This window comes from Haloarcula onubensis (assembly GCF_031624605.1).
Taxonomy (GTDB): domain Archaea; phylum Halobacteriota; class Halobacteria; order Halobacteriales; family Haloarculaceae; genus Haloarcula; species Haloarcula onubensis.
The window spans coordinates 936,354-1,149,985 of sequence record NZ_JAMQOS010000001.1 but is presented as its reverse complement, the minus strand read 5'-3'; the positions used below and the strand labels follow the sequence as shown (position 1 = coordinate 1,149,985).

Here is a 213,632-nt window from a genome sequence, read left to right as displayed (position 1 = left end):
GTCGTCGTGGACCCGCTCCACGCCTTCGCCGAGGAGTACGTCGACGCGGCCCAAGAGTACGGCGCGGACCTCGTGGCGGCGCTGGACACGCACGTCCACGCGGACCACATCAGCGGGGTCCGGACGCTCGCGCGCGAGTACGGCGTCCGCGCCGTCGTCCCCGACGCGGCCGAGTCTCGTGGCATCGACTACGAGGAGGCCTACGACACTCTCGGCGACGGGGAGACGGTCGCCGTCGGCGACGTCGCGGTCGAAGCCGTCCACACGCCCGGCCACACGACCGGGATGACCTCCTATCTCGTGGCCGACGCCGTCCTCCTGACCGGCGACGGCCTGTTCGTCGAGAGCGTCGCCCGGCCGGACCTCGAAGACGGCGCCGAGGGCGCCCCCGAGGCCGCCCGACAGCTCTACGACACCCTCCAGGAGCGCGTACTCGCCCTGCCCGACGAGACGCTCGTCGCGCCCGGCCACGTCAGCGACGGTGCCGAGCAGGCGCCCGACGGGAGCTTCACCGACACCCTGGGCGACATCGCCGCGTCGATGCCCGCGCTCTCCCGTGACCGCGAGTCGTTCGTCGAGTTCGTCCTCGCCGACATGCCGCCCCGACCCGAGAACTACGAGGACATCATCGCGACGAACCTCGGTCACGAGCCGCTGGACGACGACACCGCCGCCGAACTGGAGCGGGGCCCGAACAACTGCGCGGCTACCACCGACGCCATGACGGGGCAGTAGATGCTCGCGGAGACACTGCTGCCCAACGGCTGGCTCCACTACCTGCTGGGTGGGCTGCTCATCGGGGCCGGCACCGTCGTCGTCTACGCGACCACCGGTATCACCGCGGGCGCCAGCACGTTCCTGGAGTCCACGCTGTCGTACGTCTCGGATAGGTCGCGGTTCCAGCAGTTCCGCTTCACGTCGACGCGGGACTGGCGCGTGGTGTTCACGCTGGGCATCGTGCTCGGCGGGACCATCTACGGGCTCGCATTCGGCGAGTTCGGCTGGACGACCGAAGTCCAGTGGTGGCGCCTCCTCTTCGGGGGCGTCCTCGTCGGCGTCGGCACCAGACTCGGCAAGGGCTGTACCTCCGGCCACGGCGTCTGTGGCGTCGGCTCGCTCTCGGAGACGTCGCTGCTGAACGTCGCCACGTTCGTCGGTATCGCCATCGGGACCGCACAGGTCGTCCAGGCGCTGGGGGTGACGCCGTGAGCGACGAGCGGCGAGCAGACGGCGGTCGTCACCCGCTGTTCATGCCCGCTATCCTGCTTGGCGGCGTCGTCTTTGGCTTCGGACTCGGCCTCAGCCAGATGTACCGCCCAGAGGTCGTCCTGCGATTCCTCCAGCTGTCGGACCTCGGGCTCTTGCTCGTGATGGGCGGGGCCAGCGTCGTCGCCGGGACGGCCTTCGCCGTGCTGTCCCGAACCGGACGGTCGGCGCCGCTGACCGGGCAGCAGTTCGGAAAGCGCGTGAAGTCGATGGACCGCAACGTCGTGCTTGGCGGGGGTATCTTCGGCGTCGGCTGGGGTATCTCGGGCATCTGTCCCGGCGCGGCCTACGCCAGCCTCGGCGTCGGGAACGTCACCATCCTCTACGCGCTGGTCGGGATGTTCGCCGGCGCGTACCTCCAGGGATACGTCCGGTCGACCGACGACACCGCGGCCGCGGCCTCGGAGGAGCCGGCGTGAGCGACACCACTTTTCAGCACAGCGACCGGAGGACCAGTTAATGCCAGAAGCCATCCGCACCCAACTCGAAGAAGACGTTCAGTGTGACTACCTGCTCGACTGCTTCCACGGGCTGACCGAACTCGACCGGGCCTGTTTCGAGCAGCTCGTCACGAGTCCCGAGGCGCTGACGGTCGACGACCTCGCGGAACGGGTCGACCGGGACCGGACGACCGCCTACCGGTCGGTCCAGCGGCTGCTGGAGGCCGAACTGGTCGAGCAGCGCCAGGTCAGCGGCGACGGCAGCAGCTACCACCACGTCTACGAGCCACGTGACCCCGACGCCGTCGCCGACCAGATGCAGCGGGAACTCAACGACTACTACGCCAAGATGGGGCAGCTCATCCACGAGTTCCGCGATAAATTCGGTGAGCGAACGGAATGAGCGAGGAGGGCGCGGACCCCGACCCGGGGGAAGGGTTCGACCCGGGCGGCGAGCGCGAACGACGCCTCGGTGAGGGGTTGTTCGAACAGGAGATGGGCCCGAGTTCCTCGATGGCGCACCTCTATCGGGGCGAGGTCCACCGGATGACCCGCTGGCGCGAGCGCCTCGACCGGACGACGAACTGGGCGGTGACCGTCATCGCGGCCATCCTCACGTGGGCGTTCTCGGACCCGACCAACCCCCACTATCTGGTGCTCGTCGGGCTGGTCACGCTGGGGGTATTCCTCGGTATCGAGGCCCACCGCTACCGCGGCTTCGACGTCTGGCGCTCCCGGGTCAGGCTCATCCAGCAGAACGTCTGGGCGCCGGGACTGGACCCCAGCCGGTCGGTGGCCGACCGGGACTGGCGACGGAAGCTGAGCGCGGACTACGACCAGCCGACGGTGAAGATTCCGTTCGAGGAGGCCCTCGCCCACCGGATGCGACGGGTGTATCTGGCGCTCTTTACCGTCGTCAACGCCGCGTGGCTCATCCGTGTGACCGCCTTCGCCGACGGCGCCGACTGGCCGACGAGCGCGGCCATCGGGATGGTCCCGGGCGTCGTCGTGACGGCGGCCGTCGCGTTCGTCTATCTGTGCGGCGTCGTCATCACGGTCAGGCCGCGGGAGTGGCACTCCCGGTCCGAACTGCGCACCGAGCGAATCGACGACTGGCAACAGCCGTAGGTCAGAGCTCTCCCTCGCGAGCCATCGCCCGAATCTCGTCGGCCCGCTCGCGAATCCCGCGCCACTCCCGGTCGTCTTTATCGTCTACGTGGCTGTACATCAATCCCATACGGTGGTTCGAGCGCAGTTCGCCTTCGTTGCGGTCCAGGAAGTCCCAGTACAGCGCGTTGAACGGGCAGGCCCCCTCACCGGTGGTCTTGGTCTTGTAGTACGGACAGCCCGAGCAGTAGTCGCTCATCCTGTCGACGTAGTTGGCCGACGAGGCGTACGGTTTCGTCGCGAAGACGCCCGCGCCGTACAGCCCCATCTCGACGACGTTGGGTGTCGTGACCCAGTGAAAGGCGTCGACGTAGCCCGCGTGGAACCAGCGGTTGAGCTGGGCCGGCTCGACGCCGTAGACGAGCCCGAAGTTCGCCAGAATCATCAGACGCTCGATGTGGTGGGAGTAGCCCCGCTCGCGGACCCCGTCGACCACGTCCGAGAGACAGGCCATCTCGGTGTCGCCGGTCCAGTACAACTCCGGCAGCGGTTCGTCGGCGTCTAGCTGGTTCGCCATCGCGAGGTCGGGCATCTCCCGGCGGTAGACGTGTCTGAGGAACTCCCGCCAGCCAAGCACCTGCCGGACGAACCCCTCGACGCTGTTGAGCGGCGCGGCGCCGTCCTCGTAGGCCGCGATGGCGCGCTCGATGACCTCGTCGGGCGCGAGCAGGCCGAGGTTCAGCGACGTCGACAGGAGGCTGTGGCTCATCGCCCACGAGTCCGCCCGCATCGCGTCCTGATACGGCCCGAAGTCGGCCAGCCGGTGGGTGACGAAGTGGTCCAGCGCCCGGACGGCCTGTCGACGGGTGACGGGCCAGTCGAACGCCTCGGGGTCGGCCCAGTCGCCGCCGTAGGGCGGCACCTCGTAGCCGCCGCCGAACGTCTCTGTGACCCAGTCGGCGGTCTCGTGGACAGTCTCGTCGTACTCGAAGGTGGGCGGGGCCGCCGGCGTCCACCCCTCGGGTGGCGTCTCGCGGTTCCGGTCGTCGTAGTTCCACTCGCCGCCGACGGGGTCGTCACCGTCCATCAGGTACCCCGTCTCGCGGCGCATGAACCGATAGAACTCCTCGTGGCGATACCGGCCCTCGCTCGCCCACGCGTCGAACTGGGCGGGCGAGCAGAGGAACCGCTCGTCCGGGACGAACTCGACGCTGCCGCCGGCGTCCGCGACGAGCGACTCGATGCGTTCGCGGGCGCCGTCGGCCTGTGGCGCGGTCGTCACGAGGTGGTCGCCGGGATGCGCGTCGAAGTGCGCGGCCAGTCCGTCCGCGAACGTCTCTACCTGGCGGTAGTGGACGGTTCGGCCCGCCGCCCGGACCGCGTCTCTGAACTGTCGCATCGCCGCGAACACCAGCGTCAGCTTGTGCGGGTGGTACGGCAGTTTGCGCGCGAACGACTCGGCCTCGATGCACAGCAGGGGCTCGTCCGGCCGGCGGGCCAGCGGCCCACGGTGCCGGACGAGGTGGTCACCCCGGAGCCAGACCGTCATTGCTGTCCTCGCATAGCTGTGCTTTCGCGGCCATCGTGATGAACACACGTCCGAACTACGTAGGTGTGGACGGCGGCCGCGGCGGTGACTGGATGGCGTTTTCACCCGCTGGCTTTCTACGTCGAGACATGGCAGGCAATCCGGACCGACGGGCGGTCCTCGGTGTCGCGGCGGCCGCGTCGATGCGGGGACGACCGTCACGTGGGTCGGGACCGGGAACAGCTACAACGTGGTCCACGAACGGGGCGACTTCGAGAGCGACCTGACGGCCGAAGAGGGGTCCACGTTCGAACACACCTTCGAGTCGGCCGGGACGTACCTGTACTACTGTGCCCCCCATCTCGGGTTCGGGATGCGCGGCGCCGTCGTCGTCGAGTGACGGACCCGGCTACCGGCCGCGCGGTGACGAGCGACTCGCGACGTACAGCGAGTAGGCGATGACGACGAACCCGACGGCGGTGAGGGCGTTCTCTAAGACCAGCGCGGTCTGTGTGTCGATACCGAACAGCTGGTCGGCGACACCGGCCAGCAGCGACCCGGAGGTTATCGTGCCGAATCCGACCGCGAGCGTACTCAGCGACGACGAGCCCGTCTTCGCGGCCGCTTTCGCGGCGAGATAGGTGACGAGGCCGCCAAGCAGGAGCGTCACTGTCTTGAAACCGATGACGATGGGTGAGATGGTGCCGTTCATAGTTCCTCGCTAACGCGTGTCCACAGGGTCGCGAGCCGTTCGTCCGCCGACTGGGTGGGCGAGACCGTCTCCACGTCGAACGCGTCGTCCCCTTCGAGCGTGACGAAGATGCCCGAGCAGTCGCGCACGTATGTCGTCGCGTGGTGCCCGTCCGGTCGTACCTCGGTCTCCTCGGCGACCAGTCCGGCCTCGCTCAACTGCTGGAGCTTCCGGTAGGTGCTCGTCTGCGGGAGGTCACATCGCTCGGCGACCGATTTCGCCGGCAGTGGCTCCTCGACCGTCGCGAGGATATCGCGACAGTCGGCGTCCGCGAGCACGTCGAACACTGCCTGGTCGTCGATGCTGTCGTCGCTTCTCACGGAGGGACCTCCGGGGGGCGGGCGGGGAAGCCGATACGACGTGGGTACTGTCAGCCGTCACGACCGTTAACGTATCGGTGGTAGGCAATCAGGTACGTTCCGGTGGCTGGCACATATTCCCGGCCGACGATTTCCAGAATGTGGAAAGCGGTATCGGGTTTTTCCATAGTATCGGCCGCAGTTGGCGATGGAATGCCAACTCCCTCCACCCGCCGCAAGTTCCTGGCAAGTACCGCCCTCACGAGTGTCGCCGCCACAGCCGGTTGCGTGTCCAGCGGCTCGACCGACGGGCAAAGTGGCACACCGACAGAGACCGACGCGCAAGGCGGTACGCCGACGGATTCCGAGGCGGAGACACCGACCGAGCGCGACCCCACGTCAGCGCCGGAGGACCTCGACACGTGGCTCGAGGACGCTAACGGCTACGACGGCGACCCGCGCCGCTTTGGCCCGAACTCCCGTCCCAGTATCAGCGTCGGCGAGGAGACAGACGACGGGATGGCCTTCGCACCGCCGGTCATCGAAATCGCACCGGGGACGAACGTCACCTGGGAGTGGACCGGCCACGGCGGCCAGCAGAACGTCGTCGCCCTCGACGGAACCTTCGACAGCGGCCGGACGAACGCCCAGCAGGGCACCTGCTACGAGTACGTCTTCTCCGAACCCGGCGAACACGCCTTCGTCAGCGAGCCCCACCGCGACGAGGGGATGAAAGGCGCCGTCATCGTCGCCGAGCCGCCGACTACCGGCTACGACGCCGTCGACGAGTGGATGGCCGCGGCCAGCAACTTCGACGGCACCGTCGTCGACCGCACGGACCGGGACACGACGACCGTCACCGTCGGCGCCGAGGGCAACGGCGGCGCGTTCGCGTTCGACCCGCCCGTCCTCCGAATCGGAACCGGCGACACGGTCCAGTGGGAGTGGACCGGCGAGGGCGGCGGCCACAACGTCGTCTTCGAGAACCACGACATCGACTCCGGGGAAGTCGCTTCCGAGGCCAGCGCGACGTTCGAGCACACGTTCGACGACACGGGCCAGTATCTGTACAGCTGTCTGCCACACCAGGCGCTCGGCATGCGAGGCGCCATCGTCGTGGAGTAAGCGGCCGCCTCGCTCGTCTCGCGTGATTCGAGTCCCCGTGTCCGCCGGCACCTCACGTCCGTTCCCCGATTAGAATCCAGTCGTGCCGGTTCAGTCACCGCTTCGCTCGTCGGTTCGCTGCACGGGCGTGGCGGGAGTGAGCAAACGCACAGCGCTTGCGAACTACGCCACGCCCGCCGAGTGAGTGTAACGAACGAGACGGGCGTGGCGGGAGTGAGCGAAACCGGAGGTTTCGCGACCATCGAGCGACGCCGTGGCGTCGCTCGGGATTCGAACCGGAGCAAGACGGTCGGCCTCACTTCGTTCGGCCGCTGCGACTTGCAGGGTTCGAACTCCGGGCCCGTTCGCTCCTCACATTCGTTCGGAGCAGAACGGGCGTGGCGGGATTCGAACCCGCGCTCTAGGGGTTAGGAACCCCTCGCCCTCGTCCACTAGGCCACACGCCCGCACGTGACGGCTGAAAAAGTCGGAGAACGCCGCTCAGTTGCTGCTGGATTCGGTCGTCGTCTCTTCGGTCGTCTCGGCCGCGGCGGAGTCGGTCTCGGTCGCGGCCTCGTCGGCGGCCGACGACCCCCCGGTCGCGCCTTCGCGCATCTCTTCGAGTTCCTGCTCGACTTCCTCGCGACCCTTCTGGAACTCGCCCATCGCTTCGCCGGTCGAGCGAGCGAGCTTCGGAATCTTGTTCGCGCCGAACAGGAGGACGGCGATGAGGAGGATGACTAGCAGCTCCACCCCGCCGGGCACCCCGGGGAACAGTGGTACGATGGTCCCTGACATTGTGATGGGAAATTACGTGGTTGCTATTATAGTCTTTTTGTCTGCCCGTGGATTCCTGAACAGACTTTTAGAGGGTGTGAAATCGCTAAATTCGGCGTTTCGGACGGGCCGTTACGGACCCGATATCAACCTTTTGCCGGCCCTGCCATGGTAGCTCGTGCCACGCCGGCGCCCTACTGCTGGACGAGTCGCGCGGTGACGTCGTCGAGCCACTCCGGTACGTCGAGGTCCGCGAGCGTGCCGTCACGCCAGGTGGTCACGACCTCCGTTTCGCCGCCGCGTGTGAGGTCGATCTGCCACTTCCGGCCGTCTTCGGCAGTGATGTTGAACCGGGCGCCGCCGTTGGCCAGCGTCGAGACGTGTTCGACCGTCACCTCGATACCTGTGTAGACCTCCATCGTGTCGGGCATACAGCTCACTATGGGCCGACTAGTACTTAAACGACGCCGCGACAATCACGGGACTCATCCGTCTCGAACCCCGAACCGGCCGTATGGTTTCAGTCGGCGACGAAGCCCCGGATTTCACCGCACCGCTGGCGAACGGCGACGTAGCCGAGATTACCCTCTCCGACGCCGTCGCGGACGGGCCCGTCGTGCTCGCGTTCTTCCCGGGGGCGTTCACGAGCGTCTGTAGCACGGAGTTAGAGACGTTCGACGACCGCCTCGACGAGTTGGCCGACGCTGGGGTCTCCCTCTACGGCGTCAGCATCGACACGCCCTTCGCCCAGAACGCCTTCCGCGAGGAGGTGGGCCTCGATTTCGCCCTCGTCAGCGACACCGACCGCGACATCGTCGACGCCTACGACGTCAAGATGGACTTTACGGCGCTGGGGGTGCACGACCTCGCCAAGCGGGCGGTGTTCGTCGTCGACGAGGACCGCCGTATCACGTACGCCTGGGTCACCGACGACCCCGGCGTCGAACCCGACTACGACGACGTGGTCGCGGCCGTCGCGGACAGCTGAAAGCCCGGGTTTTTCTCGCTGGCCCCGCGTAGTGACCCCATGAGCGAGACCGACAGCGAGGCCGGCGGGCGTGTCTACGACCCCGACGGCGACCACGCGTTCCCGGACGAGCGGGTCAACGACGTGCTCGGCACGCTGGCCGCCGACGAGGAAGTGCAGGCGTACCTCGAAGCCCAGAACGTCAATCCCGTGACCCGCATGCGCTACAACGACCACGGGACCAAGCACATCAGCATCGTCCGGAACCGGGCGCTGTGTCTCTACGACCTCCTCAAGGAGGGCGGCGTCGAGTTCAACGGCGCGGCCGAACAGGACCTGGACGAAGCGGACGAGGCAGTCATCGTCGCGCTCGCGGCGACGCTGCACGACATCGGCCACGTCGTCCACCGCGACGAACACCCCTACTACTCGATTCCCCTCGCCGCGGACCTGCTGGACCGCCTGCTCGACCCGTACTACGACGTCGCCGAGCGCGTTCGGGTCAAAGGCGAGGTCCTCCACGCCATCCTCTGTCACCACACCGAGGAAAAGCCGCTGACCCTGGAGGCGGGCGTCGTCCGCGTCGCCGACGCGCTGGACATGGAGCGGGGTCGCTCGCGCATCCCCTACGAACGGGGCGGCCGCGGCATCAACACGGTCTCCAGTCAGGCCATCGAGACGGTGACGCTCACGAACGGGGGGGACTACCCGGTGCTGGTCGAAATCGAGATGAACAACGCCGCCGGCGTCTACCAGGTCGACAACCTCCTCAAGGCCAAACTGACCGACTCCGGCCTCGAAGACAGCATCCGTATCGTGGCGCTCAACAGCCACGAGAACGGCGACCGAATCGTCGAGCGCATCGAACTCTGAGGGGAGCCGTTCGGGGTCCGCCGTGCTGCTGGCCTGCCGTCTGCTCACCACTTCGTCACCCCCTGTGAACGCCGGAACGTGTGAGCGACATAACTGTTTAGTAGCGGCGAGCCCTACCCGTGTTTATGAGTCTCATACCCCTCGACCAGCCGCGGGGTGACGGGCCGAACAGCCCCGGCGATGGCCCGGAAGACGCCTCTCTACTCGGTCGCTTCCTGTCCGGATGCAAGGCCGCGCTGCTGGCGCTCCCCGGCGTCTCCGCGCTGGCGAGCGACCGGGACGACGACCGGTCGGAACCGACGCTCGACGCCACCGAGCGCGAGCGGTCGTCCGAGCGGAAAGCGCCGGCCACGCTCCCCGCGGGCTCGGCGACCGGTGAGGTCGAGGTGGTCAGCACCGAAACCGACGACACGCTCACCGTCGAAGCCGTCGACAACCCCGACGCGACCATCAGCTCCGACACGTGGGAGCCCGTCGAGCGGTAGCCGGATTTTGCCGCGATAGCTACTGCTCGCGAACCGGTCGTCGGAGAGAGCGGCGAACGTCGAGAGACGCCGACGGCGTCTCGCGTGATTCGAATCCCGTTGTTCAGCATTTGCTGCTCGCGTGTTGCTCGCAGCAAAATGCGGCGACCGGGATTTGAACCGGACCGAGACGGTTGTGCTCGCTCACTCCGTTCGCTGTGCGCACTGCGACTCGTAGGGTTCAAATCGCCGAGTTGCGCATCCGCTCGTCACGTCCGTTCCTCGCAGAATGCGGCGACCGGGATTTGAACCCGGGCCATGAGCTTGGAAGGCTCAGGTCCTACCACTAGACCACCGCCGCACGTCGCTCACTGCGCTCGGTCGTGCGGCGAGATTCGCAGTTCCTTCGGAACTGCGCACCACCGCCGCCAGTTCGAACGCGTGTACTCGGTGATAGACCGAAGGTGATTAAGGACCTTTCCCTTCGGACCGGACGACGGCGTAGCAGTTGCCACTGGAGAGCTCGAACGACTCGGTCGCCAGCCCGCTCGCGGCCAGTTCCCGCTCGAACTCCGCAGGGGCGTAGATGTGGTAAAAGCGGGGCACCGTCTCGCCGCCCGGGAGCGTCCAGTCGACGGTGGTGTCGAAGCCCGTCTCGGCGTCTTCAGCGGCGTCGAAGCGGTCGTGAGCGGTGCTCCAGACGCTGACGAGGGCGCGGCCGTCGGGTCCGAGCACGCGGGCGAGTTCGTCCAGGCTCGCGCGCCGGTCGTCGGCCGACGGGAGGTGGTGCAGCGTCGCGACGTAGACGGCCAGGTCGACGCAGTCGTCGGCCAGGGGCAGGCGGGCGGCGTCACCCAGCACGAGCGCGGCGCGGTCACCGACGCGGTCGGTGGCCGCCGAGAGGAGCGCCCGAGAGGCGTCCAGCCCGACGACGCGGTCGGCCGCGTCGGCGAGCAACTCCGCGTGGCGGCCGTTACCACAGCCGATATCCAGCGCCGTCTCGCTCGCGGACGCGTCGTCGACGAACGCCTCGACCTCGGGCCAGGCGTACTCGCGGGTCTTCGAGAAGTGAGCGCCGATGCGCTCGTACGTCCGGCGGACGCCGGCCCGGGAGCGGTCCATGATTGGTGTGGCGGCGGCGGGCGCTTACCGCTTTCCACTCAGAGCCGGGCGACGGCCGAGCGGACGGGGTCGATGTCGGGCGTCCCCGTCCCGCGGTCCGGTTCCGAGTCCGCCCACGTGAACGCGACGCGACACCGGCGGTCGACGAGGAAGGCCGCCCGGCGCGTCGAGCCGTCGGGTCGCTGGACGCCGAACTGGCCGTCGACGCCGGGGTGGTCGACCAGCAACGGGAACGGCAGTCCGAGGTCGGCGGCGAACTCGCGGTGGTCCTCGACGGTCCCGGGCGCGACGCCGAAGACGGCGATGGCGTCGGTCAACGCCCCCCAGTCAGTGTCCCGGAGGGCTTCGAGATACGCCCGACACCGGGGTTGGAAATCCGCCGTGTAGAAGGCCACGAGCACCGGCGCTCGGCTGGCCGCGGCCGAGAGCCGATACGCGCCGGCGGTCTGTCCGTCGGTCCCGTCGAGGTCGAAATCGGGTGCCGGGTCGCCCACGTCGAGCATACCCGATAGAGCAGCGACAGCGAGAAAAGTGGTCGCCCAATCGGTCGCCGTCCACTCGACGGTCAGTCCGCCATCGTCTCGGCCGCGTGGGCCTGTTCGACGGTCTCCTCGGCCGTGATGGCCGCGTAGGCCCCGTAGAGGCCCAGCACGGCCAGCCCGGCCAGCACCAGCCCCGTCCGGAGGACGGGGTCGACCGCCGGCGTCGCGACGACCGCGCCGGCCTCGTTGGTCAGTGGCGCCGCGCCGTAGGGCTTGCCCGCGAGCACCTCGACGAGGCCCAGGCCCACGATGCCAAGCGCCATCAGTCCGCCGCCCAGTGCCATCGCCGCCGTTCGGATTCTGTCAGTCATTTTTTCTCACCCCATGAGGTAGCGCAGTTTCGGGTGTCGCTTGACGAGCGCCGTGCCTTCGAGGACGCCGTCGACGCCGTAGTAGCGGCCGGCGCCGGCGACGATGACGGTGACGAACAGCAGCAGGGCCATGAGGTCGGCGTTGACCAGTCCGTGGCCGAACCCGGCGTTGCCGACCCAGAACAGGGTCATGAAGATGACCCCGCCCACGGCCGCGAGGCGGGTCAGCGCGCCGACCATCAGCGCCAGTCCGATGAGCGTCTCGAAGAGGGGGACGCCGGGCTCGATGAACCAGGCTAAGTTCTGCCCCATCCAGACCGGGATAGGGCCCAGCGCCGTCCCGGTCATCCCCTTCAGGTAGGCCGGGCCGGCGGCGAAGGCCAGCCCGTTCTCGATGACCTTCGTTATCCCGGCGTGGAAGAAGAACCAGCCGGTCACGAGCCGCAGGAACGCCAGCCAGTACTGCGTCCACGGCCCGTCCAGTTCCACGTCGACGGTGTCGGTCAGTGGGGTCTGTTGGTAGTTCATCGGCACCTCACATGTGGACGTGCGGCGGGAATCCGCATATAACTCGATGCGCGTTCTCACTCGTCTGGAAACCCGTCGACGATACTTTGTCACACGACACCAACTCCAGACGAGGAACACATCCTGAGCGGTCCGGGTAGAGAGAGTCCCGTCTGCACGTCACAGCCGAACGGTCTCCGAAGCGACAGTGCCGGGTCGACACGGTCGGTGTCGAACGGGAGCGAGAGGGACTGGACCGGCCTATCCGAGGAACAGTCGCAGCCGCGGGTTCTTCTGGACCAGTTCCTGCTTTTCCAGCCACGCGTCGACGCCGAGGATTCGGCCGGTTCCGAAGGCGCCGAGCCCGAACAGGATGAACACGTAGACCATGTGGTAGTCGATGAGGAAGGAGTTCTCGAACGGGTAGGATGCCATCCAGTAGAACAGCATCATCACCGCGCCCCAGAACGCGGACAACCGGACGAACAGGCCCAGTATCAGCGCCAAGCCGATAAGCGTCAGGCCGACCTGATTGAGTGGGGTGAGCAGCCACGCCCAGTCGTTCGCCATCGTGGTCCACATGCTCACGAACGGGTTCCCCTCCGGAATCCCGTAGAGCAGGAAACCACGGACGCTCCAGTTGGGGTCGATGACCTTCGTGATGCCCGCATAGAAGAAGGACCACCCCATTATCAGCCGTAACCCCAGGAGGGAGTAACCAATCCAGTGCTCGGAGTAAGCGAACTCCACGTCGAAACCGAACAACTCGGATTCGAGGACTCGGGATGCCATATGACTAAATCTCACCGACATCGCAATAAGTCTCACCCCCCTTTCTCACCAGTTGGGAACTACGCTGTCAGAAGGAGTCACCAAAGCGCCGTCGACCGAGCGGTCCGGAAAACCGACTGGCCGCGTTCCTGGGATATGAGAACCACTGGTCGGATTTATTATACCGGTTGCGTAACACTGAGCCATGGACGACGAGTCAGGGATATCCCAGGAACTCGAACAGTCGCTCCGAAAACACCGACGCGGTAGCGAGTCTACCGGGACGTTGGTCGTCAGCGAGGAGGAGGGGTACGTCGGCGACACCATAACGTTTCAGGGCCGGAACTTCCCCGCCGGGGAACAGTACGAACTCCGGTGGAACTCGACGGACGGTCGCTGGGGGGTCCTAGAGGCCAACGAGATAGTCGGGCCGCAGTATCAGCCCCGGAAGGAGACCATCGCGACTGTCCGGACGGACGAGGACGGCACGTTCGACGAGGAGTGGATGGTCAGGGAGGACTACGGCGGCGCCCACCGCATCGAGGTCCGCGACGGCGACACGACCGTCGCCACGGCCGAGTACACTATCCTGCCGTGGTTCGAACTCGACCAGCAGTCGGTGCCGCTCGGTGACTTCTTCACCATCACGGGCTACGGCATCGGCCCCAACGTCGTCACGAACAACTACCAGGTCGCCTGGGACAACGGCAACGTGGGGTTCATGACCGGCGTGATGAACCGCGGGACGGCGACCGCGCAGATTCGCGCGGTCGGGCCGGTGGGCAAGCACACGCTGCAGGTGTGGCGTAACTACCGCGGGGTGCCCTACCTGCAGAACAACACCCAGTCGCCGTACGGCCCCGTCGCCGACGGGCGCCAGTCCCAGTGGGTCGTCGAGGTCACCGAGCCGGAGCAACCGCCCGAGAGCGCGTGGCTCGACGCGCAACTGGACGAGAGCCCCATCGCGCTCCACTACCCGGACGTCGAGGACACCGAGGCCGAACTGTCCATCACGCCCACGTCGGGCCAGCCCGGCACGACGGCGTTCATCAGCGGCGAGAACTTCCCGGCCGAGGAGGAAGTGAACCTCATCTGGTACCGCCACGAGGGCCACCGCGTCAAGGGTATCCCCATCACGCCGGAGCCGAAACCGGAGATGCTCCCGACGGTCACTACCGACGAGGACGGCCGGTTCCAGACGGAGTTCACTATCCCGCACGGCGAGGGGTCGACCAGACCCATCACGGCCGCCGTGGGCGGGCGCGAGGTGGCGGTCACCGGCTTCATGATGCAGCCCTCTATCGAGACGTTCTCGCCGACGAGCGGGCCGGTCGGGACGACCATCGAGATAGAGCTCTCCGGCGTCGGCTGGCCGGTGTACGAGAACGCGCCGTACTTCCTCTATGACAACAAGCCGCTGGGCTACGTCTGCGGGCTGACCGACAACGACGGCGGCGGCATCGTCAAACTGGAACTGCCCGCCAGCGGCGAGCCCGGTTGGCACTTCATCGACGCCTATCCGTGTCTCTTCGAGGTGCAACAGGACGAACCGGACTTCGAACTCCGCCCGCACCTGTCGTATCTGGACAACCACCCGGTTCGCCCGCTCCCGGCCTACCACATGGCCTTCGAGATTACCGAGGACTGAGGAACCGACAGGACGAACTCCCGTCCCCCGTATTCCCGACACATGACGCTCGATATCACCCTCGCCTGCCACGACTACGCCTGGACGCAACCGCTCTGGGACGGGCGCGTAGAGCCCCAGGGCGTGGACCTGACGGTGGTGAACTACCCCAATCCGACGCGCTTTTCCAGGATGGTCCACGGCCGGGAGTTCGACGCCTGCGAGCTGTCGATGGGGACCTACCTGGCGACCCGAGCCGACGCCGACCGCTACCCCTTTACCGCCATCCCCGTCTTCCCCTTCCGGAAGTTCCGCCACGCGTACATGTACACGAGCCCCCACGCCGGTATCGACGAGCCGGCCGACGTGGCGGGCAAGCGCGTCGGTATCGTCAACTGGCAGACGACGACCGGTATCTGGCAACGCGGCGTCCTCGCCGACCGCTACGGGGTCGACCTCTCCACTGTCGAGTGGGTCGCCGGCGGCGCCGAAATCGTCGACGTCGACGTGCCAGACCGCTACGACGTCGAGTATCTCGACGCACAGACGTCGATGGTCGGGATGCTGACCGATATGCTCGAAGCGGGCGAACTAGACGCCGTCTTCCATCCGGTCGACGTGGACGGGACGACCGCGACCCGCCTGTTCGAGGACGCCAAGGGCGTCGAGCAGAGCTACTACCGCGAGACCGGCATCTTCCCCATCATGCACGCTATCGTCCTCGAAGACCGGCTGCTCCGCGAGGAGCCGTGGGTCGCCCAGAGCCTCTTCGACGCCTTCCGCGAGGCCAAGGAACTCGGGCTGTCGGCGCTGGACCGGCCGCGGGAACTGCCGCTCGTCTGGGCCGACGTCTACACCGACGAGCAGCGCGCGGTGCTGGGCGAGGACCCCTGGGAGTACGGCCTCACCGAGGGCAACGTCACGACCGTCGAGACGCTGGTCGAGTACGCCCACGAGCAGGGTATCGCGAGCGAACGGTACGACGTGGCCGACCTCTTCGCGACCGACCACCTCGACACGCCGTATTTCGCGTAGCGCCGTTCGGTCGCTACCGCGTCCCGAGTTCGTAGAACCGGATACCGAGGTAGCGCAACGCGACCACCAGCGCCACCGTCAGCCCGATGAAGATAGTGGAGATGGCCGAGACGAGTTCGATGTTCGGCCGGTACATGTACAGTTCGAACAGTTTGACGGGAATCACGACCGTGTCGGTGGTGTAAGTCATCAGCGGAATCGACAGCAACTGGAAGACGTGAATCGCGAGGAAGAACCAGATGACGGCCGCGGAGTTGCGAAACAGCGGGAGGAAGATGGCGCGCATCTGGCCGAGCCACGACGCGCCGGCGATACGCCCGGCCTCTTCGAGTTCAGCGTGGACCTGGACGATGTTCCCGATAGCGATGCGGGAGGCGACGGGCAGGAAGACGACGACACAGCCGACAGCGATGATGGTCACCGTTCCATAGAGGTTCAGGAAGGGGAGCAGTTGGCCGACCCAGAGAAAGGTAAACAGCAGGCTAGAGCCCATGATGATGCCGGGGACCGCCAGCGGCGTCAGCGAGAGGAAGTCGACGAGCCCGCCCAGTCGGCCGTCGGTCCGCTCGGTGTAGTAGGCCATCCCGACGACGAGCACCGTCCCGAGCGTCGCACCGCCCAGCGCCACCACCAGGCTGTTGGCGAACGCGTCGCGGAGTCCGGGGTCGGTGAGCGCGAGCCGATAGTTGTCCAGCGAGAGCGCCCCCACATGGACTTCGCCGACCCACGAACCGTGCAGCGACGCGACGACCATGACGACGGTGGGCAGTAGCCAGACGAACAGCAGGACGCCCCAGAGCGCGCCCGCCAGCGGCAGGCGCCACCGGCCGAGGTCCCACGTCCCCGCGTGGGTCCCCCCACTAGAGAGCGTCATGAACTGCTCTTTGCGCCGCGTGACGGTCCGGTAGTACCAGACCAGCACGAGCGTCAGCAACAGGAGGCTACAGGACAGCGCCGCGGCCTCGCCGTAGGCCGGCGGGAACCCGCCCGTGATACTTCGCCAGATGGCCGTCGAGTAGACGTCGTAGCCGTTGCGTGCACCGAGGATGGCGACGATAGCGAACTCCCCCAGCCCGTAGAGGAAGGTGACGAGTGCGCCCGAGAGCAGAGCCGGTTTGATGAGCGGCAGCGTCACCGACCGGATGGTCTCGACGGCGCCCGCTCCGTGAATCCGGCTCGCCTCCTCCAGGGCGGGGTCCATGTCCTGCAGCGCCGGCACCGTCAGCAGGTAGAACGTCGGGACGACGTTGACGCCGACGACGAAGGCGATGCCCCACGGGTTGAAGATGTCAAGCGGGAAGCCGACGCCGACTGCCTCCCGGAGAGCGCCGTCGACGAGCCCGTTGTCCGGGCCGTACGCCGTGATGTACATGATGGCGTAGACGTACCCCGGGATGGCCTGCCCCGAGAGCAAAACCAGTTCCATCGCGCCCTTCGACGGCAGGTTCGTCCGGACGAACAGCCACGCGAAGGTCAGCCCCAGGGCCATCCCCGTGGCGGTCATCCCGACGGCGATGACCAGCGAGTTCGCGAACAACTCCCAGACGTCGAAAAAGCCCTCGGTGTAGACCGTGGCGAAGTTCTCGGTCGTGAAACTGGCCGCCAGTTCCCCCGGAAAGCCCGACCAGACGCTCGTCCACAGCAGGAAGAGGAGCGGAATGACCGTCAGGACGACGATTGCGACGACGACGACCCCGAGAACGAGCCGTTTCGCCGACAGTCCCCGACCAGTCAGTCCTCGCCCCGCGCCGACACTGCGGACTGTCTCGATGGCGGCCCCGACGGTTCCGGCGAGTCGGTCCCTGGTGCTCATCTCAGACCTCGTACACCTGGAGGCGCCGCGGCTGTATCTGAAGGCGCACCTCGTCGCCCTGTTCGAAGTCGCGGTAGGGGTCGGTGTGGACGACGAGTTCGGTCTCGGCGTCCTCGAACCCGACCGTCACCTCGTAGGCGTCGCCCAGAATCCCCTCGGCGACGACGCGGCCGGTCAACTCGATGCGGCCGTCGCCCGACTCTCCGAACTGACCGATGTCGACGTCGTCGGGTCGGAGGAAACACATGACAGCGGTACCGTCCCCACCGTCGGGTTGGCCGCTCGCCTCACCGCCGACGAAATCAGCGTTCGCCAGGTCGAACTCGACGACGCCCGTCCGGACGATGCGCTCGCCCGCCGGCGACGCCTCGACGCGACCGGCGAAGTGGTTTCTGACCCCGAGAAACTGTCGGGTAAAGGGCGAACTGGGCCGGTCGTACAGCTCGCGTGGCGTCCCCGCCTCCACTATCTCGCCGTCGTTCATCACGAGCACGCGGTCGGCGAGATAGAACGCCTCCTCCTGGTCGTGTGTGACGTAGAGCATACTGATGTCGAGTTCCCGCTGGACGCGCTGGAGTTCGTACCGCATCTGCGTGCGCAGTTCGCTGTCGAGGTTCGAGAGCGGCTCGTCGAGGAGGAGCAACTCCGGGTCGTGGACGAGCGAGCGGGCGAGTGCGACCCGCTGTTTCTGCCCGCCGCTGAGCGCCGTCGCCGGCGAGTCGGCCAGGTCGGAAATCTGCATCAGTTCGAGGATGGTCGTGACACGCTCGTCGTACTCCGCTGCCGGGATGTCGTGGTCGGCGTGTTCCAGCGGGAACCGGACGTTCTCCGCGACGGTCATGTGAGGCCAGACGGCGTAGTTCTGGTACACCATCCCCACGTCCCGGTCCTCCGGCCGCTTCGAGACCCCGTCGCCGAAGACGGTCGTCCCGTCGATACGCATCTCCCCGCTGTCGGGCGTCTCGACGCCGGCGATACAGCGGAGGACGGTCGTCTTGCCACAGCCGCTCGGCCCGAGCAGGGCCACGACCTGGTCGGTGCCGACGGTCAGGTCGACGCCCGAGACCGAGAAGTCGCTCCCGAACCGCTTTGCCAGGCCGCGAACGGCCAGTTGCGGCTGTGGACTCATCGCGCCCGCCGTGCCGTCGTGGCGTGTCTCATCTTCGGGCTAGCTACACGTCGAAGGCGCCGTTGTCCTTTGCGGTCTGACCGACGACTCCGTAGTCGCCGTCCTCGTAGAAGCCGATGGTGGTGAGTTCGGCGTTGAGGCGGGCCTGCGTGTAGGGGTCGGGGTTCTGCGGTGAGTAGTCGAGGTCCACTCTGACCGGCACCTGGTCGGTGACGTCGGGTATCATCCGCCGCTGGACCGACTCTTCGAGCATCGCACTCAGGACGTACCGCGCGACCCACGGATTTGGCGCGTTGGTATTGATAGCCATCTCGCCGGCCAGGGCGTCGCTTTTGACCGGGTCGACGAAGTGCCCCCGAAGCGGCTGGTCGGCGACGAACGGGCTCACGACCCACGGGAAGTTGTATATCATCATCGGCGCGTTCCCCTGGGCCACCTCGCGAGCCCCGGCGGTGTGGGAACTGGACCCGCTGAACTCCAGGTGGTCCGCCAGCGCCGTTATCCACTCGTCGTTGTCCATTCCCCGCTCGTCGGCGTGGTAGTCGATTATCCACCCGACTTCGGTGGCGACGATGTAGCCCGGCAGCTTCGTCGTCATCCCCTCGTACTGCCCGTCGAAGAGGTCGTTGTACGTCGTCGGGTAGTCCAGCCCGTGCTCCTCGAAGTAGGTCTCGTTGATGGGGAGACAGAGTCCGGCCCCGCCGTTGTAGGCCGCCACCATGAAGGATAGCTGGCGCTCGGCCGGCAGGACGTCGTTGAACCAGAAGTTCTCGTCCAGGTCGAGTTCGTAGTACTGCTCGGCGACCGAGGCGCCCTCGCTGACGATGCGGTCGCGGATGTCGTTGGCCTTCGTCACCAGGTCGGCCTGGTGGTTGCCGGTCTGGTTCTCCTGGAGGAACCGCTGGGAGACCCGGCCGGCGTCGCTGGCGAAGACGTCGGCCTCTACCGACGTTCCGAACTCGTCGTTGATGACAGAGACGAGGTCCTGCCACTGCTTTGCGTCGCCCGTCCCGGCGTAGATGGTCACGGTCGCACCGTCGTCGATAGTCTCGGCCAGCGCCTCCGTCGTCCACGGTGGGTCCGGCCCCTCCTTCGATTCGCCGCTCCCGCCGAGACAGCCCACGAGTGCCGCGCTGGCGGCGACACCCCCGGTCGCCAGCATCGCTCGCCGGGAGAGATTGGTGGGACGGTCCGTGTCGGTCTGCTGTCGTTCGGTAGCCAGTCGCCGGTCAGTCATAGGTCAACCCACTCCATCTGTATATAAACTGATTCTGTGTATTCCTGCAAGATGAGAATTTCGGTGCGAATAACGACGTGATATACGGTAACGGGAGGTGCGAATGTCGACGTGATATTCGGATGCGAATCGTAACGTGAGTCTGATACTGCTCGACGCCGTAGCACGGCTATGCGCGAACCCGACCCGAAACCGTTCGACCCAGTCGTCTCGCCGCTGTTCGTCAACGCGATACACGAGGAACTCCGGCGCTACGACGGCGAGCGGATGGGCGAGGAGCGGGCATGCCCGAACTGTGGCTCCGGCGCCTCGCGGAAGAACGGCTACCAGAACGAGCGAAAGACTGTCGCGCGCCTGGTCACGGCCGACGGGCCCGAACAGGTCGGTGTCGAGGTCCAGCAGTACCAGTGTACTGACTGTGGCCGGTCGTTCCAGGGGGACCTCTCGGAACTGTTCTACGAGGGGTGTGCCTACGCGAAGCCGGTCGTGGACCTCTGTCGGTTCCACGCGGCCGACCAGTCGGCGTCGGGCTGTGAGCGGACGCTGCGGCGGCAGTACGGCCTGCTGGTGACTCGTGAGACGATAGCCCGGTACCACGACCGGTTCGACGAGCCGCCGGAGCCCTACACCATCGACATCGGGGGGTACGACTACTCGCTGCCGTTTCTCTCCTTTCTCTTCAGTCCCGACGACGACGGCGACCCGCACTTCGTCATCCAGCGGTCGACGGCGATATGGTGACCGGCGGTGTCACTCTGACAGTTCCTCGCGAAGCGCCTCCGGGAGCGACTCGACGACCTCGTCGCCGGGGAACCGCTCCATCGAGTCGGCGGTGATATCGGCGTAGTGGCGGTACTTCGAGACGGTCTCTTCCTCGCCCCAGTCGCTGCCCATGTACGCCAGCACGTCGGCGTCGGGCGAGAGAATCCGCCCGTCGAGCCCGCCGGGCGTGACGTAGGCGTGTTCGACCTCCCCGAAGTAGTAGGTCGTGTCCATGAACTCGAAGGAGTCCATCACCGAACACTCGATGTTGCCGGTCGCGTCGGCCAGCAGCGGCACGTCGACCGACTGACCGGGGACCGTCTCGATGCCGAGGTGCGCTATCTTGTCGATATCGCGCCCGCTGACCATCCCCGAGAGGGTCAGTGCGTCGACCATCCCCTTCGAGGGGGCGGCGAGGACGAACTCCTGGCTCTCCTCGATGAGTTCGTAGGTGTGGGTCTTGTGACTGACCGCCAGCAGGTAGCGGAACGGGTTGTAGCCGGCCAGCATGTACCACGACGCCGTCATCACGTTCGGACCGGCGTCCTCGCCGTTGCTGACGACCAGCGAGACCACCTTCGGTTTGAACAGCGCTTTCGAATCGTACTCCGATATCTCGTCGAACAGTTCGGTCGGGTCCTGGCCTGTCATGGGTGTCGCTTGCGTAGTGGGAATATATAAATCGATACACCGTGGGCCGGCTGTCGCGTGGCGTCGCTCACTCCTCGACGGCCGCCTTGACGTTGTCGAAGTAGGTGCCGATGTCGCGCTTGACGATGGGGCGCAACAGCCGGTTGCTCATCGTCGCGACGCCGCCGCTGATTTCCACCTCGGCGGTGTAGGCCAGGTTCGCGCTCCCGTCCTCGGTCGCCTGAATCTCCATCGCGGCCAGGATGTCGAAGTCGCTCCCGGTCTTGGAGTCGAAGGCGTTCGCCGTCGTGAGGACTGACTCGGGCGGGTTCATCTCGACGAACTCGGCCTCGCCGGACAGCGAGACGGTGAGGTGACTCACGCCGCGCGTAATCTCCACCGTGTACCGCCGCTCGGAGACGCGTTCGATTGCCTCTGCGCCCGGGACACACTCGGTCAGCGTCGCGGGGTCGGAGATGGTTCCCCAGAGGTCCTCGGGCGTCGTCTCGACGCGGACCGTGTCGGAGAACTCGAGTCGTTCGCTGTCTGGCGTGGCTGACTCGTCCGCCGATGGCTGGGCAGCCGTCTCGTCTCTCTGTGTTGGGTCGTCGTTTTGCATTGTCGATAAATCGGGCGGGGAGTGCGCCGGTTCCGGGTTACAGCTCGATGATAGTGAACTGGTTCGAGGCGATGCCGACGTTGTAGAAGTTCGCGTCGCCGTTGGTGACGACGACCTCGTACTCGTAGGCGCCGGGGCTGAGATTCGCCGTATCGAGCGTCCCGGACCACTCCGCGGTCTGGTCTTCGCCCGCGGGCGTCCAGCTGAGTTCGACCGGGTCGAACGAGCCGTCGGTCGATTCGATGGTCACCGAGTCGAGGGTGTCGCTGCCGACGATGTCGCCCGTCGTGCCCTCGTAGACGCCGATGACGAACGTGACGTCCATGTCCTGGGTGAACTGCCGCTCGGGGGCACAGCCCTCGACGAACCCGGCCGACTCCTCGGGGGCCTGCTGGTCCCACCACGTCTCGGTGGTGACCACGTAGTTCGTCGGGTTGGAGTACTCGATGACCTCGAAGGCGTCCTCGAGGATGCCGACCGTCCGGTAGTTGGCGTCCCCGTTGGTCACCTCGACGGTGTAGGGCATCGTGCCGGGCTCCGCGTCCTCGGGCAGGACGTACGAACCGGCCCACTCCTGGGCGGGGTTCTCCTCGTCGTCGCCGGCCCAGCCCAACTCGACGTTTGGCCCGCCCTCGACGTTGACGGTGACGCTCTCCAGGTCCTCGTCGGTCAGTTGGTCACCCGTGTCGGGGTCGTAGATGCCGACGTAGAAGATGACCTGCATCCCCGGAACGAACCGTCGGGTCGCGGAACACGCCGAGGCGAACGCCGCGTTCGACGGTATCCCTTCGGAGCCGGTCCCGGTCTCCGCGGTGACGACGTAGTTGGACGGCTCCGTCTGGTTCGGGCCGGGCCCCTCGCCGGTAGCCGTCTCGTTCCCGGTCGGCGTGCCCTCGTCGCCGCCTGAACAGCCGGCCAGGCCGACCGTCGCCCACGTGGCCGCACCGGTGACAAGTAACCGACGACGTGTCGTTCCGCCACTCGATTGTGATTCTGCGCTTTCGGCGTTCGCGTCGCCAGTCGGCGACTCTCGACCAGTTGGCTCCATGTTACACCTCTTACTTTTCAGACCGACATATAAAATATACCCCCAGTTTCTATATCATTGGGAAACCAGTCCTGGGTATTTATGCCAAGTCGATAGAATACTACCCACATGCCACGGGACACAGCCGATTTAGACGACGGGACGGTTCCCGGCGAATCGGAGACGGAGCAGCGCAAAGGTGGGATGACGCGCCGTCGCCTCGTCGCGACCGGGGCGGCCACGTGGGCGACGGTGAGCCTCGCGGGCTGTAACTACATCACCGACCCCGGCGTGGAGACGCCCGCGGTCAGCACGGAGACGACGACCACCGGCAACACGAGCACGTCCAACGAGACGTCGACAGACGACAGTTCGGACGGCGGGTCGGACGACAGCGGCGACACGGGCGGCGGTGAGGAGACGGAGACGTCCTGTGCCAGCGTCGGTCGCTTCTCCCGCGGGATGGAGGTCGGTCTGCACGTGGCCATCTACGACCCCGCGACGGGCGACCCGCTGGGTGCCGACGCGGTCGACGGCGTCACCGTCACCTTCCCGAACGCCGACTACGGCCCCGTCGAACTGAACTGGGAGGGGCCACACGAGGCCTACGACCGGGACACCTGGGGGTCGAAAATCGAGACCGACGCCGACACCGAACCCGGCACCTACGAGTACGAGGTACACGTCGAGAGCGAGAACGAGGGTGACACAGCGACTATCACCGACGAGTTCACCGTCGTCTAGCGGTGGGCTATCACGGCGACAGCTCCCCCGGACTGTCCAGCGTCAGCGGATGACGGTCACGGGGACAGTCGCCTTATCGACGACGCTTTTCGCGACGCTGCCAAGAACCATCTCGCGCTCTTCGGTGAGTCCCCTGTGGCCGACGTAGATAGCGTCGGCGCCGCTCTCGTTTGCGTAGTCGGTTATCGCGTCGGCCGGTCGCCCGGCCAGCAGACGCGTCTCGATTTCGAAGTCGGCGTCGCGCTCTCGGGCGACGTCCTCGGCCACCTGGCGTCCCGCGGCGAGCGTCTCTCGGCCCAGTTCCGTCGCCCGGTCGCTCCCCGGGAGGACGAGCTCGCCGTTCCGTAGCTCGGCTTCCGGTTCGATAGCGTGGACGATGTCAAGCGTCGCGCCGAGCGCCCCCGCGTGGACCGCCGCGTGTCGGATGGCGTCGTCGGACTCCTCGGACCCGTCCGTCGCAACTGTGTATCGCATAGTTTGCTGTTCGACGCTGGCGTTAAAAAGCGCCGAGAGCTGTTCTCACGGCGCGGGAATCGCTCGCACCGGGCGGTACCGTGACCTTCAAATCGCCGTCCGGACTAGCTCCGACGATGCCAATCGAGCTGGAGGGGACCCACACCACGGCGCGCGTGATGGTCGAGGACGAGTCGCTGGTCGAGGAGCAGTGCATGGCCCAGATTCAGGAACTCATCGACCATCCCGCGTTCACCGAGCCCGTACGCATCATGCCCGACACCCACTGGGGAGCGGGCGCGCCCATCGGGTTCACGATGCCGCTGGCCGACCGCGTCGTCCCGAACATCGTCGGTGTGGACGTGGGCTGTGGGATGGCGGCGACGAACCTCGGCACGGAACTCCCGCTTTCGGACGCCGAGCGCGAGCGCCGGGTCCGCGAGGCCGTCCCCATGGGCCGGTCGGTCCACGACTACGACGACGCGCCCCACCTGGTCTCCGAGTTCCCGTTCGAGCGCGCCAACGACCGTTTCGAACGCTTCGACGCCGCCTTCGCCGACCGCTTCGCCGAGCGTATCGACCCCATCGAGTTCGACTTCACCGGCTACGACGGCGACTACTTCGAGGCGCTCTGTGACCGTGTGCTGGCCGACCAGCGCCAGGGGATAGACCACGTCATCAAGAGCGCCGGGACGCTGGGCGGGGGCAACCACTTCGTGGAGTTCGCGAAGGGACGGGAGTCGGGCGACTACTGGCTCGTCGTCCACAGCGGGTCGCGATACCTGGGGATGTCCGTCGCCCAGTACTGGCAGGGAACGGCGACGGACCGCCGGGCTATCGACGGTATCCGCGAGTCGATTCCCGACGAGTACACCGACTACCTGCAGTTCGACCCCGACACGGTCGAGTCCCGCGACCTCTACACCTGGGTCACCGGCGGGATGGGCGAGTCCTACATCGACAAGGAGCGCCTGCGCCGCGAACTCGACGGGAGCGACATCGAGGACGCCTTCGACACGCTGGGCCAGTTGCAGACGGCGGTCCGGGACGACCTCGGCGAGGACGACCGGAACACCGACCTCGACTGGCTGGAGGGTCGGGAGGCCCACGGCTACTACGTCGACATGCTCTTTGCCCAGCAGTACGCCCGCTGGAACCGCGAACTGATGAGCGACGCCGTCTGTGAGGCGCTGGGTGTCGAACCGGTCGAGCGCTTCCAGTCAGTACACAACTACATCGATTTCAGGGATATGACCATCCGGAAGGGCGCGACGCCGGCCCGCGAGGGCCAGCGCCTCGTCGTCCCCTTTAACATGGCGAAGGGGTCGGTCATCGCCCGCGGACTGGGCAACGACGAGTGGCACCAGACCGCGCCCCACGGCGCGGGGCGGGTGATGAGCCGCCGGAAGGCCCACGACGTGGTCGACATGAACGACTTCGCGGCGGCGATGGACGGCGTCTACTCCGAGTCGGTCGTCGAGGGCGTCCGCGACGAGGCCCCGATGGCCTACAAGGACGCCGAGCGCATCGCGGCGGCGCTGTCCCCGACCGCCGAGGTCGTCGAGTGGCTCGACCCGGTACACAACCTGAAATCGACGGATTGAGCGGTCGCGACCGGCGGCGGTCGTCTCTTCCGGTAGAACTAAGTACGGCTGTAAAGTACACTTTACTGTAAAGCTAACTTTACACCATGACGGCCACCGAATTCCCCGGGACCACGCGGCGCCCCGACGACACCGTTCCCGCCGTCGTGTGGGGCACGCTGTACGGTCACATCGGACTGTTTATCGCCTTCGGCGTGGCCTACATCTATCACCGCCGCAGGTCATGAACAACACACTCGACGAGTACCGGAGTCGCGACGGGCTGAGCCAGGGCGAACTCGCCGACGCCGTCGGCGTGAGCCGCCAGACCATCAACGCCATCGAGCGCGAGCGCTACGACCCCTCGCTCGAACTCGCCTTCAAACTCGCGGCGCAGTTCGACTGCGCGGTCGAAGAGCTCTTCGACCCCGACATCGACGGGTCCGCGTAGGTAGTAGATAAACGATATTTTCCCGCGGGACGTAGGATGCGTATGACCATCCTGGTCGCAGTCGCCGACGACGAGGCCTCGGACCGTGTCCTCGACACGGCCGTCCGGCTCGGCGCGGCGCTCGACACGCCGCTGTACGTCGTCCATCTCGTCGACGACGCCGACGCGGACCGGGCCGCGGAACGGATGCGAGACGCCATCGCGGAACGGCTGGCCGACGAGCCGGTCGAGGCGACCGTCGCGCTGGAGTACGTCGGCCGGCACAGCCGCCGGCCCGGCGCCCGTATCGCCCACGAACTGCTCGAAATCGCCGAGGACGTCGACATCACGCACATCGTCATGGGCCACGAGCACAAGGGGTTGCGCGGACGGCTCCGCAGCGGCGACGCCGCCTTCGCCGTGGTCAACGAGACGACGGTGCCCGTGACCGTGGTTCCGCGCCTCGACGACTGAGTCCGCGGGGTAGGGGACTCACAGACCCAGTTCGCGGCCCAGCACCAGCCGCTGAATCTCGCTGGTCCCCTCGCCGATTTCCATCAGCTTCGCGTCCCGATAGAACCGCTGGGGCGCGTAGTCGGTGAGGTAGCCGTAGCCGCCCAGCACCTGCACCGCCGCCTCGCCGACCTCGCGGGCCGTCTCGCTGGCGTCGAGTTTCGCCAGCGAGGCGATGCGGGTCACGTCCCGCCCGTCGTCGTACATCGTCGCCGCCTTCTGGGTGAGCAGCCGGGAGCGCTCTATCTTGCGGTCCATCTCGACTATCTCGTCACGGACGGCGTCGAACGTCGAGATGGGGCGGCCGAACTGCTCGCGCTCGGTGGCGTACTCCCTGGCGGCCTCGAAGGCCCCCTGTGCCAGCCCGACCGACAGCGCCGCGATGGAGATGCGCCCGCCGTCGAGCGTCTGCTTGGTCTGTCTCCAGCCCTCGCCCTCCGCGCCCAGCAGGCGGTCGGCCGGGACCCGACAGCCGTCGAACTGGAGTTCGCAGGTCGGCGAGGCGTTCAGCCCCATCTTCTCCCACTCCTCCGTGACGGTCCAGCCGTCGTCCGCGGGCGAGACGACGAACGTCGAGATGCCGTCGTAGCCGGCGTCGGGGTCCGTGACCGCCTTGACCAGGACGGAGCCCGCGACGGAGGCGTTCGTGATGAACTGCTTGATGCCGTCGATGACGTACTCGTCGCCGTCCCGGACGGCCGTGGTGTCCATGTCGCTGGCGTCGCTGCCGCTGCCGGGTTCGGTCAGCGCCCAGGCGCCAAGGTGGTCGCCCGTCGCAAGCGGTTCGAGCCAGCGCTCGCGCTGGGCGTCCGTCCCGAACGCCTCGACGGGCTTGCTCCCCAGCGAGGTGTGTGCGGCAAAGGAGAGCCCGACCGCCCCGGAGACACGACCCAGTTCCTCACAGACCACGGCGTACATGAGCGTGTCCCCGCCAAGCCCGCCCCAGCGCTCGTCGACGGGGACGCCCATCATCTCAAGGTCCCCGAGACGGTCGAAAATCTCCGCGGGGAAGCGGCCCTCGTCCTCGATTTCCTGGGCGATGGGCTCGATTTCGTCCTCGCAGAACTCCCGCACGGCCGTCCGAACGTGGCGGTGTTCCGCCGGGAGCGTGAACTCCATACGCCGGGTATGTCCCCTGTCGACAAATACCATGTGGGACACAACATCTATCAGTCGGCCTCGCCTCTCTCCGCCGTGGCGTTCCGACGGCTCCTCCGCGGGACCGTCCCGTGGTCGCAACTTGAGGGTGTCAGCCGCGCGGTGCTGTCCCGCTACGGCGAGCGCGGCGGCCGCGTCCACTTCCTGGAGGCCGACAACTGGCTCTCGACGCCGATGGTCGTCGAGGACCGCTGGTTCGTGAAGGTCATCACCCCGCAGAACTCGCTGGTCCACGCCTTGCTGACGACGGGCCGGAACATCGGCGCGTTCTCCTCGGGGACGGCCGGCTTCTTCGAACACTTCGGGACGCCCTACGAGATGGCCGAACACGAACTGGCGGCGACCGACCGGATGCGCGAACTGGGCGTCAACGCCCCCGAACCCATCGAGGCCTTCGAGTACGAGGGGCTGGGTGTCATCGTCCTGGAGTACCTGCGAGAGTTCCGGACGCTGGACGAACTCCCCACGGAGGCGGTCCGCTGTCACGCCGACACCGTCTTCGACTACCTCCACCGGATGCACGAGGCCGGGCTGGCCCACGGCGACTTCCGCTCGGAGAACGTCCTGGTCGCAAACGGCGACCTGTACTTCATCGACGCCACCAGCGTCCGCGAGGCGGCCATCGCCGACGCCCGGGCCTACGACGTGGCCTGTGCCCTGGGCGCGCTTGAGCCGCTCGTCGGCGCCCACGCCGCCGTCGCGGCGGCGAGGGAGCACTACACGACCGAGGAGTTGCTGGCCGCCGAGGAGTTCCTCGACTTCGTCAACATCCGGCCGGACCACGACTTCGAGGCGGCGATTCTCCGGGGCGCTATCGAACGGGCTGCCGATTGAGCGCGGTGCTCGCGAACAGCGAGAACCGCGTCATGGCGAACGGTGAGCGACAGCGAGCCGTGAGCGGTCGCCGAGCGACCGGCTACTCCGCGTCGGCCGGGACGTCGAAGTCGTGGAAGTGCTCGCCCTCCTCCTTCGAGAGGATATCCAGCGCCGCGGCGCCGCCGTCGCCCGCGGAGATGACGGCCTGCCACTCCTGGTCCCGGACCATCGCGCCGGTGGCGTAGGCGTCCGAGACGCTGGTCTCCATCGAGAGGTCCACGTCGACGAGGTCGCCGTCGAAGTCACAGCCCAGCTCCTCGGCCAGCGAGCGGTCGGCACCGGTCGCGAGGACCAGGTACTGCGCCGTCGCGTCGCCGTCCCCGGTGGTGACGGCGAACCCGTCGCCGTCCTGTTCGATGCCGGTGACTTCGCTCTCGGTGATGTCGACGCCGAACTCCGCGACCTGCTCGCGGGCGTCCTCGACGAACTCGGTGCCGTCCTTCGAGTCGATGCCGAGGTAGTTGAACAGGTGAGCCTTGTGCATCCACGTCTCGTCCGTGTCGTAGACCACGGTGTCGAGGCCGTTCTTCGCCGTGAACAGTGCCGCGCTGAGGCCGGCGGGACCGCCGCCGACGACGATGACGTCCGTCATACAGTGGCTATTCACGCGCGACACTGAAATGCCTGTTCGAGGGGACAGAGTCGACGGGCCTGGGCGGGCCGCCGGGAGCCGTCAGGCCTCCAGTAGCTCCTTCGTCTTCCGGTGGCGAAAGCGGAACATCGGCTCCATGCCGACGAAGCCGAGCGGCCCGGCGAGTCGGCCGAGTTGCCCGCCGGGCAGTTCGTACTCCACGCGGTCGTGGACGATGGTCGCGAGGTCCCCCGCGGCGCGGAACTGATGGGTGTGTTCCCACTCCGGGAACGGCCCCTCCCGCATCACGTCCCGGAACATCGCCTCGTGGTCGCCTTCGTCGCGGGCGACGATTTCGGAGACCCACCGCTGGCGCGGGCCGACGCCGAAGGGCTGTATCGAGGAGACGACGGTCGAACCCGCCACCAGTTCCGCCGGGTCGCGCTCGCCGTCTGGCCCGTGGCTCTCCTCGACGCGGAGGTGCATCCAGTCGGGGGTCAGGGCCACGAGGCCGTCGGCGGTCGCGTGGAACTCCCACACGTCCGAAAGCGGCGCCGCCACGCGGACCTCGCGCTCGAAAACGGGCATGGTATTACGTTGGGGCGAGCGGAACAAAACTCCAGCGGTCGGCTAGGAGTAATCGAATCCTATGTTTTCGACGTGGTCCGGAACGAGAACAGCCAGAAAGCCCCGGCCTGCTACACTCGGGGGACTCGCTGCGCTCCTCATTCACTTCGCTCATTGCGGTGCTTGCATCGTCCGCCTTCGTGTAGCAGGCCGCCCCTTTCAGTCCCGCCCGCAGCTGGTTGGTCAAACAGCGATGGATGGGACTGAAAGGGGCGACTGGCTCCGGGAAGGCGGACGACGTAAGCACTGCAGGAACGACCGGAGGGAGTGACGAAGCGCGCAGCGAGCCCCCCGACCGGAGCCAGTCGGGGCTTTCTGGCTCTCAGAACTGGTTGCCGAATAATCGACTGTTATTGCTAGGGCCAGATACCGCCTTCCTCGGCCGCATCGACGACCCGCTCGATGGCGACGACGTACATCGCCGTCCGGAAGTTCGGCGCGTCGGTGCGCTCGTAGGTGTCGACGAGGGTTTCGAAGGCGTTCGTGATGATGGTCTCGAGTTCGTCGTTGACGCGCTCCTCGGACCAGTAGAACCGCTGGCGGTTCTGCACCCACTCGAAGTACGAGACGGTGACGCCGCCGGCGTTGGCGAGGATGTCGGGGAAGACGGCCACGTCGCGGTCGGTCAGCACGTCGTCGGCGCGGGGCGTGAGCGGCCCGTTCGCGGCCTCGACGATGACGTCGGCCTCGACGTTCTGGGCGATGGAGCGGTCGATGGCGTTCTCCAGGGCGGCGGGGACCAGCAGGTCCACGTCCATCGTCAGCAGGTCCTCGTTGGAGAACTCCTCGGTGGCGCCCTCGAAGCCGGCGAGCGACCCCGTCTCGCGTTTGTGGTCTTTCGCGGCGCGGGCGTCGAACCCGTCGGGGTTGTGGATGGCGCCCGAGGAGTCGGAGGCGGCGACGATGTTCGCGCCGAGGTCGTCGATGAGCTTCGCGGCGACGGAGCCGGCGTTGCCGTAGCCCTGGACGGCGACGGTGGCGCCGTCGATGTCCTTGCCCAGGTAGTCGAACGCCTCGCGCGTGGTGAGCATCACCGACCGGCCCGTCGCCTCGACCCGGCCCGCGCTCCCGCCCGATTCGGGCGCCTTCCCGGTGATGACGCCCGGCTCGGTCGTGTTCTCCAGTTTCTCGTAGGTGTCCTTTATCCAGTTCATCTCCCGCTGGCCGGTATTGACATCGGGTGCGGGAATGTCCTTGTCGACGCCGATGAAGGGACGCAGCTCTTTCGCGAACGACCGGGTGATACGCTCGATTTCGCTCGCGGAGTAGCGGCGCGGGTCGAGACGGATGCCCCCCTTGCCGCCGCCGTAGGGGATGCCGACGGCGGCACACTTGTACACCATCCAGCCCGAGAGGGCCTTGACCTCGTCGCGGGAGACCTGCGGGTGGTAGCGGATGCCGCCCTTGTAGGGGCCGCGGTCGCCGTTGAACTGCGAGCGGAAGGCGGTGAACACCTCGATGGAGCCGTCGTCCATCTCCACCGAGAGGCTCGTCTCCAGCACCCGCTCGGGGTGTTTCAGCCGCTCCAGCACGTCGGTCGGGTATTCGAGGTAGGCGGCGGCGTCGTCGATCTGCTCCTGCAGACTCTCGAACGGGTTCACCTCGTCAGACATACCCTAGGAGTGAGTGAGTGACGGCAAAAGGATACCGCCGCACATGGGCGCTTTTACCCCCGGAACGGCGGGCTCACCCGCCGTGGAACACGTCGTCGGGGCGGATACGCAGGACGACCCGCTCGCTCTGGATTGGCTGGGGATACTCGGCCTCACCCATGTAGCGCCCGGCGAGTTCGTCGATGTGGTCGCGGGCGCCCTCGGTCGTCACCGCGTCGACTTCGCCGGTGACCGAGAGGAACCGATAGGGGTCGTCCGGGTCGGTCATGCTGACCGACACCGTCGGGTCCCGGTCGACGTTCTTGGCCTTCCGGCGGTGGCGCTCCGTGTTGACGAGCAGGCGGTCGTCGTCGGCGTCGTAGTCGACCCACACCGGCGTGGTGTGGGGCCGCCCGTCGGGGAGCATCGTCGTCACGTGGGCGAACGTCGCCTTCTCGAAGAGGTCGTGGTACTGCTCTGGTATCGTCGCCATGTATCGGCCAACGCGACAGAGGTAGTTAGTTGTGGGGCGGGCTCACTCCCGGTCGACGCCGGCACGCTCCAGCACCCGCTCTGCCTGGCGTATCTGGGGCGCGTCTACCATCTCGCCGTCGACGACGAAGACGCCGCCGTCGGCCTCCTCGCGGGCGGAAAGCAGCCGCTCGGCCCACGCGACGCGGTCGGGCCCGGGCGTGAAGAGGTCGTTGATGACGGCCACCTGTCCGGGGTGGACGGCGAGTTTGCCGTCGTATCCCAGTTCGACGGCCCGCTCGGCCTCGGTGCGGAGGCCGGCGTCGTCGGTGTAGTTGGGGTAGTGGGTGTCGATTGGTACGACACCGGCCGCGCGCGCCGCGAGGACGACGTGCTGGCGAGCGTGTGCGAGTTCCCCGCCCTCGCTGGTGCGGGTCGCCCCGATGTCGCCGGCGAGGTCCTCCGCGCCGAAAACCAGCGCGTCGGTCGCGTCGTGGGCGGCGACGGCCTCGGCGTGGAGCACGCCCGCGGCGGACTCGACGAGCGCCAGTACCGGGCAGTCGACGCCAGCCTCGGAGAGCAGCGTCGCGAGCCCACTCACGTCCTCGGCCCCGCCGGTCTTCGGGAGCATGACAGAGTCCGGCACGGCCCCCGACAGGGCGACGGCCACGTCGTCGGCCGCGCCACGGCCCACCGGGTTCACGCGCACGCAGACCTCACAGTCGGCCGGTACCACGGCGGCCAGCGCCTCGCGGACGGTCTCGCGGGCCGCCGCCTTCGCGTCGGGGACCACGGCGTCTTCGAGGTCGAAGACGACCACGTCGGCGTCGAATCCCACCGCCTTCCGCAGTTTCTCGGCGTCGTCGCCGGGGGAAAACAGGATGCTTCGGCGGGCCATGGTCCCGGTTCGTCCCGGCCGGAGGTAAGTGATGTGCTCCCACACGGCTAAGGACCGCGGCGGCGTTGTCGCCGTATGGCCGGGCTGTACTACGAGGCGTTCACCGAGGGCGAGACCATCGAACACGACCGCCGACGGACGGTCAGCGAGAGCGACAACCAGCGCTTCTGTGACCTCACGATGAACCAGCAGCCCCTCCACCTGGACGCCGACTTCGCCGCCGAGACGACCTTCGGCGAGCGGGTGGTCAACGGGCTGTACACGATGTCGCTGGCCGTCGGGCTGACCATCCCCGACACCACCGACGGGACCATCGTCGCCAACCTCGCGTACGACGCGGTCGAACACCCCGCGCCCGTCTTCCACGGCGACACGCTCCGGGCGGAGACCACAGTACTGGACAAGCGGCCCACGAGCGACGGCGACCGGGGCGTCGTCACGATGCAAGTCGACGTCTACAACGGCGAGGACACCCTGGTCTGTGCGTTCGAGCGGACCGCGCTGGTCGAGCGCGCCGAGGCTTAGCGACGCGGCCTCAGTGACCCAGTAGCAGTGTCCCGTTGACGCAGACGGCGACGACCCACGGGAGAGCCACCCCGAGCGGAATCGTCGGCGCCTGGCGCTCGGGCACCAGTTCGCGGACGACCCCGGCCAGCCCTACGACCCCAACCTTGAGTGCGGCCAGCGCCGCGATGCCGAACGTCTCGATGAGGCGCCGGACGAGTGGGTTCCCCTCGCCGAGTCCGGCCTGGAGCCCGGTCTGTGTCAGGTAGACGTCCGCGAGCAGCGCCACCGCGACGACGACCCACAGCTCTCGCTCGACGCTCGCCAGCAAGTCGAGCGCTCGATTCCCCCACCGGTCGATGGTCCATCGACGGACCGGACGGTCAAGCAACCACATCGTATCCCCCAGACCACCCTATTGGTGTGTTCAGACCTTGTTAATTCAACATAACTGATTCAGAAATAAGTTCTTCGATTCCCCAGATAGCCCGACAACGACTTTCGACTGCGGGGCGTAGTCGGAGACGTGATTCCGCCACTCCGGCGCCGATGTCCGCAGTGTGGACACCGGGACTGGACGACCCGCTTCGAGGCAGTCCACGCCGACGGCACCCGCCTCGTCGTCTGTCCGGCCTGCGGGCACCAGTTCGCGCCCACCGACCAGCCCTGGCTCCAATGAGTCACGGGCCAAAACGTGTGTAATGCTAACAGCTAACACGTAGGGAATCCAACGGTAATGGGGTGGAGCGATGACTCTCCAGACAGTGCCCCGCTACCAGACCAGTCGGCCCACGGAGCGGGCCGACCGTGCGGTGGTCCTCGGCGCGGGCGTCGGCGGGCTGCTCTCGGCGCGGGTCCTGTCGGACCACTTCGAGCGTGTCACCGTCGTCGAGCGCGACCCGTTGCCGACCGACCCGACTCCGCGACCCAGCGTTCCACAGGGGCGACACCCGCACGTGCTCCTCGTCGCCGGCCGGGAGACGCTCGCTGACCTCTTTCCGGGCTTCGGGACGGAGCTCGTCCGGGCCGGCGGTGTGGTGACGGACTTCAACAGCGACGTGGGGTTCTACACCGGGGGTGACTACCTGGCCGACGGCCCCCGGCGAATCGAGACGGTCGGGGCGACCAGACCCCTCATCGAACTGCTGCTCCGCCAGCGGGTGACAGCCCTCGACGGCGTCGACATCCGTCCGAACACGCAGTTCGTCGACTACCGGTCCACGCCGGACCAGACGCGTGTTGAGGGGGTGCTCGTCCGCCGGGAGGGCGACGAGACCACCCTCGACGCGTCGCTCGTGGTCGACGCCACCGGGCGGACCAGTCGGACGCCGGAGTGGCTCGACACCCACGGCTACGCGCCGCCGGACCTGGAGGAGGTCTCCGTCGACCTCGCCTACAGCACGACCTACCTGGAGCGACCGGACAGGGACCACCGGACGTACATCGTCCCCCCGGACCCGCCCCGGACCCGCGGTGGGATGGCAGCCCCGGTGGAGGACAACCGCTGGGTGGTGAACGTGAACGGCCTGCACGGGGACCACCCGCCGACGGAGACTGAGGAGCTCGTGTCCTTCCTGGAGAGCCTGCCAGTGCCGGAACTGGCAGCCCTCGCGGCCGACCACGACTGGACCGGCGACGTCGACTACTACCCGTTCCCTTCGAGCCGCCGCTACCGGTACGAGTCGCTCGACCGGTTCCCCGATGGCCTCGTGGTGCTGGGCGACGCCATCGCCAGCTACAACCCGCTGTACGGCCAGGGGATGTCCGTCGCGGCGCTGGAGGCGCTCGCGCTCCACCACGCGCTCGCGGCGGCGGGCGACCCAGAGAGCCTCGCGCCGCGCTACTTCGACCGCGCGACGGCCGTCGCCGACGTGGCCTGGCGGCTGGCGGTGGGCAACGACTTCGGGTTCGAGGCGACGACCGGGCCGCGACCGACCGGCACCGCGCTCGTCGGGCGCTACCTCTCCCGGCTCGTCGACCGCGCACACACCGACCCGGTGGTGGCGGCGGCGTTCGTCCGCGTGATGACCCTCGAAGAACCCCCGAGCCGACTGTTCCGGCCGGGCGTCCTCCGCCGGGTACTCGGTCCCCGACGGTGACAGCGGCCCGGGGCTACAGAATCGTCCCGTGTTTCTTCTCGGGACGGTCCTTCTCGACGGTCTCGTACAGCTCGAAACGGGCCGCGAGCTCGGCCCGCAGGTCCCCCGGCGGGACGATTTCGTCGATGACGACCTCGCTCGCCATCCGGTGGGCGTCGATGTCCTCGCGGTACTGCTCCCGTAACTCCCGCTCGCGCTCGGCCCGTTCCTCGGGGTCGTCGATGGCGTCGAGCTTGTTGGCGTAGACGGCGTTGATGGCCGCCTCGGGCCCCATGATGGCTATCTCGCCGCTGGGCAGGGCCAGCGTGGCCTCCGGGTCGTAGGCCGGGCCGGACATGGCGTAGATGCCCGCGCCGTAGGCCTTCCGGACCACCACGCACTGCTTTGGAACCGTCGCCTCGCTCGTGGCGTATATCATCTTCTTGCCCGCCTCGAGGATGCCCTCCTTCTCGACGCCCGAGCCGGCCATGAAGCCCGGCGTGTCACAGAGATACAGCAGCGGGACGTTGAACGCATCGCACTTCCAGACGAACTCTGCGGCCTTGCGGGCCGAGTCAGGGAAGATAGCGCCCGCGCGGTGGGCGGGCTGGTTCGCGACCACGCCGACCGACCGCCCGTCGATGCGGGCGAAGCCGGTGAGTATCTCTCTCCCGTACTCGGGCTGGAGTTCGAAGAAGGAGCCCCCGTCGACGACGCGCTCGACGACCCGGTGCATGTCGTATCCCTTGTTCGGTTCCTGGGGAATCACGCCGTCGAGGCCCGACGGCGATTTCGTCGGCTCGACGGGGTCGGCGCTCGGTGGCGTCTCGTCGCAGTTGTCGGGGAGATAGCGGATAAGCTGGGCGACGAGGTCTCTCGCGTGTTCTTCGTCGTCCGCAACGAGGTCGGCGCTCCCGGAGTGGCGCGCGTGGACGTCGGGGCCGCCGAGTTCGTCCAGTTCGATGTCCTCGCCGGTGACCATCTCGACCATCCGCGGCGAGGCGATAGCCAGCGCGCTCATTCCCCGGACCATCACGGTGAAATCGGAGAAGACGGGGGTGTAGGCCGCGCCGGCGATACAGGGACCGTAGAGGACGCAAATCTGGGGGACGACGCCCGAGATGCGGGAGTGGTTGAAGTAGAACTTCCCGATGCCCTCGCGGTTGGCGAAGAAGCCCCGCTGCTGGTCGATGCGCCCGCCCGAGGAGTCGACGAGATACAGCGCCGGTCGCCCGGTCTTCAGGGCCCGCTCCTGGAGGCGGATGAACTTCTCGACGCCGTGTTTCGCCACCGAGCCGGCCTTCACGGTGAAGTCGTTGGCCCCGACGTGCAGTTGCCGCCCGTCGAGCGTGCCAGCGCCGGTGACGAGCCCGTCGGCCGGGAGCCGCGTCTCGGGGTCGTACTCGTCGACGTCCGGACTCGCCCCGTGCCAGCCGTCGAAGTTCGCAAAGCGGCCGTCCTCGAACTCCAGCCCGCCCTCGCCGAACCACAGTTCGAGTCGGTCCCGGACGAACAGCTTCCCCTGGTCGGCGAGGCGCTCGCGGTACTTCTCCGGGCCGCCACGTTCGATGTCGGTTATCTCCTCGCGGAGGCGACGCTCCCGGTCGGTCGGGCCGGGGTCGGTCGCGGCGGCGTCCGCATCGCCGCCGTCGGCCCCGTCCGTCTCGGCCACCTCCCGGACCAGCGTCGGCTCGTCGCCGTCACCGACGTACACCTCGACGGTCTCGCCGACGTGTTCGGCCACGGCCGCGGCGATGGCAGCGGCCTCGTCCCGGCTGGCCGCCGCGGCGATACGCACCTTCATACCACACCACACGGCCCGAGGGGTGATACGGGTTGTCGTCGTGACGGCCCGGGACGTGGTGGCCGAGGCCGGGGCTGTCGGAGCTAATCGACGCCGTGCGTCGACAGGTGTCGTCCCGTCCGACGTGATTATCATCGGCTGTAATGGTGCCGGGTCATTGATGGTCGACGCCGGGCAACTGGCGTGTATGCGAGGGGTCACAGATGAGTTTATGACGGGTAGCTGTCGGTTCCGTGCCGGTCGCTGGCTCCTCGTGACCCTCTCACTGGTGGCGGTGCTGCTCGCCGTGACCGGCCCGGCGACGGCGACCGAAACGCAGGCGCTCGGGGAGAACGACACCGAGGCACCCACGTGGGAGACGGCGACGAAGGCGGCGCCGACGCAGATCGAGTTGACGTTCACCGACAACAGCACCATCGACCGCGGGAGTATCGCGGCGGGCGATTTCACCGTCAGCGCCGGGAACATCTCCAACCTCTCGGTCGAGCCGGCCGACGGGGGACTGACCGTGACGCTGCTGCTGGAAGACCGCCTGAACGTCGACACCGTCACCGTCGGGTTCGCATCGAACGGCGCCATCGCCGACGCGGAGGACAACGAACTGACGAGTGGCTCCAAGACCGTGACCGGGATGGACACGCTCGTCCCCGAATTCGAGCGGTTCGCGCTGACACGCGTCGACGCCGACACGGTCGCGGTGCGCGTGGCGGCGAACGAACCCCTGACCGAACTGGCCGTCGCGGTCACCGGACCGGCGACCGACCGACTCACGAGGGCGAACTTCACTGCCGTCGACGGGTCGAACACGACGTTCGAGACCCGTTACACCGTCCCCGAGTACGGCGCCTACAGCTTCGTCTGGGAGCGCGCCGTCGACCGCTCGGGCAACCCGCGGGTGATGTCGCGGATGCGGCAGTTCCGCTACGAGGACTCGGCGCCGGAGGTCGTCGTCGACGGGCCCGAGGTGACGACGGTCGAGACGACGGTGAACTTCAGCGCCGCCGAGACGGTCGACGAGGACGGTATCGACAGCTACCGCTGGCGAATCGACGGCGCCACGGTGCTGTCCGGGCCATCCATCCGGGTGGCCTTCGCGGCCGCCGGCCGCCACGACATCACGCTGGAAGTGACCGACAGCGAGGGCCACACGGCGGTCGAGACGAGACAGATTCGGGTCCGGAAGACCGCGGACAGTCCGGTCACCGTCACGCCGCTGAACGCCACACGCGCCAACGCCACCGTCAGGGGGACCGGACTCGTCCAGCAGGTCCGCGCCGAGAACGGCAGCCTCGTCCGAACCGACACCGTCGCCCTGGACCGGGTCAGCGCCGCGTTCCCGGTGAACACGTCCGTCTCGCTCCGATTCCAGGCCACAGACGCGTCCCCGGCCGCCTTCGACGGCCAGTCGTTCGGGCTGTTCCACGTCGACCACGCGACCCCCGCCGACCGCGCGAGCGTCAGGTTCAGCGTCGACAGGGCGGCCCTGAACCGCACCGGCGTGGCGCCCGGCGCGGTCGTCCTGTACCGGGACGCCGACGGCTGGACGCCGCTGCCCACGTCGGTCGTCAGCCGGACGGACGACCGGGTGGCCTACCAGGCCACGGCCCCGGGGCTCTCGCAGTTCGCCGTAGGAACCGAACCGGCGAGCGCGACGGCCTCGTCCGGGTCGGCCGAACCGCCCGGCGACGGGGAGACCGACACCGAAGAATCGTCGGATACCGACGTACTGACGACCGCGGAGTCGGACGGCACCGAGTCGCCGTCCCAGTCGAGCGACGGGACGGCCTCTGGCTCCCAGCCCGCGCCCCGGCCCGACATCACCGTGACGAACGTGACGGTCGACGAGACGGCGCCGAGCGTGGGCGAGACCGTTCTGGTGAGCGTGACCGCAACTAATCGGGGGACGGCGAACGGGACGTATCCGTTCAGCGTCCGCCTCAACGACAGCAGTATCGCCACCTACGAGATAGCTGTTCCGGCGGGAACGACACGGACGCGAAGCTACGAGCAGAATCTCACGGCCGAGGGGGAACTGTCGGTGGCGGGGACGGCAGTCGCGAACGTGAGCGCGTCGAGTGGCGGGTCGCTGCTGCCCGGTTCTATCACTGGAACGGTCGCGGGCCTGCCGAACCCGCTGGCGCTGTGGCCCAGCGGTATCGTCGGCACGGTGCTGGGCGCGTTCGTCGGGCTCGTCGTGGTCGTCTACGGCGTCCTGAAGGCACTGGCGATATATCTCGGCTACTGAAAACGCGGCCGTGCTACCGCTCGACGGCGCACTCGATGCGGTCGATGAGTTCGTCGTTCCCCAGGTACAGCGGGGTTCGCTCGTGAATCTCGTCGGGTTCGGCGTCGAGCAGCGAGCCCTCGCCGTTCGAGGAGCGGCCGCCGGCCGACTCGACGATATAGGCCATCGGGTGGCCCTCGAACTGGAGGCGGAGCTTGCCCTCCGGCCGGGACTGAAGCGCGGGGTAGGCGAAGACGCCGCCGTAGGTCAGTACCTGGTTGATGTCGGCGACCATCGCCCCGCCGTAGCGCAGTTTGAGCTCCTCGCGAATCTCCTCGGCGACCGGCTCGAACTCGTCGGTCCAGGATTCGACGCCGCCGCCGAAGCCGAAGACGGTGGGCTCGTCGGGGAGCGTCACGTCGTTGTCGACGAGGCGCTTCTCGCCATCGTCGAGCAGGTACTCGCGGACGCGACCGTCGCGGGCCACCAGCATCGAGGTGACCGGGCCGTAGACGACGAAGCCCGACGCGACGAGGTTCCGCCCGCTAGTCGGCGGGCGCTCGGTGTACACCGAGAAGATGGTGCCCATCCCGCTGTTGGGTTCGAGGTTCGAGGAGCCATCGAGCGGGTCGAGAGCGACGTGGAGTCGGCCGGTCGAGGTGGTCACGTCCGCGCGCTCCTCGCTGGCGTAGCTTGCCACGCCGTCGATGGCGAGCAGGCGCTGCTCGAATATCTCGTCCGCTCGCAGGTCCGCGGCCAGTTGCTCGTCGCCGGTCGGGTTCACCGAGTCGCTATGGCCCCGCTCCGTGAAGATTGCCGTCCGGACGTCGGACGTGGTTTCCGCGATGGTGTCGATGACCTGTGCGACCGTGGCGTCGGCGTTCGTTGCCGAGGCGTCGAGTGATTCGCTCATTGCTGGAGTTAGTGGAACGTCGGGCAGTGGTCCGAGGGGTTCGTCGTGTGTTCGTTCAGGCGCCCGGCATAAGTATCTTTAGACTGACACTTACTACGATGTGAGTAAAAGTCTCGATTCCCACGCCATCTGTGGATTATACCACGTTATATATTCTCACCCCACAGATTAGTCAGAAGTCGTATGGTTTTCTCGGCGGCGGCACGCTTACGCACGGTCCGTCCGTACACGGTCCATGGAACTCGACGATATCGACACCGTCGGCGTCGTCGGCGCGGGGACGATGGGCAGCGGCATCGCACAAGTGGCGTCTGTCGCGGGCTATCGTGTCGTGATGCGCGACGTCGAACAGCGGTTCGTCGACAGCGGCTTCGACGCTATCGAGTCGAGCCTCGACCGCGTCGTCGACCGCGGCGCCGTCGACCGGGCGACGGCCGACGACGCCCGCGAGCGCATCGAGGGGACGACCGACCTCGACGCGCTCGCCGGGGCCGACCTCGTGGTCGAGGCCGTCACCGAGGACCTCGATATCAAGCAGTCGGTCTTCGCCACCCTCGCCGAGACCTGCAGTTCCGACGCCGTCCTCGCGACCAACACCAGCACGCTCTCGATTACGAGCATCGCGAGCGCCGTCGACCGCCCGGAGCGGGTCGTCGGCCTGCACTTCATGAATCCGGTGCCGGTGATGGCCGGGGTCGAGGTGGTCGTCGGCGAACACACGAGCGAGGCGACGGTCGACCTGGCCCACGCGTTCGCCGCCGACCTGGACAAGGAGACCTGGGAGGCCGACGACAGGCCCGGCTTCGTCGTCAACCGCGTCCTCATGCCCTGGATTAACGAGGGTATCCGGGCCTACGACGAGGGCGTCGCCGAGAAGGGCGACGTGGACCGCGGCCTGCGACTGGGAACGAACGTCCCGATGGGGCCGCTGGAACTGGCCGACCATATCGGGCTGGACGTGGTGCTCGACGCCAGCGAGACCCTCCACGACGAACTGGGCGACCGGTACAGACCGGCGTACCTGCTCAAGCGGAAAGTCGAGGCGGGCGACCTGGGCAAGAAGACCGGCGTCGGCTTCTACGAGTACGACTGACTTCGGCCCCGTCGGACCGCACTCAGCCCTCGCCGAGGCTCTCGCACATCCACTCGAACTGCTCGCGGAGTCGGGCCTCCCCGGCGTCGGTCAGGGAGTACTTGTCGGCGATGCCGTCGGTCCGCTGGCTGACGAACCCGCCGTCGACCATCGCCTCCAGCGCCCCGTAGAAGCTCTTCGGGTCGATTCGCGTGTCGTAGCGGGATTCGAGCCGCGTCTTGAGCCGCTGGCCGGCCAGTTCGCCGTCCTCGGCCGCCGCCAGCAGGACACAGATGTCGCGTCGTCGGCCGCTCTGGAGCCACTTCGCCATGGGAGCTACGAGGAGCGGCCCCGTCTCGGTCCTTTCGACTCACGCCGACCGGCAGCGATACGTCCCCAGTCGCTCCCGTTCGACCGTCTCGGGGCCGTCGAGGGCGGTCCGCTCGGTCGCGAGCCACAGCGCCACGGCGCGCATCCCGCTGTCGTGGGTCCGGTTCCAGCGCGCACAGAGGGACTGCGCCAGCGACTCGCGCAGCCGCGGGTCGCGCCGGGCGTCGGCGAAGAACTTCCGCCACCGCTCGTTCCCGTGGACGGCCGCGACCTCCGGCGGCCGCGACGCGTCGAACGGCGCGCCGGTGACGGCGTCGACGCGCTCGCCCGAGGTGAGGGTGGCCGGCGCCTGTAGCCACCAGGTCGCAAGCGGCGGCGACGGCGCGAACATGTCCCAGGAGCGCTCGCGGACCTGCTCGGGCGTGCCCGCCGGCGCGGCGACCAGTCCGAGTCCGATTGCGTTGACGACCACCAGCGCGGCCAGACAGAGGGCGGCGACGCCCCGAGCGCCGCTCGCGAGGGCCGGGACGCGCTCGGCCAGCGGGGTCCTGGGAACCTCGGGCACGTGCCGGGGCAGGGCCGCCCGGGCCTCCAGGCGGTCCCAGAACCGTCCCGGGAGCAAGGGGACCAGTCCGGCGAGCGACACCAGCGGGAAGACGCCCAGTTGCATCGTCACCAGCATCCCGGCGTGCATCGCGGCGAACAGCCCGACGAACGCCGCCCGGGCGCGACCGGTCAGCCCGACCAGCAGCGGCGAGCAGACCAGCAGGGCGAGCCAGCCCCAGGCCGCGAGTCGCAGGGCGGGTGTCCAGCCGGCGACGACGTCCCCGAGGAAGACGGTGAAGTGGTCGAGCTGGAAGGCGTAGCGGACCGCGTCGCCCCGCAGCCAGACGTCGGCCCGGAGCTTCACGACCGCGTTCGTGGCGTAGACGACGACCACCTGCGCGAGCAGCCCCGCGGTGGCGAACCCGACCACGCTGTCGGTAGTATCGGCGCCAGTGTCCCCACCGGCATCGACCGCCCAGTGGCTCCCCAGCGGGAGGAAGGCCCCCCAGAACAGCAGGCGGCGCAACAGCACGTCCCCGCTGTTGAGCACGAGCGGGTTGCGCAACTGGACGGAGACGAGCAAGAGCAGCGAGACGACGGCGGCAAGGCGGGTCCGGTAGCCGACAAGCAGCGCGACGGCGGCGAGGGCGGCCAGCGCGAACAGGCAGAACTGGAACCACAGGCCCCCCGAAAGGGCGTGTAGCGAGACGGCGGCGTAACTCGGGTAGAGCGTGGCGAGTACCGACCGCGGGAGCACGCCGGCGTCGGTGTAGAAGGCCCCGGCGTCGGGGACGCGTCGCGCGATGTCGACGAGCACGACCAGCGCGAGGGCGACGCGGAACGCCGCGAGCGCCCGGCGGTCGATAGCCAGGCGACGGGCGAGGGCGAAACGCAGGCCGTCGGCGCGGTCGGTCACGTACCGGAGCCACAGCGGTCGCGGACATAAGTCTTCCATCGCGGACCGAGGGCTTCGAGCGGTTCAGTCCCAATTGGACCGAAGCGAGGGCCGACGCCATCAGTGGGCGACGGGGAACCCGGGGCGGCCGACGACGTGGGAGCGCAGGCCCGACTCGGCGTCGGCTATTGCCGCGACCGATACGTGTTATCCGTCCGTCGTTCAGTATTCATGCACGTCCCTCTCTGTACCGAACAACAGCGGTATTGTCATCTCATATAAACGTTTGTTATACACAGACGATACCGGTAACCTGCATGGTCGATATGAATCGGCGCGCGCTGCTTTCAAGTACGGTCGCGGCGGCACTCGGTGCCAGTGTCGTCGGCGTGGCAAGCGGGGACGTTTCGGAGAGCGACACGCCGGGTGCACCGAGCGTCGTGGGGTCACTCAAGCGGTTCTCGACGACGGCGTTCGGCGCGGAGGTCACCGGGCCGTTCGTCTTCGCCGACGGGTCACTCCTCTACAGCCTCCAGCATCCCGAAGAAGACAACGAAGAGCCGTTCGACACGGCCGGAGTCGGCTACTTCAGCGGCTTCCAGTTCGAACTCGACGGCGACAACGACGACTTCGAGGAACTCTCCGTCCCCGAAACGGACGCCGAGCAACGGCGGGTCCGGGCGGCCGAAGGCGAGTACGTCCTCTTCGCGAACGGCCGGGACAGTATCAACGGCGGAACCGAACGCCTCGGTGTCGCCCAGACGCCCGACGGCACCGACATCACGATGTCGAACTTCGAGGGGACGCAGTACGGCGCGGCCGGGACCAACCCGGACTGTAACCAGTTCGTCCCGACGAACGAGGACGGCACGGCGGGGTATCTCTTCACCAGCTGGGAGAACAGCCCGGGGAATATCTCTCGGATTCCGCTCAGTCGGACCGCAGACGGCGAGTGGGAGGCGGACCTCGAGAACGCCAGCAACCTCGCCAACACCGACGCGTTCCGGGATGTCGGTGGCACGCGTATCAACTGCTACGGTGACCTGAGCCCGTGGGGGACGATGATCTCCTCCGAGGAGAACTACGCTCATCCGCGCGTCTCGCTGACCGCGACGGTCGGCGACATCGTCGAAGCTGGCACCGGCGAGGGCGTCGTCGGCGCCTGTCAGTTCTGGAACCGGCCGAACCCGACAGGCATCACGGACGCGCTGGGCGAGTACTACGACGAGTCGTGGTATCCGCAGGGGGCCTTCGCGCTCTCCGGTATCGAGTTCCTCGCGTACTATCTGGGCGCCGAGTCGGTCGACCAGGGCGACGGCGAGAACGCGACGGTACCAATCGGCGACGTGTACCCCAACCCCTGCCGCTACGGCTACCACGTCGACATCCGCGACCCGGCCGCGGAGACGCCCAAGCCCGTGAAGTACTACGTCATGGGCAGGGCCGCCTGGGAGGCCCCCAACGTCCAGGCCAACGAGAAGACGGTGTATGGCTGCTCCGACGGCGACAGCAAGGGCATCTACAAGTTCGAGGCCGACCGGCCGCTGTCGAGCTATCGGGACCCGATGGACATCGAGGGGACCCTGTACGCGCCCGAGATTACAGACGAGGCCGCCGGTGATGGCGAGGCACGTGACTCCCCCGCCCAGACCCCGCTGTCGGTCGAGTGGCTGGAACTCGGCACGGCGACGAACGCCGAGGTCGAGTCCTGGATAGCCGAGTACGACGACGTGACGCAGGTCGACTACCTGGAGGCTCACGCCGAGACCGACTGGGAGGACGACCTCGACGCGGCGCTGGCCGAAGCCGACCGGGCGGTCGTCGAAGGCGGGAACCAGAACTACGTCACGAACGAGGAAATCGTCGCCTGGGCCGACCAGTACGAGGCGAACGGGCCGGACGGCGTCGACGAGGACCTCCGACGGGTCCCGTTCCTGGAGACGCGAGCGGCCGCCAAGGAAATCGGCGCGTCCATCGAGTTCAACAAGGCCGAGGGCGTCGACAGCGTCGACGGCGCGGGACCGGGCGACTACGTCTACTTCGGCATCTCCGAGTTCAACGACGCGCTGGCCGACGACGAGGGCGATATCCAGTTGGACCGCGTCGACGGCGGCGTCGTCTACCGCGCGGAACTCGGCCCGCAGTACGACGTCTCGCTGCTCGAACCGGTCATCGTCGGCCCGGACTTCACTGACCCGCCGGCGGACGCCGACGATGCGCTCCGCAACGTCGACAACGTCTACGTGATGGACGACGGCCGGGTGCTGTGCTGTGAGGACGGCTTCGGCGGACCGGCCCGTTCGTACCCCAACGACGGCCTCTACGTCTACGAACCGCCGGCCGACGAGGGGGCCCAAAACGGCGTGGGCGAGACGGCGAGCGCGACCGGTGGTCGCGGAAACGGGAAGGGCCGAGCCAGCGGAAAGGGCCGCGGCAACGGCAACTGACCGAGCCCCGACCGACATCGAGCGACACTACCAACACATGTCACAGACGGGCACCCCGACGACGGACGGCGACACCGAGCAGTTGTATCGAGCGCACCCCTGCGGAGTCCGTATCCACGAGGTGCCGGGGCGAGACGGCGACGGTACCCGGTACCGGTTCGACGCCCCCGACCACTGCGGACGGACGTTCGACGATGCCGAGACGGCGATACTGTACGCCGACGTCTACTTCGACGTGAACGGGTTCGAGGAGGCGGGCACCGGCGAGCGAGGCGTCCCGCCGACCATCATCCAGGCGGGCCGTGATACGCTGGTCGCGTACTTCCTCACCCAGCCGAACGTCGACGTCTACTGGGCGGCGTCGTTCTACGGCGAGAAGCCGGAGAAGATAGAGCGCTACGCCGCGAGAGTCCGCAAGCGGGCGGAGCGTATCAGGGCCGGCATCCGGGAGCGCGGGCTGGACTGACCGGTTTCGCGAGCGACCCGACCGGAGGAAAGCAGTCGAATCCACCGCGGACCGACAGCTTTCAAGCGGCTCAGTCCCAACGCCAGCCAATGACAGCGACCGAAGCGACGGGCAACGGCATCACGGCCCGGTACAGGGAGACCGAGGCGGAGCGACTGCTCACCTTCGAGGGCGAGACTGGCACCGCCGCCATCGCCCAGAACGTCGAGGGGTACGCGATGCTGAAGGTTCGGCCGACCGCCGACGGGGACGAACTCGAACGCTACTACGGGTTCGACATGGCGCTGGACCACGCCGCCGAACTGCTGGGCACGTCGCCCAGTGCCCTCCCGGTGCCCGAGGCGGCCGACGACATGGGGATGTGACTGGGAGGGTCCCGACTCTCGGCCACGGACGGGGCAAGAGTCAAACCCGATGACGTGGTAGCCGTTGGCATGAGCGTAGAGCAGCAGGCGGAGCGCACCATCCGCTGTCTGGTCGCGAAGGTCGGCCTGGACGGCCACGACAGGGGGGCCCACGTCATCGCCCGCGCGCTGCGGGACGCGGGGTTCGAGGTCATCTACTCCGGGCTCCACCGCTCGCCCGACGAAGTCGTCCAGGCCGCCGTCCAGGAGGACGTCGACGTGGTCGGCATCTCCATCCTCTCGGGGGCTCACAAGACGCTGGTCCCGAAGATTCTCGACGGGCTCCGGGAGTACGACGCCTTCGACGACCGTCTGATTCTGGTCGGCGGTATCGTCCCCGACGACGACCAGGACGAACTGCGCGAGCAGGGCGTCGACGAGATATTCGGTCCCGGGGCGTCGATGCAGGAGATGATAGGCTACATCCGCGAGCAGGCCCCCGAGCGATGAGCGACCTCGTCGAGGGGTTGCTCGCCGGGAGCCACAGCGCGCTGGCCCGGGTCATCACGAAGATAGAGAACCGGTCGCCGGGCTACCGCGAGGTCGTCTCCGCGCTGCACGAACACACCGGCCACGCGGAGGTCATCGGCGTCACCGGGAGTCCGGGCGCGGGCAAGTCGACGCTGGTGGACAAGGTCGCCGCCGAGTACCGCGAGCGGGGCAAAACCGTCGGCGTCATCGCCATCGACCCCTCGTCGCCGTACTCGGGCGGCGCCGTGCTGGGCGACCGCATCCGGATGGCCTCGAACGCCGGCGACATGGATGTGTTCTTCCGCTCGATGTCCGCCCGCGGCTCGCTGGGCGGGCTCTCGACCGCGACGACGGACGCCGTCACCGCGCTCGACGCCTTCGGGAAGGACTACGTCGTCGTCGAGACGGTCGGCGCCGGGCAAAACGAGGTCGACATCGTCCGGACCGCCGACACCGTGGCCGTGCTCGTCCCACCGGGCAGCGGGGACGACGTGCAGATGCTGAAAGCCGGCATCCTCGAAATCGGCGACGTGTTCGTCGTCAACAAGGCCGACCTCGACGGGGCCGACAGAACCGTCCAGCAGCTTCGAGAGATGCTTCAGGGGCGGGGAACGGCGGGCCACCACGGCGCGTCCGGGGCCGAGATGGCCGACGCGACGCCCGAGCCGCCGGGAAGCGACGCCGGGACCGAGACGTGGGACCCGCCCATCGTCGAGACGGTCGCCAACCGGGGCGAGGGGGTCGACGACTTCCTCGCTGCGCTGGCCGACCACGGGGCGTATCTCGACCGGACCGGCCGACGCGAGCAGCAGGCCCGCGACCGCTTCGCCGCCGAGATTCGGACGCTGCTGCGCGAGGACGCCAACCGACTGGTGGCGGGTGAACTCGACCGACAGGGCGGCATCGAGGGGGCCGTCGACGCGGTGATGGCCAGACAGACGGACCCCTACACCGTCGTCGACGAGGTGCTTGCGCCCCTGCGGGAGTGTCTCGACGAGCGCGGTTAGGTCGTCTCGACTGTCATCCCGCGAATCTCGAACCTGGCGCCGCCGTCCGCGCTGGTCCGCACGTCGATGTCCCAGTCGTGTGCCTGGGCTATCTCAGTGACGATAGAGAGGCCCAGCCCGGTCCCCGCCTCCGCGGTCGAGTAGCCCGATTCGAGGACGCGCTCACGGTCCGTCTCGGGGATGCCGACGCCGTCGTCGGCGACGTAGAACCCGCCGCCGCCGTCGAGAACGCCGACGCGGACCGTGACGGCGTCGCCGCCGTGTTCGACCGCGTTTCGGAACAGGTTCTCAAGTAGCTGTGTGAGACGCGTTTCGTCCGCGAGAAAGGACCCGTCCTGCTCGATAGTCATCGACGCCGTCTCGGCGGTGACGCTCGCCCAGGCGTCGGTGGTCACTGCCGACAGGCGGACCCGTTCGCGCTCGTCTATCGACTGGCCCTGTCGTGCCAGCGTCAGCACGTCGTCGATGAGCGTCTCCATTCGGTCGTGGGCGCGGGCGACCGCCCGGAGGTGTTCGTCTTCGTCGTCCGCCGCGGCTCGTAGGTAATCGACCCGTCCGCGCGCGACTGTCAGCGGATTCCGGAGGTCGTGGCTCACCATGCTGGCGAACTGTTCGAGTCGCTCGTTCTGGCGCTCCAGTTCGCGACGATACTCCTCGCGTTCGGTCACGTCGGTGAGCGTGATAGCGGTCCCGAGACGGCTCCGGTCGGTGGAGAACGACTGGACCGCGAGCTGGTAGTACCGCGCGCCGTCGGCCGTGTCGACCCCGTAGACGGCGTCCCGGTCAGCGCCGTCTACGTAGTCGCCGATACCGGGTAGAAACTCCTCGATTGGCGACCCGACGTCTATGCCCGGAAACAGCCCGGCCGCTCGCGGGTTGAAGTCCCGGACGTGATGCTGGTCGTCGAGCACGACGACCGGGTCGTCCCGGTCGCCGGCCAACTGGACCGTGCGGAAGTCGTCGAGAAAGAGGAACAGGACGCCCAGGGCGAAGGCGGCGACGCCCAGCGGTTCGTAGGTGATATCCAGCAACAGCGGACTCACCTCGCCGAAAACGTCCAGCACGACCGGGAGGCCGGTCACGCCGACCAGCGCGAACAGCGGCCGCGTGTCGTGGCCGACACGCAGGAACAGTTCGAACAGCATGAAATAGCCCACCATCGCCAGCGCGTAGGCCAACCCCATCGCGACCCAGTGCAGCGGCTGTGAGCTGATGGAGACGTACGGAAACGGCTGTGTCACCACCTCCGGTCGGAAGTACGCCCGGTGGAACGGGTTGGTGACCTTCACGAGCGAGAGCGCCACGAAGACGCCGATTGCGGCCCGACGGAGGCCGACAGACCGGTGGAGGCTACGGCCGGTAAACGCCGAGCAGAAGTACAGCCACGGACCGACCGTGCTGAGGCCCACGAACAGACCCACGTGGTAGAACACGAGTTTGAGTTCGACCGTCGGGGCCACGAGAAAGCCCAGATGGGCCAGCGACCAGCTCCCGCTGGTGACCAGCAGACCGACCAGCCCGTTCCGGACCTCCTCGTCGTCGAGTCGGCGAGCGCTGAGGACGCTACCGAAGCAGGCGGCAGCGGTGAGCGTAAACACGAACAGATATGCCAGGTAGAGCGGTGAGAGAGAGGGCGCTGGCATAACGTTCGAGAGTGGTTTATAAATAGCGCCTTGTTTTATAAAAGGTTTGATATAGAAGTGAGGGGCGCGGCTTCGTGTTGCGATGCGCGACCTGCAGTCTGTCCAGGGTGGACGGCGGCTCGCCGACGCCTGGCGACCCTACGTATAAACAGGTCCGGGGTCTTACAGGTAGGTATGAAACTCCGCAATGCACTCGGCGCCGCAGTCGGGACGGTCGGCACGCTATCGCTCGCGAACCGGCTCCTCCAGTCGCGTGCCGGCGAGTTCGAACCCTTCCTCCGGGGGGACCGGGGGACCTATCGCTGGCGGGGGTTCGACGTGGCCTACACCGAGGCCGGCGACCCCGGCGACCCCGACCTCGTCCTGTTGCACGGCATCAACGCCGCCGCCTCGAACCACGAGTTCCACGCCGTCTTCGACCACCTGGCCGAGGAGTACCACGTCCTCGCGCCGGACCTGCCCGGCTTCGGCCACACCGACCGGCCGCCGCTGCTGTACTCGGCGTCGCTCATGACGACGTTCGTGCGTGACTTCCTCGCCGACGAGAGCGAGGACGCGACGGTCGTCGCCTCCTCGCTGACGGGCGCCTACGCGGCGATGGCAGCCCGCGAGGTCGACGTGGCGGAGCTCGTCCTCGTCTGTCCGACGGACTCCTCGATGGGCGGACGGTCCGTGCCGCGCCGCTCGCTCGTCCGCGCGCCCGTCGTCGGCCAGGCCATCTACAACCTCATCGGCTCGAAGGCCTCTATTCGACACTTCCACGCCGACCACGGCTACTACGACACGGACAACCTCACCGACGAGGTGGTCGACTACGAGTGGACCAGCGCCCACCAGCCCGGCGCCCGGTTCGCGCCCGCGTCGTTCATCTCCGGTTTCCTCGACCCCGAGGAGGACTTGGGCGACGTGCTCGCGGCCCTCGACGTGCCGATAACCCTGGTCTGGGGGGAGGACGCCGACATCACGCCGCTGGCCGACGGGCGAGTGCTGGCCGACGAGGCCGACGCGACGCTCGTGGTCTTTGGCGACTCCTTGCTGCTCCCCCACGTCGAACACCCCGGGGAGTTCGTCGACGTGGTGCGGGGCGAGACTGTGACGGTGGACGTCGAATAGGACTGCCACGGCGCGTGTTCTACCACGCGGCACACGCGGCGCTCGACGAACCGGCTGAGACAGCGGCTACTAGCGCGGCCGGAAGACTACGGCGCGCTCGCCGGTGGTCTCGCGCTCGCCGACCTCGAGGCCGACCGCGTCGCCCATCGACACGTCCTTGGGGTCGACGCCCCGGACGAGTCCGGTAATCGAGACCGGGCCGAAGTCCGCGATGGCGGTGACGTAGGGGGCGTCGTCCTCGAACTGGGGCGTGGCGACGGTGATGGTGGTGTGGGTCGCTATCTCGCCGCTGTCGGGCAGCGGTTCCTCGTGGAGGTCGCGGGAGCCACAGTCGGGACAGACGCGCCGTGGCGGGAGCCAGCCGTGGCCCTCGCTACACTCGACGTAGTACGGTTCGCCGGCCTCGATACCGTCGAGCCAGTCGTCGTACTCGCCGTTGAGCGGCGTCTCGGTCATTCTGCCACCTCCAGGACGTGGACGGTGGTAGAGGCGACGGTGCCGCCGGCGTTGTGGGCGACGCCGACCGTCCCGTCGGGGACGGCGTCGGCGCGTGGATGGGTCCCCTCCAGCAGCCACGCGATGGTGGCTAGCTGGGCGACGCCGGTCGCGCCGACGGGGTGGCCCTTGGCTTTCAGGCCGCCCGAGAGGTTGACGGGCATCTCGCCGTGGCGGGTCGTCGTCCCCTCGGTCGCGGCGTGGATGCCCTCGCCCACGTCGAACAGCCCCAGGGACTCGATGGCGAGCACTTCGGCGATGGTGAAGCAGTCGTGGACCTCGGCCACGTCCACGTCCTCGGCGGTGATACCGGCGTCGGCGTAGGCCTCCTCGGCGGCCTTGTCGGCCGCAGGGGTCCGGGCGAGGTGGGGGCGGTCCTGCAGGGCGAGGTTGTCGCCGCCCTGGCCCGTGCCGGTGACGGCGACCGGCGCGTCGAGGCCGTGTTCGTCGGCGTACGCCTCGGTCGTCAGGACGGCGGCCGCCGCGCCGTCGGTGATGGGACAGGAGTCGTACAGGCCAAGCGGCGCGGCGATGGTCGGCGCCTCCGTCGCGTCTTCGAGGGTTATCTCCTTCCGTATCTGTGCGTGGTCGTTGACGAGGGCGTGTTCGTGGTTCTTGACCGCCACGTGGGCGAGGTCCTCGTGGGAACCGCCGAACTCGTCGAAGTAGGCCCGCGCCATCAGCGCGTAGGCTCCGGGGAAGGTCATCCCAGCGCGAATCTCGTAGAGGTCGTCCGCGGCGATGGCTAACGCGTCCGTCGCCGCCGCGGTGCCGATGTTGGTCATCCGCTCGGCGCCGCCGACGACCACGACCTCGCTCTCCCCGTTGCGCAGCGTCTTCACCGCCTCCCGCACTGCGGTCCCGGCGGAGGCGCAGGCGGCTTCCAACCGCGTCGCGGGCGCGTCGACGCCGATGGCCTCGGCCATCAGCGGTCCCTGGTGGCCCTGGTGTTCGGCGAGTTCGCCCATGAAGTTCCCGTAGTACAGTGCGTCGACGTCGTCGGGGTCGACGCCAGACTGGTCCAGCGCTTCCAGTCCAGCGTCGGCAAAGAGGTCCCGGCCGGTCCGCTCGGGGTGCTTCCCGAACTTTGTGACGCCGGCCCCGGCGATACGTGGGTCTGTCATTACCTCGGGGTGCGGTCCGAGTACTTAAATTCTTGCCGCCTGTGTGAGTTTTTGCCACGAATTTCCGCCGGAAAAACCGCAAGACAGCGCCACTTTGGTCGGAAATTCTATATTTACCCAGGAAGGTTTGAGTTCCTTCGTAGGATATGCCTTCAGTCGACTATCTCCGCGATGCGCCGCGGTTCGCCCGACAGCGACGGGTCGGGTTCGACTATCTGGAGCACCTCGTGGTCGGTCACGTCGGGGTAGGACTTCTGGGTGGCGTCCTCGATGAGAGATTTCTCCAGCCTGAACTCCGTACCGTCGTAGACGACGTCGACACCCTGCTCGTCGAACGAGAGAACGGTCATGCGCGTGGGTAAGCGATGTGCGTGTAAAAACGTACTCGCTCGCGGCGGATTCGCTACTCGGTCCCACGGGAACGGGCGCAATCGGCAACCGGCCCGTGACCGCTCGTCAGACGTTCGTCAGACGCCCGTCGTGCGCGCCCTCAGGCTTTAAGACGGTCGAAACGCGTATTGGGCGTGTGCAATTCGGCTCCGACCCGCTCTCCGAACTCTCGATTCCTGACGGCACCACTGTCGAGGAACACGACCTCGTGACCGACGGGGACGTGGTGGTCGGCGGCCAGAGCACGGTCGAGTTCGGAGTCCGGGGGCGCTCGGTCATCGCGGACGAGCGGGTCCGTTTCGGCGGCCACATCGAGGCCGACGGCGACTGCCGTCTCGACATGTGGTGTGACGTGGCGGAGAACGTCCTCGTCGCCGAGGACGCCTACATCGGCGAGCGCGTCCACGTCGGCGGGGAACTCCGGGTCGCGGGCGACCTCGACATCGGCGACGACGTGGACATCGAGGAGGGGTTCGAGGCCAACGGGTGGATAGTCATTCGCAACCCGATGCCGACCATCGTCTTCCTCTTCGTCTACCTCTCGCAACTGCTGCGAATCGGCGAGGACGAGGCCGCCGAGGAGGTCATCTCGGAACTGCTCGGCGACGCCGACGACAACGAGCCGCTGTTGATTCCCCGGGGCGCAAGCGTCTCGGACGACGCCTGGCGGGTGTCGACGCCCGCCGTCGTCGGCGACGACTGCCGGCTCCACGGCAACATCCGCGCGGAGTCGCTGACGGTCGGGCGCGACAACGTCGTCTTCGGCAGCCTGCGAGCCCGCGGGGACGTCGTGCTGGGCCGGGGCAGCGAGATAAAGGGCGACGTGACGACCCGCGACGGCGACGTGCGCATCGGCCCCGGCGTGAAGGTGTGGGGCGACATCTCCGCGAACACCGTCGCGCTCCACGAGAACGCCACCATCGACGGGAAGATTCGCGCGAGCGAGGAGATGCGGATGCACACCGACGAGGTGCTCTCCCGCCCCGACGAGGACGCCGAAGCGATGGCCGAGATGGCCGAGGAGCTCGAAGACGGGGACGACACGACGGAACAAGCTGACACTGACACTACGGAGACGGACCACGCAGACGACGCGGCCGGAGACGATGCAGCTACCGCGGCGACAGACGATACCGACGACCCGGCGGCCGACGACGAGGAGCGGGCCGCGGCGGAGTAGACCGAAACCCCCTTTTCCCGGAGTGCGGTAGCTGGTAGCATGCTCTCTATCGCGCTGGCCGGCAAACCGAACGCCGGGAAGTCTACTTTTTACAAGGCCGCCACCATGGCCGACGTCGACGTCGGGAACTACCCCTTCACGACCATCGACGCCAACCGCGGCGTGAGCCACGTCCGCACGGAGTGTCCCTGTCTCTCCCGCGAGCAGCGCTGCGGGGGTGACAACTGCCGGGACGGGAAACGGTACGTCCCGGTCGAACTCATCGACGTGGCCGGACTGGTGCCGGGCGCCCACGAGGGCCGCGGGCTGGGCAACCAGTTCCTCGACGAACTCACGAACGCCGACGTGATACTGAACGTCGTCGACGCCTCCGGGGGGACCGACGCAGAGGGCGAACCCGTCGAGGTCGGCGAACACGACCCGGTCGAGGACGTGGACTTCGTCGAGGAGGAGATGGACCTCTGGCTCGCGAGCATCGTCTCTCGCAACTGGGAGTCCATCGAGCGCCAGTCCCGCTCGCCCGACTTCGCGCTGGACGAAGCCCTGGAGGACATGCTCGCCGGGGTCGGCGCGAGCGAACTCGACGTGGCCCGCACGCTCCGGGAACTGGACTACCCCGAGGACCCCATCGCCTGGACGGACGCGGACCGGGAGGCGCTGGCCCGCGAGATACGCGAACGCACGAAACCAATCGTCGTCGTGGCCAACAAGGCCGACATCGCGCCCGCGGGCAACGTCGAGCGCCTGCGCGAGGCCGCCGACGTGGTCGTGCCCGCCACCGCCGACGGCGAACTCGCGCTCCGCAACGCCGCGAAAGCGGGCGTCGTCGACTACGACCCCGGCGACCCCGACTTCGACATCGTCGGCGAGGTGAGCGACCAGCAACGGGAGGGACTGGACCGGATTCGTGAGGTGCTGACCGCGTTCGGCGGGACCGGCGTGCAACAGGCCATGGACACCGCCGTCTACGACCTGCTCGACCACGTCACGGCCTATCCCGTCCAGAACGACACGAAGTGGACCGACGGCCAGGGCAACGTCCTCCCGGACGCCCACCTGCTCCCGCGTGGCTCGACGCCGACGGACCTCGCCTACGCCGTCCACTCGGACATCGGCGACGGCTACACCCACGCCGTCGACGCGCGAAAGGGGATGCGCGTCAGCGACGAGACGGAGCTCGAAGAGGGCGCCGTCGTCAAGATAATCTCCGACGGGTGAGAGCGGCGAGCGGCCTCGTGAGGACCGGTGGGTGTCTCGCGACCGCTCTCCCCTCCCTGTCGACTTCGAGTCAGTCCGACTGCTCGACCCGTCCTTCGGGTGTCGACTCGCCGCCCTCCGGCGGCGCGGACGCCTCTTCGACCGCAACCCGAACCTCGGCGTCGTTTTGTACCCGAACCGTGTAGTCCCGGTATTCGAACGTGACCTCGGCGGGATTCGCCATCGGCGGCCCGACGGACTGGACGAGTTTGTCGAGCGCCTCGGCGTCGATGACGCGACCCAGGGGCGGGGACAACTCCGCCGGTGGGACACCCTCCTTCCGAGCCACTTCTTCGACGACGAGAAGCGAAGCGCACTGTGAGTCCATATACTCGATTTCTAACCAATCCAGATAAGCATTTCTATGAACGTGTGGATACCGCAGAAAGGGGCGATTTGAGTACGATAATCACAACCGAGTCGGGGAAACGAGTAGCGTATCGGTGAGGGCTGGCGATTCCGCCGCCCGGAATGGAGATTTCGCCACCCGAACGAAGATTCTTACAGTCGGCGGGTTTGGGTTGACACATGAGTTCGGTCTCGCTCGACGAGGTAGACAGGGGCATCCTGTTCGCCCTCCAGGAGGACGCGCGCAACACCACTATCGCCGATATCGCCGAGGAGGTGGAAGTCTCCGCCAGCACCGTTCGAAACCGTATCGAGCGGCTGGAGGACACCGGCATTATCGAGGGGTACTATCCGAAAATCAACTACGAGCGGGCGAACTACCCGTTGCACGTGCTGTTCGTCTGCAGCGCTCCCGCCGAAGAGCGGGAGGAACTAGCCGTAGAGGCGCTGGACCGCCACGGGGTAGTCGACGTCCGCGAGATGCTCACCAGCTCCCGCAACATCTACGTCGAGGTCATCGCCACCGACACGCGGGACCTCACCGACATCACGAACGACCTCGCCTCGATGGGGTTCGAGATAACCTCCTCCGAAATCGTCACCAACCACTACACCCGCCCCTGGGCCGAGTTCGAACTCGACGAACCCGAGTGAGTCCCCGAATTGCCCAGACACGAAGTCGTGTTGCGAAATTACCAGAACTGGTTCGTCTTTCTGCGAAAAAACCACCGTGATGATTGTCATAATCGCAACTATAATGCGGTCGACAGGTGAATAACGGCTCACCGGGAGCGCGGGAACGCGCGGTGTCCATCTCGTCTCCCATCCGACAATGACCATCGCATACACAGAGAGTTCGTCCGACGAACTGTTCGAGATTCTCAGTCACTCAGTGAGGCGACGGGTTCTGACAGTGCTCGTTCGGAACGAGGAACACGAGGCGTTTTCGCCCGAGGAGTTCGCCCCCGGGAACGGCCCGTTCGACGCGTTTCTGGCGTCGCTCCATCACGTCCACCTCCCGAAGCTCGCGGAGGCCGGGTTCATCCGATGGAACCGGGAGCGCGGGACGGTTACCGGTGGGCCACGCTACGACGAGGTCGCACCGCTGGTGACGCTGCTGCTGACTCACGAGGACGACCTCCCCGTCGACTGGCTCTAGGGGACCCCCGGACGGGGTGGAAATCCGCCGCTTCGGACGACGACCCGCCGACGTTAGAGTCGCCGAACGTCGAGTCCCGCCTCGTGCCACGACTCGTCGGTGAGGCCCCGGGCGTCGACCACCACGTTGTCGTCCATCCGTTCGACGACCGCCTCTGGGTCGAGGCCGGTGAACTCGTCGTGGTCGGTCATGAACACGAGCGCGTCGGCGCCCGCCAGTGCGGCCGACTCGCTCCAGAGGTCGACCGCGGCGTCGGTCACGTGGGGGTCGTGGACGCGGACGTCGACGGCGGACTCGCCGCCGTCGGTGGCCACCTTCGCGGTCGGTTCGGCGAGGGTCTCGACGAATCGCCGCGCGGGGCTGTTCCGGGTGTCGGCGACGTTCCCCTTGTACGCGAGCCCGAAGACGGCGACGCGCTTCCCGGCGAGTGACCCCAGCGCGTCTCCGAGCAGTTCCTGTACGTACTCGACCATCCCGTCGTTGACCGCGCGGGCGTGCTCGATGAGTTGGACGTGGTCGGAGTGTTGGCCCAGGTAGAGCGGGTCGACCGGGAGGCAGTGGCCGCCGACGCCCGGCCCCGGGTGCAGCAGGTCCACCCGCGGATGCTCGTTGGCGAGGTCGAACGCGGGCCGCGGGACCACGCCGTGGTCGCGGGCCACCTTCGCCAGTTCGTTGGCGATGGCGATGTTGGCGTCGCGGTGGGTGTTCTGGGCGAGTTTGGCGAACTCCGCCGTCGCGGCGTCGGGCGCGGTGTGGATGTCGCCGTCGACCGCGTCGGCAAAGAGGTCGCGAGCGGCGGCGGTGGCCTCGCCGTCGATGCCGCCGACGATGCGGTCGTTCCCCCGAAGTTCGTCGAGTATCGACCCCGGCAGCACCGTCTCGGGACAGAACGCGAGGTTGAACGTCTCCCGCAGCAAGTCGCCGTTTCGCTCCAGCGTCTCGCCGACCACGTTGGCGGTCGTCCCCGGCGGCACCGTCGACTCGACGATGACCGTATCGCCCGGCCGGAGCTTCGGGGCGATGCCCTCGGCGGCGGCCCTGACGTAGGAGAGGTCGGCGGCCCCGCGCTCGTGGTCGAACGGCGTCGGCACGCAGACGAGGTGGTAGTCGCTCTGGACGGGGCGCTCGCGGAGTCGGAGCGCGTCGGTACCGAGCACGCGGTCCACGTAGTCGTTGAGTTCGGACTCGCGGAAGTCCGCGCCCTCGGTCCGAAGCGTTTCGAGTTTGTCCGGCTGCGTGTCGATGCCGTAGACGGTACAGCCGTTGTTGGCGAACAGCGCCGCCGTCGGCAGCCCGACGTAGCCCAGCCCGTGGACGGAGACGGTCGTCGTCCCGTCACCGCCGTGGGCGGAGCCGCTCGTCATACGGGGACCTCCCCCGACAGCGCCGGCGCATCGACGCCGAGCGTCTCGAGGATGCGCTCGGCGGCGTGGCCGTCGCCGAAGGGGGCCTCCCAGTCGTTGGGCCCGCGTCTGACGTCCTCGGTCGCGTCGACGATGCTCTCCGGGGTCGGCTCAGCGAGCACGTTCGACCCCACGGTGAGCGTCTCGGGCCGCTCGGTGCTGTCGCGGATAGTCACGCAGGGGGTCCCGAGGACGCAGGTCTCCTCCTGGACGCCGCCCGAATCGGTAAAGGCCACGGCGGCCGCGCTCTCCAGTCGGAGGAAGTCGAGGAAGTTCAGCGGGTCGACGCACCGAATCGCGTCCGGGACGTCGAGGTCGAACTCGTCTATCTTCTCGCGCGAGCGCGGGTGGACGGGGTAGACGACGGGGAGGTCCCGCTCGGCGGCGTACGCCGCGACCCCGTCCAGCAATCCCTGAAATCGCTCGCGGTCGTCGACGTTACCCGGCCGGTGGGCGGTCAGCAGCGCGAACGGCTCCCCGCGGAGGTCGAGGTCGGCGAGCACGTCGCTCTTCTCGCGGGCCAGTCGGACGTGTTGCCTGACGGCGTCGACGACGGTGTTGCCGGTCACCTCGATGCGGCGGTCGGGAATCGCCTCCGTCCGGAGCTGGTCGGCCGCCTCGTCGGTCGGCGCGAAGAGGTGGTCCGCCGCGTGGTCGACGAGCACCCGGTTCAGTTCCTCGGGCATCTCCCGGTCGAAGCTGCGGAGGCCGGCCTCCACGTGAGCCAGTGTCGCGTCGCGCTTGCTCGCGACGACGCCGCCCGCGAAGGCCGAGTTCGTATCGCCCTGGACGACGACCACGTCGGGGGACTCCTGTTCGAACACCTCCCCCAGACGAGCGACCATCTCGCCCGTCTGGGCCGCGTGGTCGCCCGAACCGACTTCGAGGTTGTACTCCGGCGTCGGCAGTTCCAGGTCGTCGAAGAAGACCCCGTCGAGGCGCTCGGAGTAGTGCTGGCCCGTGTGCACCACGCTGTAGTCGACCGCGGCGCGGTCACAGGCTCTGATTATCGGCGCGAGTTTGACGATTTCAGGACGGGTTCCGAGCACGAAGACGATTCGGGGCGTCATGGGAGAACCAACCCTCCGATTATCTATTTGTAATGCACTCTATAGCAGACGCTTCCGAGGCTCGACACAGAACCGGCCGGTAGCGCGCCAGTGTCGTACGGCGTACACACTGTCTGCTCGAGTTCAGTGACTCTATAGCGATGTTTAGTTACCATTTCAAGACCAATTTGTAGCTACGGGAACGAAATGCGTCCCAGCAGAGTTCCCCCCGGCGGCGGGGCGAGGCGGCGACGACCGCTCAGTGGAGTCACTCGCTCGGTCTCCGACCGCGGGCTGTCCTCACCTGTCGCTCGGCGTCATCCGCCCGATAGCCAGGGCGGCCCCGAGGAGCCCGCTTCCAGTCAGGAGCAGTGCCGTGACCAGAATCGGAACGAACGCCGACAGCAGGGTGACTCCGGCAATCGAAACCCGGGTGAGCAGGCCGCCGAGCAGGAGGCAGATGGAGCCGGGGACGCCGAGCACGCGGCCCGGCCGGTCAGAGAGGACGCGGCCGAAGATGTTGGAGACGAGAACGGTGCCGTGGACCACGGGGTTGTGCGTGTTGGCTTCGGCGACGTCGTAGGTCACGTCGGCCGGGACCTCGGTGAAGCTGTAGTCCTCGTCGGCGGCGTGAAAGAGGATGTCGAGGCTCGCGTCCATCCCGTCGCTCAAGTCCGCGTCGCAGGCGAGGAGTTCGATCGCGTCGGCGTTGTAGGCCCGGAATCCGCTCTGGGAGTCGGCGACGCGCTCCGCGGAGTAGCCAAGCGTCAGCGCGGCGCCGGTGAGCCCGTTGATGACGCCGAGCCCGGCCCGTCGGTACAGCGGCATGTCCGTCTCCGACCCCTCGACGAACCGGCTCCCGATGACGATATCGCCCCCGGTGGCACGCTGGGTGGCGACGAGGTCCAGGGCGTCCGCCGGGTCGTGCTGGCCGTCGGCGTCGACGACGACGAGGTGGTCCGCGCCGTGGTCGTGTGCGGCCGAAAACAGCGTACCAAGGGCGGCGCCGTAGCCGCGGTTCTGGTCGTGCTGGAGCACGGTGGCGCCGGCGTCGGCGGCCACCGCTGCTGTCCGGTCGTCGCTCCCGTCGTCGACCACCAGCACGTCCGCGCCCGGGTCACACGCGGCGCGGACGACGTCTCCGACGGTGTCGGCCTCGTTGTACGCTGGGATGCCGATCAACACGTCGCTCGATAGCCGGCGTTCGGTCGGGGTGGAGGCTGTCGTACTCATAGCGGTTGCATAGCGACCGACGGCACGGCCGTGACAGAGCGGACAGTTCAGTAAGACATTGTTACGAGCTTCCTGCGAGCGGCTGGTGTAGAGCCGACGGCTGAGCGATGTATCGACGGAACTGACTAACTGAGCGACCGATGCGTAAACTGTGATTATAGCTACATTTCTACGCGCAGAATACTGAGCGGCCGCTACAAGATTGGTAAGCAGTCCAATAAAATTAGCGTGCAAATAGCAGTTATCGTTGGAGTAATCGGTTCCGACGGACTGCTCAGACGCTCTCCTCGCTGCGCTGTTCGAGCGTGATATCGCCGTCGTCCCCCGACAGATACCCCGCGTAGCCACGCGCCATCCCGGCGACGGCCACGAGCTGTCCGAGCGTCTGCAGCGCCGTCGCCGCCGGCGTCGGCCCGGTGTAGTGGCTCGGGACGAGCGCGAACCGCGCCATCCGGCGGCCGAGGTTCTCGTCCCGGATGCGATAGTAGGGGATGGCCTCGCGCCCGTGTCGGTACTGCTTCTCCAGGTAGCCCCCCAGCGACTCCGCGAAGGGGTGGTCGACGACCAGGTCGGGGCAGTACCAGACGTCGTAGCTCTCACAGAGCCGGTCGACGAGTTCCGTCTCCTCGTGACCGTAGGGGAGCCGCTCGTCGAACCCGCCGATGTCCTCGACGACCGAGCGGCGCATCGCCATGTTACAGCCCACGACCGTCTCCGTGACGTGGCCCGCGTCGCCCTGGTCGTAGTCGCCCGAGGAGACCGGCCGGATGTACCGCGCGCCGGTGTCCCGAATCCGGCCGGTCACCGCCGGATGGTCGTCGAGCAGCGAGGTCACGCGCTCGAAGTAGTTCCCGCGCGGGACGGAGTCGTCGTCGAGAAAGACCAGTTTGTCCGCGGTTGCCTCGCGAATCCCGGCGTTACGGGCCGCCGAGGCGCTGTCGTCGTCGCGCACGATGAGTTCGGCCTCGACGGACGACGCGCGGAGTTTCGACTCCCACCCGAAGGTCGTGTCGGCGTCGAGTGTCGGGATGATGATAGCGATGTCCGGCATACGCGTCCCACCGCAGCCCCGGGCTTTGGTTAGCCACGACCTGCGAACGCGCGCCGGTGGCCGCGTCCGGCCCGGGAGTAAGGCCTCCGAAACAGCTCAGAGCCGTAGTAAGTGCATACTAATCCCCACATTCCGTGTTTGCTCGACCGGAAGATGGGATACGACATCGGATTTATCGGCACGGGGGCGGACCCGGACGACCCCGACCAGGACGGGTTCGCGATGGCCTACCGACACGCGAGTGGGTACGAGGCGCTAGACGACTGCCGACTGACTGCGTGTGCGGACATCGTCCGCGAGAACGCGGAGCGGTTCGCCGCCGAGTACGGTATCGAACACGTCTACGAACAGTACGAGCGGATGCTCGCGGAGACACAGCCCGACGTCGTCAGCGTCTGCGTGCCGCCGGGGCTCCACGCCGACATCGTCGTCGGCTGTGCCGAGACCGGCGTCCCCGACGCCATCCACTGCGAGAAACCCATGGCCAAGACCTGGGGCGACTGCCGTGAGATGGTCCGGACCTGCGAGGAAAACGGCATCCAGTTGAGTTTCAACCACCAGAAGCGCTTCGGCGGGCCGATGCGTGAGGCAAAGCGGTTGCTCGACGACGGCGCCATCGGCACGCTGGAACGCCTGGAGTTCAGCGCGGAACACCTCTATGACATGGGGACGCACCTCTTCGACGTCTGCTCGTTCATGACCGACGACGAGGCCGTCGAGTGGGTGATGGGGCAGGTGGACTACCGGGAGGAGAACGTCTGGTTCGGCGCCCACAACGAGAACCACGGGCTGGCGACCTGGGCCTACGAGGACGGGACCCGCGGCCTGGCGATGACCGGCGAGGGAAGCGACTACGTCGACTGCTACCTCCGCCTGCGCGGGAGCGAGGGTTGCATCGAGGTCGGTCCGGACGACGGGCCGCCGCTTCGGCTCCGCCGGGGCAGCGGCTGGAAGACCGTCGATACGAACCGGGAGGGCGTCCACGGCACGTCGCCGAGCCGACTCGGCCGGGTCCGGAACCGCCTCGTCGACCGGCTCCCGTTCCTCGCGGGCGACGACGGCCCCAGCGCGACCTACACCGAGCGCGCCGTCGCGGAGGTCGTCGCCGCGCTGGACGCGGGCCGACCCCCGGAAATCGGCGGTCGAGCGGCGCTGCGGTCGACGGAGATAATCTTCGCCACCTGGGAGTCGGCGCGTCGGCGGGCCCGCATAGACCTCCCGCTGGGCGTCGACGACAACCCGCTTGAGAGTATGGTCGAGGCGGGCGAGCTAACTCCCCGGGCGGTCGAGTGACGACTGTCGACGGCGCCGAGTAGCACCTTCTTACCGGGTGACTGGCGGCGAGTCGCGCCGGGTTTCGGCCCTGCGCCGTAGTCCGGATGGGTCGTACCTGTCAACGAAATCCGTCGTACTGGTAACTAACTGATGGTATTATAGCGGCAATCGGTGTTTACTAGATTACACCTGGTAGTGAAAATTGTCTACAAAGTACTTATTTGGTAATAATAGTTAATTAAGCGTCTACTAACCGTGAGTTTGCGAATGGACCATAACAGCGAACGAGAGAAAGAGGGTCTTACCGAACTACTCAAACGAGGTAGTCGGCTCATAACTCGCGATAGCGAGTCGCCCTCGGAACGGGATGGACTAGTACTGGACCGGCGGTCCTATCTGGCGGCGGCGGGGCTCACGACCGCGGCGCTGGCGGGCTGTGGGGGGCTCGACAGCCGCAAGCAGGTCAGCCCGGTGTCGTCGTTCGGCTACGGCGGCGCTCCGGTGTTACAGCAGACATCGTCGCTGACAGTCTCCGAGTCAGAGCCGAACGACCGCGAGGGGAACGCCGACGTAATCGACGTCAACACGACGGTCGACGGGACGCTCACCGCGAGCGACAGCGACTGGTTCCTCGTCGAGCTGTCCGCGGGCGACGACATCGTCGTCGGCTTCTCGCGAGGGTCGGCGACGGGGGTCACCGCCGTGATACTGTACGACACCGAGGGGACGTTCAGCAACCTCAGATACGTCTCGACGGACGACCCGGTCACGATGACCGGGACGGCCGAGACGAGTGGCACCTACTTCGTCCAGGTCGTGGACACGCAGGACGGGGACGGCGACTACACCCTGACCGTCGGCGACGGGACGACGGCCACGCCGACGCCCACTGAGACGGCCACACCGACGCCCACCGAGACGGCCACGCCGACGCCGACGCCCACCGAGACGGCGACCCCGACGCCAACGCCCACCGAGACGGCCACGCCGGTCGTGACCGAGACGGCGACCCCGACGCCCGTCGAGGACGACTACGGCGAGCAGGGGTACGGCGAGTACGGCTACGGCGGCATCGCCGTGTAGGAGCCACCCATGACCAACAGATACACGACCCCGACGGAAGGCACGGTCGACTGGCACGTACCGCTGAACGAGAACTTCGAACAGCTCGACCGCGACGTCGAGATACGGGACGAAGCGGCGAACATCGACCAGTACGACCCGGTCGCGGGCGCGAAGTTCTTCGCGACCGACTCGGGCGCGATATACAGCGGCGACGGCTCGACCTGGACGCTGGTCGGCTACGCCGCGCGGGCCGTCGGCGGCGACATCGGCCACTACGTCAACTACGCCGACGGACTGGTCGACGAACCCGTCAACGACTTCCTGTTCGGTGACGGCGAGGTGCTGGACGTGACGCGGGTCGCCTTCCCCATAAAGGGGACCCCGAGCGACCAGACCGTCGCCGACGCCGCGCTGCGCGTCTACGAGGGCGAGACGCTGCTCGTCGAAATCGAGGGGAACGATTTCCGGGCGGCCGCCGCGGCCGACTCGGCGCCGTGGGTCGCAGAGAGCGGGCCGGTAACCGTCACGGTCACGAACCAGACGGGGGCGTCCATCGCGGCGGTCCCGAAGGTGTGGGCCAACATCCGGAGGTAAGTGATGGCGACACTCAACGTCCAGGACTACGGCGCCGTCGGCGACGGAAACACCGACGACACGGCGGCTATCAACGACGCAATCGCCGACGCCGGGACCGGGGACACCGTCCTGATACCGGCGACGGCGGACCACTACCTCGTCAGCACCTCGAACCGCGCGGCGGTCGATTTCACCGGCGTCGCCGACGGCGTGACGATAACCGGCGAGGGACCGGGCTCGGTGCTGAAGATGGACGACGTGACCGACGGGAAGAACCAGTGGGTCCTCGGCGCGGAGGCCGATAGCGGCGCGCTCTCCGGAGTCACGATTCGACGGCTCACCCTCGACGGGAGCCGCGAGGTCAACGGCGCCAAGTCCACCGCCGGGTTCAACCTCTACCCGGGCGGGGGCGGCCACGACGTCCGCATCGAGGACGTCGTCGCCGAGAACTGCGCCGGCACCGGCATCAGCAACCGCGGCGCGAGCGAGGTGACGCTCCGCCGGGTGACCTCGCGGAACAACGGGCAACACGGCTTCGACTTCACCGGCGACGACCAGGGGACCGCCACCGACGGGCGGTCGCTCAAGGCCGTCGACAACGACGGGACCGGGCTGGACTTCCACAACGGCGACCACGTCGTCGAGGACGTCTACTGCGACAGCAACCGCAGCGGGACGAAGATGGGCAACACCGGCGGCGACGCCGACTCCGTCGTCCTGCGGAACGCCAACCTCCGTAACGCCCGCGAGAACAGCGGGTTCCGGGAGACGATGGACGACAACGCCGGGACGGACGTGACGCTGGACACCGTCCAGGTCATCGACGCGGCGCTTCACGGCTTCCGCCTCTCGAACTCCGCGAACTACACCATCACGGAGATACTCACCGACGGGACCGGGTACGGCCCCCAGAACCGGGCGCCGATATACATCACCGACTCGGCGTCGATAGACGCCGACGTCGTCCGCGTCCAGAACTCGGACTACGGGCCGGGCATCCGCAACAGCTCGCCCGATTCGAGTTCCGTCTCGGAGTACTACCACTTCGACAACCCCGGTGGCGCGATAGAGGACAACACGGGCACGCTGTCGGTCGGGAGCCGATACAACCAGGAGTCGGGCGAACTCGACGTGCCGGGCGCGAACGACGTCGGCGCGTTCACGACCACGACGACCGAACCGGTCGACGACGGCACCGACTCGTCGACCGAGACCCCGGCGACCTACCGGACGAACTTCTCGGCCTACGAGATGGGGGCGGTACCGAACGACTGGACGCCGGAACACGCCTCCGACGACGGCGACTGGGCGACCGTCGCAGAGCGGTCCCCGGCCGGGAGCGCGGTGTTGCGCTTCGACTCGGACACCAGCGCCCGCCACGCGCTGTCGTACGACCAGGTCGGCACCGCCTCGGACGTCGAGGTGCTGGGACTCGTCCGCGTGAGCGAGCTCTCCCGGAGCCCGACGGCCGGCGGCCGCCTCTTCCTGCGCGGGTCGGGCACGGCCGGCGCCGAGAGCGGCTACTTCGTCAACGTCCGTGACAGCCGCTTTGGCGTGTGGAAGTACGACGGCGGCGGCTCCGCCCGACTCGTCGAGTGGGGCCAGCCGACGGACGGCCAGTGGTACTTCGTCCGCTTCAGCGCCGCGGGCGACCGCCTGCGGGCGCGGGTCTGGCCCGCCGACGCCGACGAGCCGACGGAGTGGGACGCCGACGTGACCGATGGAGCGCTTCGCTCGGGATGGGTCGGCCTCGGCTCCTACAGCGAGTTCGCCGACGACTGGGGCTACCTCTCGGTCGGGGTCGGCGGCGAGAGTGCGCCGCTGCCGGACACCGACACGGCGGACCCGAGCCTGAACGCCGTCATCCAGACCATCGACGGGACCATCCAGACCGGCTGACCGCGGCCACGGGCGCGGGGCCGCTCCTCAGTTCGAGGCGCCGCTGAAGGCGCCGACGGCTGCGGCGCCCGGCGTCCCGAAGACGTTGCGTCCCGGGTCGACGTTCTCGATGTTTTCGAAGTTGAGTTCGCCCGACTCGGCGATGAACGGACCTTCTTCGTTCTGGTAGTGGTCGAAGGTCCCGATGTTGAGCACCGCGTCGCTGCCGACGAAGATGCCCCCGCCGTTGTCGGTGCCGACGACGACGATGCGACCCTCCGTCGCCTCCTGCGTGTGGACGTCACGTGAGAACACGACGCCGGCACGGGCGTTCTGTACGTCCGTCTGTCTGACCTCGATGTTGTGGAAGTCACAGGCGATGGCGGTGTCGTCGCCGGAGACGCGGATACCGCTTATCTGCGGTTGCTCGACCAAAATGTTCCTGAAGACGATTTGCTGGACCTCGGGGGTGTCGTCGGTCCCCGTGTGGTTGGAGCGCCAGCCGCGGTTGTGGTCCCTCACCGAGTGGTGGTTTCGGACCTCCAGGCGCCTGACGTGGTGTTTCCACTTGTTGCCCGAGCGGTTGTTCTCGGTGTAGACGTTCTCCAGTCGGGCTGTCCCGCGGCGGTGGTCGATGCCGGTCCCGCCGTTGTCGACCGACCTGATGGACTCGCCGACGAAGCCCGGGTCGACTGCGGTGTCGCCGGCGACGGGGTTGAAGCCGTGGCGGCCGGCCCGGCGGGCGGTGACGTTGCGACAGGTGACGCCGGACTCCTCGAAGCGCATCGCCGAGGCCGAGCAGTTCTGGACGATACAGTTCTCGAAGGTGAGGCTGTGGCCCCCACCGGCCGACCCGCGGCGCAACAGGACGCCGGTCATCGCGTCCTCGCCGCCCAGGGCCGCGGCGCGGTCCCGCGACGGCCGCGAGCCGTCGATTGTGAGGTTGCGGAAGGTGAGGTTCTCGAGGCGCTGGGCGGCGTTCAGTTTCAGTATCCAGTTGGGGGCCGAGGTGTCGTACGACCCCGGCTCGACCCGGAGGGTCTGGGCGCCGGCCGCGGCCGTCTCGCCGGCGACCGTTATCCCGCGCAGGTCAGACTCCGTCCCCAGTTTGATGGCCGTCTCCTCGCCCGTCCCGTCGTACGAGAGCAGATACGAGTCCTCGGTCTCCGGAATATAGACCGTCTCACCGGGCTCGGCGGCCCGTATCGCCGCCGTAATCGCGCCCGAGTCGTCGGTCTGTCCGTCGCCGACGGCGCCGTGTTCGCGGACATCGACGACATCTTCGCGGTTTGCGAAGTCGTCGTCGCCGCCGTCGTCCGGCCCGGATTCGGTCCCCGCCGGTGTCTGTGTCGGTCTCGGTGTCCCGTTGGTCTCGGGTGGCAACGGCGGGTCGCTCGTGCCGTCGTCTCGGGAGAGGAGATACCCCAGAAACCCGACTGAGCCGATTCCTGAGGCGGTAGCTATGAGTTGCCGTCGCGTTACCATTGTCTTCAGCCAGGCCGTACGCGCGTATAATTATGCTCCGACTACGGCTGAGGAAACCCGTGGTCGCGGAAAATTTTTGCAGTGGGAGAGCTGACCACGGCCACTCGCCAAGGGGTGCCTACACGCCGGTGTCGCGCTCGACTGCGAGCGTCGGCCCGGTGGACCCGCGCATCTCGTAGCTGGTCCCGAGTCGGTAAGCAACCGGGGCAAACAGCGGGTGCGAGTAGAGACAGTATAACAAGCAGCCGACTTCCGCATGGGATAGTCGATGGAATTCGAAACGGACGTGGGCAGTCACGCGTGGGTGGTCCACGGATGAGCGACCGCCTCGACCGAGTGCTGAACTGGCTGGTACCGTCGGGGTCGGTGTTGCAACGGGCGGTCAAGAGCGGGATGTGGGTCGGCATCACCAGGGTCGCGATGCGCTCCTCGCAGCTCATCATGCTGGTCGTGCTGGCCCGACTGCTCTCGCCGACCCAGTTCGGGCTGATGGGTATCAGCCTCCTGTTGCTGTCGGGCACGCGGAAGTTCAGCCGGTTCGGACTCGACGCGGCGCTCATCCAGAAGAAAGAGAAGAACGTCGACAGCTACCTCAACACCACGTGGTGTCTGGAAATCGGCCGCGGACTGTTGCTGTTCGGGGTCCTGTACGCGATTGCGCCGTTCGCCGCGACGCAGTTCGGTGAGCCAAACGCGGAGCCGCTCATCCGGACGCTCGGGCTGGTGCCGCTCCTGCACGGACTGCGCAACCCCGCCGTCGTCTACTTCGAGAAGGACCTCGCCTTCCACAAGAGCTTCATCTACCAGGCAAGCGGCGGGCTGGCCCAGCTTATCGTCGGTATCGGGTACGCGCTGTACTCGCCGACGGTGTGGGCCCTCGTGGCCGCCTCGCTGGCGAAGCCGACCGTGCGGACGACGGTGTCGTACCTGCTCGACGACTTCCGGCCCTGGCCCAGGCCCGACCTCGGGGCCGCGAAGGAGCTCATCGAGTTCGGGAAGTGGATGACCGGCGGCTCGATACTCGGCTTCCTCTCCAGCGAGGGCGACGACGCCTTCGTCGGCTGGTTCCTCTCGGCGACGGCGCTCGGTTTCTACCAGTACGCCTATCGGATGGCCGACTTGCCGGCGACACAGATGTCCGGCGTGCTCTCGCAGGTGACCTTCCCCGCTTACTCGGAGCTCCAGCGGGACCTCGGCGAGGTGCGCTCGGCGGTGTTACAGACCACCCGGCTGACCGCCTTCTTCGCCTTTCCGATGGCGTTCGGTATCGCGCTGGTCGCGCCGAGTTTCGTCCCCGTCGTGCTGGGCGAGCAGTGGACGCCGATGGTGGTGTCCATGCAGATACTGGCGTTCTACGGCCTCTTCCACGCCATCACGCGGAACTTCGGCGAACTGTGGAAGTCCCAGGGCCGCCCCGACATACAGGTCAAACTCGGGCTGGTCCGCATCGCCTGTCTCGCCGTGACCATCTGGCCAGCGGCGTCGCTGTGGGGCATCGAGGGCGTGGCGGTGGCGGTCACCGGCGTCTACCTGTTCCCGATGGTTCCACTCGACGTCTACATCACGGCGAAGATGCTTGAGACGACCTCGATGCAGATATACCGGGAGTTCGTCTATCCGTTCGTGGCCGGCGTCACGATGTTCGGGAGCCTCTGGTACGTCCAGACGATGACGGAGTGGTCGTCGCTGGTCGAACTCGTCGTCCTCATTCCGGCGGGCGCGGCCATCTACGCCGCCACCGCGTTCCTGCTGGAATCGCAGTTCGAGTGGGGCATCAAACAGCTGTTCGGGATGGTCGTCCAGGGAATCAGATAAGCGGTCAGGACTCGCCGGCCTCTGAGCGGAACTGGTCGCCGTCGACGAAGACGTGGTTGTCGTACCGCAGGAAGTAGACGCCGGCGTCGTACTCCGGGACGGCCGGGACCGACTCGCCGAGGGCGTCCCGAATCAAGAGGTCGAGTTCGTCGACACCGGCTTCGACCGTGAGACACGCCGTCGAGGAGAAGCGCGGATTAATCTCGATGGTGTATGGCGTCCCGTCGTCGGCGACGATCTGCTGGACGTTCATCGGCCCTGCCGGCGAGAGCGTCGCGGCGATGTCGCGACAGCTCTCTCGCACGGCCGGCTGTCTTCGGGTCACGCCTTTCACTGTCGACCCCTCCTTCTCGATTGCTTCCTTGGGGACGACGCTCAAGAGCCGGTCGTCGGCCGTCGAGACGACGCTGGTGGTGAACTCGGTGCCCTCGACGAGTGTCTGGAAGAGCACCTCGTCGGCCGGTCGCGAGGCCGCTTCGAGGGACCGCGACAGTGCAGCCGGCGACTCGACGCGCTCGATACCCCGGCTCCCGCGCCCCCGACGGGGTTTCCGGACGAGCGGATAGGCGGCCTCGGGTATCGCGTCCGCCTCGCTGGCGAGCCACGTCCGGGGGACGCTGTGCCCGGCGGCGTCGAGCCGTCGGTAGGTCGCGTACTTGTCGAGAGCGATGCCGACGACGGCCGGTCGCGGGGCCACGACGGGCAGGTCGTCCGGGAGCGCGTCGAGTTCGGTCAGTTCCTCGTCGACGGTCGGGACGACGACGTCGACGCCGTGGTCGTCGACGACGGTCCGCAGGGCGGCTCCCCATTTCGGGTCGTCGGCGGGCGGTATCGCTCGCCCGGCGTCGGCGAGATATATCCCCGCCGCGTCGGGGTCCATATCCACCCCGACCACGTCGTGTGTCGTCGTCTCACCGAGCGCCCTGACGGCGCCGATACCACTCGCACCGCCGACACCCGTGACGAGAACGGTCGCCATGTGGTGTCGTCCCCGATACGCTCAGTTAGCTATGTGGCTACTTCCGCCACTCGCGGACCGCTAGCAGACGTTTACTTTTCAGTCGCGTTCGCGTTCACTACCGTGTGCGTCGCAGTTCGCTCCGCGCCGTCTGTTTCGACCTGGACGGGACGCTGTTCGACGACCGTCAGTACGCCAGAGCGGGCCTGATTAGCGCCGCCGCCGAACTACAGCGGCGCACGGGCGTCGACCTCACCGCGGAGTTCCTGCGAGCGTACTTCCGGAACGGTCACCGCGAAGCGACGTTCGACGTCGTCCTCTCGGCGGCCGGCCTCGCCGACGACCACGTCCCGGCGCTGGTCCGCGCGTACCACGACAACGAGGCGTCGCTCGTCCCGTATCCCGACGCCGCCGAGACGCTCGAACGGCTGGGGCGCGACTACGCTATCGGCGTCGTCACCGGCGGGACGAACGGCCGCGAGAAGCTCTCGCGGCTGGGCCTCGACGATTACGTCGACGAGGTCGTCGTCACCGCCGAGCGCGAGGACTCGAAGCGGTCGCCGGGGCCGTTCGTCGAGATAGCGGAGCGTCTCCGTGTCACACACGAGTCGACGGTGTTCGTCGGCGACCGACCGCCGCTGGATTTCCCCCAGCCAAACCAGCTGGGGATGCTGACGGTCCGGCTCATGCGGGGCCGGTACGCGGACACCATCGCCCGGAACGCGGCCGCGCCCGACGCGGCCGTCGAGTCGCTCTCGGCGCTCCCGGCGGTCGTCTCGCGGTTCGACGGCCGGCCGGAGCAGCTGTGACCGGCTCGGACCGGGCGTGAGAACACGGGACGCCGGTCAGTTGTGGCCGTGGAAGTTCGACTTGTACATGTTGTTGATGCGGATGACCTGGAACGCCTCGGCGTACGTCGAGTTGGCCTGCCGGCCCCGGAACCGCGCAAGCCCCTTCATCGCCTCGGCTTCGAGGTACTTCTTCTCCTGTTGGGACGTATGCGAGCGAATCGCCTCTATCTTGCCTTCGATGACCCCCTCCGGGACGGAGTTGTAGTACTGCGGCGCGAACGACGACCGGGTAGACGGGGCCTCGAACGCGAGCACCTGGTTGACGTTTCGCGACGCCGTGATGGAGGCCTTCGCGGCCCGGCGGTGGTCCTGGTGGGTGTCCTCCTCGGCGTGGATGTACACCCGGTCGGGCCCTATCTCCGCGAGTTTGGCCTCCAGTTCGTCGACCGTCGACTGGTCGTAGGGGACTCTGGTGTCCTCGTAGTCGAGGAACTGCACGTCGTCGACGTTCAGTATCTCGGCCGCACGCCTGGCCTCGGCTTCCCGCTGGTCGCGTTCGGCGACTTTGCCACCCTTTGTCAGAATAATGAATCGAACGGTATCACCGCGGTTCCGGTGGACGGCAATCGACGCGCCCGCTCCGAGTTCTATATCGTCGGGATGTGCCCCGATAGCTGCGACCTTCATCGAACGGGCTTCCCGTTCAGCACCACCTTGTTATTATTTAATTACGTGCGGTAACGCTTCGTTTCCCCAGAACAGGAAATTGTTGCTGGTTTGACTTGACTACCGTTTATATATGAGGGGTCGATGCGTGACTGCAGGACACGTGAAACTGGTAGCGAGGAAGGGGGCGACCGCGAATCAGTCGTCGGCCGCGACGGCCTCGATGTAGGACTCGTACCTGTCGGCGCCGGCGGCCATCGAGAAGTGCTGGGCGCGCTCGCGACAGCGCTCGGGCGGGGTCGGGTCGTCGAGGGCCTCACCGATTCGCTCGGCCATCCGCACCGGGTCGCCGACCGGGGTGAGCCGGCCGTAGTCGCCGTCGTCGAGAATCTCTCGTGGCCCGTACTGGCAGTCCGTCGAGACGATGGGGCAGCCACAGGCCAGCGCCTCGATGAGGACCGTCGGCAGCCCCTCGACTTTCGAGGGCATCGCGAACACCGAGGCCCGTCCCATGTAGGCGTAGGGGTTGTCGGTGTAGCCGGTGAACGTCACCGTGTCCGCCACGCCGAGGTCGTCGGCCAGCGACTCCAGAGTGTCGCGTTCGGTCCCCTTCCCGACGATGACGAGCCGGGTCGACGGACGGCGCTCGCGGAGCCGGGCGAACGCCCGCAACAGCGTGGCGAAGTCCTTCGACGCCTTCAGTCGGCCGACGGCCACGATGGGGTCTATCTCCGGGTCGTCCAGCCACGCCTCTTCGACCGACTCGGTCGCGCCCGACTGGATGGCCGCGATGTCTATCGGGTTGTTGAGCACCGTCGTCCCGTCCGGGTCGACGCCGGTGTGTTCCACCACCGTCTTCGCGACGCCCTCGGAGACCCCGACGACGTCGTCCGCGTAGGGGTACACCCGGGCGGCCAACGCCGCCGTCGCCCGGTCTTTCCGCGTCGGGAGGTGGTCGAAGGGGCTGTGTTCCGTGATGGCGACGTGGACGTCGGCGTCGGTCAGTCGACCCGCCGTCACGGCCGCGATGTTAGTGTGGGTCCGACTGGCGAACAACACGTCGGGCCGGCGCTCGTCGAGATACGACACCAGCCGCGGGACGGCGGCCAGGATACCCGCCGCCGGGACCCGGGGAACGTCCAGTTCGACCGTGTCGACGGCGTCACCGATGAGGGAGACGAACTCCCCCTCCAGGTGGCCGGCGACGAGGTCGACGTCGTGTCCCCGCGCCGCGAGGGTGTTGGCGATGTTCACGGTCACGCGCTGTGCGCCGCCGAAGTCCGGCGCCGGCGTGAAGAAGGCGACCTGACGGGCCGTCTCCGCCGACACCGCCGTCCCCTCGGCCGTCTCCGACCGTGCCGCCCCCGCAGAGCCCGTCATCGGTCTCCGGCCCCGCTGTCGCGACGGACGTCGCTCTGTGGCGCGGCCCACCCGCCGTACCGTCGTCTCTCGACGCGTTCGTGCATACATCGCCACTGGGCGCTCACGCGGTGATAGTTACACAGCTACTAACCACACAGACAGCCGCTGAGACGTAATTATACGGCGACATACCGGTCGTAGTAATGTGCGTAACAAAGCACGACGACCGTGGAGCGTGGCGTATGACTCATCAGTGCGGCGTCGCACGCCGACCGACCCCGCGACGGTCGCCACGACCGGCCGACGGCCTCGGACAGCGTCGCGCCCCGGGAGCCGATGTATGACCCGAGAGGTCCTCGCTATCGGTCCGCGGTCGCCGCCCATCACCGGGCCCGGGCTCAAGAACAGGTACATCCAGCGCGGCCTCGAGGGCCACGGGCTGGACGTGGAGTGGGTGAACACGCTCGAAACCCACCCCCGGACGGTGGCGGACATCCTGACGAAGACGCTGTCGTACGACGCGTACCTCCTGAGCGCGTCCACGAAGGTCCGCCTCGGCGTGGCGCCGCTGCTTGCGACGAAGCTCCGCTCGCCGGGCGTCCACGGGGCGCTGTTCCCGGCCGGCGGCGAGTTCGCCGACGAACTCCGGGCGCTCCCCGGCCCGGCCCGGCGGTTCTACCGCCGAACCTTCTCGGCGTTCGACGGCGTCTATCCACAGACGGACGAACTGACGGACGACCTGAGCGGGCTGCTCGACGACTCGGTCCAGGTGCGGACGGTCCCGAACCTCCGACCGCTGCCCGAGTCGACGCCGTCGCCCCGACCGAGCGGGACGTTGCAACTTGCCTACGTCGGTCGCATCAAGGAGTCCAAGGGACTCGACGACCTGCTGGACGCCTACGAGCGGGCCAGAGACGCCGGTGCCGACGCGGTGCTTGACATCTACGGCCACTTCCTCCCCGACGACCCCTACGAGGACCACTTCCTCGACCGGTGTAGCCGAGTCCCCGGCGCCCGGTTCCACGGCAAACTCCCCAACGAGGACGTCATCCCGACGTTACAGGAGGCCGACGCGTTCGTCTTCCCGACGGTGTACGACGGGGAGGGGTTCCCCGGCGCGCTCGTCGAGGCCTTCGCCGCCGGCTGTCCCGTCCTGGCGACGGACTGGAACTTCAACGCCGACATCGTGACCGACGGCGTCGACGGGCGGCTGTTCGACCCCCGCGACGCGGCGGCGCTCGCGGATATCATCGGTGAACTGGCCGCCGATTCCGGACGGCTCGCCGACCTGCAGCGAGGGGCCAGAGCGACCGGCCGGCAGTACAGCGTCGAGCGCGTCACCGCCGGTATCGTCGAGCATCTCGACGAGAGCGGGTGGGACATCCCCTCCTCGACGGCCGAGCAGTCCGGAACAGTCCTAGAAGCTCAGTAGCGCGCGTACCCGAAGTTCAGTTCCGGAGCGTTCGGACCGCCCGCCCGAGGTCGTGGGTCCGTTCGCCCCCGAGCGCGGCCAGCAGGTACGTCGCGAACTGCGGTTCGAAGGGGTAGTCGCGGACGGCCGCGGACAGGAGTTGCCGGGCGCGGTCGTACCGGCCGTCGTGGACGGCGCTCTTGCCGGCCCGGAAGGCCGCCCAGGCCCGGAACTCCCGGCGGAAGCGGTCGCCGTACGTCGCCGCGAGCGGCTCGAACTCCTCGACGAACAGCTCGTAGCCCCGCTGGGTCTTCTCGAAGTCCTCGGTCAGCCGGCCCGGCGACTCACAGTCGTAGACGACGAGCGGCTCCGGAATCCGGGTGAACGCCGTCTCCCGCGAGAGCTCGACGAACCACTCCAGGTCGGCCCAGCAGGGGAACCGCTCGTCCAGCGGGACGCGCTCGGCGATGTCGGTCTCGACCAGCGCGACGGACATCGAGCCGACGACGTTCTCACGGAGCAACGCTTTGGTCATGTCGCCGTCGACGGCCCGGGGAATCTGGATGCGCTCCGCGTCGGGCAACACGCGTTTGATGCCGCAGTAGGCGACGCCGGCGTCGTCGCCCTCGACGGCGTGGACCTGTCGGGCCAGCTTCTTCGGGCGCCACTGGTCGTCGTCGTCGAGGAATGCGACGTACTCGCCGTCGGCCGCGTCGATGCCGGTGTTGCGGGCGGCGTTGGCCCCGCGGTTCGTCTCGTGGCGGACCACGCGGTGGGCGGCCAGCGAGTCGAGGGCTACGTCGGCCAGCACCTCGCGCGCCGGCGTCGACGAGTGGTCGTCCACGACGACCAGTTCGAGGTTCTCGTAGGTCTGCTCGCGGACGCTCTCGACGGCCGACCGGAGGTGGTCGGGCCTGTCGTAGGTCGTCACGACGGCCGTGACGAGCGGCGGCGTCACGCCCGCGCCCCCCGTCGACTCGCTCGCTCGTCGGTCCCGTTACTCACCGTCTGGTGCCCCCGTCTCCGGGGCAGGTACGTGGTCCCCATCGGCTGTAGCAAGCCACTATGGGCCCGTAAGTATGCGACGGCTACGCCGAGCCGGTCGCACTGGCCGTAATCCGGAGATAGACGATGTACGAGAGGACCGCGAAACAGAGCCACGTAATCGCGTTTACCACTCGCCACCACTGTCCGACGGCCGCGCGCGGGGCGAAGAGCACACGGTTACACAGCAGGCCGATGAACGAGACGAGGAAGTACAGGCGCACCGATAGCAGCGTCAGCGCGACCAGCAGCGCCAGCGTGACGGCCATCCAGAGTGCCTGGCTGTAGACGAACAGCGTCGAGTCGCCGTCGTCCCGGTCGCCGTCGCGTGCCGGCGCGGCGAACAGTTCGCTCGACGTCCCTCGCCGTTCGCTTCGACTCTCGCTACCGCCCGTCGACCGGGCGGCGGCGATACAGCGCTCCCAGAGGCCCGCCACGTAGCTGACCACGCTCACGGGTACCCCGTTCCCATCGCGTTCGCTCTGTCTACCATCGCCTGGCACCTCGATTGGCCGGTACTCAGTTAGTTACGTACTAATAACGCGGCCGCGGTCCACGCCGGCGGTCGATAAACCGACGTGCGAGAGGGCTGGGGGCGGTTCAGGAGCGGCGTAACAAACTATCAGGGTGGGTATCCCGGGAGCATGGGTGAACTGTGTCCCGACCCCACGCCGTCGGCCCGGACGCGGCCGACGGTCGTGGCGGCGAGCGGCGACCGGCAGGCGGACCGACCGAGCGCAGTCGCGCGAACGCGACCGAACCGAACCAGCACCGGGGAGGGCCCCGAGCGATGAGCGGGGGCCAGTCCCGGCTCTCACAGCTCACGGACACCGAGACGGCGCCGCTGCTGTACGAGACGGTGCGCAACATGGAGACACGGCAGTTACTCGGCGTGGCCGACCGGACGCTCCGACAGCTGGTCGTCCCGTCCCTGCCCCTCGACGCCGACCAGTGGTACGACCGCAAGGTCCCGAGCGGCCTGGCGATACGGCCCGGTCCCGTCCGGGGTAACACCACGACGCTCCGGCGCTGTCTCGGCTCCGAGACCCGGGAGCGCTACCGCGAGCGGGCCGACGAGACCGCGACCGGGACGGTGACGCTGCTCGACCGCTCGCTGTCGGTGGCCGGCGAGGACGGCGTCGGGTGGCTCGACGAGTCGGTCCTGGAACCGCCCGCGATGTGGGCGCTCAAGTTCCACGGCTTCGAGTTTCTGTCGTGGGCGACGCTCGGTTACGACGAGCCGACGGCGTGTCCGGCGGTCGTCGAGACGGTCGAAGACTGGCTCACAGACTGGGACGGCGCCGACGCGACGCGGGTCGGTGCGCCCGGTTACCTGCGTCGCGCCTGGACGCCCCACGCCGTCTCGCTCCGAACTATCAACCTCGTCCGGCTGTGCGCGTGGGTGCGCCGCGACACGGGCGTCGAGGCGCTCGCGGCCCGGCTCGTCTACCGGAACGCCGCCTTCCTCGCCAACCACGTGGAACACGACGTGGGCGGCAACCACCTGATAGAGAACGGGGCGGCCCTGGTGATGGCTGGGACGCTGTTCGACGGCGACGGCGAGGGGTGGCTCCAGCAGGGGGTCGACGTGCTGGTCGACGCGAGCGACCAGTTCCTCGCCGACGGCGGCCACTTCGAGCGCAGCCCGATGTACCACGGTATCGCGCTCGTCCGGTATCTGACCGCCGTGGACCTGCTGCGCCGACAGGGCCGGTCGGTGCCGCCCGAACTCCGCGAGGTGGCGGTCGCGGCGACGGAGTTCCTCCAGCGACTCAGCCCGCCGGACGGCCGGATTCCGCTGCTCAACGACGCGGTGTTCGGGGAGGCCCCCCCGCTGCCCGCCGTGCTCAGATACGCCGACGCCGTCGGCGTCGACGCGACGGCGACGCCCGGCGAGTCCATGCCCGCGTCGGGCTACTACTGGCTCGGCGAGGGCGACGACCGGCTGCTCGTCGACGGGGGCCAGCCCGGCCCGGCCCACCTCCCGGGCCACACCCACAACGACCAGCTCTCGGTCGCGTTCTGGGCCGACGGGACGCGGCTGCTGACCGACACGGGAACGCCCGCCTACGCCCCGACGAACCGGCGCGAGTACGCCCGCAGCGTCCGCGCGCACAACACCGTCCAGTACGGCGACGTCGAGCCGATGCCGGTCGGCGGCAGCTACCTGCTCGGCCGACGGGTCGAGCCGACAGCCACCGTGACCGAGCGCGACGGCGTCGCCCTGTTCGACGGGCGCTACAGCCGGGAGCCGTCGCCCCGATACAGCCACCGGCGGCGGGTGTACCACGACGAGGACTGGTGGCTGGTCTGGGACACGGTCGACGCCGACGAGGAGGCGACGGTGACGAGCCGGCTCCACGTCGCGCCCGACATCGACGTCGAGCGCGGCGACGACGGGAGACAGCCCCGGTTCGACCTCCGCGACGGCGGCTCGACGCTCGCGTCCGTCGTCCCGCTGGGCGCGGCGACGGCGACCGTCGCGACGAGCGAGTACTGTCCCGAGTACGGTCGTGCCGAGAGCCGGGCGAAGCTGTCGTTCCAGTCGGAGGGAAGCGCGGTACAGCTCGGCTTCCTCCTCTCGACGGGCGCGCCCAGGTCGGTCGCCGTCGACCACGACGGCACCACCGTCGCCGGGCTCTCCGTCGACGACGACTACCGCTCGCTCCCGGCGCCCGAGTGACCGCCCGCGGTGGGGAGTTGGTAACAACCCCGAAACCAAGCCGTAGGCGGCGCTTTCTTATCCCACTGTGTGCGCTGTGGTCTGTCAATGGCTCGTGGCCGAAGTTGGGGGCCCAGAGCGGTCTCTACGCTCCTCGACCTCGCTGTCGTCGGTAGCATCGCGCTCGTAACGTACGCGGTCTGGTTGCGCCCGGAAGTCGGCCTCGGACCGGCCCGCGTCCTGGTGGGCGGGGCCTTCGTCCTCCTCCTGCCGGGCTATGCCCTGACCGCGGCGCTGTTCCCGCGGCGGCAGTCGGAGCTGTCCGGCGTCGGGGGCCGACTGTCGCCCGGCCACCTCTCGGGGCTCGAACGACTCGTCTACTCGGTCGGTCTCAGCATCGTCACCGTCCCGCTGCTGGCGCTGTTTCTGAACTTCACGCAGTGGGGCATCAACTCACAGTCCGTCGTTCTCACGCTGCTGTGGTTCGTGCTGGTCACGACGGGGGTGGCGGCCGTCCGCCGACTGCGCGTCCCGCCGGCCGAGCGGTTCCGGCTGCCGGTGGGGTCGACGCTCGGCGGCGTCACCAGCGCCGGACCGGCGACGGCCCTCATCGGCGTCCTCTTCGTGCTGACGCTCGCGGTCGCCGGCACGGCGCTCGTGTCGGCGGACGGGGGCCAGCGCTTCACCGAGTTCTACATCCTGTCCGAGGACGACGAGACGGGCGAACTCGTCGCCGACGACTACCCCGAGACGGTCGCGACGAACCGGGGCGCCCCCATCTACGTCGGTATCGAGAACAACGAAGGTCGGTCGACGAACTACACCGTCCTCGTCGAGTTCCACCGGGTCAGTAGCGTCGACGGCGAGCGGACCATCGACGCCCGGTGGCGACAGAAACGGTACGAGAAACAGCTCGCGGCCGGTGGCGCCAACGCGACCGGGGTCCGCGTCTCACCCCCGGACTCGGCGGCCGGCGAGCGGCTCCGGCTGACGCTGCTGCTCTACGAGGGACCGACCCCGGAGAACCCGCGCATCGACGACGCCTACCGGTCGGTCCACATCTGGGTCGACGTGGTCGCCGGCGGAGGTGGACTGTAGATGGTCGCCACCGGGACCGACGACCGCTGGCTCGCGGCCGGCGGGTTCGCGCTCGCACTCGCCTGTACGCTCGTTCTCGCGACGACGCCGGCGGCCAGCGGCTACGAACCCTCCATCTACGGGGCGTACCCGTGGTACTTCTGGGCGCTCGGCGGCCTCGCGCTGCTCGTCGGGAACGTGGTCGTCGTCCGCAGCGCCAGGCGGGGGACGACCGACTGGCTGTACGGGCTCGCGCTCGTCCTGACGGTCGTCGGCCTGCTCGTCTTCCTGCCGTACTTCCGCGGGTACACCCTGTTCGGTCGGGCGGACGTGCTCTCACACGTCGGGTTCATCAGGGACATCCAGACCACGGGGCAGGTCAGCCCCGGGAACATCTACCCCAACTTCCACCTGCTGGTGTTGAGCCTCGCGTACGCCACGGGTATCGCCCCGCAGACGACGCTCATGTCGCTCGCGGGCATCGGCTCGCTGTTCAGCATCCTCTCGTTCGTCGCGCTGGTCGGCGCCGTCTTCGACCGCCGCCGGGCGCTGCTGTCGGTCCCGTTCGCGACGGTGCTGGTCGCGGTCCAGTCGGTACCGTACGTCTTCAGCATCCTGCTGGTCCCGTTCGTCCTCTACCTGTTCGTCATGGAGCGCCGGACGCGAGCCCTGCACGTCCGGGCCGCGTTCGGGCTGGCGCTGTTCGCACTGGTCATCTACCACCCGATAACGGTGCTCTTCCTGGTGCTGGTCCTGTGTGTCTACGGCGTCGCACGGCTGTTGCACGCCCGCGGCGTGCTGGACAGCACCGAGGGGCTGACCGGGCCGGTGGGCCCGATGCCGTTCTCGCAACTGGTGGTCGCCGTCTTCGCCGTCTGGTATCTCGACTTCCCCAAGATAGTCGCGCGGTTCAGAATCGTCATCGAGACCCTCACCGCCCCGGGCGGCGGCGGCTCCTCGGCGGCGTCCTACACCGAGACGGTGGCCCAGTACAGCCCGACGGTGGTCGACATCGTCCGTATCGCCGCGCTCAGATACGGCGAGTCCGCGATACTGCTCACGCTCGGGGGCTGCTACGCGCTCGCCGTCCTCGTCGCGACGCTGCGCTCGCGCACGAGCGGCACCGTCTTCCGCACGACGTTCGTCGGCGGGCTGGGGCTCTTTACCGGGATGTCGGTCCTCTTCTTCCTCGTCGACCTCATCGTCGGCTTCGGCCGTCCGCTGGTGTACGCGGAGCTGTTCGCGGCGCTGCTGGCCGGGGCCTTCGTCTACCTCGCGGCCGAGCGAACCGGCGCCAGGTCGACGGTGTACGGGCTTACCTACGTCACCGTCGCGGTGTTGCTGGCGATCAGCACCATGGGACTGTACGCGTCGCCGATGACCGTCGGCCAGAACCAGCAGGTCACCGAGGCGGAGATACAGGGGTCAGCGTGGTACATCGAGCACCGCGACACCGGGGACGACCTCAGCGAGTTCGGTATCGAGACCCACCGGTTCCGCGACGCCATCTACGGCCGGGAGACCTACGACGACGACCAGGTGGTGACCAGCGACACCGACCGGATACCGCGCCACTTCGGCTACACCGAGAACGCCACCCTCGGCGCCAGCTACGAGAGCGAGAAGTACCTCGTCCTGACGGCGGCCGGCCGCACGTTCTACGAGAGCCTCTACCCGGACTACCGGGAGTTCTGGAAGTACGAGCAGTCCGACTTCGACCGGCTCCCACGGGACCCGACGGTGTCGTCGGTGTACGACAACGGTGAGTACGACGTCTACCGGGTGAACGCGACCGCCTGACGCCCGCTACAGTGGCTTCCTAGCGGGCAGCCACCGAACTCGTCGGTCGCTCGGGCGTCCGGCGACGACTCACGACCGGTCGCCGCCCCCCAGTGCCGTTTCGAAACACTTCGGACAGAGCGAGACGAACCCCGGAAGGCGCTGTACCTCTCTGTACGCCTTCCCACAGTCATCGCAGTACGTCGGCGCGCCATCTCGGAGCGGGTTCTTCCCGCTCATCTGGCCGCCGCTCCCGTCCTGTCGCGTGATTCGAGGCACGCCGTGTCGTGCGGTGTTCGCCTCCGAGACGGCGTCGAGCCGGCCGATATGAGAGAGAGAGTCCGGCGCGTGCCCACGAGTCGATTACAACCGATAGCTAGTCGTCGAGCGGTCAGTCCAATCACCAGGCCCCTATCGACCGAGCAGTGTAATAAAGGGCCTTTTCAGACCGATAGTATATTCCGGTAGATATGTGCCCATCGGCGACAGGAACCGCAGTCCGAGAGAGCTCTCGGCGGGCGTCGAAAGCACCGCCGCCGGACCAGCCCGTGTTCCCGGCATTGCTGGGGCCCTCGCTCTAAACGTCGGATTCGGCGAGTGGAGAATCAGGCGAACCCGTCGGCCGTCGACAGCGCCGTCCGGAGGTCACTGACCAGCGCCTCGTTGCGCAACGACACGTTGTCGGCGACGTGCTGGGAGAGCGCCCGGCCCTCGTCGAGAGCGTCCGCGGTGGCCGCTTCGAGCGTCTCGACCGTCGCTCCGTCCCAGGGAATCGCGTACTCGGCGATGTCGAGCGTGCGGAAGGTGCCGTCCATCTTCGGGCCCCACTCGGGCCGGTAGACGCCGATGGTCGGCGTCCCGACCGAGAGCGCGAAGATGGCCGCGTGGAGCCGCATGGTCACGAGCAGGTCCATCTCGGCGTAGTGGGCCCGGAGTTCGTCCGGGTCGTAGGACTCGTAGTAGCCCACGCCGATATCGTCGAGTCGGTCCCGATTGCGTTCGGCCCACGCCGCGTCGATTTCGGTCTGTATCGTCAGCGTGACCTCGTCGCCGGCGTCGACGAGGCGGTCGAGATACGTCAGGAAGGTGTCCTCCATCCGTTTCCCGGCCGCGTCGAGTTCGCCGGTGTCACCAAGCGTCGAGAACCGCGGCACCGCGGCGATGCGGTTCGACTCGCCGTCCGAGGGGTCGCCCGCCGTCGGCGTCCCGTTGAGGAACGCGGTGTCGACGCCGTTGATGAGTTGCGTCGAGAGGCCAAACTCCGAGAGGTAGTCGAAGGTAATCGCGTCGCGGGTCATGACGAACTCGGCGTCCTCGAGCAGGGGGACGACGAGCCGTCTGGCGACCCCTTCCAGCGCGAACGTCGTCTGTGGCAACAGCCCGTACGGGACGTCGTTTCGCCGGGCGACCTGCAGCGGGTAGAGCATCGCGAGCAGGTACGGGAGGTTCCCGTGGCTGGGCGAGTAGTGGATGGCGTTGCCGCCGTTGAACAGCATGGCGTCGGCGTCGGTTATCCCCTCGTACAGCGCCGAGTGGACCGACAGGTCGTCGGCGACGCCGGCGACGTCGACGCCGTACTGGAGGCCGTTGCGCGCCAGCGCGGCCAGTTGCGCCGGCCGGGACTGGCTCTCCGGGTCGTAGGTTATCGGCCCGCCGACGAGCGCGCCGTCCTCGACGCCGTCGAGTTCCTCGACCATCCGCTCGTACTCCGGCGACTCGGACGCGAACCGCGAGACAGCGGTCACGTCCACGTCGGGAACGGTGCGGTCGAGCAGCGCGAGCGACCCCTCGTTTATCGCGAAATCCCCCGCGTTGCGACAGCCGTACGCGTAGGCCAGCGTCAGTGAATCCAGGTCCATCGTCCGAACGGGAGTTGACAGCCCAGCCAGTTTAGTAGCCAATCGGTAACTGGCTGGGCCCGGTGGGCTGACCAGTTGGTTCCGCGACAGCCGGCCCTGCGGGGGGACACGCTCGCCGACCGACCACCGGCGCTCGCCTCCCCGTCCGGCGGCCAGACGGCGTATAGAACGCATACTAATGCCGATATCGGCGGTCCGTTTCGACGTCTCATGGCAAGTGTGATGTCCGCGGCCGACCGCCGGACGACGGCGCCGTGCCCGACAGGTGACAGCGACCGATTACCGACCGTCAGCGGAGCGCTGGGGTGACGATGGCCGACCGAGACAGCTACGTCTTCGTCTCCCAGCGATACCCGCCGGAGAAGGGCGGGAACGCCTCGCGAATCCGTGACCTCGCCGTCAACGTCGCCGACGACGCGAGCGTGACGGTGCTGGCGCCGCCGGCCTGTTACCCGCCGGGGAACTTCGAGCGCAGCTGGGAGCGGTGCGAGACCGAGCGCCGGGACGGCGTCGTCGTCCATCGGCTGTGGTCCTGGCAGCCGCGGGTCGAGAACCCCGGACTCGCCCGCCGGCTCCCCTACTACCTGCTGTTTGCGTTGCACGCGACGCTGTGGCTGGCCTGGCACCACCGCTCGACCGACGCGGTGCTCACGTCGACGCCGCCCATCACGACCGGTATCCCGGGGCTCGCGGCCGCTTTCCTCGGGACGCCGTGGGTGGTCGACGTGCGCGACCTCTGGATAGACAACTCCGTGGCGCTTGGTTACGTCGACGCCGACAGCCCGCTGGTCCGGGCGAGCCGGTGGTTCCAGGGGCTCGTCCTGGGGACGGCCGACCGAATCACCGTCACGACGCAGTCGCTCGGGACCGCCGTCACCGAGAAGTACGGCGCGGCGCTGGACGACCGGATTCGCCATCTGCCCAACGGTGTCGACACGACGCTGTTCGAACCGACCACGGAGCGGGACGAGCCCGCGCCGGACCGGAGCGAGACAGCGGACACGCGTCCGGACGACGAAGCGGAGCCGCCCGTCGTCGTCTACACCGGGAACCTCGGCAGCGCACAGCCCCTCGAGCCCTGTATCCGCGCGATGGACGAACTGTCCCACGACGCGACGCTCCGGTTCGTCGGCGACGGCGACGAGCGCTCGCGGCTGGAGGCCCTGACGGAACGACTCGGTCTGGCGGACCGCGTGGAGTTCGTCGGGCTGGTCGACCGCGAGGCGGTGCCGGCCCACATCAACGGGGCCGCCGTCGGGCTGGCGCCCATCAAGGACACGTCTGAACTGGCCTACGCCATGCCGACGAAGGCCTACGAGTATCTCGCCTGCGGGGTCCCTCTGGTGGTCACCGGCCGCGGCGAAGTGCGCCGGTTCGTCGAGGACTCCGGCGGCGGCCGCCACGCCGAGGTCGACCCGGCCGCCATCGCCGAGGAACTCGACGCGTTGCTCGACTCGCCGGAGCGGCGCAGACGGCTGGGCACGGCGGGCCGCGAACACGTCGTCGAAGCGTACGACCGCGCGAACATCGCCGACCGGCTCGAGGACCTGCTTTCGAGTCTCGCCGGTGCTGACGACGCCGAGGTGGCCTCGGAGACGCGCGCGGTCCGGGCCTGATACCGTCGGCGAGAACGCTTTTCGGGGTCAGTCGCCACCCAGCGACGCGACCCCGGCTCTCAGTCGGGACGGCCCGCGGTTTTCCGGCCGAGGTAGCGTCCGACTCCCGGTACGCCGGGGAAGCCGTCGACGCTCCAGACGACGAAGACGACGACGAGCAACGCCAGCCGACCGGGGCTGGCAAGCAGGTACGCCGCCGGGGCGGCGGCGATGTCGGCGAGGTTCGCCAGCACCGGTTCGCCACCCTCGTACTCCGGGAGCGGCAACACCGGCCAGAGGAGGAAGGTGAGCGAGTCGAAGTCCCCGGCGGGGAGCTTCGGAATGGCGTCGCCGGCGAGGTGGCTGGCGTATCCCACGACGAACGCGAGCGCCGGGTCGGACTGGCCCCAGCGGCGAGCGACGTAGAGCACGACGGCCGCGACCACCGCGGCGGTGAAGACGGAGTGTGCCAGACTGCGTCCGGCGGGCAGGACGCCGACGGCCCACGCGAGTGGTTTGTCGACGAGGTCGGGGAACTGCGTGCCCACGGCCGCGGTGACGGCCACGGCGCCGTCGACGCGGTGGGCGCGCAGTCGCCACAGGAGCGAGACGAGGAGGTACCCGAAAGCGAGATGCGACCACGGCCACATTAGCGTCGCCCCCGACGGGACCCGGCGGTCGACGCGGACGGTCGAGAGGCGGTTTGCGGACAGGGCATAGTCGACTGTTTCCGGTGTGGACGGTTTGTTACGCTGTCTGGAACCGCCCGCCGGAGGCGTAAAACGGAGCGACGAGCGGGGCAACGCCGCGCTCGTCGCGTTCTCTGGCCTCGCCGCCGAGCCCGGACCGTTAGCAGGTGATTACTCATGATTGGTCCGGGCGGAGTCGGGGGCAGGACACATGAGTGGATTCAATCACGAGCGAATCGACGAGCGGCCACCCTGTACGAAACTCGGGTTCTGTCTCACCGCGGACCTGACCGGTAACGGCCGCGAGGACGTCATCGTCGGCGGCGCCGGCGAGGGGTTCCCCGGCAAGGGAATCGTCTGGGAAGCCGAGCGCCGCGGGGTCCCGACCGGCCCGATTCGCTCGGCGATGGGCATCGGCGAGGCGAACCTCTTCTGGTACGAGAACCCCGGCTTCGAGCGCCACGAGATATCCTTCACGCCGTCGCTCGACGTCGGCGGTGCAGTGGGCGACCTCACCGGGTCGGGCGGACCGAACATCGTGGCCGGGCAAGGCATCGACAACACGGGGCTGTACTGGTTCGAACCGGGGCAGGACCCGCGTGGCCGCTGGTCGCGCTACCGCATCACGGACCGCTTCGAGAAGTACCACGACGTCGCCGTCGCCGATATCGACGACGACGGGGAGCCGGAGGTTGTCGGGCTCTCACAGGAGTCCGAGACGGTCTTCTACTACGACATTCCGTCCGAGCCGCGCCGCTCGCCCTGGGACGAGGAGCACCTCCACATCATCGACGAGGGTCGCGAGGTCGAAGGCCTCGCTGTCCGTGACGTCACCGGCGACGGCCGGACGGAACTGGTCGCGGGCCCGAACGTCTACTACCGCGACCCGGACGCGGTAAACGGGTGGTGTCGCGAGGAAATCGTCTCCGGGTGGGACAACACCCGCGTCGAGGTCGCGGACCTCGACGACGACGGCGAACTGGAAATCGTGCTGTCGGAGGGCGACTCCCCGCACCTGGGGACCCGACCGGGCCGGGTCGCCTGGTTCGACCCGCCCGACTGGGACGAGAACGTCATCGCGGACGAACTGTTCTGCCCGCACTCTCTCGCCGTCGAGGACTTCACCGGCGACGGGCTGCTCGAAATCTACGTCGCGGAGATGGGGCTCGGGAAACACGGCGAACCGCGCCACTTCCTCTTCTACAACCGCGAGGGGGAGTTCGAGCGCGAGACGGTCGAGACGGGCATCCCGACCCACGAAGCGAAAGTCGTCGACCTGACCGACAGCGGCCGGCCGGACGTGGTCGGGAAGTCCTACGGCCCTGACCACCACGTGGACGTCTGGTTCAACCGGCTGTGAGCCAATCGGCCACATCTGGATAGTAGTCGGAAACTGAGCCGTCTCCAGCCTGGAGTACACACTATCTAACAAGGTATAGCAGTGGCTTCCTTCTACACGAGTGGTAGCTATGGAACCAACGTCGAACTCGCAGGGCGGGGAGTCAGCCGGTGTGACCGAGACTACCGAGACGGAGCGCGTGTGCAAGGTCTGTCACCGGTCGATTCCGCGAACTGCCGACCGAGAGCGCCGTGAGGCGCTGGTTCACCGGGACTGTCTCGCGGAACTGCGATGTGGCATCACGCTCCGTGGGACGGGCGGTGAACGGACGCGAGAGCGGGACACGCGCTGACGGCCCGCTCGCGACACCTACGCCAGCGGCCGGAACCACACCGCGGCCACCAGAACCGCGAGGAAGAGGTAGGAGCCCCGAATCAACAGCATCGTCGCGAGTTTCGGTTCGGCACGGTAGGCGACGGCCAGGACGGCGCCGAAGACGGCGGCCCCGCCCGCCGCGGTCGGCGGAATCCCGGGCAGGGCCACCGCGAGCGCGACGACGCCGACCATCGCGAGGCCGAACAGCCCGAGCGCGAGCCGTCTGGCCCGGCGGGGCCCCAGGACGACGGCGACGGTCCGCTTGTCGATGGAGCTGTCGTAGTCGAAGTCGGTCTCGTCGTCGATTATCTTGATGCCGGTCAGCATGCACAGAAAGACGCCGGCCAGGCCGAGTACCTGTGGCCCGAAACTGGTCGCCTGCGCGTAGTACCCGCCCAGCAGCGCCAGCGCGATGCCCGCGGGGTAGCCCATCGTCGCGCCGACGGGGTTGAGGTCCAGTTGCGGCGCGTGCGTGTAGCCGATGACCCACGTCGGCGCCGTCACCAGCGCCGCAAGCGGGGAGACGAGCAGCCAGAGGCCGACGGTACAGGCCAGGAAGCCGGTGGCACTGACCAGAAGGGCCCCGCGACACCCGCCGACGGTCAGCGGGTGGTCGTCGTCCTCGCCCCTGACGTGGAAGTCGACGTAGCCGTCCTTCACGTGGGCGGTGTAGACGGCGAAGAACATCGCCAGCGCGTGGAGCCCGGCCACCGCGAGGTCGGCGGCGCCGGCGAGGACGGCCCCGAACAGCGACGTCGCGAGCGGCGGCAACATGAACACCGGGTGGACCTGCGAGGCGAGCGCCTTGCCGGCACCGAGGACGCCGGACTCGTGTCGGGCCACTGCCATAGCGGGAGCGAGGGACGGCAGCGTGAAAAAGACTCGTGCGCCGGCGCGCGGTACGGCGCGACTACCGCCAGTTCGACCGGTCGAGGACGAACGGGGAGATGTGCGAGGCCAGGTCCCGGGCCGCCCGCTCGGTCGGGGCGTGCAACTCGCCGGAGACCGCGCCGGCCTCGCCGCCGACGCCCTCCGTCTCGGAGATGGGGTCGGTGCCGTCGGGGCTGGTCTCGTACGGTCGCCGCGAGCGCACCCGGTCCCGGAGCTTCTGGAGCGTGCGCTGTGAGAGCTGGGCGTCGAGATGCTGGAGGTCGTACTTGACCAGGTAGCCGCGGGTGGCCGCCCGGATGGCGATGACCGGGTGGCCGCGGTCGGCACAGCGGTCCCAGATGGCTTCCTGTTCGTCTGTCGTCGCGTACACCGGAACGTTCGACGGGGCGAGGTGGTCCATTGACCCCTCGTAACGGGTGGAGCATTATCCGTCCTTCGGGTAGGGACAGCCAGTCAGCGCAGCGTCGTGTACGACAGCGCCGCGATGGCGACGAACTGCAGCCCCCGCAGAATCAGGACCACCTGCTGGACGCCGGGGTCGCCGCTGTAGAAGCTGGCCATCGAGAAGAAGAAGTAGATGGCCATGGCGTTCTCGGCGAGCATGGCGACGGCAAAGAGGACGAGTCCGCCCACCAGTCCGGTGCCGAAGGTGCTGTAGTTGCGGACCCAGACGCCCACGAGCGGGAGCAAGAGGAGCGTGTTCAGTCCCGCGAGGACGACGGCGGCGGTGATGAGGGTACCCATCGCCATCAGCGGGTCACCTCGCCTCGCCGCGCGAGCAGACGCGCCCCCGTCATGTGTCCATCTGCTCCGTGATGTCCTCGAAGGTGTCCCGGTACGTGTCGAACCGGTCGGTGAGGAAGTAGAGTTTCGCGTACGACTCCTCGCCCGACTCGACGATGTCGTGCTCTTCGAGTTGTTCCATGTGGTGGCGAATCGTCTTGTATCCGACGTCGAGTTCGTCGGCCAGTTCGTTGGCGTTTTTCGGTCGCTCCGTGAGGGCGTCGATGATACGCGCCCGGTTGGCGCCGCCGCGCGTCGCCGTCAGCAGATACCAGAGCGCTTTCTCCATCCCTCTCCGTCCTGTGGTCCTGTTGCCCGTCCTAAATAGTTGGCTCTCCCCGTCGCGCGTGGGTGTCTCGGTTCCGTCGGTGTCATGAACGGTGACCACGGCTGGTTCGGGCGGTGGGACGACAGCCGCCTACAAAACCCTTCTTCGAACTCTCTTCCAAATTGGTACCGACTCTGGCGGTCGCGTCGCCGAACTAGTCGAGCGCGGCGGTCGCCTCGGCCATGACGTCGATGGCCTCGCGCAGCGTCTCGGTGTCCGTGGCGTAGGAGATGCGGGCGTAGCCCGCGCCGTTCTCCCCGAAGGCCTCGCCGGGGACGACGACGACGCCCCGCTCTATGACCTCGTCGACCCAGCCCGCCGGCACCTTCGGCATCGCGTAGAAGGCGCCCTTCGGGGTGGGACACTCCAGGCCCATCTCCGCGAACCCGTCGAGCAGGATATCCCGACGCTCCCGGAAGGCCTCGCGCATCTCCGCGACGGGCTCCTGGGGTCCGGTCAGGGCGGCCTCGGCGGCGTACTGTGCGGGCGCGGAGGCACAGGCTTGGGCGTACTGGTGGACCCGGAGCATCCGCTCGATGCGCTCGGTCGCGCCGGTGACCCAGCCCAGCCGCCAGCCCGTCATCGAGTAGGCCTTCGAGCAAGCGTTGACGACGACGACGTTGCCAGACTCGTCGAACTCGGCGGGCGAGCGGTGTTCGCCCTCGAACACCTGATGTTCGTACACCTCGTCGGAGATACAGAGCACGTCGTGTTCGTCGGCGATACGGGCGAACTCGCGCATGTCGTCGGGGGACTGGACCGCACCCGTCGGGTTGGCCGGGGAGTTGACGACGAAGGCGGCGGTGTCGTCGGTGATGGCGGCCTCGACGGCGTCGGGCGCCATCGTCAGGTCCTCGCGCAGGCCGACGGGCTTCGGGGTGCCGCCCGCGAGGTGTGTCAACGCGTCGTAGGAGACGAAGCCGGGGTCGGGGAAGACGACCTCTTGCCCCGCGTCGACGTGGGCCTCCAGTGCGATGTGGAGCGCCTCGCTCCCGCCGGAGGTGGCGATGATATCCCCGGGGTCGACGTCGAGGTCGTTGTCGCGGGCGTGTTTGGCCGCGATGGCCTCGCGGAGTTCGAGGGTGCCCTTGTTCGACGTGTAGGCGTCGACGGCGCCCGACTGGATGGCCTGGACGGCCGCCTCGCGGGCGTGGTCGGGCGTCGGGAAGTCCGGCTGTCCCAGACCCAGGTTGATGGCGTCCTCGCCGGCGGCCTCGAACACTTCGCGGATGCCCGAGATAGACACCGCTTCGACGCGACTGGAGAATCCTGTCATACCACCCCTGGGGGCGTCCGGGCCGATAATTCTTCCCGAAGCGGGCGGCGTCGCGACGGGGTCGGTCGAGACGCCTCGCTATATCGTCTCCTTGACCGGGACCAACTGGAGAGTCCCGTCGCGGTCGAGTCTGATACGGTAGCCGGCGTAGGAAAACGAGACCGACATCTGGGCCGCCGCCGACGGCGGCGTCTTGAACAGCGTCTCGACGACGTGTTCGACTTCGTTGTACAGCGGTGGCAGGGATTCGATATCACAGTCCTCTATCTCGGCGAGTACCTCCAGCAGGTCGTACTCCGAGGTTTCGGGGTCCGGCGTTATCTGCCGACGGACCACCGCGGCGCCGTCGGGCTGCGTGTCGTTCTGTTCATCGGGCCGAGAATCTGACATTACAGGAGATAGCCGACCGGCGGTTACAAACGTAGTGTCGAGGTACGTACCAGTTTGACAGTCGCCGCCGGGCGGGCTCAGCGTACTAGAGACATCGCCAGCGCGCCCCCGCCGCCGACTTCCATCGCGTCGCCGCCGGGCGGGCTCAGCGCACTAGAGACATCGCCAGCGCGCCCCCGCCGCCGACGCTCATCGCCACGACGCCCCTGTCCAAATCCCGGTGTTCCATGGCGTACAGCAGCGTCGTCGTGAGGATGCCGCCGCTGGCACCGATGGGGTGGCCAAGCGCCACGGCGCCGCCGAGCGGGTTGTGTTTCTCCGCGGGGATGTCGAGTTCGTCGGCGACGTACACCATCTGCGCGGCGAAGGCCTCGTTGAGTTCGAAGTGGTCCACGTCCGCGACGCCGATGTCGGCCCGCTCGAAGAGGGCTTCGAGGGCGTCACACACCGCCAGCGAGAACTCGGCGGCGTCGCGGTAGGCGACGGCGTACTCCTCGACGTGGGCCATCGGGCCGACGCCGGCGGCGTTGGCGGCCTCGGCGTCGGCCAGCAACACCGCGCCCGCCCCGTCCGAGAGTTTCGACGCGTTGCCGGCGGTGATGGTCCCGTCCTCGCCGAAGGCCGGCGGCAGCGCCGCGAGGCCCTCCGTCGTCGTCTCGGGGCGGGGTCCCTCGTCCTCCGTGACGAGGTGGTCGCCCACCTCGACCGGCACGATTTCCTGCTCGAAAGCCCCTGATTCGATGGCCTCGCCGGCGCGGTGGTTGCTCCGGCGGGCGTACTCGTCCTGTGCCGCCCGGGAGATGTCGAACCGGTCGGCGATGCGGTCGGTCAGTGTCCCCATGTGGGCGTCGTAGTTCACGTCCCACAGCGCGTCGTAAATCATCGCGTCCACGAGCGTCGTGTTCCCGTGGCGACGGCCCTCGCGCAGCTCCCTGACGAGATAGGGCGCGTTCGACATCGACTCCATCCCGCCGGCCACGGCGACGTCGACCCGACCCGCCTCGATTCGGTCGACGGCGTTCGTAATCGCCCGCAGGCCCGACCCGGAGGCCTCGTTCGTGGTCGTCGCCGGGCAGCTATCGGGCAGGTCGGCGTCGACGACGACCTGTCTGGCGGGCACCTGCCCGACGCCGGCCTGGACGCAGTTGCCCAGACAGACCCAGTCCACGAGGTCGGGGCCGATACCGGTCCGGTCGAGCAGCCCCTCGGTGACCGCGAGGCCGAGGTCCGTCGCCGTCTTCTCGGCCAGCGCCCCCAGGAGGTTTCCGTGTGCAGTTCTCGCGCCGTCCACGACGACCACGTCGGTCATACGCGAACGTGTCGCTGTAGCTACAAATACTGTCGGTCGGTAGCAGCCACTTACTGGTCCTCGCTCGCTCGCCGTAGCTGCTCGATGGCGCTCTCCAGGCGCTGTAACGTCGCGTCCGGGTCCGTGTAGCCGCGGTCGTACTCCTCGTAGGCCGCGTCGGCCTCCGAGAGGAACGCTTCGACTGCGGATTCGAGGTCGTCGGAGTCGTCGCTCATAGCCGAGGTGACGCGCTCACCGCACAAAACCGTCCTCACTTTGCCACGTCGTAGCTCACCGACGCGTCGGTCAGGGCGTCGGTGACGCGACCGATGGTGTCCTGCGTGGCGACGACGACGGCGTCAAGCCCGCGGGAGGCGGCGTCGGCGGCCACCTGGCCCGGCGCGAAGTACGTCGTCGGTTCGACGCCGGCGTCCCGGAGCGCCGAGACCGCTTCGACGCCGGCGGCGGTGACGATAGGCGCCCCCTCGCAGGTCGCCGCGAGGTCCGCACCCGACCCGTCGCCGCCGGTGCGGACCGTCGGGACCTGAACGACGCTGACGCGGCCGGGCTCTAAGTCGATGACCCCCTCGAAGCCGGTGACGCCGACCACCTCGCCCGCGGCCGCGTCGGTCGTGGTCACGCCCGTCGCACCGCCCGCTTCGTGGGGCCCGGCGTGCAACAGCCCGTCCGAGAGCGACAGCGCGACCGTCTCGCCGGCCTCGAAGTCGGCCTCGGCGATGGCGGCGTCCTCCTGGACGCTGCCCAGCACGTCGTCGGTGACGTGGTCGACGAAGCGGCGCACGTCGTTCGCCGACTGGAACACCCAGTCGACGCCCTCCTTGGTCACGCGATAGCGCGAGCGGCCCTCCTTCTCGACGAACCCCTCGTCGACCAGGTCACGGATGTACTCGCTGACGGCCTGACTCGTCACGCCGACGGCCGCCGCGATTTCCCCCTGGCTGACCGCCGGCTGGCGGTCCGCTATCTCGACGAGGATGCGGAACCGCGTCGCGGAGCGTTTGTTCTCCAGGACGTCGACCATGCCCGTGTGTCAGTCGTCCCGACATAAAAAGACAGCCGCCTAAAACGGTGTGTGCGGCGGTCGGGTGTTTTTCAACGGCTACTACCGGTGCGTCATCGGTATGTAGCGCGAGCCCGGACACCACCCCAATGGAACTGACTTACGACGACCGGGCGCTCGTCCTCGGGGAGACGCTCGTCGTCGCGGACTGTCACGTCGGCCGCGGGACGGGCGGGGAACTGGAGTTCCCGGTCGGCTCGGGGACGGAGATGGTCGAACGGTTCCGCGACCTGGTCGAGCGCCACGACCCCGAGGCGGTAGTGCTGGCCGGCGACGTGCTACACTCCTTCCAGACGGTCCCGAGAACGGTCGAAGGCACGGTCGCCGGGCTGAAAGCCGCCTGTCGCGACGCGGCGGCCCGACTCGTCGTCACGCCGGGAAACCACGACACGATGCTCGACGCGGTGTGGGACGGGCCGGTCGAGCGCGAATACCGCGTCGGTGACACCCTGGTCCTGCACGGCCACGAACCGCCGGAGGGCAGCGCCGACCGGTACGTCGTGGGTCACGACCACCCGACCATCGAAATAGAGGGGCAACGCAGACCGTGTTATCTCGTCGGCGAGGGGCAGTACCGGGGCAGCGACGTGGTGATGCTTCCGTCGTTCAACAAGCTAAACGCCGGAGTGCGGGTGAACACGATGTCCGCGAGCGACTTTCAGTCGCCGCTCGTGACCGACGCCGACAGACTGGCCCCGGTGGTGTGGGACGAGCGCGCCCGGGAGCGCCGCGAGTTCCCGCCGCTGGGCGAGTTCCGCCGGATGTTGTAACGGTAGGTATTTGGGCTATCGCGGTGGAACAGCCAGTATGATTCAGACCGGACCGGCCCTCGCGCTCATCGCGACGACACTCGTCTGTCTCGTGTTGCTCTACTTCGCGACCATCAAGTACGTCGGCGACGTGCTACTTGAGGACGACCACGACGAGGAGACCGGCGGCGGCCCCGCGGCCTGAGAGTTACTGCAGCAACTCGGCGGCCACGCGGCCACTCTCCAGTGCGCCCTGAATCGACGACCAGCGGGTGTAGTCCCCGGCCAGGGCGACCGGCCCCTCGGGCGCGTCGGGGTCAGGTAACGACTCGCGAAAGCCCGGTGGCTGTGCGAACTGCGAAAGCGGCACCCGGTCCGTCCGCAGGAGTTCCAGCGCGTCGAAGCCCGCCGAGGGGTACCACGAGGCGAGCGCGTCGTAGACGTCGGCGGCCAGCGCCTCGTCGTCCGCCTCCTGTTCGCCGAGGAAGGTCGCACTGTACAGTTCCATCCCGTCGGGGGCGTACTCGGGGGCGACCGCCGACAGCGGCGCGACGGTGTTTGGCCGGTCGTCGGCCGCGTTGAGTACGATTCGCTTGCCCATACTCGGCGCCTTGCTCGTCGGCAGGGAGAAGTACTGCGTGACACAGCCCAGCGTCTCCGTCGGGATGGTGTCCACGCCGGTGAGGTCGGCGGCCGTCGCCGGGTCCGTCGCGACGACGCAGGCCTCGGCATCGAGGGTCTCCGAGGCCGTCTCGACGGTCACCGCGCCGTTGCCCCTCGTCGCGGCATCGATTCCCTCGACGGGCCGGTCCGTCTCGATGGTCACGCCGGCCGCCCGCGCCCGGTCGGCGAGTTGCGCGGGCATGGCACCCATCCCGTCGGCGGGGACGAATATCTCGCCCTCCGAGAGCATCTTGTAGGTGTACTCGAAAATGGCGCTGTCGGTCCCCAGCGAGCGGTCGAGCGTGATACCACCGTAGAAGGGCGCGGCGAAGCGCTCGACGAAGCGCTTCGAGAACCCCCGCTTCGCGAGGTACTCCGCGATGGACTCGCCGCCGCCGTCGAGCAGTCGCTCCGGGTCTCTCCCGGCGAGTTCGCGCTGGAGGGTGAACACGCGGAGCTTGTCGGCGGTGCGGATATCGCGGTTAAAGACGGTCTGGGGGGCCGCCGTCGGGTTGCGAAGCGGGTCCGAGAGCACGGAGCGGTGGTTCGGGCGGGCGATGGTCGCCCCCGGGGTGAAGGGCCGCGGCGAGAGCGCCTCGACGTCGAGTTCGCGCTCGACGGCGGGATAGGCCGAAAAGAGGACCTGAAAGCCGCGGTCGAAGGTGTAGCCGTCCTCGTGGGCCGTCCGGACCCGGCCACCGACGCCGTCGCTCGCTTCCAGCAGCGTCACGTCCCGTCCCGACTCGGCGAGGTGGCGGGCCGCGACCAGTCCGGCGAGGCCGCCACCGACGACAACGGCGTCTGTCATGGCTCTGCGTTCGGACGGGCGCGCCAAGAGCGTGCTGGAATATACCGCACGACACTTGGGGGTCGGCGCCCCAGAGGCGACCATGCAGACGACAGCGGCAGTCCGTGGCCTCTCCTGTACGGCGTGTGGCGAGTCGGCCGACCCCGGCGTCGAGCGGTGTCCCGACTGCGGGGCCGTCCTGGTCGTCGACTACGACGCCGACGCGGTCGAGTCGGCCGCCGACTGCCACCCGTTCCCGCCCGAGGCGACCGTCTCCATCGACGAAGGGGCGACGCCGCTGGTGGCCGTCCCCGACCTGGCAGCGGAACTCGGCGTCGAGAGCGTCGCCGTCAAGGACGAGGGGCGCAACCCCACGGGGTCGCTCGCCGACCGGGGGTTCGCGCTGGCCGTCGCCGCCGCCGTCGAGCGGGGCGCGGACCGCGTCGGGACCCCATCGACGGGCAACGGCGCCCAGTCGGCGGCGGCCTACGCCGCCCGCGCCGATATCGAGTCGAAGGGCTTCGTCCCGTCGCGGTGTCCGTTCCTGAACAAGGCGATGGTGAACGTCCACGGCGGCGACATGCACGTCGTCGAGGGGCGCTACGCCGACGCTGTCGAGGCGTTCGCGGAGAGCGACGAGGCGTTCGCGTCGGTGGCGCCGGGCCATCCGTTTCGCATCGCCGGCGCGACGGGGCTCGCGCTGGAGTTGCTCGCCGACCGCGAGTGGGCGGCCCCCGACACCGTCGTCCACCCGGCCGGCCACGGCGAGACGGTCGTGGGCCTCCAGCGCGGGTTCGCCCTCGCGGTGGACGCCGGACTCGCCGATGCGGTCCCCCGAATCTACGCCGCCCAGCCCGACGCCTGTGCCCCTATCGCCGCGGCGGCCGCCGACGGCGCGGCCGAACCGGTGCCGGTCGACCACCCCGACACCATCGTCGGGCCGCTGGAGGTGCCCGACCCCGCGGCCGGGACCGCCGCCATCGACGCCATCGACGCGACGGACGGTGACGGCGTCGCGGTCCCCGACAAGGAGATTCTGCAGGCGGCCGTCGACGGCTGCGAACTCGGCCCGGAAATCGGCGCGACCGGCGGTACCGCCGTCGCCGGCGTGCGAGCCCTGGCCGACCGGGACGCCTTCGCCTCCGACGACGAGGTGGTGCTGGTCAACCCCGTCGCCGGCAGCAAGGAGGCCGACCTCCTGCGCTCGCACCTGATGAGCCTGGGGATGTGAGGCGGGGCGGGAACGGACACGTCGGCGGTGCCAACACGTTGGCGGTACCGACTTGTCGCGGGCCCGCGTGCTCGGACCTATGGTCCCCGAGCTACCCGACGACGCCTCCCGACTCGACCGCTACTTCTGGGCCCGCCACGCCAACCCCAGGAGTGGCTGGTCCCGCGTCGCCTCTCTGCCGGTGCTGATGGTCTGCATCTACCGCCGGGACTGGCGCGGGCTGGCGCTGACGCTGTTGTTCGTCCTGTTCAATCCCGTCCTGTTCTCGCCCCCCGAGGACGACAGCGCGTGGATGACGAAAGTCGTCTACGGCGAGCGCCTGTGGACCCAGACGGAGCACGGCCACCGCAGCTATCCAGAGATTCTGAACCTGTGCAACGGGCTGGCCGCGCTGTACGCGCTCTACGCCGCGGTCAGGCGACGGCCCGCCGAGACCGCCCTGGCGACGGCGCTCTCGATGGCCCTGAAGTTCTGGTTCGTCGCCGAGATGGTCCACCTGTACGAGGCCCACGTCGCGGACGACGACCGCAGCGGCTAGCTACTGGCCGGTTGCGGTGCCGGTCGATAGACGCTACGTCGCGTGCTGTTTCGCCAGCGTGTACGCTTCCCGCACGCGCTTGAACTCCTCCTCGTCGCCGCCGTGGTCCGGATGGACCTGCTTGACGCGCGCCCGGTAGGCCGATTTGACTTCCTCCGGGGTCGCGCCCTGGCGCAGCCCCAGTTCGGCGAAGGCCTGTCGCGTGGGGTCGACGGCGGGTTCGGGTTCGGGCTCCGGCCCGATAGAGATGTCGGGCGTCTCGAAGGGCAGCCGTTTCCCGAGGGCTGCGCCCGGCATCTCGTGTTCGACCAGCACCGGGACGGTGGGGGAGCGCTCCAGGCGATAGAACGTTCTGGCGTTGAACGTGATAGCGACGTCCCGCTCCGGGAGGTAGAAGGCGACCTCCTGTCCGTCGACGGGATGGTTCTCGGCGAACTGCTCGTCGATGGCCATCAGGTACTCCCGAATCTCGGCACGACGGCGCTCCTCGCCGCCGTCCCGAACGCCGCGGACCCGGCGCTTGGCGGGAAAGAGCCTGCCGGCGACGAGGAAGAGGCCGGCGACGACCAGACTGCCGGCTACCCCCAGGAGGAGTCCGAACACCAGCCACGCGGGAAGGCCGCCGGGGTCTGCCTGCACGGACTCCGGTTAGGACCCGTCGCGTAAGAAACGTGTGCTTCTAGCGCCACCGGCGTAGCAGGCCCGCCTCACCCGATGTAGCGCAGGTCCTCGTCGGCCGGCGAGGGAGCCGACTGCTCTTCCATCTGCTGTATCTTCCTGACGACCTCCTCCATCTCGTCGGCGCGCTCCTCCAGCGAGTCGTACGCCACGTCGAAGCCGACCACGTCCTGCAGAATCTCCAGCACAGCGCGGGCGCTCTTGGGGTCGACCAGATAGCCGGAGGTCTCGCCCATCAGGCAGGCCGCGGGCAGGTCGCGGCGCTCGCTCAGGCCAAGCAGGAGTCCGGAGACGCCGACGATTCCGCCGGCCGGTTCGTCCTCGCGGAACTCCACGCCGGCCGCTTCGAGGCGGTCGCCGAAGTCGTCGGTCGTCGTCGCGCCGAGCACGTCGTACTCCTCGATGAGTTCGCCCGTCGGGACGCCGCCCAGGGCGTACACCTCCTCGACGCCGAAGTCGGCGCCGATGTCGAGGAAAGTGTCGGTCAGCCCGTAGTGGCCCTCGTTGTCCTGTGCCTGATGGTCGCCGGTGAGCACGAGCATGTCCCGTCCGTCCTCGGGCGTGACGGCGTGGAACTCGGCACACGCGAGCTGGGTGCGGCCGTCCTCGACGCTGACCTGCGGCGGGAAGTGCGTCGAGTACACCCGCCGGACGAGCGCACTGTCGAGCTCCTCGAGCAGGTACTCGGCGGCGAGTTTGCCGACGTGGCCCACGCCCGGCAGCCCCTCGACCAGTACCGGCTCGTCGAGCTCCGGCTCGGCGAGCACGTCGATGTCGAATTCGTCCATACCCCCTACTGGCGGCGTCGCCGCTTAAGAGAACGTCGATACTCGCCGTGGGGGTCCGCCGGGTCGAAGGGTGCAGGGGCGCTGTTGACGGCGGTCGCGCCACAGTCGGGACAGGTCGAAGAAAGCGTGTACACCGGGCGGTCGTGCTCGGCCCGCCAGGCCGAACACACCCGGATGTCCGACTTCATTCGTCGTCTTCGGTCCGGTCGCGGTGGAACTGCGCCGTACCGCCCTCGGCCTCGACGACCGAGCGTGCGCGGGCGGCGCTGTCCTCGAGCGCGCCCTCGGCGGTCTTGTAGTCTGGCGCCTGCACCTGGATGCGGTACTCGGGCGAACCGACGTAGGTGACCTCGAGTTCTATCTCCTCGGGCACCTCGCCGTTGCCCTCGGCGGCCTTGAGAGCGTCTTTGATGACGTCGACGCCCGTACTGTCGGGACAGGTCAGGTCGACGTAGCCGGTGACGTTGACGTAGGGCACCGAGACGTTCGAGCGGGCCGTCTCGACGATGGCCGCTATCTCGTCCTCGTCGAGGTCGGTGTCTTCGAGCGCCGGTTCGCCGTGGATGGCGGCGGCCTCGAAGCCGTCGTACAGGGAGCCAAACTCCGAGAGCAGGGCGTTGGCGATGGAGCTGTAGGTCTCGTCGTCGACCTCCTCGCCGAAGGCGATCTCCATCCAGTTGTCGGCCTTCTGCTCGTTTTTCCACTCCTGTATCTTCTCCTTGCGCTGGTGGTCGTTGACGTCCTTGATGGAGAGGTCTATCTGCTGGGCGCTCTCGTCGACGTCTAGGACCTTGGCGACGACCGTCTGGCCGGTGTTGACGTGGTCGCGGACGTTCTTTATCCAGCCACTCGCCACCTCGGAGATGTGACAGAGGCCACGCTTGCCCTCGTACTCCTCTAGGTCGACGAAGACGCCGAAGTCCTCGATTTCGTCGACCTTGCCGACGACGAGTTCGCTCGGTTCCGGCCAGCCGCTGTATTTCATGTTACCGGGCCTCGACGACGGCGGTCACTTCGCCCTCGATGTCGGCCTTGCCGCCGGTGGGGCGGGCGAGCGTGTGGCCACAGACGGCGCAGGCGACCTCGCTCGCGGCCTTCTCGAAGAGGGTCTGTTCGTTCTCGCAGTCCGGACAGGCGACGGTGACGAAACTACCTGCCATGGTTACTCCTGGAACTCCAGTCGGCCGGCGCGCCATCCCTCGCGGAGGTGGGCCTTCCCACAGTCCGAGCAGATGTACTTCAGGTCGGTCTTCTTCGTGGGCTTGTCCCCACCGGGGACCTTCGAGAACTTACCCTTGTTCCCGATACCGGTCCCGCGCCGCTTGCGCTGGCGGTCGTTGACCTTCTTCATGCCCGAGGAGCGGCCCGAGCGGACCTTCTCGACCTCGTGTTCGTTGTGCTCGTTACAGTGCGGACAGTACGTGTTGAAACGTCGCGGCATCTCCATAGATATCGACCTTACGGCGTCGTTTGCCTTGCCCGCTTAAAACCCCGACGGTTCGAGTTCCCTGACTGGCGGTCGGGTCCCGTCCGGCGATACACCACCCGTCCCTCGCTGCGTCCACAGCCGTCGCTCGTGAGTGTTAGAGAGACGGGGTAGGTCGGGCAGCGGGTACCCGCAGTTTGACCCGCGGGCTGAAAGGTGCCGCCGGACCGTGCCGTCTGCGTGGTGCTCTCGGCTCCCGACGTAAAGCCCCTCCGGTCGCCGCGGCGGCCGAGCCCACACGGCCAGGGGCTCCTTCGAAGTCACTAAGTACGCCGTTTGCCAAGCGATGGGTATGAAGAAGCTCATCATCCACGGCGACCCCGGCCTCCGGAAGGGCGGCCGCATCGAGTACGACGGCGAGGAGTACGAGGTGTTCGCCGTCGCCCGCCAGGGCGACTGGCACGGCCCCGACCGCGTCCAGCTGTGGTGTACCATCGGTCACGAGGACGAAGAGGAGACCTTCCGGACCCAGGAGTACGTCCCGATGCATCTCGACACCGACGACGTCGACGCCGAGGCCGTCACCGTCCTGCGCGAGCGGGCCCAGGCCTGAGACGGACTGTTGTACTGCAGCGTTTGCACCGCCCCGGAGACAATCTGCGATAATCGCTGTGACGCCGGCTGCGAGCGACGACCGGCCGGGACCTAGCTTTCTCCGAGCGCGCTCTGGTTCACGCGGTAGACGATGACCTCGCCCGAGCGGTGGACCTCCGTCACGCCGTCGAGCCGGTTGACCGTGATGGGGCCGTGGCGAACGCGTTCCGCCGGGCCGTTGTAGATGTACCTGACGTCGTATTTCTGTAGCAGCTCCCGCTGCTGGGCGGGGTCGCCGCGATAGATGGCGTTGACGTCGTTGACGCGGCCGTAGTAGACGCTGTTGTTGCGGTACTGGGCCTCGTGGTACCAGCCGGCCACCGTCGGAATCCCCGTCAGGCTCGACGGGGCGCTCGCGCCTTTGCCCTCGTCGGGCACCCAGTAGTAGCCCGCTGGCGCCGCGGTGACGATGTTCGGCTGACCGTCTATCTCGCGGTCCAGCCAGCGGATGGCCTCGGCCTCCTCGGGGTGGGAGTCGTTCAGGTAGGCGGTCCCGTCGAGGGTCGGCTCCCCTGCGCGGCCGACGTGGTTCGGCAGCGCGACGGCGGCGTACACCGACGTCGAACAGACCAGCAGGACGACGAACACCGTCGTCCCGTTCCGGACGAGCGTGCGACTCGTCTCGCCGTCCGGACGCCACCGCGTCAGCAGCCACGCGAGTATCGGCCCGACGGCGGCGGCCCACAGCACCCACACCTGCATGTACGTCTTGAACACCGTGTTCATCCGCCCGACGTTCTCCTTGATGAAGACGAACTCCACCAGGATGACCAGCCCGGCACCGGCCACCAGCAACACCGTCTCGAACCCGACGGAGCGCTCGCCGCCGTCGGCCAGCGCCGGGAGCGGACCCGAGGTCTGTCGGCCCGTCGGCGAGCGGGCGAACAGCCACGCGCCGAGAAGCAGCGGGAGCACGAGGCCGACGGCGGCCAGGTCGATTACGGCGCCGACCGCGACGGTGCCGAGAAAGCCCAGCCCGACGAGGCGGGTCTGTCTCCGTTCGAGTACTCGACCGACCTGCGCGTACAGGTACAGTGCGAAGGGAATCAGGAACAGTCCGTGGATGCCGACGAGTTCCGCGATGCTGCTTCGGTCGGGGAGGTACGTCACCTCGCGGCCGCTGCCGACGCCGAACCAGAAGGGAAGCGACCAGAGCAGGCCCAGCCCGACGACGCCGACGGCGACACCGACTGCGAGTCCGATGCGAGAACCCTCGCCGGCCGCGCCCTCTCTGGGGATAGGGTCACGGAGCGACGCCGGGACCAGCGACCGCGGGCTGGCCGGCGCCATGGCGACGGTCACCATGGCGAGCCCGGCGATAGACGGGAACGACCACGTGTTCGTCACCGCCATGAGCCCGGCGACGGCCGGGAGCGCACCGAACAGGAGCGCCAGCCGCCGTCGGCGTTCCTCGGCCGGTGTCTGGTAGTAGCTGAAACACAGCGCCGCGGCAAGGACCAGAAAGCCCGTGCTCATCATGTGGGCGTGGAGGTCCCCGTTGAGCCAGGCGAACAGCGGGAACTCGTTGACGCTGTACCCGCGTGCGGGCGTGTACGTGGCGAAGTCGTTCGGGTCGTCCGTGATGACGCGGCTGGCGTCCCAGAAGTAGAACTCGCCGGGGCCGTTGGCGAGGCCCTTCAGTTCGTAGCCGAAGGCGCCGGCCAGCGACCGGTCGAGCCCGTCGGGCAGTATCCAGAACAGCGCGCGGGCCGGCGTCGTGAGGTTGCTCGCGACGCCGACGAAAAACGCCGACAGCCCAGCGGCGAGTCGGCGGGGCACGTCCCGGGCCGCCGCGACGGCCCCGGCCAGCCCGTAGACGCCGGTCACCAGCGTCGCGTAGAAGCCAGCCAGCGCGAGGTTGTAGGCGTACGGGCCGGCCGTGCCCGAAAGCCGGGTGAGAATCGCCGTCAGCAGGTGGCCGCCGTAGTAGTAGGCGACGGGTTCGCCCGCGAACCACATGTCCTCCGGCGGGAGGCTGTCGGCCCGCAGCAGCGACTGGACCAGCCCGAAATCGAGGAACTTCTCGCCCGCGAGCGGCGAGATGGACGGGTCGAGCGCCCGGACCCACACCAGGAACAGGAAGGCGACGGCGAAGACGGCGGCGACCTCGCCGAACGACCGGCGGTCGACCGGCCCGCGGCGATAGGCGACCGCGAGGGCGGCGCCGACGAGGGCGACCATCCCGAGCCAGATGCCGGCCGTAATCGACACCCGGCCGACGAAATACGTGAACAGCCACAGGATACCCAGTGCGACCGGCAGCCCGAACGCGACGCCGCGTTCGGCGAAACGAGGAAAGAGCGCCGACGCAATCGTCGCACCGACGTAGGTCAAGAGGAGATAGAGAGCGAGCCAGATGACAACGAAACCGTACTCCATCAACGGGTAAGAGTCGTGTGGACCACTATACCTTTTTTGATTCACCCAGCCTGACGCGTTCCGAACGGTTTTTACTCACTGACCGTACAGGGTGATACTATGTCGACGACCGTCGGTGTAGTCATCCCCGCATACCGTCCGGATATCCCGGAGCTGCGACGGTACGTGACGGCTATCGACGAGACGGTGGAACCCGACGAGGTCGTCATCGAACTCGACGCCCCGAAAGACGGGGTCACAGCAGAGCTTGGCGACCTCCCCGCGGACGTCGAGACGGTACCGTACCGGCGCGGGAAGGGCGCCGCCATCACCGCCGGCTTCGAGTATCTGGCGACGGACGTGCTGGTGTTTGCCGACGCGGACGGCTCGACGCCGGCCGACTCGCTCGCTACCGTCGTCGAGCGCGTCAGCTCCGGTACAGCCGACCTCGCCGTCGGGTCGCGGCGCCACCCCGACTCCGAGGTCGCCAGCCACCAGACGTTCGCCCGCCGGTTCCTGGGCGACGGCTTCGCGTGGCTCGCCGGCACGCTCCTGACCGTCTCGCTGTACGACTATCAGTGCGGTGCCAAGGCCATCACTGCCGAGGGGTGGGGGAAGGTCCGCTCACACCTGTACGAACCCGGCTTCGCCTGGGACGTTGAACTCGCCGCCATCGCGGGTGCGCTCGACCTCCGGGTGACAGAGGTCCCGATTCGCTGGGAGGACCGCCCCGGCTCGACCGTCTCCCCGGTCCGGGACTCGCTGGCACTCGGCCGGGCGCTGCTGTCTGCCAGACACCGCGCGAAGCAACTGAGCGACGACCGGCTGCACACGGCCATCGCCGCGGCCCGCGAGCAGCCGACCGCCCTCGTCGAACGGGACCGATGAGCGCCGGCGACCGGCTCCGCCGGCTGGTGCCCGACCGGTTCGAGTCGCTCGTCTCCGGTGTCCGCTTTGGCCAGTTCCTCTCTGTCGGCGTCGTCGGCGCCATCAGCGACAACGCCATGCTGGCGGTACTCGGACTGGCCTTCGGCGTCCCCGACCTCTGGGCGAAAGCCGCCGGCATCGAGACCGCCATCGTCGTGATGTTCCTGGTCAACGAACACTGGACGTTCTCCGAGGACGGCGCAGCGGGCCCCCGACCGTTCCTCAGACGCCTCGGGAAGTCACATCTGGTCCGCACCGGCGGCGTCACCGTCCAACTGGCCGTCTACTGGGTGTTGACACAGCAACTGACCGTCGAACTCGTCGTCGCCGGCCGTGACCTCTGGTTCATCGCCGCCAGCCCCATCGCCATCGCCGCCGCGATGTCCGTCAACTACGTCTTCGAGAGCCTCTTCACGTGGCAGGTCCATCGCGACGATGCCCCTTGACCTCCTCCCACGGCTGAAGCCGTGGGCTTTCGCCTCGTACCAGTGTAACGCGCCACAGCGGCTAGCGTAGCGGGTTCTTGACATCCTCGGCCGTCGGTCGACGGGACACTGGTGTGGGGTCCGACCGTTCCTGCTACTAATTCACGGACGGCGCCCGAATCACAAGCCTTAATGAGGGCACTCGGGTATGAACAGGTAGCGGGATGGGATAGCCAGGAGATTCCGGCGGGCTCATAACCCGCAGATCGGTAGTTCAAATCTACCTCCCGCTATATTCTGTCGCTCACAACACCGTGAGCGACGAATTCGTTCAGGTAGATTTGAACCCTGACAGTCGCGCGCAGCGAAGCGAGCACGTCTGTCTTTGGTTCAAATCTACCTCCCGCTACTTCTCGCCGACACAACGACGAGGAGCGAAGCGACGAGTCCTGTGTCGGCGATAATCGAACGGTGTAGAGTTGAAGGAAACCACGAGTCACCGGGAGCGACGTGGGCGTAGTTCAAATATACCTCCCGCTAAATGCTGTCGCTCACAACACCGTGAGCGACGAATCCGTTCGGGTAGATGATAACTCTGCGAGACGCAGCGCGAACGGAGTGAGCGACCGTCTCGCTTCGGTGCAAATCTATTCCGCTGTTTTGTTGGAGCGACACTCGCGAGCAGCACGTGTCGCTGAGGAGAGTTGAACGAGAGAGCGCCGAGCGAAGCGCGGTGCTCGCGTGGTTCGACGCTACCTCCCGCCACAAACTGCGGCGGGAGAAACTGTCCAGTCGGCTGCCTACCCGTCCCCGTACTCGTCCGTAATGACGACTTCGCCGTCCTCGACGACGACGTTGATGAGCGTCTTGGCGTCGTACCCGGCTTCTGCGAGTTTGTCCCGGCCGTCGTCTTTCTTGATGACACAGACGATATCGCAGATGTCGGCGCCGATGTCTTCGAGCGCGCCGGTCAGGGCCGCGAGCGTGCCGCCCGTCGAGAGGACGTCGTCGAGTACGAGCACGCGGTCGCCCTCGTAGACGTCGTTGACGTACATCTCGTTTTCCGAGTAGCCGGTGACCTGCGAGAGTGCGACCTCGCCCTCTAAGCCGTACTGGCGCTTGCGCACGACCACCAGCGGAATGTCGGTCATCAGGGAGACGGCCGTCGAGAGGTGGATACCCATCGCCGCCGGCGTGACGATCTTGTCGACGTCGTCGAGTTCCGCCTTGCGGATTATCCTGATGACTATCTCACGCAGCAGTTCGGGTCGTAGCATCGGCACGCCGTCGCTGATGGGGTGGACGAAGTAGTGGTACCCCTCCTTCTCGATGACAGGTGCGTTCAGCAGTGAGTCCTTGAGCTTCTCCATGTCGGGGGTTCTCTGAGGGTCTACTAAAGTTCGTCGTCAGCGAGTCAGAGCAGTTCGACCCGCTCGGCGAGGAGACGGACCATCGGGAGCAGGTGACTGTCGCCGATAGAGTAGTACTCCAGTGCGACCAGCAGGACGAAGACGGTCGAGAGCCCGGTCGCGACCCCGACGAGTACGGCGCCGGCCTGCCCGGCGCGGCCGTCGGACCGACCGAGCAGCGACCACGCGGCGAGCGGGGTCGCGGTCGCGAGCGCGAGGAGCGCGTGCAACTGGAAGGCCTCTCCCAACCCGACTGCGGTCGCGAAGACGGCGACGGCTATCAACTGGCCGCCGATGAGTACGGTCCCGGCGGTCGACCAGGCGAACAGTCGCCAGTGCGTGTGCAGAGTCGTTCGAACAACCGGAAGCCGTACCAGGAGGTAGACACCCAGCGGGAACAGGGGAAACAGATATCGCACGGTGAGCTGGGCGTGAATCGGGAGTCGGCTGGCGTACAGTAGCGTGAGCGACGTACAGAGCAGTATCGCGAACGCGTCGACGACGGTCCCGGCCTCGGGGAGCCGGGTCAGTCGCGGCCGGTCGCGGAGCCGCCGCCCCAGGGCGGAGAGGCCGCCGACCAGCGCACCCAGCACCGGCGCGGATTCGAGCAGCGAGAGGTTCACGGACTCCGACCCCGAGATGTTCAGCGTGGCCGCGGCGTCACCGGACCGAACGAGCGTCTGCCAGAAGGCGGCCGGGTCGGTGGCGAGCATGGTCGCTCCCGCACCGAGTTCGCGAGCCAGTAGCTGTAGCGGCCGGGTGACCGTCGATAGCAGCCCGAGTGCCCGGAGCACGGGGCCGGGCAACGCGGGCGCGTCGCTCGTCACGCCGGACCCGCCGCCAGCCGAGTCGGACCCGCCACCAGCCGAACTGGACCCGCCAGCGGACACGGCATCGCTGGACCCTGCCGTCGCAAAGAGCCGGGGTGGTTCCACCGGCGAGCCCGTCAGCGCCAGATTCGTCAGGAAGAAGGGAAGCAACGACAGCAGGAAGACGCCGGCGACGATTGCCAGCGTCCTCGGGCTGTTGTCCCGCGCCGTGGGGACGTCGACCGCGGCCAGCACCACCAGCATCAGCAGCGCCTCGGGCGCCTGGACCCACGCGTAGAGCCCGACGAGCGCGTACGCCAGCGCCCGGAAGGTCACACGGCTGTCGACCAGCGCGCCGTCGGGGTCGGCCCGGCTCCGGTAGAGCGCGTAGGCGACGGCGAGAACGACCGTGCTCGTGACAGCGTGGCGCTTCGCGATGGTCGCCCAGAGCGCCAGCGGCGTTCCGACGAGCAGGAGGGTGGTCGCCGCGACGGCGATGCGCTCCGAGTCGAGTCGGCGGAGGAGTCGGTAGCACAGGACGGGCCCGAACGCCGCCACGGTGATGTGGAACAGCTGTAAGGCGTACAGATGCGTCGCGGCCGGGTCCAGCGGTCGCGCGATGGCGACGTTCGCGACGAACACCGCGAGTGCCAGCCCCGCGGCGACGGTGGTGGTGTCGCGTCCCAGCGCACGGCCCAGATGCACGATGAAGGCGAGCAGTGCGAGCGACCAGAGGCCGACGAGCGCGACGCGGAGACTGGCGACGGCAGCGATGGATTCCAGCACCACCCAGAACGGGAGCGAGAGGACGATTACGCCGTAATTGCGGGCGATGAGTCCGCCGCTCGCCCGGTTGACCCCCGGCGTGTCCAGCGACGGCCCGTAGGCCGCCTCGGTCAGGAACAGGTCGCCGTTCGAGAGCGCGTAGAGCCCGTTGACGAGCGCGTACGTGTCGGTGATGAACACCGCCGTCTGCCAGACGATACCGAACAGACAGAGCGAGCCCAGGAAGGCGAGGAGACCGATTCGGTCGCCGAACAGCACGCCGATGACCGTCCGTCGCCGTTCGACGGCGGCGTACTCGCGGACGCGGTCGGTCGCGCTGGCCAGGCTCATTCGACCACCCGAACGGTGACGTTCCGGCTGGCGGCGACGCGTCGTCCGTCCGAGTCACGGACCACGACCGACAGTTCGGCCGCGTACTGGCGTCGCTGGAACTGCGAGTCGTCGACCGTCATCGGGTCGATGGTGGCCTCGTAGGTCGGACCGTGGTCGGCAGCGTCGAGGAAGTGCGTGGTCGACACCGAGTAGCCAAGCTCCGTGACGCGGAGTTTGTAGACGAGCATCGGATTGCCCCGAATCGAGGCGAACCTGACCGTCGCGGGGGGAACGGTCAGATAGGCGTTCGCCGCGCCGTACGAGGCCGGTTCGATGGTGCCGTCGTGCGGAAACTCGACGGAGTCTATCGACAGGCTCCCCCCGTTCGAGATGTCGGGGCCGGTCTCGCTGGCGAGCGAGAGCCCCGAGACGAGCGGCCCGAAAGCGACGGCCGTCAGGACGACGACGCCGACGACCGCAGGGACGACCGCTCGCCTGTGAGTCATTCAGTTGCACCAAACCGAGCAGATGTAAAAATATGTCGGCTGTGGGAGTACGGCGGGTCGTCGCGACAGCGGTCCGACGGGCTGTCCACGACTATCCGTGAGCAGCGTCGTCACTGGCTCTCGGTCGATAAATGAGAGAAGCGGCAGTCAGCGATTCAGCACTCGGCGACGATGTTCGAACCGCTACCGTCCGGGTTGTTCCAGCGAATCTGCTCGTCGCCGGAGATGGTTCCGGTCTTAACCATGTTATCGCCCGCACCAACTTCCGTCCCGGTCGAGTCGCCCACCAATTCACCGCTACTTCCAGCGTTCAGAAGCTTTAGCTGGCTCGTGTTGACGGTGTCGCCGCCATCGTGCGTTATCTCGTTCGCCTCAGTGTTGCAGCTAATCGTAAACTGCGGTGCGGCGTCGCCAGCCGAGTCGCCCAGCCCGAGCACGAAACTCGCGATGACGGCCGCGAGGATGACCGTGATTGCGACCATCAGGATGACCCCGATGACCGGTGAGACCGCGTCGTCGTCGTGGAATAGTTCTTTGAGGTCCATGTGTCGTATCCTTGCCAACACACCGCGTGTATGCACGCCCCAGCTCTCCGACGTGGGCTTCGGGTGTGTACTATCTGGTCACCATGTGGTGTCCTACCTTATACCCACACCACGTTTCACAGATTCAGCAGCGCCTTGAATGGCCTCAAGAGTGGCCTGTACTCCGGAAATTCGGTTCGGGACGACGAAGGTGGTTGCTTCACCATCAGAAGGTGCGCTACGTCGCGAGCAAACCCGTGTGAGTACTGTAGTACCGCCCTCAGCACCGCTGGCGCAGTACGCGTGTGGAGGTGGTACGGTCATGCCTCGACCACGACTGGTTCAGCGCTGCCGCTCACGACGAATCAAAAGAGATACCGACGGGAATCAGTGACGAGTCCTCAGCACTCGGCGATGATGTTGCTCCCGCTGCCGTCGGGGTTCTCCCAGATGAGTTGGGTGTCCTCAGCGACGCCACCCGTTATTATCGGGTCGCCTGCGCTAAACGTGGTGCCGGAGGCGAGCGAGCCGGAGCCGGACACCTTAAGATTCGACTCTTTCAGGTTGTCGCCACCGTCGTGAACCATGTCACCGCTGCCCGAGAGGTCACACGACACGCTGACCTGCGGTGCTGCATCCCCGGCCGAATCGCCCAGACCCAGGACGAAACTGGCGATGACGGCCGCGAGGATGACCGTGATTGCGACCATCAGGATGACCCCGATGACCGGCGAGACCGCGTTGTCGTCTTCGAGTAGCTGTTTGAGCTTCATGTGGTGTATCCATGTACACACCGTTTGTCCGGGTGCCCACCGCTAACCCTGACGGTGCACCCCGACGGTGTGGTGATGGGATGCAGGTTGCATCCCGACTTATATCTACGGTTCCGTTCAGCCGCTCAATACTGCCTTGAGAGCCGCTGAGAAGTGTCTTTTCGGTTTCAGGTCCGTTCTCAGAGCGGGGGAAGCCCCCCGATTTCACCCCGCATGAGTTATCATCGCTGATATTCGGGCCGATCAGCGTCGCTCGTCCTCGACGAACTCTGTCAGCGTCATCTCCCGAGCGACCAGCGTGTGGTAGAGCGCGGAGATGGTGAGCACGACCGCGAACAGCGTCGCCCACACGAGGGCCGGGATGAGGGTGAAGGGGTAGACGCCGACCCACAGCACCGTCACGATGGCGAGACTGATAGCGCCAAAGGAGAGGTAGTACTCGCGCCACGGGAACTCGCCCTCGGGGACGATTTCGAGGTAAACCGTCAGCTCCTCGGTCTGGTCAGTGGTCGCGATGACGCCCTCGTCGCTGTCGTACTTGACGATGCCTACCTCGTCCATCTGTGGGAGGTGGGACTGCTGGAGCGTCGTATAGACGCGCTTGCGCTGGGCGCTCGTGACGTCGTCGCAGGTGCAGTCGTACTCCGCGGCGGCGACGTGGTCGGCGAGGTCACCGAGCGCGACCGGGCCGCCGTGCTGGCGCAGATACTGGAGGACGTGGCGTCGGCGCTCGTTCTGCAGGACGTCGAATATCTCCTCGTTGGAGAGCCCGTCGTCGGACTCCGTCCGTCGAAGCTGCTGGCTCATCGGACGGACTCACCCTCTCCCCGCGGCAGTGCCATTCTACCCCGCAGTGGGAGACATGAGCTAATAATCTTGATGGTCAGCGGCGCGAATGAAAAATCGGTGTCTGGCTCACACCAGCATGGCGGACCGGCTATCTGTCGTCGGCGACCCCCGGCCGGCCGATGAGACGCTGTGGAGAAGTCCCTCTCCGTGTGTGCAACGACGTAGAAAGACAGGGAAGGTAGTTTACGCGTTGTAGCTGCCGATGACGGCCGTGTTCCCGCCGCTGGGGTTGGTCCAGATGACGCGGACGGTGTCGCCCTCACCGAACGTCCCACCGTTCGCCAGGAGATTCGTCCCGGCAGTGATTGTAGTGGGGACTTCCGCCGTTCCAGTTCCACTACCGGTCGGGCCCACCGTGTCGCCTCCCTCGACTTCCACTTTTATACTGCTACCGTCAAGCTCGTCCCCGCCAGTCATGATAATCTCGTCGTTGTTCGCATTGAACTCGAAGGATGCCTGTGGCGCGTTGTTACTCACAGCGTCGCCCAGTCCCAGCACGAACGTGGCGATGACGGCCGCGAGGATGACCGTGATTGCGACCATCAGGATGACCCCGATGACCGGCGATACAGCGTCGTCGTCGTTGAGTAGTTGCTTGAGCTTCATGGATAGAGGGTTACGCATTGTACGAGCCAATAGTTGCTGAACTGCCACCGTCTGACCAGATAATCCGAATCGTGTCGTCGCTACTGAACCCAGTCGAATTGGATTCAAGCAGGTCATCACCAGCCGTGAAAGTCTCGGTGTTGTCGATATTGTTGGTGAGGTCGCCAGAAAGCTCTAAGTTGCTTCCATCAAGCTCGTCACCACCATCATGGATTATTTCGCCATCGCTGGAGTCCGGGTTGAAGTCGAAACTCGCCTGTGGCGCTTGATTGCTCAGCGAGTCGCCGAGTCCCAGCACGAACGTGGCGATGACGGCCGCGAGGATGACGGTGATCGCGACCATCAGGATGACCCCGATGACGGGCGACACCGCGTCGTCGTCTTGGATGAGTGCTTTCAGGTCCATAGTTGTGTCCGACACGCCGGCTGGTGCCACACTGCTACCAGTTGTGACCCGGTCGTGTCCCTAGAGCAGGGATTGGGACAGGAGTGTATAAAGGTACAGCACCAATTATCCACTGTGAAAACACCATTTATATTCAGGTTATTATACCGCGATTGGTGTCACTAAGAAATAGATTCCTGTCGGCTTAAACGTGATTTGTCAGATGAGCGCCCGAACGGGTCGGGCGCAGCGAAGCCGAGTATCAAGTTCTGTACTGAGACCGGGTCGGAACTCCCCCGTGAGCAGGGCTAGGCGACGGAGAGGGCCGCGAAGTCGACCCGGTTGGTCCGACCGAAGTTGAGAACCATTAAGTCGTATCTCGGCCCAGAGGAGGGTGTGCAACCAACGCTTGCCGCCCTGCTAGCGCTGGTGGGACTGCCGTTTCTCGGAGCGGCCGTCGCCCCCCTCGTCTACCGTGTCATCGGGGAGCGAACGGCCTACTTCGCGGCGGCCGTCGCCGCCGTCTCGCTGGCCCTCGTCGGAAGCCTCTACGGGAGCCACGGTAGCGCCGCGCTGCCGTGGATTCCCTCCTACGGGGTCGCCCTTGCCTTCTACGTCGACGGGCTGGCCCTGCTCATCGGGACGCTGGCCAGCGGCGTCGGCGTGCTCGTGTTCGTCTACTCCGCCGGCTACATGCACGACGAGCCCGGACAGGCGAAGTACTACGCCACCCTGCTCGCGTTCATGGGGTCGATGCTGGGAATCGCCTTCGCCGCGGACCTCATCTCGCTGTTCGTCTTCTGGGAACTGACGAGCGTCACGTCGTTCCTGCTCATCGGTCACTACCGCAACACCGACGCCTCGCGGTACGCCGCCCGGAAGTCGATGCTCATCACCGTCTCGGGGGGGCTGTTTCTGCTCGTCGGGCTGCTCTTGCTGTCGGTCGTCGCGTCGAGCGTCCCCGGCGTCGACTCGGCCTTCCGGCTGGCCGGCGAGGGCTCGATTCTCGCGAACGCCGGCGCGGTGGTCGCCGCCCTGCGCGCGCAGGGACTGTTCGTCCCGGTGCTCCTGCTGGTCGGCGTCGGCGCGGCCACCAAGTCCGCACAGGTCCCGTTTCACATCTGGCTGCCGAACGCGATGGAGGCGCCGACGCCCGTCTCCGCGTTCCTCCACTCCGCGACGATGGTCAAGGCCGGCGTCTACCTCGTCGGCCGGTTCCGGCCGCTGTTGCTCACCGAGGAGTGGACGCTCGTGTTCGGGATATTGGGGCTGCTCACGATGACCGTCACCGCGATACTCGCCGTCGGCGCCAGCGACATCAAGGAGTTGCTGGCTTACTCGACGGCGTCACACCTGGGTCTTATCGTCGCCGGCTACGGGATGTCGGGGTATCTGGGGGCCGAGACCGGCGGCTTTCACATCCTCAACCACGCGCTGTTCAAGGCGCCGCTCTTTCTGGTCGCCGGTATCGTCGCCCACGAGGCGGGCACGCGCGCGATAGATACTATAGGTGGACTGGCTCGGGACCTCCCGCTGACGGCGGCGGTGACGGTCGTCGCCGGACTCGGCATGGCCGGCGTGCCGCCGTTCAACGGCTTCTACTCCAAGGAGTTCCTCTTCGACGCGACCTACGAGACCGCCCACCACGCAGTCGGCCACGGCGGGTCTCCGCTCTGGTGGCTCCTGCCCGTGGTCGCCGTGTTCGGTAGTATCTTCACGTTCCTGTACTCCATCCGGTTCGTGATGCTGTTTTTCGGGGACAAACCCGACGCGCTCGGCGAGGTCCACAGCCCGCCGGCGGCGATGCTCGTCCCGGCGCTGACGCTGGGCGCGGCCGCGCTCGCCGTCGGCCTCGGCGGCGTGGCCAACACGTTCGGTGTCCACACCCCGCTCGATGCGTTCGTCGGCCGTGTCATCGATAGCTCGGTCGTCGCGAGCGAGGCGGGCGGCCACACCGAGTTCTCCTACTACCTGCCAGACCACGTCACGCCGCCGGTGCTGATGAGCGCGATAACCATCGGCGTCGGCGCGGCGGCCTACCCCGCGTTCGACCGGCTACGGGACGGGGTGAGGTCGATCCGGAGCGTCGACCCGCTACGGCCCAACTGGTACTACGACGGCGTCGTCGAGGCCCTCGACCAGTCGACGGCCATCGAGTACGTCCAGACCGGCTACCTCCGCACGTACGCGTCGGTGCTCGCGCTAGCGCTGTCGGCCCTGGCGCTCTCCGCCTACGTGGCCGCCGGAACGGCGCTGCCGACCGTCACGGGCATCGCACTCGAACCCGCGCTCGTGGTCGTCCTCGTCGTCGCCGTCGTCGGCGCCGTCGCAGTCACGGCCGCCGAGTCACACATCTCCGGCGTGCTCACGCTCTCGATTCTTGGCTTTATGGTCGCCATCTTCTACATCCTCGGGAACGCCCCGGACCTCGCGCTGACGCAACTGGTCGTCGAGACCCTGGTGCTTGTCATCTTCGTGCTGGTGCTGGACAAACTCCCGGCGTTCTACGGCGAGACGGAGCGGCTCAGAGCCGGCCGGGACGCGCTCGTCTCCGGCGCGGTCGGACTCACCGTCGGCGTGACGGTGTTGCTCTCGACTGCCCGGACACCCGACGACGTCATCGCGCAGTACTTCGTCGCGAACGGCGGGGTGCCGGCCGAACACGGCCCCGTCTTCGCCGACGCCGGTGGCGGCGGCAACATCGTCAACGTCATCCTCGTGGACTTTCGAGCCTTCGATACCATGGGCGAGATATCGGTCGTAGCGATGGCGGCGCTGTCCGTCATCACCCTCGTCGCGATGCGCAACCAGGGTGAGGGCCAGTGAGCCTGGACAGGCAGCCGACCGTCATCGCCCGCACCGTCACCCGCGCGGTCGTGCCGCTCATCCTGCTTACGGCCATCGGGCTGTTGTTGCAGGGGCACAACCTGCCCGGCGGCGGCTTCATCGCCGGGGTGCTGACCGTGACGGCCTTCGCGCTCATCTACATCATCTACGGGCTCGACTACCTGGAGACGGAACTGCTCGACCGGACGACCACCGACAGCGAGGAGACGGAGTCGAACATCATCCGGGAGTACGCCGAGGTGTTCGCGCTCGGACTGGTACTCGCCGCCGGGAGCGGTATCGCCGCCATCCTGCTTGGCTACCCGTTCCTGACACAGGCCGTCGTCTTCGTCGAGCCGCTGCCGATATACCACGAACTGGAGGTGGCGTCGGCGCTCGTCTTCGACATCGGCGTCTATGGCGTCGTCGTCGGCGCCCTGCTGACAATACTCGCGGTGGTGGGAGAAGAATGACGCAAGTCGTCCTCGCGGCGGTGCTGGGCCTGCTGTTCGCCCTCGGGACCTACCTCGTCCTGCGGCGGGACGTGGTCCGGGTCGTCTGGGGCGTCGCCATCATGAGCCAGGCGGCGAACGTCTACCTCATCACCATGGGCGGGCTCCGCGGGCAGGCGCCGGTGCTGGGCCACGGCGGCGAACACCCGGTCGCCTGTTCGCTCCCCGACGCCGGGGCCAACTGCGTGACCGACCCCCTGGTACAGGCGCTGGTGCTTACGGCCATCGTCATCGGGTTCGGGACGACGGCGTTCGCGCTCGTCCTGACCTACCGCCTCTATCAGGAACACGGCACCATCGACCTCTCGGAGGTGACCGTCGAATGAGCGCCGACCTCGCCGTGACGACCACCCACGTCGTCGTCGCGCCGATGCTCGTCGCCCTGCTGACGGCGGTCGTGACACTCGCAACGCGGAGCTTCGGGCGGGCCCACCGGCTCGTCAGCCTGCTCGGTATCGCCGGGTACGCGGCCGCCGTCGCCGTCCTCGCAGACCGGGTACTGAGCGGCGGCACCCTGACCTACCAGCTGTCGGCGTGGCCGGCGCCCTTTGGCATCACGCTGGTGGCCGACGCGCTCGCGGCGTTCATGCTCTCGCTCGCGGCGCTGGTGACGGTCGCACTGCTGGTGTTCTCCGTGGGCTACATGGACGAGCGGGCCAGCCGCGTCTCCTACCACCCGCTCTTTCACTTCATGTTGCTCGGCGTCACGGGCGCCTTTCTCACCGGCGACGTGTTCAACCTCTTCGTCTGGTTCGAGGTGATGCTCATGCCCAGTTACGTCTTCGTCGTCTTCTACGGCGGGTCGCGCCAGACCGCCGCCGCCCTGCAGTACACCGTGTTGAACCTCGTCGGCAGCGCGCTCATGCTGGTGGCCATCGGCGGCCTCTACGCGACGACGGGAACGCTCAACATGGCCGACATGGCGCGGCGGCTGGCCGCCCCCGAGGCGTTCGGCGTCGACCCGGCCCCCGTGCTGGGCCTCGCGGCGATACTGCTCGTCGTCTTCGCGCTGAAGGCCGGTGTCGTCCCGTTCCAGTTCTGGGTGCCGCCGGCCTACCGGGCCGCGCCGGCGCCAATCTCGGCGTTCCTCGCGGGCGTGACGAAGAAGGTGGGCGTCTACGCCATCATCCGGCTGTACTTCACCGTCTTCGCCGCCGGTACCATCGAGGGCGGCCTCGGGCTGGGCTTCTCGGGTGGGTCGTTCCTCGCCTACTTCGGGCCCGTCCTCTTCGTGATGGCGCTCGCGAGTATCGTCCTCGGCGGTCTCGGCGCGGTGAGCCGGACGAACCTGGACGACGTGTTTGCCTACTCCAGCATCGGGCAGGTCGGCTTCATCGTCCTCCCCCTGGCGATGGTCGCGACCGTCCAGCAGCCGGCGCTGCAGACGATCGGCATCGTGGCGGCGCTCGTGTACTCGCTCAACCACGCGGTCGCCAAGGCCATGCTGTTCCTTGTCAGCGGCACTGTCTACGACGCCACGGGGACCATCGAACTGGACCAACTGGGCGGACTGACCGGGCGGCTCCCGGTCCTCTCGGGCGCCTTCTTCGTGGGGTCGCTCGCGCTCATCGGCATCCCGCCGCTGTCGGGCTTTTTCGGCAAGCTCCTCATCTTCGACACCGGGAGCCGGGCGGTCGCAGCCGGCGAGCCCGGCGCGGCGCTGGCGCTTGCGGGCGCGCTCGTCGGGGCGATATTCACCATCGCCTACCTCTCGCGGACGTGGTCGCTGGGGTTCTGGGGCGCCGTGAGCCCCGCCGTCGACCGGGCCAACCCGTCGGTCCTCCTGGTCGCGGTCGTGGCGGCCCTGGCTCTGACGGTCGTCGCCATCGGCGTCGGCTTCGACCCCGTCTATGGCTTCGCCGAGTCCGCCGCGCGGGCGGCGCTGGACACGGACGGCTACGTCGAGGCCGTGGACCCGGGGGTGGTCGGTCATGCGTGACCGGGAGGTGATTGCATGAGGCGCTGGCTCGGTATCGGCGGCGTCCTCGCCGTCGTCTGGCTGTTCGTCCGCGGCGTCACTCCCGAGACCGTCGTCGGCGAGTTCCTCATCGGTCTGGCCGTCGGCGTCCCCATCGCCTACGCGTTCCGGCGGTTCTACGAACCGGGGCTCGCCGTCGGGACGACGCTGTCGGGGCTCCCGTGGGTCGGCGTCTACGTGGCCGTCTTCCTGTGGGAGCTCCTGACGGCGAACGTCGACGTGGCCTACCGCGTCCTCGCGCCGTCGATGCCCATCGAGCCCGACGTCGTCGAGTTGCCCCTGCGGGTCCAGAGCGACGCCGCGATAACGACTATCGCCAACTCGATAACGCTCACACCCGGAACGCTGACCATGGACTACGACGAGCAGCGAAACTCCCTCTACGTCCACGCCATCGACGGCCGGGACCACGCCTCCATCGTCGACCCGATTCGGACGTGGGAGGACTACGCGCTGCGTATCTTCGACGAGGAACTGGAGCCGGGCGCCCCGATTCCGGACCCGGACCGCGTCGCGTCCGACGACGGGGAGTCCGCGCTCGACCCGACCGCGACGGCGGGAGGTGAGGCCGATGGCGAGTGAGCTCCCCGCCTTCCTCGAACTGGCGGTCCTCGGGGGACTACTGGTCGCCAGCGGCGTCACGCTGCTCGCGAGCTACCGCATCATCAGCGGCCCGACGGTCCCCGACCAGGTCGTCGCGCTCGACACCATCGGGACGAACGTCGTCGCCATCGCCGCGCTGTTCGCGCTCCGGACCGGCAAGGACCTCTTCGTCACCGTGAGCCTCGTCCTCGCCATCATCGGCTTTATCAGCACCATCACCGTGGCTCGCTTCGTCACGGAGGGGGACATCATCGAATGATAGCCACGGTGCAGGCCGCCGTCGTTACAGCGCTCATCGTCGTCGGGAGTTTCTTCCTCCTGGTCGGAACCATCGGACTGTTGCGGCTGCCGAACGTCTACAACCGGATGCACGCCACGAGCAAGGCGACGACGCTGGGCGCCTCGTCGATGCTGCTGGCCGCCACCGTCTACTACGGCCCGGTCAGCGGCGGGCTCACCGCGCTCGTCTGTATCGTGTTCCTCTTTTTCACCGCGCCGACCGGCGCCCACGTCATCTCGCGGGCCGCCCAGAAGATGGGCGTCCCCTTCACCGACAGCGCCCGGTGGCCGAAGGGCGAGGACGAGACGCCGGCCGACGACGACTAACCGGGTAGCTCCGTGGCCAGTTCCGTGGCGATTCGAGCGCCCAGGGCCTGCTTGGTGCCCTCGAACGAGTCGACAGCCTCGGCTCGAACGAGCAGCGCCCGGGTCCGGTCGGCGGCCATCACGCTCGCATCGTTCCCGACGACGAAGGCCATCCCGGCCCGTTCGAGCAGGTCTCTGGCCGCCGAGACGGTCGCCTCGTCGTCGCCCGCCGTCTCCGCCTTGAACCCGACGATGGGCAGGTCCGGACGGGCCTCGCGCACACGGTCGACGAGTTTCGGCGTCGGTTCGAGGGTGAGTGTCAGGTCGGACTGGCCCGACCGAATCTTCGCGTCGCTTCGCGCGACGGTGTAATCGGAGATGGCGGCCGCCGAGACGAGCGCGTCGGCGTCGGCGGCGGCGTCGAGGGTCGCATCGAGCATCTCCGCCGCCGACTCGACCCGGCGAACGGTCGCGTAGGGAACGTCGGGCCCGTCGTGGACGAGCGTCACTTCGGCGCCGTCAACGTGACACGCGCGTGCGACGGCCCGGCCCGTCTTGCCCGAGGCGCGGTTCGAGAGCGTCCGGATGGGGTCGACGGACTCCGTCGTCGCCCCGCTGGTGACGACGACGTGGCGACCCGCCAGAGGCCGCTCGCCGGCGGCCCGCGCGACCGCCGTGACGATGGCGCCCTCGGTCGCTATCTTGGCTTTCCCCTCCTCGATGCGCGGGTCGACGAAGTCGACCCCCCAGGACTCGACCCGCTCGATGGCGTCCAAGACGCCGGGGTGGTCGTACATCGGTTCGTGCATCGCGGGCGCGACCACGACGGGCACGCCGGCGCCGAGTGCCGTGGTCGCCGTCGTCGTGACCGGCGTGTCGTCGATGGCCGCGGCGACCTTCCCGACGGTGTTGGCGGTCGCCGGCGCGAGCAGGAGCACGTCGCCCCAGCCGTCGACGCCGCACAGTTCGACGTGTTCGACCCGACCCGTGAGGTCGGTCACAACGTCGTGCTCGGTGGCGAACTCGACGGCCCAGGGGTGGACGATACCCGTCGCGCTGTCGGTCATGACCGCCCGGACGCTGGCGCCCTGTCGACGAAGCTCGTGGGCCAGTTCGACCGTCTTGACCGCCGCGATGGAGCCCGAGACCCCGAGGACGACGTTGACTCCCTCCAGCATATGCTCCCTTTGGCTATCGCGGGCTAAAAGTACGCCCGGTCGGCGGGATAGTAACAGGGTTTATTTATCAGGGGTCAGGATAGTCATCAGAGAGTTATCAATACGGCGTCGCAGTGACATGAGTTCCTACGAACCCCCGGAGAACAGCGACGAGGAATCCGGACACGAGCCCGGCCCAAGCGGCAAAGAAGTGGTCGACAGCCGCCAGTTCTCCGACGTGGTGGGCGGGTGGGACAGGACGGATTTCATCCTCTTTGCGGGCGTGCTCGGTCTGCCGGCGGGGCTGTTGACCGTGCTCATCGTCGTCTACCTCTTTCCCGGCCTCCAGGACACCGCCGGGGTGTTCGTCCGGTGGCTGCTGGAGACCGTCTTCTAGCAGTCGTGACCGACTGGGTCGTGGTCCGTCACTCCGGTGCCGGCGTGTAGGCGTCCCCGACCAGGACAGGGAGGGTCCGCGTACAGTTGCGAATCGACAGCGTCCGCTGCTGGATAATCTCCCCTTCGAGGCTGAATCTGGTGGCCTCGGGATTGTGTCCCTCGATAGTGAGCGCCGGGGTCCGGAACCGGTCGACGTAGGTCGATTCTCTCCCGAGGAGCCGTTCGATTAGCGTGTCGCTCATCAGGTGGAACACGGGGACGTCGCGGATGACAGTCACGTCGAAGAGCCCGTCCTCCATGTCGGCCTGGCGGCGTCGCCTCGGCGTGAACCGCCGCCCGTTACCGACCAGCACCGCGAGCGCGTCGCCGACCCACGCCGGTTCCGTCCCGGGCCCGTCGACCCGGACGGTGAGCCGGAGCGACTCGAACGTCGAGACCGACCGGAGCGTCGTGACGAGGTACGCCAGGACGCCGAGCCGTCGCTTCAGTGCCACGGAGGTCTCGCTGCTGGCGTCGGCGGTCAGGCCCGCGATACAGGAGTTGACGAACGGGCGACCGTCCGCAAGCCCCAGGTCGATACGCCGGCGTCGGCCGGTCCGCAGGACGCGAAAGCCGGCGTCGAGGTCGGTGACGCCGAGTTGCTTCGCGAAGTTGTTGCCGGTGCCGACCGGGAGGACGCCGAGCGAGACGCTGTCGAGGGCCTCGGCGCTGTGGAGCCCCCGGACGACCTCGTTGACCGTGCCGTCCCCGCCCGCGGCGACGACTGTCGAGGCCCCCGCCTCCGCCGCGGCCCGCGCGAGCGCCGCCGCGTCGGTCCCGGGACCGGTCTCTCTGAGGCCGTAGCCGAGCGCAGCGGCGCGGCCCCGGACGGCGGGCCCGTGGCTCGCGCTCCCGCTCGTCGGGTTGAGGACGACGACGGTCTGGGGGGTGCGTGGCATCGATGTCACGCTCCGGCAGGGGTCGGCGTCAGGCAGCGCCGGCCGTTCGACGGTCGGCTACTCGCCCGTCGCTCACACGCCGAGAGCCCCGCACAGACGGAGTGGCACGGACGGGGATATGGTTATGTCGCCGGTATCCGGCGTAAGCCCGTCGAACCCCGAGCCCGTACCCGAAACCTGGCCTTACTCCCCGTCGTCGACGACGCTCGGATGCATCGTCGGCTCGCCCGGGTGTGGCTCTGCGAAGGCTTCGCGCATCCGTTCCAGCGACTCGGCCTCCCGCCGTTCGCGCTCGGCGTCGTCTATCTCCGCACAGCCCGGCGGCACGTCGCGGCCCCGCTCGGTGAAGTAGCCCTCGGGGACGGTCCAGTCGTGGTAGAAGTCGACGTCGCTGTCCTCGACGACGGCGAGGCCGACCTGGACGCCGTGACCCGCGGCGACGACGGTCTGGTGGTGTTTCTCGGCCAGTCGACCCGCGGCGTACAGCCCCTCGACCGTCGTCGAGCCAAAGTCGTCGACGCCGACGAACGTCTTCGAGCCGCGGTCGACGAACTCGACGTCCAGTCCCTCCAGGTAGGTCGCGTCGGACCACGAGGCCGCGACGACGTAGTCGGCGTCGTAGGGTTCCCCGTCGGCGTCGAGCAGTTCGAACCCGTCGTCCGTTCGGCTGACGCGCTGGACCCGACCGTCGGCGAACTCGACGCCCGCCTCGGCGGCCTGTTCTCGCAGCAGGTCGAGCAGGAGCCGGGGGTTGACCCCGGCCGGGAAGCCGGGGTAGTTCTCCAGGTGAGCGTTGCGTTCGAGTATCGATTCGCCGGTCGAGACGACGGTGGTCGCGAGGCCGGCCCGCGCGGTGAAGAGGGCCGCCGAGAGCCCGGCGACGCCACCGCCGACGACCACCACCGACGTGGTCTCAGTTGCCATACGGGCCGATTGCCTACGACCGGACAGAAAACTGCCGATTCTGCCGGGGTCGGGTCGAGTGCCGTCTTCGGCCGTTTCCGGGCCGCTACTGCCAGTATCGGAATCTGGCACTACCCGAAGCCTCATAACGATTCACCCACTAGAGGGGCCATAATGACCGACACCGTCGACGACGTGGACCTCCCGTACGACGAGGGTGCCTCACAGCAGAAGAAGATAGAGGCACTGCAGGAGCGCCTGGAGGTACTCGAATCGCAAAACGAGGAGATGCGCGACAAACTGCTTGATGCCAACGCCGAGAACAACAAGTTCCAGCAGAAGCTGGAGCGGCTGACCCACGAGAACAAGAAGCTCAAGCAGTCGCCGCTGTTCGTCGCCACGGTCCAGGAACTCAACGACGACGGTGCCATCATCAAGCAACACGGCAACAACCAGGAAGCCCTGACCGAGGTCACCGACGAGATGCGCGACGACCTCTCGCCGGACGACCGCGTCGCCGTCAACAACTCGCTGTCTATCGTCAAGCAACTCAACGACGAGACGGACGTCCGCGCCCGCGTGATGCAGGTCGACCAGTCGCCCGACGTCACCTTCGGCGACATCGGCGGCATCGAGGAGCAGATGGAAGAGGTCCGCGAGACCGTCGAGATGCCCCTCATCAGTCCCGAGATGTTCGAGGACGTGGGCATCGAGCCCCCGAGCGGCGTCCTGCTGCACGGCCCGCCGGGCACCGGCAAGACGATGCTCGCCAAAGCCGTCGCCAACGAGACCGACGCCACCTTCATCAAGATGGCCGGCTCCGAACTCGTCCACAAGTTCATCGGCGAGGGCGCCAAGCTGGTTCGGGACCTGTTCGAACTCGCCCGTCAGGAGGAGCCCGCCGTCGTCTTCATCGACGAGATAGACGCCATCGCCGCCAAGCGGACCGACTCCAAGACCAGCGGTGACGCGGAGGTCCAGCGGACGATGATGCAGCTGCTCTCGGAGATGGACGGCTTCGACGACCGCGGCGACATCCGCATCATCGCCGCCACCAACCGCTTCGACATGCTGGACCGCGCCATCCTGCGGCCGGGCCGGTTCGACCGCCTCATCGAGGTCCCGAACCCCGACGTCGAGGGCCGCGAGCAGATATTCCGGATTCACACCCGCAGCATGAACGTCGCCGACGACGTGGACTTCGCCGAACTCGCTGCCGAAATCGAGGACGCCTCCGGTGCCGACGTGAAGGCCATCTGTACGGAGGCCGGGATGTTCGCCATCCGCGACGACCGCACCGAGGTCCGGATGGCGGACTTCCACGACGCCTGGGAGAAGATACAGCAGGACGAAGAGGAAGACGAAGACGTCTCCAGGACCTTCGCCTAACCCGGACTGTACCGGTCCGTTCGACTCGCGTTCCAGAACACGGAAACCCCTCGAATCCTCAGTTCTCGTATGGCCGTCGCAGACAGACTCCAGTCGCAGGCGAGAGCGTCGCCGCGCCGTGTCACCGCCGTGATATCGCTCGTCGGCTACGCGCTCGTCTTCGGAACGTTCGGAGGCGTCTTCCCGTTCCCGTCTATCAGCAACGAGACCGTCATCGTCCTCTCGGACGCCATCGCGGTCGTAAACACCGCGGCCCTGTCGGCGATTGTCGCGGGCGTCTACTTCATCCGCACCGACCAGGTCCGCAGACACCGCGGGGCGATGTTGACCGCGTTCGCGCTCATCGTCCTGTTCCTCGCGATGTACCTCCTGAAGGTCGGCGGCGGGTTCGAGAAGTCCATCCTGGTCGAGGGGCCGGTCTACTACGCCTACCTCGCGATGCTGGCCGTCCACATCCTGCTGTCGGCTGTCTCGGTGCCGGTCGTCGTCCACGCCGTCGTGCTGGGACTGTCACACAGCCCCAGTGAACTCAGAGGGACCGCCCACGCCCGCGTCGGCCGCGTCGCCGTCGCCGCCTGGGGGCTCTCGCTGTTTCTCGGCATCGTCACCTACGTCATGTTGAACCACGTCTACGGGTGGGTGCCACGCGGCGAGGCGGCGCTGCTGGTCGCTGTTGTGGGGCCGACACTGCGTCGCTGAGTCGATACGCGAACCCGGCGGGGGCGCTCAGATTGACAGTTCTTCGGGCTGTTCTGTGCCGGCGCCGACGAGCAGGGTGTCCTCGATGAGCGTACCCATCCCCCGTCGCAGCCGCTCGGACAGCGCCTGGTGGGAGACCTCACAGTCGTCCGCCAGCCCTTCGAGGTCCACGTCTCTCGGGACGTCGAAGTAGCCCTGCCGGGCCGCCCGCACGAGCACCTCGCGCTGGCCATCGGTCAGCCCGACTCGTCCGCTGGGTTCGCCCCCGGTCTCCCGTATCGAGGCGACGTCGAACGCGAGGCCGTGGTCGGTGGCGAACTGGTGGGTCCGCGAGAAGTGTTCGCGGGTCGGGTACAGCACGCTGAGACACCACCGGTCGTCCCGGGTGTGGATGTCGAGTACCGTCGCCCGGCCGTTCGTCACCATCTCCAGCAGGTAGCGGACGCGGTCGGCCCACTCTATCCGCCAGAGTGAGTCGGTGTCCCCGACGGCTGCGAGACACGACACCGCCCCCACTGTGGGGTCCTCGTCGAGGGTGTCGTCTAACACGTCTCGGTCGGCCCCGCGCATCCACAGCAGGGGCATCACCGATTTCGCGCCGCTCTGAACGAGGCGTTCACACTCGACTCTGAGACCCGGGACGGACGAGAGGGTGTGGTCCAGGGCGAACGCTTCGGCAGGCAGCGTCCCCTGTACGATGGTTGGCATACCGACACGTTGTCCGGCTGACTGGATGTAGTTGAAGCCTAAGACTTTAGCCACGATACAGCAAGGCTCTCGAAGCCGCGCCGAACAGCGCCCGTACCGGTCGTAGCGGCAACTGACACGTTCGCCACAAGACCGGCGTATCCTACACAACACGACGCTGGGACTCGTCGAACGCACCGCCGAGTCAATCCGTCCGGGGCAACAGCACCGCACCGACTGCGAAGCTGACGACGGCACACACCGCGAGCACCGCCAGCGGCAGTAGCACGTCGCCGCCCCCGGTACTTACGGCGCGTACACCCCGGGAGAAGTACGTCAGCGGCGAGAGCCAGGTCGGGAGCCAGCCCGGCAGTAGCTCGGGCGGGACGAACGTCTCCGAGAGGAACAGCAGGGGGAGCGCGATGCCGTTGCTCGCGGAGATGACGCCGTCCTGGGAGCTGGCCAGGCTGCCAAGCATCGCGCCGACACCACAGAACAGCGCGACGCCCAGCACGACGAAGGGCAACAAGAGCGGCGAGAAGGCGATATCGGCGCCGGTCAGGACGACCATCAGGCCCAGCAGGAGCAGTCCCGCGAGGCCGATGATGACGGTGTTGACGAGCGTCTGGGCCAGCAGCCACTCCGGCCGGGTGAGCGGTGTCGTCGCCAGCTTCTCGAAGCGGTTGCCGTCCCGGTGGCGCGCCACCTCGCTACCCACGCGGGAAAGCGGGGTAAAGAGGACGACCACGGCCAGATAGCCCGGCACGTAGTACGCGGGAGAGCGCGTGAACAGCCCGCCGCCGCCGGGGCGGGTCTGGACGAGCACGCCGAAGATGACGACGATGATGAGCGGGAAGAAGAACGTGAAGAAGACGGCGGTCCGGCGACGCAAGAACGCGCGGCTCGCCGCTCGCGATTCGGACCGCAGCCGGCCGAGACGGCTCATCGGGCCCCCCCGGCGGCCGCCGGGACGCCCTCTTTCGGTTCGCCCGCCCGCCCGACGCCGGTGCCGGTGAGTTCGAGGTAGACGTCTTCGAGGTCCGGCTGTTTCCACGTCAGGCTCTCGTAGGGCAGTCCCGCGGCGTCGAGTGCGTCGACGACGCCGCCGATGGACTCGGGTCGGACGCCGTAGACGACGAGCCGGCCGTTACGCACCGCCTTCTCGGCCGGGTAGTCGAGGGCGTCGACGGCGGCCGCGTCGAACTCACCGTCGACGACGAGCTGGCTGTCGCCGCCGTGGTCGGCCACCAGCGCCTCGGGGGCGTCCAGCGCGACGAGGCGCCCGTCGGCCAGCAGCCCCACGCGGTCGGCCAGCCGCTGGGCCTCCTCCATGTAGTGGGTCGTCACGAGGATGGTGACGCCGCGGTCGGCCAGCCCCTCCAGTAGCTCCCACAGCGCCTGTCGGCCGGCGGGGTCGATACCCGTCGTCGGTTCGTCCAGCACGAGCAGGTCGGGGTCGTTGATGAGCGCCGTCGCCACGCAGGTCCGGCGCTGCTGGCCCCCCGAGAGGTTCTCGTAGTGGGTGTCGGCGGTCCCGGAGAGACCCACGTCCTCGAGGACGGCGTCGACGTCGCGGGTCTCGTCGTACAGCCCGGCGTAGTAGGCGACCAGTTCGCGGGCGGTCAGGCGCTCGTGTGGGGTAAACGACTGGGGGAGCAGGCCGATGCGGTCGCGGTCGACCGCGGTCGGCGGTACGCCGAACAGTTCGACGCGGCCCTCGGCGTCGGTGGTTCCGGTCAGCGAGCGTATCAGCGTCGTCTTGCCGGCTCCGTTGGGACCGACCAGTGCCACGACCTCTCCGGTCGTGACGGACAGTGACACCCCATCCAGTGCAACGGTATCGCCGTAGCTCCGGTGAACGTCCTCGGCGACCAGTACCTGGTCCATACGTGCCAGTCGTCAGTCCTGGCCGAAAGCCGTTCCGTTCTGCGGACGGAGCTAGGCGCTACCGATTTCGATATCCGCTCGCGCCCAGAGGTTCGCGACCGTCTCCGTGTCCCCGTCGACGTGGAACAGGAGGTCCACGTCCCGGCTCTCGAAGGCGCTCTCGACCTGTACCGTCGACGACCCGACCTCGGCGTAGTCGACGATACGGAGTTGCACGACCCAGCCGTCGCTGTAGGCCTCGGGCTTGGGCACCGTCACCTCGATGGGTCCGGACGTGCTGTCCTGTGAGGCGCCCGGTTCGTACCCGATACCGTACACTCGTGGCCCCGCCGTAGCGACGACCGTCGAACCGTCCGTAAGCTCCACCGTGTACGGTGTAAACACCGATTCGGACCGGAACATCCCGGTATCGCCCGTCACGGTGAGCGGGAGGTCACTGGCGCCGCCGCTTCGGGAAAGCACGGGTTCGTCGGCGATACTGCCGTCGCCAGCGTACACGTCCAGGACGTTCCGGCCGTTCAGTTCCACGGTTGACTCGGGGTCGGGACTGAGGGTGACAGCCCGGTCCGAGTCGTCCCGGACCCGGAGCCTGTAGCCGTCGGCACCGCCGAACGGGACGTTCGCCGTCCGCAGGTTTATCAGCGACGCGACCAGCTCACCCCGCCCCGCTCTGGCCATCCCGTTCGTCGCGTGTGCGAACGCGAGCGCCGTCCCGGGACTGTCCGAGGGCGTCTGTGCGGTGTCGCTCGGCGTAGCGGTGTCGCTCTCGGCGACGATTCGTCGGTCTGACCGACACAGCCAGCGAGAGCGAGCGTCCCACCCATCGAAGCCAGCAGTCGACGGCGTAACATACGACCAGACAGAGTCAGGACGTAAGTAAAGCTATCCGGCGTATCGGTAGGTGTACCGGTGCGGCGACCGTCAGGCCACCCGTTCGCGCACCTGCCGCACGATGCCGTCTACGTCGTAGTCGTCCTCGTGCTTGTCGTACACCGCCGCACCGTCTACGGTGACGCGAAAGACGCCGTGGTCGCCCATCACCAAACTCACGCGGTCGAGGTCGGTCTCCAGCGCGTTCAGAACCGCTCGCTGTACGTCTATCGCCCGCTCGCGGAAGCCACAGGGGACGCAGTACTCGATTTCGACCGTGGACATACCGGAGCCAGTGGGGCCGGGGCTAAATGTCTGTGGTCAGGACCGATAGCCCTGCAGCCAGCCGACGACGGTCACGTCGAAGCGGTGGACGGCATAGAGCAGGCCGACCGAGACGAGGAAGACCACCGTCGAGAGCCCGTAGGACTGGTACATCGCGGCCTGGTACAGCGTCGCCCCGACGCCGGCGAACCCGCCGACGACGGAGGCCAGGATGGGGAGCACACAGCTCACACAGGAGCACAGGCCGAGGACGCCGCCGGCGAGCCCGCCGCTGGCGTCGACGACGGTGACGTAGACCAGATAGGCGAGCGTGAGGTAGCCAGCCACCTTCCACGGCGTGAAGACGACGGCAAGCGGCGCCCCGCTGTAGACCACCGTGGGCGAAAAGCCCGGCGGCGCGGCGAGGACGAACCGCAGGCCAGCGCCCGTCCCACCGAGGCCGACGACGCCGCCGACGTAGCCGAGCAGGAGGCCGTAGCCGACGGCGACGGCCGCGGCCAGGGAGCGCCGACGGGCCGAGGCGGGGGCGGGCCGCACCCGCAACAGGACCCAGGCGGCGACGTTGAGCCAGACGAAGGGGAAGGTAAGCAGCAGTGGGTCCGTCGCGGCACCGGGCAACAGGAGCAGATACAGCATCACCAGCAGCAACTCGGTGTTCAGGACCACGGCCCACAGCGCGAGCGAGCGCCCCTCGGGGACCAGCCCGCGCCAGTCGGTGTCCAGCGTGCTCATACGGCGAGGGCGTCGACGACGATGGCCACCAGTAGCAGGCCCAGGTAGGCGTTCGAGGCGTGGAACGCCCGGAAGGCGGCCCTCTCGGTCTGCTCGCGGTGGAGCCGGATGACCGCCCAGAGGAAGACGGCGCCCACGCTCGCGGAGGTCAGGGCGTAGAGCCACCCCAGCGAGGTCAGCGCCGCCAGCACGCCCGACCCGACCAGCGTCGCGCCGAGATAGTAGACGATGTGCTTTCGCGTCTCCGTCTCGCCCCGAACCACGGGCATCATCGGGAAGCCGCCCTTCTCGTAGTCGTCCTTGTACGCCAGCGCGAGGTTGTAAAAGTGCGCGGGCGTCCACAGGAAAATGACGCCGGCCAGCGCCAGGCCGGCCGGGCCGATACTCCCCTCGACGGCGACCCAGCCGATGAGGGCCGGCAGGGCCCCCGCGGCGCCGCCGATGACCGTGTTCTGGACGGTGTTCGGTTTCAACACGAGCGTGTAGATGACGCTGTAGAACAGAATCGCGGTCAGCCCCAGCGCCGCCGCGAGGACGTTGACCTGCCAGAACAGGGCGAGCGCGGCGGCCGCGAGCGCGACGCCGAAGGCCATGGCGTTGCGCACCGGAATCCGGTGGGTCGCGATGGGCCTGTCCGAGGTCCGGTCCATCCGCTTGTCGATGTCACGCTCCAGGACGTGGTTGAACGTGCCCGAGGCGCCGATAGACAGCACGCCCCCGCCCAGCGTCAGCAGGACGGTCCGGGTCGTGAGGTCGGGGCCGGCGGCCAGCGCCATCCCGGCGGCGGCGACCAGACACAGCAGCCACATCAGCCGCGGTTTCATCAGCCGGAAGTACGCGCCCAGCGTCCACAGGACGCGCTGTCTCGTCGTGAGCAACGCGGTCGGGACCGGCGAGTCGCCTCCGTCGTCCGGTATCGGCGCCGGCGAGGGGTCGTCGACCGGCTGCTCGTCTTCGCTCCCGGTCTCGAACTCCAGGTGCCACGCGAGCGCGAGTACGAACGAGACGAAGATTGCCATTCCCACGCCGAGATGCGCGCCGGGGAGGCTCCCGGCCGCGCCGGTGGTGGCGACGAACGCCCCCAGCGCAATCTGGACCGGATACAGCGCGAGCGCGACCACCAGGGCGGCCTTGACCCGATTGCGGGTCGCCGTCCGAAGCCCCACCGCTACCGTCCCGAGCGCCAGCAAGCCGACGACCGCCGCGGTCAGTCGATGCCCGCGCGCTATCAGCAGGTCGGGTTCGGCCAGCGTCACCGGCCCCTGACACAGCGGCCAGGAGCTACAGGCGACCACGGCGTCGGTGATGGCCGCCGTCGCACCGGCGATGACCAGCAGATAGACGCCCACGGCCGTCGCGGCGAGTAGCCCGGTGAAGGTCCGACTCTCAGCCATTGGTGTAATCTTTGAGTACGGACACTTAGACTCCTCGCTTTTCCGCTCAGTCGCGGGGTCTGTCTGGAAGCCGAGCCGTGATCTCTGGTGGGAGCGCCGCTGCGAACGACAGCCAGAAAGCCCCGGGCGGTGACGGGCCCGCGCCCCCCGGTGCGTGGTTCGACGCGCCCGTCGCTCGCTTCGAGGCGACCGTCGGCGGGGTTGCCGTAGCCTGTGAGGTCGGCACCGCCACCCTCAAGAAACGTAGCGACCGCACGTCGCAGTCGCGGAGGCACAGTCAGTTCCGAGAGGCGAGACAGCAGTTATTTATCCCCGAAATACTAAGCCGCGCACATGACTCGGAGACGCGCCGGTCTGGCCGCACTCCTCGGCGCTGCGCTGCTCGCGTTCGCCGCCGAACCCGTCGCCGCACAGCCATCGGCCTCCACCACGGTCGAGCAGATATGGAACCTGAACATGAATCTGCTCTACGTGGCAATCCCGATAACCGTGCTGGTAGAGGGGATTCTCATCTACACCGTCTGGCGGTTCCGCAAGCGCGAGGAGCCGCTGCCGACGATGGAGAACCGACGGCTCGAAATCACCTGGACAGTCGCGACGGCGGTCATCCTGCTGTTCGTGGGCGTCGCCTCCTACCAGGTGCTGGCCAGCCCCTTCGTGACGGCCGAATCGACCAACCAGGCGGAGCTCCAGACCGAGGAGGTAACGCACATCGAGGTGCAGGCGTACCGCTACGGCTGGACGTTCTACTACAACGGGTCGAGCTTCGACGAGACGACCGCGGTGACCTCGACCGGGACGCTCCGGCTACCGGCCAACCAGGAAGTGAACTTGCGTATCACGTCCCGCGACTGGCTCCACGCATTCCACGTGCCGAGCCTCGGCCTGAAGGCCGACGCCTTCCCCGGCCAGTACAACCACCTGCGCACGGTCCCGACGGAGACGGGGACCTACCAGCTGTACTGTGCGGAGTACTGTGGCTCGGGCCACTCACAGATGCTCGGCACCGTCCAGGTGATGCCACAGGACGAGTACGACCAGTGGCTCCAGGAGCAGCGCACGGCGGCCAACAGCAGCGGGAACGAGACGAGCGGCGGAAACACCACGTCGGCAAACGAGACGGCGACGCCGGCCGCCACCCCGACCCCCAGCGCCACGGCCACCCCGGCCTGAGTGCGACCTTTCTTCCGGTACTGTTAGGCCGCGAACGCCCCTCACTCCTGTATGAAGTACTTCGAGGCGCTCGCGGTCGGTGACGGCGATAGCTTCGGCGACTACGAGGTCACGCGCGAGGAGGTGGTCGAGTTCGCGGGGCAGTACGACCCACAGCCGATGCACACCGACCCCGAGGCGGCGGCGGCGTCGATGTTTGGCGGGCTGGTCGCCAGCGGGTGGCACACGGCGGCGATGACGATGCGGCTCCTGGTCGACGGCCGGCTGGCCGACTCGCGGGCGCTGGGCGCGCTCGGCGTCGACTCGCTCCGGTGGCCCGAGCCGGTCCGGCCCGGCGACAGGCTCTCGGTCAGCACGGAGATTCGCGAGAAAGAGCCCTTCGACGAGGAACGGGGTCGGGTCGCCATCGCCGTGACGACGACGACCCAGCACGGAGACACCGTCCTCTCGATGGTGGCACAGGTCCTCTGGGAGCGCCGCTAGCCCCGGTATCAGCGGCGGTGCGTTAGCAGTCAGCAGCGCAGCGAGTCCGACCTATAGCCGGTCGACCAGCCAGCATGGGTGGGGCTTTCCGGCTGTTTGCGGTCAATTTCTCGTAGCTAAACGCTACCGTATCAGCAGACGTTGGCCGTGGCGTAGACGGCGCCCGTGCTCGTGACCGTGACGCCGACACCGATTCGGTCGGCGTTCCCGTAGAACAGCCGCTCGCGGAAGAGCCCGGTCGACAGCCAGTCGTCGGTCAGGGCCGCGGCGACGGCGGTGTCGTTCGCGTTGAACCGCTGGGTGCCGTCATCGGGGTACTCCTGTCCGGCGTAGGTCCGGCCGACGGCCTCCAGCGCGTCGTTCTCGGCGTCTTCGATGTAGCTCTCGACCTGGAACTGGCAGGTACTGTAGAGGTCGTACTGCCGGTAGCGGTCGGCGCTTGTCACCCCGTCGATGGTGTGTCTGACGAGGCCGGCCTCGGCCATGGCGTCGCTGTGACCGGCCGCCATCGCACGCAGGTTCTCCGTCGTGGTCCCGGTGGTCGACAGCGGCTCCAGCCCCTCGGCCTCGCGGGCGTCGTTGACGTCGGCCACGATGGCGGCGCTGACGTTTCGCTCGTTGAACTCGCGCGGGGGAATCCGCTCGCGGTCGGCGGCCGGTTCCTCGTCGTCACCCTCGGACGGCGTCGGCGTCGCGGCGGGCTCGGCCGCCGGCGTCGGGGTGGCCGACGAGTCGGTCCCGTCCGGCGTGTCGGCCTGTGGTCCCGCGTCGGTGGCCCCCGGCGCGGCGCCACCGACCTGCATCCCGACGAAGACCCCCGTTCCGAACACGGCAAACAGCACGACTGCGGCGAGACTGAGGAAGGCTTTGTTGACCATCTGACCCCCAGTAGTATGTACAATCATGTAAGTGTGTACCCTCTCCGCAGCCGTCGGAAAAGAACATAAGTCAGGGGTGGCGAGGGACGATATGGTCGAGAACGTCATCTGGCCGGTCGCGTTCGACGCGGAGCGCTCGCGCAGCGAGGGGCGTCGCGTCCCGACCGACCTGGCGGTGGCAGAGCCGACGGTAGACGAGATAGCGAAGGCGGTCCAGCAGGTCGGCTACGACGCCGTCATCGAACGGGACAAGACGTACCCCCGCGAGCGGGAGCAACGCGGCCGCGTCGTCGTGAAAGACGCCGACGACGCCACGAAGACCGACCTCCTGGGCGCCGTCGCCGCCTACATGCAGGTGCTGCGCGAATGAGGCGTGTCGGCTCGGTCGAACGGCTGGCACAGGGGCTGGCCGTCGTCCGGGCCACCGACGAGGGCTACGCGGACATCGGCTCGACGCTCGTCGACGAGGAACTCACGTCGGTCGGAGAAGTCGTCGACGTGTTCGGGCCCGTCGAGCGGCCGTACATGGCCGTCTCGCCCGCCAGCGGGGTCCACATTCCGGCGCTGCTGGGCTCGCCGCTGTACGCCCGCTGAGAGCCGCGGGTGTGCCGGTGTGGCGGCCACGTGACTCCGTAACGCTGAAAGCCGGCCCTGCGTGACGGGAGACATGGACAGACGCTGGCGTGTCGCCGCCGGGTGTTCGCTCATCGCGGCTATCTTCCTGTTCGTCCAGGTGGGCGCGCTCGCGCTGGTCGAACCGTTCAAATCGGCCGGGTACCAGGCCGTCGAGGACCCCTCCGACCCGACCAACAGCGTCGTCTACGTCGGCGCGATTCTGGTCGCGACGGCCGGGATGTTGCTCGCGTTCAAGTACGACGCCGACCAGTTGATTCGGGGCGTCATCGTCTTCTCCTCGGCGTGGCTCTCGCTGTACATCTTCCGGCTCGTCGCCCCGCCGCTGCTCGTCGTCGGCGGGTTCAACGTCCTCGCGCTCGCGCTGGCGACGGGACTGGGCGTCGGACTGCTCGTCTACCCCGAGTGGTACGTCATCGACACAGCCGGCGCGGTGATGGGGGCGGCCGCGGCCGGCCTCTTCGGCATCAGCTTCGGCATCCTCCCCGCCCTCCTCTTGCTGTCGGTGCTCGCGGTGTACGACGCCATCAGCGTCTACGGCACCGAACACATGCTGACGCTCGCCTCCGGGGTGATGGACCTCAGGGTGCCCGTGGTGCTCGTGATTCCGCTGTCGCTGTCGTATTCGTTCCTCGACGCGACGACGCCGGACCCGACGGCCGACGAGGAGGGGGACGGGGAGACAGCGCAGGACGACGCCGGTGGGAACGGCGAGACAGCAGCGGACGGGGAGCCGGCGGATGGCGGCGAAGCCGCCGAAGACGAGATGACCCAGGGACCGCTGGAGCGCGACGCGCTGTTTATCGGTCTGGGCGACGCCATCATTCCCGCCATCCTCGTCGCCAGCGCCGCCTTCTTCGCGCCCGCGAGCGTCCGGACGGTACTGGGAGTCCCGCTCCCGGCCGTCACGGCCGGCGTCGGAACCTTCGTCGGCCTCGCGGTGTTGCTGTGGATGGTGCTCAAGGGGCGAGCCCACGCCGGGCTGCCGCTGCTGAACGGCGGGACCATCGCGGGCTACCTGCTGGGGGCTGTGGCGGCCGGCATCGGCCTCGTGGAGGCGCTCGGGCTGGCGCCGTACGTCTAGCGCTCCATCGCCTGGCTCGCGGGCGCGAAGTCGATTTCCTCGCCCACCCCTTCCTCTATGGCCCGGTCGTAGAGCAGCTTCGCGGCCGCCACCGTCTCGATGGCCGTGCCGCCGGAGTCGAAGACGGTGATGTCCTCGGGCGATTGCCGGCCCGGCGCGTCGCCGACGAGCACGTCGCCCAGTTCGGCGTGGACGTGGTCCTCGTCGACGACCCCTTCGTCCATCGCGTGGATGAACGACCCAGCGTCCTTCGTGACGCGGGCCCGGAGGTCGGGGACGTACGTCGCGCGTTCGATGGTGGCGGTGTCGAGTTCGCGCTTCTCGGGGTGGTACTGCCCCATCGAGGTGACGTGGGTGCCCGGCTCCAGCATCTCGCCGTCGAACACCGGTTCGTCAGCGTCGGTCGCGGTGATGACGACGTCGGCGCCCTCGACGGCGGCCGCCGAGGAGGCCACCGCGGCGACGGTGGCGTCGAGTTCCTCGTTCATCGCCGCGGCGAAGTCCTGGCGGTGTGACTGCGTCGGCGAGTACACCTCCACGCGGTCGAAGTCCCTCACCGTCGCGGTCGCCCGCAACTGGGCGCGGGCCTGCGTGCCGCTACCGACGACGGCGAGGTCCGCGGCGTCGACCGGGGCCAGGGCGTCGACGCCGACCGCGCCGACCGCGCCGGTCTTGTGGGGGTTCATGCTCGCGCCGTCGAGCAGCGCCAGCGGCGCCCCGGAGTCGGCGTCGAATATCGGCAGGGCGAAGTGGGCGTCCCGGTCGCCGAAGCCGGCGGCGTAGGTGTACCCGCCCATCGCGCCCGTCTCCGGGAGGACGGCGAGATAGCCGGTCAGCATCCCGGCCGGCGCGTCGCTGAACAGCGTCGTCCGCGGTTCGGCCGGGGCCCCGCGGCCGCGCTCGCGGTAGGCCGCACGGACAGGGTCGACGTACTCCTCGGGGCGAGCCAGCTCGGCGATTTCGGCGCTCGTCAGAAACAGGGCGGTCGACATGGACGACGGTAGGGTCGACTACTCCTTAATGGCGATGGGCGAGAGAACACGGGGCGCGTCGACGGTCGGGAGAGACGAGTCAGTCGGCGGTCTGGAGCGGCTCCGACTGGACGGTCTCGGTCGGAACGGGGTCGACCGGGGCGTTGACGAACATCGCGTGACCGATGAGACCGACGGCGACGACCGACGCCAGCGGAATCGCAGTCGTCAGCGCGAAGCCAGCCAGCACGAGACTACCAGTGATTCCGGCCATAGCGAGCGGGATAAGCCCGAGAACAATGTCATAATAACCCGTCATGATTGTGAATTATAGTATGGGAGATGGGTACATAAGTGTTTCGCGTAAATCCTGTATAGTATTTCCTGTAGGCACCGGATACTTCCCTGCATTAATCTCTATGTATTTCTCATAAGTTATGAGAATATAGCTACCCGTCTCCGAGTCCGTCACCGAACCCCGAGTCTCCCGATATTGGCCTGGGGATGCCTCATACAGCCGTCTCTTCTCTCCGTTCCCCGTTCCGGTGTCTCTCCGAACCGATTTCGCTCCGGAGACCTGCCGCGGCCACCGGGGAGGCCGAAGGGGCCGCCGCGTCGAGCGAGGCCCCACATCAGTCGGTGACAGCGCCACCTGGTGTTTTCAGATTCTGAAATCGGCCGGCCCCTGTTATACGGGCCTGACCGCGTCATTTTTTGGAATGATAACTGGGACAGAGTACTTATAATCGGTAACCAGATACCAGATACTGGAGGGAGTGTCCCGGGGCCTGCCCCGGCGAAATCAATGAGTACGAACGCCACGGACGATTCGAACGACGCCCGAAGCGAGGAACCGGCACGGCGATACGCCGAGTTGAACATCGGTGACGAGGAGTTCGTCATCTACGACCGGGAGAACCACCAGGCGTGGATCCAGTCGTCTGCGTCCCTCGACGTAGCCGACCTCCGGTAGGTGCCGCGGGGCGGCTCCGGCAACCGACAGCGGACAGTTCTACGACCGATTAGCGCCCGAGTGCCATCGTCGCGACGACCCGCCAGCCACACAGCAGCAGGCCGCCGACGACCACCGAGACGACGGCGAACGTGAGCGCGGCGTCGCCGTGGAAGACGCTCGTGGCCCGCAGCGCCTGGGCGATGGCGACCGCGACGACCCAGCTGAGCAGCGTCACGAGCGTCGCGTTCGCGAGCGTTCCCGGCGCGTCACTGGCGTACAGCCCGGCGACGCCGGCCACGAGCAGCCAGCCGACGAGGAACGGCACGAAGGTCCCGGCGACTCGGCCCACGTCGACGAGCGGGTTGTAGCCGTGCGTGTACTCGCCGACGGCGACGAACAGCAGGATACCGCCCAGGTCGCCGGCCGCCAGCAGGGCCGTCTTCGAGGAGAGGTCGATGCGGCTCCGGTCGGCCGTCGCAACGCTCATACTCCGGCTTGGCACTCCCCCTACTTCGGTGCCCCGTTTTCCGCCACGCAGACGGGGCGTCGACCGACAAATGCTCACCGTCGGGGTGAGAACTACGTGCCAGGCCACGTAATGCGGGGTATGGAGTTCGCGCTGTGTGGCTGGCCCGAGGACGCCCACCCGCTCCGACTGGACTACCGGGAGTTCGCCTACGCCGGCAAGTTCGTGATGACGACGACCGGCAAGGCCGTCGTCGGCGACGACGGCGTCGTGGCCGCCGCGGCGTTCGACGAGGACCGGACCGACTCCGACACGCTCTGTGTCCGCTACGTCACCGTCCGACGGGACCGACAGGGGGAGGGAATCGGCCCGCTCCTCCTGCGGTTCGTCCGCGAGCGCGCCGTCGAACGGGGGTACGACCGGCTCACCATCGGCGCGAACAACCCCTTCTCCTACCAGGCGGCCTACCGCGCGGGCTTTTGCTTCGCCGGCGAGGAGCGGGGCCTGGGCGAACTCACGCTCGAATGGCCGGGGGACCGAACCACCGGGCGGTACCAGTCGGGCCTGGCCGTGTTCCGCCAGCGCGACCTCTCCGAGGGCGAGCAGGCGTTTCTGGACGACAAACACGACGGCGAGCCGCCCCCCGTGGTCGACCCGCCGACGTGACCGTCCCGGGAGATTCAAGCGCCCCACTCCCCAACCCCCGCCCAATGGGAAACGCTGACCTCCGAACGCTCGCTGCCATCGAGGACGTCGCCTTCGAGGACCTCGACGGCGACGTCGTCGCCGTCGACGCGCACAACTGGCTCTATCGGTATCTCACGACGACGGTGAAGTTCACGAGCGACCACAAGTACACGACGGCGGCGGGCGAGGAGGTGGCGAACCTCATCGGCGTGGTCCAGGGGTTGCCGAAGTTCTTCGAACACGACCTCACACCGGTGTTCGTCTTCGACGGTGCCGTGACCGAACTCAAGGACGACGAGGTCGAGAAGCGCCGCGAGCAGCGCGAGAGATACGAGTCCCAGTTGGAAGACGCCCGCGAAGCGGGCGACTCGGTCCGGGTGGCGAAGCTCGACTCGCGCACGCAGCGCCTGACCGAGACCATCGTCGAGACGACCCGCGAGCTCCTGGAACTGCTCGACGTGCCCGTCGTCGACGCGCCCGCCGAGGGCGAGGGCCAGGCGTCCTACATGGCCCGTCAGGGCGACGTGGACTACGTCGGCACCGAGGACTACGACGCCCTGCTCTTTGGCGCGCCCCGCACCCTCAGGCAGTTGACATCCAGTGGCGACCCGGAGCTGATGGACTTCGAGGCGACCCTCGACGCGACCGGCCTGACCTGGGAGCAACTGGTCGACGCGGCCATCCTCATGGGGACGGACTTCAACGAGGGCATCTCGGGTATCGGGCCGAAGACGGCCGTGAAGCTCCTGAAAGAACACGGCGACCTCGTTTCGGTGCTGGATGCGCGGGGCGACCACATCGACCACGCCGACCGCATCCGGTCGCTGTTTCTGGACCCGGCCGTGACCGACGACTACGAGATTCCGACGGAGATAGACCCCGACCTGGCGGCCGCCCGCGCGTTCGTCACCGAGGAGTGGGAGGTCGACGCCGAGGAAGTGCGCCGCGGGTTCGAGCGCATCGACGACTCGGTCGTCCAGACCGGACTGGACCGCTGGACCTGACGGTCGGGACGGCGCTGCCCCTCAGAGGTCGTCGAGCCGGGCGTCCTCGTGAGCGTCCAGTCGGAACTGGTCGACCATCTCGAACACCTCCTCGCTCATGACGTTGAGGTCCTGCGAGCGGCCGGCGACCTGGTCCATGGCGCTTGCCTGCTCGTCGAGGCCGGCGGATATCTGCTGGACGGACGCCGTTATCTCCTCGGAGAGCGCCGAGCTATCCTCGACGACCGCTGCGACCTCCTCGGCGTTCTCGGCCTGAGTCTCGACCGCGTCCGTTATCTCCCCGACGCCGGCGCTGGTCTGTTCGACCCGCGTCTGTATCCCGTCGAGGCGGTCGCCGACGGTCTCGACGGCGTCGGCCCCCTCTTCGACCTCCTGGTTCGCCTCTCGGATGCTGTCGACGACCTCGTCGGTCTGGGACTGCAGTTCCTCGATGATGCTCGCGATGTCGTCGGCCGACGCCTGAGAGTCCTCGGCGAGCGATTTGACCTCGTTGGCGACGACGGCAAAGCCCTCGCCCGCGTCGCCGGCGCGGGCGGCCTCGATGTTGGCGTTCAACGCGAGCATGTTCGTCTGCTCGGCGATGTCGGCTATCATCTCGACTATCTCTTCGACCTCCTCCATCTTCTCGTCCAGCGAGTCTATCTCGCCGGCGACCTCGCTGGCGGCGTCGGTCGCCGAGCGAATCTGTCCGACGGCCGTCTCGACCTCCGAGACGCCCTCGGCGGCCAGCTCTTCGGCTTCGGCCGAGCGGGCGTCTATCTGCTGAATCGACGCGGTAATCTCCTCGATGGACGCAGAGAGGTCGTCGACGTGCTGGGTGGCCCGCTGGGTCTGTTCGGCGAGGTCCTCGGCCCCGCCGGCCAGTTCGGTCGAGGAGGCGTCTATCTGCTGGATGGAGGCGGTCACCTCCTCCGCCGAGGCCGAGAGGTCCTCGCCCGTCTCTGCGAGGTCGTCGGACTGGTCGGTCAGAGACTCGACGACCTCGCGGATGTTGTAGACGGCCATCCCGAGGTTGGCGTTCATCTCCTCGAACTCCTCGTGGACTGCCTGCACCGCCTCGAAGTCACCGTCGGGCTCGGGGACGCGCGGGTCGATGGTCAGGTCGCCCTCCGCCAGCCGTTCGAGTTTGTCCTCGAGGTCGTCAAGCACCCGGCGCTGGTAGCGCTCCAGTCGCTCCGTGCGGCGCTCCTGTGCCCGTCGCTCGGTGATGTCTCGCAACACGACCATCGCCCCGGCGCAGTCGCCGTCGTCGTCGTACAGCACCGAGACGGTCTGGCTGACCGGCGTGGTGTCGCCGTCGACGGTCAGCGTGTCTTTACGTGCCTGGACGTCCCGTTGCTCTTCCAGCGCCGTCTCGACGACGTCGCCGACGCCGGCGTCCAGGTCAGCGACCGCCCCGTCCCTGGCGGCCGGTCTGGTCGTCCCGAACAGCTCGGTTGCCTGACTGTTGATATGCGTGACGACGCCGCTGTCGTCGGTCACGACGGTCGGGTGTGCGAGCCCGTCGAGGACGCTCCGGAGCATCGCCCGGGCCTCGTCGGAGCGGTCGCCCGCGTCCGGTCCTGGCGAATCGGGCCGTATCTCGCCCGGCTCCAGCCTGGTCGGCCCGTCCGCGTCGGCCTCGTCCTCGGTCGAGTCCCCCTCCTCACCGTACGCGTCGACGACGGATGCCAGTAGGTGCAACATCTGTATGGTACTAGCACTCACACAGGAATAGCCCCTCTGCCAAGCCCAGTAGGGCGTCGTCCAGGCGGCCCTAAGCATATAGGGCCGTCAGTATCAACGGTGAGACTGAGCTACTGCGCCCCGATATCTCCGTGTTCGACGGTCCGCTGGACGAGCTTCGCTTCGGCCCGACGGAGGTGTTCCAGAAAGGTCGGCGCGGCGATGCCGAGCGAGTCGGCGACTTCCTCCGCGGTGCTCTCCCGTGGCCAGTCGTAGAAGCCGCGTTCGTGGGCCACGACCAGCGCCTCGCGTTGCCGGTCCGTGAACCCGGCGGTCGCCGCGCCCGAGCCGCCGTCGCCGTGTTCCCGACGAGCCAGCAGTTCGACGCCGTCGTACTGCGTGGTGAGCAGGCGGGTGAACTCGCTGACCAGCTTCGCGGAGGGGAAGGTCACGACGAGACGGCCCCGACCCGCCTCGACGTGTAGCTCCTCGAAGGTGCCGCCGTGGTCGGCGACGGGCTCGCCGAGAGACGGCCCCGTGACGTGGAGTTCGAACCGCGCGCCCTCGTCGGTGTCGGTCGCTCTGACGACGTCGAGACCGTGGCTGTCCCGACCGCACGTCTCGACGGTCACAGCGGGGACACCGTCGGCGATACCGTAGACGAGCGACCCCCCGTCCGACCGCGGGACGACGCGTCGAACGGTCACCGGCGCGTCGAGGGCCTCGGCGAACGCAAACACCGCGGTCGGCTGGGCGGCCATGCCAAAGACGAGCTGGACCTGCTGGTCCGACAGCAGCGCCTGTCGCTGTTCGACGGCGGCCATGCTGTAGGCGACGGTCGCGGCGAAGTCGGCGAGCACGTCCCGGGTCTCCTCGTCGAAGGCCTCGGCGGTGTTCGCGTACACCGAGAGCGCGCCGTAGGGCACGCCGTTGTGCCGCAGCGGGAAACTCGCGGTCGCCCGGTAGTCCCGGTTCAGCGCCGCGCGCTGCCACTCCCCGCTTCGCAGGCCGTCCGCGACCGTGTTGTGGACGACCGGCTCCGTGCCGGTGGCCGCGCCGACCGTCGGCTCCGCAGACCCGGGACCGAGCGACACCGCGTCGAGATACCCGCTCTCGGCGCCGGCGGTCGCGTTCACGTTCACGCGGCCGTCGACGTGGTCGAACTCGCCGACGCAGACGAGCCGGTAGCTGTCGATGGCCGCCAGCCCCTCACAGACGAGCGCGGCTATCTCCTCGCGCGTGGTCGCGCCCACGAGGTCGTGAGAGATTCGCCTGATGCGGTCGTTGACCGCGTCCAGGCGTTCGAGCCGGCGGTTCTGCTCGCGCAGTTCCCGTTCGCGCCGGCGGAGCCGGCGGTCGCGCTCGACGCGCTCGTAGGCCGCCTGGGCGGTCGCCGCGAGCAGGTCGGCCAGTTCCGCGGTCCGCTGGTCGTACGCCCCCGCGTCGGTGGAGCCACAGATGAGCACGCCGTAGTCGCCGATGGGGATGAAAAGCTCCGAGCGAACCGGCGTCGCCTGGTCGTAGACGTCGTCGTCGGTCGTCACGTCGTCGTACATCCGGCGCTCGCCGTCGACGAACACCGCCCAGGCGATGCCGTCGCCCGGCCCGAACGTCGGCGGCTCCCCCACGAGGTCCCGGGTAGCCTCTGGAACACCCTCGGGTCGCAACCGGTTGGCCCGTTCGTCGAACCGGTAGACGCCGACCGCCTCGATGTCGAGAATCTCGTCGGCGGCGGCCGCGATGGTCTCGCTGACCGCCGTCGAGCGCTCGACGCCCAGCAGCGACCGGCTGACGTCGTGGAGTTCGGTCAGCGTCCGCTCGTGGGCGCGTCGGTCGCTCACGTCCCGGGCGACCAGCACGGTCCCGCGATGGTCGCCGTCCTCGGTCAGGAGCGCCACGCGGGCCTCGGCCGGAACCGTCGAGCCGTCCCGTCGTTCCATCCCGACCGTCAGCGAGGGGACCTCGGCCCCGTCGCTGGCCGCGGCCTCCTCGACGCGTCGCAGGGTCCGCTCGGCGTCGGCGTCGGACAGCAGCGTCGCGAGCGGCGCCCCGAGCAGCGCCTCGCGGTCGTAGCCGGTCAGCGCACAGACGGCGTCGCTGACCATCCGGAATCGCCCCTCGTCGTCGAGCCGGCAGATGGGGTCGGCGGCGGTGTTCACCGCCGTCTCGTACGCAACGAGCTCCTGTTCGCGCTCCTTCTCTGCGGTCACGTCCCGCTGGAAGCCGACGAAGTTGACCACCTCGCCGTCCTCCCGAACGGGGTGTACCTGGAGGCGACACCAAAACTCCGTGCCGTCCGGCCGGTAGTTGCGAAGTTCGGTGATGATACTCTCCCCCGCGTCGATGGCCTCGCGTATCTCGCGGACGGTCTCGGGGTCCGTGTTCTCCCCCTGAAGGAACCGGCAGTTGCGCCCGATGGCCGCCTCGCGGTCGTAGCCGGTCACCCGTTCGAACCCCTCGTTGACGTAGACGAGCGGGTTGTCGGCCCGGTCGGGGTCCGAGACGGTGATACCCATCGCCGCCTCGTCCATCACCCGGTCTTTCAGCCGGAGTTCCGCCCGGCGCTCGCGCTGGGAGAGCTCGTAGCGGACCCACTGGGTCAGCAGCTTCACGAACGTCCGCTCCTCGGCGGTGAACGAGCGCGAGCGGGCCCGCTCGTCCGCGAAGCAGATGGTGCCGTAGAGCCCCTCTAGCTCGATACGCCCGCCCAGGTAACACGAGAGGCCGAACCGGTCGACGGCGTCGTCGCTCACCCACTCGACGTCGCGGACGTCGCTGAACCCGACGATGTCGTCGCTCTGGATCGTGTGCTCACAGTACGCGTCCGACAGGGGCGCGCTGGCGCCGGCCTGTAGCTGGTCGCTGTCGCCTACGGCGGCGACGACGTGCTGGGTGCCGTCCTCGATGCGCGTGACGAAGCCGTAGGGGAGCCCGAGCCGCCGACAGCCGATACGGGCGACGGACTCCAGCCACGCCTCGACCGAACCGGCGTGGTCGAGTTCGTACAGCGCCTCAAGCGCGTCGATGGTCGCCTCGGAGAGCGCCGTCGACTCGCTGGTGCCGACGGCGCGGAGGACCACGTCTGCGACCCCACCGGGGTCGGTCGGCGAGCACACCGCGGTGACCCCCGCGGCGTCGGCGAGCACCGACGGCACGTCGCCGACGACGACGGTCGGGAGGGCGAACTGGTCCGTGACGACGGCCGCGAGTTCGACGCCCGTCAGGGAGGCCGTCTCGGCGGCGGTCAACACGCAGTCGACAGGTCGCTCGTCCAGACCGTCCAGGGCCGCCGCCCCGTCCTCGACGGTCTGTACGTCCAGCGCCCGGTCTGTGAGCGCGTCGGTAACGGCGGTGCCGACGTCGACGGCGAGAACCGTCGGCGCCGGGCTGCTCGGGTCGGACATCAGGGTAAGTGACGCCGGCTAGGGAAAACGCCCGTTAAAGTCTACGGGTGGAAATATCACGCCCGATAACACGCCCGGGGCCGGGGCGACGGCGTGGGCGGACCGGTGGCTTTTACGAGCGGGCGACCGACCCCTCCGGTATGAGCGACGAGTTCAGAACCGAACGGGACAGTCTCGGGGAGATGCAGGTGCCGGCGGACGCCTACTGGGGGGCACAGACCCAGCGGGCCATAGAGAACTTCCCCATCAGCGACGTGACCTTCGGGCGGCGGTTCGTCCGCGCGCTCGGTGTCGTCAAGAAGGCCGCTGCCCAGGCCAACCGGGACCTCGGGCTCGTCGACGAGGAGACGGCCGACTGCATCGTCGAGGCCACAGACGAGGTCATCGCCGGCGACCACGACGACCAGTTCCCGGTCGACGTGTTCCAGACCGGCTCGGGGACCTCATCGAACATGAACGCCAACGAGGTCATCTCGAACCGCGCCACCGAGATACACGGCGGCGAAATCGGCAGTCGCGAGATTCACCCCAACGACCACGTCAACTTCGGGCAGTCCAGCAACGACGTGATTCCGACCGCGATGCACGTCGCCAGTCTGGAGGCCGTCGAGAAGGACGTGATTCCGGGCCTGGAGACGCTGCGTGACGCGCTGGCCGAGCAGGAAGCCGAGTTCGAGAACGTCGTCAAGACCGGCCGGACCCACCTCCAGGACGCCACGCCCATCACGCTGGGTCAGGAGTTCTCCGGCTACCGGACCCAGGTCGAGAAAGGCATCGAACGCGTCGAGGACACCCGCGACCGCCTGTCGGAACTCGCGCTGGGTGGCACCGCCGTCGGGACGGGGCTGAACACCCACCCCGAGTTCCCCGAGAAGGCGGCCGAGTACATCAGCGAGGAGACCGGCGTCGACTTTCGCGAGGCCGACAACCACTTCGAGGCCCAGGCCGCCCACGACGCGATGGCCGAGGCCCACGGGGCCCTGCGCACGGTCGCGGGGTCGCTGAACAAGATCGCCAACGACCTCCGGCTGCTGGCCTCCGGCCCGCGCAACGGCCTGGGCGAGATAGACCAGCCCGAGAACCAGCCCGGCTCCTCCATCATGCCCGGCAAGATAAACCCCGTCGTCGCCGAGTCGGTCAACCAGCTTCACAAGCAGGTCGTCGGCAACGACGCCGCCGTCGCCGCCGGCGCCGCGGAGGGCCAGATAGACCTGAACCTCTACAAGCCCGTGATAGCCTCGAACTTCCTGCAGTCCGCGCGGCTCATCGCCAACGGCAGCGAGGTGTTCGCCGAGAAGTTCGTCGCCAAGCTAGAGGCGGACGCCCAGCACTGCGAGGAGCGCGTCGAGCAGTCGATGGCCCTGGCGACGGCGCTGAACCCCGCCATCGGCTACGACAAAGCGAGTAAAGTGGCGAAGAAAGCGCTGGCGGAGGGCAAGACCATCCGAGAGGTCGTCCTCGACGAGGGGTATCTCGACGAGGACGAGGTCGACGAAGTGTTGGACCCGAAGAAGATGACCGAGCGCGGAATTCTGGGCGATGAGTAATCGGCGAGCGGAGCGGTGCGTGCGCGAACCGTAGTCGTCGCCCACGCGGCTGCTCAGGCGTTGACGCTACCTTTGCCGGTGGAACTATCCCGTTTCCATTCGAAACTGACGTCGTATCTGACCATGGACCCGGACCGTTCAGTGGAGAGGACGCCCTCTTTACACAGCTTTTCCAGTAGGGGTTCGACCATCGAGTACGAGATTCGAACCTCCCACTGCTGGGCCAGTGCTCGGCGGATGAATCGTTTGTTCGCGGGTCCGTCACTCGAAAGGTAATCGAGGATGTCTTCCTCGATCTGGGACTGTGGCATCTACCTCTCACTGGAGGCCATGGGTTAATAAACGTGCGCGGATACGGATTCGAGTAAATAGTTAGAAAACGAGCCGTAGAGGCGACTACGAACCGAATTGGAGAATACCCTGAACCTGTTCATACCGCCCGATATTCCGCGAAACCAACCGATGTCTGATACTCCTGAACCCACCCCGGGACCAGGCGTCGAGGGCACTACCACGCGCCACGGAGCTAGACGGTGCCACATACTGCATACAGCCAGTGCAGTGTCCAGCAAGGGTTCGCGCGAACGGAGTGAGCGCGATTCACTGCCCGTGAGGTGAGGCCGAGCGTGCAGCCTATTTGGCGTAGAATTTTGCGGCGAGCGGTTCCCGCGGCGAGCGACGTGAGCGAGGATATGCGAAGCGAAAGCAGGGACAGTCTCGCTGGGTACACAGCAGAAGACTCGAAACCGGTCGCCGACGCCGACGAGGTCAGTGAGACGAGGTTGGAGAGAGGGGGTTCGCCGGGGCCACAGCTCGTCACCTGACCGACTGCGCGGGTGCCGAGGACCGAAGGGAGCGTTTTTTGCCCCCCGGTCCCGCAGTCGTCGGTAATGACTGACGCCGATTTCGACTACGAGGGTCTGGGGCTCGTAGCCGGCCTGGAAATCCACCAGCAACTGGACACGGCCACGAAACTGTTCTGTGCGTGTCCGACCGAGCTGCGCGAACCCGAGGAATCGGACCACCGCTTCACCAGATACCTCCACCCGACCAAGAGCGAACTGGGCGAGATAGACGACGCCGCCCTGGAGGAGAGCATGGTCGACCGGGAGTTCGAGTACCTGGCCTACGACACCACCTGCCTCGTCGAGGAGGACGACGAGCCGCCGGGCCGCGTCGACCGGGAGGCCATGGAGACGGCCATGGAGATAGGCCAGCTGATGGACATGCACGTCGTCGACCAGGTGAACGTGATGCGCAAAATCGTCGTCGACGGCTCCAACACCACCGGGTTCCAGCGCTCGATGCTGGTCGCCAACGACGGCGAGATTCAGACGAGCGAGGGCCCGGTCGGCATCGAGGACATGCTGCTTGAGGAGGAGTCCTGCCAGCGCGTCGAAGAGACCGACGACGGCGTTCGCTTCTCGCTCGACAGACTCGGGATTCCGCTGGTCGAAATCGGCACCAAGCCGGACATCGCCTCGCCCGAGCAAGCCCGCGAGGCCGCCCAGCGCATCGGGATGTTGCTGCGCTCGACGGGGAAGGTCAAACGCGGGCTGGGGACCATCCGCCAGGACGTGAACGTCTCCATCGCCGAGGGTGCCCGCATCGAACTGAAAGGCGTCCAGAGCTTAGACGACATCGACGACCTGGTGCGCAACGAGGTCCGCCGGCAGGTCGAACTCGTCGACATCGCCGCCGAACTGGGCGAGCGCGACGCGTCGGTGGGCGAGCCACGGGACGTGACCGACGTGTTCGAGGACACGGAGTCGGGGGTCATCGGCGGCGCCCTCGACAGCGGCGGCGAGGTCCACGCCGTACGGCTGGCGGGCTTCGACGGGCTGGTCGGCCGGGAGATACAGCCCGACCGTCGCCTGGGGACCGAGTTCTCCGACCACGCCAAGCGCCACGGCGCCGGCGGCATCTTCCACACGGACGAGCTACCGGCCTACGGCGTCACCGAGGACGAGGTCGACGCGCTGCGCGAGGCCGTGGGGGCCGGGCCCGAGGACGCCGTCGCTCTGGTGGCGGACGACCCACACACCGCCGAACTGGCAATCGAGGCGGTCGTCGAACGCGCCGAGACGGCCATCGACGGCGTGCCCGAGGAGACCCGCGACGCCCTGCAGGACGGCACCTCCCGCTATCTCCGCCCGCTGCCCGGCGCGGCGCGGATGTACCCCGAGACGGACGTGCCGCCCGTCGAACCCGACCCGAGCGAGGTCGAGACGCCGGAACTGCTCACCGAGAAGGTCGCCCGTTACGAGTCCGACTACGGCCTCGATTCGGGGCTGGCCGAGCAGGTGGCCTACGGGCAGCGGTGGCCGCTGTTCGAGTCGGTCGTCGCCGAGGGCGTCGACGCGACGCTCGCTGCGGGCGTTCTCGAATCGACGCTGACCGAACTCCGACGCGACGACGTGCCCGTCGAGGCGCTCACAGACACCCACCTCCGGGAGACGCTCGAACTCGTCGACGGCGGCGACGTACCCCGCGAGGGGGTCGAGGACCTGCTCTCGGCGCTGGCAGACGAGCCCGGCCTCACCGCCGAGGCGGCCGTCGAGCGGGAGGGGCTGGGCGGCGTCAGCGACGAGGCGGTACGCGAGGCCGTGGTCGAGGTCGTCGAGCGCAACGCCGACCAGGTCGAGACCGAGGGGATGGGCGCGTTCTCGGGTCTCATGGGCGAGTGCATGGGAGCGCTTCGCGGGAAGGCCGACGGCGACACTGTCAGCTCCGTGTTGCGCGAGGAGATTCAGAAACGGGGGTGACGACGGTAGCTGTCAGTCGCCTATACAATAGCTTTCTAAGACGCGGCCGCTTACTTCCGATATGTTTACCGTTGGGTCGCAGTTGCCGGTCGAGGGAGTCCCTCCGGGGTCGACGCTACTCGTCGTCGGGCCGCCGATGACCGGCAAGCGGACGCTCGCGCTGCAGTTGCTGGCGGCGGGCTTCGACGAGGAAGGCGTCGCCGTCGTCTCGACTGACAGCAGCGCCGCGGACGTCCGGACCGACATGGCCCAGTACGCCGACAGTCCGCCCGAGCAGTTGCCGATGGGCGTCGTCGACTGCGTGGGAGAGTCCCACGGGTCGGGGTCGCTGGGCCCGCTCGACAGCCGAGTGAGCTCGCCGGCGGACCTCACGGGTATCGGGATGTCGCTGACGACGCTGCTGGAACGGCTCTACAGCGACCACTCGGAGCGGCTCCGGGTGGGTCTGCTCTCGCTGACGACGATGTCGATGTACGCGACCCCCGAACAGGTGGTACGCTTCCTCCACGTCGTCACCAACCGTATCAGGGAGGCAGACGCCGTGGGGTTCGTCGTCGCCCACTCCGACACGATGGACGAGGAACACCTCCAGCGGCTCCGGTCGTTCGTGGACGGGGTCGTCGAAGTCCGCGAACGCGACGACGAGATGGAACTGCGCGTGGTCGGACTGCCCGAGGGCAACACCGAGTGGACGAGCTTCGGGAGCGACCACCGTCCCGAGGTAGCGCCGACCCCGTCGGCCGACGGGGAGGAGCCGACAGAGAGCGAGCGCGCTCTCACGGACGGCGACGCCGAACCGCCGGCTGCCCCCGACACCTCGGCGGCTGTGGCGGCCGACGACGACTCGCTCCAGGAGATATTCGACGCGGTGGAGGCCGACGCGCCCACGCTGACCGTGAGCAACTATCAGGGGCCCCCGGAGGAGCTGGCCGTCGTCGAGCGCTACTTCGACCGCCACGGCGTCGAGGTCCGGGAGGCCTCGATGGACGTCGCGGCGCCGCGGTCCGTGGCGCTGTTGCACCGCGGCGACGACCTGCTGGCCAGCGAGACGGTGCAGGCGGTCCGTAGCGCTATCGACATCGATTCGGGAACGACAGACACCTTCGAACAGCGCCACACGAGCGACCTGCTGACGAACCTGGACCAGTCGGTGTACGGGGCGTCGGCCGCCAACAAGGAACTGCTCATCGACGTGAGCCACAGCGTCGAACTGCTGGCCAACCGGACCGGTACCGGACGGCTACACGCCGGCTTCCAGCACCTGTCGAACCTGGTCGACGACGCCCAGGCCGCCCGCATCTACGGGCGCCTCGCCCAGAGCGGCGTCGACGTGCACGTCTACGGTATCCCGGACACCGAGACGACGGTTCCTGGCGTGACGGTTCACGAGCACGACACCCCCGAGATAGCCGAGTCGTGGTTCGTCGTCTACGACGGGGGCGGCGACCCGGACCGGCAGGCCGCCCTGCTGGCCCACGAACTCGGGGCCGCCGACGAGTACGACGGGTTCTGGACCTACGAGAGCGACATCGTCGCCCGCATCGACGACTACCTGACCGCGACGTATCTCGACGGCGAACTGGCAGTCGACGGCCGCGCCGACTGACGCGGTCGGCTATTCCTCGTCGGCCCGCCGCTCGCGGGTCGTCGCTTCGACCCGTCCCCGAGCGCGCCGGAACACGCCTCGCAGCGTCTTCGCCTCCCGGCCCGTGGGGTGGGCGCGGCCGACCAGTCGGCGGAAGAGCCGCCGAACGCGGTGGCGTTTCTCCTCGGGGTGGTCGATGGTGTCGAGGAACGTCGAGAACTCCTCGTGGAGCCCCTCGACGGCCGTCTCGTCGGCTCTGGCGTGGAGGTCGTCGGGGTGCTGGTCGCGCTCGACGGTCAGCCCGCGCAGTTCGTAGAGGACGATGGTCGCGGCCTGGCCGAGGTTCAGGACGGGGTAGTCGGCGCTGGCCGGAATCGAGCAGATTTCGTCCAGTCGTTCGAGTTCGTCGTTAGTCAGCCCGACCCGCTCGCGGCCGAAGACGACGCAGGTGTCGCTGTCGACGCCGGCCAGCGAGTCGGCCAGTTCGGCGGGCGTCTTCGCCGGATACCGGACGTGACTGGAGTCGTCCTCGTTGGTGGTCGCGGTACAGGCGACGGTGTGGTAGTTCTCGACGAGGTGGTCGAAAGAGACCTCGCGGGCCGCCGGCAGGATGTCCTCGCGGGCCTGCCCGGCGAAGCCGTAGGCCTCGCCGTCGGGGTCGAGTTCGGGCGGGTCCACGAGCAACAGGTCCGACAGCCCGAAGTTCTTCATCGACCGGGCGATAGTGCCGACGTTGCCCGGCGTCTCGGCGTCGACGACGGCCACCGATATCATACGTCGAGGTCGTCGAGGTCGATGTCCATCGCGTCGAGGTCCTCCTCCGCTAGCCCGTCGATTTCCTCCTCGAAGCCGGGGATGGCCTCGTTTCGGCCCGGCGCGTCCGGCAGGGACGTCGGGTCCTCGTCGACGTGTTCCAGCCCCTCGTAGCCCTCGGGCGCGCGATGCCCGTCGAGGAACCACTGGTGGAAGGCGTCCCGGAGTTCGAGTTCGCCGGCGAACTCTTTGCCCCCGTCCTCGCGGAACCAGTAGAGGAAGTCCGGTTCGTGGGCCGAACACAGCACCACCTCGCCGCGTGGCTCGCCGTAGATGACCTCGGCGACGTTGCACTCCTCGATGCGGTTCTCTCCGTAGGCCAGCCAGCAGGCGTCACAGGGGTCGACGACGCGGTCGGCGAGCACGAGGATTCGCTGGCGGTCCGCCGGGTCCATCGTCGCCAGCGGACGCACCCGGCCGTCCTCGCCTAACACGTCCTCGTCGAATCGCCAGCCGCGCAGCCCGATGTTGACCTTGCCCATACGCCACGTTGGGCGACTGCGAGGTTAAAAGGGCGCGATGTCCACGCCGCCGGGCGACCCGGACGGTCGTGCTGGCCGGAGAGCGGCGGCTGACGGGGAGGTGGCCACCAGTTACACGCCAGGTGTGAGTAAGAGAAAGCTTATACCGGAGGCGTCAAAACACTGGCGTGAAAGCCGGAAGGGCACCCGGGTAGGGGTACACGGACGTGCCATTTCGGCTCAACCCGCTTTATCTGGCACCAGCCCGTCAGCCACAGCTATGGACTTTCAGACCTGGGAACCCGTCTACGAGCGGCTCCTCGCGGCGTTTGGCTACCCCCGTGGGGACGACGAACGGGCGCGGGACCGACTGGCCGAGTTACTGGCCAACGCGTCGACCTACGACCCGGCCGGACTGGGCCTCGACGGGCAGACGGTCGCCGTCGCCGGCGCCGGCCCGTCGCTCGAACGCGAGGCCGACCGGGCGGCGGCGGCCGACGCCGTCCTCGCCGCGTCGACCGCCGTCGACCGCCTGCGGGACGCGGGCGTCGCCGTCGACGCGATGGTGACCGACCTCGACAAGAACCCCGGGACCGGCCGGGAACTCACCGAGTCGGGGACGCCGGTGTTCGTCCACGCCCACGGCGACAACGTCCCGGCGGTCGAACGGCACGTCCCGACGTACGACGGCGCGTTCGTCGTGCCGACCACGCAGGCCGCCCCGACAGCCAGCGTCCACGACTTCGGCGGGTTCACCGACGGCGACCGGGCGGCCTTCGCCGCCGACCACTTCGGCGCCGCCGAACTCCGCTTCGTCGGCTGGGACTTCGACGACCCTGACGTGGCACCCGAGAAAGGCGAGAAGCTCCGGTGGGCCGAGCGGCTGCTGTACTGGCTGGAATCGCGGCGGGGCGAGCGCTTCGGGGTGCTCGACGGGCGCAGAGACGACATCGCACCGCTGGCCGCGACCGATTAGGGCGCCAGGGCGGCCATCGTCGCCTCGATGTCGGCCCGCTGGGCGGCCCGCGGGAACGAGACGTTGATGGCGTCGACGCCGTCGATGCCCTCGAAGCGAGCGAGTCGGTCCCGGCACTCCTCGGGCGTGCCGGCCACCGCCAGGGCGTCGAGCAGGTCGTCGTCGACGGCCGCGACGGCGGCCTCGCGCTCGCCGGCGTTCCACCCCTCGAACACCGTCGTCGCGGTCTCCTCGTACCCCTGTCTGGCCAGCGCGTCCCGGTAGTAGGTGCCCATCCCGCCGACGTAGAAGGCGATGTGCTGGCGGGTCAACTGGCGGGCCCGCTCCCGGTCGTCGAGCGCACAGCAGGGCACCGAGAAGGTGACTCGCTGGCTCGCGCGGTCGCGGCCGCCCAGTTCCACGCCCCGCTCGAAGTCGTCCAGCCGGTCGGCCATGCCGTCGGCGGTGACCAGCAGCGCGTGCCAGCCGTCGGCGAACCGGCCCGCGAGTTCGACGGCCTTGGGGCCCAGCCCGCCGGCGTCTATCGGCGGGGCCGGATCGGGCGGGTCACAGCGGAGTCTGAACCCGGACAGCTCGAAGATGTCGCCGTCGTAGGCGACCGTCTCGCCCGACAGCACCTGTTTGACGACGTCGATTGTCTCGCGAGTCCGACGCAGGGGGCGCTCGAAGGACTCGCCGTGCCACCCCTCGATGACACGCAGGCCCGAGGGCCCGAGGCCGACGCGCAGGCGCCCCCCGGAGGCCTCCTGCAGCGTGGCGGCGGTCTGGCCGATGAGCGACGGGGAGCGCGAGTAGACGTTCAACAGCGAGGTGCCGATGCCCACCTCGTCGGTCCCGTCGGCGATGCTCGTGAGCGTCGTGACGGCGTCCCGGCCCCAGGTCTCGGGGAGCCAGACCCGCTCGTACCCCTCGGCCTCGGCGAGCTGGCTCAGCCCGACCAGCGTCGAGACCGACGGCTGGGCCGCGACGGGGAGGTAGATATCTCTGTCCGTCATCGGTCGACGGCCTCGGGCCGGGGTCGTGGTGGGCGAACGATAGAAACGGCTCGCGACGGTGCTGTGGGGCGTGTCGCTGGCATATCCGTATCTGTGGCCCCGCGTGGTATAAAATGGCAGGCACACCAGCCCGGGGCCGTTGAAACGGGTTCCAACCGGCGGTTCGTTCCCGGTCAGTCGAGCGGCGAACTGCCGGGCCGGCCGAGCGCGTCCCGCGAGACTTCGAGCACGTCGCCGGCCGACAGCGTCGTCTCCGTCCACGGGGGGAGCCGGTCGTCCGGGCCCGGCGCCCTGATGCACCCGGCGTAGGTCTGGACCTGCGAGCGCTCGGCGTCGGCGTCGTAGTCGAGCGCGTTGACCGCGGCGTCGGCGCCGTACTGGCGGACGAGCGTATCCGCGGCGTCCCGGTAAGCGTCGGGGAGGCGCTCGTAGTCGGGTCGAACGCCGTGGTCTTCGAGGACGCGAAAGAGGGCCTCGCCGACCTCCTGTGCCATCGTCGAGAGGCCGCCCCGACCCCCGACGGGACGGTGGTCGTGGCGGTGCATCCCCAGGTCGACCTGCGCGGTGGCGGTCTCGCCGACCACGTCGTAGGCCTCCCCGAGCATCCCGATTTCCAGCCCCCAGGCCCGCTGGGCGCGGATAGAGCGGGCGGCCTCGGCGGTGAAGGCGAACTCGCCGGCCAGCGGGTAGCGAAACGCCGAGAGGTAGGCAAGCAGCGGGTCGTCGTGGGCGTCCGATAGCGCCCGGAGGAGTGGCGCGACGAACAGCCGGGCGAGTCGGCCGTACAGTTGCCCGTCCTCGACGCGGGCGTAGTACCCCTTGACGAACGCATAGCCCATATCGAGCCCGGCGAGCAGGCGCGGGACGTGTTTCGGCGAGTACGTCGAGGCGTCGGCGTCGTGGACGGCCACGTAGTCGGCCCGGTCCGCGGCCAGCCCGAGTCCGAGCCAGACGTCCCGCCCCTTCCCCATCGCGCCGTCGAGGCCGTGGTCGTCGAGCAACGGGGCCACGCTGGGCGCGTTACACCACAGCGTCGTCACGTCGAGGTCGAAGTCGGCGGCCCAGCGGTCGAAGGCGGCGGCGACCGGCCGGGGCGCCCGGAGCGGGACGACGACGGCGCTGGGCCCGACGGCTTCGAGGGCCCGGAAGACGTGGGTCGGCGTCACGGCGGCCTCGGTCTCCCCGGCGATGGGGACGACGACCGCGCTGTCGCCCGCAGGCATCGCCGGCACCGCGTCGGTCAGGTCGTGCAGCGTCGTGATGCGTTCCTGTAGGTAGTCCATGCGTTAGCTACTGCGGATGGCCTCGACGAGCGGTTCGTACGCGGGCGTCCCGGCCAGTTCGTCGGCGGCCGCTCCGAGCGCGTCGGGGCGCCCGCCCAGGAGGACGCCGCCGTCGCCCGTGGAGACGGTGAGACCGACCGACTCGGCGACCGCGGTGAGTTCCGAGGCGACCTCGGGCGTGAGTCCGGCGACCTCGAAGACGCGACTGACGTAGGCCCCGCTCCCGTCGGTCGGCGCGCCGATGGTCTCCAGGTGGCGCGCGACCTCGCTTCCACGGCGGACGTCGAGTTCGGTCACGGAGACGCCGTCGTCGGCGACGTACGCGCGCTCGGTGAAGGCCGCGCCGATTTTCGCGGCGTCGACGGTCTCGCGCACGTCGTGCGTGCGGACGACGTGGGCGCCCCGCTCGACGGCCATCGCCGTCGCGGCCAGCGAGACTGGGAGGGCGTCCTCGGTCGAGCGGTCGGCGATGGTCTTCAGGAAGTTCTTCCGGTTGATGGAGACGAGGATGGGGCGACCGAAGCCGCGGAACTCCCGCAGGCGCTCGAAGGTCGCGTGGTCGTCGGCGATAGTTTTGGCCTCGCTCCACCCGCCGAAGGCCGGGTCGACGATGGTCTTCTCCGTGAGGCCGTTCTGCTTGAGCGCCTCGTACACCTGGTCGACGTAGTCGGCCGCTTGGGCCCACTCGGGGGAGTTGCGGGCGGCCCAGTCGGTCTCCTCGACGGCGCCGGGGCGTTCGAGGTCCGGCGGACTCGCCATCTTCGCGACGGCCACGTCGTACTCCCGGCAGACCTCCGGCATCGCCGGGTCCGCGAAGCCACAGATGTCGTTGACCATGTCGAAGCCCCCCTCGATGGCCGCCTCGGCCACCTCGGCGTAGCGCGTCTCGATGGAGAAGACGGCGTCGCCGCTGACGGACTCGATGGTCTCGATGGCGACGTCGAGGCGGTCGAGTTCGTCCTCGGCCGAGAGCACGTCCAGTCGCTTGTTGGCCGACTCCAGGCCGATATCGACGATGTCGGCCCCCTCGCCGACGAGTTCCGTGTCGACGTACTCGGCGGCTTCCGCCGGGTCGTCGTACACCGACGGGGAGTACGGCGACTCCTTGCTGACGTTCAGCACGCCCATGATGCGTGGGGGGTGGTCGTCACCTATCGGGAGCCCTGCCGCGTCGACCGTTTGCATAGCCGTCTCCAAGGACTCGGGACGGTAAGCGTTGGTGTTTGCGACAACGCCGGTGGCCCGGCCACGTCAGGCCGGCGCGTCCGCGGGGTCGAGCGGCGCCTCGTTGCGGTACTCGACGACGTCGAACTGGTCGTACGCGTGGCGCCGCTCGACGGACCAGTGCGTCCCGAGATACGGGAACACCCGGCTGGCGACCTGCCGCTCGGGCAGTTCCGAGACGAACGCGCGGTCGGCGTAGGGCAGGAACATCGCGTAGATAGACTGCCCGCCGATGACCCACCCGGTCGTCCCCTCGGCGGCGACGGCCTCGACCGCGTCGGCAACGGTGGAGACGAAGGTGGCGTCGGCCTCCTCGTACTCCTCGGGGCTGCCCGTGACGACGACCGGGTGGGTCCCGCGGATTCGGGTCATCCCCTGGTGGGTCTTGCGGCCGACGACGACCGGGTGGTCCGCCACGCGGTCCTTGTACTGCCGTTCGTCCGCGTCGTAGTGCCACGGGATGGTCTCGCCGTCACCGATGGCGCCTGTCCGGGCCACGCCGGCGATGAGGTTGAGTTCGACCATGGGCGGTGTTGGGGGGCGACCCGTAAGCCCGTGTCGCCGTCCGTGGCGCCCGACCCGTCGCCCGCGGCCGCGGAACAGCAAGACCGCGTCGCGTTCCCGCAGTCGGGCGTCGCCCACCACAGCCACACACTGACAGTTTTATTTAGCCCACCCTCCTAGCCGCTTTCAGTGTCGACGCCGGAAGCCGATATCCGTGCCGTCCTCGACGAGTCGGGGCCGGATTACAACGGATTCACCTTCGAGACCCCGGGCGGTGGCCACCAGAGCGACGTCTACATGGTGACGCTGGACCACGGCGGCGAGGAGTACGAGGTGGTGGTGAAGTTCAAACCCGACGGTGACATCCCGTTCGACATCGAGCCGAAGCTCCACGAGTACGTCGCCAACCGGACCGACGTGCCCGTGCCCCGCATCCTCGTGTTCAAGCAAGAACCCGGGGTCGACGTGCGCCCGTACTTCGTCACGGAACGTGTCCACGGGGAGAACCTCTCCCAGGAGTTCGCGACCCTCTCTGCCGAGGACCGCCGGCGCGTCATGGCCCAGGCCGGCCACATCCTCGGTGACCTCCACTCGGAAATCGGCTTCGAGGCCTTCGGCCGCCTCGACCTCCACAACGGCCGGCTCATCGTCAGGGACTGGATGGGGAACTGGCGGGAGTACTTCGAGCAACTCACGCGGGCTCACCTCTCCCGGCTCGACGAGACCCCGTTTGCGGACGTGAAAGGCCGCGCGCTGGAGAAAATCGAGCCCGCCCTGGAGTTCGTCCCCGAGGACGGCGTCCCCCGGCTGGTCCACGACGACTTCCGGCCGGCGAACCTCCTGTTCGAGGCCGGCGCCGACCGGCCCATCACCGCGGTGCTGGACTGGCAGGACGTGCTCGCGGCCCTGCCCGAGTACAACCTCGCTCAGACCGAGTTCCTCTTTATCGACTCCTCCTTTAGCGACCCGGACGTGCGCGAGAGCCTGCGCTCGGAGTTCCACGAGGGGTACACCGAACACCGTCCGATGGACTTCGAGGACGGCTACGCCGACCGCCGGCCGCTCTATCAGCTCTCGACGCTGCTGTGGCGGATGGCCGGCTTCGAGGCCGTCTTCGACGACGACTCCGGACTGGTCCAGGCCCGCGCCGAGGCCCAGTACCGCCAGCAGTTCGAGCGGTTGCTGGACGCGGTTCCCGAGTGACCGATAGCTACTCGCTGGGCCCGATGTCGAGCAGCGCCTCGACGTCGCGCCACTCCACCTCGGCCCGCGCGCCGGGCGTGCGCGCCGCGAGCGCCCCGCAGGCGTTACCGACTGCGAGTGCCCGTTCCAGGTCCTCCTCGCGAGTCGCCAGAAACCCCGCGGCGAAGGCGTCGCCCGCGCCCGTCGTGTCCACCGGGTCGACCGCGAAGCCGGGGTGGGTTACCTCCCGGTCACCGCTGAGAGCGGTCGCGCCGCCCGACCCCTGCTTGACGACCAGCGTCGAGACGTCGTCGGCGAGTCCGTCTTCGCGCAGAACGGCCACCTCGCGCTCGTTGCAAAACAGGAGGTCGCTCCGGCGGACCGTCTCGGCGTAGTCCCGGTCGGCCAGCCGTCGACCGGGGTCGAAGCTCACCGAGAGCCCCGCCCGGGTCGCCGTCCGCGCCAGTTGGGCCGCGGTGTCGGGCGCCTGGCTCGTCAGGTGGAGGTGGTGGGCCCGCGAGAGCTCCCGTTCCGAGAGGTCCGACGCCGCGTAGGCCTCGTTGGCCCCCTCGTTGCCGAACATCAGCAGTTCGCCCGCCTCGTCGACCACGAGGTACTTCACGGCCGTCTCGCCGTCGGTCTCGACGAGTGCGGTCTCGACGCCCGCGTCCTCGAGTTCGCGCCGGACGAGCCAGCCGTTCTCGTCCCGCCCCACGCTGCCTAAGAGCAGCGGGCTGGCGTCCAGTCCCGCGAGCGCCACGGCCACGTTCGAGGCGCTGCCGCCGCCGGACTGGTACTGGCGGTCGATAGAGGCCTCCCCGTCGGGGTCTGGCAGTCGGTCGACCTGGAGGGTGACGTCCCAGTTGACGTGGCCGGCACAGACGACCCGGAGTGGAGCGTCCGTCATCGCGGTCCCCCGACTCGGTCCATGACGATAGCTACCGCAGCGGAGGGATAAAATACACCGGTCAGTGGAGTCGGCGCATTTATTTAATCTGTCGACGCATGACATCTATGGCACGCCCTCCAGCGGTCGTACTGCCGAGTCGAACCGTCGAGCGATCACCTGCGCGAGACAGGGGTGGGACGCCGTGCGCCGACTGCTAGTGGTCGCGGTCGTCGTCCTATCGGTGGTCCCCGTGGCCGTCACCGGTGCCCAGGTCAACGCCTCGATTACCGAGGTCACCGTCTCGCCGGGGAGTCCGGCTCCCGGCGAGAAGATCACGTTCACGACGACGATACGGAACCTCGGGAGCAGTGGCGACGCGCTCCGCATCGAGAGCGTCGAACTCCGTGACGGTGGAAGCCGCGGCCTGCCGGTCTACAGTCGGAGCCGGAACCTCGGGACCCTCTCGCCGGGCGCGGAGATTACGGTGCCGCTGACACAGCGCTTCGAACAGGCCGGTAGCCGCGACCTGCGCATCCAGGTCGTGGGCGAGAACGTGAACACGAACGAACCGGTCGAACTCCGCTACCCCGTCGCCGTCTCGGTCCGGGAGCGCCACCCCCAGGTCGACGTTGAAGCCGACGACTCCGTGGCCAACGTGACCTCGAACGGTACGGTGACCATCGCGAACGGGCTCGATACGCGCATCTCGAACGTCGAGGTCACCGTCTCGGGGAACGACGTCACGATGCTCGACGACCGCTCGGTGTTCGCGTCGGTCGCGGAAGGCTCGACGGCGACCGCGGACTTTCGCTTCAGGCCCGAGCGAGCCGGAACCCACGAACTGCGAGCGAACGTCACCTACACGCTCCCGAGTGGCACCGAGCGGACGGTAACCCAGAACCAGACCATCGAGACCGAGGCCGCCAGCGGCGGGGTCGTCCTCGAGACGTCGCGGTCCGGCAGCGGCACCGAGCAGACGCTCGCGGTCGACATCGTCAACCAGGGGAACGCAGCCGCCGAGGACATCGTCGTCAGCGGCCGCTCGGAGAACGCCACCGTCAGTCAGACTATCGTCGACTCGGTGCCCCCGCGGTCGACCGAACGAGTGCGGCTGAACGCGACGCTGTCGGCCCCGACCGCCGACGTGGTCGTCACCGCGGCGTATCAGAGCGGGTCGGACCGGCGGACGGTCACCACGACCCGGACGCTGCGTGCGACGCCCGCGTCCATCGAACTGACCGGGCTCAGTGTCTCGCGCGAGGACGGCCTGCTCCAGATAACCGGTAGCACCAGCAACGTCGGCACGACGACGGCGCGGAGTGTCGTCGTCCGCGTCCTCCCGGACGAGGGCGTCGAACCCGCCGCCCCGAACAGGGACTTCTTCGTCGGCGAGGTGCCGGGCAGCGACTTCAGCTCGTTCGACCTGACGGCGCGGGCCACCGGGAACGTCTCGGCGATTCCGGTAGAAGTGAGCTACCTCGTCGACGGCGAGCGGACCAGGGAGACCTTCTCCGTGCCGGTCGACTCGGGCCGCTCGGACCGGGCGGAGCCACAGACCGGCGGCGGCGGCCTCGGCGCGGGCCTGGTTGCCGTTGTCGGGCTCGCCGGTGTCGTGTCGCTGGTCATCGCGGGCCTGTTCGTCCGTCGCTACTGGCGCGGTGAGGACGACGCGGACCTATGACGGTCATCGACGCCCGGCGGTTGGTCAAACGCTATCGGACCGGCGGTCAGACCCTCGAAGCGCTGAAAGGCGTCGACTTCGCGCTGGAGCCCGGCGAGTTCGTCTCCATCATGGGTCCGAGCGGCAGCGGGAAGACGACCCTGCTGAACATCATCGGGCTGCTGGCGACGCCCACGGAGGGGCGGCTACTGCTCGAAGGCCGCGACGTGACCGACCTGAACGACCGGAAGCGGACGCTGCTCAGGAAGCGGACCATCGGCTTCGTCTTCCAGCACTTCTACCTGCTGCCGACGCTGTCGGCCGTCGAGAACGTCGAAGTCCCGCGGCTGTTCGACCGCGACCGCCACCGGCGCGCTCGCGCCCGCGACCTGCTGACCCGCGTCGGGCTGGGCGACCGACTCGACCACCGCCCCGACCAGCTCTCCGGGGGGCAAAAACAGCGCGTCGCCATCGCGCGCTCGCTCATCAACGACCCGAAGATCGTCCTCGCCGACGAGCCGACGGGGAGTCTCGACCGGGAGACCGGCCGACAGATTCTCGACGAGTTCCGACGCATCGCCGACGAGCAGGACGTGGGCATCGTCGCCGTGACCCACGACGAACTGGTCAACGAGTACGTCGACCGGACGGTCCACCTCGTCGACGGCTCGCTGGGGCGGGAGACAGTCGATGCTTGACCCACTCTACCGCCGGTTCCCCGCCGTCTTGATGGCCCGCCGGAATCTGACGCGGACGAAAGTCCGCTCGGCGCTGGCGTCGCTGGGCATCGTCATCGGCGTCATCGCCATCGCCTCGCTGGGGATGTTCGGCGTCGCCCTGCAGTACTCCATCTCCGAGAACCTCGGCGGCCTCGGCAACCAGGTGACGGTCTCGCCCAACGCCGAGGCCGGCGTCCAGAACCTCACAGAGCGGGACGTGCGTGAGATACGACGCGTGGTCGGCCCGGCGGTGTCGGTGTCGCCGGAGAAGCGAACGGTCCGGCCGGTCTCGTTCGACCGTGGTAGCAACCAGACGACAGTCGTCTACGGTATCCAGGACCCGGCGTCGGTGTACAACGCCTCCGAGGGCCGGATTCCCGACCCGTTCCAGAGCGGCGTCCTCGTCGGTGAGAGCGTCGCCGAGAACGAGGACCTCCAGCCCGGCAACACCATCTCGGTCAACGGCACGTCGATGCGCGTGCGGGCGGTGCTGGAATCGACCGGGTCGTTCTCGCAACTGAACCCCCAGAACCGCATCTACCTCCCCGTGAACTCCTTCGACCGGCGGGGGTACCAGCAGGTGTACGTCACCGCCGAGTCCGGGACGGCGGCAAACGAGTCCGCGATGGCGATTCGCGACGCGCTCAACGACCGCGAGCAACGCGTGGTCGTCCAGGAACTGGGTTCGCTCGTCGACCAGGTCAACCAGACCTTCCAGGTCATCAACACCGTCCTCGTCGGAATCGCCGCCATCTCTCTGTTCGTGGCGGGCATCTCCATCCTCAACGTGATGCTGATGTCGACCGTCGAGCGCCGCGAGGAGATCGGCGTCCTCCGGGCCGTGGGCTACCAGAAGCGGGACGTGCTGAAGGTGATGCTCATGGAGGCCACGCTGCTGGGCGTCTTCGGCGGCCTCGTGGGCGTGGGCGTCAGCGCCCTCGTCGGCCTCGCTATCAACTACTACACCGTCGACGACGCGACGGCGCTGTTCCGACTGGCGAACCTGTGGTATCTCCTGGCCGCCTTCGCGTTCGCCGTCGTCGTCAGCATCTTGAGCGGCCTCTATCCGGCGTGGAAAGCGGCGAGCGAAGAACCGGTCGAGGCGCTCAGAGGGTAGCTGTCGCCGGATTTCAGGGCAGCGCTTCGACGCCCGCTTCGAGCCACGGCTCGGTCCGGTCGACGGTGACGGTGTCGAACTGGGCCAGCCAGGCCTCGTCGCCGCGCTCGAACGCGTCCAGGGCGTCGCCGACGGTGTAGACGTGTTCGCCGTCGGTGCAGGGGAACACCGCCTGCAGGCGCGTCTCGTCGTAGAGCGCCAGCGAGACGACGGGGAAGACGACGACCTCGTCGACCCGGTCCATGCCGACGTACGTGCGCGTGCGGTGTTCGAACGCCGGCTCCAGCGAGGAGCCGTTGCGGTCGGCCCAGTCGGCGAACTCCTCGTAGGTCGCCAGCGCCCCCGAACGGGTGTCCTCGGCCATCGTCCGGATGCGCTGCCACTCGCCGGCCACCATCGACTCCGCGAAGACGCCGTTGGCCTCCAGCCGGTTGACCCGGTTCAGCACCTGCTGCTGGGCGTCGAATGTGCCGTACGTATCACCGCGAAGATACAGTTCCGCTCGGAGGTGTGTTTCGTCGGTCATCGGTTATCTCGTTCGGGTAATCTGTCGAGTACAACTAAACTCTTTCCCAGCGACAATAGTTAGCATACGTATATTTGTCCACGAAGGTATTTCGATTAAAGCAGCGTATGAGTGTCTCTAAGTAGCAGAATTCGATTGTATAGTTGGTTGAATTTGACGTAGAAACTACAGCTTAATTTTTGCGCTGGTCGATTCAGTATTCGTCTATCGTCGAAATCTACACTGTGGTGTTCTCCCGAGCGAGCATGCTGCTCGAAGATACGCGATACACACGTAGGAAATATTTCTCGATGTGGCTAGTTACTCACTGTCGGGCCGTTCGCTCTTCGAGACGCTCCCGACGGCCGCGTCTCGCGGCTTCCACCGCTCGCCAAAACGTGGTTCTCACTGCGTCGTCGGGCGGCAAAGCCGCCCGAGGGACCGACGGCCCTCCTGTTCGAAACCTCGCTGCTCGCGGGTCACTGCGTTCCCCGCTCGCAATAACGAGACGCTCCCGACGGTCGCGTCTCGCTACTCGCGGCTGAACCCGCTCGTAGTGTCAATCATCCGCGCTCGCTTCCGCGCCGCTGTCGGCGACGACCTCGATTTCGCCGGCGTCGAGTTCCTGTTCGACCTCGCGGGCGGCCTGGACCATGTTCTCCATCTTGCCGCGTGCGACCTCGCGGGGCAGGAGCTTCACGCCGCAGTCGGGCGAGACGGTCAGGCGCTCCGGCGGGACGACCTCCAGTCCTTTCTTGATGTTCTCTTTGATCTCCTCGACGGATTCGACCTCGGCGGTATGGGCGTCCAGGACGCCCATGGCGAAGTCCTTGGTGAACTCGTGGTCTTTGAACACGTCCAGTTGCTCGTAGTTGCCGTTGGCGAGTTCGAGGTCGTACTCGTGGACCGGGTAGTCCAGAATCTCGGGGTAGATACGCGAGTAGTCGCCGTAACAGACGTGCAGGCCGAGTCGCACGTCCTCGGGTATCTCGTCGACGATGCGTTCGAGACACTCGCCGACGATTGCGTGGTCGTCCGGCGTCGTCGCGAGGGCGGGCTCGTCTATCTGGATGTAGCGGGCCCCGGCCTCGACGAGGGCCTCTATCTCCTCGTTGACGAGGTCCGCGAGTTCGTAGGCCAGTTGCTCCTCGCTGTCGTAGACCTCGTTGAACGACCAGTTCGCGAGCGTGTACGGGCCGGTGATGGGGACCTTGACCGGGCGCTGTGCGACCTCGTCGGTGAACTCGAACTCCTCGACGAGCCACTGCTCGCCGTACTCGACTTCGTCCGCCACGGAGGGCTTGTCGAAGTAGTTGTGACCCCACACCTTCACGCGGCCGTTGAACTCGTAGCCGTCGATGCGGTGGGCGAAGTACTCGACCATCTCGTTGCGGCGCATCTCGCCGTCACAGACGACGTCGATGCCACAGCGCTCGTGCTCGTGGGTGATGAGCCGCGAGGCGTCGTCCTTCGCTTCCTCCCATTCGTCCTCACCGAAGTCGGCCGCCTCGTCCTCGAACATCTCGCGGGCGCGGTCGTGCCACTTGGGTTTGGGGTAGGAGCCGACGACGGTCGTCAGCAGGAAGTGGTCGTTCGGGTGGTCCTCGGGTCGGAACTGCTCTCGTGGTCCTGTCATTGGTCTGCCTCCGGGGTTTCGAGCGTCGCGGCGTTGGCCAGCGACCGAATCTTGTCCTCGAACTTGTTGACGGGGAGATAGAACGTCTCGGTGTTCGTGGTCGCGTAGACGGTGTCGTAGGCGGTGTTGGTCTGGGTCTCGAACCAGTCGACGCGGTCCCGAATCGTCTCGGGCGACTCGACGCGGGTGTTCTGGCCGTCGACGACGCCCAGCGCGACGCTGTCCTTGGTGCCGTACTCCTGGACGTTGTAGACGTTCTTGTCGTGGTCGGCCACGAGGTCGAAGCCGATGGCGTCGACGTCGGCGTCCATGAGGTGGGCGTAGGTCTTCTCCTCGACGGGCCCCCAGTAGGTGTGGGTGACGACCTCGGCGTCGACGGCGTTCGCGACGGCGTCGATGGCCTCGCTGGCACGCTCGTCCGCGCCGTCTGCGGGCGGGTTCTCGACGAGCGACGGCTCCAGCAGGAACAGGGTCTCGACGTCGGGGAACTGCTCGACCTCCCCCGCGAGGAAGTCGGCGACGGCGTCGAGGAACGCCGCGTCGTCGCCGTAGTGCTCGTCGGTCGCGAGGTCCGCGAGCGAGTACGGCCCCGGCAGGACGGCCTGGAGACCGGAGTCGACCAGCCCGGCGGCGGCGTCGAGTTCGGCCGCCACGTCGCCGTCGGCGGTCAGGTCGTCGGTGACGACCGGCTCCCGGTAGAAGTTGTTGTTGTCGTAGTAGCGGACGATGCCCCGAGTATCGACGCTGTCGTGGACCGCAAGCGGGTGCGCGAGCATGTCGTCCCAGCGCAGTTGGCCCTCCACGACCCGGTCGAGGCCGGCGTCGGTCTGCAGTGAGACGACCTCATCGCGGGCGCGGTCGTAGGCGCTGGTGATGGCCTCGCCCTCGTCGCCGCCGATGAGGTCCGTCTTCTGGTGTCCTTTCAGGTCGGACAGCTCGTCCTTGGCCCAGTCCGGCAGCGGGAACAGGCCAGGTGTCGTCGCAACTATCTCTGGCATTGGCCGAGGCTATGAAATGACGAGCTTTAATATTTCCTATTCAGAAAAATGCCTCCAAGTAATTATATCTCTGAAAACCGCAAGACGACGAGCGCCTCGTAGGGGTGCTTCTCGGTAGCAAATACCTCGCTGTCGAGTCCGCGCTCGCGGGCGTACGCGCGAACGGCGTCGGGGTCGGTGAGACTGCTGACCAGCAGTAGCACCTCGCCGCCCGGCGCCAGGACGCGGCCCACGGCGTCGAGAAACGGGTCGACCAGTCGGCGGCCGTCCTCGCCGCCCGAGAGGGCGTGTTCCATCCAGTCGTCCCACTCGGCGTCTTCGGGCGTCGGCAGGTAGGGCGGGTTGAACGCCACGAGGTCGAACGCGCCGTCCCCGAAGGGAGCCACGAGGTCGCCGCGCACGACGGGGACCCCGTTGTCGGCGGCCTCGCGGCAGGCCAGCGGACTGAGGTCCACACCGACGGCGTCGGCGCCGGCCTCGGCCAGTTTCGCGGCGACGTAGCCCGACCCGGTGCCCACGTCCAGAGCCTGGTCCCCCGCAGTGACGCGCTCGACGGCGGTGCGGGCGAGCAGGGCCGAGTCCTCCGCGGGCTGGTACACCGTCTCGACGCCCCGCTGGTCGGCCAGGGATGGTCGGTCACCGTCGGGGCCGTCGCCCTCGCGTTCAGTCACCGCCCTGCTCCGGTTGCCCGACCTCGTAGGCCAGGCTCGCCAGGTCGGCGAAGTCCGCGGGCGTGAGGTTCCCGGCGCGGGCGCCCATCAGTTCCTCGTCGGCGGCGTCGACCACGGCGTCGGGGTCTCCCAGCCCGGAGATGTGGGCCGTGTTGCGGACGGCGTTGCGCATCGTCTTCCGGCGCTGAGTGAACACCGCCCGCAGGAAGTCCATGAAAAAGTCGTCGCTCGGGACCGTGTAATCCGGCTCGCGGGGCGTCGTCCGCACTAGCGCGCTCGTCACGCGGGGCTGGGGGTCGAACGCTCCCTTCGGCACAGTCTCGACGAGTTCGGCGTCGGCGTAGTGGCCTGCCGTCACCGACAGGCGGCCGTAGTCGTCGGTCCCGGGGTCGGCGGCCATCCGCTCGGCGAACTCCCGCTGGAACATCAGGACCGTGGGTTTGCCCTCGGGCAGCAGGCGGAACGCTATCTCGGAGGACGCGCCGTAAGGCAAATTCGAGACGCTGGCGGTGAAGTCGGGCAACTCGATGTCGAGCGCGTCGCCCTCGACGACGGTCAGTCGGTCGGCCGCGACGGCGTCGGCGAACTCGGTTCGGAGGTGGGCCGCGAAGTCGGGGTCCCGTTCGACGACGGTCACCCGATCGGCCACCGCGAGCAGTCGGTCCGTCAGCGCCCCCGGCCCGCCGCCGATTTCCAGAACGTGGGCCAGGTCCAGCCCCTCGGCGTAGGAGGGTATCCGGTCCAGCACGCGGTCGTCGACCAGGAAGTGCTGGTCCTGTCGCGTATCGGCCCGCTTGCCCGCCCGCCGGACCAGGGCGTCCGGGTCGCGGTTCCCGTACTCGGTCATTACCCCCTGTAGACGGTCGGGGGGTGAAAAAGTCGGCTACTCGTCGGTGCGTGGTCGGTTACTCGCCGTGCTCCGCGGCTCACTGCGTTCACCGCTTCGCTTCGAGGATTCGTTCGCTCCGCTCACTCACCCTCGCCCTGCTCCGAGCGCCGCACGAAAATCCGGTACTTCAGGTCGTCGTCGCGAAGCTCCTCCTGAATGCGGTCGACGAGCACTTCCTTGGGGCTGTGGAGCCCGCTGACGCGCTCTTCGAGTTCCTCGAAGCTCTCGAAGGGGTTGCGCTTTCGCTCGTCGAGGATGGTGTTGCGGAGCTTCTTCCCGATGCCCGGCAGCAGGTTCAGCTGGTGGAGCCGCAGCGTGATGGGCTGGGCGTCGTTGTAGAAGTCCACGAACCGCCGCTCGTCGGCGTCGACTATCTCCTCGACGGCGTACTCGAGTTCCTGCCGGGCGCCGCTGGGCAGGTCCTCGAAGTCGACCTCGCGTATCCGGCCGAACGCGGTCAGGTCGATGCGGTCGCCGAAGGCGATGTCGTCGTCCTCGTCGAGCGAGAGCTCGTAGATGTGGAACTCGTCGACTCCGAGGGCGTACGCGAGCGGCTCTTTCTGATGTTGGGGGCGGTCGTCGTCGCTCCGGCCGTGCGGGAGCACGTCGAGCACTGCCGCCACCAGGTCCTCACCACCGCTCTCGGTGCTGCTCATGCGAAACTGTATGACGAGAGTACACTTAATGGATTGGATGACCGCAGAGAAAGCCGTGGGTCACGCCGACGCCGTTAGGCGTACTGCCTGACGACGTCGAGAATCTCGTCGAGTTCGTCGCCCGACAGCGAGTACCGCTCCTGGGCGTAGATGGCGCGCAGTTCGTCGCGGTCGAGGGGCCGGAGGTTCGCGATCTTGTAGGCGGTCGCCTCGTCGACCTTCTCCAGGTCCCGGAGCTGGTCGACGAACTCCAGGGACTCCTCGACGCCTAACATCGCGAAGTGGTTGACGTGTTCGATGGAGCGTTTGAGTTCGTAGCGCATCTCCCGGTCCTCGTCGGCCGCACGCTCCATCTCCAGGTCGGCCAGTATCTCCTTGGTCTCGGCGGTGGTGAGATACTCCTCGGAGACTTTCTCCTTGAATATCGTCATCGCTCAGTTCTCTTGGCGTCGGAGGTGTGCAGGCTTGACGATGACCGTCTTTTCCTTGCCGCCGTCGACGATTTCGACCTTGTAGGCCGTCCCCTGCTCGCCGACGACCGTGCCGGTCTGGCCGTCGAAGCGCGGGTGGAAGCGACCCTCGGGGACCGAGGGGTCGATCTTCAGGTGGACCTTCTCGTCGGTCTCGTAGGACTCGACGGCGCGCTGGGGCGGCGACGTACCGCGGTCGCGTGGCTTGTTCTTCAGCTTGTTCCGTGTTCCTTCGAGGGGGCCGTTCGAACTCGGCATTCTTGCTCATCGCTTGTCTACTCGCCCATATAAAACGTGCGTTCCGCGGCCGACTCTGTGCCCGATGGCCAGTGCGGCCGCTCCGGGAGCCGTGAAACGCGGAGAACGAAAGCCGTCTTACAGGCGACCGACGGTGTCGACGTCGACGGATTCGACGCCGTCCACGTCGGCGAAGGCGTCCTCGACGGCGTCCGTGCCGCCCGCCTCGTCGGGGATGATGACAGTCGGGAACAGCGCGACGAGGCCGAAGGCCACGTCGTCACGCTCGAATCCCTTTATCTTCGCTCCTTCGGGAAGCGCCCCCTCCAGACGGTCCTGAAGCGCGTCGAGGTCGACTTCCGGGCTCTGCGGCATGATCTTGATCTTGGCAGCGACTTTTCCCATTGTTACGGTCCCGTGAATCCGCAGTCGGGGCACTTGTAGAGGTTGCTCTGCTTGCGGCACTTCGAACAGCGGTAAATCTGCTGTCCGCAGTCCGGGCACTTGAACGCGGCCGCGTTCGTCGTGGCGATGTTGATGCCACACGAGACGCATTTCTGCGCTCGCTTCTGCTGGCTCTCGCTCATACCACCCCGTACCCGACCGCCGCTTTTAACGGTTGTCAAACGCCGGCGGGAGCGTGGCAGGCCCTGTCATCCGGTCGGGTCAGCTGCCCGGTAGAATGTCGCCCAGCGCCGCGCCGATAGCCATCGGGACGAACGCGACGGCACAGATACACAGCGACTCCCAGACGAGTCGGGGGTCACTCGACCACTCGACCATCCCCCAGCCCGTCAGCAGCGCAATCGAGGTGGCGAGTGCCGTCAGCGTCACGCCGGCCAGGCGCCGAGGGACGACACCCAGGATGCGGTGGGCGATGCGCACGTCCTGGAAGTCGGCGACGTAGAGGATGCCGACGACCATCGTGACCGCCGTCACGAGCGTCCCGACGAGGTACAGCGGGTGCTGAGCGATGTGGAGCCCGGCGTCTCGGGTCCCGCCCTCGACGGCCATCGGGATACCGAAGAGGAGCGACCCCAGCACCGCCTCGGCGAAGTCCTCGCGGTCGAACCCCCAGATGACGCGGCCGAAGACGGCTGGGTCACCGCCCTGTGCGTCGGCCGCGGCCCGCATCGCCTCGCGGACCTGTCGGCGCTCCGCCTCGCTGTCGACGATGTCCTCCAGCGCTTCGAGTTCGTCGAACAGTTCGCCGAGGCCCTCCGACTCGGCCGGGTCCTCGCTCATCGCTCGGTCGCTCCGTCCGCCGTTTGCACCGAGGTGCCTATCGCCCGCGACAGCCGGAACGGACGGCACACAGTGTCCGATATCGTGTCGCGCGCGCTGTCGCGCGCTCGTTCGAGCGTGGCAAACAGTCCCGTAAACGACCACATATGCTTTGCTAGCACTGCCCGACCGGGGGTTAAGGCTTCGTTCGTCCCCTGTGAGTGTGATGTAGGCGGGAGGTACGGCCGGTAATCACCCCGGCCGCCCAAACATTTATACGTAATTAGCTGTTCTCCGTAAAAGAACACATGGAACGGCCGACGCGCCAGCGGGACACGGACCAGGAGGAGCGTGAGCAGTCGTCCGAGAGCACGGGCCAGCAGACCTGCCCCGAGTGTGAGTCGGAGTCTATCACCAGCGACGGCGGGGGCGAACTCGTCTGCGAGGACTGTGGCCTCGTCATCGAAGACGAGAACATCGACCGCGGACCGGAGTGGCGCGCGTTCAACCACTCCGAACGCCAGTCCAAATCCCGTGTCGGGGCCCCAACGACACAGACGATGCACGACAAGGGGCTGACGACACAGATAGACTGGAAGGACAAGGACGCCTACGGCCGCTCGCTCTCCTCGGAGAAACGCTCGCAAATGCATCGACTGCGCAAGTGGCAGGAGCGAATTCGCACGAAGGACGCCGGCGAACGCAACCTGCAGTTCGCGCTGTCGGAGATAGACCGCATGGCCTCCGCGCTGGGTGTCCCGCGCTCGGTGCGGGAGGTCGCCTCGGTCATCTACCGGCGCGCCCTCAACGAGGACCTCATCCGCGGACGTTCCATCGAAGGCGTCGCCACCGCCTGTCTGTACGCCGCCTGCCGACAGGAGGGCATCCCGCGCAGCCTCGAAGAGGTGTCGGACGTCTCCCGCGTCGAACAGAAGGAGATCGGGCGGACGTATCGGTACGTCGCCCAGGAACTCGAACTGAAGATGGAGCCGGTCGACCCCAAGCAGTACGTCCCCCGCTTTGCCTCCGAACTCGACCTCTCCGAGGAGGTCCAGTCGAAGGCCAACGAGATAATCGACACCACCGCCGAGCAGGGCCTGCTCTCGGGCAAGTCCCCGACCGGCTACGCCGCCGCCGCCATCTACGCCGCCTCGCTTTTGTGTAACGAGAAGAAGACCCAGCGCGAGGTCGCCGACGTCGCCCAGGTGACGGAGGTCACCATCCGGAACCGCTACCAGGAACAGATAGAAGCGATGGGCATCCACTGAAGGACCCGTCGTCGGACGGTCCCGGGACGCGCCGACCCGAGGTCGGTGCCGACCACAGCGGTCCCCGTGACGACTCTCCGACTCTTCCGTGTTAGTCAGCCGTGACGGCAGTTCTATCGGTAGCTGTGACCGTCTCCATGGTCAGCCACGCGTGCAAGGCGATGGTGCCGAAGCCGACCTTCGTCACGACGTCTAAGTAGACGATGACCAGCGAGGCCGTCTCGACGTCCATCAGGCCGACGCCCGAGGCGCCGAGCAACCAGACGACCGGGTACACCGACCAGAGGACCACGACGAAGTTCCGCAGCGTCCGGTAGAGACTGGCCCCGACGTCAGACAGCGCGACGACCGCGGCGTCGCCCACGTCGCCGTACAGCAGGCGGACGACCCCGGCAAACGAGACCGCTCCGAGGACGAACAGCGCGTAGGCGAGCGCCCCGCTGGCTACCGCCCCGGCGAACCCGAAGACGATGGTGAGCGCCTGCAGGCCGACCAGTTTGCCGATAGTCTCCCGGTTCGCGTGTGCGAGCAGGCCCAGGTACAGGACGTTTATCGGCGTCGTCAGCAGCCAGTCGACGTAGCGGACGACGTAGACCGTGTGGCCCCCGCCGTCTATCGCGCCGACGCCGAGGACCAGCAGGAGATACGCGACGATGGCGATGCCGGGAATCGCCACGAGTAAGAGATACCGTCTGCGCGTTCGTTCGGGGACGAGCGTGTAGCCGTAGGCCAGCAGCGCGGTCCCGAGCAGTTCGCCGAGCAGTCCCAGCGTGAACCAGGTCGTTATCGTCGTCATGGTCAGTCGTCCCCCGTAGCGGCCGCCCCGGTCGAGTCGTCGAGTCCGGCCTCGCCGACCTCGAACTGGCCGAGGACGGATTCGAGGTCCTCGGCCCGGTCACGCAGTTCCTGGGCGGAGTCCGTCACCGTGCCGATGGAGGCCGCCTGGTCGTCGGCCGCGCCGGCGACGGTGTCGGCCTCGGCCGCCGTCTGCTGTGAGATAGTGGCGAGTTCGTCGATGGTCGTCATCACGTCCTGTGCGGTTCGGGCCTGTTGCTCCGTCGCCCGGTCTATCTCCTGGATACCGGAGTCGACCTCCTCCGTGTACTCGACGATGGTCTCTAAGGCGTCGACGGTCTCCTCGACGGTCTCGACGCCCTCGGAGATGCGCTCGCTCGTCGACTCGATGGTCTCGACGGTGTCGCCGGCCTGGGACTGGATGCGGTCGATGCGGTCCTCGATGTCGGCTGCGGCGGCCTTCGTCTCCTCCGCGAGCCCCTTGATCTCGTCGGCGACAACGGCGAACCCCGCCCCGTCGCCGTCGGCGTGAGCCGCCTCGATGGAGGCGTTCAGCGCCAGCATGTTCGTCTGCTCGACGATGTTCGTGATGACGCTCACGATGTCGCCGATCTCGTCTAAGTCGTCCTCCAGGGCGTTTATCTCGCTGACCGTCTCGGCGGTCTCGTCGTCGATAGCGCTCATCTCCGCGATGGCGTCCTGGGCGGCCTCGCGGCCGTCCTCCCCGACCTCGGCTGCGGCCTCGGACGTGTTCGCGACCTCCTGGGCGGAGGCGGCGACCTCCTCGGCAGTCGCCGAGAGGTTGTCCATCTCGGTGGAGCCCTCCTGTAACCGCTCGCTCTGTTCCGTCGCGCCGTCGAAAATCTCCTCGATGGAGTTGGAGACCTGCTGGCTCGCCATCCCGACGCGCTCGGCGTTAGTCTCGACCCGGTCGCTCGCTCCCAACACGTTGTCGGCGAAATCCTGCATGTCCGCGATTGTGCCTTCCAGGGCGTCGAGCGTCGCGTTGATTTCGCGACCGACCTCGGCCATCGCGTCGCTCATGCTCTCGGTGTCGACGCGGGCGGTGAGGTCACCGTCGGCGGCCGACTCGAGTGTGCGCGAGTACTCGCTGGCCTTCAGTTCGAGGTGACTCGAGAGGGCCTGCATCTCGTTGCGTTCGGCCTCGACTTCGGTCCGCGCGTCCTGGGCCTCCCGTTTCGCCGACTCGGCCTCCTCGCGTGCGGCTTCCGCGTCGGCTATCTCCGCCCGGAGATTCGACCGCATGTTGTCGAACGCGCCGTACAGCGTGCCGAACTCGTCCGTCCGGGCCGTTTCGAGGTCGACGTCGAGGTCGCCGCCGGCCATCGCTTCCGCCTTCGAGGAGAGCCGGCGCAGCGAGGCGATGGTGCTACCGCCGATGGTCACCCCGACCAGCCCGAGGTTGATGACCGCGAGCAGGATGAGTCCCACGAGGTCCGAGTTTATCTGGTCTGAGAGCGCGTAGGCCTGGTCGCGGTCGGCGTGGACCATCACGACCCAGTCGTGGGAGTCGAGCCTGGAGAGCCCCATGAGCATGGTTTCACCCTCGACGAACGTGCTCTCGCTCGCGTCGAGCGACCCGAGGGGGTCACCGTCGGCGTTCGCGACCGCGGCGATGGTCCCGATACGCGAACTGTTTGGGTGGGCGATGAACTCGCCCTCGCCGTTGACGACCGTGGTATAGGAGCCCTCACGCTGGTTCGATATCGATTCGGCCCGCGCCTCCAGGTCGGTCATGTAGACGATGGCGCGGTCTTCGGCACCGGCCACCGGCGAGACGACGGCGATGATGGGGTGGTCGACGACCGACACCGCGAACGGGTCGGTGACGTGGGTGTCGTCGGGCCCGCTGAACTCGGGCGGGTCCGTCGCGAACGGCGCGCCCTGTTCGGTGGCGTTGACGCCGACGAACTGGTCGTTCGAACTGGCGAGGATGGTTCCGTCGGCCGTGTTGACGTAGTGGACTGCCACGACGTCGGGCGGGACTTCCTCGTTTTCGACCAGCCCCGTGAGTCTGCTCTGGACGGCCGACTGCGAGCCGTCGGCGAAGACGGGCAAGCGCGACGTCGTGCGGACGTCGCGTCGGGCCGTCGTCAGCCAGCCGTCCAGCTGTGCCGCCTGCGTGTCGGACAGCGCCGTCGTGTCGCGCTCGACGTCCTCCGCGAGCGTCGCGGACGCCTGGGCGCTGATGACAGCGCCGAAGGCGACGACGACGACGATGGCGAACGCGAGCGCGAGGCCGAGTCGCGCGGCGTAACTGTCGCCGACGAGGCTCGGCAGCGGCGAATCACGGTCTGTTGACATCCCGTGTATGTCAGGGAATCGCCGTTTAAAGCGTTCCTCCGCGATTTTCACGGTTGATAAACCCAGGGCGCGGCGACAGTGTCAGCGACCCGCCAAAACAGTGATGGGTCCGGACGGGCGATGATTGTGCTATCCACCCATGACCTCGGAGAGAGACCCCGGCGCGCTCGTCGCCGAGGTTCTCACCGCGACCGACGTGGACCGCGACCACGTCCCGCGACTGCTCGACCTCCTCGACGTCGGTGACCGGCAGGTCCGTCTGGGCGCGGCGACGGCGCTGTGTGTCGTCGCCGACGCCCATCCCGGGACAGCGGCCTCGCTGGTCGGGCGGCTCGCGGACCGGGCCGACGACTCCCTGGCCGCCGCGCTCGCGCTCGACTACCTCGCCGAGCGGTATCCGACGGTCGTCGAGGAGCGCCTGGACCGGTGGGAGACGACCGGCGAACCCACCCGCGGTGTCGAGCGGTCGACGCCCACCCGCGGCGGGTCCGACGACAGGGCGGTCGGCCGGACCAGAATCGCCGGCCGGGGGACCGACGACGACGGTCGGCAGGTGTACAGCGGCGACGAGGACGACGAGAGTCAGCCCCGGGCGGGCGGCGACGAGGACGAGGGCAACACCATGGGCCAGCGGCCGCGGGCGGCCGACGCCGAGTGGCGCTCGCTCGTCGAGTACGAGAGCCAGTTCGACCGTCTCAGCGTGCTGGCCCCGCGTGAGCGGCGCCGCTACGGCGACACCTACCGGACGCTGGGCGTCGCCGACGAGACCGAGTACGCGGTCGCCCTGCGACTGCTCGACGGACCCGACGGGACCGACGCGTCGTTCGAACGGGCACTGGCCGCCCGGCTCGAAGAGTGGTCGACCGTGGCCGACGTCGAGAACGTCCTGACGCTGTACGACTGGAGTGAAGAGCCCCGGCCCTGGCTGGCGACCGAGTACACGGCGGAGACGCTGGCCGACCGGGACCGGTTTTCGACGGTGGAGGCCGCCTGGCACGCCGAGCGACTCGCGGGAGCGGTCGCGACGCTCCACGAGCGCGGGGTCGTCCACGCCGGCGTCGACGCCGAGTCGGTCGCCTACTACGGGAACGTCATCGAGGAGAGCGACCGGCAGCCCCCGCTGCTCGACGCCCCCGGGCTGCTGTCGGTGTACCGTCACCGGTTCGACCCGGCGCGGTTCCTCGACCCGCGCTACGCCGCCCCGGAGTACTACCAGCGGCGCTTCGGCCGCGTCGACCACGCCACCGACATCTACGGGCTCGGCGCGGTCTGTTACCGGCTGTTCACCGGGGAGCCGCCCTACTCCGGTGCGTTCGACTCGGTCCGGGACGGCGTGCTGTCGGCCGGGCCGCCCGAGCCGTCGGCCGTCGCGGACGTACCGCCCGCCGTCGACGACATCGTCGGCAAGGCGATGGCCCGCCGGAAGCTCGGCCGCTACGAGACGGCGGCCCACCTCCGGCAGGAACTCCAGGGGCTGCGGGGTGAGGATGCGTAGCGTCGCTGTCGGCCTGCCGTACGCGGATAACAACCCGAATCTGACGTTCATCTTCTTTATCGCGCTGACGCTGCTCGCGGTGCTGGGGCTCCGGTTCAGTTACTACGCCTACCGGAATCGGCAGACGGGCGCGCTCGGGACCGGCGAGCGACTGTGGGAGACGCTGGTGCTCGCCGGGCTGTTCGCGGTCGGGTTCGCCCTGCTGGGGCTGGTCGAACTCCTGACCGTCTACGTCCTTCCCTTCAAGATGGCGCTGCTGCTTGCTGCGGTGTTCGTCCTGTCAGTCTCGCTGCGGGTGCTGTACCGCAGCGTCGTCCCGGTCACGGCGGGGGACGCGGCCGACCCGGAACGGGAGCTGACCCGGGGCGCCGTCGTCGGCGTCTCGGTCGTCTTCGCGGGGCTCGCACTGGTCGGACGCCACCCGCTCGTCCTGGCGGTCACGGGCGCGAGCGCGCTCGGATTCGCGCTGGCGGGCGGGCACTACGGCCGCCGCGGGGCGGCCGAGGCGCGGGTCCAGGGGACCGTCGCCGATACGCTGTTGCGCCACCTGCTCCCGGTGTTGCTCTTCGCCGCGCTGGTGCCTGCCCTGGAGCTGGCCGTCCTCGTCGGCCTCGACCGCATCGTCGTCCTCCACGTCCAGGTCGTCTTCGTCATCATGACCGCGACGACGCTGATGACGGCGACTATCAAACTCAGGCAGAACCTGGCGGGCCTGTAGCCCGTCTGAGAGCGGCGTCGCGGAGCCGTGCCGGCGGGGCCTTCTCGGGGAGCGTCGCCTCGGACGCGTCTATATAGTTGGCGGGCTCGGCTATTGATTGCTTGCCAACTTTTATCCGAGTGTCTCTGTTTCCGGTAGACATGCAATCCAGCGGCGAATCGGGCGGCGTCGCTCGGTTCGACGTCGAAAACATCGGTGGTATCGGCCGGACGACGGTCTCGATATCTCCCGGCGTCACCGTGCTGACAGGCGAGAACGCCACGAATCGGACCTCGTTTCTGCAGGCGGTCATCGCGGCGATGGGCAGTACGGCGGCGACGCTCAAGGGCGACGCCGACGAGGGGTCCGTCCGGCTGAACCTGGACGGGGAGACGTACGAGCGCCGACTCGAACGGGCCGGGGACGACACTCGGTACACGGGCGAGGGGTACCTGGACGACGCGACCGTCGCGGAGCTGTTCGCCTTTCTCCTGGAGCGCAACGAGGCTCGCCAGTCCGTGGCCGCCGGCGGAGACCTCCGGGAGCTCATCATGCGACCGGTCGACACGGCGGCCATCGCGGCCGACGTCGAGCGGCTCGAAGCTGAGAAAGCCCAGCTGACCGAGCAGCTGTCGGCTCTCGAAGAGCGCAAACAGGAACTCGCGGACCTGAAGGCTCGCCGGGACGACCTGAGCGAGCAGATAGCGGCAAAGCGGGCGGCCCTGGCCGAGAAGGAAGCGGAGATAGACGAGACGGACGTCGAGCGACACCGACGGGACCGGGCCGAGTTCGAACAGACGTTGACCGAGTTGCGAGAGACGCGGTCGGAGCTCGAGACCGTCCGGCGGGACATCGAGGCCCAGTCCGAGAGCGTCGCCTCGCTGCGGCGGGAGCAGTCGGAGTTGGAGACGGAGCGCGACGAGCTGTCGGCGGCGCCAGACGGCGACCACGAGCGCCTCGACCGGGAGATACGCGAACTCCGCGCCCGCCGCCAGTCGCTGAACACGGCGCTATCCGACCTGCAGGGGGTCATCGAGTACAACGAGGAACGGCTGGCGGGAGACGTGACCGAGATTCGGGAGTTGAGCGGGGAGACGGACGGCGGCACCGGCGAGGGGCTGTTGAGGGCCGAGGCGGGCGTCGTCTGCTGGACCTGTGGTTCGACGGTCGAGCGCGAGCAGATAGAGTCGACGGTGGCGCGGCTCCGGGACCTCCGCGAGGAGAAGCTGGCGGAGCTGGAATCGGTCAAATCGGCGCTGGCGGAGCGAAAGGCCGAGCGGCGGGAACTGGAAGCGACCAGCCGCCGTCGGCGGGAGATAGCGGCCGACCTCGAGGACGTCGAGAGCGAGCGGGCGCGCCGCGAGGAGCGGCTCGAACAGCTCAATCGCCGGCGGTCGGCGCTCACCGAGACGGTCGAACGGCTCGAAGAGACCGTCCAGTCCCTCGAGTCGGCGGAGTTCGAACACGTGCTCGCGCTCCACCGCGAGGCCAACCAGCTCGAGTTCGAACTCGACCGCCTGGCGTCCGAGCGCGAGGCGGTCGTCGCGGACATCGAGGAGCTAGCGGCCACGCTCGGTCGCGCCGAGACGCTCCGGGAGCGGCGGGCCGAAGTCGTCGACGCGCTGACCGACACGCGGCGGCGAATCGACCGCCTCGAACGGGACGCCGTCGAGGCCTTCAACGAACACATGGCGGCCGCGCTCGACATCCTGGAGTACGACAACGTCGAGCGCATCTGGATAGAGCGGCTCCAGGCCGAGGACGACGACCGGGCTGCCTTCGACCTGCACGTCGTCCGCACCACGGCCACGGGCGCGGTCTACGAGGACAGCGTGTCCCACCTCAGCGAGAGCGAGCGAGAGGTGACGGGCCTCGTGTTCGCGCTGGCCGGCTATCTGGTCCACGAACTCCACGAGACGGTACCGTTCGTGCTGCTGGACTCGCTGGAGGCCATCGACGCCGAGCGCATCGCCGCGCTCGTCGATTATCTGGCCGACCACGTCGACTATCTCGTCGTCGCCCTGCTGCCGGAGGACGCGCGGGCGCTCGACGACAGCTACGCCCGAATCAGGTCACTCTGACCCGACACCGTTTACACGGCCCGAAGCGACATCCACGACCAATGGCCCCATCCGACCGACCGGACAGCAAGGTCGCCCGACTCATCGACCGCTACGGGCTCGACGGCCTCGGGGACGAACTCGAACGCCGATGGACCGCCGACGGCGAGGAGCGTCTGAGCCTCCGCGACTGCGCCGCGCTGTTCAACGAGCGGCTGCTCGAAGCGGTGTTGCTGTCCGCCGGCGCGAACGCCCTCCGGCGCGACGTGGCGACGACCTACGAGCGACTGACCGGCGACGACGTGACCGCCGGCGTCCGGACCGAGACCCGGAACCGACTGGCACGCGAGGGAGTCGACGTCGAGGAACTGGAGCGAAACTTCGTCACCTACCAGGCGGTTCGGAGCTACCTCACGGCGTACCGCGACGCCAGCTACGAGGGGCCGTCGGACGCCGAGAAGGTCCGGTCCGACGCCGAGAGCATCCAGCGGCTGCTGGCCCGGACGCTGTCGGTCACGGAGGGCCGCATCGAGAGCCTGCGTGAGACGGGTCGGGTCGACATCGGCGCCTTCGAGGTAGTGCTCGACGCGCAGGTGCTCTGTCAGGACTGTGGGAGCCAGTACGCCGTCTCCGAGTTGCTCGACGCGCGCGGCTGTGACTGCCAGCGGTCGTGACCGCCGGCCCGGGCCCTTATTGGCCGGGCGAACCAGCGTACTGGTGATGCACGCAGTGCGCTATCACGACCACGGCGGTCCCGAGGTACTCACAGTCGACGAGGTAGAGCGGCCCACGCCCGGCCCCGGCGAGGTCGTCGTCGCCGTCGAAGCCGCGGCGGTCAACCCCGTCGACACCTACTTTCGAGAAGGCGCGTACGAACCGGCGGACCTCCCCTGGATTCCGGGGTCGGACTGCGCGGGGACCGTCGCCGCCGTCGGCGAGGGCGTCGACTACGCCGTCGGCGACCGCGTGTTCGCGACCGGGCTTGGCAACTGGCTGCAGGGAACCGCGGCCGAGGCCGCGCTGGTCCCCGACTCGCACCTCGCCGCGCTGCCCGACGGCGTCCCCTTCGAGGACGGCGCCGCGGTCGCGCTGGTCGGCGTGACGGCGTTTCAGTCGCTCATCGCGGCCTGTTCGCTCGAACCGGGCGAGCGCGCGCTCGTCCACGGCGGCAGCGGCGGGGTGGGCCACGTCGCCGTCCAGTTGGCCGCCGCGACGGGCGCGCGGGTCACGACGACGGCCTCGCCCGAGTACCACGACCGACTCCGAGAGCTAGGCGCGGACGACGCCTTCGACTACCGACGGGACGACCTCGCCGACGCCGTCGTCGACGCGGGCCGACCGGACGTGATTCTGGACCACCGGCTCGACGACTACCTCGCCCTCGACGCCGAGGTGACCGCCCAGGGCGGACGCATCGCCGCCATCGGGAACACGGAGCCCGACGCGACCTTCGAGAACGTCCCCCGCTGTCGGGCGAAGGCGCTCTCGGTCCACCACGTCTCGATGTTCAACACGCCCGACTTCGGCGACGTGCTTGCGCGACTGGCCGTCCTGCTGGCCGACGGCGACCTCGAAGCGGAGATAGCCGGTCGGTACGACCTCGACGAGGTGGCCCAGGCTCAGCGCGACGTGCTGGGCGAGAGCGTCCTCGGGAAGCTGGTCGTCCGCCCCTGAACGCTTAACCCGGTGCCGGCCCACTGCTGTCATATGTCCGTCAGTTTCGATTTCGACGGCGAGGTCGCACTGGTCACCGGCGTCGGCGGGGCGCTGGGCAGTTCGGTCGCCGACGCCTTCCTGGAAGCGGGCGCCACGGTCTGTGGCGCCGACGTGGTCGAGCCCGACAGCGACGATTTTCAACTCGACGACCCCGACCGCATCCACTTCCACCAGGGCGATTTCACCGACGAGGGAGACGTCGCCGAGACGGTCGCGGCCGTCGTCGAGGAGCACGGGCGGTTGGACTACCTGCTGAACATCGCCGGGACCTGGCGCGGCGGCGACCCCATCCACGAGACCGACGCGGACACGTTCGATTTCCTCTTCGGGGTCAACCTCAAGACGATGTTCCTGGCGTCGAAACACGCGCTCCCGCACATCCGGGACACCGAGGGCGCCGTCGTCTCGGTGTCGGCGCGCTCGTCGCTTGAGGGCGGCGAGGGCGACGGTATCTACCGCGCGACCAAGGCCGGCGTCCGCATCCTGACCGAGACCATCGCCGAGGAGAACCTCGGCACCGTGCGAGCGAACAGCGTCATGCCCAGCGTCATCGACACGCCGATGAACCGCGACATGATGCCCGACGCCGACTTCGACGCGTGGGTCGACCCCGAGGAAATCGCCGCCGTCATGCTGTTTCTTTGCTCCGACGCGGCGGGGGTCACGAGTGGCGCCGCCGTCCCGGTGTACGGCGAAGCGTAGCGAGACGTACACCGAGCAGAGGCGGCGCCGCTCACGAGAAACGAGCCGTCCCGGTGTACGGCGAAGCGTAGCGCCCGCTGCTTCCCGCCGACCCGCTCGCCGTCTCGTCGGCGAGCAAGCGAAGGCGGGAGGGTGAGACGTACACCGAGCAGAGGCGGCGCCGCTCACGAGAAACGAGCCGTGCCGGTGTACGGCGAAGCGTAGGGTACAACGCTTCCCGGCGTCCCGGTCGCTGTCTTGTCAGCGACCGAGCAGAGCCGGGTCGGGTGACGACGCTTCCCGCCGACCGCTCGCCGTCTCGTCGGCGAGCAAGCGAAGGCGGGAGGGTGAGACGTACACCGAGCGGAGCCACGGCGTCGAATCAGTGACAACCACAGTTGTTAACAGCGCCACCGAAATAGCTCCGGACGAGAATGTCTGATCGAGAGACCTGGGCAACTCGGCCCGGGTTTATACTGGCAGCTATCGGGAGCGCAGTCGGTCTCGGGAACCTCTGGCAGTTCCCGTTCAAGACCGCGACCAACGGCGGCGCCGCATTCGTCGCCTTCTACCTCGTCGCGGTCGTCCTCATCGGCTTCCCGGCGATGCTGGCGGAGTTCGTCATCGGGCGGCGGACCCACGTCAACGCCGTCGACGCCTTCGAGCGGCTGGGCCACCGGCAGTGGCGCGCCGTCGGCGCCCTCGCCGTCGTCACGGGCTTCTGGATTCTCTCGTACTACAACGTCGTCGGCGGGTGGGTGCTGCGCTACATCCTGGGCAGCGCCCGGGGCGCGTACTTCGCCGACCCCGGCGGCTACTTCGGGGCGGTCTCGGCGGGCCCCGAGGCGGTCCTCGCGCAGGCGCTGTTCCTGGCGCTGGTCGTCGGTATCGTCGCGCTGGGTATCGAGGACGGCATCGAGAAAGCGACGAAGCTGATGGTGCCAAGCATCGTCGTCCTGATGGTCGGGCTGGCGGCCTGGGTGGCGACGCTGCCGGGCGCCGGGGCGGGCTACGAGTTCTTCCTCTCGCCGGACCTGGGCACGATGGTCGACAACGCCGGGAGTATCATCCCCTTCGCCGTCGGCCAGGCCTTCTTCACGCTCTCGCTGGGGATGGCCATCATGGTGACCTACTCCTCCTACGTCGGCGGCGAGGACAACCTCATCACCGACGGCGGCGCAATCGTCGTGACGAACACGCTCGTGGGCGTGCTGGCCGGGCTCGTCGTCTTCCCCATCCTGCTGACCATCGGCGCGGACATCACCAGTGACACGACCGGCGCGGGCGCGCTGTTCGTCGCCACCGCCGCCGGCTTCGGCTCGGTCCCGTTCGGCCGGCTGTTCGGTGTCGTCTTCTTCGGCGTCGTCCTCATCGCGGCGCTGTCCTCGGCTATCAGCCTGCTGGAGGTCACGGTCGCTTACGCCAACGACAACTACGACATCCCACGGACCGTGCTCGCGCCCGCCGTCGGCGTCGGCCTGTTCCTGCTCGGCCTCCCCTCGGCGTGGGACACGGCCTGGCTGACGTGGTTCGACAGCTTCGCCTACCAGGTCTTTCTCCCGCTGTCCGTGCTGGCGACGGCGGTATTCGTCGGCTGGGTCATCGGCGAGGACGCCGTCGCGGAACTCCGAGAGGGCGCCGGCGGTATCGGCGCGGCCGGCGGCGTCTGGCTGTGGACGGTTCGCGTGCTCGTTGTCGCTGCCGTCCTGCTGACGCTCGGCCTCGGCATCAACGAGATGTTCCTCGTCGACGGCGCCGACTTCTTCGCGCCGTTCTGACGCTCCGCACCCGACGCGTTTTTACCCGCCCGCACGGACCGGGGGACGATGACGAGAGCGACGTGGGCCACACGACTCGGGTTCGTACTCGCGGCAGTCGGGAGCGCCGTCGGGCTTGGAAACATCTGGCGGTTCCCGTGGCTGACCGCGACCAACGGCGGGTCGGCGTTCCTGCTGCTGTACGTCGTCGTGATACTGCTCGTTGGGGTGCCGGGGCTCCTCGGCGAGATGGTCATCGGTCGCCGAAGCCGGCGCAATCCCGTCGGCGCCTTCGACGCGCTCGGCGGCCGTCGCTGGCGCCCGCTGGGCGGGCTGGCGCTGGTCGCGTCGGTCGTGGTGCTCTCCTTTTACAGCGTCGTCGGCGGCTGGATACTCCGGTACACGGTCGCCAGCGCGACGGGAGCGTACTTCGACGCGCCGCAGGCGTACTTCGCCGCCATCGACTTCGGCCCCGCTGCGGCCGGGTTCCACGCGCTGTTCCTGCTTGCCACCGTCGCCGTCGTCTACGCCGGCGTCGACAGGGGCATCGAGGTGGCGACGACGGTGATGGTGCCCGGCATCGTGCTCCTCTTTACCGGCCTCGCCGTCTGGGTGGCGACCCTGCCGGGGAGCGCCGGCGGGTACGCGTTCTACCTCTCGCTGGACGTGGCGTACCTCCGGACGAACTTCTTCGAGGTGCTCGTCGCCGCGGCCGGCCAGGCGCTGTTTACCCTCTCGGTCGGGGCCGGCGCGATGCTCACCTACGCCTCCTACCTCGACGAGGACCGCTCGCTGGTCGCCGACGGCGCGCTCATCGCCGGGTTGAACACCGCCATCGGCGTCCTCGCGGGGCTCGTTATCTTCCCGCTGCTGTACTCGCTCGACGTCCCGCCGGGGGCGGGCGGCCCCGGCGCGCTGTTCGTCGGGCTGGCCGGCGCGTTCGCCGACCTCCCGTTCAGCCGCCTCGTCGGGGTCGTCTTCTTCGGCGTCGTCCTGCTGGCCGCGCTGTCGTCGGCCATCAGTATCTTCGAGGTGCTCGTCGCCTACCTCGTCGACGAACACGCTTTCGAGCGACCGCGGGCGACCGCCGGGGTCGGTGGGCTGTTCTTGCTCACCGGCACCGCCGCGGCGCTCTCGCCGACGCTGTTTACGCTGCTCGCCGACACCGTCGCCAATCTCGCGCTGACCGCCGGACTGCTGGGCTTCCTGCTGTTCGCCGGGTGGGTGCTCGGGGCGGCGGCACTCGACGAGTTCCGGACGGGCGCCGGCGCGGTCGCGCGGCTGACGGCTCGCCCGTGGTACTACACGGTCGCCGTCGTCCTGCCACTGTTCCTCGCGTTCACGTTCGTCTCCGGGCTGGGTACCGTTCTCGGCGTCCCGCTGTCGGCCCCGCAAGCGGCCGGCGTCGCGACGGTCGGCGTCGCCGGCGCTATCGCACTCCTGTGGCACCGGGCCGAGCCCGCGGTCTGAAACCCGGCCACAGCGACGGATAGAAACCCCGATACGCCTCGGGGCCAACCACCCGACAATGGAACGCGGAGCGATAGACGTGGCGTCGCTGCCGGGCGGTATCGACCTGCAGGCGACCGTCGAGAGCGGCCAGTCGTACCTCTGGGACCGGGAGGACGGGCAGATGTACGAGCGCACCGCCGCAAGCGGCGGCGACGCGTGGTACTGGACGACGCTACGGGTCGACGGCGACCCGGAGGTCCTCCGGGTTCGCCAGACCGGCGGCGCGCTGGAGTGGGAAGCCTCCTTCGACGCGGCGGACGCGCTCCACACGCTGCTCGGACTCGGCGACGACCTGCCGGCCATCCGCGAGACGGCCCCGCCCGACGCCGTCGTCGAGGAGGCCTACGACGCCTACTGGGGGATGCGCATCGTCCGCGACCCCGTCTTTCCCACCCTTATCTCCTTTATCTGCTCGGCCCAGATGCGCGTCGGCCGCATCCACGGGATGCAACAGGCGTTGCGCCGCGAGTTCGGCGAGCCGGTCGCGTTCGAGGGCGGCACCTACCGAGCGTTCCCCACGCCCGAGGCCCTCGCGAACGCGAGCGAGGGCGACCTCCGGGAGCTCAGTCTGGGTTATCGGGCCCCCTACGTCAAGCGCACGGCCGAGATGGTCGCCGACGGCGAGGCCCACCCCGAGGACGCCCGTGGGCTGGGGTTCGAGGAGGCCCGCGAATCGCTCACCCGGTTCGTCGGCGTCGGCGACAAGGTGGCCGACTGCATCCTCCTGTTCTCGCTGGGCTATCTGGAAGCGGTGCCACTGGACACGTGGATTCAGACGACCATCGCCGAGTTCTACCCCGACTGTGACCGCGGCAACTACGCCGACACCTCCCGCGCGATTCGGGAGACGCTCGGCGGCGAGTACGCCGGCTACACGCAGACTTACCTGTTCCACTATCTCCGTTCCGGGGGTCGGGAGCTGTAGTACTGGTCGGGCCGTCAGCGCCGCACCTGTGGACCACCGGACATAACTGCCAGCCGCGTGAACCGACGCCCATGGCACGTAAGCGAGCACACGTGTACGTCTCGGGTCGTGTACAGGGCGTCTTCTTCCGGGCGACGACGCGGGACCGGGCGCAGGACGATGGCGTCGACGGCTGGGTGAAGAACTTAGACGACGGCCGCGTCGAGGCCGTGTTCGAGGGCGATTCCGACGCCGTCGACGAGATGGTCGACTTCTGCTACGAGGGCAGCGACATGGCGAGCGTCAGCACCGTCGAGGTCGAGGAAGAGGAGCCCGAAGGCATCGACGGGTTCCAGATACAGTACTGACCGACCCCCGGCGACCGTCGTCCCCCACCGTTAGAACCGTGGCGGTCGAAGGGCCGGTATGCTCACTGGCTCCGAGATGGCCGTCGTCGACGCGAACGCCGAGGCGCTTGGCGTCCCGCGAAAGCAGTTGATGGAATCGTCCGGTAACGCGGTCGCGCGGGCGGTGCGCGAGCGCGTCGACCCCGGCGCGCAAATCACTGTCGTCGCCGGCCGCGGGAACAACGGTGGCGACGCGCTCGTGGCGGCTCGCTTTCTGGACGAGTACGACTGCCGAGTGGTGCTACTGGGCCGTCCCGATACCATCACCACCGACATCGCCCGGGAGAACTGGGCGGCGCTGGAGCAGGCCGACTACCCCACCGAACAGATTCGGGACTCCTCGCAGTTCGACCTCGGCGACCCCGACCTCGCGGTCGACGCGATGCTCGGGACGGGTATCAGCGGCGCGCTGCGGGAACCGGCCGCCACCGCCGCCGCCGCGATGAACGCGTCCGACGCCGCGGTCCTCTCCGTGGACGTGCCCTCGGGGCTGGACTGTGAGACCGGTGACCTCGCCGAGAACGCCGTCGAGGCCGACCACGTCGTCACGTTCCACGACGCGAAACCCGGCCTGGACGCGCTCGCGGCGTCGGTCACCGTCGCCGACATCGGCATCCCCGCGGCCGCCCAGCGGTTCGTCGAGCGGGGCGACCTCAATCGGCTCTCGCGGGACCCCGCGAGTCACAAGGGCGACAACGGCGAGGTGCTGGTCGTCGGCGGCGGTCCATACACCGGCGCGCCGGCACTGTCCGCGCAGGCGGCGCTACGAGCGGGCGCCGACCTCGTCCGTGTCGCCGCGCCCGACGGCGTCGCCCGCGAGATTCAGGGGTACAGCGAGAACCTCATCGTCCGCGCGTACGACGGCGAGCGACTCGCCCCGACCCACGTCGACTGGCTGGCCGACCTCGCGGCCGACCACGACACGCTCGTGCTGGGGCCGGGCCTGGGCGGCGCCGACGAGACGCTGGAGGCGGTCGGCAGCTTGCTTGAGCGGTTCGAGGGGACCGCCGTCGTCGACGCCGACGCCCTGCAGGTCGTCCCCGAGGTCGAGACCGACGCGGAACTGGTCTGTACACCCCATCAGGGCGAACTCCTGAAGATGGGCGGGGAGACAAGCAACGACTGGCGAGAGCGAGCAGACCTCGTGGAAGGATTCGCCGCCGACATCGGCCACACGCTGCTGGTCAAGGGGGCCGACGACGTTATCTCCGACGGCGAGCGCACGCGGGTCAGCCGGACCGGCAACGCGGGGATGACCGTCGGCGGCACCGGCGACGTGCTCGCGGGCGTGACGGGCGCGCTGGCCTGTGTGCTCGACCCGCGCCACGCCGCCGCCGTCGGCGCCTACGCCAACGGCGCGGCTGGCGACGCGGTCGTCGAGGAGTACGGGTCGGGGCTGGTCGCGACGGACCTGCTTTCGGCGGTACCGGGCGTGCTGTGGGACTGAGTCGGGTCGAGAATCAGGCCGACGCGCCGACGAGGTCGCCGGCCTTCGAGCGGGACTGCTCGACGACGGCGGGGCGGGCCTCGAACTCGATGACGACCTCGTCGCCGTAGTCGACGGTCTCGACGTGGGCGTGGTCGTGTATCCAGGAGACGACGCTCATCGTCTCGTCGGTCATCGGGAGGACGAGCCGTTCGCGCTCGTAGTCGGGCAGTTCGGCGTCGATGCGTTCGGCCAGGGCGTCGACGTTCAGCCCCTCGGCGGCGCTGACCGCGACGGGGTTCGGTGCTAACGCCGACAGCGCCTCGCGCTTGCGCTGAATCTCGGCGTCGTCTACCTTGTCGGTCTTGTTCAGCACGGTGACGATAGGGGCCTCGTTGCGCTCGTAGAGGGTGTCGTGGCTCGTCACCAGTTTCTCGCGAATCTCCTGGACCGATTCGGAGATGTCGACGACCAGCAGGACGAGGTCGGCCCGGTACACCGAATCCAGCGTCGACTTGAACGACTCGACGAGCCAGTGGGGGAGGTCCTGGATGAAGCCGACGGTGTCGGTCACGAGCACCTCGCGCTTGCCGACCGCGGCGCGGCGGGTGGTCGTCCCGAGCGTGGTAAAGAGGCGGTCCTCGCTCTCGGCCGTGGCGTCGAGGTCGGGATGTAAGTCCTCGTTCTGGTCCACGTCGAGGTCCTCGGCGAGGCGACGCAGCAGCGTCGACTTCCCGGCGTTGGTGTAGCCCGCCAGCGCCACGAGGTCGAAGCCCGACTCCCGGCGCTGTCTGCGGCGGTGTCGCTCGGTCTCCTCGATGGATTCGAGCTCGTCGCGGATGTTGGCTATCTGCTTTTTGATGTCCTCCTCGCGGGACTCGTCGTACTCCCCCAGCCCCATGAAGCCGGGGCGCTCGTCGCGTTTCGCGAGGCTGGCCTTGGCCTCGGCCCGCGGTAGCTCGTATCGCAGTTCGGCGAGTTCGACCTGAAGCTGCGCTTTGCGGGTACGGGCGCGCTGGCCGAAGATTTCGAGGATGAGACGGAACCGGTCCATCACGGTCACGCCCTTCGGGAGTTCGTTCCCGATGTTGTAGGTCTGGTAGGGGCCCAACTGGTTGTCGAAGATGACCGTCGTCGCCCCCTCGCGGGCGACGGTGTTTGCCAGCCGCGTCACCTTCCCCTCACCGAGGTGGTAGGCCGGGTCCTCGGTGCGTGTCTGCGTTATCTCGCCGACCACGTCGTAGCCCGCCGCGCGTGCGAGATCCCGAATCTCAGCGGTGTCGGCCTCGCCGCTGTCGACGCGTTTGGCCACGACTGCGCTGTCAGTGGTGTGTGTCGCCGTCACTCACCCGAACGTAGGCCGTCCGATTATTTAATCTACAGGGTCGGGTCCAAAACCCACAGACACGGTCGGAGTAGCACAAAGGATATACACCGTGACGAAAAGGTCTCCAGTATGGCAGGGTTAGCACTCCAACTGGATTTCAGTCTCCAGCAGATGGGGCTCGAACTGGGTACCGGCGCCGTCATCGGCGGCATCATCGGCTTCGCGGCCAAGAAGATAGCGAAACTCATCGCCGTCATCGTCGGCCTGGAGCTGGCGCTGTTCAAGTTCCTGGAGACCCGTGGCATCCTCGAAGTGAACTGGGACGCCATCAGCGGCGCGGCGAAGAACACGACCGCCGGGGCGGGCGCGGCCGCCGGCCAGCCGCCGGGCTGGATAATGTCGCTGCTGTCGGCGCTACCGGTCTCGGCCGGCTTCACCGGCGGCTTCCTGGTCGGCTTCAAGCAGGGATAGTCCGCTTTCTCGCCGTCTATCGCGTGCCGATTTCGTCTTCGTCTTTGATGATGCGGGTCTCGGCTTCGCCGCTCGTGTGTTCGTTGACCAGGTCGTAGAAGTCGTTTTGCATCCCCGCGGGGAACGTGAGCACGCCGACCCAGGAGCCGTCGGCCTGCCACTCCTCGCGTTCGAGTTCCCCGAAGGTCCGAATCTTCGCCTGCGCGCTGCCGGCGTAGTCGGCGGGGACCTGCACGGCGACGGTCACCTCGTCGAAGCGGATGGGAATCACGGGCCGCAGGGCGTCTAAGGCGTCGTCGACCTGCGTCTCGACCGGCTCCATCGGGTCGATGCGGAAGTCCGTCTCCTCCAGGGCCGACTCGATGCGCTCCGGGGGATGGGGCGCGTCGTCCATCTGCGGGTTGACCGCGTTGCGCGTGATGCGCTGGACGAGCTGTCTGTGTTTCTGTTCTTGCATCTCGCGGCGCTGGTCGGCCGTTATCTGTATCTCCCCGCGGGAGATGACCTCGGGGATTATCTCCATGGGCTCGGTGGTCTCGAAGACCTCTTCGAGCATGTTCTCGGGGGGCCGGTCGCCGCGGTCGGCGTCCTCGAAGACGTCCTCGGCGGCGATGACGTCCGCCAGGTCGCCCTCGAACTCGCCGCGTTTGATAGCCAGTGCCGCGTCGGGGTCGACCAGTACCTCGAACCGCTGGCCGTGTGATTCGAGGCGCGCCGTGACCGCCTCGTCGAGTGATATCATAGCTGTCGGTAACGGTGGGGCAGGTAAAGTCCTTACTGCGACTCCGGGAAAGACTGATTACACCGCGTTTGGATAATGAACCTACCAACGTGGCCCACACATGGAACAACTATGACAGACGGGACCGATGACGGACGACTCTTCGAGTGGTATCGAGCGTATATCGGCGAACCGGACCGCGAGGTCGACGTCTACCTCGGGTTCGCGCTGTTCTTCGCCGGCATCGGGTTCGGTATCGCGGCGTTCGTCATCGGGGCCGTCGGCCAGCTGACGGGGGCCGGTGGCGAGTCCGCCGACTTCGTCTACCGCGAGGCGGCCATCGCGGTGGGGATGCTCGCGCTGCCCGCGACCCTCTCCAGCGTCGTCGTCCTCCTGCCCGTCAGCAAGCGCGCGCTATACGGCGCGGCCGCCGGGTCCGCGGTGACACTGGTCGGGCTGGGCGGGTTCGTCTGGGCCTATCCGTACAGCTGGGCCCGGCCGCCGGGGCCGACCTACAGCGTCCAGGTCCTGTTCGTCTACGGGGTCGGCCTGGCCGCCCTGCTGGCGGCGACCGGCGGGGCCCTCGTCGCGTACCACATCGACCGGGCGAAACCCCGCCCCGGCGACTTCACCGCCGAAGGTGACGAGACCGGCGACGAGATTACCGACGAGCAAATCGAGGCGGACATCGAGTCCGCGATGGAGGGCGTCGACCTCACCTGGGGCGGCGTCGAACGCACCGAGGGGAGCGACCTGAAGATTCGCCCGAGCGAGAGCGAGGTCGACATGGACGTGCAGGGGATGGACGTCGAGGCCGAACGCGTCACCAGCACCGGTGTCGACGAACAGGTCCAGGGCCTGGCGATGGTCAAGGGCGGCCAGCAGACGACCGACCGCTCCGAGTCGACGGTCGACGACCAGACGAACAAGCTGGCCGAACTCCGCGAACGCAAGCGGAAGGAAGCGGAGAGCCAAGAGGAGCAGACGGTCCTCGAAAAGCTCCTCGCGCGAATCGCGGCGCTGCTGGGCCGGAACTGAGAACGCGCGGTAGCGGCTCGTTTTGGCTGTTATACGGTGGTTAATCCATGAGCTGTAAGGGTTCTCTTCGCCCACTACTAGTCAGCTAAAAACAATAACGAATCAGGGAGATACGTAGATTTATGTGGAGTATACGGGAATTATTAGTGAACTACTCATGGCAAAAGGACTCGACGTTGGGACGATGAACCTTATTTCGGCGCAGCAAGAGGGTAACGATACCGTATTCGTACAACAGCGGAACTCGTTCGTGGAGATAGAGTACAGCGACATGGCAGAGCGGATGCTCTCCCGGTCGGACGTGCTCCACATTCGGAAAGACGAAGACGTCTACGTGCTGGGCGACGACGCGCTGAACTTCGCGAACATCTTCAACCAGGAGACACGCCGGCCGATGTCGCAGGGAATCCTCTCCTCCGACGAGCAATCGGCCATCCCGATGATGAAACTCATCGTCGAGCAGGTCGTCGGCTCGCCGGACCACCCGAACGAGAAGCTGTACTTCTCCTCGCCGGCAGACCCCATCGATTCGCAGCTGTCGACGCTGTACCACCAGAAGACCATCCAGTCGTTCCTCAACGAGATGGGGTACGACGCCGAGCCAATCAACGAGGGGATGGCCGTCATCTACTCCGACCTCGCCGACCGGGACTTCACCGGACTGGGCATCAGCTTCGGCGCCGGGATGACCAACGTCTGTCTGTCCTACTACGCGGTGCCGGTCATGAAGTTCTCCGTCGCCCGCGGCGGGGACTGGATCGACGAGCAGGCCGCCCAGGCGACGGGCAAGCCGGTCGATAAGGTCACCTCCATCAAGGAAGACGACTTCCAACTGGACTTCGAGACGGACGTCGGCGGCGTCGAGGGCGCGCTCTCGATATACTACGAGAACCTGCTCGACTACGTCATCGGGAAGATTCAAGAGGAGGTCGACGAGGAAGACATCGAAGAGGGGCTCGACGTCCCAGTCGTCGTCACCGGCGGCACGTCCTCGCCGGCCGGCTTCAAGAAGCTGTTCGAGCAGCACCTCGAAGACGCCTCGATTCCGTTCTCCATCAGCGACGTGCAACACGCCGACGAGCCGATGTACAGCGTCTCACGTGGCGCGCTCGTCGCCGCCCGCTCCGAGGAGGAGGAAGCGGGTCGCGGCGGCGCCGACGAGGAGGAAGAGGAAGTCGAAGCCGACGACTGACGACGCGCGGTTTTTCCGGGTCGAGGCCGGTGACTCCGGGTCAGTCACCCGCGTCGGCCGCTGCGGTACGATTCCGCCGAGCGTGTCCTCGTGCCCTCACTGTGCTTCGAAAACCGGGAGCACCCGCTCCTCGTCGTCCACCAGTTCCCCTTCGACGGCGTCGGCGCCCGATTCGGCGGCCGGTACGTCGACGGGCAGGTCCGCCCGCCGCACCGCCGTCACCGACTGGCCCTGCGCCTGGAAGCGGTCGATGGCGTCGTCCCACGACTCCGCCGGCCCGCGTTCGGCCGTGTGGTCCACCGACACGCCCACGTAGGCACACTCCTGACAGCCGATGGCCTCCCGCTCGCCGAGTCGGTAGCGCGTGAGTCGTCCCCCACACCGTGGACACTCCATACATGGAGCTTTGCCACTGTGGGGCTTAATTCTATGGTCGGCTCGCAAAAACGAAGCGAGTTACTCCTCGCCCTCGTCCTCGTCGCCCTCGGGGTCCGCAAGCAGGTCTGCGTCCTCCAGGTGAGTCCGTTTCTCCTCGTCGGAGAGCTCGCCGAACGCCTCGGTCTCGACGTCGATGGTGGCGACGCCGATACCTTCGGCGCTGAGGCCGTCCTCGGTGACCGACGCCAGCGCCTCCAGCGCGAGGTCGACGCCCTCGGAAAGCGTCATGGACTCGTCGTAGTGCTCCTCCAGGTAGTCGCGGATGTCGCCGCGGTCCGCGCCCACGGCCAGGGCCTTCCACTCGTAGGGTGTCCCCGAGGGGTCCGTCTCGTAGAGCCGCGGTTCGCCGTTGGCGATACCGGCGATGATGAGCGCGACGCCGAACGGGCGGGCGCCGCCGACCTGCGTGTACTGCTGGATGTAGTCGGTTATCTCCTTGGTCAGCGTCTCGACGCCGATGGGCTCGCCGTAGCGCAGTTGGTTGACCTGGGCCTGACGGCGGGCGAAGTCGATGAGCTGTCGGGCGTCGGCGACGTGGCCGGCGCTCGCGATACCGATGTGGTCGTCGGCCTTGTGTATCTTCTCGACGGAGGAGCGTTCCATCAGCGGCGAGCGGATGCGCTTGTCCACGGCCAGGACGACCCCGTCGCTTGTCCTGATACCGATGCTCGCCGTGCCGCGCTTGACCGCCTCGCGGGCGTACTCGACCTGGTAGAGACGCCCGTCCGGAGAGAAGATGGTAATCCCGCGGTCGTACGCCTGCTGTTGGTTTTGTCCCTGCATAGTGTTAGATGTCGAGGTCTGTCGCGCCGACGAACCCGTCGTCGGTCTGTACGTCCACTCGCCCGTCGCGAGCGACCGCACGCCGGTCCCGGTTCTCGAACACGACCTGTCTCTGTTCCGGCCCTTTTGCCGGGCCGCGTATATATTTTTCCTCACACGCACGGACGGTGCCGCTGGTGCCGGTGACGCGAAGGCCCACGGGCGCCCCGTCGACGCTGTCGACACACGACAGCGCCGCCCGAGCGGCCCCGGTGTGACCGCGCCGGACCCGGACGACGGCGTGGCCGACGCCGTCGTCGTGAGCGAACCGCAGGACGGTCATGTCCGCCTCGGCGCTGCCGGTGTCACCGAGCAGGTTCTGCGTGGCGTACCACACCTCGCGCTGGAACGCCCGCCGGTCGACGTCGGCGTCCGGCCAGCTCTCGATGGCCACGGCCAGGTATCGCCAGCGGGGCTGGAGATGTTTCGGCAGGTGTTTCACGGCGGTCGCCTCCCCGTGTCGGACTCCATACGTTCCGTTAGCGGGCCGGGATGAAAACGGATGGCATCGACGGCTGTCAGCGGAGCGTCGACCCGTAGCGAGTCGCGCTGTCGGACTCGTCGACGGGCGCCTGCTCGACTCGCTCGACCGGGCTCCGGAAGGTCAGGTAGATAATCGACACCACCATACCGATGCTCTCGGCGGCGATGACCGGGTCGGCCGCCCGGACGGCGGGGATGCTCAGCGCGAGGAGGCCGAGAAACAGCGCCACGGTCATCGACCTCGCCAGGACGAAGCCGCCGGCTATCGCCGCGGCGGTCAGTCCGAGCAGCGTTCCCGCGGCGTAGGTCAGCGGGACGTGGCCCATGACGAGCAGGGCGTCCACCGACGTCACGTCCACCGTCGCCAGTGCGCCCCCCAGCAGATACTTCATGCCCACCACGCCCGCGAGCGAGGCGACCACGAGACCGCCGAACCTCGGGCTCGTGTCAACCATATATACCTCCTGTACCCCTCGTGATAAATAAAGGTATAGTTTTCACGAAAATCGTCACGAATCTTCCAGCCAAACGCCGGGCTCGACGAAGGAGTCGCCCAGCCGTTCGCGGTTCCGGGCGGCCAGGCGCTCCCACTCGGCCAGCCCGGTCCGGATATCGCCGGCGTCGAACCCGATGGCCTCGCCCAGCGCAGCCAGCTCCCGCGGGGCGCGAAGCTCCAGGTGGGTCTCCGCGTCGGCGCTGACGACGTAGGGGGCGTCGGCGTCGGTGACGAGTTCACGGAGCTTTCGCAGGTCCCGCAGGCGACGGACCCGGGTTCCCCCCTCGCCGCGGAGGACCGGTCCGAGCGCGAACTCGACCCGGACGCCGTTGTCGGCGGCCGCCGCCGCCAGCACGTGGTTGAAGTCACCGTCGCCCGCCATCGGGTGAGCGAGCACGTCGACGGCGGGATTCTCGACGGCGAAGCGGTTTATCGCCCTGTCGCCGCCGTGGACGACGACGACGGTGCGTTTCGAGCGGTAGTTGCCCACGAGGCCGCTTGCCTGAGAGGGGGCGTCGGCCCGCACCTCGACCCCGTCGACCACGTCGATATCGACGCTATCCCGCACAGCCGCGACGTCGTCGGGCGCGCCCGCGTCGCCGTGGTTGCGGACGACGATGCCGTCGAAGCCGTAGTCGGCGGCGGTCCGGGCCTGCCGGGCGAGGGTCGTCGGACCGTCGGGCCGGGCGTGGACGGCCTCGTACATCACAGTTCGGCCAGCAGTTCCCGGGCGTTCTCGACGGCGTTCTCGCGCTTGGCGGGATAGGCCTCGACCTTCGCGCGCAGGGTGATGCCGTCACCCCGCTTGACTTCGCCGCCGAAGGCGGCCTGCTTGTCGAGCGTGAGGAAAAACGAGCAGTTGTCGTCGACGCGGTCGTCCAGTTCCGCCCGCACGTCGTCGATGTCGGCAAGCGTCGCCACCTGCGAGAGGACGTGGCGAACGTCGTCGGCGTTCTCTACCCGCGCCGAGAACACGACGATGCGGTCGCCGTAGTGACCCTCGCTCTCGGCGCGCTCGATGGGGTACTCCTCGGGGAGGTAGGTCCGGAGGGCGGCCTCGACGCGCTTCTCGTCCTCCGTCGCGTAGCAGAAGGCCCGGAGGTCGACGTAGTGGAACGGAACCGACGGCACCGTACTTACTCGCTGGCTTCGAGGTTGTCCTCGGGGACGCCCTGCTCCTGGCCGTCCTCGAAGGAGACCGTGTAGTTCGCGTCGCCGAACATGGTGTCGACGACCTGTGTGATGGTCCCGGTCTCGCCGTCGTAGTCGCTGTGTTCGTCGTGCAGAATGACCTCGTCGTCTTCTTCGAATGCCATACCCGCCGGTACTCGACGGCCGCTCAAAAAGGGACTGATTCGCTCCCTGCCGTGGGGAGCCGCGGTGTCGAAGGGTTATAGTGATTCTCCCGCGTACCCCACTGGCATGACTGGTCCATCTCGTCTTTCACTGTCTCCGCCCGATAGCTACGCCACACCGCCCGGAGAGAGATGACTACCGTCGACGACCTGTGGTATCTCGCCGACGTGGCCAGTCAGCAGGCCGAACAGACATACCACGACCTGGCCGAGCGGTACGACGGATTCGTGGAGTTCACCCGCCACCGGCGGGTCGAGCGCCCGCGCTTTCGGACCGTCGCCGAGGACGCCCGTGACCACGGCGCGCCCTTCGGCGCCCACACGCTGCCCTACCGACCGACGGGCGAACTACTGTTGGTCCGCCACGACGGCGTCGGCAAGTGGGTGTTGCCCGGCGGGGAACTCGACTCCGGGGAGTCGTTCCGGGAGGCGGCGCTGCGCGAACTGGGCGAGGAGAGCGGTATCGAGGCCCACATCGAGGGGCTGGGGCTGCTCGGGCGCGTCGAGTTCTACTGCGGGGACAACAACACCTGGGGCATACTCCCCGTCTTCGAGGCCCGCGCCGAGACCACCGACATCAGCGTCCGGGACCCCGACGGCGAGATAAGCGCGGCCCGCTGGTTCGAGGAGTTACCGGAGGACACCCGCGACCGCGAGGAGATACTGCGCTGGCGCGGGCGGCGGTTCGACCGGCCCTGACGCCGGCGCTCAGGCTTCGGCCGTCGGCAGTCGCTCGCCGGCTTTCGCCTTCGCGGACTCCTTGGCCCGCTCGACCATCGGCTCCGCGTCGGTCCACTTCTCGCCGACCATTGCACCGATTAGCGCACCGATACCCGCGCCGGTGCTCGCGGCTTTGGGGCTCCACAGGCCGCCGATGGCACCGCCGATTGCCCCGCCGGTGGCTGCGTACTTGGCACGGTTCAGTGCGCGATTGATTCGGTTTCGCATACCTAGATATCGACGGTCGGACATAAAAACGTACGTGGCGACCGGCGGACGCTAGTCGGGCCCGTAGGAGCGCCCCTCGCGGGCGTCCGCGTCGAGGCGGCGCACCGTCGCTCGGGCGTTGCTTGCGTCGTAGCCGAACAGGACCGAGTGGCCGTACTCGGCGGCCACTTCGGTGGCCTTCGCGAGGTCGTCGACGTCGACGTCGACGGCGTACAGTTCGACGCTGAAGCGGGTCGAGAGCCGGTCGAGAAAGCCCTTCGCGAGTATCTCCAGCCAGTAGGTCGTCGAGTAGGCCATGTCGTAGATGGGGACGACGAACTCGTCGACGTAGGGGGCGACGTCGTCGACGGCGACGCCGGTGCGGGCTTCGAGGTGGCCGGGGTAGGGGTCGGGATAGAGCGTGAGATAGAGGTCGCCGGGGACGCGCTCGCGGGCCGCGGCGACGAAGTCGGTCAAAACGTTCGTCCGCCAGGTCAGCCAGTCGTCGTAGTCGCTGTCGGCGAAGCGCCGCTCACAGCGGTCGCAGTGGCAGTACTCCTCGCGGGGAAAGCCCACGTCGTCCAGGCGCACGTCCCCGTTGACGGCGGCGGCCTCCTCGACGATGTCGAGCAGTCCCTCGCGGTAGCGGTCGTGGGTCGGACAGACGTACGTCCAGTCGAAGTAGGGTTCGTTCCGGGTCGCGGCAGTGCCCTCGTCGTCGAAACAGAGCAGTTCCTCCTCGCCCTCGACGGCGTTGTCCCCGAAACACGACACCATGTTCACCGCCCCCTCGATGGGTTCGGTCGCCCGGCCGGTGACGTCCTTGACCTCGTAGAACGCCCGGTCGAACTCCGACCACTCGGTCTCCTCCTCGTTTCGCGTGACCACGCCGTACATGGGCACGACTAGGCCGGTCGGTCGGGTAAGCGTTCTGAAAAGGGTGGTCGGAAGCGATGCGACTGGGGGACCGTGGTCACTTCTTGGCGACGTAGGCCGCGCCGACCGCAGCGACGACCGCAATCAGGAGGAGTATCTTCTTTGACATCATTTCGAGCTATGACAGCTGTTCTTAAAGAACTATCGGCGCGGGCTGTCCGGTCGGTGGGTTCTGGCGGCGGTTTATGCCGCTTCCCGCGGTCGAGGCGCGGGCCTCCGTCGACGGTCTTCCGCTCCGCGCACGGACCCGAACTAGCCCTCCCGTTCGTGGGCCCAGAACTCCTCGTCGACCGTGACTTCCTTCTTGAACAGCGGCACCTCGTCTTTCAGGCGGTTGATGCCGTCCTGGACGGCGGCGAAGGCCTCACCGCGGTGGCCCGCCAGGACGACCACGAAGACGATGTCCTCGCCGGCCTCGACGACGCCGGTCTTGTGGTGGAGTGCCACGGCGTGGACGCCGTCCCGTGCCTCCAGGTCCGCCCGCAGCGTCGCCATCCGTTCCTGTGCCACCCCGTCGTAGCGCTCGAACTCCAGGTGCTCCGTCGGCGGGTCCTCGGGACCGTCTCTGGCCCGCACCCGGCCGGTGAAAGTGGCGATGGCGCCGGCGCGGTCCTCGTCGGGCGAGCGCTTGACCGACGCGACGAGCGTCTCTAGGGTGACGTAGGGGTCCCGTTCGGCCAGGGCGTCGAGGATGACGTCGAGGTCGGCGCCCTCGCCGCTGTCGAACCGGGCCAGCACCGGGTCGGCGGCCTCGCGGTCGCCCAGTACCACCTTCGGTATCGCCGCGTCGCTGTACCCCTCGACGAAGGCGTAGTCGTAGTCGGGCGCCAGCGCGTCCAGCGTCTCGGTGAGGGTGCGTGACCCTCCGGTGGCGAACCACTCGCCGTCGTCGGTCAGGGCGACGGTCTCTGTCGCGCCAGCCGCCCGGTGACGGGCGGTGTCTTTCCCCTCCGTGTCGACGTCCGGCGGGTGCGTGCAGTGCTTGACGGTGGCGACCCGGCCGTCGCTGCGCTCGACCAGCCGCTCGACCAGCGTCGTCTTCCCGCTGTCGGACGCCCCGACGATGCCCAGGACCTGCATACCGTGGCCTACTGGCGGCCCACACGTCAGTGTTTCCGCCGGGGTAACAACGGCCAGCGGGCGCTCGGCCATCAAGCACTTTACCACGTGGCCGTCCTCCCCCATGTGGACCGACGAACCTATCTCAAGACGGCTGGGGTCACAGCGAGCGCCGGACTGGTCGCCGGCTGTAGCGGGTCGACAGACGGCGACGGAACGCCCGACAGAACCTACGGCACGCTCGCGACGAGCGTCACCGACGTGCCGGGCGACATCGGCGACTTCGACTCCTGTGTCGTGACCATTGCGGGAATCTGGGTCACGCCGGCCGGGAGCGAGGGAACCGAGACCGGAGAGGGCTCCGAGGCCGCGACCGAGGCGGCGTCCGCGACCGACGACGACGGCCGTCGGTACATCGAGTTCGAGGAGCCCCAGACGGCCGACCTGGTGCAGCTCCAGGGGAGCAACACCCAGTCCCTCGGCGAGACCGAACTGGAGACGGGCACCTACCAGTCCCTCCAGCTCGACGTCACCGGCGTCGAGGGGACCCTCGACGGTGGCGAGGAGGCGTCGGTCGAGACACCGGGCAACGCACCGCTGAAGTTCAACGCCGAGTTCGAGATTCGGGCCGAGGAGCGAACCCACTTCGTCGCGGACTTCACCCCGGTCGAGCGCGGCAACGGGAGCTACCTCGTCCGGCCGGTCGCCAGCGGGACGACCGTGCTGTACGGCGACGCGGAGTACACCGCCACGGACGCGGGCGGCACCGTCTCGACCGAGTCCAACTGACCACCAGACCGGCTACTCGCCCGGCGCGGACTTCGTCTTCTCGACGACGCGCACGTCCTCGATGGCCGCCGTCGGGTACTGTCCGTCGTCGTCCTTCTCGCTGGCTTTCACCATGTCCCAGACGACGTTCAACCCCGTCGTCACGCCCTCCAGGGCCTCCATCTCGCAACCGGTCTTGCCGACCGTCTCGACCGCCACGGTACACTCGACCGCGCCGTCGACGAGTTCGAAGTCGGTCTCGACGTTCGTGATGGGTATCTGGTGGCACATCGGAATCGTCTCCCAGGTGTGCTTGACGGCCTGGACGGCGCCGATGCGAGCGGTCGTGAGGACGTCGCCTTTCGCGACCTCGTCGTCGTCGATAGCGTCGAGGGTCGCCTCGGAGAGGCGAATCTCGCCCCGTGCGACCGCGCGGCGCTTGCTGTCTGCCTTCTCGCCGATGTCGACCATCTGGGCGTCGCCCTCGTCGTCGACGTGTGTGAATTCCGCTGTCATACCCCGGCGTACCGCGAGCGAACGGAAAACGGTGCGGATGTCCGGTCGGGGGTGGAGACGGGCGTCGCCTCGCTCATCGAGCGCCGACCTCCACCGCGTAGATGAGCCGCACGATGGCGACGCGCTCGTCCGGGAAGGCGGTCGGGTGTCCGCCGACCGCGACGACGACGTCGCCGTTCGAGCGGGCCGTCGTCACGTAGACCGCGAACGCCCGGCGCTCCCCGTCGACTGTGACGGTGGTCTCGAAGGTCGTGACGGTCGTTCGGCTCCCGACGAGGACGGCCTCGCGGGTGGAGACGGCCCGGAACGACGAGTTCTCGCCGGCGCCCAATCGGGACTGGAAGCGGCCGAGCAACTCGCTGTGGCTCTCCGCGGCGACCGGGTTTCGGGGACTCCCGGCGATTTCGATAGCCGGGGTCGCGACGGTCGCGAACACGCCGCCGGGCACCGTCCGGTCGCCGACGCGCACGTCCTTGCGGTAGACGCGCTGCGGGTTGGCCACCGCTATCGTCCGGTCCTGTCCGGCGACGGTTCGGTGGCGTTCCACGGTGACGGTGTCCGCTCCGTCGAGTTCGTAGCCGGTCGCGGAGAGTGTCGCGTCGTCGGGCACCGCCGGTGTGGCCTCGAACCGGGCGCTGTCGTCGACGACCAGACCGAGGACCCCCAGCGGAACGAGCGCGAGTAGCACCGCGAGACAGACCAGCACGGCGATGGCGCCGATGCCCAGCAGGAGCCGGCGGCGCGAGCGACCCCGGACGCGGCCGACCACGGCGATGGGCGAACGGCCGTCGTCACGTTCCATGGACCCCACAGAGCGGTGGCGAAAATAAGCGTGCCGGCAGTACCAGTCACGGCGCCGTCTCGTGTTTACTCGGCCGTCAGAACAGTTACGTCCCCCAGTCGGAATGGGGCGCTATGGGACGTCGAAACTTTCTACGTGTCGCGATATCGGCAGTTGCGGCCGGCCTCGCCGGCTGCGGTGCGCTCGGGGACGACAGGCCCGACGAGGCGACCTTCGAACCGAGCGGCGCGGACCACCTCGCGACTGCCGTCGGGCAACTCAACAAGGCCGCCCTGGCGGTCGACGAGTTCCGGGACCGCGAGGAAGCGGCCGCCGCCGGGGACGGCAGCCCGCCGGCGTTCGACGCGAGCGGGCCGAGAGCGCGTATCCGGACCGCTCGCGAGGCAGTCACCGCGGCCGGGGAGAGCGACGCCGACGGGGCCGACGTGGCGGCGGTCGGGCGCTACGCCGACGGCGTCGAAGGGACCGTCGACGCGGTGGCCGAGGTCACCGCCGCACGCGACCTGCTGGAAACGGCCCGGAGCGGTCTCGACAGCGGCGGGGACGACGTAGATATCGACGCCGCGAGCGCGACGCTGGAGGCGGCGACGACCGCAAGCGGGGCGGCACAGACCGCCTGCGACGGGGCCACAGTCGCCCTCGCGGGCGCCGACGGCGACCGGCTGACGGCGCTCGACGCCGCGTACGACGCGGTCCGCTCGGGCGTCGAGGCGCTGCTCGAAGTTATCGTCGGCGTCGACGGCCTCGCGGTCGGGTACGACACGTACCTCGACGGCGTCGCGGCCCTCCGGACGGGCGAGTCGCGGGTCGACGCCGAGGCGTTCGACGCCGCCAGGGCGTCGTTTTCGGACGCCGAGTCGGCGTTCACCGACGCCGGGGCGACGTTCACCGACGCCGAGGGCCGGGCGGCGGCCGACCTCCGGAGCGAACTCACGGACGGTGACGAGCGGAGTCGCGCGCTCAGTCGTCTCGCTGCGGGATACGTCTCGCTGGTCGACAGCCGGGACCACCTGCGCGCGGCGGAGTCTGCCATCGAGCGCGACGAGCGCGATGCCGCTCGCGAGGCGCTCGGGGCCGGGAGCGCGGACGCGACCACCGCGTCCGACCGGTTCGACGCGGGGGCGGCCGTCCGGGCGGAGTTCGCCGACGAGTTCCGGACGGCGCGGGACCGGGCGACGGTGATGGAGTCACTGTCGGACGGGTACGCGCGCCTCCTCGACGCGTGGGACCACCTGGCGACGGCCGAAAGCGCGCTCGACGACGGGACCGGGACGGCGCAGTCGTCGCTCGACGACGCGAGCGCCGACGCGACGGCGGCCGACGAGACGTTCGCCGCCGGGGCGGGGTCGGCTCCGGACCTGTTCGGGGACGAACTCGCTGAAGCGCGCTCGCGGGCGGGCGCGCTCGACGCGCTCGCGGGCGGCTACGGGCACGTCCTGGACGGGCGAGCGTTGCTCGGAGCGGGCGAGCGCGCGTTCACGGACGAGCGATACGACAGGGCGGCGTCGGCCTTCGCCGACGCGGCGGTCGCGGCCGGCCGCGCGGAGACGGCGTTCGCCGCGGGCGACCCTGCTGGCGACGACGACCTCTTCGGGTCGGAGTTCGACCGCGCCTCTCGCCGGGCGTCGGTCCTGCGGTCGCTGGGCGAGGGGTACGAACTGGTCGTGGCGGGCCGACAGGCGGCCGCGGCGGGTCGGCGGGACATGACGTCGGGGGAGTTCGCCGCCGCCAGGGTACGGTTCCGGTTCGCCGACGGCCGGTTCGAAGACGCCGAAACAGTCTTCGAGGACGGTCGTGCGGACGCGGGCGCGCAGTTCGGCGCCGAGGTCGACCGGGCGCTCTGTCGCGTCGGTCACCTCCGGGACGCGATGGCCCACCTGGTCGCCGCCGCCGAGGCGGGCGCGGTGGGCGACCGCCGGACGCTCCTCGCGGAAGCCGCCGCCGAGGGCGACCGCGACCGCGCATCGGGGTGTTAGACCCGTCTGCGCTCGGGAGCGCGGTCGCCCACGACGCGGCGTCACCGCCGAGCCAGGCCGAGCAGATGGCCGACCGCCGGCGCGACCAGTCGCTCGGCGCCGGTCCGGGCGGCGTTCTCGCTGCCGGGCAGGCAAAAGACCAGTCGGTCCGCGACGACGCCCGCGGTGGCACGGGAGGCCATCGCCATCGGGCCGACCTCCTCGTACGAGAGATAGCGGAACAGCTCCCCGAAACCAGGTATCTCGCGGTCGAACAGCGGGGCGAGGGCGTCGACGGTCACGTCGTCGGGGGTGAGGCCGGTCCCGCCGGTGGTCACCACCACGTCGGCGCCCGCCGCCAGCGCGTTCGTCACGCCGTCGGCGATGGCGACCCGGTCGTCCGTGACGACCTCGCGGTCGGTCACCTCGTGGCCCGCTTCTGTGAGCGTCGCTTCGATTACGTCGCCGCCAGGATCGTCGTCCAGCGTCCGCGAGGAGGAGACGGTGACGATTGCGAGGGAGACGGTGTCTTCGTCGTGGTCGTGGTGGTCGCCATGTGCGTGGTCATCGTGGTCGTGCGTCTCGCCCATACGTGCCATAGCCGCGTGGGCGTCCTAAACAGTCAGGGGTCGCCGCGGCGGGCAGCAGGCGAGGGTTCTATCTGCGAGCGTGGCCCACTCCGGTGTGTGCCGACCGACGAACACTCGACCGCCACCGGCGTCGTCGTCGCCGGCGGCCGCTCGACCCGCTTTGGTGACCGCGAGAAAGCCCTGGCGGACCTGGACGGCCGGCCGCTGCTCGCCCACGTCGCCGCGACGCTCGCCGAACTGGCTGACACCGTCGTCGTCAACTGTCGTCCGGACCAGCGGCCCGACTTCGTCGACGCGCTATCTGGTCTCGACGCGGATATCGCCTGGGCGCTCGACGAGCGGCCCGACGAGGGGCCACTGGCGGGGCTGGCGACCGCACTCGCCGCCGTCGGGACCGACCACGCAGTCGTGCTTGGCTGTGACATGCCGCTTTCCGGCGCGGCGGCCCTGGAGGCGCTTCGGGACGAACTCGGCGACAGCGACGCCGTAGTCCCACGGACCGAGGGGGGGCCGGAACCGCTGCACGCGGTGTATCGGGTGGAGCCGACTCTGGCGGTGGCGCGGTCAACACTGGACGACGGCGAGCGGAGCCTGCGGGCGTTGCTGGACCGTCTCGCCGTCGAGTACGTCGAGAGCGTCCCGACACAGTCGCTCACCAGCGTCGATACGCGGGCACGACTGGACGAGTTAGAGAGGGCGGAGACAGACGCGAACTGACGGTTACTCGGCGAGGATGTGCGCCGGCAGGTCGTCCCGGATGATGGTGTCGCAGTACTCACAGCGCACGCCGTCGTCGACGACGGCAAAGCGGGACTGAACCGGTTCGTCCTCCGTCGAGATGCAGTTGTGGTTCGGGCATTCGAGGACCCCTTCGACCATCGAGGGGCGCTCGACGCGGGCCTTCTCGACCACCTCGAACTCGCGGACGATGTTGATGGAGGCGGCGGGCGCGATGAGCGACAACACGTCGACCTCGTCCTGTGAGAGCTCGCGGCCCTCGACTTTCACGATGTCTTTCTTGCCCAGGCGGTCGGACGGCATGTTCATGGCGACCGAGACCGAGTCGCCGCTGGTGCCGTCGATGCCCAGGATGGCGAGGACGTTCAGCGCCTGACCGCCGGTGATGTGGTCGATGACGGTGCCGTTGCGAATCTTCGAGACGCGGAGTTTCCGGTCGTCGGTCATTGGTGGGCCTCCAGGAGCAGGTCGAGCAGCGCCATCCTGACGGGGACGCCGTTGTGGGCCTGCTCGAAGTAGGTCGCGTAGTCGGTGTCGTCGACGTCGTGTGCGATTTCGTCCACGCGGGGGAGCGGGTGCATCACGGTCAGGTCGTCTTTCGCCGCTTCGAGGGTCTCGGTGTCTATCTGGTACTGGCCGGCGACGGCGCGGTACTCGCTCTCGTCGGGGAACCGCTCGCGCTGGATGCGGGTGACGTACAGCACGTCGAGTTCTGGGAGAATCTCTTCCAGAGCGGTGTGTTCGCGCACTTCGGCCCCCTCCTGGTGGAGGTCGTACCGCACCGACCGAGGCAGTTGCAGGGACTCGGGGCTGATGAAGTGCTGGTGGGCGTCGACGTTCGTCAGCGCGTGGGCCAGCGAGTGGACGGTGCGGCCGTACTTCAGGTCGCCCATGATGCCGATAGTCAAATCGTCGAAGCCGGCGTTCTCGCGGATGGTGTAGAGGTCGAGCAGCGTCTGGGTCGGGTGCTGGCCGGCGCCGTCGCCGGCGTTCACGAGGGGGACGTCGACGAACTCGCTGGCCATCTTCGCCGACCCCTCCATCGGGTGGCGAAGCACCAGGGCGTCGGCGTACCCCTCGACGACGCGGACGGTGTCGGCCAGCGACTCCCCCTTCTTGACGCTCGAGGACTCCACCGAGCCCATGTCGACGATGTCCCCACCCAGGCGCTTCATCGCCGTCGTGAAGCTCATCTTGGTCCGCGTGCTGGGCTCGAAAAAGAGCATGCCCAGCAGCGTGTCGGCGTGCCGGTCGGCGTAGGCCGCCGGGTCCGCCGCGATGTCGGCCGCGTGGTCGAGCACCGCCTCGATGTCGGCCCGCGACAGCTGTTTGGCGCTGATGATGTGGTCGTGCCGCATCTTACTCCCACCCCCGCCCCCCACGCTCTTGAATCTCTCGACACGCCCTAGTTGCAGTCGCTGGGCTGTCGACTGCCGGTTGTTCGAGAGTAGCGATTGCTGGCCGCTGTGTGAGAGCGCTCCCCGCAGTCGCTAGCCAAGCATTCAAAACCCATAGCGAGCACAGACCCGCTATGCTCGCCGTCGCCGGAGGGAAGGGAGGGTGTGGGAAGACGACGACGGCCGTCGGGCTCGCGCGCGGACTGGCCGCGCTGGGGGCGCGACCCCTGGTGGTCGACGCGGACCTCGACATGCCGGACCTCCACCACCGGACCGGCGTCGACCGGGCGCCCGGTATCGCCGCGGCCGTCGACAGCGGAGACCCCCACGCGGTCGCCCAGCGGAGCGGCCGCTTCCCAGAGATAGACGTGCTGCCGTCTGCCGGGGCCGACACGGCGACCGCCGCGGCGCTGTTCGAGCGACTGGGGGGCGGCGGTGGCGAGACGACTCAGGGAGCGCCCGTCGTGCTGGACTGTCCGGCCGGCGCGAGTCCGGACGCCGCGGCGCCGCTGCGGGCGGCCGACCGGACCGTGCTCGTCTCGACGCCCCGGGAGCGGAGCCTTCGCGACGCCGCCAAGACGGCCGCGATGGCGCGCCAACTCGACGCCCCGCCCGCCGCCGTCGTGCTGGTCCGCAGCGACGGCCGCGTCGACCCGAGCGAACTCCTCGGCTGTGACCAGGTCGTCCACGTCCCGGAGCTATCGGAACCTCCACTCGAAACGCAGGAATCGGCCGCGAGACACCGCCAATGTGCCAAATCGCTACCCAAGCGGAATATTTAATCGGGTGGGCCGGGTAGTTTCCCCGTAGCATGGTGAACCGGCTCCGCACGGGCATCGACGTCCTCGACCGGAAGCTCGACGGCGGCATCCCAGCGGGGAGCATCGTCGCGCTGACGGCCCAGCCGGCGAGCCAGGCGGAGCTGTTCCTCTACGAACTCACCGCCACGCGCGGGACGCTGTGGCTCTCGCTGGACCGCACCGCGGAGTCGGTCGTCGCCAGCATCGAGCAGACGCCGGCCAACACCGGCGACCCGACCGTGCGCCACATCTCCGGCGAGGCACCGCTGGACAACGCGGGCAAGCTCGTCTCGGCGCTGCCAGAGACCTCCAACCTCATCGTCGACCCGCTGGACGTGCTGGAAGCCCAGGAGCCCCACTCCCGGTTCCGGGCGTTCATGAACGACCTCCAGAACCACATCGTCAACACGGGGAGTATGGCCATCCTGCACTGTCTCGACGGCCGCGAGGTGCCCCCGCTGCGGGACACCACCGAACACTTCGCCGACGTCGTCTTCCAGCTCAGAACCCGGACGACCGGCGACGAGGTGGAGAACAAGCTGGCGATTCCGAAGTTCCGGGGCGGGCGCGCGCCCAACGACGTCATCAAGCTCGACCTGGTCGAGCAGGTCAGCATCGACACGAGCCGGGATATCGCCTGACATCTCCGGGCCGTATCGCGAACGGACTCCGGCGCCCTAAGTACCATTACACCGCTATTATAACGGACCAGGCCGTGTCAACAGTGTGGCCATTCACGGATTGGACCCCGTCGACAAGGGCATCATCTATCTCCTCCAGGAGAACGCGCGCAGCAACACGACCACGAGCATCGGGGAATCGGTCGGCGTCTCCTCGAGCACGGTGGCGAACCGCATCCAGAAACTCGAATCCCAGGGCGTCATCACCGGCTATCACCCGACCGTGGACTACGAGAAGGCCGGTCTGGAACACCACTTCGTGGTCGTCGGCACCGTGCCCTTCGACGAGCAGGCGGCCATCGTCGACGACATCATGTCGGTAGCCGGCGTCGTGAGCGTGCGCGAACTGCTGAGCAACAGGGGGAACGTCTCCATCGAACTGGTCGAGCATACCCGCGAGAAACTGGAGGAGAGCCTGCGGGAACTGGATCGACTGGGCGTCGACATCGAACGGTTCGAGATACTGAAACGCGAGCGGACGAGACCGTACAACCACTTCGGCCAGAAGTTCATCGACGGGGAGAGCGACTGAATGTTTTCCAGCCGGATTTAAAGTCGCTGCAGTTTTGTCAAATTTGCACGCGGCTTAAATACGGGTAGGACGATACTTTCGCCAATGCGTCAGCCTATCACTACCCCGGACGGCGCGGGGAGTCTCTGTGTCGCCATCGTCGAGACCGTCGCGGACGAGGAGGGTGTCGACCCGACCGAACTCGACGTGCCTCTCAACGACGCGGTCGATGTCGGCGCCCTCGAAGCGTTGTTCGCACCGAGGGCCGACGGCGCGCAACGACGTGGCCGGGTCGCCTTCGACTACTGTGGCTATCGGGTCGTCGTCGACAGCGACCGGCGGGTGTCGGTCGACCCGCTCGACGAGACGACAGTGGACAGGTAGTCACCGCCGCGGCGAGAAACCGCGTCGTTACTCGCCGGCGTTCTCTAGTTCTTCCGCGATTTCCTCGGCGTCGACGTCGGCGTCCTCGAGTTGCTCTTCGAGGCCGCCCAGACCGCCGCCCATCATGCCGGGCATGCCCATGCCGCCGCCGCCGATCTCCTCCTGGACGATGATGCGGTCCACGCCGAGCAGCTGGGTCAGCTGCTGGGCTATCTGCTGTTTGCCCATCATCCACTGCTGGTTCATCGTCAGCTGGGGCGTGGCCTCGATGTAGAGGGTGTCTTTCTCGACCTCGACGGTCTCGTACTCGGGCTCGCTCTCCTCGTCGTCGTCCTCGCTCTCGACGAGCTGCTCTTCCTCGACGGTCTCGTCCTCGAACCAGACGTTAAGCTCGGTGTCGAGCATCAGCGAGAGGATGCCCTGGGCCTTCTCCTCGCGGTCGGTGACCTCGCTTTCGACCTCGTAGTCGTACTCGACGGCCTCGCCGGCCAGCGGGTGGTTGAAGTCCACGCGTGCGCGGCCGCCGATGATGGTCTCGACGCGGCCCTGCTGGCCGTCTATCTGGACCTGGGCGCCGGGGTAGCGGTCGTCCTCGTCTATCTTGTCCTTCGAGACGGTGCGGACCTCGCTCTCGTCGTACTCGCCGAAGGCGTCCTCGGCGGCGACGGTGACGGTGCCCTCGTCACCGACCTCCTTGCCGTAGACGTCCTGCTCGACGTCCGGGAAGATGTGGCCCTCCCCCAGGACGATGGTCCGTGGCCCCCACTCTTGCTGCTCGGTGTCGATGCCCTCGTCGGCAGCGACCTCCTCGTCGGTGGTGTCGACGAGCTGGTCGCCGTCGACGGTTCGCGCCGTGTAGGCGAGCGTGACTACGTCTCCCGACTGGAGTCCGCTCTCGGTCTCTTCGTCGGCCGTCTCTTCCTCGACTGCTTCCTCTGTGTCCTCGGCCTCGGAGTCGTTGCTCATACCCCGATGGACTGCCGTGGCACTCTTAAGAACAACGTTTCGACCTGGCCTACGCCGCGTCGGCGTACTCGGCGAGAAAGGCGTCGAGTTTCGCGCGGTCGATGTTGCGGCCCGAGACCGGGAGCACGACGGTCTCGCCGGCGATATCGTCCGCCTCGAGCGCGGCGGCGACGGCCGTCCCGCAGGCGCCTTCCATGACGATGCGCTCCTCGGTGAACAGCCGGGCGACGGCGTCGCGGATGGCGGCCTCCGAGACGAGTTCGAAGTCCGCCAGTCCATCCCGGAGCAACCCCATGGTGAGGGCGAAGGGGACCCGCGTGGCGACGCCCTCGGCGCTGGTCTCCATCCGGTCGTGTGGCGCCAGCGTGTCCTCGTGGTAGGCCCGATGCATCGCCGGGGCGGCGGCGGACTGGACGCCGATAACGTCGGCGTCGGTCACGGCGCCGACGGTGAGACAGTAGCCGACGGCCGCGGTGCCGCCGCCGACGGGACAGTAGAGGCGGTCCACGTCGGGGAGTTCCTCGACCACCTCCAGTCCGGCGGTGCCGACGCCGGCCAGCAGTTTCGGCTCGTTGCCCGAGTGGACGTAGCGCTTGCCGGTCTCGATAGCGAGCTGTTCGACGTGTTCGCGGGCGGCGTCGTAGTCCGGGCCGTGCTGGCGGACGTCGGCGCCGAGTCGCTCCATGGCCGCGACCTTCCCGGCGTTGGCGCCCTCGGGCACGCCGATGGTGACGGGCACGTCGAACTCTCGCCCCGCCCAGGCGATGGAGAGCCCGTGGTTTCCGGAACTGGCGGTGACGAGCCCCCGGTCGCGGAACTCGTCGTCGAGCGAGGAGACGAGCGTGACGCCCCCGCGGACCTTGAACGCGCCCGTCGGGAGCGTGTCGTCGCGTTTGAGATAGACGTCGGCGGAAAGCGCCGCCGAGAGGTGTTCGCTGCGGACCAGCGGCGTCTCGGGGAGATACCGCGTGACTACCTTCCGGGCCCTGGCCACGTCGGCGGTCGTCGGCGGCGTCAGGTCGTGGTACGGGAAGACGGTCGTGTCGTCGGGGGACTCGACCGGTTCGTAGCGACCGTCCATACACCTCCCCCGGCGGCGAGCACACTAAAAGTCGCGGTCTCGTGCGGGCCAGGTTTTTACGAACAGCGGGCGAACGCCGTGGTATGTCTCCGCACGACACGGACATCGACCTGGAGATAACCGACGGGCTGCCGCCGGACCTCCGAGCGGAGGAGGACGAAGCAGAAGAACAGTCCGACGAGGCGGAGACGGACGGCGACGAGCGGGGCGGCCCCGCCGGCGGCGGCTCCTACGGCGGCGGTGGCGGCGGGTCCTGTGGCGGCGGTGGCAGCGGGGGCTGTAGCGCGGCCGCACCGGGACACGACGAGCGAGCATGACACCGGCTACCCCCCCCAGAGTTGAGCGCCGAGAGCCGCCTCACGGTGCCACAGGGCACGGCCATGGCCGAGTACGGCGACGATATCGTCGTCACCGGGCCGACCGGCACCAGGACCCTCTCGGGCGAGGCGGCGCGGCCGAGCGGCGACCTGCTGGCGGCCAGCGACGGCCGGACCCCCCTGAGCGAGGTGGTCCCGACCATCGGTGACGAAGCGACCACGCTCGCGGTCGCCGAGCGCCTCGTCGCCGCGGGCCTGCTCTACCCGGTCGAACGGCTGTCCGCGTTCGACGTGGACGACGTGCATCGGAGCCTGCTGGAAGGGCTGTTGCTCGAACTCGACGCCGACCGGCGGCCCGGCTTTGCCGACCGGGTGCAGTCACTCACCGTCGGGCGCTACGGCGACGCAGCGACCACCGAGCGACTCGGCGAGTCGCTCGCGGCGCTTGGCTGTACCACGAGCGAGACCGACCCCGACGTGGTGGTGTTCGTCGAGAGCGACGCCGCCGCGGACCGCCAGACCGTCAACCGGGCGTGGCTGGATTCGGAGGCGACACTCGTGCGGGCAGCGGTCCACGGCCCCGAGGTCGAAATCGGTCCGGTGCTCTCGCCGTCGAGCGAATCGTGCCTGGCGTGTCTGACCACTCGGGAGGAACTGAACGACGCCGGCCAACAGCTGTCGTACCGCGCGCTCAATCCGGCGTCGACCTACGAGACGGCGTTTTGCTCGCACGTCCTGACACAGCTGGCGCTCCGGGCGGGACTGGGTCGACTGCCGCCGGAGCTGGTCGGGCGGCTGGTCCGGTTGGACCTCCGAACGCTCGACTACAGCGACGCCCGACTGTTCGGGGTCCCCGGATGCGAGGCCTGTGATGGTGGGAGCTGACCGGGTCGTCCGGGCCGGCCGCGCGCTGGTCGACCCGTCGGTGGGCGTGTTCGAGCGCCTCCGAACTGGCACCGCACCCGCCGACGAACCGCGGCTCCACACCGCCGCTGTCGACCGGTCCCATCCGGGCGCACTGACCGACGGCGTCGCGGTCCCGCCGAGCGAGGGCGGCGCCGCGCTGACCCCCGAGGCGGCTCTGGCGGCGGCCATCGGCGAGGGCGTCGAACGCTACAGCGCGGCCATCTACCGGAACCGGGACCTGCGAGCGGCGACATACGACACCCTCGACGGGGCGGTCGACCCCGCGGACGTGGTGACGTTCGCGCCCGAACAGCGAGCGGCCGGGACCGTCCCGCAGTACGAACCCGGCGACGAACTCCAGTGGGTCGCGGGCGAGCGGCTGGACGACGGCACAGAGGTGCAGGTCCCGGCCCAGCTGGTCTACCTCTCCTACGACATGCGCGACCAGCCGTTCGTCCGCGCCCCTATCAGCACCGGTCTGGCCGCCGGGTTCGAGCTGGCGGGAGCCGTCCGCCGCGGCCTGCTGGAGGTCGTCGAACGGGACGCGTTCGTGCTGTACTATCTCACCGAGAGCCCGCTACCGACGATACGGGTCCCGGAGCGCGAGGGGTCAGTTGGGACGCTGTGTGACCGCCTCGACCGGGCCGGTATCGACTGGTATCTGCTCGACGCTCGCACCGACCTCGGGGTGCCGGTGGTCGTCGCGGTCCTGGTCGACCGCCACGCCACCCCCGAGGTATCCGTCGCCGCGGCCGCTGCCGCCGACGCGCGCGGGGCGGCCCAGTCGGCGCTCGAAGAGGCGATACAGACGCGGCTCTACCAGCGTCACCTGCGCGCCCGGTCGGGCGCGCGACCGTCGCTCTCGGCCCTGTCCCCCGACGAGGTCGGTCGCGAGGAGCGACTGCTGGCGTGGGGCGAGCGGGGCGCGGCGGCCGAACTCGGCTTCTGGACGGACCGGGACCCGGCCACGACGCTGGCCGACGTGGCCGCCGAGACGGCCGCCCTCGACGCGAGCGACGTGGTCCCGACCGTCACCGAGACGTGGGACGTTTACACAGTCGACGTGACGACGCGGGACGTGGCGTCGGCCGGCTTCACCGTCGTCCGCGTGCTCGCGCCGGCCGCCCAGCCGCTGTACCTCCACGGCGCCCACCGCTACTGGGGTGGCGACCGGCTCGCGACGGTGCCGGTGTCCCGTGGATACGTCGCCTCCCCGCCGACACCGACCGACCTGAACGACTGCCCGCACCCGTTCCCATGAGACGACACACCGAGGGGCTGTTGCCGCTGTATCGGCTGTACCACCGGAACCAGTACGACCTCGTCGACCCGGCCGTGACCGTCGACGGGGACCGGGACTGGCCGACCGGCGAGTATCGGGAGTTCACGCGACTGCCCGCCGAGACGCCGTCGGAGTCGTTCGACCCCGACGACAGCGCGTTCCTGCGACGGCTCCGCTCGCGGTCGTCGTTCGACGACGCCACCGAACCGCGGCCGGTGAGTCGGGACGAACTGTTCGCCGTCCTTGCCAGTGCATACCGGGTTACCCCGGAGACGGGGACCCGACCCGTCGCCTCCGCGGGTCAGCTGTACCCCCTCGAACTCTACCCGCTCGTCCTCGACGCCGTGGATATCGACGCCGGGCTCTACCACTACAACCCGGCGGCGAACACGCTGGAGCGGCCGGCCGACCCCGACTACGTCGCCGACCGGTTCGGCCCGCTCGACCGCTTCGTCGCCGACGAGTGGACGCATCTCGGCGCCGACCACGGCGTCAGCGTCATGCTCCTCGTCGCTGGCCTCCCGTCACGGTCGACGGTGAAGTACGGCGAGCGTGGATATCTGTTCACGCTCGTCGAGGCCGGCGCGGTGATACACGCGGTCCAGCTCGCCGCCGGGCACCTGGGTATCGGTTCGCGGCCGTACGCCGGCTTTCGCTACGACGCCGTCGACGAACTGCTCGGGCTCGCGGACGAGTCGGACGAGTGGGCGCTCGTGAGCGTCGCGCTCGCCGGCCCCTGAGACGGAAGCGAAAACGCCCCGTGGCCCGTGGCAGGTGCAGGCACAACATAGCCCTCGCTGGACGGCGTGCCTTCCGGTGGGGCGTTCGGTGGCCCCAGCGGCAAGACACGACAGCAACCATGCCACATCACAATCAGAACCAGGGTCAGCAGCATCGTCAGCAGGGGTACGGTCAGCAGAGCCAGCAGTACGGCCAACAGCCCCAGCAGCAGGGCCAGCAGCCCCAGCAGCAGGGCCAGCAGTTCGGCCAGCAGCCCCAGCAGCAGGGCCAACAGCACGGTCAGCAGACCGGGAAGCAGCGACCACAGCAGACGCCCCGACAGGAGGCGGGGTATCTCTCCCAGCAGCAACAGCCCAGCGGCCAGCAGGCCGGCTGGCCGGGCAAACAGGGCCGCGGTGCCGACCAAGGCGCGGCCGACCAGCGCCACTCCCAGCAGTTCCGACAGGAGCACCGCCAGCAGACCCAGCACCAGCCTCGCGGCCAGCACGGCCAGTTCGTCTCGCAGGGCGGCCACCAGCAGGGGATGGGCGGTCAGCAGCAGACCGGACAGCAGCCCCAGCAGTACGGGCAACAGCAGAGTCAGCAGCCCCAGCAGTACGGGCAACAGCAGGGGCACCCACAACAGCAGCAGAGCCAGCAGCCCCAGCAGCAGGGCCAGCCCGCCGACCAGCGCCACTCCCAGCAGTTCCGACAGGAACACCGCCAGCAGGCCCAGCACCAGCCACGCGGCGAACACGGCCAGTTCGTCTCACAGGGCGGCCACCAGCAGGGCCAGCAGTACGGCCAGCAGCAAGGGATGGGCAGTCAGCAGGGCCAGCACGCACAGCAACACGGCGGCCAGCAGTTCGGCGGCCAGCAGGGGCGGAGCATCGGCGGCCAGCACTCCGCACACTCCCAGCAGCGCGACCAGCAGGGCCAGTTCACCGGCCACCAGGGTAACCAGCAGCACGGCCAGCAGCAGGGCCACCAGGGCCAGCAGTTCGGCGGCCAGCAACAGAGCCACCAGGGCCAGCAGTTCGGCGGCCAGCAGGGACGGAGCATCGGCGGCCAGCACTCCGCACACTCCCAGCAGCGCGACCAGCAGGGCCAGTTCACCGGCCACCAGGGTAACCAACAGCAGAGCCACCAGCAGCCCCGCGGCGCACAGCACGGCCGCCAGCAGCTCCAGCAGCACGAACAGCGAGAGCAGGAGAGCCAGCGCGACGAAGGGCAAGGGTCCCAGCAGGGGAACACCCAGGGACTGACCCAGGAGGCCCGCTCGCGCGGCGGCCAGCACTCCGCAGAGGAGCAGGACCGGGACGAGCAGGGCCACTTCACCGGCAAGGACTGACGGCCCCGTCCCAGTCCGGACCGCAGCGGTAGCAGCGCGATAGCACCGTTTTTTCAGCCCGCGTCACGACGGGGGTCGCATGTACGAAGTCGAAGTGAAAGTCGCCGCCGACCTCGACGCGGTCGCACAGCGCCTCGACGAACTGGGCGCCACACAGACGGGTGACGTCGTGCAGGTCGACACCTACTACGACGCGCCACACCGGGACTTTGCCGAAACCGACGAGGCGCTGCGGGTGCGCCGCGAGACCCGCGAGGGCGACACCGAGGTCCGCATCACGTACAAGGGCCCGCTCGTCGAGGCGGCGTCGAAGACCCGCGAGGAAGCGGAGACGGCCGTCGCGGACGGCGAGACGGCCCACAGTATCTTCGAGAACCTGGGCTTTTCGCCGGCCGCCACGGTCGAGAAAGAGCGGCGGTTCTACCGCTACGAGGGATACACGGTGACGCTCGACGACGTTTCGGGGGTCGGCGAGTTCGTCGAGGTGGAGACCGAGACCGACGAAGACGGCGTCGAGGCCGCTCGCGAGGGCGCCTTCGAGGTGCTTCAGGAGTTGGGGCTGGACCCCGAGGACCAGACCCGCACGTCGTATCTCGGCTTGCTGCTCGAAGATTCCTCGTAGTAATCTTTGCGTGCCGAGCGGTTCCCGTAAGTTATAGAAGCGGCCACAGCAAAGGGCGACCAATGACCGAGCGGAACATCCACGTCGCGCCCGAGAGCGGACTCGCGGTCGAGGAACAGAACGTCGAAATCGTCGAGCGAAAGGGTATCGGCCACCCCGACTCCATCTGTGACGGCGTCGCCGAGAGCGTCTCCCGCGCGCTCGCACAGACGTACATCGACCGCTTCGGAAAGGTGTTACACTACAACACCGACGAGACACAGCTCGTGGCCGGGACGGCGGCGCCGGCCTACGGCGGCGGCGAGGTGCTCGAACCCATCTATCTGCTCGTGGTCGGCCGCGCGACGAAGGCCTACGACGGCGAGCGCATCCCCGCCGAGACCATCGCGTTGCGGGCCGCCCGCGACTACCTCGGCGAGAACTTCCCGCATCTGGACCTCGGGACGGACATCGTGGTCGACGTGGAGTTCGGCGAGGGGTCGGGCGACCTCCAGACGGTCTTCGGCGAGGAGGAGACCGTCCCGAACGCCAACGACACCAGCTACGGGGTCGGCCACGCGCCCCTCTCCGAGACCGAGCAGATAGTCTACAACACCGAGCGGTCGCTCACCGGCGAGTACGCCGCCGACAACCCCGTCGTCGGCCAGGACGTGAAGGTGATGGGCAAGCGCGAGGGCGACCACATCGACGTGACCGTCGCCGTCGCGATGGTCGACGAGCACGTCGCGGACCTCGACGCGTACAGAGCGGCCGTCGAGGACGTCCGCACACACGTCGATGCGCTGGCGGCGGAGTACACCGACCGCGACGTGAGCGTCCACGTCAACACCGCCGACGACTACGACGAGGAGTCCATCTACCTCACCGTGACCGGGACGAGCGCCGAGCAGGGCGACGACGGCTCCGTCGGCCGAGGGAACCGCGCCAACGGGCTCATCACGCCGAACCGCCCGATGAGCATGGAAGCCACGTCGGGGAAGAACCCCGTCAACCACATCGGGAAGATATACAACCTGCTCTCGACGGCGACGGCGAAGTCGGTCGTCACAGAGGTCGACGGCATCCGCCAGATTCAGATTCGCCTGCTCTCACAGATCGGCTCGCCCATCGACCAGCCCCACGTCGCCGACGCGATGGTCGTCACCGAGGACGGCGTCGCCGTCGGCGACATCGAGGACGAGGTCCGGGCCGCCATCGACGCCCAGTTGGCCGACGTGACCGACGTCACCCGCAAGGTCATCGAGGGCGACCTCTCGACGTTCTGAGCCGGTCTCGCCGTCGTGGTTTTCATCCGTGATAGCCTCACACATGGGTTTATTACTACCAACTATAACTTAGCTGCATGGAACTGTCACGGCGGCAGATGTTACGCGCCGGCCTGGCGGCCAGCGCGCTGGGAATCTCGGGGTGTTCCTCGGACAGTAACGACCAGTCGACCGGCACCGGTGGGGCGTCGACTCCGACACAGACGGCGACGGCCACGTCGACACAGAGCCAGTCACAGCAACAGCAAAACAGGGCCTGTGGACCGGCC

Annotated in this window: 240 protein-coding genes and 3 tRNA genes (2 of these 243 cut by a window edge); 114 read left to right on the top strand and 129 right to left on the bottom strand. The window is 68.1% G+C overall.

Annotated elements, in window-relative coordinates; all coding sequences use genetic code 11:
- The 5 genes in view from NDI86_RS06045 to NDI86_RS06025 are tightly spaced (at most 41 nt apart) and all read left to right on the top strand, a layout consistent with a single transcriptional unit that may run on beyond the window.
- Positions 1–735 carry the 3' portion of an MBL fold metallo-hydrolase gene (locus NDI86_RS06045; protein ID WP_310899502.1) on the top strand. Its footprint begins 456 nt before the window's first position, so the window shows 735 of its 1,191 coding nt (coding positions 457–1,191); its start codon lies beyond the left edge, outside the window; its stop codon occupies positions 733–735.
- Positions 736–1,209, top strand: coding sequence for a YeeE/YedE family protein (locus tag NDI86_RS06040; protein WP_310899501.1), 474 nt, complete (start codon positions 736–738; stop codon positions 1,207–1,209).
- Positions 1,210–1,250: 41 nt separating this feature from the next.
- Entirely contained in the window at positions 1,251–1,685 is a 435-nt protein-coding gene (locus tag NDI86_RS06035; protein WP_310899648.1) for a DUF6691 family protein, read from the top strand.
- A gap of 40 nt (positions 1,686–1,725) precedes the next feature.
- Complete coding sequence (locus NDI86_RS06030; protein ID WP_310899500.1) at positions 1,726–2,109, top strand: helix-turn-helix domain-containing protein; 384 nt, start codon at positions 1,726–1,728, stop codon at positions 2,107–2,109.
- Complete coding sequence (locus tag NDI86_RS06025; RefSeq protein WP_310899499.1) at positions 2,106–2,834, top strand: DUF2270 domain-containing protein; 729 nt, start codon at positions 2,106–2,108, stop codon at positions 2,832–2,834. Before NDI86_RS06030 ends, NDI86_RS06025 begins: the two co-directional genes overlap by 4 nt.
- Before the next feature lies 1 nt (position 2,835).
- On the opposite strand, the gene NDI86_RS06020 is transcribed toward NDI86_RS06025, so the two are convergent.
- A complete protein-coding gene (locus NDI86_RS06020) occupies positions 2,836–4,362 on the bottom strand; it encodes a cryptochrome/photolyase family protein (RefSeq protein WP_310899498.1) in 1,527 nt (508 codons plus the stop codon).
- Between the two features lie 88 nt (positions 4,363–4,450).
- Between NDI86_RS06020 and NDI86_RS06015 the strand changes: the two genes are divergently transcribed.
- Positions 4,451–4,741 (top strand): plastocyanin/azurin family copper-binding protein, encoded by a 291-nt coding sequence (locus NDI86_RS06015; RefSeq protein WP_310899647.1) that lies wholly within the window; start codon positions 4,451–4,453, stop codon positions 4,739–4,741.
- A gap of 9 nt (positions 4,742–4,750) precedes the next feature.
- On the opposite strand, the gene NDI86_RS06010 is transcribed toward NDI86_RS06015, so the two are convergent.
- Entirely contained in the window at positions 4,751–5,053 is a 303-nt protein-coding gene (locus NDI86_RS06010; protein ID WP_310899497.1) for a DUF7521 family protein, read from the bottom strand.
- Positions 5,050–5,412 (bottom strand): helix-turn-helix domain-containing protein, encoded by a 363-nt coding sequence (locus tag NDI86_RS06005; protein ID WP_310899496.1) that lies wholly within the window; start codon positions 5,410–5,412, stop codon positions 5,050–5,052. The genes NDI86_RS06010 and NDI86_RS06005 overlap by 4 nt, the downstream gene beginning before the upstream one ends.
- 267 nt (positions 5,413–5,679) lie before the next feature.
- Here NDI86_RS06005 and NDI86_RS06000 point away from each other — a divergent pair, with 267 nt between their 5' ends.
- On the top strand, positions 5,680–6,516 hold the full coding sequence (locus tag NDI86_RS06000) for a halocyanin domain-containing protein (RefSeq protein ID WP_310899495.1): 837 nt from the start codon (positions 5,680–5,682) through the stop codon (positions 6,514–6,516).
- 372 nt (positions 6,517–6,888) lie between these two features.
- On the opposite strand, the gene NDI86_RS05995 is transcribed toward NDI86_RS06000, so the two are convergent.
- From NDI86_RS05995 to NDI86_RS05985, 3 genes are all read right to left on the bottom strand, one after another.
- Positions 6,889–6,962, bottom strand: a tRNA-Arg gene (locus tag NDI86_RS05995).
- A 34-nt stretch (positions 6,963–6,996) separates the two neighbouring features.
- A complete protein-coding gene (gene tatA, locus NDI86_RS05990) occupies positions 6,997–7,293 on the bottom strand; it encodes a twin-arginine translocase TatA/TatE family subunit (RefSeq protein ID WP_417936240.1) in 297 nt (98 codons plus the stop codon).
- Between the two features lie 173 nt (positions 7,294–7,466).
- Complete coding sequence (locus NDI86_RS05985; RefSeq protein ID WP_310899494.1) at positions 7,467–7,703, bottom strand: hypothetical protein; 237 nt, start codon at positions 7,701–7,703, stop codon at positions 7,467–7,469.
- Between the two features lie 83 nt (positions 7,704–7,786).
- Between NDI86_RS05985 and NDI86_RS05980 the strand changes: the two genes are divergently transcribed.
- From NDI86_RS05980 to NDI86_RS05970, 3 genes are all read left to right on the top strand, one after another.
- Complete coding sequence (locus NDI86_RS05980; protein ID WP_310899493.1) at positions 7,787–8,260, top strand: redoxin domain-containing protein; 474 nt, start codon at positions 7,787–7,789, stop codon at positions 8,258–8,260.
- A 39-nt stretch (positions 8,261–8,299) separates the two neighbouring features.
- On the top strand, positions 8,300–9,112 hold the full coding sequence (locus NDI86_RS05975; RefSeq protein ID WP_310899492.1) for an HD domain-containing protein: 813 nt from the start codon (positions 8,300–8,302) through the stop codon (positions 9,110–9,112).
- 125 nt (positions 9,113–9,237) lie between these two features.
- Positions 9,238–9,597, top strand: coding sequence for a hypothetical protein (locus NDI86_RS05970; protein WP_310899491.1), 360 nt, complete (start codon positions 9,238–9,240; stop codon positions 9,595–9,597).
- A gap of 269 nt (positions 9,598–9,866) precedes the next feature.
- Here the strand turns inward: NDI86_RS05970 and NDI86_RS05965 are convergent.
- From NDI86_RS05965 to NDI86_RS05940, 6 genes are all read right to left on the bottom strand, one after another.
- Positions 9,867–9,937 (bottom strand) — tRNA-Gly (locus NDI86_RS05965).
- 107 nt (positions 9,938–10,044) lie between these two features.
- Complete coding sequence (locus tag NDI86_RS05960; RefSeq protein WP_310899490.1) at positions 10,045–10,698, bottom strand: class I SAM-dependent methyltransferase; 654 nt, start codon at positions 10,696–10,698, stop codon at positions 10,045–10,047.
- A gap of 38 nt (positions 10,699–10,736) precedes the next feature.
- Positions 10,737–11,201 (bottom strand): peroxiredoxin family protein, encoded by a 465-nt coding sequence (locus tag NDI86_RS05955; protein ID WP_310899489.1) that lies wholly within the window; start codon positions 11,199–11,201, stop codon positions 10,737–10,739.
- A 62-nt stretch (positions 11,202–11,263) separates the two neighbouring features.
- Positions 11,264–11,551, bottom strand: coding sequence for a hypothetical protein (locus tag NDI86_RS05950; RefSeq protein WP_310899488.1), 288 nt, complete (start codon positions 11,549–11,551; stop codon positions 11,264–11,266).
- A gap of 6 nt (positions 11,552–11,557) precedes the next feature.
- A complete protein-coding gene (locus NDI86_RS05945; RefSeq protein WP_310899487.1) occupies positions 11,558–12,079 on the bottom strand; it encodes a DoxX family protein in 522 nt (173 codons plus the stop codon).
- 240 nt (positions 12,080–12,319) lie between these two features.
- On the bottom strand, positions 12,320–12,850 hold the full coding sequence (locus NDI86_RS05940) for a DoxX family membrane protein (RefSeq protein WP_310899486.1): 531 nt from the start codon (positions 12,848–12,850) through the stop codon (positions 12,320–12,322).
- A 184-nt stretch (positions 12,851–13,034) separates the two neighbouring features.
- Here NDI86_RS05940 and NDI86_RS05935 point away from each other — a divergent pair, with 184 nt between their 5' ends.
- Positions 13,035–14,477 carry a hypothetical protein gene (locus NDI86_RS05935; protein ID WP_310899485.1) on the top strand — a complete coding sequence of 481 codons (1,443 nt, stop codon included), beginning with the start codon at positions 13,035–13,037 and terminating at the stop codon, positions 14,475–14,477.
- Positions 14,478–14,519: 42 nt separating this feature from the next.
- Positions 14,520–15,491 (top strand): substrate-binding domain-containing protein, encoded by a 972-nt coding sequence (locus tag NDI86_RS05930; RefSeq protein WP_310899484.1) that lies wholly within the window; start codon positions 14,520–14,522, stop codon positions 15,489–15,491.
- Positions 15,492–15,504: 13 nt separating this feature from the next.
- On the opposite strand, the gene NDI86_RS05925 is transcribed toward NDI86_RS05930, so the two are convergent.
- Genes NDI86_RS05925 through NDI86_RS05915 form a run of 3 tightly spaced genes read right to left on the bottom strand, consistent with a single transcriptional unit; the run spans position 15,505 to position 19,670 of the window.
- Positions 15,505–17,304, bottom strand: coding sequence for an ABC transporter permease (locus tag NDI86_RS05925; RefSeq protein WP_310899483.1), 1,800 nt, complete (start codon positions 17,302–17,304; stop codon positions 15,505–15,507).
- Position 17,305: 1 nt separating this feature from the next.
- Positions 17,306–18,433: an ABC transporter ATP-binding protein gene (locus NDI86_RS05920; protein WP_310899482.1), complete on the bottom strand. Its 1,128-nt coding sequence runs from the start codon at positions 18,431–18,433 to the stop codon at positions 17,306–17,308.
- A 43-nt stretch (positions 18,434–18,476) separates the two neighbouring features.
- Positions 18,477–19,670, bottom strand: a complete 1,194-nt coding sequence (locus NDI86_RS05915; RefSeq protein ID WP_310899481.1) for a hypothetical protein — start codon at positions 19,668–19,670, stop codon at positions 18,477–18,479.
- Between the two features lie 171 nt (positions 19,671–19,841).
- Between NDI86_RS05915 and NDI86_RS05910 the strand changes: the two genes are divergently transcribed.
- Entirely contained in the window at positions 19,842–20,411 is a 570-nt protein-coding gene (locus tag NDI86_RS05910) for a hypothetical protein (RefSeq protein ID WP_310899480.1), read from the top strand.
- A gap of 9 nt (positions 20,412–20,420) precedes the next feature.
- Here the strand turns inward: NDI86_RS05910 and NDI86_RS05905 are convergent, their stop codons facing one another.
- From NDI86_RS05905 to NDI86_RS05895, 3 genes are all read right to left on the bottom strand, one after another.
- Positions 20,421–21,083 (bottom strand): flavin reductase family protein, encoded by a 663-nt coding sequence (locus tag NDI86_RS05905; RefSeq protein ID WP_310899479.1) that lies wholly within the window; start codon positions 21,081–21,083, stop codon positions 20,421–20,423.
- 67 nt (positions 21,084–21,150) lie between these two features.
- Entirely contained in the window at positions 21,151–21,681 is a 531-nt protein-coding gene (locus NDI86_RS05900) for a CoxG family protein (RefSeq protein WP_310899478.1), read from the bottom strand.
- 37 nt (positions 21,682–21,718) lie between these two features.
- Positions 21,719–22,729: a hypothetical protein gene (locus NDI86_RS05895; RefSeq protein WP_310899477.1), complete on the bottom strand. Its 1,011-nt coding sequence runs from the start codon at positions 22,727–22,729 to the stop codon at positions 21,719–21,721.
- Positions 22,730–22,837: 108 nt separating this feature from the next.
- Here NDI86_RS05895 and NDI86_RS05890 point away from each other — a divergent pair, with 108 nt between their 5' ends.
- Positions 22,838–23,452: a hypothetical protein gene (locus tag NDI86_RS05890; RefSeq protein WP_310899476.1), complete on the top strand. Its 615-nt coding sequence runs from the start codon at positions 22,838–22,840 to the stop codon at positions 23,450–23,452.
- A 42-nt stretch (positions 23,453–23,494) separates the two neighbouring features.
- On the opposite strand, the gene NDI86_RS05885 is transcribed toward NDI86_RS05890, so the two are convergent.
- Positions 23,495–23,926: a universal stress protein gene (locus NDI86_RS05885; RefSeq protein ID WP_310899475.1), complete on the bottom strand. Its 432-nt coding sequence runs from the start codon at positions 23,924–23,926 to the stop codon at positions 23,495–23,497.
- A 116-nt stretch (positions 23,927–24,042) separates the two neighbouring features.
- Between NDI86_RS05885 and NDI86_RS05880 the strand changes: the two genes are divergently transcribed.
- The 4 genes from NDI86_RS05880 (at position 24,043) to NDI86_RS05865 (ending at position 26,392) form a co-directional block, all read left to right on the top strand.
- Positions 24,043–25,509, top strand: a complete 1,467-nt coding sequence (locus tag NDI86_RS05880) for an RtcB family protein (RefSeq protein ID WP_310899474.1) — start codon at positions 24,043–24,045, stop codon at positions 25,507–25,509.
- A gap of 86 nt (positions 25,510–25,595) precedes the next feature.
- Positions 25,596–25,736, top strand: coding sequence for a hypothetical protein (locus tag NDI86_RS05875; RefSeq protein ID WP_310899473.1), 141 nt, complete (start codon positions 25,596–25,598; stop codon positions 25,734–25,736).
- Positions 25,733–25,939 carry a helix-turn-helix transcriptional regulator gene (locus NDI86_RS05870; RefSeq protein WP_310899472.1) on the top strand — a complete coding sequence of 69 codons (207 nt, stop codon included), beginning with the start codon at positions 25,733–25,735 and terminating at the stop codon, positions 25,937–25,939. Before NDI86_RS05875 ends, NDI86_RS05870 begins: the two co-directional genes overlap by 4 nt.
- A 42-nt stretch (positions 25,940–25,981) precedes the next feature.
- Positions 25,982–26,392 carry a universal stress protein gene (locus tag NDI86_RS05865; protein ID WP_310899471.1) on the top strand — a complete coding sequence of 137 codons (411 nt, stop codon included), beginning with the start codon at positions 25,982–25,984 and terminating at the stop codon, positions 26,390–26,392.
- A gap of 18 nt (positions 26,393–26,410) precedes the next feature.
- On the opposite strand, the gene NDI86_RS05860 is transcribed toward NDI86_RS05865, so the two are convergent.
- The gene (locus tag NDI86_RS05860; protein WP_310899470.1) at positions 26,411–27,550 is read right to left on the bottom strand and encodes an acyl-CoA dehydrogenase family protein; all 1,140 of its coding nucleotides are present in this window, start codon (positions 27,548–27,550) and stop codon (positions 26,411–26,413) included.
- Positions 27,551–27,625: 75 nt separating this feature from the next.
- Here NDI86_RS05860 and NDI86_RS05855 point away from each other — a divergent pair, with 75 nt between their 5' ends.
- On the top strand, positions 27,626–28,423 hold the full coding sequence (locus NDI86_RS05855) for an RIO1 family regulatory kinase/ATPase domain-containing protein (RefSeq protein WP_310899469.1): 798 nt from the start codon (positions 27,626–27,628) through the stop codon (positions 28,421–28,423).
- An 82-nt stretch (positions 28,424–28,505) separates the two neighbouring features.
- Here NDI86_RS05855 and NDI86_RS05850 read toward each other — a convergent pair whose 3' ends face one another.
- From NDI86_RS05850 to NDI86_RS05830, 5 genes are all read right to left on the bottom strand, one after another.
- Positions 28,506–29,057 (bottom strand): NAD(P)/FAD-dependent oxidoreductase, encoded by a 552-nt coding sequence (locus NDI86_RS05850; protein ID WP_310899467.1) that lies wholly within the window; start codon positions 29,055–29,057, stop codon positions 28,506–28,508.
- Positions 29,058–29,138: 81 nt separating this feature from the next.
- A complete protein-coding gene (locus NDI86_RS05845) occupies positions 29,139–29,624 on the bottom strand; it encodes an SRPBCC family protein (protein WP_310899466.1) in 486 nt (161 codons plus the stop codon).
- A gap of 395 nt (positions 29,625–30,019) precedes the next feature.
- Positions 30,020–31,276 carry a Glu/Leu/Phe/Val family dehydrogenase gene (locus tag NDI86_RS05840; RefSeq protein WP_310899465.1) on the bottom strand — a complete coding sequence of 419 codons (1,257 nt, stop codon included), beginning with the start codon at positions 31,274–31,276 and terminating at the stop codon, positions 30,020–30,022.
- Between the two features lie 73 nt (positions 31,277–31,349).
- Positions 31,350–31,748, bottom strand: coding sequence for a PPOX class F420-dependent oxidoreductase (locus NDI86_RS05835; protein ID WP_310899464.1), 399 nt, complete (start codon positions 31,746–31,748; stop codon positions 31,350–31,352).
- 42 nt (positions 31,749–31,790) lie between these two features.
- Entirely contained in the window at positions 31,791–32,624 is an 834-nt protein-coding gene (locus NDI86_RS05830; protein WP_310899463.1) for an HpcH/HpaI aldolase/citrate lyase family protein, read from the bottom strand.
- Between the two features lie 75 nt (positions 32,625–32,699).
- Here NDI86_RS05830 and NDI86_RS05825 point away from each other — a divergent pair, with 75 nt between their 5' ends.
- Positions 32,700–33,149 carry a MaoC family dehydratase gene (locus NDI86_RS05825; RefSeq protein ID WP_310899462.1) on the top strand — a complete coding sequence of 150 codons (450 nt, stop codon included), beginning with the start codon at positions 32,700–32,702 and terminating at the stop codon, positions 33,147–33,149.
- A gap of 10 nt (positions 33,150–33,159) precedes the next feature.
- Here NDI86_RS05825 and NDI86_RS05820 read toward each other — a convergent pair whose 3' ends face one another.
- Positions 33,160–33,525, bottom strand: a complete 366-nt coding sequence (locus NDI86_RS05820; protein WP_310899461.1) for a DUF5658 family protein — start codon at positions 33,523–33,525, stop codon at positions 33,160–33,162.
- A gap of 129 nt (positions 33,526–33,654) precedes the next feature.
- Between NDI86_RS05820 and NDI86_RS05815 the strand changes: the two genes are divergently transcribed.
- Together NDI86_RS05815 and NDI86_RS05810 are read left to right on the top strand one after the other, a co-directional pair.
- Positions 33,655–33,807 carry a hypothetical protein gene (locus NDI86_RS05815; protein ID WP_310899460.1) on the top strand — a complete coding sequence of 51 codons (153 nt, stop codon included), beginning with the start codon at positions 33,655–33,657 and terminating at the stop codon, positions 33,805–33,807.
- A gap of 70 nt (positions 33,808–33,877) precedes the next feature.
- Positions 33,878–35,227, top strand: coding sequence for an FAD-dependent oxidoreductase (locus tag NDI86_RS05810; protein ID WP_310899459.1), 1,350 nt, complete (start codon positions 33,878–33,880; stop codon positions 35,225–35,227).
- Between the two features lie 13 nt (positions 35,228–35,240).
- On the opposite strand, the gene NDI86_RS05805 is transcribed toward NDI86_RS05810, so the two are convergent.
- Entirely contained in the window at positions 35,241–37,010 is a 1,770-nt protein-coding gene (locus NDI86_RS05805) for an acyl-CoA carboxylase subunit beta (protein WP_310899458.1), read from the bottom strand.
- A gap of 160 nt (positions 37,011–37,170) precedes the next feature.
- Between NDI86_RS05805 and NDI86_RS05800 the strand changes: the two genes are divergently transcribed.
- Positions 37,171–39,255, top strand: coding sequence for a PKD domain-containing protein (locus NDI86_RS05800; protein ID WP_310899457.1), 2,085 nt, complete (start codon positions 37,171–37,173; stop codon positions 39,253–39,255).
- A 13-nt stretch (positions 39,256–39,268) separates the two neighbouring features.
- Here NDI86_RS05800 and NDI86_RS05795 read toward each other — a convergent pair whose 3' ends face one another.
- Complete coding sequence (locus NDI86_RS05795; protein ID WP_310899456.1) at positions 39,269–40,147, bottom strand: class 1 fructose-bisphosphatase; 879 nt, start codon at positions 40,145–40,147, stop codon at positions 39,269–39,271.
- 235 nt (positions 40,148–40,382) lie between these two features.
- Here NDI86_RS05795 and NDI86_RS05790 point away from each other — a divergent pair, with 235 nt between their 5' ends.
- Positions 40,383–41,240 (top strand): 3-hydroxyacyl-CoA dehydrogenase family protein, encoded by an 858-nt coding sequence (locus tag NDI86_RS05790; protein ID WP_310899455.1) that lies wholly within the window; start codon positions 40,383–40,385, stop codon positions 41,238–41,240.
- 22 nt (positions 41,241–41,262) lie between these two features.
- On the opposite strand, the gene NDI86_RS05785 is transcribed toward NDI86_RS05790, so the two are convergent.
- Positions 41,263–41,550, bottom strand: a complete 288-nt coding sequence (locus tag NDI86_RS05785; protein ID WP_310899454.1) for a PadR family transcriptional regulator — start codon at positions 41,548–41,550, stop codon at positions 41,263–41,265.
- A gap of 39 nt (positions 41,551–41,589) precedes the next feature.
- Complete coding sequence (locus NDI86_RS05780; RefSeq protein ID WP_310899453.1) at positions 41,590–43,011, bottom strand: HTTM domain-containing protein; 1,422 nt, start codon at positions 43,009–43,011, stop codon at positions 41,590–41,592.
- 296 nt (positions 43,012–43,307) lie between these two features.
- Here NDI86_RS05780 and NDI86_RS05775 point away from each other — a divergent pair, with 296 nt between their 5' ends.
- The 5 genes from NDI86_RS05775 to meaB all read left to right on the top strand — a co-directional run bounded on the left by NDI86_RS05775 (position 43,308) and on the right by meaB (position 47,785).
- Entirely contained in the window at positions 43,308–45,437 is a 2,130-nt protein-coding gene (locus NDI86_RS05775; RefSeq protein WP_310899452.1) for an alkaline phosphatase PhoX, read from the top strand.
- A 37-nt stretch (positions 45,438–45,474) separates the two neighbouring features.
- Positions 45,475–45,903, top strand: a complete 429-nt coding sequence (locus NDI86_RS05770) for a hypothetical protein (protein WP_310899451.1) — start codon at positions 45,475–45,477, stop codon at positions 45,901–45,903.
- An 89-nt stretch (positions 45,904–45,992) separates the two neighbouring features.
- Complete coding sequence (locus tag NDI86_RS05765; protein ID WP_310899450.1) at positions 45,993–46,268, top strand: DUF7111 family protein; 276 nt, start codon at positions 45,993–45,995, stop codon at positions 46,266–46,268.
- Positions 46,269–46,337: 69 nt separating this feature from the next.
- The gene (locus NDI86_RS05760) at positions 46,338–46,757 is read left to right on the top strand and encodes a cobalamin B12-binding domain-containing protein (RefSeq protein WP_310899449.1); all 420 of its coding nucleotides are present in this window, start codon (positions 46,338–46,340) and stop codon (positions 46,755–46,757) included.
- Entirely contained in the window at positions 46,754–47,785 is a 1,032-nt protein-coding gene (gene meaB, locus NDI86_RS05755; protein ID WP_310899448.1) for a methylmalonyl Co-A mutase-associated GTPase MeaB, read from the top strand. The genes NDI86_RS05760 and meaB overlap by 4 nt, the downstream gene beginning before the upstream one ends.
- On the opposite strand, the gene NDI86_RS05750 is transcribed toward meaB, so the two are convergent.
- A complete protein-coding gene (locus NDI86_RS05750) occupies positions 47,782–49,428 on the bottom strand; it encodes an ATP-binding protein (protein ID WP_310899447.1) in 1,647 nt (548 codons plus the stop codon). The genes meaB and NDI86_RS05750 overlap by 4 nt on opposite strands.
- 174 nt (positions 49,429–49,602) lie before the next feature.
- Between NDI86_RS05750 and NDI86_RS05745 the strand changes: the two genes are divergently transcribed.
- The gene (locus NDI86_RS05745) at positions 49,603–50,541 is read left to right on the top strand and encodes an alpha/beta fold hydrolase (RefSeq protein ID WP_310899446.1); all 939 of its coding nucleotides are present in this window, start codon (positions 49,603–49,605) and stop codon (positions 50,539–50,541) included.
- A 69-nt stretch (positions 50,542–50,610) separates the two neighbouring features.
- Here NDI86_RS05745 and NDI86_RS05740 read toward each other — a convergent pair whose 3' ends face one another.
- The 3 genes from NDI86_RS05740 to NDI86_RS05730 all read right to left on the bottom strand — a co-directional run bounded on the left by NDI86_RS05740 (position 50,611) and on the right by NDI86_RS05730 (position 52,510).
- Entirely contained in the window at positions 50,611–50,997 is a 387-nt protein-coding gene (locus NDI86_RS05740; protein ID WP_310899445.1) for a Zn-ribbon domain-containing OB-fold protein, read from the bottom strand.
- Positions 50,994–52,160: a thiolase C-terminal domain-containing protein gene (locus tag NDI86_RS05735; protein WP_310899444.1), complete on the bottom strand. Its 1,167-nt coding sequence runs from the start codon at positions 52,158–52,160 to the stop codon at positions 50,994–50,996. The genes NDI86_RS05740 and NDI86_RS05735 overlap by 4 nt, the downstream gene beginning before the upstream one ends.
- Positions 52,161–52,312: 152 nt before the next feature.
- On the bottom strand, positions 52,313–52,510 hold the full coding sequence (locus NDI86_RS05730; RefSeq protein ID WP_220587133.1) for a DUF5800 family protein: 198 nt from the start codon (positions 52,508–52,510) through the stop codon (positions 52,313–52,315).
- Between the two features lie 176 nt (positions 52,511–52,686).
- On the opposite strand from NDI86_RS05730, the gene NDI86_RS05725 reads away from it, so the two are divergent.
- The gene (locus NDI86_RS05725; protein ID WP_310899443.1) at positions 52,687–53,730 is read left to right on the top strand and encodes a polymer-forming cytoskeletal protein; all 1,044 of its coding nucleotides are present in this window, start codon (positions 52,687–52,689) and stop codon (positions 53,728–53,730) included.
- 39 nt (positions 53,731–53,769) lie between these two features.
- Positions 53,770–54,948 (top strand): redox-regulated ATPase YchF, encoded by a 1,179-nt coding sequence (locus NDI86_RS05720; RefSeq protein WP_310899442.1) that lies wholly within the window; start codon positions 53,770–53,772, stop codon positions 54,946–54,948.
- Positions 54,949–55,018: 70 nt separating this feature from the next.
- Here the strand turns inward: NDI86_RS05720 and NDI86_RS05715 are convergent, their stop codons facing one another.
- On the bottom strand, positions 55,019–55,315 hold the full coding sequence (locus NDI86_RS05715) for a HalOD1 output domain-containing protein (RefSeq protein WP_310899441.1): 297 nt from the start codon (positions 55,313–55,315) through the stop codon (positions 55,019–55,021).
- A 200-nt stretch (positions 55,316–55,515) separates the two neighbouring features.
- On the opposite strand from NDI86_RS05715, the gene NDI86_RS05710 reads away from it, so the two are divergent.
- Both NDI86_RS05710 and NDI86_RS05705 read left to right on the top strand, forming a co-directional pair.
- Positions 55,516–55,989: an Lrp/AsnC family transcriptional regulator gene (locus NDI86_RS05710; protein ID WP_310899440.1), complete on the top strand. Its 474-nt coding sequence runs from the start codon at positions 55,516–55,518 to the stop codon at positions 55,987–55,989.
- 178 nt (positions 55,990–56,167) lie between these two features.
- Positions 56,168–56,494: a winged helix-turn-helix domain-containing protein gene (locus NDI86_RS05705; RefSeq protein WP_310899439.1), complete on the top strand. Its 327-nt coding sequence runs from the start codon at positions 56,168–56,170 to the stop codon at positions 56,492–56,494.
- 53 nt (positions 56,495–56,547) lie between these two features.
- Here NDI86_RS05705 and NDI86_RS05700 read toward each other — a convergent pair whose 3' ends face one another.
- From NDI86_RS05700 to NDI86_RS05685, 4 genes are all read right to left on the bottom strand, one after another.
- On the bottom strand, positions 56,548–57,858 hold the full coding sequence (locus tag NDI86_RS05700; protein WP_310899438.1) for a nucleotide sugar dehydrogenase: 1,311 nt from the start codon (positions 57,856–57,858) through the stop codon (positions 56,548–56,550).
- A complete protein-coding gene (wecB, locus tag NDI86_RS05695) occupies positions 57,855–58,967 on the bottom strand; it encodes a non-hydrolyzing UDP-N-acetylglucosamine 2-epimerase (RefSeq protein ID WP_310899437.1) in 1,113 nt (370 codons plus the stop codon). Before wecB ends, NDI86_RS05700 begins: the two co-directional genes overlap by 4 nt.
- Before the next feature lie 279 nt (positions 58,968–59,246).
- Positions 59,247–60,179: a glycosyltransferase family 2 protein gene (locus tag NDI86_RS05690; protein ID WP_310899436.1), complete on the bottom strand. Its 933-nt coding sequence runs from the start codon at positions 60,177–60,179 to the stop codon at positions 59,247–59,249.
- Between the two features lie 274 nt (positions 60,180–60,453).
- Positions 60,454–61,230 (bottom strand): glycosyltransferase family 2 protein, encoded by a 777-nt coding sequence (locus tag NDI86_RS05685; RefSeq protein ID WP_310899435.1) that lies wholly within the window; start codon positions 61,228–61,230, stop codon positions 60,454–60,456.
- 153 nt (positions 61,231–61,383) lie between these two features.
- Between NDI86_RS05685 and NDI86_RS05680 the strand changes: the two genes are divergently transcribed.
- The 4 genes from NDI86_RS05680 (at position 61,384) to NDI86_RS05665 (ending at position 66,045) form a co-directional block, all read left to right on the top strand.
- Entirely contained in the window at positions 61,384–62,523 is a 1,140-nt protein-coding gene (locus tag NDI86_RS05680) for a Gfo/Idh/MocA family protein (protein WP_310899434.1), read from the top strand.
- A 249-nt stretch (positions 62,524–62,772) separates the two neighbouring features.
- On the top strand, positions 62,773–63,588 hold the full coding sequence (locus NDI86_RS05675) for a hypothetical protein (RefSeq protein WP_310899433.1): 816 nt from the start codon (positions 62,773–62,775) through the stop codon (positions 63,586–63,588).
- Positions 63,589–63,597: 9 nt separating this feature from the next.
- A complete protein-coding gene (locus tag NDI86_RS22090) occupies positions 63,598–64,164 on the top strand; it encodes a hypothetical protein (RefSeq protein WP_417936239.1) in 567 nt (188 codons plus the stop codon).
- 3 nt (positions 64,165–64,167) lie between these two features.
- Positions 64,168–66,045, top strand: a complete 1,878-nt coding sequence (locus NDI86_RS05665) for a right-handed parallel beta-helix repeat-containing protein (protein WP_310899432.1) — start codon at positions 64,168–64,170, stop codon at positions 66,043–66,045.
- A gap of 27 nt (positions 66,046–66,072) precedes the next feature.
- On the opposite strand, the gene NDI86_RS05660 is transcribed toward NDI86_RS05665, so the two are convergent.
- Positions 66,073–67,509, bottom strand: coding sequence for a pectate lyase family protein (locus tag NDI86_RS05660; protein ID WP_310899431.1), 1,437 nt, complete (start codon positions 67,507–67,509; stop codon positions 66,073–66,075).
- 315 nt (positions 67,510–67,824) lie between these two features.
- On the opposite strand from NDI86_RS05660, the gene NDI86_RS05655 reads away from it, so the two are divergent.
- Positions 67,825–69,324, top strand: a complete 1,500-nt coding sequence (locus NDI86_RS05655; RefSeq protein WP_310899430.1) for a lipopolysaccharide biosynthesis protein — start codon at positions 67,825–67,827, stop codon at positions 69,322–69,324.
- A 4-nt stretch (positions 69,325–69,328) separates the two neighbouring features.
- Here the strand turns inward: NDI86_RS05655 and NDI86_RS05650 are convergent, their stop codons facing one another.
- A complete protein-coding gene (locus NDI86_RS05650) occupies positions 69,329–70,303 on the bottom strand; it encodes an ATP-grasp domain-containing protein (RefSeq protein WP_310899429.1) in 975 nt (324 codons plus the stop codon).
- A gap of 104 nt (positions 70,304–70,407) precedes the next feature.
- Between NDI86_RS05650 and NDI86_RS05645 the strand changes: the two genes are divergently transcribed.
- Positions 70,408–71,091 carry an HAD family hydrolase gene (locus tag NDI86_RS05645; RefSeq protein WP_310899428.1) on the top strand — a complete coding sequence of 228 codons (684 nt, stop codon included), beginning with the start codon at positions 70,408–70,410 and terminating at the stop codon, positions 71,089–71,091.
- A gap of 36 nt (positions 71,092–71,127) precedes the next feature.
- Here NDI86_RS05645 and NDI86_RS05640 read toward each other — a convergent pair whose 3' ends face one another.
- Both NDI86_RS05640 and NDI86_RS05635 read right to left on the bottom strand, forming a co-directional pair.
- Complete coding sequence (locus NDI86_RS05640; RefSeq protein WP_310899427.1) at positions 71,128–71,760, bottom strand: PIG-L deacetylase family protein; 633 nt, start codon at positions 71,758–71,760, stop codon at positions 71,128–71,130.
- Between the two features lie 177 nt (positions 71,761–71,937).
- A complete protein-coding gene (locus tag NDI86_RS05635; RefSeq protein ID WP_310899426.1) occupies positions 71,938–73,119 on the bottom strand; it encodes a glycosyltransferase in 1,182 nt (393 codons plus the stop codon).
- 322 nt (positions 73,120–73,441) lie between these two features.
- Here NDI86_RS05635 and NDI86_RS05630 point away from each other — a divergent pair, with 322 nt between their 5' ends.
- Positions 73,442–74,533, top strand: coding sequence for a glycosyltransferase family 4 protein (locus NDI86_RS05630; protein WP_310899425.1), 1,092 nt, complete (start codon positions 73,442–73,444; stop codon positions 74,531–74,533).
- A gap of 16 nt (positions 74,534–74,549) precedes the next feature.
- Here NDI86_RS05630 and NDI86_RS05625 read toward each other — a convergent pair whose 3' ends face one another.
- Both NDI86_RS05625 and NDI86_RS05620 read right to left on the bottom strand, forming a co-directional pair.
- Positions 74,550–75,470 carry a glycosyltransferase gene (locus tag NDI86_RS05625; RefSeq protein ID WP_310899424.1) on the bottom strand — a complete coding sequence of 307 codons (921 nt, stop codon included), beginning with the start codon at positions 75,468–75,470 and terminating at the stop codon, positions 74,550–74,552.
- 130 nt (positions 75,471–75,600) lie between these two features.
- Complete coding sequence (locus NDI86_RS05620) at positions 75,601–76,011, bottom strand: DUF8044 family membrane protein (protein ID WP_310899423.1); 411 nt, start codon at positions 76,009–76,011, stop codon at positions 75,601–75,603.
- 189 nt (positions 76,012–76,200) lie between these two features.
- On the opposite strand from NDI86_RS05620, the gene NDI86_RS05615 reads away from it, so the two are divergent.
- The 4 genes from NDI86_RS05615 to NDI86_RS05600 all read left to right on the top strand — a co-directional run bounded on the left by NDI86_RS05615 (position 76,201) and on the right by NDI86_RS05600 (position 81,095).
- The gene (locus tag NDI86_RS05615; RefSeq protein WP_310899422.1) at positions 76,201–76,350 is read left to right on the top strand and encodes a hypothetical protein; all 150 of its coding nucleotides are present in this window, start codon (positions 76,201–76,203) and stop codon (positions 76,348–76,350) included.
- On the top strand, positions 76,347–78,239 hold the full coding sequence (locus NDI86_RS05610) for a heparinase II/III domain-containing protein (RefSeq protein WP_310899421.1): 1,893 nt from the start codon (positions 76,347–76,349) through the stop codon (positions 78,237–78,239). The genes NDI86_RS05615 and NDI86_RS05610 overlap by 4 nt, the downstream gene beginning before the upstream one ends.
- Before the next feature lie 87 nt (positions 78,240–78,326).
- The gene (locus NDI86_RS05605) at positions 78,327–79,316 is read left to right on the top strand and encodes a DUF1616 domain-containing protein (RefSeq protein ID WP_310899420.1); all 990 of its coding nucleotides are present in this window, start codon (positions 78,327–78,329) and stop codon (positions 79,314–79,316) included.
- Entirely contained in the window at positions 79,317–81,095 is a 1,779-nt protein-coding gene (locus NDI86_RS05600; protein ID WP_310899419.1) for a hypothetical protein, read from the top strand.
- A 69-nt stretch (positions 81,096–81,164) separates the two neighbouring features.
- Here the strand turns inward: NDI86_RS05600 and NDI86_RS05595 are convergent, their stop codons facing one another.
- Together NDI86_RS05595 and NDI86_RS05590 are read right to left on the bottom strand one after the other, a co-directional pair.
- A complete protein-coding gene (locus NDI86_RS05595) occupies positions 81,165–81,314 on the bottom strand; it encodes a hypothetical protein (RefSeq protein ID WP_310899418.1) in 150 nt (49 codons plus the stop codon).
- Positions 81,315–81,679: 365 nt separating this feature from the next.
- Positions 81,680–82,933, bottom strand: coding sequence for a polysaccharide pyruvyl transferase family protein (locus tag NDI86_RS05590; RefSeq protein ID WP_310899417.1), 1,254 nt, complete (start codon positions 82,931–82,933; stop codon positions 81,680–81,682).
- A 311-nt stretch (positions 82,934–83,244) separates the two neighbouring features.
- On the opposite strand from NDI86_RS05590, the gene NDI86_RS05585 reads away from it, so the two are divergent.
- The gene (locus tag NDI86_RS05585; RefSeq protein WP_310899416.1) at positions 83,245–84,549 is read left to right on the top strand and encodes a glycosyltransferase family 4 protein; all 1,305 of its coding nucleotides are present in this window, start codon (positions 83,245–83,247) and stop codon (positions 84,547–84,549) included.
- A gap of 59 nt (positions 84,550–84,608) precedes the next feature.
- Here the strand turns inward: NDI86_RS05585 and NDI86_RS05580 are convergent, their stop codons facing one another.
- Entirely contained in the window at positions 84,609–85,178 is a 570-nt protein-coding gene (locus NDI86_RS05580) for a metal-dependent hydrolase (RefSeq protein ID WP_310899415.1), read from the bottom strand.
- A gap of 250 nt (positions 85,179–85,428) precedes the next feature.
- Here NDI86_RS05580 and NDI86_RS05575 point away from each other — a divergent pair, with 250 nt between their 5' ends.
- Together NDI86_RS05575 and NDI86_RS05570 are read left to right on the top strand one after the other, a co-directional pair.
- Positions 85,429–86,577, top strand: a complete 1,149-nt coding sequence (locus tag NDI86_RS05575) for a VCBS repeat-containing protein (protein WP_310899414.1) — start codon at positions 85,429–85,431, stop codon at positions 86,575–86,577.
- Positions 86,578–86,728: 151 nt separating this feature from the next.
- The gene (locus NDI86_RS05570; protein WP_310899413.1) at positions 86,729–86,908 is read left to right on the top strand and encodes a hypothetical protein; all 180 of its coding nucleotides are present in this window, start codon (positions 86,729–86,731) and stop codon (positions 86,906–86,908) included.
- Between the two features lie 17 nt (positions 86,909–86,925).
- Here NDI86_RS05570 and NDI86_RS05565 read toward each other — a convergent pair whose 3' ends face one another.
- The 9 genes from NDI86_RS05565 to NDI86_RS05525 form a co-directional block, all read right to left on the bottom strand.
- Positions 86,926–87,780: a UbiA family prenyltransferase gene (locus tag NDI86_RS05565; protein ID WP_310899412.1), complete on the bottom strand. Its 855-nt coding sequence runs from the start codon at positions 87,778–87,780 to the stop codon at positions 86,926–86,928.
- 61 nt (positions 87,781–87,841) lie between these two features.
- Complete coding sequence (locus tag NDI86_RS05560) at positions 87,842–88,222, bottom strand: hypothetical protein (protein WP_310899411.1); 381 nt, start codon at positions 88,220–88,222, stop codon at positions 87,842–87,844.
- A 53-nt stretch (positions 88,223–88,275) separates the two neighbouring features.
- Positions 88,276–88,572 (bottom strand): DUF8036 family membrane protein, encoded by a 297-nt coding sequence (locus NDI86_RS05555; RefSeq protein WP_310899410.1) that lies wholly within the window; start codon positions 88,570–88,572, stop codon positions 88,276–88,278.
- A gap of 43 nt (positions 88,573–88,615) precedes the next feature.
- On the bottom strand, positions 88,616–88,894 hold the full coding sequence (locus NDI86_RS05550; protein WP_310899409.1) for an ArsR/SmtB family transcription factor: 279 nt from the start codon (positions 88,892–88,894) through the stop codon (positions 88,616–88,618).
- 193 nt (positions 88,895–89,087) lie between these two features.
- Positions 89,088–90,209, bottom strand: coding sequence for a pyridoxal phosphate-dependent aminotransferase (locus NDI86_RS05545; RefSeq protein ID WP_310899408.1), 1,122 nt, complete (start codon positions 90,207–90,209; stop codon positions 89,088–89,090).
- Positions 90,210–90,287: 78 nt separating this feature from the next.
- Complete coding sequence (locus NDI86_RS05540; RefSeq protein ID WP_310899407.1) at positions 90,288–90,599, bottom strand: HalOD1 output domain-containing protein; 312 nt, start codon at positions 90,597–90,599, stop codon at positions 90,288–90,290.
- A gap of 145 nt (positions 90,600–90,744) precedes the next feature.
- Complete coding sequence (locus NDI86_RS05535) at positions 90,745–91,908, bottom strand: thiolase family protein (protein ID WP_310899406.1); 1,164 nt, start codon at positions 91,906–91,908, stop codon at positions 90,745–90,747.
- A 50-nt stretch (positions 91,909–91,958) separates the two neighbouring features.
- Positions 91,959–92,123: a hypothetical protein gene (locus NDI86_RS05530; RefSeq protein ID WP_310899405.1), complete on the bottom strand. Its 165-nt coding sequence runs from the start codon at positions 92,121–92,123 to the stop codon at positions 91,959–91,961.
- Between the two features lie 35 nt (positions 92,124–92,158).
- Positions 92,159–92,929, bottom strand: a complete 771-nt coding sequence (locus tag NDI86_RS05525; RefSeq protein ID WP_310899404.1) for a DUF7839 domain-containing protein — start codon at positions 92,927–92,929, stop codon at positions 92,159–92,161.
- A 128-nt stretch (positions 92,930–93,057) separates the two neighbouring features.
- On the opposite strand from NDI86_RS05525, the gene NDI86_RS05520 reads away from it, so the two are divergent.
- Entirely contained in the window at positions 93,058–93,738 is a 681-nt protein-coding gene (locus NDI86_RS05520) for a metallophosphoesterase (RefSeq protein ID WP_310899403.1), read from the top strand.
- A gap of 37 nt (positions 93,739–93,775) precedes the next feature.
- Positions 93,776–93,922, top strand: coding sequence for a hypothetical protein (locus NDI86_RS05515; protein WP_310899402.1), 147 nt, complete (start codon positions 93,776–93,778; stop codon positions 93,920–93,922).
- A gap of 3 nt (positions 93,923–93,925) precedes the next feature.
- Here the strand turns inward: NDI86_RS05515 and NDI86_RS05510 are convergent, their stop codons facing one another.
- On the bottom strand, positions 93,926–95,188 hold the full coding sequence (locus tag NDI86_RS05510; protein WP_310899401.1) for an NAD(P)/FAD-dependent oxidoreductase: 1,263 nt from the start codon (positions 95,186–95,188) through the stop codon (positions 93,926–93,928).
- A gap of 82 nt (positions 95,189–95,270) precedes the next feature.
- On the opposite strand from NDI86_RS05510, the gene NDI86_RS05505 reads away from it, so the two are divergent.
- Both NDI86_RS05505 and NDI86_RS05500 read left to right on the top strand, forming a co-directional pair.
- The gene (locus NDI86_RS05505) at positions 95,271–96,398 is read left to right on the top strand and encodes a pyridoxal-phosphate dependent enzyme (protein WP_310899400.1); all 1,128 of its coding nucleotides are present in this window, start codon (positions 95,271–95,273) and stop codon (positions 96,396–96,398) included.
- A 79-nt stretch (positions 96,399–96,477) separates the two neighbouring features.
- A complete protein-coding gene (locus tag NDI86_RS05500) occupies positions 96,478–96,936 on the top strand; it encodes a DUF6653 family protein (RefSeq protein ID WP_310899399.1) in 459 nt (152 codons plus the stop codon).
- A gap of 33 nt (positions 96,937–96,969) precedes the next feature.
- Here the strand turns inward: NDI86_RS05500 and NDI86_RS05495 are convergent, their stop codons facing one another.
- From NDI86_RS05495 to NDI86_RS05470, 6 genes are all read right to left on the bottom strand, one after another.
- Positions 96,970–97,575, bottom strand: coding sequence for a J domain-containing protein (locus NDI86_RS05495; protein ID WP_310899398.1), 606 nt, complete (start codon positions 97,573–97,575; stop codon positions 96,970–96,972).
- Between the two features lie 68 nt (positions 97,576–97,643).
- A complete protein-coding gene (locus NDI86_RS05490) occupies positions 97,644–98,402 on the bottom strand; it encodes a proteasome assembly chaperone family protein (RefSeq protein WP_310899397.1) in 759 nt (252 codons plus the stop codon).
- Positions 98,403–98,407: 5 nt separating this feature from the next.
- A complete protein-coding gene (locus NDI86_RS05485) occupies positions 98,408–98,590 on the bottom strand; it encodes an RNA-protein complex protein Nop10 (RefSeq protein WP_310899396.1) in 183 nt (60 codons plus the stop codon).
- The gene (locus NDI86_RS05480) at positions 98,587–99,387 is read right to left on the bottom strand and encodes a translation initiation factor IF-2 subunit alpha (protein ID WP_310899395.1); all 801 of its coding nucleotides are present in this window, start codon (positions 99,385–99,387) and stop codon (positions 98,587–98,589) included. Before NDI86_RS05480 ends, NDI86_RS05485 begins: the two co-directional genes overlap by 4 nt.
- A 1-nt stretch (position 99,388) precedes the next feature.
- Complete coding sequence (locus NDI86_RS05475) at positions 99,389–99,562, bottom strand: 30S ribosomal protein S27e (protein WP_310899394.1); 174 nt, start codon at positions 99,560–99,562, stop codon at positions 99,389–99,391.
- Positions 99,563–99,564: 2 nt separating this feature from the next.
- Positions 99,565–99,849, bottom strand: a complete 285-nt coding sequence (locus NDI86_RS05470) for a 50S ribosomal protein L44e (RefSeq protein WP_220587082.1) — start codon at positions 99,847–99,849, stop codon at positions 99,565–99,567.
- Between the two features lie 331 nt (positions 99,850–100,180).
- On the opposite strand from NDI86_RS05470, the gene NDI86_RS05465 reads away from it, so the two are divergent.
- Positions 100,181–100,441, top strand: a complete 261-nt coding sequence (locus NDI86_RS05465) for an HAH_0734 family protein (RefSeq protein WP_310899393.1) — start codon at positions 100,181–100,183, stop codon at positions 100,439–100,441.
- A 92-nt stretch (positions 100,442–100,533) separates the two neighbouring features.
- On the opposite strand, the gene NDI86_RS05460 is transcribed toward NDI86_RS05465, so the two are convergent.
- The gene (locus NDI86_RS05460) at positions 100,534–102,861 is read right to left on the bottom strand and encodes a DUF2298 domain-containing protein (protein WP_310899392.1); all 2,328 of its coding nucleotides are present in this window, start codon (positions 102,859–102,861) and stop codon (positions 100,534–100,536) included.
- Positions 102,862–102,960: 99 nt separating this feature from the next.
- Between NDI86_RS05460 and NDI86_RS05455 the strand changes: the two genes are divergently transcribed.
- From NDI86_RS05455 to NDI86_RS05445, 3 genes are all read left to right on the top strand, one after another.
- On the top strand, positions 102,961–103,728 hold the full coding sequence (locus tag NDI86_RS05455; protein WP_310899391.1) for a glycosyltransferase: 768 nt from the start codon (positions 102,961–102,963) through the stop codon (positions 103,726–103,728).
- A complete protein-coding gene (locus NDI86_RS05450; protein ID WP_310899390.1) occupies positions 103,725–104,213 on the top strand; it encodes a GtrA family protein in 489 nt (162 codons plus the stop codon). Before NDI86_RS05455 ends, NDI86_RS05450 begins: the two co-directional genes overlap by 4 nt.
- Before the next feature lie 197 nt (positions 104,214–104,410).
- Positions 104,411–104,485: transfer RNA gene (locus NDI86_RS05445), tRNA-Met, on the top strand.
- A 507-nt stretch (positions 104,486–104,992) separates the two neighbouring features.
- Here NDI86_RS05445 and hpt read toward each other — a convergent pair.
- The 8 genes from hpt to NDI86_RS05405 form a co-directional block, all read right to left on the bottom strand.
- A complete protein-coding gene (gene hpt, locus NDI86_RS05440; protein ID WP_310899389.1) occupies positions 104,993–105,562 on the bottom strand; it encodes a hypoxanthine/guanine phosphoribosyltransferase in 570 nt (189 codons plus the stop codon).
- A gap of 44 nt (positions 105,563–105,606) precedes the next feature.
- Positions 105,607–107,526 carry a hypothetical protein gene (locus NDI86_RS05435; RefSeq protein WP_310899388.1) on the bottom strand — a complete coding sequence of 640 codons (1,920 nt, stop codon included), beginning with the start codon at positions 107,524–107,526 and terminating at the stop codon, positions 105,607–105,609.
- Entirely contained in the window at positions 107,523–108,014 is a 492-nt protein-coding gene (locus NDI86_RS05430) for a hypothetical protein (protein WP_310899387.1), read from the bottom strand. The genes NDI86_RS05435 and NDI86_RS05430 overlap by 4 nt, the downstream gene beginning before the upstream one ends.
- A 155-nt stretch (positions 108,015–108,169) precedes the next feature.
- Positions 108,170–108,559: a type IV pilin domain-containing protein gene (locus NDI86_RS05425; protein ID WP_310899386.1), complete on the bottom strand. Its 390-nt coding sequence runs from the start codon at positions 108,557–108,559 to the stop codon at positions 108,170–108,172.
- Positions 108,560–108,939: 380 nt separating this feature from the next.
- Complete coding sequence (locus NDI86_RS05420) at positions 108,940–109,311, bottom strand: type IV pilin domain-containing protein (RefSeq protein WP_310899385.1); 372 nt, start codon at positions 109,309–109,311, stop codon at positions 108,940–108,942.
- A gap of 243 nt (positions 109,312–109,554) precedes the next feature.
- A complete protein-coding gene (locus tag NDI86_RS05415; protein ID WP_310899384.1) occupies positions 109,555–110,118 on the bottom strand; it encodes a DUF7344 domain-containing protein in 564 nt (187 codons plus the stop codon).
- 225 nt (positions 110,119–110,343) lie between these two features.
- Positions 110,344–110,766 (bottom strand): type IV pilin domain-containing protein, encoded by a 423-nt coding sequence (locus tag NDI86_RS05410; protein ID WP_310899383.1) that lies wholly within the window; start codon positions 110,764–110,766, stop codon positions 110,344–110,346.
- A 10-nt stretch (positions 110,767–110,776) separates the two neighbouring features.
- On the bottom strand, positions 110,777–111,172 hold the full coding sequence (locus NDI86_RS05405) for a type IV pilin N-terminal domain-containing protein (RefSeq protein ID WP_310899382.1): 396 nt from the start codon (positions 111,170–111,172) through the stop codon (positions 110,777–110,779).
- Between the two features lie 375 nt (positions 111,173–111,547).
- Between NDI86_RS05405 and mbhE the strand changes: the two genes are divergently transcribed.
- Genes mbhE through mnhG form a run of 7 tightly spaced genes read left to right on the top strand, consistent with a single transcriptional unit; the run spans position 111,548 to position 117,676 of the window.
- Positions 111,548–113,977 carry a hydrogen gas-evolving membrane-bound hydrogenase subunit E gene (mbhE, locus tag NDI86_RS05400; protein ID WP_310899381.1) on the top strand — a complete coding sequence of 810 codons (2,430 nt, stop codon included), beginning with the start codon at positions 111,548–111,550 and terminating at the stop codon, positions 113,975–113,977.
- Complete coding sequence (locus tag NDI86_RS05395) at positions 113,974–114,450, top strand: MnhB domain-containing protein (RefSeq protein ID WP_310899380.1); 477 nt, start codon at positions 113,974–113,976, stop codon at positions 114,448–114,450. The genes mbhE and NDI86_RS05395 overlap by 4 nt, the downstream gene beginning before the upstream one ends.
- Positions 114,447–114,815 (top strand): sodium:proton antiporter, encoded by a 369-nt coding sequence (locus tag NDI86_RS05390; protein WP_310899379.1) that lies wholly within the window; start codon positions 114,447–114,449, stop codon positions 114,813–114,815. Before NDI86_RS05395 ends, NDI86_RS05390 begins: the two co-directional genes overlap by 4 nt.
- Positions 114,812–116,428 (top strand): complex I subunit 5 family protein, encoded by a 1,617-nt coding sequence (locus NDI86_RS05385; RefSeq protein WP_310899378.1) that lies wholly within the window; start codon positions 114,812–114,814, stop codon positions 116,426–116,428. The genes NDI86_RS05390 and NDI86_RS05385 overlap by 4 nt, the downstream gene beginning before the upstream one ends.
- A 15-nt stretch (positions 116,429–116,443) precedes the next feature.
- A complete protein-coding gene (locus NDI86_RS05380) occupies positions 116,444–117,049 on the top strand; it encodes a Na+/H+ antiporter subunit E (protein WP_310899377.1) in 606 nt (201 codons plus the stop codon).
- Positions 117,039–117,329 (top strand): MrpF/PhaF family protein, encoded by a 291-nt coding sequence (locus NDI86_RS05375; RefSeq protein ID WP_310899376.1) that lies wholly within the window; start codon positions 117,039–117,041, stop codon positions 117,327–117,329. Before NDI86_RS05380 ends, NDI86_RS05375 begins: the two co-directional genes overlap by 11 nt.
- Entirely contained in the window at positions 117,326–117,676 is a 351-nt protein-coding gene (mnhG, locus tag NDI86_RS05370; protein WP_310899375.1) for a monovalent cation/H(+) antiporter subunit G, read from the top strand. The genes NDI86_RS05375 and mnhG overlap by 4 nt, the downstream gene beginning before the upstream one ends.
- Here mnhG and coaBC read toward each other — a convergent pair.
- The gene (gene coaBC, locus NDI86_RS05365) at positions 117,673–118,833 is read right to left on the bottom strand and encodes a bifunctional phosphopantothenoylcysteine decarboxylase/phosphopantothenate--cysteine ligase CoaBC (RefSeq protein WP_310899374.1); all 1,161 of its coding nucleotides are present in this window, start codon (positions 118,831–118,833) and stop codon (positions 117,673–117,675) included. The two genes, mnhG and coaBC, sit on opposite strands and share 4 nt — an antisense overlap.
- A 118-nt stretch (positions 118,834–118,951) precedes the next feature.
- On the opposite strand from coaBC, the gene NDI86_RS05360 reads away from it, so the two are divergent.
- The gene (locus NDI86_RS05360; protein ID WP_310899373.1) at positions 118,952–119,209 is read left to right on the top strand and encodes a hypothetical protein; all 258 of its coding nucleotides are present in this window, start codon (positions 118,952–118,954) and stop codon (positions 119,207–119,209) included.
- Positions 119,210–119,237: 28 nt separating this feature from the next.
- Here the strand turns inward: NDI86_RS05360 and NDI86_RS05355 are convergent, their stop codons facing one another.
- Both NDI86_RS05355 and NDI86_RS05350 read right to left on the bottom strand, forming a co-directional pair.
- On the bottom strand, positions 119,238–120,149 hold the full coding sequence (locus NDI86_RS05355; protein WP_310899372.1) for a diacylglycerol/lipid kinase family protein: 912 nt from the start codon (positions 120,147–120,149) through the stop codon (positions 119,238–119,240).
- A gap of 183 nt (positions 120,150–120,332) precedes the next feature.
- Positions 120,333–121,073 carry an FAD-dependent oxidoreductase gene (locus tag NDI86_RS05350; protein WP_310899371.1) on the bottom strand — a complete coding sequence of 247 codons (741 nt, stop codon included), beginning with the start codon at positions 121,071–121,073 and terminating at the stop codon, positions 120,333–120,335.
- A 153-nt stretch (positions 121,074–121,226) separates the two neighbouring features.
- Here NDI86_RS05350 and pan1 point away from each other — a divergent pair, with 153 nt between their 5' ends.
- Both pan1 and NDI86_RS05340 read left to right on the top strand, forming a co-directional pair.
- The gene (gene pan1, locus NDI86_RS05345) at positions 121,227–122,441 is read left to right on the top strand and encodes a proteasome-activating nucleotidase Pan1 (protein ID WP_310899370.1); all 1,215 of its coding nucleotides are present in this window, start codon (positions 121,227–121,229) and stop codon (positions 122,439–122,441) included.
- 69 nt (positions 122,442–122,510) lie between these two features.
- Positions 122,511–123,140 carry a DUF420 domain-containing protein gene (locus NDI86_RS05340; protein WP_310899369.1) on the top strand — a complete coding sequence of 210 codons (630 nt, stop codon included), beginning with the start codon at positions 122,511–122,513 and terminating at the stop codon, positions 123,138–123,140.
- A 27-nt stretch (positions 123,141–123,167) separates the two neighbouring features.
- Here the strand turns inward: NDI86_RS05340 and NDI86_RS05335 are convergent, their stop codons facing one another.
- From NDI86_RS05335 to NDI86_RS05305, 7 genes are all read right to left on the bottom strand, one after another.
- Positions 123,168–123,848 (bottom strand): helix-turn-helix domain-containing protein, encoded by a 681-nt coding sequence (locus NDI86_RS05335; RefSeq protein WP_310899368.1) that lies wholly within the window; start codon positions 123,846–123,848, stop codon positions 123,168–123,170.
- Positions 123,849–124,032: 184 nt separating this feature from the next.
- The gene (locus tag NDI86_RS05330) at positions 124,033–124,773 is read right to left on the bottom strand and encodes an ABC transporter permease (protein ID WP_310899367.1); all 741 of its coding nucleotides are present in this window, start codon (positions 124,771–124,773) and stop codon (positions 124,033–124,035) included.
- Positions 124,770–125,714, bottom strand: a complete 945-nt coding sequence (locus NDI86_RS05325) for an ABC transporter ATP-binding protein (RefSeq protein WP_310899366.1) — start codon at positions 125,712–125,714, stop codon at positions 124,770–124,772. The genes NDI86_RS05330 and NDI86_RS05325 overlap by 4 nt, the downstream gene beginning before the upstream one ends.
- Before the next feature lie 51 nt (positions 125,715–125,765).
- A complete protein-coding gene (locus tag NDI86_RS05320) occupies positions 125,766–126,392 on the bottom strand; it encodes a hypothetical protein (protein WP_310899365.1) in 627 nt (208 codons plus the stop codon).
- Positions 126,393–126,635: 243 nt separating this feature from the next.
- A complete protein-coding gene (locus NDI86_RS05315) occupies positions 126,636–126,869 on the bottom strand; it encodes an Rdx family protein (protein ID WP_310899364.1) in 234 nt (77 codons plus the stop codon).
- Positions 126,870–126,905: 36 nt separating this feature from the next.
- Positions 126,906–127,601 (bottom strand): DUF7546 family protein, encoded by a 696-nt coding sequence (locus NDI86_RS05310; protein ID WP_310899363.1) that lies wholly within the window; start codon positions 127,599–127,601, stop codon positions 126,906–126,908.
- On the bottom strand, positions 127,598–128,995 hold the full coding sequence (locus NDI86_RS05305; RefSeq protein WP_310899362.1) for a heme o synthase: 1,398 nt from the start codon (positions 128,993–128,995) through the stop codon (positions 127,598–127,600). Before NDI86_RS05305 ends, NDI86_RS05310 begins: the two co-directional genes overlap by 4 nt.
- A gap of 333 nt (positions 128,996–129,328) precedes the next feature.
- Here NDI86_RS05305 and coxB point away from each other — a divergent pair, with 333 nt between their 5' ends.
- Positions 129,329–130,168 carry a cytochrome c oxidase subunit II gene (gene coxB, locus NDI86_RS05300; protein WP_310899361.1) on the top strand — a complete coding sequence of 280 codons (840 nt, stop codon included), beginning with the start codon at positions 129,329–129,331 and terminating at the stop codon, positions 130,166–130,168.
- A 51-nt stretch (positions 130,169–130,219) separates the two neighbouring features.
- Complete coding sequence (locus NDI86_RS05295) at positions 130,220–130,651, top strand: MaoC family dehydratase (RefSeq protein ID WP_310899360.1); 432 nt, start codon at positions 130,220–130,222, stop codon at positions 130,649–130,651.
- A gap of 131 nt (positions 130,652–130,782) precedes the next feature.
- Here NDI86_RS05295 and NDI86_RS05290 read toward each other — a convergent pair whose 3' ends face one another.
- Positions 130,783–131,529, bottom strand: a complete 747-nt coding sequence (locus NDI86_RS05290; protein ID WP_310899359.1) for a CAP domain-containing protein — start codon at positions 131,527–131,529, stop codon at positions 130,783–130,785.
- Between the two features lie 91 nt (positions 131,530–131,620).
- On the opposite strand from NDI86_RS05290, the gene srp19 reads away from it, so the two are divergent.
- The 3 genes from srp19 (at position 131,621) to NDI86_RS05275 (ending at position 133,246) form a co-directional block, all read left to right on the top strand.
- Positions 131,621–131,899, top strand: a complete 279-nt coding sequence (gene srp19 / locus NDI86_RS05285; RefSeq protein WP_310899358.1) for a signal recognition particle subunit SRP19 — start codon at positions 131,621–131,623, stop codon at positions 131,897–131,899.
- Positions 131,896–132,123 (top strand): H/ACA ribonucleoprotein complex subunit GAR1, encoded by a 228-nt coding sequence (locus tag NDI86_RS05280; protein WP_310899357.1) that lies wholly within the window; start codon positions 131,896–131,898, stop codon positions 132,121–132,123. The genes srp19 and NDI86_RS05280 overlap by 4 nt, the downstream gene beginning before the upstream one ends.
- A 73-nt stretch (positions 132,124–132,196) precedes the next feature.
- Positions 132,197–133,246, top strand: coding sequence for a presenilin family intramembrane aspartyl protease PSH (locus NDI86_RS05275; RefSeq protein ID WP_310899356.1), 1,050 nt, complete (start codon positions 132,197–132,199; stop codon positions 133,244–133,246).
- On the opposite strand, the gene NDI86_RS05270 is transcribed toward NDI86_RS05275, so the two are convergent.
- Both NDI86_RS05270 and NDI86_RS05265 read right to left on the bottom strand, forming a co-directional pair.
- Complete coding sequence (locus tag NDI86_RS05270; protein WP_310899355.1) at positions 133,243–134,238, bottom strand: ornithine cyclodeaminase family protein; 996 nt, start codon at positions 134,236–134,238, stop codon at positions 133,243–133,245. The two genes, NDI86_RS05275 and NDI86_RS05270, sit on opposite strands and share 4 nt — an antisense overlap.
- A gap of 79 nt (positions 134,239–134,317) precedes the next feature.
- Positions 134,318–134,536: a DUF8015 family protein gene (locus NDI86_RS05265; protein ID WP_310899354.1), complete on the bottom strand. Its 219-nt coding sequence runs from the start codon at positions 134,534–134,536 to the stop codon at positions 134,318–134,320.
- Between the two features lie 486 nt (positions 134,537–135,022).
- Between NDI86_RS05265 and NDI86_RS05260 the strand changes: the two genes are divergently transcribed.
- Positions 135,023–135,190: a DUF7331 family protein gene (locus NDI86_RS05260; RefSeq protein WP_310899353.1), complete on the top strand. Its 168-nt coding sequence runs from the start codon at positions 135,023–135,025 to the stop codon at positions 135,188–135,190.
- A gap of 49 nt (positions 135,191–135,239) precedes the next feature.
- Here the strand turns inward: NDI86_RS05260 and NDI86_RS05255 are convergent, their stop codons facing one another.
- Entirely contained in the window at positions 135,240–135,659 is a 420-nt protein-coding gene (locus tag NDI86_RS05255; RefSeq protein WP_310899352.1) for a DUF3054 domain-containing protein, read from the bottom strand.
- Between the two features lie 120 nt (positions 135,660–135,779).
- Here NDI86_RS05255 and NDI86_RS05250 point away from each other — a divergent pair, with 120 nt between their 5' ends.
- The gene (locus NDI86_RS05250) at positions 135,780–136,304 is read left to right on the top strand and encodes a GNAT family N-acetyltransferase (RefSeq protein ID WP_310899351.1); all 525 of its coding nucleotides are present in this window, start codon (positions 135,780–135,782) and stop codon (positions 136,302–136,304) included.
- 44 nt (positions 136,305–136,348) lie between these two features.
- Positions 136,349–137,329: a flap endonuclease-1 gene (fen, locus tag NDI86_RS05245; RefSeq protein ID WP_310899350.1), complete on the top strand. Its 981-nt coding sequence runs from the start codon at positions 136,349–136,351 to the stop codon at positions 137,327–137,329.
- A 21-nt stretch (positions 137,330–137,350) separates the two neighbouring features.
- Here the strand turns inward: fen and NDI86_RS05240 are convergent, their stop codons facing one another.
- Positions 137,351–139,015, bottom strand: a complete 1,665-nt coding sequence (locus NDI86_RS05240; RefSeq protein WP_310899349.1) for a methyl-accepting chemotaxis protein — start codon at positions 139,013–139,015, stop codon at positions 137,351–137,353.
- A 110-nt stretch (positions 139,016–139,125) separates the two neighbouring features.
- On the bottom strand, positions 139,126–142,398 hold the full coding sequence (locus NDI86_RS05235; protein ID WP_310899348.1) for a PAS domain S-box protein: 3,273 nt from the start codon (positions 142,396–142,398) through the stop codon (positions 139,126–139,128).
- A 140-nt stretch (positions 142,399–142,538) separates the two neighbouring features.
- Between NDI86_RS05235 and NDI86_RS05230 the strand changes: the two genes are divergently transcribed.
- The gene (locus NDI86_RS05230) at positions 142,539–143,945 is read left to right on the top strand and encodes a class II fumarate hydratase (RefSeq protein ID WP_310899347.1); all 1,407 of its coding nucleotides are present in this window, start codon (positions 142,539–142,541) and stop codon (positions 143,943–143,945) included.
- Positions 143,946–143,998: 53 nt separating this feature from the next.
- On the opposite strand, the gene NDI86_RS05225 is transcribed toward NDI86_RS05230, so the two are convergent.
- Positions 143,999–144,256, bottom strand: coding sequence for a BlaI/MecI/CopY family transcriptional regulator (locus tag NDI86_RS05225; protein WP_310899346.1), 258 nt, complete (start codon positions 144,254–144,256; stop codon positions 143,999–144,001).
- 369 nt (positions 144,257–144,625) lie between these two features.
- Here NDI86_RS05225 and NDI86_RS05220 point away from each other — a divergent pair, with 369 nt between their 5' ends.
- The 3 genes from NDI86_RS05220 to NDI86_RS05210 all read left to right on the top strand — a co-directional run bounded on the left by NDI86_RS05220 (position 144,626) and on the right by NDI86_RS05210 (position 148,316).
- Complete coding sequence (locus NDI86_RS05220) at positions 144,626–144,769, top strand: hypothetical protein (RefSeq protein ID WP_310899345.1); 144 nt, start codon at positions 144,626–144,628, stop codon at positions 144,767–144,769.
- Positions 144,770–144,835: 66 nt separating this feature from the next.
- Complete coding sequence (gene gatE / locus NDI86_RS05215; protein WP_310899344.1) at positions 144,836–146,710, top strand: Glu-tRNA(Gln) amidotransferase subunit GatE; 1,875 nt, start codon at positions 144,836–144,838, stop codon at positions 146,708–146,710.
- 61 nt (positions 146,711–146,771) lie between these two features.
- Positions 146,772–148,316, top strand: coding sequence for a DUF7504 family protein (locus NDI86_RS05210; RefSeq protein ID WP_310899343.1), 1,545 nt, complete (start codon positions 146,772–146,774; stop codon positions 148,314–148,316).
- A 9-nt stretch (positions 148,317–148,325) separates the two neighbouring features.
- Here the strand turns inward: NDI86_RS05210 and NDI86_RS05205 are convergent, their stop codons facing one another.
- On the bottom strand, positions 148,326–149,069 hold the full coding sequence (locus NDI86_RS05205; protein WP_310899342.1) for an RNA methyltransferase: 744 nt from the start codon (positions 149,067–149,069) through the stop codon (positions 148,326–148,328).
- The gene (locus NDI86_RS05200) at positions 149,066–149,590 is read right to left on the bottom strand and encodes a DUF8114 family protein (RefSeq protein WP_310899341.1); all 525 of its coding nucleotides are present in this window, start codon (positions 149,588–149,590) and stop codon (positions 149,066–149,068) included. The genes NDI86_RS05205 and NDI86_RS05200 overlap by 4 nt, the downstream gene beginning before the upstream one ends.
- Positions 149,591–149,849: 259 nt before the next feature.
- On the opposite strand from NDI86_RS05200, the gene NDI86_RS05195 reads away from it, so the two are divergent.
- Complete coding sequence (locus NDI86_RS05195) at positions 149,850–150,545, top strand: 6-hydroxymethylpterin diphosphokinase MptE-like protein (protein WP_310899340.1); 696 nt, start codon at positions 149,850–149,852, stop codon at positions 150,543–150,545.
- On the opposite strand, the gene NDI86_RS05190 is transcribed toward NDI86_RS05195, so the two are convergent.
- From NDI86_RS05190 to NDI86_RS05175, 4 genes are all read right to left on the bottom strand, one after another.
- Positions 150,542–151,540: a TIGR04024 family LLM class F420-dependent oxidoreductase gene (locus NDI86_RS05190; RefSeq protein ID WP_310899339.1), complete on the bottom strand. Its 999-nt coding sequence runs from the start codon at positions 151,538–151,540 to the stop codon at positions 150,542–150,544. The two genes, NDI86_RS05195 and NDI86_RS05190, sit on opposite strands and share 4 nt — an antisense overlap.
- Positions 151,541–151,713: 173 nt before the next feature.
- Positions 151,714–152,823: a glycosyltransferase family protein gene (locus tag NDI86_RS05185; protein WP_310899338.1), complete on the bottom strand. Its 1,110-nt coding sequence runs from the start codon at positions 152,821–152,823 to the stop codon at positions 151,714–151,716.
- A 3-nt stretch (positions 152,824–152,826) separates the two neighbouring features.
- The gene (gene folP, locus NDI86_RS05180) at positions 152,827–154,008 is read right to left on the bottom strand and encodes a dihydropteroate synthase (protein WP_310899337.1); all 1,182 of its coding nucleotides are present in this window, start codon (positions 154,006–154,008) and stop codon (positions 152,827–152,829) included.
- Between the two features lie 66 nt (positions 154,009–154,074).
- The gene (locus NDI86_RS05175; protein WP_310899336.1) at positions 154,075–154,572 is read right to left on the bottom strand and encodes a dihydrofolate reductase; all 498 of its coding nucleotides are present in this window, start codon (positions 154,570–154,572) and stop codon (positions 154,075–154,077) included.
- Between the two features lie 168 nt (positions 154,573–154,740).
- On the opposite strand from NDI86_RS05175, the gene NDI86_RS05170 reads away from it, so the two are divergent.
- On the top strand, positions 154,741–155,754 hold the full coding sequence (locus tag NDI86_RS05170) for a phosphotransferase family protein (RefSeq protein WP_310899335.1): 1,014 nt from the start codon (positions 154,741–154,743) through the stop codon (positions 155,752–155,754).
- Between the two features lie 7 nt (positions 155,755–155,761).
- Here NDI86_RS05170 and NDI86_RS05165 read toward each other — a convergent pair whose 3' ends face one another.
- Positions 155,762–156,640 (bottom strand): ATP-dependent ribose-1-phosphate kinase, encoded by an 879-nt coding sequence (locus tag NDI86_RS05165; RefSeq protein ID WP_310899334.1) that lies wholly within the window; start codon positions 156,638–156,640, stop codon positions 155,762–155,764.
- 184 nt (positions 156,641–156,824) lie between these two features.
- On the opposite strand from NDI86_RS05165, the gene NDI86_RS05160 reads away from it, so the two are divergent.
- From NDI86_RS05160 to NDI86_RS05150, 3 genes are read left to right on the top strand one after another with little or no spacing between them, the layout of a single operon-like run.
- On the top strand, positions 156,825–158,303 hold the full coding sequence (locus tag NDI86_RS05160; RefSeq protein ID WP_310899333.1) for a COG1361 family protein: 1,479 nt from the start codon (positions 156,825–156,827) through the stop codon (positions 158,301–158,303).
- A complete protein-coding gene (locus NDI86_RS05155) occupies positions 158,300–158,980 on the top strand; it encodes an ABC transporter ATP-binding protein (RefSeq protein WP_310899332.1) in 681 nt (226 codons plus the stop codon). The genes NDI86_RS05160 and NDI86_RS05155 overlap by 4 nt, the downstream gene beginning before the upstream one ends.
- Positions 158,973–160,118, top strand: a complete 1,146-nt coding sequence (locus NDI86_RS05150) for an ABC transporter permease (protein ID WP_310899331.1) — start codon at positions 158,973–158,975, stop codon at positions 160,116–160,118. The genes NDI86_RS05155 and NDI86_RS05150 overlap by 8 nt, the downstream gene beginning before the upstream one ends.
- 13 nt (positions 160,119–160,131) lie before the next feature.
- Here the strand turns inward: NDI86_RS05150 and NDI86_RS05145 are convergent, their stop codons facing one another.
- The 11 genes from NDI86_RS05145 to NDI86_RS05095 form a co-directional block, all read right to left on the bottom strand.
- Positions 160,132–160,644 carry an HTH domain-containing protein gene (locus tag NDI86_RS05145; protein WP_310899330.1) on the bottom strand — a complete coding sequence of 171 codons (513 nt, stop codon included), beginning with the start codon at positions 160,642–160,644 and terminating at the stop codon, positions 160,132–160,134.
- A gap of 538 nt (positions 160,645–161,182) precedes the next feature.
- Complete coding sequence (locus NDI86_RS05140) at positions 161,183–162,259, bottom strand: methionine synthase (RefSeq protein ID WP_310899329.1); 1,077 nt, start codon at positions 162,257–162,259, stop codon at positions 161,183–161,185.
- Positions 162,256–163,257 (bottom strand): 5-methyltetrahydropteroyltriglutamate--homocysteine methyltransferase, encoded by a 1,002-nt coding sequence (locus NDI86_RS05135; RefSeq protein WP_310899328.1) that lies wholly within the window; start codon positions 163,255–163,257, stop codon positions 162,256–162,258. Before NDI86_RS05135 ends, NDI86_RS05140 begins: the two co-directional genes overlap by 4 nt.
- Before the next feature lie 62 nt (positions 163,258–163,319).
- Entirely contained in the window at positions 163,320–163,928 is a 609-nt protein-coding gene (locus NDI86_RS05130; RefSeq protein WP_310899327.1) for a HemK2/MTQ2 family protein methyltransferase, read from the bottom strand.
- Entirely contained in the window at positions 163,921–164,775 is an 855-nt protein-coding gene (locus NDI86_RS05125) for a 16S ribosomal RNA methyltransferase A (protein WP_310899326.1), read from the bottom strand. The genes NDI86_RS05130 and NDI86_RS05125 overlap by 8 nt, the downstream gene beginning before the upstream one ends.
- A 122-nt stretch (positions 164,776–164,897) precedes the next feature.
- Positions 164,898–165,473: a DUF655 domain-containing protein gene (locus NDI86_RS05120; protein WP_310899325.1), complete on the bottom strand. Its 576-nt coding sequence runs from the start codon at positions 165,471–165,473 to the stop codon at positions 164,898–164,900.
- A 74-nt stretch (positions 165,474–165,547) separates the two neighbouring features.
- The gene (locus tag NDI86_RS05115) at positions 165,548–165,904 is read right to left on the bottom strand and encodes an RNA polymerase Rpb4 family protein (RefSeq protein ID WP_310899324.1); all 357 of its coding nucleotides are present in this window, start codon (positions 165,902–165,904) and stop codon (positions 165,548–165,550) included.
- A gap of 3 nt (positions 165,905–165,907) precedes the next feature.
- Positions 165,908–166,201, bottom strand: a complete 294-nt coding sequence (locus NDI86_RS05110) for a 50S ribosomal protein L21e (RefSeq protein WP_310899323.1) — start codon at positions 166,199–166,201, stop codon at positions 165,908–165,910.
- 117 nt (positions 166,202–166,318) lie between these two features.
- Complete coding sequence (locus tag NDI86_RS05105) at positions 166,319–166,585, bottom strand: elongation factor 1-beta (RefSeq protein ID WP_310899322.1); 267 nt, start codon at positions 166,583–166,585, stop codon at positions 166,319–166,321.
- A 2-nt stretch (positions 166,586–166,587) separates the two neighbouring features.
- Positions 166,588–166,767, bottom strand: a complete 180-nt coding sequence (locus tag NDI86_RS05100) for an HVO_2753 family zinc finger protein (RefSeq protein ID WP_220587000.1) — start codon at positions 166,765–166,767, stop codon at positions 166,588–166,590.
- A gap of 79 nt (positions 166,768–166,846) precedes the next feature.
- Positions 166,847–167,425 carry a DUF2391 domain-containing protein gene (locus tag NDI86_RS05095; RefSeq protein WP_310899321.1) on the bottom strand — a complete coding sequence of 193 codons (579 nt, stop codon included), beginning with the start codon at positions 167,423–167,425 and terminating at the stop codon, positions 166,847–166,849.
- A 287-nt stretch (positions 167,426–167,712) separates the two neighbouring features.
- On the opposite strand from NDI86_RS05095, the gene NDI86_RS05090 reads away from it, so the two are divergent.
- Complete coding sequence (locus NDI86_RS05090) at positions 167,713–168,672, top strand: transcription initiation factor IIB (protein ID WP_310899320.1); 960 nt, start codon at positions 167,713–167,715, stop codon at positions 168,670–168,672.
- Positions 168,673–168,763: 91 nt separating this feature from the next.
- Here the strand turns inward: NDI86_RS05090 and NDI86_RS05085 are convergent, their stop codons facing one another.
- Positions 168,764–169,468: a bacteriorhodopsin gene (locus tag NDI86_RS05085; protein ID WP_310899319.1), complete on the bottom strand. Its 705-nt coding sequence runs from the start codon at positions 169,466–169,468 to the stop codon at positions 168,764–168,766.
- A 2-nt stretch (positions 169,469–169,470) separates the two neighbouring features.
- Entirely contained in the window at positions 169,471–171,792 is a 2,322-nt protein-coding gene (locus tag NDI86_RS05080; RefSeq protein ID WP_310899318.1) for a methyl-accepting chemotaxis protein, read from the bottom strand.
- A 139-nt stretch (positions 171,793–171,931) separates the two neighbouring features.
- On the opposite strand from NDI86_RS05080, the gene NDI86_RS05075 reads away from it, so the two are divergent.
- From NDI86_RS05075 to NDI86_RS05025, 11 genes are all read left to right on the top strand, one after another.
- Positions 171,932–173,287 carry a protein kinase domain-containing protein gene (locus NDI86_RS05075; protein WP_310899317.1) on the top strand — a complete coding sequence of 452 codons (1,356 nt, stop codon included), beginning with the start codon at positions 171,932–171,934 and terminating at the stop codon, positions 173,285–173,287.
- Positions 173,280–174,005 (top strand): hypothetical protein, encoded by a 726-nt coding sequence (locus tag NDI86_RS05070; RefSeq protein ID WP_310899316.1) that lies wholly within the window; start codon positions 173,280–173,282, stop codon positions 174,003–174,005. The genes NDI86_RS05075 and NDI86_RS05070 overlap by 8 nt, the downstream gene beginning before the upstream one ends.
- Before the next feature lie 140 nt (positions 174,006–174,145).
- The gene (locus NDI86_RS05065) at positions 174,146–176,065 is read left to right on the top strand and encodes an archaea-specific SMC-related protein (RefSeq protein ID WP_310899315.1); all 1,920 of its coding nucleotides are present in this window, start codon (positions 174,146–174,148) and stop codon (positions 176,063–176,065) included.
- A gap of 41 nt (positions 176,066–176,106) precedes the next feature.
- Positions 176,107–176,718, top strand: coding sequence for a rod-determining factor RdfA (gene rdfA, locus NDI86_RS05060; RefSeq protein ID WP_310899314.1), 612 nt, complete (start codon positions 176,107–176,109; stop codon positions 176,716–176,718).
- 46 nt (positions 176,719–176,764) lie between these two features.
- Positions 176,765–177,718: an NADPH:quinone reductase gene (locus NDI86_RS05055; RefSeq protein ID WP_310899313.1), complete on the top strand. Its 954-nt coding sequence runs from the start codon at positions 176,765–176,767 to the stop codon at positions 177,716–177,718.
- A gap of 33 nt (positions 177,719–177,751) precedes the next feature.
- A complete protein-coding gene (locus tag NDI86_RS05050; RefSeq protein WP_310899312.1) occupies positions 177,752–178,462 on the top strand; it encodes an SDR family oxidoreductase in 711 nt (236 codons plus the stop codon).
- Between the two features lie 413 nt (positions 178,463–178,875).
- Positions 178,876–180,219, top strand: coding sequence for a sodium-dependent transporter (locus tag NDI86_RS05045; protein WP_310899311.1), 1,344 nt, complete (start codon positions 178,876–178,878; stop codon positions 180,217–180,219).
- Between the two features lie 48 nt (positions 180,220–180,267).
- The gene (locus tag NDI86_RS05040; RefSeq protein WP_310899310.1) at positions 180,268–181,668 is read left to right on the top strand and encodes a sodium-dependent transporter; all 1,401 of its coding nucleotides are present in this window, start codon (positions 180,268–180,270) and stop codon (positions 181,666–181,668) included.
- A 58-nt stretch (positions 181,669–181,726) separates the two neighbouring features.
- Entirely contained in the window at positions 181,727–182,635 is a 909-nt protein-coding gene (locus NDI86_RS05035) for a DNA-3-methyladenine glycosylase family protein (RefSeq protein WP_310899309.1), read from the top strand.
- Between the two features lie 71 nt (positions 182,636–182,706).
- Positions 182,707–182,982, top strand: a complete 276-nt coding sequence (locus NDI86_RS05030) for an acylphosphatase (RefSeq protein ID WP_310899308.1) — start codon at positions 182,707–182,709, stop codon at positions 182,980–182,982.
- Between the two features lie 58 nt (positions 182,983–183,040).
- Positions 183,041–184,468 carry an NAD(P)H-hydrate dehydratase gene (locus NDI86_RS05025; RefSeq protein WP_310899307.1) on the top strand — a complete coding sequence of 476 codons (1,428 nt, stop codon included), beginning with the start codon at positions 183,041–183,043 and terminating at the stop codon, positions 184,466–184,468.
- A gap of 13 nt (positions 184,469–184,481) precedes the next feature.
- On the opposite strand, the gene hflX is transcribed toward NDI86_RS05025, so the two are convergent.
- Positions 184,482–185,792, bottom strand: a complete 1,311-nt coding sequence (hflX, locus tag NDI86_RS05020) for a GTPase HflX (protein ID WP_310899306.1) — start codon at positions 185,790–185,792, stop codon at positions 184,482–184,484.
- A 111-nt stretch (positions 185,793–185,903) separates the two neighbouring features.
- Between hflX and NDI86_RS05015 the strand changes: the two genes are divergently transcribed.
- Positions 185,904–186,245, top strand: coding sequence for an FUN14 domain-containing protein (locus tag NDI86_RS05015; RefSeq protein WP_310899305.1), 342 nt, complete (start codon positions 185,904–185,906; stop codon positions 186,243–186,245).
- A 16-nt stretch (positions 186,246–186,261) separates the two neighbouring features.
- Here the strand turns inward: NDI86_RS05015 and NDI86_RS05010 are convergent, their stop codons facing one another.
- On the bottom strand, positions 186,262–186,987 hold the full coding sequence (locus NDI86_RS05010) for a ribosome assembly factor SBDS (RefSeq protein WP_310899304.1): 726 nt from the start codon (positions 186,985–186,987) through the stop codon (positions 186,262–186,264).
- Positions 186,988–187,098: 111 nt separating this feature from the next.
- Between NDI86_RS05010 and NDI86_RS05005 the strand changes: the two genes are divergently transcribed.
- Positions 187,099–188,004: a cell division protein CdpA domain-containing protein gene (locus NDI86_RS05005; protein ID WP_310899303.1), complete on the top strand. Its 906-nt coding sequence runs from the start codon at positions 187,099–187,101 to the stop codon at positions 188,002–188,004.
- 157 nt (positions 188,005–188,161) lie between these two features.
- Positions 188,162–189,196 (top strand): disk-shape morphogenesis protein volactin, encoded by a 1,035-nt coding sequence (locus tag NDI86_RS05000; protein WP_310899302.1) that lies wholly within the window; start codon positions 188,162–188,164, stop codon positions 189,194–189,196.
- Between the two features lie 96 nt (positions 189,197–189,292).
- Here the strand turns inward: NDI86_RS05000 and NDI86_RS04995 are convergent, their stop codons facing one another.
- The 7 genes from NDI86_RS04995 to NDI86_RS04965 all read right to left on the bottom strand — a co-directional run bounded on the left by NDI86_RS04995 (position 189,293) and on the right by NDI86_RS04965 (position 192,751).
- Positions 189,293–189,592: a hypothetical protein gene (locus NDI86_RS04995; RefSeq protein WP_310899301.1), complete on the bottom strand. Its 300-nt coding sequence runs from the start codon at positions 189,590–189,592 to the stop codon at positions 189,293–189,295.
- 60 nt (positions 189,593–189,652) lie between these two features.
- Positions 189,653–190,417, bottom strand: coding sequence for an archaeal proteasome endopeptidase complex subunit alpha (gene psmA, locus NDI86_RS04990; protein WP_310899300.1), 765 nt, complete (start codon positions 190,415–190,417; stop codon positions 189,653–189,655).
- Between the two features lie 4 nt (positions 190,418–190,421).
- Positions 190,422–190,898: an Rpp14/Pop5 family protein gene (locus NDI86_RS04985; protein WP_310899299.1), complete on the bottom strand. Its 477-nt coding sequence runs from the start codon at positions 190,896–190,898 to the stop codon at positions 190,422–190,424.
- 76 nt (positions 190,899–190,974) lie between these two features.
- Complete coding sequence (locus tag NDI86_RS04980; RefSeq protein ID WP_310899298.1) at positions 190,975–191,394, bottom strand: hypothetical protein; 420 nt, start codon at positions 191,392–191,394, stop codon at positions 190,975–190,977.
- Positions 191,395–191,448: 54 nt separating this feature from the next.
- Entirely contained in the window at positions 191,449–192,141 is a 693-nt protein-coding gene (locus NDI86_RS04975; protein ID WP_310899297.1) for an RNase P subunit p30 family protein, read from the bottom strand.
- Entirely contained in the window at positions 192,141–192,566 is a 426-nt protein-coding gene (locus NDI86_RS04970; RefSeq protein ID WP_310899296.1) for an RNA-binding protein, read from the bottom strand. Before NDI86_RS04970 ends, NDI86_RS04975 begins: the two co-directional genes overlap by 1 nt.
- 5 nt (positions 192,567–192,571) lie before the next feature.
- Positions 192,572–192,751 carry a DUF1918 domain-containing protein gene (locus NDI86_RS04965; RefSeq protein WP_220586973.1) on the bottom strand — a complete coding sequence of 60 codons (180 nt, stop codon included), beginning with the start codon at positions 192,749–192,751 and terminating at the stop codon, positions 192,572–192,574.
- Positions 192,752–192,922: 171 nt separating this feature from the next.
- Here NDI86_RS04965 and NDI86_RS04960 point away from each other — a divergent pair, with 171 nt between their 5' ends.
- A complete protein-coding gene (locus NDI86_RS04960) occupies positions 192,923–193,489 on the top strand; it encodes an NUDIX hydrolase (RefSeq protein WP_310899295.1) in 567 nt (188 codons plus the stop codon).
- A gap of 9 nt (positions 193,490–193,498) precedes the next feature.
- Here NDI86_RS04960 and NDI86_RS04955 read toward each other — a convergent pair whose 3' ends face one another.
- The 3 genes from NDI86_RS04955 to NDI86_RS04945 all read right to left on the bottom strand — a co-directional run bounded on the left by NDI86_RS04955 (position 193,499) and on the right by NDI86_RS04945 (position 195,733).
- Positions 193,499–193,738 (bottom strand): glycine zipper 2TM domain-containing protein, encoded by a 240-nt coding sequence (locus tag NDI86_RS04955; protein WP_310899294.1) that lies wholly within the window; start codon positions 193,736–193,738, stop codon positions 193,499–193,501.
- Positions 193,739–193,789: 51 nt separating this feature from the next.
- Entirely contained in the window at positions 193,790–194,614 is an 825-nt protein-coding gene (locus tag NDI86_RS04950; protein ID WP_310899293.1) for a hypothetical protein, read from the bottom strand.
- Between the two features lie 291 nt (positions 194,615–194,905).
- Positions 194,906–195,733 (bottom strand): molybdopterin synthase, encoded by an 828-nt coding sequence (locus NDI86_RS04945; protein WP_310899292.1) that lies wholly within the window; start codon positions 195,731–195,733, stop codon positions 194,906–194,908.
- Positions 195,734–195,838: 105 nt separating this feature from the next.
- On the opposite strand from NDI86_RS04945, the gene NDI86_RS04940 reads away from it, so the two are divergent.
- The gene (locus NDI86_RS04940; RefSeq protein WP_310899291.1) at positions 195,839–196,501 is read left to right on the top strand and encodes a DUF4382 domain-containing protein; all 663 of its coding nucleotides are present in this window, start codon (positions 195,839–195,841) and stop codon (positions 196,499–196,501) included.
- A gap of 12 nt (positions 196,502–196,513) precedes the next feature.
- Here the strand turns inward: NDI86_RS04940 and moaC are convergent, their stop codons facing one another.
- A complete protein-coding gene (gene moaC, locus NDI86_RS04935; protein WP_310899290.1) occupies positions 196,514–196,996 on the bottom strand; it encodes a cyclic pyranopterin monophosphate synthase MoaC in 483 nt (160 codons plus the stop codon).
- A gap of 73 nt (positions 196,997–197,069) precedes the next feature.
- Positions 197,070–197,798 carry a DUF6517 family protein gene (locus NDI86_RS04930; protein ID WP_310899289.1) on the bottom strand — a complete coding sequence of 243 codons (729 nt, stop codon included), beginning with the start codon at positions 197,796–197,798 and terminating at the stop codon, positions 197,070–197,072.
- Positions 197,799–197,911: 113 nt separating this feature from the next.
- On the opposite strand from NDI86_RS04930, the gene NDI86_RS04925 reads away from it, so the two are divergent.
- Positions 197,912–199,774, top strand: coding sequence for a hypothetical protein (locus NDI86_RS04925; protein ID WP_310899288.1), 1,863 nt, complete (start codon positions 197,912–197,914; stop codon positions 199,772–199,774).
- A 41-nt stretch (positions 199,775–199,815) separates the two neighbouring features.
- Here the strand turns inward: NDI86_RS04925 and NDI86_RS04920 are convergent, their stop codons facing one another.
- A complete protein-coding gene (locus tag NDI86_RS04920; protein WP_310899287.1) occupies positions 199,816–200,343 on the bottom strand; it encodes a MogA/MoaB family molybdenum cofactor biosynthesis protein in 528 nt (175 codons plus the stop codon).
- Positions 200,344–200,439: 96 nt separating this feature from the next.
- Between NDI86_RS04920 and mobA the strand changes: the two genes are divergently transcribed.
- Positions 200,440–201,060, top strand: a complete 621-nt coding sequence (gene mobA, locus NDI86_RS04915; RefSeq protein WP_310899286.1) for a molybdenum cofactor guanylyltransferase — start codon at positions 200,440–200,442, stop codon at positions 201,058–201,060.
- A 3-nt stretch (positions 201,061–201,063) separates the two neighbouring features.
- On the opposite strand, the gene pyrI is transcribed toward mobA, so the two are convergent.
- Together pyrI and pyrB are read right to left on the bottom strand one after the other, a co-directional pair.
- Positions 201,064–201,528, bottom strand: a complete 465-nt coding sequence (gene pyrI / locus NDI86_RS04910) for an aspartate carbamoyltransferase regulatory subunit (RefSeq protein ID WP_310899285.1) — start codon at positions 201,526–201,528, stop codon at positions 201,064–201,066.
- Positions 201,525–202,439: an aspartate carbamoyltransferase gene (gene pyrB, locus NDI86_RS04905; RefSeq protein WP_310899284.1), complete on the bottom strand. Its 915-nt coding sequence runs from the start codon at positions 202,437–202,439 to the stop codon at positions 201,525–201,527. The genes pyrI and pyrB overlap by 4 nt, the downstream gene beginning before the upstream one ends.
- Before the next feature lie 173 nt (positions 202,440–202,612).
- On the opposite strand from pyrB, the gene NDI86_RS04900 reads away from it, so the two are divergent.
- From NDI86_RS04900 to NDI86_RS04885, 4 genes are all read left to right on the top strand, one after another.
- Positions 202,613–203,260: a MinD/ParA family ATP-binding protein gene (locus tag NDI86_RS04900; protein ID WP_310899283.1), complete on the top strand. Its 648-nt coding sequence runs from the start codon at positions 202,613–202,615 to the stop codon at positions 203,258–203,260.
- 29 nt (positions 203,261–203,289) lie between these two features.
- Positions 203,290–203,919: an RAD55 family ATPase gene (locus tag NDI86_RS04895; RefSeq protein WP_310899282.1), complete on the top strand. Its 630-nt coding sequence runs from the start codon at positions 203,290–203,292 to the stop codon at positions 203,917–203,919.
- Between the two features lie 85 nt (positions 203,920–204,004).
- Complete coding sequence (locus NDI86_RS04890) at positions 204,005–204,490, top strand: Lrp/AsnC family transcriptional regulator (RefSeq protein ID WP_310899281.1); 486 nt, start codon at positions 204,005–204,007, stop codon at positions 204,488–204,490.
- 84 nt (positions 204,491–204,574) lie between these two features.
- Positions 204,575–204,853 carry a HalOD1 output domain-containing protein gene (locus NDI86_RS04885; RefSeq protein ID WP_310899280.1) on the top strand — a complete coding sequence of 93 codons (279 nt, stop codon included), beginning with the start codon at positions 204,575–204,577 and terminating at the stop codon, positions 204,851–204,853.
- Between the two features lie 27 nt (positions 204,854–204,880).
- On the opposite strand, the gene NDI86_RS04880 is transcribed toward NDI86_RS04885, so the two are convergent.
- Together NDI86_RS04880 and NDI86_RS04875 are read right to left on the bottom strand one after the other, a co-directional pair.
- Entirely contained in the window at positions 204,881–205,819 is a 939-nt protein-coding gene (locus NDI86_RS04880) for an FKBP-type peptidyl-prolyl cis-trans isomerase (protein WP_310899279.1), read from the bottom strand.
- Between the two features lie 49 nt (positions 205,820–205,868).
- Positions 205,869–206,900, bottom strand: coding sequence for a threonine ammonia-lyase (locus tag NDI86_RS04875; protein ID WP_310899278.1), 1,032 nt, complete (start codon positions 206,898–206,900; stop codon positions 205,869–205,871).
- 83 nt (positions 206,901–206,983) lie between these two features.
- On the opposite strand from NDI86_RS04875, the gene NDI86_RS04870 reads away from it, so the two are divergent.
- The 8 genes from NDI86_RS04870 to NDI86_RS04835 form a co-directional block, all read left to right on the top strand.
- Entirely contained in the window at positions 206,984–207,217 is a 234-nt protein-coding gene (locus NDI86_RS04870) for a hypothetical protein (RefSeq protein ID WP_310899277.1), read from the top strand.
- Between the two features lie 45 nt (positions 207,218–207,262).
- Positions 207,263–208,102, top strand: coding sequence for a TOMM precursor leader peptide-binding protein (locus NDI86_RS04865; RefSeq protein WP_310899276.1), 840 nt, complete (start codon positions 207,263–207,265; stop codon positions 208,100–208,102).
- Positions 208,089–209,384 (top strand): YcaO-like family protein, encoded by a 1,296-nt coding sequence (locus tag NDI86_RS04860; protein ID WP_310899275.1) that lies wholly within the window; start codon positions 208,089–208,091, stop codon positions 209,382–209,384. Before NDI86_RS04865 ends, NDI86_RS04860 begins: the two co-directional genes overlap by 14 nt.
- Positions 209,381–210,145, top strand: coding sequence for a SagB/ThcOx family dehydrogenase (locus tag NDI86_RS04855; RefSeq protein WP_310899274.1), 765 nt, complete (start codon positions 209,381–209,383; stop codon positions 210,143–210,145). The genes NDI86_RS04860 and NDI86_RS04855 overlap by 4 nt, the downstream gene beginning before the upstream one ends.
- 119 nt (positions 210,146–210,264) lie before the next feature.
- Complete coding sequence (locus tag NDI86_RS04850) at positions 210,265–211,476, top strand: hypothetical protein (RefSeq protein WP_310899273.1); 1,212 nt, start codon at positions 210,265–210,267, stop codon at positions 211,474–211,476.
- Positions 211,477–211,555: 79 nt separating this feature from the next.
- Positions 211,556–212,098: a class IV adenylate cyclase gene (gene cyaB / locus NDI86_RS04845; protein ID WP_310899271.1), complete on the top strand. Its 543-nt coding sequence runs from the start codon at positions 211,556–211,558 to the stop codon at positions 212,096–212,098.
- Between the two features lie 62 nt (positions 212,099–212,160).
- Positions 212,161–213,363 carry a methionine adenosyltransferase gene (locus NDI86_RS04840; RefSeq protein WP_310899270.1) on the top strand — a complete coding sequence of 401 codons (1,203 nt, stop codon included), beginning with the start codon at positions 212,161–212,163 and terminating at the stop codon, positions 213,361–213,363.
- 77 nt (positions 213,364–213,440) lie between these two features.
- Positions 213,441–213,632, top strand: partial view of a right-handed parallel beta-helix repeat-containing protein gene (locus NDI86_RS04835; RefSeq protein ID WP_310899269.1) — the 5' end (the start) only. Its footprint extends 1,542 nt past the window's final position; 192 of the gene's 1,734 nt are visible here — the first part of the coding sequence; it begins with the start codon at positions 213,441–213,443; its stop codon lies off the right edge, out of view.

What these genes read in the sequence shown, in the direction of transcription:
- NDI86_RS06040 (WP_310899501.1), top strand. Translation starts at nt 736, where the DNA reads ATGCTCGCGGAGACACTGCTGCCCAACGGCTGGCTCCACTACCTGCTG.
- NDI86_RS06035 (WP_310899648.1), top strand. Translation starts at nt 1,251, where the DNA reads ATGCCCGCTATCCTGCTTGGCGGCGTCGTCTTTGGCTTCGGACTCGGC.
- NDI86_RS06030 (WP_310899500.1), top strand. Translation starts at nt 1,726, where the DNA reads ATGCCAGAAGCCATCCGCACCCAACTCGAAGAAGACGTTCAGTGTGAC.
- NDI86_RS06025 (WP_310899499.1), top strand. Translation starts at nt 2,106, where the DNA reads ATGAGCGAGGAGGGCGCGGACCCCGACCCGGGGGAAGGGTTCGACCCG.
- NDI86_RS06020 (WP_310899498.1), bottom strand. Translation starts at nt 4,362, where the DNA reads ATGACGGTCTGGCTCCGGGGTGACCACCTCGTCCGGCACCGTGGGCCG.
- NDI86_RS06010 (WP_310899497.1), bottom strand. Translation starts at nt 5,053, where the DNA reads ATGAACGGCACCATCTCACCCATCGTCATCGGTTTCAAGACAGTGACG.
- tatA (WP_417936240.1), bottom strand. Translation starts at nt 7,293, where the DNA reads ATGTCAGGGACCATCGTACCACTGTTCCCCGGGGTGCCCGGCGGGGTG.
- NDI86_RS05985 (WP_310899494.1), bottom strand. Translation starts at nt 7,703, where the DNA reads ATGCCCGACACGATGGAGGTCTACACAGGTATCGAGGTGACGGTCGAA.
- NDI86_RS05980 (WP_310899493.1), top strand. Translation starts at nt 7,787, where the DNA reads ATGGTTTCAGTCGGCGACGAAGCCCCGGATTTCACCGCACCGCTGGCG.
- NDI86_RS05975 (WP_310899492.1), top strand. Translation starts at nt 8,300, where the DNA reads ATGAGCGAGACCGACAGCGAGGCCGGCGGGCGTGTCTACGACCCCGAC.
- NDI86_RS05970 (WP_310899491.1), top strand. Translation starts at nt 9,238, where the DNA reads ATGAGTCTCATACCCCTCGACCAGCCGCGGGGTGACGGGCCGAACAGC.
- NDI86_RS05960 (WP_310899490.1), bottom strand. Translation starts at nt 10,698, where the DNA reads ATGGACCGCTCCCGGGCCGGCGTCCGCCGGACGTACGAGCGCATCGGC.
- NDI86_RS05955 (WP_310899489.1), bottom strand. Translation starts at nt 11,201, where the DNA reads ATGCTCGACGTGGGCGACCCGGCACCCGATTTCGACCTCGACGGGACC.
- NDI86_RS05950 (WP_310899488.1), bottom strand. Translation starts at nt 11,551, where the DNA reads ATGACTGACAGAATCCGAACGGCGGCGATGGCACTGGGCGGCGGACTG.
- NDI86_RS05945 (WP_310899487.1), bottom strand. Translation starts at nt 12,079, where the DNA reads ATGAACTACCAACAGACCCCACTGACCGACACCGTCGACGTGGAACTG.
- NDI86_RS05940 (WP_310899486.1), bottom strand. Translation starts at nt 12,850, where the DNA reads ATGGCATCCCGAGTCCTCGAATCCGAGTTGTTCGGTTTCGACGTGGAG.
- NDI86_RS05935 (WP_310899485.1), top strand. Translation starts at nt 13,035, where the DNA reads ATGGACGACGAGTCAGGGATATCCCAGGAACTCGAACAGTCGCTCCGA.
- NDI86_RS05930 (WP_310899484.1), top strand. Translation starts at nt 14,520, where the DNA reads ATGACGCTCGATATCACCCTCGCCTGCCACGACTACGCCTGGACGCAA.
- NDI86_RS05925 (WP_310899483.1), bottom strand. Translation starts at nt 17,304, where the DNA reads ATGAGCACCAGGGACCGACTCGCCGGAACCGTCGGGGCCGCCATCGAG.
- NDI86_RS05920 (WP_310899482.1), bottom strand. Translation starts at nt 18,433, where the DNA reads ATGAGTCCACAGCCGCAACTGGCCGTTCGCGGCCTGGCAAAGCGGTTC.
- NDI86_RS05915 (WP_310899481.1), bottom strand. Translation starts at nt 19,670, where the DNA reads ATGACTGACCGGCGACTGGCTACCGAACGACAGCAGACCGACACGGAC.
- NDI86_RS05910 (WP_310899480.1), top strand. Translation starts at nt 19,842, where the DNA reads ATGCGCGAACCCGACCCGAAACCGTTCGACCCAGTCGTCTCGCCGCTG.
- NDI86_RS05905 (WP_310899479.1), bottom strand. Translation starts at nt 21,083, where the DNA reads ATGACAGGCCAGGACCCGACCGAACTGTTCGACGAGATATCGGAGTAC.
- NDI86_RS05900 (WP_310899478.1), bottom strand. Translation starts at nt 21,681, where the DNA reads ATGCAAAACGACGACCCAACACAGAGAGACGAGACGGCTGCCCAGCCA.
- NDI86_RS05895 (WP_310899477.1), bottom strand. Translation starts at nt 22,729, where the DNA reads ATGGAGCCAACTGGTCGAGAGTCGCCGACTGGCGACGCGAACGCCGAA.
- NDI86_RS05890 (WP_310899476.1), top strand. Translation starts at nt 22,838, where the DNA reads ATGCCACGGGACACAGCCGATTTAGACGACGGGACGGTTCCCGGCGAA.
- NDI86_RS05885 (WP_310899475.1), bottom strand. Translation starts at nt 23,926, where the DNA reads ATGCGATACACAGTTGCGACGGACGGGTCCGAGGAGTCCGACGACGCC.
- NDI86_RS05880 (WP_310899474.1), top strand. Translation starts at nt 24,043, where the DNA reads ATGCCAATCGAGCTGGAGGGGACCCACACCACGGCGCGCGTGATGGTC.
- NDI86_RS05875 (WP_310899473.1), top strand. Translation starts at nt 25,596, where the DNA reads ATGACGGCCACCGAATTCCCCGGGACCACGCGGCGCCCCGACGACACC.
- NDI86_RS05870 (WP_310899472.1), top strand. Translation starts at nt 25,733, where the DNA reads ATGAACAACACACTCGACGAGTACCGGAGTCGCGACGGGCTGAGCCAG.
- NDI86_RS05865 (WP_310899471.1), top strand. Translation starts at nt 25,982, where the DNA reads ATGACCATCCTGGTCGCAGTCGCCGACGACGAGGCCTCGGACCGTGTC.
- NDI86_RS05860 (WP_310899470.1), bottom strand. Translation starts at nt 27,550, where the DNA reads ATGGAGTTCACGCTCCCGGCGGAACACCGCCACGTTCGGACGGCCGTG.
- NDI86_RS05850 (WP_310899467.1), bottom strand. Translation starts at nt 29,057, where the DNA reads ATGACGGACGTCATCGTCGTCGGCGGCGGTCCCGCCGGCCTCAGCGCG.
- NDI86_RS05845 (WP_310899466.1), bottom strand. Translation starts at nt 29,624, where the DNA reads ATGCCCGTTTTCGAGCGCGAGGTCCGCGTGGCGGCGCCGCTTTCGGAC.
- NDI86_RS05840 (WP_310899465.1), bottom strand. Translation starts at nt 31,276, where the DNA reads ATGTCTGACGAGGTGAACCCGTTCGAGAGTCTGCAGGAGCAGATCGAC.
- NDI86_RS05835 (WP_310899464.1), bottom strand. Translation starts at nt 31,748, where the DNA reads ATGGCGACGATACCAGAGCAGTACCACGACCTCTTCGAGAAGGCGACG.
- NDI86_RS05830 (WP_310899463.1), bottom strand. Translation starts at nt 32,624, where the DNA reads ATGGCCCGCCGAAGCATCCTGTTTTCCCCCGGCGACGACGCCGAGAAA.
- NDI86_RS05825 (WP_310899462.1), top strand. Translation starts at nt 32,700, where the DNA reads ATGGCCGGGCTGTACTACGAGGCGTTCACCGAGGGCGAGACCATCGAA.
- NDI86_RS05820 (WP_310899461.1), bottom strand. Translation starts at nt 33,525, where the DNA reads ATGTGGTTGCTTGACCGTCCGGTCCGTCGATGGACCATCGACCGGTGG.
- NDI86_RS05810 (WP_310899459.1), top strand. Translation starts at nt 33,878, where the DNA reads ATGACTCTCCAGACAGTGCCCCGCTACCAGACCAGTCGGCCCACGGAG.
- NDI86_RS05805 (WP_310899458.1), bottom strand. Translation starts at nt 37,010, where the DNA reads ATGAAGGTGCGTATCGCCGCGGCGGCCAGCCGGGACGAGGCCGCTGCC.
- NDI86_RS05800 (WP_310899457.1), top strand. Translation starts at nt 37,171, where the DNA reads ATGGTCGACGCCGGGCAACTGGCGTGTATGCGAGGGGTCACAGATGAG.
- NDI86_RS05795 (WP_310899456.1), bottom strand. Translation starts at nt 40,147, where the DNA reads ATGAGCGAATCACTCGACGCCTCGGCAACGAACGCCGACGCCACGGTC.
- NDI86_RS05790 (WP_310899455.1), top strand. Translation starts at nt 40,383, where the DNA reads ATGGAACTCGACGATATCGACACCGTCGGCGTCGTCGGCGCGGGGACG.
- NDI86_RS05785 (WP_310899454.1), bottom strand. Translation starts at nt 41,550, where the DNA reads ATGGCGAAGTGGCTCCAGAGCGGCCGACGACGCGACATCTGTGTCCTG.
- NDI86_RS05775 (WP_310899452.1), top strand. Translation starts at nt 43,308, where the DNA reads ATGGTCGATATGAATCGGCGCGCGCTGCTTTCAAGTACGGTCGCGGCG.
- NDI86_RS05770 (WP_310899451.1), top strand. Translation starts at nt 45,475, where the DNA reads ATGTCACAGACGGGCACCCCGACGACGGACGGCGACACCGAGCAGTTG.
- NDI86_RS05765 (WP_310899450.1), top strand. Translation starts at nt 45,993, where the DNA reads ATGACAGCGACCGAAGCGACGGGCAACGGCATCACGGCCCGGTACAGG.
- NDI86_RS05760 (WP_310899449.1), top strand. Translation starts at nt 46,338, where the DNA reads ATGAGCGTAGAGCAGCAGGCGGAGCGCACCATCCGCTGTCTGGTCGCG.
- meaB (WP_310899448.1), top strand. Translation starts at nt 46,754, where the DNA reads ATGAGCGACCTCGTCGAGGGGTTGCTCGCCGGGAGCCACAGCGCGCTG.
- NDI86_RS05750 (WP_310899447.1), bottom strand. Translation starts at nt 49,428, where the DNA reads ATGCCAGCGCCCTCTCTCTCACCGCTCTACCTGGCATATCTGTTCGTG.
- NDI86_RS05745 (WP_310899446.1), top strand. Translation starts at nt 49,603, where the DNA reads ATGAAACTCCGCAATGCACTCGGCGCCGCAGTCGGGACGGTCGGCACG.
- NDI86_RS05740 (WP_310899445.1), bottom strand. Translation starts at nt 50,997, where the DNA reads ATGACCGAGACGCCGCTCAACGGCGAGTACGACGACTGGCTCGACGGT.
- NDI86_RS05735 (WP_310899444.1), bottom strand. Translation starts at nt 52,160, where the DNA reads ATGACAGACCCACGTATCGCCGGGGCCGGCGTCACAAAGTTCGGGAAG.
- NDI86_RS05730 (WP_220587133.1), bottom strand. Translation starts at nt 52,510, where the DNA reads ATGACCGTTCTCTCGTTCGACGAGCAGGGTGTCGACGTCGTCTACGAC.
- NDI86_RS05720 (WP_310899442.1), top strand. Translation starts at nt 53,770, where the DNA reads ATGCTCTCTATCGCGCTGGCCGGCAAACCGAACGCCGGGAAGTCTACT.
- NDI86_RS05715 (WP_310899441.1), bottom strand. Translation starts at nt 55,315, where the DNA reads ATGGACTCACAGTGCGCTTCGCTTCTCGTCGTCGAAGAAGTGGCTCGG.
- NDI86_RS05710 (WP_310899440.1), top strand. Translation starts at nt 55,516, where the DNA reads ATGAGTTCGGTCTCGCTCGACGAGGTAGACAGGGGCATCCTGTTCGCC.
- NDI86_RS05705 (WP_310899439.1), top strand. Translation starts at nt 56,168, where the DNA reads ATGACCATCGCATACACAGAGAGTTCGTCCGACGAACTGTTCGAGATT.
- NDI86_RS05700 (WP_310899438.1), bottom strand. Translation starts at nt 57,858, where the DNA reads ATGACGAGCGGCTCCGCCCACGGCGGTGACGGGACGACGACCGTCTCC.
- wecB (WP_310899437.1), bottom strand. Translation starts at nt 58,967, where the DNA reads ATGACGCCCCGAATCGTCTTCGTGCTCGGAACCCGTCCTGAAATCGTC.
- NDI86_RS05690 (WP_310899436.1), bottom strand. Translation starts at nt 60,179, where the DNA reads ATGAGTACGACAGCCTCCACCCCGACCGAACGCCGGCTATCGAGCGAC.
- NDI86_RS05685 (WP_310899435.1), bottom strand. Translation starts at nt 61,230, where the DNA reads ATGCCGGACATCGCTATCATCATCCCGACACTCGACGCCGACACGACC.
- NDI86_RS05680 (WP_310899434.1), top strand. Translation starts at nt 61,384, where the DNA reads ATGGGATACGACATCGGATTTATCGGCACGGGGGCGGACCCGGACGAC.
- NDI86_RS05675 (WP_310899433.1), top strand. Translation starts at nt 62,773, where the DNA reads ATGGACCATAACAGCGAACGAGAGAAAGAGGGTCTTACCGAACTACTC.
- NDI86_RS22090 (WP_417936239.1), top strand. Translation starts at nt 63,598, where the DNA reads ATGACCAACAGATACACGACCCCGACGGAAGGCACGGTCGACTGGCAC.
- NDI86_RS05665 (WP_310899432.1), top strand. Translation starts at nt 64,168, where the DNA reads ATGGCGACACTCAACGTCCAGGACTACGGCGCCGTCGGCGACGGAAAC.
- NDI86_RS05660 (WP_310899431.1), bottom strand. Translation starts at nt 67,509, where the DNA reads ATGGTAACGCGACGGCAACTCATAGCTACCGCCTCAGGAATCGGCTCA.
- NDI86_RS05655 (WP_310899430.1), top strand. Translation starts at nt 67,825, where the DNA reads ATGAGCGACCGCCTCGACCGAGTGCTGAACTGGCTGGTACCGTCGGGG.
- NDI86_RS05650 (WP_310899429.1), bottom strand. Translation starts at nt 70,303, where the DNA reads ATGGCGACCGTTCTCGTCACGGGTGTCGGCGGTGCGAGTGGTATCGGC.
- NDI86_RS05640 (WP_310899427.1), bottom strand. Translation starts at nt 71,760, where the DNA reads ATGAAGGTCGCAGCTATCGGGGCACATCCCGACGATATAGAACTCGGA.
- NDI86_RS05635 (WP_310899426.1), bottom strand. Translation starts at nt 73,119, where the DNA reads ATGACGGGCTCTGCGGGGGCGGCACGGTCGGAGACGGCCGAGGGGACG.
- NDI86_RS05630 (WP_310899425.1), top strand. Translation starts at nt 73,442, where the DNA reads ATGACCCGAGAGGTCCTCGCTATCGGTCCGCGGTCGCCGCCCATCACC.
- NDI86_RS05615 (WP_310899422.1), top strand. Translation starts at nt 76,201, where the DNA reads ATGGGTGAACTGTGTCCCGACCCCACGCCGTCGGCCCGGACGCGGCCG.
- NDI86_RS05610 (WP_310899421.1), top strand. Translation starts at nt 76,347, where the DNA reads ATGAGCGGGGGCCAGTCCCGGCTCTCACAGCTCACGGACACCGAGACG.
- NDI86_RS05605 (WP_310899420.1), top strand. Translation starts at nt 78,327, where the DNA reads ATGGCTCGTGGCCGAAGTTGGGGGCCCAGAGCGGTCTCTACGCTCCTC.
- NDI86_RS05600 (WP_310899419.1), top strand. Translation starts at nt 79,317, where the DNA reads ATGGTCGCCACCGGGACCGACGACCGCTGGCTCGCGGCCGGCGGGTTC.
- NDI86_RS05595 (WP_310899418.1), bottom strand. Translation starts at nt 81,314, where the DNA reads ATGAGCGGGAAGAACCCGCTCCGAGATGGCGCGCCGACGTACTGCGAT.
- NDI86_RS05590 (WP_310899417.1), bottom strand. Translation starts at nt 82,933, where the DNA reads ATGGACCTGGATTCACTGACGCTGGCCTACGCGTACGGCTGTCGCAAC.
- NDI86_RS05585 (WP_310899416.1), top strand. Translation starts at nt 83,245, where the DNA reads ATGGCCGACCGAGACAGCTACGTCTTCGTCTCCCAGCGATACCCGCCG.
- NDI86_RS05580 (WP_310899415.1), bottom strand. Translation starts at nt 85,178, where the DNA reads ATGTGGCCGTGGTCGCATCTCGCTTTCGGGTACCTCCTCGTCTCGCTC.
- NDI86_RS05575 (WP_310899414.1), top strand. Translation starts at nt 85,429, where the DNA reads ATGAGTGGATTCAATCACGAGCGAATCGACGAGCGGCCACCCTGTACG.
- NDI86_RS05565 (WP_310899412.1), bottom strand. Translation starts at nt 87,780, where the DNA reads ATGGCAGTGGCCCGACACGAGTCCGGCGTCCTCGGTGCCGGCAAGGCG.
- NDI86_RS05560 (WP_310899411.1), bottom strand. Translation starts at nt 88,222, where the DNA reads ATGGACCACCTCGCCCCGTCGAACGTTCCGGTGTACGCGACGACAGAC.
- NDI86_RS05555 (WP_310899410.1), bottom strand. Translation starts at nt 88,572, where the DNA reads ATGGCGATGGGTACCCTCATCACCGCCGCCGTCGTCCTCGCGGGACTG.
- NDI86_RS05550 (WP_310899409.1), bottom strand. Translation starts at nt 88,894, where the DNA reads ATGGAGAAAGCGCTCTGGTATCTGCTGACGGCGACGCGCGGCGGCGCC.
- NDI86_RS05545 (WP_310899408.1), bottom strand. Translation starts at nt 90,209, where the DNA reads ATGACAGGATTCTCCAGTCGCGTCGAAGCGGTGTCTATCTCGGGCATC.
- NDI86_RS05540 (WP_310899407.1), bottom strand. Translation starts at nt 90,599, where the DNA reads ATGTCAGATTCTCGGCCCGATGAACAGAACGACACGCAGCCCGACGGC.
- NDI86_RS05535 (WP_310899406.1), bottom strand. Translation starts at nt 91,908, where the DNA reads ATGACCGACGTGGTCGTCGTGGACGGCGCGAGAACTGCACACGGAAAC.
- NDI86_RS05530 (WP_310899405.1), bottom strand. Translation starts at nt 92,123, where the DNA reads ATGAGCGACGACTCCGACGACCTCGAATCCGCAGTCGAAGCGTTCCTC.
- NDI86_RS05525 (WP_310899404.1), bottom strand. Translation starts at nt 92,929, where the DNA reads ATGGTCGACGTCCTGGAGAACAAACGCTCCGCGACGCGGTTCCGCATC.
- NDI86_RS05520 (WP_310899403.1), top strand. Translation starts at nt 93,058, where the DNA reads ATGGAACTGACTTACGACGACCGGGCGCTCGTCCTCGGGGAGACGCTC.
- NDI86_RS05515 (WP_310899402.1), top strand. Translation starts at nt 93,776, where the DNA reads ATGATTCAGACCGGACCGGCCCTCGCGCTCATCGCGACGACACTCGTC.
- NDI86_RS05510 (WP_310899401.1), bottom strand. Translation starts at nt 95,188, where the DNA reads ATGACAGACGCCGTTGTCGTCGGTGGCGGCCTCGCCGGACTGGTCGCG.
- NDI86_RS05505 (WP_310899400.1), top strand. Translation starts at nt 95,271, where the DNA reads ATGCAGACGACAGCGGCAGTCCGTGGCCTCTCCTGTACGGCGTGTGGC.
- NDI86_RS05500 (WP_310899399.1), top strand. Translation starts at nt 96,478, where the DNA reads ATGGTCCCCGAGCTACCCGACGACGCCTCCCGACTCGACCGCTACTTC.
- NDI86_RS05490 (WP_310899397.1), bottom strand. Translation starts at nt 98,402, where the DNA reads ATGGACGAATTCGACATCGACGTGCTCGCCGAGCCGGAGCTCGACGAG.
- NDI86_RS05485 (WP_310899396.1), bottom strand. Translation starts at nt 98,590, where the DNA reads ATGAAGTCGGACATCCGGGTGTGTTCGGCCTGGCGGGCCGAGCACGAC.
- NDI86_RS05480 (WP_310899395.1), bottom strand. Translation starts at nt 99,387, where the DNA reads ATGAAATACAGCGGCTGGCCGGAACCGAGCGAACTCGTCGTCGGCAAG.
- NDI86_RS05475 (WP_310899394.1), bottom strand. Translation starts at nt 99,562, where the DNA reads ATGGCAGGTAGTTTCGTCACCGTCGCCTGTCCGGACTGCGAGAACGAA.
- NDI86_RS05470 (WP_220587082.1), bottom strand. Translation starts at nt 99,849, where the DNA reads ATGGAGATGCCGCGACGTTTCAACACGTACTGTCCGCACTGTAACGAG.
- NDI86_RS05465 (WP_310899393.1), top strand. Translation starts at nt 100,181, where the DNA reads ATGAAGAAGCTCATCATCCACGGCGACCCCGGCCTCCGGAAGGGCGGC.
- NDI86_RS05460 (WP_310899392.1), bottom strand. Translation starts at nt 102,861, where the DNA reads ATGGAGTACGGTTTCGTTGTCATCTGGCTCGCTCTCTATCTCCTCTTG.
- NDI86_RS05455 (WP_310899391.1), top strand. Translation starts at nt 102,961, where the DNA reads ATGTCGACGACCGTCGGTGTAGTCATCCCCGCATACCGTCCGGATATC.
- NDI86_RS05450 (WP_310899390.1), top strand. Translation starts at nt 103,725, where the DNA reads ATGAGCGCCGGCGACCGGCTCCGCCGGCTGGTGCCCGACCGGTTCGAG.
- hpt (WP_310899389.1), bottom strand. Translation starts at nt 105,562, where the DNA reads ATGGAGAAGCTCAAGGACTCACTGCTGAACGCACCTGTCATCGAGAAG.
- NDI86_RS05435 (WP_310899388.1), bottom strand. Translation starts at nt 107,526, where the DNA reads ATGAGCCTGGCCAGCGCGACCGACCGCGTCCGCGAGTACGCCGCCGTC.
- NDI86_RS05430 (WP_310899387.1), bottom strand. Translation starts at nt 108,014, where the DNA reads ATGACTCACAGGCGAGCGGTCGTCCCTGCGGTCGTCGGCGTCGTCGTC.
- NDI86_RS05425 (WP_310899386.1), bottom strand. Translation starts at nt 108,559, where the DNA reads ATGGACCTCAAAGAACTATTCCACGACGACGACGCGGTCTCACCGGTC.
- NDI86_RS05420 (WP_310899385.1), bottom strand. Translation starts at nt 109,311, where the DNA reads ATGAAGCTCAAACAGCTACTCGAAGACGACAACGCGGTCTCGCCGGTC.
- NDI86_RS05415 (WP_310899384.1), bottom strand. Translation starts at nt 110,118, where the DNA reads ATGAGCCAGCAGCTTCGACGGACGGAGTCCGACGACGGGCTCTCCAAC.
- NDI86_RS05410 (WP_310899383.1), bottom strand. Translation starts at nt 110,766, where the DNA reads ATGAAGCTCAAGCAACTACTCAACGACGACGACGCTGTATCGCCGGTC.
- NDI86_RS05405 (WP_310899382.1), bottom strand. Translation starts at nt 111,172, where the DNA reads ATGGACCTGAAAGCACTCATCCAAGACGACGACGCGGTGTCGCCCGTC.
- NDI86_RS05390 (WP_310899379.1), top strand. Translation starts at nt 114,447, where the DNA reads ATGACGCAAGTCGTCCTCGCGGCGGTGCTGGGCCTGCTGTTCGCCCTC.
- NDI86_RS05385 (WP_310899378.1), top strand. Translation starts at nt 114,812, where the DNA reads ATGAGCGCCGACCTCGCCGTGACGACCACCCACGTCGTCGTCGCGCCG.
- NDI86_RS05380 (WP_310899377.1), top strand. Translation starts at nt 116,444, where the DNA reads ATGAGGCGCTGGCTCGGTATCGGCGGCGTCCTCGCCGTCGTCTGGCTG.
- NDI86_RS05375 (WP_310899376.1), top strand. Translation starts at nt 117,039, where the DNA reads ATGGCGAGTGAGCTCCCCGCCTTCCTCGAACTGGCGGTCCTCGGGGGA.
- mnhG (WP_310899375.1), top strand. Translation starts at nt 117,326, where the DNA reads ATGATAGCCACGGTGCAGGCCGCCGTCGTTACAGCGCTCATCGTCGTC.
- coaBC (WP_310899374.1), bottom strand. Translation starts at nt 118,833, where the DNA reads ATGCTGGAGGGAGTCAACGTCGTCCTCGGGGTCTCGGGCTCCATCGCG.
- NDI86_RS05360 (WP_310899373.1), top strand. Translation starts at nt 118,952, where the DNA reads ATGAGTTCCTACGAACCCCCGGAGAACAGCGACGAGGAATCCGGACAC.
- NDI86_RS05355 (WP_310899372.1), bottom strand. Translation starts at nt 120,149, where the DNA reads ATGCCACGCACCCCCCAGACCGTCGTCGTCCTCAACCCGACGAGCGGG.
- NDI86_RS05350 (WP_310899371.1), bottom strand. Translation starts at nt 121,073, where the DNA reads ATGGCAACTGAGACCACGTCGGTGGTGGTCGTCGGCGGTGGCGTCGCC.
- pan1 (WP_310899370.1), top strand. Translation starts at nt 121,227, where the DNA reads ATGACCGACACCGTCGACGACGTGGACCTCCCGTACGACGAGGGTGCC.
- NDI86_RS05340 (WP_310899369.1), top strand. Translation starts at nt 122,511, where the DNA reads ATGGCCGTCGCAGACAGACTCCAGTCGCAGGCGAGAGCGTCGCCGCGC.
- NDI86_RS05335 (WP_310899368.1), bottom strand. Translation starts at nt 123,848, where the DNA reads ATGCCAACCATCGTACAGGGGACGCTGCCTGCCGAAGCGTTCGCCCTG.
- NDI86_RS05330 (WP_310899367.1), bottom strand. Translation starts at nt 124,773, where the DNA reads ATGAGCCGTCTCGGCCGGCTGCGGTCCGAATCGCGAGCGGCGAGCCGC.
- NDI86_RS05325 (WP_310899366.1), bottom strand. Translation starts at nt 125,714, where the DNA reads ATGGACCAGGTACTGGTCGCCGAGGACGTTCACCGGAGCTACGGCGAT.
- NDI86_RS05320 (WP_310899365.1), bottom strand. Translation starts at nt 126,392, where the DNA reads ATGGCCAGAGCGGGGCGGGGTGAGCTGGTCGCGTCGCTGATAAACCTG.
- NDI86_RS05315 (WP_310899364.1), bottom strand. Translation starts at nt 126,869, where the DNA reads ATGTCCACGGTCGAAATCGAGTACTGCGTCCCCTGTGGCTTCCGCGAG.
- NDI86_RS05310 (WP_310899363.1), bottom strand. Translation starts at nt 127,601, where the DNA reads ATGAGCACGCTGGACACCGACTGGCGCGGGCTGGTCCCCGAGGGGCGC.
- NDI86_RS05305 (WP_310899362.1), bottom strand. Translation starts at nt 128,995, where the DNA reads ATGGCTGAGAGTCGGACCTTCACCGGGCTACTCGCCGCGACGGCCGTG.
- coxB (WP_310899361.1), top strand. Translation starts at nt 129,329, where the DNA reads ATGACTCGGAGACGCGCCGGTCTGGCCGCACTCCTCGGCGCTGCGCTG.
- NDI86_RS05295 (WP_310899360.1), top strand. Translation starts at nt 130,220, where the DNA reads ATGAAGTACTTCGAGGCGCTCGCGGTCGGTGACGGCGATAGCTTCGGC.
- NDI86_RS05290 (WP_310899359.1), bottom strand. Translation starts at nt 131,529, where the DNA reads ATGGTCAACAAAGCCTTCCTCAGTCTCGCCGCAGTCGTGCTGTTTGCC.
- srp19 (WP_310899358.1), top strand. Translation starts at nt 131,621, where the DNA reads ATGGTCGAGAACGTCATCTGGCCGGTCGCGTTCGACGCGGAGCGCTCG.
- NDI86_RS05280 (WP_310899357.1), top strand. Translation starts at nt 131,896, where the DNA reads ATGAGGCGTGTCGGCTCGGTCGAACGGCTGGCACAGGGGCTGGCCGTC.
- NDI86_RS05275 (WP_310899356.1), top strand. Translation starts at nt 132,197, where the DNA reads ATGGACAGACGCTGGCGTGTCGCCGCCGGGTGTTCGCTCATCGCGGCT.
- NDI86_RS05270 (WP_310899355.1), bottom strand. Translation starts at nt 134,238, where the DNA reads ATGTCGACCGCCCTGTTTCTGACGAGCGCCGAAATCGCCGAGCTGGCT.
- NDI86_RS05265 (WP_310899354.1), bottom strand. Translation starts at nt 134,536, where the DNA reads ATGACGGGTTATTATGACATTGTTCTCGGGCTTATCCCGCTCGCTATG.
- NDI86_RS05260 (WP_310899353.1), top strand. Translation starts at nt 135,023, where the DNA reads ATGAGTACGAACGCCACGGACGATTCGAACGACGCCCGAAGCGAGGAA.
- NDI86_RS05255 (WP_310899352.1), bottom strand. Translation starts at nt 135,659, where the DNA reads ATGAGCGTTGCGACGGCCGACCGGAGCCGCATCGACCTCTCCTCGAAG.
- NDI86_RS05250 (WP_310899351.1), top strand. Translation starts at nt 135,780, where the DNA reads ATGGAGTTCGCGCTGTGTGGCTGGCCCGAGGACGCCCACCCGCTCCGA.
- fen (WP_310899350.1), top strand. Translation starts at nt 136,349, where the DNA reads ATGGGAAACGCTGACCTCCGAACGCTCGCTGCCATCGAGGACGTCGCC.
- NDI86_RS05240 (WP_310899349.1), bottom strand. Translation starts at nt 139,015, where the DNA reads ATGTTGCACCTACTGGCATCCGTCGTCGACGCGTACGGTGAGGAGGGG.
- NDI86_RS05235 (WP_310899348.1), bottom strand. Translation starts at nt 142,398, where the DNA reads ATGTCCGACCCGAGCAGCCCGGCGCCGACGGTTCTCGCCGTCGACGTC.
- NDI86_RS05230 (WP_310899347.1), top strand. Translation starts at nt 142,539, where the DNA reads ATGAGCGACGAGTTCAGAACCGAACGGGACAGTCTCGGGGAGATGCAG.
- NDI86_RS05225 (WP_310899346.1), bottom strand. Translation starts at nt 144,256, where the DNA reads ATGCCACAGTCCCAGATCGAGGAAGACATCCTCGATTACCTTTCGAGT.
- gatE (WP_310899344.1), top strand. Translation starts at nt 144,836, where the DNA reads ATGACTGACGCCGATTTCGACTACGAGGGTCTGGGGCTCGTAGCCGGC.
- NDI86_RS05210 (WP_310899343.1), top strand. Translation starts at nt 146,772, where the DNA reads ATGTTTACCGTTGGGTCGCAGTTGCCGGTCGAGGGAGTCCCTCCGGGG.
- NDI86_RS05205 (WP_310899342.1), bottom strand. Translation starts at nt 149,069, where the DNA reads ATGATATCGGTGGCCGTCGTCGACGCCGAGACGCCGGGCAACGTCGGC.
- NDI86_RS05200 (WP_310899341.1), bottom strand. Translation starts at nt 149,590, where the DNA reads ATGGGCAAGGTCAACATCGGGCTGCGCGGCTGGCGATTCGACGAGGAC.
- NDI86_RS05195 (WP_310899340.1), top strand. Translation starts at nt 149,850, where the DNA reads ATGGACTTTCAGACCTGGGAACCCGTCTACGAGCGGCTCCTCGCGGCG.
- NDI86_RS05190 (WP_310899339.1), bottom strand. Translation starts at nt 151,540, where the DNA reads ATGACGGACAGAGATATCTACCTCCCCGTCGCGGCCCAGCCGTCGGTC.
- NDI86_RS05185 (WP_310899338.1), bottom strand. Translation starts at nt 152,823, where the DNA reads ATGGACTACCTACAGGAACGCATCACGACGCTGCACGACCTGACCGAC.
- folP (WP_310899337.1), bottom strand. Translation starts at nt 154,008, where the DNA reads ATGCAAACGGTCGACGCGGCAGGGCTCCCGATAGGTGACGACCACCCC.
- NDI86_RS05175 (WP_310899336.1), bottom strand. Translation starts at nt 154,572, where the DNA reads ATGGTCGAACTCAACCTCATCGCCGGCGTGGCCCGGACAGGCGCCATC.
- NDI86_RS05165 (WP_310899334.1), bottom strand. Translation starts at nt 156,640, where the DNA reads ATGACGGACGCTCCACTCCGGGTCGTCTGTGCCGGCCACGTCAACTGG.
- NDI86_RS05155 (WP_310899332.1), top strand. Translation starts at nt 158,300, where the DNA reads ATGACGGTCATCGACGCCCGGCGGTTGGTCAAACGCTATCGGACCGGC.
- NDI86_RS05150 (WP_310899331.1), top strand. Translation starts at nt 158,973, where the DNA reads ATGCTTGACCCACTCTACCGCCGGTTCCCCGCCGTCTTGATGGCCCGC.
- NDI86_RS05145 (WP_310899330.1), bottom strand. Translation starts at nt 160,644, where the DNA reads ATGACCGACGAAACACACCTCCGAGCGGAACTGTATCTTCGCGGTGAT.
- NDI86_RS05140 (WP_310899329.1), bottom strand. Translation starts at nt 162,259, where the DNA reads ATGACAGGACCACGAGAGCAGTTCCGACCCGAGGACCACCCGAACGAC.
- NDI86_RS05135 (WP_310899328.1), bottom strand. Translation starts at nt 163,257, where the DNA reads ATGCCAGAGATAGTTGCGACGACACCTGGCCTGTTCCCGCTGCCGGAC.
- NDI86_RS05125 (WP_310899326.1), bottom strand. Translation starts at nt 164,775, where the DNA reads ATGACCGAGTACGGGAACCGCGACCCGGACGCCCTGGTCCGGCGGGCG.
- NDI86_RS05120 (WP_310899325.1), bottom strand. Translation starts at nt 165,473, where the DNA reads ATGAGCAGCACCGAGAGCGGTGGTGAGGACCTGGTGGCGGCAGTGCTC.
- NDI86_RS05115 (WP_310899324.1), bottom strand. Translation starts at nt 165,904, where the DNA reads ATGACGATATTCAAGGAGAAAGTCTCCGAGGAGTATCTCACCACCGCC.
- NDI86_RS05110 (WP_310899323.1), bottom strand. Translation starts at nt 166,201, where the DNA reads ATGCCGAGTTCGAACGGCCCCCTCGAAGGAACACGGAACAAGCTGAAG.
- NDI86_RS05105 (WP_310899322.1), bottom strand. Translation starts at nt 166,585, where the DNA reads ATGGGAAAAGTCGCTGCCAAGATCAAGATCATGCCGCAGAGCCCGGAA.
- NDI86_RS05100 (WP_220587000.1), bottom strand. Translation starts at nt 166,767, where the DNA reads ATGAGCGAGAGCCAGCAGAAGCGAGCGCAGAAATGCGTCTCGTGTGGC.
- NDI86_RS05095 (WP_310899321.1), bottom strand. Translation starts at nt 167,425, where the DNA reads ATGAGCGAGGACCCGGCCGAGTCGGAGGGCCTCGGCGAACTGTTCGAC.
- NDI86_RS05090 (WP_310899320.1), top strand. Translation starts at nt 167,713, where the DNA reads ATGGAACGGCCGACGCGCCAGCGGGACACGGACCAGGAGGAGCGTGAG.
- NDI86_RS05085 (WP_310899319.1), bottom strand. Translation starts at nt 169,468, where the DNA reads ATGACGACGATAACGACCTGGTTCACGCTGGGACTGCTCGGCGAACTG.
- NDI86_RS05080 (WP_310899318.1), bottom strand. Translation starts at nt 171,792, where the DNA reads ATGTCAACAGACCGTGATTCGCCGCTGCCGAGCCTCGTCGGCGACAGT.
- NDI86_RS05075 (WP_310899317.1), top strand. Translation starts at nt 171,932, where the DNA reads ATGACCTCGGAGAGAGACCCCGGCGCGCTCGTCGCCGAGGTTCTCACC.
- NDI86_RS05070 (WP_310899316.1), top strand. Translation starts at nt 173,280, where the DNA reads ATGCGTAGCGTCGCTGTCGGCCTGCCGTACGCGGATAACAACCCGAAT.
- NDI86_RS05065 (WP_310899315.1), top strand. Translation starts at nt 174,146, where the DNA reads ATGCAATCCAGCGGCGAATCGGGCGGCGTCGCTCGGTTCGACGTCGAA.
- rdfA (WP_310899314.1), top strand. Translation starts at nt 176,107, where the DNA reads ATGGCCCCATCCGACCGACCGGACAGCAAGGTCGCCCGACTCATCGAC.
- NDI86_RS05055 (WP_310899313.1), top strand. Translation starts at nt 176,765, where the DNA reads ATGCACGCAGTGCGCTATCACGACCACGGCGGTCCCGAGGTACTCACA.
- NDI86_RS05050 (WP_310899312.1), top strand. Translation starts at nt 177,752, where the DNA reads ATGTCCGTCAGTTTCGATTTCGACGGCGAGGTCGCACTGGTCACCGGC.
- NDI86_RS05045 (WP_310899311.1), top strand. Translation starts at nt 178,876, where the DNA reads ATGTCTGATCGAGAGACCTGGGCAACTCGGCCCGGGTTTATACTGGCA.
- NDI86_RS05040 (WP_310899310.1), top strand. Translation starts at nt 180,268, where the DNA reads ATGACGAGAGCGACGTGGGCCACACGACTCGGGTTCGTACTCGCGGCA.
- NDI86_RS05035 (WP_310899309.1), top strand. Translation starts at nt 181,727, where the DNA reads ATGGAACGCGGAGCGATAGACGTGGCGTCGCTGCCGGGCGGTATCGAC.
- NDI86_RS05030 (WP_310899308.1), top strand. Translation starts at nt 182,707, where the DNA reads ATGGCACGTAAGCGAGCACACGTGTACGTCTCGGGTCGTGTACAGGGC.
- NDI86_RS05025 (WP_310899307.1), top strand. Translation starts at nt 183,041, where the DNA reads ATGCTCACTGGCTCCGAGATGGCCGTCGTCGACGCGAACGCCGAGGCG.
- NDI86_RS05015 (WP_310899305.1), top strand. Translation starts at nt 185,904, where the DNA reads ATGGCAGGGTTAGCACTCCAACTGGATTTCAGTCTCCAGCAGATGGGG.
- NDI86_RS05010 (WP_310899304.1), bottom strand. Translation starts at nt 186,987, where the DNA reads ATGATATCACTCGACGAGGCGGTCACGGCGCGCCTCGAATCACACGGC.
- NDI86_RS05005 (WP_310899303.1), top strand. Translation starts at nt 187,099, where the DNA reads ATGACAGACGGGACCGATGACGGACGACTCTTCGAGTGGTATCGAGCG.
- NDI86_RS05000 (WP_310899302.1), top strand. Translation starts at nt 188,162, where the DNA reads ATGGCAAAAGGACTCGACGTTGGGACGATGAACCTTATTTCGGCGCAG.
- NDI86_RS04995 (WP_310899301.1), bottom strand. Translation starts at nt 189,592, where the DNA reads ATGGAGTGTCCACGGTGTGGGGGACGACTCACGCGCTACCGACTCGGC.
- psmA (WP_310899300.1), bottom strand. Translation starts at nt 190,417, where the DNA reads ATGCAGGGACAAAACCAACAGCAGGCGTACGACCGCGGGATTACCATC.
- NDI86_RS04980 (WP_310899298.1), bottom strand. Translation starts at nt 191,394, where the DNA reads ATGGTTGACACGAGCCCGAGGTTCGGCGGTCTCGTGGTCGCCTCGCTC.
- NDI86_RS04975 (WP_310899297.1), bottom strand. Translation starts at nt 192,141, where the DNA reads ATGTACGAGGCCGTCCACGCCCGGCCCGACGGTCCGACGACCCTCGCC.
- NDI86_RS04965 (WP_220586973.1), bottom strand. Translation starts at nt 192,751, where the DNA reads ATGGCATTCGAAGAAGACGACGAGGTCATTCTGCACGACGAACACAGC.
- NDI86_RS04960 (WP_310899295.1), top strand. Translation starts at nt 192,923, where the DNA reads ATGACTACCGTCGACGACCTGTGGTATCTCGCCGACGTGGCCAGTCAG.
- NDI86_RS04955 (WP_310899294.1), bottom strand. Translation starts at nt 193,738, where the DNA reads ATGCGAAACCGAATCAATCGCGCACTGAACCGTGCCAAGTACGCAGCC.
- NDI86_RS04950 (WP_310899293.1), bottom strand. Translation starts at nt 194,614, where the DNA reads ATGTACGGCGTGGTCACGCGAAACGAGGAGGAGACCGAGTGGTCGGAG.
- NDI86_RS04945 (WP_310899292.1), bottom strand. Translation starts at nt 195,733, where the DNA reads ATGCAGGTCCTGGGCATCGTCGGGGCGTCCGACAGCGGGAAGACGACG.
- moaC (WP_310899290.1), bottom strand. Translation starts at nt 196,996, where the DNA reads ATGACAGCGGAATTCACACACGTCGACGACGAGGGCGACGCCCAGATG.
- NDI86_RS04930 (WP_310899289.1), bottom strand. Translation starts at nt 197,798, where the DNA reads ATGGAACGTGACGACGGCCGTTCGCCCATCGCCGTGGTCGGCCGCGTC.
- NDI86_RS04925 (WP_310899288.1), top strand. Translation starts at nt 197,912, where the DNA reads ATGGGACGTCGAAACTTTCTACGTGTCGCGATATCGGCAGTTGCGGCC.
- NDI86_RS04920 (WP_310899287.1), bottom strand. Translation starts at nt 200,343, where the DNA reads ATGGGCGAGACGCACGACCACGATGACCACGCACATGGCGACCACCAC.
- pyrI (WP_310899285.1), bottom strand. Translation starts at nt 201,528, where the DNA reads ATGACCGACGACCGGAAACTCCGCGTCTCGAAGATTCGCAACGGCACC.
- pyrB (WP_310899284.1), bottom strand. Translation starts at nt 202,439, where the DNA reads ATGCGGCACGACCACATCATCAGCGCCAAACAGCTGTCGCGGGCCGAC.
- NDI86_RS04900 (WP_310899283.1), top strand. Translation starts at nt 202,613, where the DNA reads ATGCTCGCCGTCGCCGGAGGGAAGGGAGGGTGTGGGAAGACGACGACG.
- NDI86_RS04895 (WP_310899282.1), top strand. Translation starts at nt 203,290, where the DNA reads ATGGTGAACCGGCTCCGCACGGGCATCGACGTCCTCGACCGGAAGCTC.
- NDI86_RS04885 (WP_310899280.1), top strand. Translation starts at nt 204,575, where the DNA reads ATGCGTCAGCCTATCACTACCCCGGACGGCGCGGGGAGTCTCTGTGTC.
- NDI86_RS04880 (WP_310899279.1), bottom strand. Translation starts at nt 205,819, where the DNA reads ATGAGCAACGACTCCGAGGCCGAGGACACAGAGGAAGCAGTCGAGGAA.
- NDI86_RS04875 (WP_310899278.1), bottom strand. Translation starts at nt 206,900, where the DNA reads ATGGACGGTCGCTACGAACCGGTCGAGTCCCCCGACGACACGACCGTC.
- NDI86_RS04870 (WP_310899277.1), top strand. Translation starts at nt 206,984, where the DNA reads ATGTCTCCGCACGACACGGACATCGACCTGGAGATAACCGACGGGCTG.
- NDI86_RS04860 (WP_310899275.1), top strand. Translation starts at nt 208,089, where the DNA reads ATGGTGGGAGCTGACCGGGTCGTCCGGGCCGGCCGCGCGCTGGTCGAC.
- NDI86_RS04855 (WP_310899274.1), top strand. Translation starts at nt 209,381, where the DNA reads ATGAGACGACACACCGAGGGGCTGTTGCCGCTGTATCGGCTGTACCAC.
- NDI86_RS04850 (WP_310899273.1), top strand. Translation starts at nt 210,265, where the DNA reads ATGCCACATCACAATCAGAACCAGGGTCAGCAGCATCGTCAGCAGGGG.
- cyaB (WP_310899271.1), top strand. Translation starts at nt 211,556, where the DNA reads ATGTACGAAGTCGAAGTGAAAGTCGCCGCCGACCTCGACGCGGTCGCA.
- NDI86_RS04840 (WP_310899270.1), top strand. Translation starts at nt 212,161, where the DNA reads ATGACCGAGCGGAACATCCACGTCGCGCCCGAGAGCGGACTCGCGGTC.